At 60.0% G+C, this 228,256-nt stretch carries 215 protein-coding genes, 1 tRNA gene and 2 pseudogenes (1 of these 218 cut by a window edge); 113 read left to right on the top strand and 105 right to left on the bottom strand.

Features of this window, described 5'->3' with window-relative positions:
• The 3 genes from JNB88_RS17235 to dnaG form a co-directional block, all read right to left on the bottom strand.
• A protein-coding gene (locus tag JNB88_RS17235; protein WP_220356496.1) for a glycine C-acetyltransferase crosses the window boundary here: on the bottom strand, window positions 1–801 show its 5' portion. Its footprint begins 387 nt before the window's first position; the window shows 801 of its 1,188 coding nt (coding positions 1–801); its start codon is at window positions 799–801; its stop codon lies beyond the left edge, outside the window.
• A 108-nt stretch (window positions 802–909) separates the two neighbouring features.
• On the bottom strand, window positions 910–2,766 hold the full coding sequence (recQ, locus tag JNB88_RS17230; protein WP_220356495.1) for a DNA helicase RecQ: 1,857 nt from the start codon (window positions 2,764–2,766) through the stop codon (window positions 910–912).
• On the bottom strand, window positions 2,766–4,751 hold the full coding sequence (dnaG, locus tag JNB88_RS17225) for a DNA primase (RefSeq protein WP_037132869.1): 1,986 nt from the start codon (window positions 4,749–4,751) through the stop codon (window positions 2,766–2,768). Before dnaG ends, recQ begins: the two co-directional genes overlap by 1 nt.
• 661 nt (window positions 4,752–5,412) lie before the next feature.
• Between dnaG and JNB88_RS17220 the strand changes: the two genes are divergently transcribed.
• The gene (locus JNB88_RS17220) at window positions 5,413–6,291 is read left to right on the top strand and encodes a hypothetical protein (RefSeq protein ID WP_220356494.1); all 879 of its coding nucleotides are present in this window, start codon (window positions 5,413–5,415) and stop codon (window positions 6,289–6,291) included.
• Here JNB88_RS17220 and JNB88_RS17215 read toward each other — a convergent pair whose 3' ends face one another.
• Window positions 6,292–6,744 (bottom strand): GatB/YqeY domain-containing protein, encoded by a 453-nt coding sequence (locus JNB88_RS17215; protein WP_037133174.1) that lies wholly within the window; start codon window positions 6,742–6,744, stop codon window positions 6,292–6,294. It abuts the gene before it with no gap.
• Between the two features lie 273 nt (window positions 6,745–7,017).
• Here JNB88_RS17215 and carA point away from each other — a divergent pair, with 273 nt between their 5' ends.
• On the top strand, window positions 7,018–8,223 hold the full coding sequence (gene carA, locus JNB88_RS17210) for a glutamine-hydrolyzing carbamoyl-phosphate synthase small subunit (protein ID WP_220356493.1): 1,206 nt from the start codon (window positions 7,018–7,020) through the stop codon (window positions 8,221–8,223).
• Between the two features lie 147 nt (window positions 8,224–8,370).
• Window positions 8,371–8,664: a hypothetical protein gene (locus JNB88_RS17205; protein ID WP_220356492.1), complete on the top strand. Its 294-nt coding sequence runs from the start codon at window positions 8,371–8,373 to the stop codon at window positions 8,662–8,664.
• A 45-nt stretch (window positions 8,665–8,709) separates the two neighbouring features.
• Here the strand turns inward: JNB88_RS17205 and JNB88_RS17200 are convergent, their stop codons facing one another.
• The gene (locus JNB88_RS17200; RefSeq protein ID WP_220356491.1) at window positions 8,710–9,240 is read right to left on the bottom strand and encodes a dihydrofolate reductase family protein; all 531 of its coding nucleotides are present in this window, start codon (window positions 9,238–9,240) and stop codon (window positions 8,710–8,712) included.
• Between the two features lie 243 nt (window positions 9,241–9,483).
• On the opposite strand from JNB88_RS17200, the gene JNB88_RS17195 reads away from it, so the two are divergent.
• Complete coding sequence (locus JNB88_RS17195; protein ID WP_220356490.1) at window positions 9,484–9,804, top strand: antibiotic biosynthesis monooxygenase family protein; 321 nt, start codon at window positions 9,484–9,486, stop codon at window positions 9,802–9,804.
• A 15-nt stretch (window positions 9,805–9,819) separates the two neighbouring features.
• On the opposite strand, the gene JNB88_RS17190 is transcribed toward JNB88_RS17195, so the two are convergent.
• From JNB88_RS17190 to JNB88_RS17175, 4 genes are all read right to left on the bottom strand, one after another.
• The gene (locus JNB88_RS17190; RefSeq protein ID WP_220356489.1) at window positions 9,820–11,223 is read right to left on the bottom strand and encodes an MATE family efflux transporter; all 1,404 of its coding nucleotides are present in this window, start codon (window positions 11,221–11,223) and stop codon (window positions 9,820–9,822) included.
• 142 nt (window positions 11,224–11,365) lie between these two features.
• Complete coding sequence (locus tag JNB88_RS17185) at window positions 11,366–12,613, bottom strand: TCR/Tet family MFS transporter (protein ID WP_037132855.1); 1,248 nt, start codon at window positions 12,611–12,613, stop codon at window positions 11,366–11,368.
• A gap of 240 nt (window positions 12,614–12,853) precedes the next feature.
• Window positions 12,854–13,771, bottom strand: coding sequence for a KPN_02809 family neutral zinc metallopeptidase (gene ypfJ, locus JNB88_RS17180; RefSeq protein WP_220356488.1), 918 nt, complete (start codon window positions 13,769–13,771; stop codon window positions 12,854–12,856).
• A gap of 102 nt (window positions 13,772–13,873) precedes the next feature.
• The gene (locus JNB88_RS17175) at window positions 13,874–15,139 is read right to left on the bottom strand and encodes a phosphatase PAP2 family protein (RefSeq protein ID WP_223217229.1); all 1,266 of its coding nucleotides are present in this window, start codon (window positions 15,137–15,139) and stop codon (window positions 13,874–13,876) included.
• 49 nt (window positions 15,140–15,188) lie between these two features.
• Between JNB88_RS17175 and JNB88_RS17170 the strand changes: the two genes are divergently transcribed.
• Window positions 15,189–16,217 carry a zinc-dependent alcohol dehydrogenase family protein gene (locus tag JNB88_RS17170; RefSeq protein ID WP_220356487.1) on the top strand — a complete coding sequence of 343 codons (1,029 nt, stop codon included), beginning with the start codon at window positions 15,189–15,191 and terminating at the stop codon, window positions 16,215–16,217.
• Between the two features lie 172 nt (window positions 16,218–16,389).
• Window positions 16,390–19,875 (top strand): carbamoyl-phosphate synthase large subunit, encoded by a 3,486-nt coding sequence (gene carB, locus JNB88_RS17165; protein WP_220356486.1) that lies wholly within the window; start codon window positions 16,390–16,392, stop codon window positions 19,873–19,875.
• A gap of 52 nt (window positions 19,876–19,927) precedes the next feature.
• Here the strand turns inward: carB and JNB88_RS17160 are convergent, their stop codons facing one another.
• From JNB88_RS17160 to JNB88_RS17150, 3 genes are read right to left on the bottom strand one after another with little or no spacing between them, the layout of a single operon-like run.
• A complete protein-coding gene (locus JNB88_RS17160) occupies window positions 19,928–20,959 on the bottom strand; it encodes an alpha/beta fold hydrolase (protein ID WP_220356485.1) in 1,032 nt (343 codons plus the stop codon).
• Between the two features lie 60 nt (window positions 20,960–21,019).
• Window positions 21,020–22,480 carry a UdgX family uracil-DNA binding protein gene (locus tag JNB88_RS17155; protein WP_220356484.1) on the bottom strand — a complete coding sequence of 487 codons (1,461 nt, stop codon included), beginning with the start codon at window positions 22,478–22,480 and terminating at the stop codon, window positions 21,020–21,022.
• Window positions 22,480–23,712 carry a putative DNA modification/repair radical SAM protein gene (locus tag JNB88_RS17150; RefSeq protein ID WP_220356483.1) on the bottom strand — a complete coding sequence of 411 codons (1,233 nt, stop codon included), beginning with the start codon at window positions 23,710–23,712 and terminating at the stop codon, window positions 22,480–22,482. The genes JNB88_RS17155 and JNB88_RS17150 overlap by 1 nt, the downstream gene beginning before the upstream one ends.
• Window positions 23,713–23,934: 222 nt before the next feature.
• Here JNB88_RS17150 and greA point away from each other — a divergent pair, with 222 nt between their 5' ends.
• Both greA and JNB88_RS17140 read left to right on the top strand, forming a co-directional pair.
• Window positions 23,935–24,411 carry a transcription elongation factor GreA gene (gene greA, locus JNB88_RS17145; RefSeq protein WP_037132839.1) on the top strand — a complete coding sequence of 159 codons (477 nt, stop codon included), beginning with the start codon at window positions 23,935–23,937 and terminating at the stop codon, window positions 24,409–24,411.
• Between the two features lie 31 nt (window positions 24,412–24,442).
• Window positions 24,443–25,492 carry a glycosyltransferase family 4 protein gene (locus JNB88_RS17140; protein WP_220356578.1) on the top strand — a complete coding sequence of 350 codons (1,050 nt, stop codon included), beginning with the start codon at window positions 24,443–24,445 and terminating at the stop codon, window positions 25,490–25,492.
• Window positions 25,493–25,495: 3 nt separating this feature from the next.
• Here JNB88_RS17140 and JNB88_RS17135 read toward each other — a convergent pair whose 3' ends face one another.
• From JNB88_RS17135 to JNB88_RS17120, 4 genes are all read right to left on the bottom strand, one after another.
• On the bottom strand, window positions 25,496–26,518 hold the full coding sequence (locus JNB88_RS17135; protein ID WP_220356482.1) for a glycosyltransferase: 1,023 nt from the start codon (window positions 26,516–26,518) through the stop codon (window positions 25,496–25,498).
• A complete protein-coding gene (locus JNB88_RS17130; protein ID WP_220356481.1) occupies window positions 26,515–27,546 on the bottom strand; it encodes a glycosyltransferase in 1,032 nt (343 codons plus the stop codon). The genes JNB88_RS17135 and JNB88_RS17130 overlap by 4 nt, the downstream gene beginning before the upstream one ends.
• A gap of 11 nt (window positions 27,547–27,557) precedes the next feature.
• Window positions 27,558–28,367 (bottom strand): glycosyltransferase family 2 protein, encoded by an 810-nt coding sequence (locus tag JNB88_RS17125; RefSeq protein WP_220356480.1) that lies wholly within the window; start codon window positions 28,365–28,367, stop codon window positions 27,558–27,560.
• Between the two features lie 98 nt (window positions 28,368–28,465).
• Window positions 28,466–28,933, bottom strand: a complete 468-nt coding sequence (locus JNB88_RS17120; protein WP_037132825.1) for a winged helix-turn-helix transcriptional regulator — start codon at window positions 28,931–28,933, stop codon at window positions 28,466–28,468.
• 224 nt (window positions 28,934–29,157) lie between these two features.
• Between JNB88_RS17120 and trxB the strand changes: the two genes are divergently transcribed.
• The 5 genes from trxB (at window position 29,158) to JNB88_RS17095 (ending at window position 33,982) form a co-directional block, all read left to right on the top strand.
• Complete coding sequence (gene trxB, locus JNB88_RS17115) at window positions 29,158–30,132, top strand: thioredoxin-disulfide reductase (protein ID WP_037132822.1); 975 nt, start codon at window positions 29,158–29,160, stop codon at window positions 30,130–30,132.
• A 23-nt stretch (window positions 30,133–30,155) separates the two neighbouring features.
• On the top strand, window positions 30,156–31,052 hold the full coding sequence (locus JNB88_RS17110; protein WP_037132819.1) for a LysR family transcriptional regulator VtlR: 897 nt from the start codon (window positions 30,156–30,158) through the stop codon (window positions 31,050–31,052).
• Window positions 31,053–31,594: 542 nt separating this feature from the next.
• Entirely contained in the window at window positions 31,595–31,888 is a 294-nt protein-coding gene (locus JNB88_RS17105) for an ArsR/SmtB family transcription factor (protein WP_220356479.1), read from the top strand.
• 97 nt (window positions 31,889–31,985) lie between these two features.
• Window positions 31,986–33,107 (top strand): alkene reductase, encoded by a 1,122-nt coding sequence (locus tag JNB88_RS17100; protein WP_220356478.1) that lies wholly within the window; start codon window positions 31,986–31,988, stop codon window positions 33,105–33,107.
• 71 nt (window positions 33,108–33,178) lie between these two features.
• Complete coding sequence (locus JNB88_RS17095; protein ID WP_220356477.1) at window positions 33,179–33,982, top strand: aminoglycoside phosphotransferase family protein; 804 nt, start codon at window positions 33,179–33,181, stop codon at window positions 33,980–33,982.
• 194 nt (window positions 33,983–34,176) lie between these two features.
• Here JNB88_RS17095 and JNB88_RS17090 read toward each other — a convergent pair whose 3' ends face one another.
• The gene (locus JNB88_RS17090; RefSeq protein WP_037132810.1) at window positions 34,177–34,458 is read right to left on the bottom strand and encodes a DUF2188 domain-containing protein; all 282 of its coding nucleotides are present in this window, start codon (window positions 34,456–34,458) and stop codon (window positions 34,177–34,179) included.
• 235 nt (window positions 34,459–34,693) lie between these two features.
• On the opposite strand from JNB88_RS17090, the gene JNB88_RS17085 reads away from it, so the two are divergent.
• Window positions 34,694–35,791 (top strand): calcium:cation antiporter, encoded by a 1,098-nt coding sequence (locus tag JNB88_RS17085; RefSeq protein ID WP_220356476.1) that lies wholly within the window; start codon window positions 34,694–34,696, stop codon window positions 35,789–35,791.
• Between the two features lie 87 nt (window positions 35,792–35,878).
• On the opposite strand, the gene JNB88_RS17080 is transcribed toward JNB88_RS17085, so the two are convergent.
• Window positions 35,879–37,081, bottom strand: coding sequence for a pyridoxal phosphate-dependent aminotransferase (locus tag JNB88_RS17080; RefSeq protein WP_220356475.1), 1,203 nt, complete (start codon window positions 37,079–37,081; stop codon window positions 35,879–35,881).
• 538 nt (window positions 37,082–37,619) lie between these two features.
• Here JNB88_RS17080 and JNB88_RS33635 point away from each other — a divergent pair.
• The 6 genes and pseudogenes from JNB88_RS33635 to JNB88_RS17050 form a co-directional block, all read left to right on the top strand.
• Window positions 37,620–37,826: pseudogene (locus tag JNB88_RS33635) on the top strand (hypothetical protein); the annotation flags it as partial.
• Window positions 37,823–38,602, top strand: coding sequence for a class GN sortase (locus JNB88_RS17070; RefSeq protein WP_338111004.1), 780 nt, complete (start codon window positions 37,823–37,825; stop codon window positions 38,600–38,602). The pseudogene JNB88_RS33635 and the gene JNB88_RS17070, both read left to right, overlap by 4 nt.
• A gap of 137 nt (window positions 38,603–38,739) precedes the next feature.
• On the top strand, window positions 38,740–39,807 hold the full coding sequence (locus JNB88_RS17065) for a PQQ-dependent sugar dehydrogenase (protein WP_223217234.1): 1,068 nt from the start codon (window positions 38,740–38,742) through the stop codon (window positions 39,805–39,807).
• Window positions 39,808–39,965: 158 nt separating this feature from the next.
• Window positions 39,966–40,880, top strand: a complete 915-nt coding sequence (locus JNB88_RS17060) for a DMT family transporter (protein WP_220356473.1) — start codon at window positions 39,966–39,968, stop codon at window positions 40,878–40,880.
• Window positions 40,881–41,345: 465 nt separating this feature from the next.
• Window positions 41,346–41,561, top strand: coding sequence for a cold-shock protein (locus JNB88_RS17055; protein ID WP_007534130.1), 216 nt, complete (start codon window positions 41,346–41,348; stop codon window positions 41,559–41,561).
• Window positions 41,562–41,702: 141 nt separating this feature from the next.
• The gene (locus JNB88_RS17050) at window positions 41,703–42,110 is read left to right on the top strand and encodes a BA14K family protein (RefSeq protein WP_220356472.1); all 408 of its coding nucleotides are present in this window, start codon (window positions 41,703–41,705) and stop codon (window positions 42,108–42,110) included.
• Window positions 42,111–42,167: 57 nt separating this feature from the next.
• Here JNB88_RS17050 and JNB88_RS17045 read toward each other — a convergent pair whose 3' ends face one another.
• Window positions 42,168–42,815 (bottom strand): MBL fold metallo-hydrolase, encoded by a 648-nt coding sequence (locus JNB88_RS17045; protein WP_220356471.1) that lies wholly within the window; start codon window positions 42,813–42,815, stop codon window positions 42,168–42,170.
• Window positions 42,816–43,033: 218 nt separating this feature from the next.
• Between JNB88_RS17045 and JNB88_RS17040 the strand changes: the two genes are divergently transcribed.
• From JNB88_RS17040 to JNB88_RS17015, 6 genes are all read left to right on the top strand, one after another.
• The gene (locus tag JNB88_RS17040) at window positions 43,034–43,645 is read left to right on the top strand and encodes a DUF1236 domain-containing protein (RefSeq protein WP_220356470.1); all 612 of its coding nucleotides are present in this window, start codon (window positions 43,034–43,036) and stop codon (window positions 43,643–43,645) included.
• A gap of 237 nt (window positions 43,646–43,882) precedes the next feature.
• Complete coding sequence (locus tag JNB88_RS17035; RefSeq protein ID WP_037132788.1) at window positions 43,883–44,149, top strand: hypothetical protein; 267 nt, start codon at window positions 43,883–43,885, stop codon at window positions 44,147–44,149.
• 400 nt (window positions 44,150–44,549) lie between these two features.
• Window positions 44,550–45,047, top strand: a complete 498-nt coding sequence (locus JNB88_RS17030) for a MarR family winged helix-turn-helix transcriptional regulator (protein WP_220356469.1) — start codon at window positions 44,550–44,552, stop codon at window positions 45,045–45,047.
• A complete protein-coding gene (locus JNB88_RS17025) occupies window positions 45,048–45,749 on the top strand; it encodes a response regulator (protein WP_037132785.1) in 702 nt (233 codons plus the stop codon).
• Between the two features lie 28 nt (window positions 45,750–45,777).
• A complete protein-coding gene (locus JNB88_RS17020) occupies window positions 45,778–47,157 on the top strand; it encodes an ATP-binding protein (protein WP_220356468.1) in 1,380 nt (459 codons plus the stop codon).
• Window positions 47,158–47,163: 6 nt separating this feature from the next.
• Window positions 47,164–47,745 carry a DUF1349 domain-containing protein gene (locus JNB88_RS17015; RefSeq protein ID WP_220356467.1) on the top strand — a complete coding sequence of 194 codons (582 nt, stop codon included), beginning with the start codon at window positions 47,164–47,166 and terminating at the stop codon, window positions 47,743–47,745.
• Here JNB88_RS17015 and JNB88_RS17010 read toward each other — a convergent pair whose 3' ends face one another.
• The 4 genes from JNB88_RS17010 to JNB88_RS16995 form a co-directional block, all read right to left on the bottom strand.
• Entirely contained in the window at window positions 47,746–48,087 is a 342-nt protein-coding gene (locus tag JNB88_RS17010) for a tRNA-binding protein (RefSeq protein WP_220356466.1), read from the bottom strand.
• A gap of 12 nt (window positions 48,088–48,099) precedes the next feature.
• Window positions 48,100–48,918, bottom strand: coding sequence for a pyrroline-5-carboxylate reductase (proC, locus tag JNB88_RS17005; RefSeq protein ID WP_220356465.1), 819 nt, complete (start codon window positions 48,916–48,918; stop codon window positions 48,100–48,102).
• On the bottom strand, window positions 48,919–49,419 hold the full coding sequence (locus JNB88_RS17000; RefSeq protein WP_007789996.1) for a type III secretion system chaperone family protein: 501 nt from the start codon (window positions 49,417–49,419) through the stop codon (window positions 48,919–48,921).
• Between the two features lie 393 nt (window positions 49,420–49,812).
• Window positions 49,813–50,073: an accessory factor UbiK family protein gene (locus tag JNB88_RS16995; RefSeq protein ID WP_220356464.1), complete on the bottom strand. Its 261-nt coding sequence runs from the start codon at window positions 50,071–50,073 to the stop codon at window positions 49,813–49,815.
• A 277-nt stretch (window positions 50,074–50,350) separates the two neighbouring features.
• Between JNB88_RS16995 and lgt the strand changes: the two genes are divergently transcribed.
• The 7 genes from lgt to JNB88_RS34400 all read left to right on the top strand — a co-directional run bounded on the left by lgt (window position 50,351) and on the right by JNB88_RS34400 (window position 56,784).
• Window positions 50,351–51,232, top strand: a complete 882-nt coding sequence (lgt, locus tag JNB88_RS16990) for a prolipoprotein diacylglyceryl transferase (protein ID WP_220356463.1) — start codon at window positions 50,351–50,353, stop codon at window positions 51,230–51,232.
• Between the two features lie 25 nt (window positions 51,233–51,257).
• Window positions 51,258–52,358: a class I SAM-dependent methyltransferase gene (locus JNB88_RS16985; RefSeq protein ID WP_220356462.1), complete on the top strand. Its 1,101-nt coding sequence runs from the start codon at window positions 51,258–51,260 to the stop codon at window positions 52,356–52,358.
• A gap of 97 nt (window positions 52,359–52,455) precedes the next feature.
• Window positions 52,456–53,250 carry a peptidoglycan editing factor PgeF gene (pgeF, locus tag JNB88_RS16980; protein WP_220356461.1) on the top strand — a complete coding sequence of 265 codons (795 nt, stop codon included), beginning with the start codon at window positions 52,456–52,458 and terminating at the stop codon, window positions 53,248–53,250.
• 5 nt (window positions 53,251–53,255) lie between these two features.
• On the top strand, window positions 53,256–54,407 hold the full coding sequence (locus JNB88_RS16975; protein ID WP_220356460.1) for a M24 family metallopeptidase: 1,152 nt from the start codon (window positions 53,256–53,258) through the stop codon (window positions 54,405–54,407).
• 118 nt (window positions 54,408–54,525) lie between these two features.
• On the top strand, window positions 54,526–55,353 hold the full coding sequence (locus tag JNB88_RS16970) for a hypothetical protein (protein ID WP_220356459.1): 828 nt from the start codon (window positions 54,526–54,528) through the stop codon (window positions 55,351–55,353).
• Window positions 55,354–55,459: 106 nt separating this feature from the next.
• Window positions 55,460–56,392, top strand: coding sequence for a ribose-phosphate pyrophosphokinase (locus JNB88_RS16965; RefSeq protein WP_220356458.1), 933 nt, complete (start codon window positions 55,460–55,462; stop codon window positions 56,390–56,392).
• A 47-nt stretch (window positions 56,393–56,439) separates the two neighbouring features.
• Entirely contained in the window at window positions 56,440–56,784 is a 345-nt protein-coding gene (locus JNB88_RS34400; protein ID WP_338111003.1) for a Kazal-type serine protease inhibitor family protein, read from the top strand.
• A gap of 96 nt (window positions 56,785–56,880) precedes the next feature.
• Here the strand turns inward: JNB88_RS34400 and JNB88_RS16955 are convergent, their stop codons facing one another.
• Together JNB88_RS16955 and JNB88_RS16950 are read right to left on the bottom strand one after the other, a co-directional pair.
• The gene (locus tag JNB88_RS16955) at window positions 56,881–58,335 is read right to left on the bottom strand and encodes a hypothetical protein (RefSeq protein WP_220356457.1); all 1,455 of its coding nucleotides are present in this window, start codon (window positions 58,333–58,335) and stop codon (window positions 56,881–56,883) included.
• Window positions 58,336–58,416: 81 nt separating this feature from the next.
• A complete protein-coding gene (locus JNB88_RS16950) occupies window positions 58,417–60,501 on the bottom strand; it encodes a putative bifunctional diguanylate cyclase/phosphodiesterase (RefSeq protein WP_220356456.1) in 2,085 nt (694 codons plus the stop codon).
• A 333-nt stretch (window positions 60,502–60,834) separates the two neighbouring features.
• On the opposite strand from JNB88_RS16950, the gene JNB88_RS16945 reads away from it, so the two are divergent.
• From JNB88_RS16945 to JNB88_RS16925, 5 genes are all read left to right on the top strand, one after another.
• Window positions 60,835–61,449, top strand: coding sequence for a 50S ribosomal protein L25/general stress protein Ctc (locus JNB88_RS16945; RefSeq protein ID WP_037132748.1), 615 nt, complete (start codon window positions 60,835–60,837; stop codon window positions 61,447–61,449).
• 185 nt (window positions 61,450–61,634) lie between these two features.
• Window positions 61,635–63,995 (top strand): EAL domain-containing protein, encoded by a 2,361-nt coding sequence (locus tag JNB88_RS16940; protein ID WP_220356455.1) that lies wholly within the window; start codon window positions 61,635–61,637, stop codon window positions 63,993–63,995.
• Between the two features lie 21 nt (window positions 63,996–64,016).
• Complete coding sequence (locus JNB88_RS16935; RefSeq protein ID WP_220356454.1) at window positions 64,017–64,736, top strand: substrate-binding periplasmic protein; 720 nt, start codon at window positions 64,017–64,019, stop codon at window positions 64,734–64,736.
• 92 nt (window positions 64,737–64,828) lie between these two features.
• On the top strand, window positions 64,829–65,545 hold the full coding sequence (gene pth / locus JNB88_RS16930; protein WP_220356453.1) for an aminoacyl-tRNA hydrolase: 717 nt from the start codon (window positions 64,829–64,831) through the stop codon (window positions 65,543–65,545).
• A 3-nt stretch (window positions 65,546–65,548) separates the two neighbouring features.
• Window positions 65,549–65,995: a GNAT family N-acetyltransferase gene (locus tag JNB88_RS16925; RefSeq protein ID WP_220356452.1), complete on the top strand. Its 447-nt coding sequence runs from the start codon at window positions 65,549–65,551 to the stop codon at window positions 65,993–65,995.
• Window positions 65,996–65,998: 3 nt separating this feature from the next.
• Here JNB88_RS16925 and clpS read toward each other — a convergent pair whose 3' ends face one another.
• Entirely contained in the window at window positions 65,999–66,310 is a 312-nt protein-coding gene (gene clpS, locus JNB88_RS16920; RefSeq protein WP_037133168.1) for an ATP-dependent Clp protease adapter ClpS, read from the bottom strand.
• Window positions 66,311–66,490: 180 nt separating this feature from the next.
• Between clpS and ychF the strand changes: the two genes are divergently transcribed.
• The 3 genes from ychF to JNB88_RS16905 are packed head-to-tail and all read left to right on the top strand — an operon-like array spanning window position 66,491 to window position 68,546.
• Window positions 66,491–67,594: a redox-regulated ATPase YchF gene (ychF, locus tag JNB88_RS16915; RefSeq protein WP_220356451.1), complete on the top strand. Its 1,104-nt coding sequence runs from the start codon at window positions 66,491–66,493 to the stop codon at window positions 67,592–67,594.
• Window positions 67,595–67,620: 26 nt separating this feature from the next.
• Window positions 67,621–68,082 carry a MaoC family dehydratase gene (locus tag JNB88_RS16910; RefSeq protein ID WP_222858047.1) on the top strand — a complete coding sequence of 154 codons (462 nt, stop codon included), beginning with the start codon at window positions 67,621–67,623 and terminating at the stop codon, window positions 68,080–68,082.
• Complete coding sequence (locus JNB88_RS16905; RefSeq protein WP_220356450.1) at window positions 68,079–68,546, top strand: MaoC/PaaZ C-terminal domain-containing protein; 468 nt, start codon at window positions 68,079–68,081, stop codon at window positions 68,544–68,546. The genes JNB88_RS16910 and JNB88_RS16905 overlap by 4 nt, the downstream gene beginning before the upstream one ends.
• A gap of 8 nt (window positions 68,547–68,554) precedes the next feature.
• Here JNB88_RS16905 and JNB88_RS16900 read toward each other — a convergent pair whose 3' ends face one another.
• From JNB88_RS16900 to petA, 4 genes are all read right to left on the bottom strand, one after another.
• Entirely contained in the window at window positions 68,555–69,097 is a 543-nt protein-coding gene (locus JNB88_RS16900; protein WP_220356449.1) for an adenine phosphoribosyltransferase, read from the bottom strand.
• 115 nt (window positions 69,098–69,212) lie between these two features.
• On the bottom strand, window positions 69,213–70,106 hold the full coding sequence (locus JNB88_RS16895; protein WP_220356448.1) for a cytochrome c1: 894 nt from the start codon (window positions 70,104–70,106) through the stop codon (window positions 69,213–69,215).
• A 26-nt stretch (window positions 70,107–70,132) separates the two neighbouring features.
• On the bottom strand, window positions 70,133–71,410 hold the full coding sequence (locus JNB88_RS16890) for a cytochrome b (protein WP_037132730.1): 1,278 nt from the start codon (window positions 71,408–71,410) through the stop codon (window positions 70,133–70,135).
• Window positions 71,411–71,423: 13 nt separating this feature from the next.
• A complete protein-coding gene (gene petA, locus JNB88_RS16885) occupies window positions 71,424–72,002 on the bottom strand; it encodes a ubiquinol-cytochrome c reductase iron-sulfur subunit (RefSeq protein WP_037132728.1) in 579 nt (192 codons plus the stop codon).
• A gap of 283 nt (window positions 72,003–72,285) precedes the next feature.
• Between petA and JNB88_RS16880 the strand changes: the two genes are divergently transcribed.
• Entirely contained in the window at window positions 72,286–73,218 is a 933-nt protein-coding gene (locus JNB88_RS16880; RefSeq protein WP_220356447.1) for an endonuclease/exonuclease/phosphatase family protein, read from the top strand.
• Here the strand turns inward: JNB88_RS16880 and JNB88_RS16875 are convergent.
• Complete coding sequence (locus JNB88_RS16875; RefSeq protein ID WP_220356446.1) at window positions 73,174–75,093, bottom strand: ABC transporter ATP-binding protein; 1,920 nt, start codon at window positions 75,091–75,093, stop codon at window positions 73,174–73,176. The two genes, JNB88_RS16880 and JNB88_RS16875, sit on opposite strands and share 45 nt — an antisense overlap.
• A 181-nt stretch (window positions 75,094–75,274) precedes the next feature.
• Here JNB88_RS16875 and JNB88_RS16870 point away from each other — a divergent pair, with 181 nt between their 5' ends.
• Window positions 75,275–75,484 carry a ribbon-helix-helix domain-containing protein gene (locus JNB88_RS16870; protein ID WP_037132719.1) on the top strand — a complete coding sequence of 70 codons (210 nt, stop codon included), beginning with the start codon at window positions 75,275–75,277 and terminating at the stop codon, window positions 75,482–75,484.
• Between the two features lie 58 nt (window positions 75,485–75,542).
• Here the strand turns inward: JNB88_RS16870 and JNB88_RS16865 are convergent, their stop codons facing one another.
• Window positions 75,543–77,399 carry an ABC transporter ATP-binding protein gene (locus JNB88_RS16865; RefSeq protein WP_220356445.1) on the bottom strand — a complete coding sequence of 619 codons (1,857 nt, stop codon included), beginning with the start codon at window positions 77,397–77,399 and terminating at the stop codon, window positions 75,543–75,545.
• A gap of 382 nt (window positions 77,400–77,781) precedes the next feature.
• Between JNB88_RS16865 and JNB88_RS16860 the strand changes: the two genes are divergently transcribed.
• Entirely contained in the window at window positions 77,782–78,243 is a 462-nt protein-coding gene (locus JNB88_RS16860) for a tRNA (cytidine(34)-2'-O)-methyltransferase (protein ID WP_220356444.1), read from the top strand.
• A 189-nt stretch (window positions 78,244–78,432) separates the two neighbouring features.
• Window positions 78,433–80,079, top strand: coding sequence for a Na/Pi cotransporter family protein (locus tag JNB88_RS16855; RefSeq protein ID WP_220356443.1), 1,647 nt, complete (start codon window positions 78,433–78,435; stop codon window positions 80,077–80,079).
• 9 nt (window positions 80,080–80,088) lie between these two features.
• Here the strand turns inward: JNB88_RS16855 and JNB88_RS16850 are convergent, their stop codons facing one another.
• Window positions 80,089–80,349, bottom strand: a complete 261-nt coding sequence (locus JNB88_RS16850) for a hypothetical protein (protein WP_037118207.1) — start codon at window positions 80,347–80,349, stop codon at window positions 80,089–80,091.
• A gap of 164 nt (window positions 80,350–80,513) precedes the next feature.
• On the opposite strand from JNB88_RS16850, the gene hemF reads away from it, so the two are divergent.
• The 3 genes from hemF (at window position 80,514) to JNB88_RS16835 (ending at window position 82,082) form a co-directional block, all read left to right on the top strand.
• Window positions 80,514–81,428, top strand: coding sequence for an oxygen-dependent coproporphyrinogen oxidase (gene hemF / locus JNB88_RS16845; protein ID WP_220356442.1), 915 nt, complete (start codon window positions 80,514–80,516; stop codon window positions 81,426–81,428).
• Window positions 81,429–81,518: 90 nt separating this feature from the next.
• The gene (locus JNB88_RS16840) at window positions 81,519–81,779 is read left to right on the top strand and encodes a hypothetical protein (RefSeq protein WP_220356441.1); all 261 of its coding nucleotides are present in this window, start codon (window positions 81,519–81,521) and stop codon (window positions 81,777–81,779) included.
• A gap of 117 nt (window positions 81,780–81,896) precedes the next feature.
• A complete protein-coding gene (locus tag JNB88_RS16835) occupies window positions 81,897–82,082 on the top strand; it encodes a DUF1059 domain-containing protein (protein ID WP_037132701.1) in 186 nt (61 codons plus the stop codon).
• A 2-nt stretch (window positions 82,083–82,084) separates the two neighbouring features.
• Here the strand turns inward: JNB88_RS16835 and JNB88_RS16830 are convergent, their stop codons facing one another.
• Genes JNB88_RS16830 through JNB88_RS16820 form a run of 3 tightly spaced genes read right to left on the bottom strand, consistent with a single transcriptional unit; the run spans window position 82,085 to window position 84,605 of the window.
• Complete coding sequence (locus JNB88_RS16830; protein ID WP_220356440.1) at window positions 82,085–83,338, bottom strand: CCA tRNA nucleotidyltransferase; 1,254 nt, start codon at window positions 83,336–83,338, stop codon at window positions 82,085–82,087.
• Entirely contained in the window at window positions 83,335–83,985 is a 651-nt protein-coding gene (locus JNB88_RS16825) for a CoA pyrophosphatase (protein WP_220356439.1), read from the bottom strand. The genes JNB88_RS16830 and JNB88_RS16825 overlap by 4 nt, the downstream gene beginning before the upstream one ends.
• Window positions 83,982–84,605 (bottom strand): DUF1285 domain-containing protein, encoded by a 624-nt coding sequence (locus JNB88_RS16820; RefSeq protein WP_220356438.1) that lies wholly within the window; start codon window positions 84,603–84,605, stop codon window positions 83,982–83,984. Before JNB88_RS16820 ends, JNB88_RS16825 begins: the two co-directional genes overlap by 4 nt.
• 158 nt (window positions 84,606–84,763) lie before the next feature.
• On the opposite strand from JNB88_RS16820, the gene JNB88_RS16815 reads away from it, so the two are divergent.
• The 5 genes from JNB88_RS16815 to JNB88_RS16795 are packed head-to-tail and all read left to right on the top strand — an operon-like array spanning window position 84,764 to window position 92,009.
• A complete protein-coding gene (locus tag JNB88_RS16815; RefSeq protein WP_037132690.1) occupies window positions 84,764–85,774 on the top strand; it encodes an AAA family ATPase in 1,011 nt (336 codons plus the stop codon).
• 12 nt (window positions 85,775–85,786) lie between these two features.
• Window positions 85,787–86,707 carry a DUF58 domain-containing protein gene (locus tag JNB88_RS16810; protein WP_220356437.1) on the top strand — a complete coding sequence of 307 codons (921 nt, stop codon included), beginning with the start codon at window positions 85,787–85,789 and terminating at the stop codon, window positions 86,705–86,707.
• Complete coding sequence (locus tag JNB88_RS16805) at window positions 86,704–89,517, top strand: DUF4159 domain-containing protein (protein WP_220356436.1); 2,814 nt, start codon at window positions 86,704–86,706, stop codon at window positions 89,515–89,517. Before JNB88_RS16810 ends, JNB88_RS16805 begins: the two co-directional genes overlap by 4 nt.
• A 1-nt stretch (window position 89,518) precedes the next feature.
• Window positions 89,519–91,588, top strand: coding sequence for a hypothetical protein (locus JNB88_RS16800; protein ID WP_220356435.1), 2,070 nt, complete (start codon window positions 89,519–89,521; stop codon window positions 91,586–91,588).
• A 4-nt stretch (window positions 91,589–91,592) separates the two neighbouring features.
• Window positions 91,593–92,009 carry a GNAT family N-acetyltransferase gene (locus JNB88_RS16795; RefSeq protein WP_220356434.1) on the top strand — a complete coding sequence of 139 codons (417 nt, stop codon included), beginning with the start codon at window positions 91,593–91,595 and terminating at the stop codon, window positions 92,007–92,009.
• 47 nt (window positions 92,010–92,056) lie between these two features.
• On the opposite strand, the gene JNB88_RS16790 is transcribed toward JNB88_RS16795, so the two are convergent.
• The 3 genes from JNB88_RS16790 to JNB88_RS16780 all read right to left on the bottom strand — a co-directional run bounded on the left by JNB88_RS16790 (window position 92,057) and on the right by JNB88_RS16780 (window position 96,068).
• Complete coding sequence (locus tag JNB88_RS16790) at window positions 92,057–94,048, bottom strand: PhoX family protein (RefSeq protein WP_220356433.1); 1,992 nt, start codon at window positions 94,046–94,048, stop codon at window positions 92,057–92,059.
• 126 nt (window positions 94,049–94,174) lie between these two features.
• Window positions 94,175–95,485, bottom strand: coding sequence for an MFS transporter (locus JNB88_RS16785; RefSeq protein ID WP_220356432.1), 1,311 nt, complete (start codon window positions 95,483–95,485; stop codon window positions 94,175–94,177).
• An 82-nt stretch (window positions 95,486–95,567) separates the two neighbouring features.
• Window positions 95,568–96,068, bottom strand: coding sequence for a GNAT family N-acetyltransferase (locus tag JNB88_RS16780; protein WP_037133164.1), 501 nt, complete (start codon window positions 96,066–96,068; stop codon window positions 95,568–95,570).
• 269 nt (window positions 96,069–96,337) lie between these two features.
• On the opposite strand from JNB88_RS16780, the gene JNB88_RS16775 reads away from it, so the two are divergent.
• Window positions 96,338–97,324, top strand: coding sequence for a glutathione S-transferase family protein (locus JNB88_RS16775; RefSeq protein WP_220356431.1), 987 nt, complete (start codon window positions 96,338–96,340; stop codon window positions 97,322–97,324).
• A gap of 9 nt (window positions 97,325–97,333) precedes the next feature.
• Here JNB88_RS16775 and JNB88_RS16770 read toward each other — a convergent pair whose 3' ends face one another.
• Window positions 97,334–97,771: an NUDIX domain-containing protein gene (locus tag JNB88_RS16770; RefSeq protein ID WP_220356574.1), complete on the bottom strand. Its 438-nt coding sequence runs from the start codon at window positions 97,769–97,771 to the stop codon at window positions 97,334–97,336.
• 83 nt (window positions 97,772–97,854) lie between these two features.
• On the opposite strand from JNB88_RS16770, the gene JNB88_RS16765 reads away from it, so the two are divergent.
• The 4 genes from JNB88_RS16765 (at window position 97,855) to JNB88_RS16750 (ending at window position 101,015) form a co-directional block, all read left to right on the top strand.
• Entirely contained in the window at window positions 97,855–98,793 is a 939-nt protein-coding gene (locus JNB88_RS16765) for a metallophosphoesterase family protein (RefSeq protein WP_156142496.1), read from the top strand.
• Between the two features lie 145 nt (window positions 98,794–98,938).
• The gene (locus JNB88_RS16760; protein ID WP_220356430.1) at window positions 98,939–99,499 is read left to right on the top strand and encodes a tetratricopeptide repeat protein; all 561 of its coding nucleotides are present in this window, start codon (window positions 98,939–98,941) and stop codon (window positions 99,497–99,499) included.
• Between the two features lie 168 nt (window positions 99,500–99,667).
• A complete protein-coding gene (locus tag JNB88_RS16755; protein WP_220356429.1) occupies window positions 99,668–100,174 on the top strand; it encodes an RNA polymerase sigma factor in 507 nt (168 codons plus the stop codon).
• 1 nt (window position 100,175) lies between these two features.
• The gene (locus JNB88_RS16750) at window positions 100,176–101,015 is read left to right on the top strand and encodes an anti-sigma factor family protein (RefSeq protein WP_220356573.1); all 840 of its coding nucleotides are present in this window, start codon (window positions 100,176–100,178) and stop codon (window positions 101,013–101,015) included.
• Window positions 101,016–101,396: 381 nt separating this feature from the next.
• Here the strand turns inward: JNB88_RS16750 and leuA are convergent, their stop codons facing one another.
• A complete protein-coding gene (gene leuA / locus JNB88_RS16745) occupies window positions 101,397–103,112 on the bottom strand; it encodes a 2-isopropylmalate synthase (protein WP_220356428.1) in 1,716 nt (571 codons plus the stop codon).
• Between the two features lie 64 nt (window positions 103,113–103,176).
• On the opposite strand from leuA, the gene JNB88_RS16740 reads away from it, so the two are divergent.
• On the top strand, window positions 103,177–103,473 hold the full coding sequence (locus tag JNB88_RS16740; protein ID WP_220356427.1) for a hypothetical protein: 297 nt from the start codon (window positions 103,177–103,179) through the stop codon (window positions 103,471–103,473).
• On the opposite strand, the gene JNB88_RS16735 is transcribed toward JNB88_RS16740, so the two are convergent.
• The 3 genes from JNB88_RS16735 to JNB88_RS16725 form a co-directional block, all read right to left on the bottom strand.
• A complete protein-coding gene (locus tag JNB88_RS16735; RefSeq protein WP_220356426.1) occupies window positions 103,444–104,628 on the bottom strand; it encodes a benzoate/H(+) symporter BenE family transporter in 1,185 nt (394 codons plus the stop codon). The two genes, JNB88_RS16740 and JNB88_RS16735, sit on opposite strands and share 30 nt — an antisense overlap.
• A 103-nt stretch (window positions 104,629–104,731) precedes the next feature.
• On the bottom strand, window positions 104,732–105,460 hold the full coding sequence (locus JNB88_RS16730; protein WP_220356425.1) for a class I SAM-dependent methyltransferase: 729 nt from the start codon (window positions 105,458–105,460) through the stop codon (window positions 104,732–104,734).
• Between the two features lie 87 nt (window positions 105,461–105,547).
• On the bottom strand, window positions 105,548–106,135 hold the full coding sequence (locus tag JNB88_RS16725) for an ATP-dependent Clp protease proteolytic subunit (RefSeq protein WP_037133162.1): 588 nt from the start codon (window positions 106,133–106,135) through the stop codon (window positions 105,548–105,550).
• Window positions 106,136–106,350: 215 nt separating this feature from the next.
• Between JNB88_RS16725 and JNB88_RS16720 the strand changes: the two genes are divergently transcribed.
• Entirely contained in the window at window positions 106,351–107,157 is an 807-nt protein-coding gene (locus JNB88_RS16720) for a DUF2076 domain-containing protein (protein ID WP_220356424.1), read from the top strand.
• 128 nt (window positions 107,158–107,285) lie between these two features.
• A complete protein-coding gene (locus JNB88_RS16715) occupies window positions 107,286–108,125 on the top strand; it encodes a glycosyltransferase family 25 protein (protein ID WP_338111002.1) in 840 nt (279 codons plus the stop codon).
• A 55-nt stretch (window positions 108,126–108,180) separates the two neighbouring features.
• On the opposite strand, the gene queF is transcribed toward JNB88_RS16715, so the two are convergent.
• The 6 genes from queF to JNB88_RS16685 all read right to left on the bottom strand — a co-directional run bounded on the left by queF (window position 108,181) and on the right by JNB88_RS16685 (window position 115,508).
• Entirely contained in the window at window positions 108,181–108,645 is a 465-nt protein-coding gene (queF, locus tag JNB88_RS16710) for a preQ(1) synthase (protein ID WP_220356422.1), read from the bottom strand.
• A complete protein-coding gene (emfA, locus tag JNB88_RS16705; protein WP_220356421.1) occupies window positions 108,646–109,560 on the bottom strand; it encodes a CDF family cation efflux transporter EmfA in 915 nt (304 codons plus the stop codon).
• A 204-nt stretch (window positions 109,561–109,764) separates the two neighbouring features.
• Entirely contained in the window at window positions 109,765–110,475 is a 711-nt protein-coding gene (locus JNB88_RS16700; protein WP_220356420.1) for a DUF2161 domain-containing phosphodiesterase, read from the bottom strand.
• 10 nt (window positions 110,476–110,485) lie between these two features.
• Window positions 110,486–110,725, bottom strand: coding sequence for a hypothetical protein (locus tag JNB88_RS16695; RefSeq protein WP_220356572.1), 240 nt, complete (start codon window positions 110,723–110,725; stop codon window positions 110,486–110,488).
• A 198-nt stretch (window positions 110,726–110,923) separates the two neighbouring features.
• Window positions 110,924–113,113, bottom strand: a complete 2,190-nt coding sequence (locus JNB88_RS16690; protein ID WP_220356419.1) for an anthranilate synthase — start codon at window positions 113,111–113,113, stop codon at window positions 110,924–110,926.
• A 259-nt stretch (window positions 113,114–113,372) separates the two neighbouring features.
• On the bottom strand, window positions 113,373–115,508 hold the full coding sequence (locus tag JNB88_RS16685) for a TonB-dependent receptor domain-containing protein (RefSeq protein ID WP_220356418.1): 2,136 nt from the start codon (window positions 115,506–115,508) through the stop codon (window positions 113,373–113,375).
• 261 nt (window positions 115,509–115,769) lie between these two features.
• Between JNB88_RS16685 and JNB88_RS16680 the strand changes: the two genes are divergently transcribed.
• A complete protein-coding gene (locus JNB88_RS16680; protein ID WP_220356417.1) occupies window positions 115,770–116,621 on the top strand; it encodes an extensin-like domain-containing protein in 852 nt (283 codons plus the stop codon).
• A 26-nt stretch (window positions 116,622–116,647) separates the two neighbouring features.
• On the opposite strand, the gene JNB88_RS16675 is transcribed toward JNB88_RS16680, so the two are convergent.
• Both JNB88_RS16675 and JNB88_RS16670 read right to left on the bottom strand, forming a co-directional pair.
• The gene (locus JNB88_RS16675; RefSeq protein WP_220356416.1) at window positions 116,648–116,908 is read right to left on the bottom strand and encodes a hypothetical protein; all 261 of its coding nucleotides are present in this window, start codon (window positions 116,906–116,908) and stop codon (window positions 116,648–116,650) included.
• A 54-nt stretch (window positions 116,909–116,962) separates the two neighbouring features.
• A complete protein-coding gene (locus JNB88_RS16670) occupies window positions 116,963–118,642 on the bottom strand; it encodes a formate--tetrahydrofolate ligase (RefSeq protein WP_220356415.1) in 1,680 nt (559 codons plus the stop codon).
• Between the two features lie 155 nt (window positions 118,643–118,797).
• Between JNB88_RS16670 and JNB88_RS16665 the strand changes: the two genes are divergently transcribed.
• Window positions 118,798–119,310 (top strand): TIGR00645 family protein, encoded by a 513-nt coding sequence (locus JNB88_RS16665; protein WP_220356414.1) that lies wholly within the window; start codon window positions 118,798–118,800, stop codon window positions 119,308–119,310.
• 272 nt (window positions 119,311–119,582) lie between these two features.
• The gene (locus JNB88_RS16660) at window positions 119,583–120,308 is read left to right on the top strand and encodes a helix-turn-helix transcriptional regulator (protein WP_220356413.1); all 726 of its coding nucleotides are present in this window, start codon (window positions 119,583–119,585) and stop codon (window positions 120,306–120,308) included.
• Between the two features lie 7 nt (window positions 120,309–120,315).
• Here the strand turns inward: JNB88_RS16660 and JNB88_RS16655 are convergent, their stop codons facing one another.
• The 3 genes from JNB88_RS16655 to JNB88_RS16645 form a co-directional block, all read right to left on the bottom strand.
• Complete coding sequence (locus tag JNB88_RS16655) at window positions 120,316–121,446, bottom strand: DUF2333 family protein (protein ID WP_037132634.1); 1,131 nt, start codon at window positions 121,444–121,446, stop codon at window positions 120,316–120,318.
• Between the two features lie 105 nt (window positions 121,447–121,551).
• Window positions 121,552–122,625, bottom strand: coding sequence for a hypothetical protein (locus JNB88_RS16650; RefSeq protein ID WP_037132632.1), 1,074 nt, complete (start codon window positions 122,623–122,625; stop codon window positions 121,552–121,554).
• Between the two features lie 74 nt (window positions 122,626–122,699).
• On the bottom strand, window positions 122,700–123,302 hold the full coding sequence (locus tag JNB88_RS16645; RefSeq protein WP_220356412.1) for a thymidine kinase: 603 nt from the start codon (window positions 123,300–123,302) through the stop codon (window positions 122,700–122,702).
• Window positions 123,303–123,538: 236 nt separating this feature from the next.
• Between JNB88_RS16645 and JNB88_RS16640 the strand changes: the two genes are divergently transcribed.
• From JNB88_RS16640 to JNB88_RS16610, 7 genes are all read left to right on the top strand, one after another.
• Window positions 123,539–124,492 carry a choline ABC transporter substrate-binding protein gene (locus JNB88_RS16640; RefSeq protein ID WP_220356411.1) on the top strand — a complete coding sequence of 318 codons (954 nt, stop codon included), beginning with the start codon at window positions 123,539–123,541 and terminating at the stop codon, window positions 124,490–124,492.
• A 76-nt stretch (window positions 124,493–124,568) separates the two neighbouring features.
• Complete coding sequence (gene choW, locus JNB88_RS16635; RefSeq protein ID WP_220356410.1) at window positions 124,569–125,414, top strand: choline ABC transporter permease subunit; 846 nt, start codon at window positions 124,569–124,571, stop codon at window positions 125,412–125,414.
• Entirely contained in the window at window positions 125,411–126,463 is a 1,053-nt protein-coding gene (choV, locus tag JNB88_RS16630) for a choline ABC transporter ATP-binding protein (protein ID WP_037132623.1), read from the top strand. Before choW ends, choV begins: the two co-directional genes overlap by 4 nt.
• 31 nt (window positions 126,464–126,494) lie before the next feature.
• Window positions 126,495–127,247, top strand: a complete 753-nt coding sequence (locus JNB88_RS16625; RefSeq protein ID WP_220356409.1) for a HugZ family pyridoxamine 5'-phosphate oxidase — start codon at window positions 126,495–126,497, stop codon at window positions 127,245–127,247.
• A 97-nt stretch (window positions 127,248–127,344) separates the two neighbouring features.
• Window positions 127,345–127,662, top strand: coding sequence for an ArsR/SmtB family transcription factor (locus tag JNB88_RS16620; protein WP_037132619.1), 318 nt, complete (start codon window positions 127,345–127,347; stop codon window positions 127,660–127,662).
• Window positions 127,663–127,921: 259 nt separating this feature from the next.
• Window positions 127,922–129,250, top strand: coding sequence for an omega-aminotransferase AptA (aptA, locus tag JNB88_RS16615; protein ID WP_220356408.1), 1,329 nt, complete (start codon window positions 127,922–127,924; stop codon window positions 129,248–129,250).
• Window positions 129,251–129,504: 254 nt separating this feature from the next.
• Entirely contained in the window at window positions 129,505–130,608 is a 1,104-nt protein-coding gene (locus JNB88_RS16610; RefSeq protein ID WP_037132613.1) for a branched-chain amino acid ABC transporter substrate-binding protein, read from the top strand.
• 96 nt (window positions 130,609–130,704) lie between these two features.
• Here the strand turns inward: JNB88_RS16610 and JNB88_RS16605 are convergent, their stop codons facing one another.
• A complete protein-coding gene (locus tag JNB88_RS16605) occupies window positions 130,705–131,166 on the bottom strand; it encodes an Lrp/AsnC family transcriptional regulator (RefSeq protein WP_220356407.1) in 462 nt (153 codons plus the stop codon).
• 99 nt (window positions 131,167–131,265) lie between these two features.
• On the opposite strand from JNB88_RS16605, the gene JNB88_RS16600 reads away from it, so the two are divergent.
• Together JNB88_RS16600 and ade are read left to right on the top strand one after the other, a co-directional pair.
• Window positions 131,266–132,225 carry a threonine ammonia-lyase gene (locus tag JNB88_RS16600; protein ID WP_220356406.1) on the top strand — a complete coding sequence of 320 codons (960 nt, stop codon included), beginning with the start codon at window positions 131,266–131,268 and terminating at the stop codon, window positions 132,223–132,225.
• Between the two features lie 87 nt (window positions 132,226–132,312).
• Complete coding sequence (ade, locus tag JNB88_RS16595) at window positions 132,313–134,010, top strand: adenine deaminase (protein ID WP_220356405.1); 1,698 nt, start codon at window positions 132,313–132,315, stop codon at window positions 134,008–134,010.
• Window positions 134,011–134,013: 3 nt separating this feature from the next.
• On the opposite strand, the gene bglA is transcribed toward ade, so the two are convergent.
• Window positions 134,014–135,663 carry a beta-galactosidase BglA gene (gene bglA, locus JNB88_RS16590; RefSeq protein ID WP_220356404.1) on the bottom strand — a complete coding sequence of 550 codons (1,650 nt, stop codon included), beginning with the start codon at window positions 135,661–135,663 and terminating at the stop codon, window positions 134,014–134,016.
• 187 nt (window positions 135,664–135,850) lie between these two features.
• Here bglA and JNB88_RS16585 point away from each other — a divergent pair, with 187 nt between their 5' ends.
• Together JNB88_RS16585 and JNB88_RS16580 are read left to right on the top strand one after the other, a co-directional pair.
• Window positions 135,851–136,762: a sugar kinase gene (locus JNB88_RS16585; RefSeq protein ID WP_220356403.1), complete on the top strand. Its 912-nt coding sequence runs from the start codon at window positions 135,851–135,853 to the stop codon at window positions 136,760–136,762.
• 179 nt (window positions 136,763–136,941) lie between these two features.
• Window positions 136,942–138,108: a glycosyltransferase family 4 protein gene (locus JNB88_RS16580; RefSeq protein WP_220356571.1), complete on the top strand. Its 1,167-nt coding sequence runs from the start codon at window positions 136,942–136,944 to the stop codon at window positions 138,106–138,108.
• A gap of 150 nt (window positions 138,109–138,258) precedes the next feature.
• On the opposite strand, the gene der is transcribed toward JNB88_RS16580, so the two are convergent.
• The 3 genes from der to JNB88_RS16565 all read right to left on the bottom strand — a co-directional run bounded on the left by der (window position 138,259) and on the right by JNB88_RS16565 (window position 141,065).
• A complete protein-coding gene (der, locus tag JNB88_RS16575) occupies window positions 138,259–139,677 on the bottom strand; it encodes a ribosome biogenesis GTPase Der (RefSeq protein WP_220356402.1) in 1,419 nt (472 codons plus the stop codon).
• A gap of 15 nt (window positions 139,678–139,692) precedes the next feature.
• Entirely contained in the window at window positions 139,693–140,376 is a 684-nt protein-coding gene (locus JNB88_RS16570) for a tetratricopeptide repeat protein (protein ID WP_220356401.1), read from the bottom strand.
• 104 nt (window positions 140,377–140,480) lie between these two features.
• Window positions 140,481–141,065 carry an NnrU family protein gene (locus JNB88_RS16565; RefSeq protein ID WP_220356400.1) on the bottom strand — a complete coding sequence of 195 codons (585 nt, stop codon included), beginning with the start codon at window positions 141,063–141,065 and terminating at the stop codon, window positions 140,481–140,483.
• Between the two features lie 117 nt (window positions 141,066–141,182).
• On the opposite strand from JNB88_RS16565, the gene JNB88_RS16560 reads away from it, so the two are divergent.
• Both JNB88_RS16560 and JNB88_RS16555 read left to right on the top strand, forming a co-directional pair.
• Window positions 141,183–142,181 (top strand): polysaccharide deacetylase family protein, encoded by a 999-nt coding sequence (locus tag JNB88_RS16560; protein ID WP_220356399.1) that lies wholly within the window; start codon window positions 141,183–141,185, stop codon window positions 142,179–142,181.
• 200 nt (window positions 142,182–142,381) lie between these two features.
• Window positions 142,382–142,648, top strand: a complete 267-nt coding sequence (locus JNB88_RS16555; protein ID WP_037132589.1) for a DUF2277 domain-containing protein — start codon at window positions 142,382–142,384, stop codon at window positions 142,646–142,648.
• A 69-nt stretch (window positions 142,649–142,717) separates the two neighbouring features.
• Here JNB88_RS16555 and bacA read toward each other — a convergent pair whose 3' ends face one another.
• The gene (gene bacA, locus JNB88_RS16550; protein WP_037132586.1) at window positions 142,718–143,983 is read right to left on the bottom strand and encodes a bacteroid development protein BacA; all 1,266 of its coding nucleotides are present in this window, start codon (window positions 143,981–143,983) and stop codon (window positions 142,718–142,720) included.
• Window positions 143,984–144,106: 123 nt separating this feature from the next.
• Entirely contained in the window at window positions 144,107–145,312 is a 1,206-nt protein-coding gene (locus JNB88_RS16545; RefSeq protein WP_220356570.1) for a YbfB/YjiJ family MFS transporter, read from the bottom strand.
• A 126-nt stretch (window positions 145,313–145,438) separates the two neighbouring features.
• Between JNB88_RS16545 and JNB88_RS16540 the strand changes: the two genes are divergently transcribed.
• Window positions 145,439–146,008, top strand: a complete 570-nt coding sequence (locus JNB88_RS16540) for a PadR family transcriptional regulator (RefSeq protein ID WP_220356398.1) — start codon at window positions 145,439–145,441, stop codon at window positions 146,006–146,008.
• A 36-nt stretch (window positions 146,009–146,044) separates the two neighbouring features.
• Here the strand turns inward: JNB88_RS16540 and JNB88_RS16535 are convergent, their stop codons facing one another.
• From JNB88_RS16535 to JNB88_RS16500, 8 genes and pseudogenes are all read right to left on the bottom strand, one after another.
• The gene (locus JNB88_RS16535) at window positions 146,045–146,545 is read right to left on the bottom strand and encodes a P-loop nucleotide/nucleoside kinase family protein (protein ID WP_220356397.1); all 501 of its coding nucleotides are present in this window, start codon (window positions 146,543–146,545) and stop codon (window positions 146,045–146,047) included.
• A 249-nt stretch (window positions 146,546–146,794) separates the two neighbouring features.
• Entirely contained in the window at window positions 146,795–147,553 is a 759-nt protein-coding gene (map, locus tag JNB88_RS16530) for a type I methionyl aminopeptidase (RefSeq protein ID WP_220356396.1), read from the bottom strand.
• A gap of 106 nt (window positions 147,554–147,659) precedes the next feature.
• The gene (locus JNB88_RS16525) at window positions 147,660–148,721 is read right to left on the bottom strand and encodes an LLM class flavin-dependent oxidoreductase (protein WP_220356395.1); all 1,062 of its coding nucleotides are present in this window, start codon (window positions 148,719–148,721) and stop codon (window positions 147,660–147,662) included.
• A gap of 151 nt (window positions 148,722–148,872) precedes the next feature.
• Window positions 148,873–149,288 (bottom strand): annotated as a pseudogene (locus tag JNB88_RS16520) (DoxX family protein).
• 29 nt (window positions 149,289–149,317) lie between these two features.
• On the bottom strand, window positions 149,318–149,785 hold the full coding sequence (locus JNB88_RS16515) for an SRPBCC family protein (RefSeq protein ID WP_037132577.1): 468 nt from the start codon (window positions 149,783–149,785) through the stop codon (window positions 149,318–149,320).
• 102 nt (window positions 149,786–149,887) lie between these two features.
• Window positions 149,888–151,147, bottom strand: coding sequence for an RNA polymerase sigma factor (locus JNB88_RS16510; RefSeq protein ID WP_220356394.1), 1,260 nt, complete (start codon window positions 151,145–151,147; stop codon window positions 149,888–149,890).
• Window positions 151,144–151,518, bottom strand: a complete 375-nt coding sequence (locus JNB88_RS16505; protein ID WP_037132574.1) for a YciI family protein — start codon at window positions 151,516–151,518, stop codon at window positions 151,144–151,146. The genes JNB88_RS16510 and JNB88_RS16505 overlap by 4 nt, the downstream gene beginning before the upstream one ends.
• Window positions 151,519–151,712: 194 nt before the next feature.
• Window positions 151,713–152,642 (bottom strand): MYG1 family protein, encoded by a 930-nt coding sequence (locus JNB88_RS16500; protein WP_220356393.1) that lies wholly within the window; start codon window positions 152,640–152,642, stop codon window positions 151,713–151,715.
• Window positions 152,643–152,896: 254 nt separating this feature from the next.
• Between JNB88_RS16500 and JNB88_RS16495 the strand changes: the two genes are divergently transcribed.
• Window positions 152,897–154,105: an MFS transporter gene (locus tag JNB88_RS16495; protein WP_220356392.1), complete on the top strand. Its 1,209-nt coding sequence runs from the start codon at window positions 152,897–152,899 to the stop codon at window positions 154,103–154,105.
• Between the two features lie 33 nt (window positions 154,106–154,138).
• On the opposite strand, the gene glpK is transcribed toward JNB88_RS16495, so the two are convergent.
• A complete protein-coding gene (glpK, locus tag JNB88_RS16490) occupies window positions 154,139–155,632 on the bottom strand; it encodes a glycerol kinase GlpK (protein ID WP_220356391.1) in 1,494 nt (497 codons plus the stop codon).
• A 179-nt stretch (window positions 155,633–155,811) separates the two neighbouring features.
• Between glpK and JNB88_RS16485 the strand changes: the two genes are divergently transcribed.
• From JNB88_RS16485 to xdhB, 3 genes are read left to right on the top strand one after another with little or no spacing between them, the layout of a single operon-like run.
• Window positions 155,812–156,588: a 3-hydroxybutyrate dehydrogenase gene (locus JNB88_RS16485; RefSeq protein WP_220356390.1), complete on the top strand. Its 777-nt coding sequence runs from the start codon at window positions 155,812–155,814 to the stop codon at window positions 156,586–156,588.
• 34 nt (window positions 156,589–156,622) lie between these two features.
• Window positions 156,623–158,089, top strand: a complete 1,467-nt coding sequence (gene xdhA / locus JNB88_RS16480) for a xanthine dehydrogenase small subunit (protein ID WP_220356389.1) — start codon at window positions 156,623–156,625, stop codon at window positions 158,087–158,089.
• Window positions 158,089–160,428 carry a xanthine dehydrogenase molybdopterin binding subunit gene (gene xdhB / locus JNB88_RS16475; protein WP_220356388.1) on the top strand — a complete coding sequence of 780 codons (2,340 nt, stop codon included), beginning with the start codon at window positions 158,089–158,091 and terminating at the stop codon, window positions 160,426–160,428. Before xdhA ends, xdhB begins: the two co-directional genes overlap by 1 nt.
• Before the next feature lie 45 nt (window positions 160,429–160,473).
• Here the strand turns inward: xdhB and JNB88_RS16470 are convergent, their stop codons facing one another.
• Complete coding sequence (locus JNB88_RS16470; RefSeq protein WP_220356387.1) at window positions 160,474–160,677, bottom strand: hypothetical protein; 204 nt, start codon at window positions 160,675–160,677, stop codon at window positions 160,474–160,476.
• A gap of 101 nt (window positions 160,678–160,778) precedes the next feature.
• On the opposite strand from JNB88_RS16470, the gene JNB88_RS16465 reads away from it, so the two are divergent.
• A complete protein-coding gene (locus JNB88_RS16465; protein WP_220356386.1) occupies window positions 160,779–161,684 on the top strand; it encodes a LysR substrate-binding domain-containing protein in 906 nt (301 codons plus the stop codon).
• Here the strand turns inward: JNB88_RS16465 and JNB88_RS16460 are convergent.
• A complete protein-coding gene (locus JNB88_RS16460) occupies window positions 161,681–162,013 on the bottom strand; it encodes a hypothetical protein (RefSeq protein WP_037132561.1) in 333 nt (110 codons plus the stop codon). The genes JNB88_RS16465 and JNB88_RS16460 overlap by 4 nt on opposite strands.
• A gap of 360 nt (window positions 162,014–162,373) precedes the next feature.
• Between JNB88_RS16460 and puuD the strand changes: the two genes are divergently transcribed.
• The 3 genes from puuD to guaD are packed head-to-tail and all read left to right on the top strand — an operon-like array spanning window position 162,374 to window position 165,389.
• Window positions 162,374–163,612, top strand: coding sequence for a urate hydroxylase PuuD (gene puuD, locus JNB88_RS16455; protein WP_220356385.1), 1,239 nt, complete (start codon window positions 162,374–162,376; stop codon window positions 163,610–163,612).
• Entirely contained in the window at window positions 163,609–164,037 is a 429-nt protein-coding gene (locus JNB88_RS16450) for a COG3650 family protein (protein ID WP_220356384.1), read from the top strand. The genes puuD and JNB88_RS16450 overlap by 4 nt, the downstream gene beginning before the upstream one ends.
• Before the next feature lie 44 nt (window positions 164,038–164,081).
• Window positions 164,082–165,389: a guanine deaminase gene (gene guaD, locus JNB88_RS16445; protein ID WP_220356383.1), complete on the top strand. Its 1,308-nt coding sequence runs from the start codon at window positions 164,082–164,084 to the stop codon at window positions 165,387–165,389.
• A gap of 56 nt (window positions 165,390–165,445) precedes the next feature.
• Here the strand turns inward: guaD and JNB88_RS16440 are convergent, their stop codons facing one another.
• The gene (locus JNB88_RS16440) at window positions 165,446–166,339 is read right to left on the bottom strand and encodes a LysR family transcriptional regulator (RefSeq protein ID WP_220356382.1); all 894 of its coding nucleotides are present in this window, start codon (window positions 166,337–166,339) and stop codon (window positions 165,446–165,448) included.
• 123 nt (window positions 166,340–166,462) lie between these two features.
• Between JNB88_RS16440 and JNB88_RS16435 the strand changes: the two genes are divergently transcribed.
• From JNB88_RS16435 to JNB88_RS16425, 3 genes are read left to right on the top strand one after another with little or no spacing between them, the layout of a single operon-like run.
• Window positions 166,463–166,858 (top strand): (R)-mandelonitrile lyase, encoded by a 396-nt coding sequence (locus tag JNB88_RS16435; protein ID WP_220356381.1) that lies wholly within the window; start codon window positions 166,463–166,465, stop codon window positions 166,856–166,858.
• Window positions 166,859–166,872: 14 nt separating this feature from the next.
• Complete coding sequence (locus tag JNB88_RS16430; protein WP_220356380.1) at window positions 166,873–167,862, top strand: aldo/keto reductase; 990 nt, start codon at window positions 166,873–166,875, stop codon at window positions 167,860–167,862.
• Window positions 167,863–167,893: 31 nt separating this feature from the next.
• Window positions 167,894–168,631, top strand: a complete 738-nt coding sequence (locus JNB88_RS16425; protein ID WP_220356379.1) for an SDR family oxidoreductase — start codon at window positions 167,894–167,896, stop codon at window positions 168,629–168,631.
• Window positions 168,632–168,705: 74 nt separating this feature from the next.
• Here the strand turns inward: JNB88_RS16425 and JNB88_RS16420 are convergent, their stop codons facing one another.
• Window positions 168,706–169,557 carry a LysR family transcriptional regulator gene (locus JNB88_RS16420; protein ID WP_220356378.1) on the bottom strand — a complete coding sequence of 284 codons (852 nt, stop codon included), beginning with the start codon at window positions 169,555–169,557 and terminating at the stop codon, window positions 168,706–168,708.
• A gap of 97 nt (window positions 169,558–169,654) precedes the next feature.
• Between JNB88_RS16420 and JNB88_RS16415 the strand changes: the two genes are divergently transcribed.
• Both JNB88_RS16415 and JNB88_RS16410 read left to right on the top strand, forming a co-directional pair.
• Window positions 169,655–170,623, top strand: a complete 969-nt coding sequence (locus JNB88_RS16415; RefSeq protein ID WP_220356377.1) for a quinone oxidoreductase family protein — start codon at window positions 169,655–169,657, stop codon at window positions 170,621–170,623.
• A gap of 76 nt (window positions 170,624–170,699) precedes the next feature.
• Window positions 170,700–171,842 carry an alpha-hydroxy acid oxidase gene (locus tag JNB88_RS16410; RefSeq protein WP_220356376.1) on the top strand — a complete coding sequence of 381 codons (1,143 nt, stop codon included), beginning with the start codon at window positions 170,700–170,702 and terminating at the stop codon, window positions 171,840–171,842.
• A gap of 7 nt (window positions 171,843–171,849) precedes the next feature.
• On the opposite strand, the gene JNB88_RS16405 is transcribed toward JNB88_RS16410, so the two are convergent.
• From JNB88_RS16405 to JNB88_RS16365, 9 genes are all read right to left on the bottom strand, one after another.
• A complete protein-coding gene (locus tag JNB88_RS16405) occupies window positions 171,850–172,590 on the bottom strand; it encodes a metallophosphoesterase family protein (protein ID WP_220356375.1) in 741 nt (246 codons plus the stop codon).
• A 3-nt stretch (window positions 172,591–172,593) separates the two neighbouring features.
• The gene (uraH, locus tag JNB88_RS16400) at window positions 172,594–172,950 is read right to left on the bottom strand and encodes a hydroxyisourate hydrolase (protein ID WP_220356374.1); all 357 of its coding nucleotides are present in this window, start codon (window positions 172,948–172,950) and stop codon (window positions 172,594–172,596) included.
• On the bottom strand, window positions 172,947–173,447 hold the full coding sequence (locus JNB88_RS16395) for an ureidoglycolate lyase (RefSeq protein ID WP_220356373.1): 501 nt from the start codon (window positions 173,445–173,447) through the stop codon (window positions 172,947–172,949). The genes uraH and JNB88_RS16395 overlap by 4 nt, the downstream gene beginning before the upstream one ends.
• A 4-nt stretch (window positions 173,448–173,451) precedes the next feature.
• On the bottom strand, window positions 173,452–173,814 hold the full coding sequence (locus JNB88_RS16390) for a HepT-like ribonuclease domain-containing protein (RefSeq protein WP_037132528.1): 363 nt from the start codon (window positions 173,812–173,814) through the stop codon (window positions 173,452–173,454).
• On the bottom strand, window positions 173,811–174,104 hold the full coding sequence (locus JNB88_RS16385) for a nucleotidyltransferase family protein (protein WP_037132524.1): 294 nt from the start codon (window positions 174,102–174,104) through the stop codon (window positions 173,811–173,813). The genes JNB88_RS16390 and JNB88_RS16385 overlap by 4 nt, the downstream gene beginning before the upstream one ends.
• Before the next feature lie 55 nt (window positions 174,105–174,159).
• Window positions 174,160–174,657 carry a 2-oxo-4-hydroxy-4-carboxy-5-ureidoimidazoline decarboxylase gene (uraD, locus tag JNB88_RS16380; protein WP_220356372.1) on the bottom strand — a complete coding sequence of 166 codons (498 nt, stop codon included), beginning with the start codon at window positions 174,655–174,657 and terminating at the stop codon, window positions 174,160–174,162.
• On the bottom strand, window positions 174,657–175,580 hold the full coding sequence (gene puuE, locus JNB88_RS16375; RefSeq protein WP_220356371.1) for an allantoinase PuuE: 924 nt from the start codon (window positions 175,578–175,580) through the stop codon (window positions 174,657–174,659). Before puuE ends, uraD begins: the two co-directional genes overlap by 1 nt.
• A 99-nt stretch (window positions 175,581–175,679) precedes the next feature.
• Complete coding sequence (locus tag JNB88_RS16370) at window positions 175,680–176,402, bottom strand: DUF1045 domain-containing protein (RefSeq protein ID WP_220356370.1); 723 nt, start codon at window positions 176,400–176,402, stop codon at window positions 175,680–175,682.
• A 113-nt stretch (window positions 176,403–176,515) separates the two neighbouring features.
• Window positions 176,516–177,694: an NAD(P)/FAD-dependent oxidoreductase gene (locus JNB88_RS16365; RefSeq protein ID WP_220356369.1), complete on the bottom strand. Its 1,179-nt coding sequence runs from the start codon at window positions 177,692–177,694 to the stop codon at window positions 176,516–176,518.
• On the opposite strand from JNB88_RS16365, the gene mnmC2 reads away from it, so the two are divergent.
• Window positions 177,693–178,409, top strand: a complete 717-nt coding sequence (gene mnmC2 / locus JNB88_RS16360) for a tRNA (5-methylaminomethyl-2-thiouridine)(34)-methyltransferase MnmC2 (RefSeq protein ID WP_220356368.1) — start codon at window positions 177,693–177,695, stop codon at window positions 178,407–178,409. The genes JNB88_RS16365 and mnmC2 overlap by 2 nt on opposite strands.
• Window positions 178,410–178,508: 99 nt before the next feature.
• Here the strand turns inward: mnmC2 and JNB88_RS16355 are convergent, their stop codons facing one another.
• Complete coding sequence (locus tag JNB88_RS16355; protein ID WP_220356367.1) at window positions 178,509–181,388, bottom strand: response regulator; 2,880 nt, start codon at window positions 181,386–181,388, stop codon at window positions 178,509–178,511.
• Window positions 181,389–181,673: 285 nt separating this feature from the next.
• Between JNB88_RS16355 and JNB88_RS16350 the strand changes: the two genes are divergently transcribed.
• Together JNB88_RS16350 and JNB88_RS16345 are read left to right on the top strand one after the other, a co-directional pair.
• Window positions 181,674–182,081, top strand: coding sequence for a hypothetical protein (locus JNB88_RS16350; protein WP_220356366.1), 408 nt, complete (start codon window positions 181,674–181,676; stop codon window positions 182,079–182,081).
• Window positions 182,082–182,414: 333 nt separating this feature from the next.
• Entirely contained in the window at window positions 182,415–184,100 is a 1,686-nt protein-coding gene (locus tag JNB88_RS16345; RefSeq protein ID WP_037132499.1) for a DEAD/DEAH box helicase, read from the top strand.
• A gap of 51 nt (window positions 184,101–184,151) precedes the next feature.
• On the opposite strand, the gene JNB88_RS16340 is transcribed toward JNB88_RS16345, so the two are convergent.
• On the bottom strand, window positions 184,152–185,054 hold the full coding sequence (locus tag JNB88_RS16340; RefSeq protein WP_220356365.1) for a DMT family transporter: 903 nt from the start codon (window positions 185,052–185,054) through the stop codon (window positions 184,152–184,154).
• Between the two features lie 356 nt (window positions 185,055–185,410).
• On the opposite strand from JNB88_RS16340, the gene JNB88_RS16335 reads away from it, so the two are divergent.
• The 4 genes from JNB88_RS16335 to JNB88_RS16320 all read left to right on the top strand — a co-directional run bounded on the left by JNB88_RS16335 (window position 185,411) and on the right by JNB88_RS16320 (window position 189,895).
• On the top strand, window positions 185,411–186,820 hold the full coding sequence (locus tag JNB88_RS16335) for a circularly permuted type 2 ATP-grasp protein (protein ID WP_220356364.1): 1,410 nt from the start codon (window positions 185,411–185,413) through the stop codon (window positions 186,818–186,820).
• A complete protein-coding gene (locus JNB88_RS16330; protein ID WP_220356363.1) occupies window positions 186,820–187,761 on the top strand; it encodes an alpha-E domain-containing protein in 942 nt (313 codons plus the stop codon). Before JNB88_RS16335 ends, JNB88_RS16330 begins: the two co-directional genes overlap by 1 nt.
• An 11-nt stretch (window positions 187,762–187,772) precedes the next feature.
• Entirely contained in the window at window positions 187,773–188,591 is an 819-nt protein-coding gene (locus JNB88_RS16325) for a transglutaminase family protein (protein ID WP_220356362.1), read from the top strand.
• Between the two features lie 251 nt (window positions 188,592–188,842).
• The gene (locus tag JNB88_RS16320) at window positions 188,843–189,895 is read left to right on the top strand and encodes an HD domain-containing phosphohydrolase (RefSeq protein WP_220356361.1); all 1,053 of its coding nucleotides are present in this window, start codon (window positions 188,843–188,845) and stop codon (window positions 189,893–189,895) included.
• 57 nt (window positions 189,896–189,952) lie between these two features.
• Here the strand turns inward: JNB88_RS16320 and JNB88_RS16315 are convergent, their stop codons facing one another.
• The 5 genes from JNB88_RS16315 to chvE form a co-directional block, all read right to left on the bottom strand.
• Entirely contained in the window at window positions 189,953–191,386 is a 1,434-nt protein-coding gene (locus JNB88_RS16315; protein ID WP_220356360.1) for an aldehyde dehydrogenase family protein, read from the bottom strand.
• Window positions 191,387–191,458: 72 nt separating this feature from the next.
• Window positions 191,459–192,454 carry an AraD1 family protein gene (gene araD1 / locus JNB88_RS16310; RefSeq protein WP_220356569.1) on the bottom strand — a complete coding sequence of 332 codons (996 nt, stop codon included), beginning with the start codon at window positions 192,452–192,454 and terminating at the stop codon, window positions 191,459–191,461.
• A 111-nt stretch (window positions 192,455–192,565) separates the two neighbouring features.
• Window positions 192,566–193,774 carry a multiple monosaccharide ABC transporter permease gene (gene mmsB / locus JNB88_RS16305; protein WP_037132489.1) on the bottom strand — a complete coding sequence of 403 codons (1,209 nt, stop codon included), beginning with the start codon at window positions 193,772–193,774 and terminating at the stop codon, window positions 192,566–192,568.
• Window positions 193,771–195,309, bottom strand: a complete 1,539-nt coding sequence (mmsA, locus tag JNB88_RS16300) for a multiple monosaccharide ABC transporter ATP-binding protein (protein ID WP_220356359.1) — start codon at window positions 195,307–195,309, stop codon at window positions 193,771–193,773. The genes mmsB and mmsA overlap by 4 nt, the downstream gene beginning before the upstream one ends.
• Before the next feature lie 95 nt (window positions 195,310–195,404).
• A complete protein-coding gene (gene chvE / locus JNB88_RS16295; RefSeq protein ID WP_220356358.1) occupies window positions 195,405–196,469 on the bottom strand; it encodes a multiple monosaccharide ABC transporter substrate-binding protein in 1,065 nt (354 codons plus the stop codon).
• A gap of 273 nt (window positions 196,470–196,742) precedes the next feature.
• Here chvE and JNB88_RS16290 point away from each other — a divergent pair, with 273 nt between their 5' ends.
• Complete coding sequence (locus tag JNB88_RS16290) at window positions 196,743–197,750, top strand: LysR family transcriptional regulator (protein WP_220356357.1); 1,008 nt, start codon at window positions 196,743–196,745, stop codon at window positions 197,748–197,750.
• Window positions 197,751–197,803: 53 nt separating this feature from the next.
• Complete coding sequence (locus JNB88_RS16285) at window positions 197,804–198,277, top strand: hypothetical protein (protein WP_220356356.1); 474 nt, start codon at window positions 197,804–197,806, stop codon at window positions 198,275–198,277.
• Here the strand turns inward: JNB88_RS16285 and JNB88_RS16280 are convergent, their stop codons facing one another.
• The gene (locus tag JNB88_RS16280; protein WP_220356355.1) at window positions 198,278–198,523 is read right to left on the bottom strand and encodes a hypothetical protein; all 246 of its coding nucleotides are present in this window, start codon (window positions 198,521–198,523) and stop codon (window positions 198,278–198,280) included.
• 154 nt (window positions 198,524–198,677) lie between these two features.
• On the opposite strand from JNB88_RS16280, the gene iolG reads away from it, so the two are divergent.
• On the top strand, window positions 198,678–199,670 hold the full coding sequence (gene iolG / locus JNB88_RS16275) for an inositol 2-dehydrogenase (RefSeq protein ID WP_220356354.1): 993 nt from the start codon (window positions 198,678–198,680) through the stop codon (window positions 199,668–199,670).
• A 93-nt stretch (window positions 199,671–199,763) separates the two neighbouring features.
• Here iolG and JNB88_RS16270 read toward each other — a convergent pair whose 3' ends face one another.
• A complete protein-coding gene (locus JNB88_RS16270) occupies window positions 199,764–200,987 on the bottom strand; it encodes an ROK family transcriptional regulator (protein ID WP_220356353.1) in 1,224 nt (407 codons plus the stop codon).
• Between the two features lie 228 nt (window positions 200,988–201,215).
• Here JNB88_RS16270 and xylF point away from each other — a divergent pair, with 228 nt between their 5' ends.
• From xylF to JNB88_RS16240, 6 genes are all read left to right on the top strand, one after another.
• Window positions 201,216–202,256: a D-xylose ABC transporter substrate-binding protein gene (gene xylF, locus JNB88_RS16265; RefSeq protein ID WP_220356352.1), complete on the top strand. Its 1,041-nt coding sequence runs from the start codon at window positions 201,216–201,218 to the stop codon at window positions 202,254–202,256.
• A 252-nt stretch (window positions 202,257–202,508) separates the two neighbouring features.
• Window positions 202,509–203,819 carry a sugar ABC transporter permease gene (locus JNB88_RS16260; protein WP_037132473.1) on the top strand — a complete coding sequence of 437 codons (1,311 nt, stop codon included), beginning with the start codon at window positions 202,509–202,511 and terminating at the stop codon, window positions 203,817–203,819.
• A 14-nt stretch (window positions 203,820–203,833) separates the two neighbouring features.
• A complete protein-coding gene (locus JNB88_RS16255; protein WP_220356351.1) occupies window positions 203,834–204,616 on the top strand; it encodes an ATP-binding cassette domain-containing protein in 783 nt (260 codons plus the stop codon).
• A gap of 211 nt (window positions 204,617–204,827) precedes the next feature.
• Window positions 204,828–204,904: transfer RNA gene (locus tag JNB88_RS16250), tRNA-Arg, on the top strand.
• Window positions 204,905–205,098: 194 nt separating this feature from the next.
• Window positions 205,099–205,449 carry a hypothetical protein gene (locus tag JNB88_RS16245; RefSeq protein WP_338111001.1) on the top strand — a complete coding sequence of 117 codons (351 nt, stop codon included), beginning with the start codon at window positions 205,099–205,101 and terminating at the stop codon, window positions 205,447–205,449.
• 330 nt (window positions 205,450–205,779) lie between these two features.
• Window positions 205,780–206,241, top strand: coding sequence for a phage regulatory CII family protein (locus tag JNB88_RS16240; RefSeq protein ID WP_220356350.1), 462 nt, complete (start codon window positions 205,780–205,782; stop codon window positions 206,239–206,241).
• A gap of 43 nt (window positions 206,242–206,284) precedes the next feature.
• Here JNB88_RS16240 and JNB88_RS16235 read toward each other — a convergent pair whose 3' ends face one another.
• From JNB88_RS16235 to JNB88_RS16215, 6 genes are all read right to left on the bottom strand, one after another.
• Complete coding sequence (locus JNB88_RS16235) at window positions 206,285–207,601, bottom strand: glucoamylase family protein (RefSeq protein WP_037132470.1); 1,317 nt, start codon at window positions 207,599–207,601, stop codon at window positions 206,285–206,287.
• A gap of 158 nt (window positions 207,602–207,759) precedes the next feature.
• Entirely contained in the window at window positions 207,760–210,207 is a 2,448-nt protein-coding gene (locus tag JNB88_RS16230; protein ID WP_220356349.1) for a phosphoketolase family protein, read from the bottom strand.
• Window positions 210,208–210,270: 63 nt separating this feature from the next.
• The gene (locus JNB88_RS16225) at window positions 210,271–211,947 is read right to left on the bottom strand and encodes an ABC transporter ATP-binding protein/permease (protein ID WP_220356348.1); all 1,677 of its coding nucleotides are present in this window, start codon (window positions 211,945–211,947) and stop codon (window positions 210,271–210,273) included.
• Between the two features lie 40 nt (window positions 211,948–211,987).
• On the bottom strand, window positions 211,988–212,236 hold the full coding sequence (locus JNB88_RS16220; RefSeq protein ID WP_222858042.1) for a DUF982 domain-containing protein: 249 nt from the start codon (window positions 212,234–212,236) through the stop codon (window positions 211,988–211,990).
• A gap of 95 nt (window positions 212,237–212,331) precedes the next feature.
• Window positions 212,332–212,676 carry a hypothetical protein gene (locus tag JNB88_RS33625; RefSeq protein WP_223217226.1) on the bottom strand — a complete coding sequence of 115 codons (345 nt, stop codon included), beginning with the start codon at window positions 212,674–212,676 and terminating at the stop codon, window positions 212,332–212,334.
• Window positions 212,677–212,978: 302 nt separating this feature from the next.
• Window positions 212,979–214,172 carry an MFS transporter gene (locus JNB88_RS16215; protein WP_220356347.1) on the bottom strand — a complete coding sequence of 398 codons (1,194 nt, stop codon included), beginning with the start codon at window positions 214,170–214,172 and terminating at the stop codon, window positions 212,979–212,981.
• Between the two features lie 434 nt (window positions 214,173–214,606).
• On the opposite strand from JNB88_RS16215, the gene JNB88_RS16210 reads away from it, so the two are divergent.
• From JNB88_RS16210 to JNB88_RS16190, 5 genes are all read left to right on the top strand, one after another.
• On the top strand, window positions 214,607–215,749 hold the full coding sequence (locus JNB88_RS16210) for an alpha/beta hydrolase (RefSeq protein WP_223217231.1): 1,143 nt from the start codon (window positions 214,607–214,609) through the stop codon (window positions 215,747–215,749).
• A 192-nt stretch (window positions 215,750–215,941) separates the two neighbouring features.
• Window positions 215,942–217,555: an arylsulfatase gene (locus JNB88_RS16205; RefSeq protein ID WP_220356345.1), complete on the top strand. Its 1,614-nt coding sequence runs from the start codon at window positions 215,942–215,944 to the stop codon at window positions 217,553–217,555.
• A gap of 288 nt (window positions 217,556–217,843) precedes the next feature.
• Entirely contained in the window at window positions 217,844–218,812 is a 969-nt protein-coding gene (locus tag JNB88_RS16200) for a formylglycine-generating enzyme family protein (RefSeq protein WP_220356344.1), read from the top strand.
• 14 nt (window positions 218,813–218,826) lie between these two features.
• Window positions 218,827–219,807, top strand: a complete 981-nt coding sequence (locus JNB88_RS16195; RefSeq protein ID WP_220356343.1) for an HAD family hydrolase — start codon at window positions 218,827–218,829, stop codon at window positions 219,805–219,807.
• 71 nt (window positions 219,808–219,878) lie between these two features.
• Entirely contained in the window at window positions 219,879–220,409 is a 531-nt protein-coding gene (locus tag JNB88_RS16190) for a DUF1269 domain-containing protein (protein WP_220356342.1), read from the top strand.
• Window positions 220,410–220,460: 51 nt separating this feature from the next.
• On the opposite strand, the gene JNB88_RS16185 is transcribed toward JNB88_RS16190, so the two are convergent.
• The 6 genes from JNB88_RS16185 to JNB88_RS16160 form a co-directional block, all read right to left on the bottom strand.
• Complete coding sequence (locus JNB88_RS16185) at window positions 220,461–222,215, bottom strand: tetratricopeptide repeat protein (RefSeq protein WP_220356341.1); 1,755 nt, start codon at window positions 222,213–222,215, stop codon at window positions 220,461–220,463.
• 210 nt (window positions 222,216–222,425) lie between these two features.
• The gene (locus JNB88_RS16180; RefSeq protein ID WP_220356340.1) at window positions 222,426–223,634 is read right to left on the bottom strand and encodes an adenylate/guanylate cyclase domain-containing protein; all 1,209 of its coding nucleotides are present in this window, start codon (window positions 223,632–223,634) and stop codon (window positions 222,426–222,428) included.
• Window positions 223,635–223,772: 138 nt separating this feature from the next.
• Window positions 223,773–224,639, bottom strand: a complete 867-nt coding sequence (locus JNB88_RS16175; RefSeq protein ID WP_220356339.1) for an efflux RND transporter periplasmic adaptor subunit — start codon at window positions 224,637–224,639, stop codon at window positions 223,773–223,775.
• Window positions 224,636–224,845, bottom strand: coding sequence for a DUF1656 domain-containing protein (locus tag JNB88_RS16170; protein WP_028749468.1), 210 nt, complete (start codon window positions 224,843–224,845; stop codon window positions 224,636–224,638). Before JNB88_RS16170 ends, JNB88_RS16175 begins: the two co-directional genes overlap by 4 nt.
• Window positions 224,842–226,935, bottom strand: coding sequence for an FUSC family protein (locus JNB88_RS16165; protein WP_220356338.1), 2,094 nt, complete (start codon window positions 226,933–226,935; stop codon window positions 224,842–224,844). The genes JNB88_RS16170 and JNB88_RS16165 overlap by 4 nt, the downstream gene beginning before the upstream one ends.
• The gene (locus JNB88_RS16160) at window positions 226,925–227,380 is read right to left on the bottom strand and encodes a MarR family winged helix-turn-helix transcriptional regulator (protein WP_220356566.1); all 456 of its coding nucleotides are present in this window, start codon (window positions 227,378–227,380) and stop codon (window positions 226,925–226,927) included. Before JNB88_RS16160 ends, JNB88_RS16165 begins: the two co-directional genes overlap by 11 nt.
• A 226-nt stretch (window positions 227,381–227,606) precedes the next feature.
• Between JNB88_RS16160 and JNB88_RS16155 the strand changes: the two genes are divergently transcribed.
• Window positions 227,607–228,256: TolC family protein (locus JNB88_RS16155; protein WP_220356337.1), on the top strand; the 650-nt coding region annotated here is incomplete at its 3' end.

Below are 228,256 nucleotides of genomic sequence, written 5' to 3'. Positions count from 1 at the left end.
GCGCGAGCGCTGGCGAAGCCAATCGACCGTTTCCGCTTTTGCCGAGGTGTAGCCCCCCGAAGCGCCGCCGAGCGCCTTGCCGAGCGTGCCGGTGATGATATCGATCCGCCCCTCAACGCCACAGTGTTCGGGCGAACCGCGCCCATGCTCGCCGACGAAGCCGACGGCGTGGCTGTCGTCGACCATGACCATCGCGCCATACTTCTCGGCGAGATCGCAGACGCCCTGCAAATTGGCGATGATACCGTCCATCGAAAACACGCCATCGGTGGCGATCAGCTTGAAGCGACTGCCCTCCGCCTTCTTCAGCTCCTCTTCCAGCGCCTTCATGTCATTGTTGGCGTAGCGAAAGCGTTTCGCCTTGGAGAGGCGGACGCCGTCGATAATCGAGGCGTGGTTCAGCGCATCGGAGATGATCGCATCCTCCTCGCCGAGCAGGGTCTCAAAGAGACCGCCGTTTGCGTCGAAACAGGACGAGTAGAGGATCGTATCTTCCATGCCGAGGAAGGAGGAAATGCGCGCCTCGAGCTGCTTGTGCTCTTCCTGCGTGCCGCAGATGAAGCGCACCGATGCCATGCCATAGCCATAGCGGTCGAGAGCCTTCTTTCCCGCTTCGGCAAGTTCTTCGTTGTCGGCGAGTCCAAGGTAATTGTTGGCGCAGAAGTTCAAGACCCGCTCGCCAGAGGCAACGGCGATCTCCCCCGCCTGCTTGGACGTGATGACGCGCTCGGACTTGTAAAGCCCGGCATCCTTCAGTGCGGAAAGTTCGGTGCGGAGGTGGGAGAGGAAGTGTGAGGTCATTGGATGCCCTTCTTGTGATGTTTCCCGATGCCCTGCACTAGCACATAGCCAGCCGCCTGTCTTGCCGTCGTCGTCAACGCTTCACGACGGATCGCTCAGGCCCAAGTCCTACTCGTCATGGCCCAGAATGACCTCGAGAAACGCATCGCCGTAGCGCTCCAGCTTCGATTGGCCGACGCCTGAAATGCCGAGCATCTCCTTGTGCGTCCGCGGTCGCTCGGTCGCGAAAGCAATGAGCGTCGTGTCGGGAAAGACGACATAGGGCGGTACGCCGAGTGAGCGAGCGATCGACGTCCGCTCCGCGCGCAGAGCCTCAAAGAGCACCCCGTCGCCGCCGGATAGGATGGAGCGACGCTCTACCTGTGCCGTTCGCTTCGAACGACGTTCTGCGACCGGGCGATCCTTGCGGAAAAAGACTGGCCGCTCGCGTTTGAACACGGCACGAGCGTCGGGCTCGAGCTTCAGTGCTCCGAACGCCTGCTGATCGACCCTGACCAGCCCCATCGCGAGCAATTGTCGAAACACCGATTGCCAGGTTCGGGCCGGCAGATCATTTCCTGCTCCGAAGACGGGCATCGTCGTGTGTCCGAAACGCTCGGTTTTCTCGTTGACGTTGCCGAGCAGGACGTCGACCACATGCCCGGTGCCAAACCGCTCGCCTGTCCGGTAGATCGCCGCAAGCGCCTTGATGGCGGCCTCCGTGCCGTCCCAGGTCTCGACCGGCTTCAGGCAGGTATCGCAACTGCCGCAGCTGCCCGCATGGGCCTCGCCAAAGTGTGCCAGGATTGCCTGGCGACGGCAGGAGGCTGTTTCACAGATTGCCAGCAGCGCATTCAGCTTACCGCGCTCGATGCGCTTGATCTCGTCGGCCGCATTGCCCTCGTCGATCATCCGCCGCCGCTGAATGACGTCAGCCATGCCATAGGCCATCCAGACTTCCGACGGCAGTCCGTCGCGTCCGGCACGGCCTGTTTCCTGATAGTAGGCCTCGACCGATCCGGGCAGATCGAGATGCGCGACATAGCGCACGTTTGGCTTATCGATGCCCATCCCGAACGCAACGGTCGCGACGAGGCAAAGCTCATCCTCCTTCAGAAATGCATCCTGGTTCGCGTCGCGAAGCGCGCGGTCCATGCCGGCGTGGTATGGCAGCGCCCGGATACCCTGCACGTTCAACCACTCGGCCGTTTCCTCGACCTTGGCACGCGACAGGCAATAGACGATGCCGCTATTGCCCTTGTGACCGGAGAGAAACCGCAGCAATTGTTGCCGCGGCTGGTCGCGCTCGACGATTTCATAGGAAATGTTCGGGCGATCGAAGCTGGTGGTGAAGACGCGGGCATTGTTCAGCGCCAGTCGCTCGACAATATCGTCACGCGTATGCGGGTCGGCGGTCGCTGTCAGCGCGATACGCGGTACGCCGGGGAATTGCTCCGAAAGCTTTCCGAGCTCCCGATACTCGGGACGAAAATCGTGTCCCCACTGAGACACGCAGTGTGCCTCGTCGATTGCAAACAGCGAGATCGCGGAGCTGCCGATCGTATCGCGAAAGCCCTCCATGAGAATGCGTTCCGGCGTCACGTAGAGAAGGTCGAGCTTGCCTGCGGAAAGCGCACGGCGGACCTCGATGAACTCCTCGCGTGACAGCGCAGAGTTTAACGCGGCCGCCCTGATGCCGAGCTGCTTCATCGCCTCCACCTGATCGCGCATCAGCGCAATCAGCGGCGAAACGACGATACCGATGCCGTCGCGGCAGAGGGCCGGAATTTGGAAGCAGAGCGACTTGCCGGCCCCCGTTGGAAAAAGAACGACGGCATCGCCGCCGGCGACCACGTGCTCAACCACCTGCTGCTGCTTGCCGCGAAAGGCAGGATAGCCGTAGACGCGATTGAGAATGCCAAGAGGCGAACGCTCCGCATCGAACAGCGCATCGCCCGCGGAGAATGCCCGATCTGCAGAATCCATCAGTGGCTCGCCGCTCCCTTGACGCGGCCGGAAAGCACACCGAAGCCATCGATGATCGCCTCCTGCGCTTCAAGACGAAGCCCCTCGAAATGGACCTCCTGCAACGCGCGCATCAGCTGGTCGATCACCTCGCCGTTGCCGGCCTCCGTCGCTTCGGCAATTTCGCGCTCGAGTTCCAACTTCTGGAAACGCAGGGCCTTTGCGCGCTTGTGGAAGGCCAGCGCCTGCCGATAGCCCTCTCGCGCATCCTCCATTGCTGCTTCCGCCGTGGCAATCCAGAGGCGGGCATTGCGAATCTGCTGCTCGAGACCCTGCAACAGCGAGCCGAACCCCTGCTCTTCCATGCGCTCCACGAGGTAGTCCCGCGTGAGGTGCGGTCCAGCTACCGCAGCCGCAGCACCGAGCATGACCGACCAGAGCCGCTGAAGTTCACGACTGTCGTAGTCGATCGAGGCGATTTCGTCGTACTCGTCCTGCATCAAGGCCGGGTGGTTGATGACCGTCAGGGCGAGCACGCTCTCACGCAAGGCAGGCGTCTCCTGATGCCCTCGAACGAGGCCAGAGCGCGCCAGCCGATCGGAAATGCCGCCACCCGAGAGTCGGGGGCCGCGTGCTCCCTCGCCGCCGCGACCGCGGGCTTGGCCGCCGCCGCGATCGAAGCTCCGCCGTTCATTGCCGCGATTCTGGAATTGCGGCTGGAAGAAGCCGTTCAGACGATCGCGCATATCCTGCTGGTAGTGGCGGCGCACGTTTTCATCGGCAATCACGGCCACCAGCTGCTTCAGCCGCGCTTCAAGCTCGGCCTTCGCTTCTGGCGTCTCGAATTGTCCGGTCTTGATTTCTCGGCTCCAGATCATCTCCGCCAGCGGCTTGGCCTGGCTCATCACCTTGTCGAAGGGTGCACGACCCTCGTTGCGGACGAGATCATCCGGATCCTTGCCATCGGGCAGCAGGGCAAAGCGCACGGTGCGGCCCGGCTTGATATGCGGCAGCGCCAAATCGGCTGCACGATTGGCGGCGCGAATGCCGGCACCGTCCCCATCGAAGCAGAGCACCGGCTGCGGCGTCATCTTCCAGAGGAGGTCGAGCTGATTTTCGGTCAATGCCGTGCCGAGCGGCGCCACGGCATTCTCGACACCGGCCTGGTGCAGCGCGATCACGTCCATGTAGCCTTCGACGGCGATGATCGTGCCCTCACCGTTGGCACCTTGCGTCGCCCGGCGCGCGCGCGCGAAGTTGTAGAGCACGTTGCCCTTGTGGAAGAGTTCCGTCTCGTTTGAATTGAGATACTTCGCTGGCGCATCCGGCGACATGGCCCGTCCACCGAAGGCGATCACCTTCTCGCGGGATGACAGGATCGGGAACATGATGCGGTCGCGAAAGCGATCGTAGGAGACGGGTACGTCAGGGCCGTAAACAACAAGGCCGCACGCCTCGATCTGCTCCTTGGCGACACCCTGCCCCGCCAAGAACTCTTTCAGCGCATTGCGGCTGTCCGGCGCAAAGCCAAGCCGGAACGTCTCGATCGTTCGCCCTGTCAAACCACGATCGCGCAGATAGGCCCGCGCGCGTGCGCCGTTTGCCGTTTGCAATTGGTCCTGGAAGAACTTGGTCGCAAGCTCCATCACATCAAGAAGCGAAGTCCGCTCTTTCTCGCGCTTCTCCATAACCGGATCAGCGACCGGCATGGCGACACCCGCCATATCGGCAATCTGCTGCACGGCCTCAGGGAAGCTAAGCCCCTCGAGATCGGTAAGAAAGCGGAAGTGATCGCCGGTGACGCCGCAGCCGAAGCAGTGATAGCGGCCCTTGCGGTCCTCGCAGTGGAAGCTCGGCGACTTCTCGCCGTGGAACGGGCAGCAGGCCCAATAGTCCGCGCGCGAGACATTCGTCTTGCGCTTGTCCCAGCTCACACGACGGCCAATCACGTCCGAAATCGGCACGCGATCGCGTATCTCGTCGAGAAAGGAATTGGAAAAGCGCATTTGATCCTCTTGGCTGGGTCCATATAAGCAGGTTCGCCAGCACATGCCACGGCATTTGGGCGAAAGCCGCGCTATTCACAGGACTTCGGCGCGTTCAAAATGCCGGCGACAGACTGTTCAAAAATGCGTTACCAGCCCTGCGACAGGGGGTGCGACACTAAGTGCCGTAATCCGCGTTCTGCGTGTATATGAGGCAATAGTCGCGATCACAGCGGTTCTTGCCAATTGTCAAAAAACAATTGCAGAACAATGCCTTCGGATTGTCAAAACAGCGCTGATGCCGATCGGCCGTCAACGACCTTCGACGCGGATGACACACTTAAGGCAGCCCGCGACGCCAATCATTATTTTTTTGTAATTTGAATCACTTGCCGCATCGCAATATTTTCTTTTTCAACAAAGCGATCCCCTCGCGAGGCACCATCCCTACCCCCGGCGCCGCCTCGCAAGGGTGCCTTTGCAAATATCCGCTGGCTTGGATTTCGGTCCTGCGTCGCCACCGGAAGCAAAGAGCAAGAAGGCAGGAGCACCCCCAGCTCCTGCCTTCTTTAATTTCACCCAAAAGTTTTATTTTTTGCATCTCGACCTCCACCCTTGGCCGTGGATGGCATTGACAGCCGCTATCCCATGCCCAATGAAAGCGACCTGTCGGGATGGTCGCATGCCACATAAAGTTGAAAATCTTCTCAAAAACGATGCCTTCTTCGTGGCAGTATTGCATTGCGCGCGCGAAATGTTGGCAATATATCGCGAAAGTCCACGGATCGCGTCGATCTTCGCCGCGCAACAGCGCTGGTTGATGGCCCATGCCGGCTTTGCGCTTCACTTCGGATTTCCGGGCGAACCAAGACTCGGCCTCTATTCGGGTCGCTTCATCGCCTTTGCCGTTGCCAACAAGATCGCAAGCCGCAATACGGCCGCCGCATTTCTCCAGGAAATGCTCGCTTATCGGTTCCTTCGCCCGATCGAAAGCCCCACCGACAAGCGCACGCGCCTGTTGGAGCCAACAGAGACAGCCCACGAGCATTTCTTCAGGTGGCTCGCGACCCATCTCCTGATTCTCGATAGTCTGGATGGAGGCAATCGGCTGGAACGGATCAGCGCCGACCCCTCCGCCTTCTCGCAGATCCAACCGCTGATCTCCAGGGCAATCATCGACAGCGACGCCGTGCGCGACCCGGGCGCCACATATAATCTCTTCAACTGGGCAAATTCTGGCGGCCTGGTGATGGACTATCTGATGAGCCGCATCGAGACCTTCGACCGTGATGCGGAACGCGTCTACATCGGGCCTCTCTCGCTCAAGGAGATCCGCAATCAGTTCATGATCTCAAATACACATCTCAAGCGCCTGCTGACGCAGGCAGCTGACATGGGAAGTGTGGGTTGGACGCAGCCGCCCTATAAAGGCGATACCTGGCTCTCACGCGGCTTCGTTTTGGAATATCTGGGCTATCAGGCTGCGAAATTCGCGGTCATCGACAGGGCAGCCGAGGTAGTGCTCGGGCCCGCCGTCAAAGAGACAGCGAGCCCGCGCTGATCAGTTCAGCTGTTCCTTGACGGCGCCGGAGGCCTTGGAAAAATCCATCTGTCCGGCATAGCGCTCCTTCAGGACGGCCATCACCTTGCCCATGTCCTTCGGCCCGGCGGCGCCAATCTCGGCGATGATCGCGGCGATGTTGCTGCGGACCTCAGCATCTGAAAGCTGCTTCGGCAGGAAGTCCTGCAGCACGGTGATTTCGGCGCGCTCCTTGGCCGCCAGTTCCGGCCGGGCGTTCTCTTCGTAGATCTTCGCCGATTCGTCGCGCTGCTTCACCATCTTGGCGAGGATCTGCAGGATCTCGTCGTCGCTCGCTTCTTCCTTGCCGGCGCCGCGATTGGCGATATCCCGGTCCTTGATCGCAGCCTGAATCAGGCGAACGGTCGACAGACGCTCGGCGTTCTTGGACTTCATGGCATCCTTGAGGGCGGCGGCGAGTTGATCGCGCAACATCATAATCACTCCTGTTTGAATGCCGCTTCATAAACCACGCGAATGCATGGGATCAAATAAATTGCGGAAAACGACGGCAGAAAGCGCGAGAAAACCGGCAGAATGTGCGGGACAAAGATTGACCTCGCGCAATAGCGTGGCTATTTACCGCCACCTGCACCAAAATTCGTGATCAGGCCTGAGAGCGCGCGCCTTGCCGCGTGCGTATGCTTGCGAACCAAATGGCCGGCCAACGTTGCCCAAGGACGTGTGGCCGCCGGAAACGGGATGAAGATGACCGCGACAGCACCCTGGACAACCGAAAAGCCGACCGCCCTGCTTGTTCTCGCAGACGGCACCGTCATTGAAGGCAAGGGCATCGGCGCGACCGGCAAGGTCCAGGCCGAGGTGGTCTTCAATACGGCGCTGACAGGCTACGAAGAGATCCTGACGGACCCCTCCTATCTCGGCCAGATCGTCACCTTCACCTTCCCGCATATCGGCAACATCGGCACCAACGACGAAGACATCGAAGACCTGACGCCGGCAGCACGCCACGGCGCGGTCGGCGTCATCTTCAAGGCCGACATCACCGATCCGTCGAACTACCGCGCCGTCAAGCATCTCGATGCCTGGCTGAAGGCTCGCGGCATCATCGGCCTCTGCGGTATCGACACCCGCGCGCTGACCGCCTGGATCCGCGAGAACGGTTCGCCGAACGCCGTCATCGCGCATGATCCGAACGGCGTCTTCGACGTCGAGACGCTGAAGTCGGAAGCCAAGGCCTGGAGCGGCCTCGAAGGGCTCGACCTCGCCAAGATCGCTTCGTCTGGCCAATCGTCGCAGTGGGCGCAGACCCCGTGGATCTGGAACGAAGGCTATGGCGAGCTCGCGGCCGACGATGCGAAGTATCACGTCGTCTGCCTCGACTACGGCGTGAAGCGCAACATCCTGCGCCTGTTTGCCGGGCTTGACTGCAAGGTCACCGTGATGCCGGCAACGACAAGCGCCGAAGAAGTCCTCGCCATGCAGCCCGACGGCATCTTCCTGTCGAACGGCCCGGGCGACCCGGCCGCCACGGGCGAATACGCCGTTCCCGTCATCCAGAAGCTGATCAAGACCGACATTCCGGTTTTCGGCATCTGCCTTGGCCACCAGATGCTAGGCCTCGCGCTCGGCGCCAAGACCGAAAAGATGCACCAGGGCCACCACGGCGCAAACCATCCGGTCAAGGACCACACCACGGGCAAGGTCGAGATCGTCTCGATGAACCACGGCTTCGCGGTCGACACGAAGTCTCTGCCCGATGGCGTTGAAGAGACTCACGTTTCCCTCTTCGACGGCACCAACTGCGGCCTGCGTGTATCGGGCAAGCCGATCTTCTCGGTGCAGCATCACCCGGAAGCCTCCCCGGGCCCCCAGGATAGCCATTATCTCTTCCGCCGCTTCGTCAATCTGGTGCGCGCGAAGAAGGGCGAGGAAGCTCTCGCCGAGCGCTGAGCAACATCACCGCTGAATTCGAAAGCCCGCCTCCGAGCGGGCTTTTGTTTTTTGCAGCTGTTGCGCGCACCATAGCTGTCGTCACGCGATATCCGTTTGAATAGTGTCGAGACTGCTGATTTACTGAACTCAGTCAGGGAGGCCGCCATGAGATGCTTGGTTCTAGCAATTGCGTGCTTGCTCCCGACGGCATCTCTTGCCGCCGGGCCGGTGAAGGTCGATGCGAAGGACTATAGTTGCGCTCAGCTCGCGCAGATCATCCGGCAATCCAAGAAAGTTTATGTGCGCCTCGGTTTCGGAGGTCGCAACTTTCGCTACCCACCAGCCCAATGCGGCCCCGGCGACATGCTAAGTACCGCGAGTTTGCGTGACCGCAGCGGCAGGCAATGTCTGCTGGACTATGCCTGCGTCAATGATCCGATGTCGATGTATAACTACTAGGCGGTAAGCTGTCAGCCACGGCAAGGTCGTCGCATTGTCGCGCGACTATCCGGGAACGTATGTTAGCCTGATTACCTCTCCGCCAATTCGATCGCTCGCCACGAGGCGCAGCCGCGACCGTGGGCCGGCAAAGAGCGGTTTGCCGCGACCCAAAACAACGGGATGAATATACAGCCGATATTCGTCGACAAGACCAAGGTCACCAAGACTTCGCGCTAGCGCAGGCCCGGAAACTTCAATGTCCCCTTCCAGTTGAGCCTTCAGTCCGCGTATCGCCGCTTCCATGTCATCCGCGATAAGGGTGGCGTTCGGCCCGACCGACTTCAGTGAGCGCGACACGACCCATTTCGGTTGGCGCCGCCACGCCGCTGCATAGGCGTGTTCCTCCTCGCCCCACTCCGAACGGTCTTCGTCCCAATACCGCATCACCTCATACATGCCGCGGCCGTACACGCTGCCGGCAAGGCTGCGCACATCATCGATGAAATGACGAAAGAGCTCGCGATCCGGCGCAAATTCCATGTGGTCAACGTAACCATCCAGCGACTGGTTCAAAGCGAACACGAGCTTCGCCATGCTGCAGGACCCTCCTCCCAAGTTCCCCAAAAGGACTGGCCGATGCTATGCGGAAATGAGATCTCGTACAATCTGTGCGTAACTCCAGCGCCCGCCTTCCAACCTGTACGCAAAAGCAGACAGTTCACTAACCTGCTGAGATACGACTTCGCTTTCGGGCTGACATTGGTACTTAGCCTTTGACCTCAACTTAACTTGAGGAATTACACCCGCCTTTGTGACATCCGAGCAAAGGAGATGAGGATGAACGGAGCGTTTTACCGGATCGACAAGTTTGCTGTTCCGGAGGCTGCACGCGAGGAATTCCTGATGAACGTCCTGAAGACGTACGAGGTCCTGCAGGCGCAGGAAGGCTTCATCAGTCATCAGGTGCTGGAGCAGGTTTCCGGTCCCGGCGAGTTCAATTTCGTGACGATCGCCCAATGGGAAAGTGCGGAAGTGATCGACCGTGTGAAGGCCGTCGTGCAAGCCGCCCATCGCGCCCGAAACTTCGATCCGCAGGCGCTGTTCGAACGGCTCGGCATTCGGGCCGACATTGCCAACTACAAGCCGGTCGCGGCTTGATCCGGTATTGGCCGGCTAGATGCCGGCCAAATTCCTCTCCCGACGCAGGAGCAGGTAGAAGCGCCCGCACAGCATGGCGGCTGCCGCGGCAAGTCCGACCAGGAAGCCGAACCAGATGCCGATACCGCCAAAGCCGAGCGGGAACGCAAAGGCCCAGGCAAGGAAGAAGCCGATCGGCCAATATGCGATCAGTGCGAGGATCATCGGCACGCGTGCATCCTTCAAGCCGCGCAGCAGTCCATTGGCGATCGCCTGCAGGCCGTCGACCAACTGAAACAGTCCTGCCACAATGATCAGCGGGCCGGCATAGGCGAGCACCTGCGGCGCCTCCGGCAAGCTCGTGTCGAGAAACCAACTGCCCAGGAATTCCGGAGCAACAGCGAACAAGACACTGCCGGCAATCGAGATCGCGGAAGAGAGAACAAGGACCGCGACCGACGCACGGACGAGAGCAATATAGTCGCCCTGCCCATGCGCGACGCCGACGCGAACGGTCGCCGCCTGCGACAGCCCGAGCGGGATCATGAAGGCGATCGAAGCCCACTGCAACGCGATGCCATGGGCCGCAAGTTCGATCGTCCCGATGTGCCCCATCAGCAGCGAGGCAACGGTAAAGAGGCTCACCTCGGCCAGGATGGTCACGCTGATCGGCAAGCCGAGGCGTACGACTTCCCAGAAGGCCTTCCAGTCGGGGCGCCAGAACCGGACGAAGATCTCGTAGCGCCGCGTCTCCTCCCTGCTCTGCACATAGCCAACGATGAAGAGGAAGCCGGCGGTCTGCACGACGACGGAAACGATGGCCGCCCCCTCCAGCCCCATCGCCGGAAAGCCGAAATGCCCGAGCACCAGCGCATAGGCGAAGAAGGCGTTGAGCACGAGCATGGCTATTGTCACATTGAGGACGACCGCCGCCCTACCGATCGCGCTGACGAGCGCCCGCATGACATTGTAGAGAAGGCCAGGCAACACGCCGAACTGACCGATCATGATGTAGCCATGCGCCAGCGCTGCGACATCAGGCTTCTGGCCGGCGGCAAGCAGTATCCTCTCGGAGTTGAAGAACGCCGGCTGCATGATCACCCAGAAGGCCAGCACAACCCAAAGGCCCATACGCAACGAACGGCGCACGCTGACGACATCGCCCTTGCCGTAGGCCTGGGCAACCATAGGAATGACTGCAATGGAAAAGCCCGAGCCGAAGACCAGAATGGTGAAAAGGAACTGCGCCGAAAGCACCATCGCAGCAAGGTTTTCTGCGCCGAGGCGTCCCACGATCATCACATCGGTCGTATGGATGCCGAGCTGAGCCAACTGCGCGCCGATCAGCGGGATTCCAAGCGCCAGCGTCGCGCGGAAATGCGCGGCCCAATGGTTATCGGTTTTCGGCGCAAGCTTGCGCGCGTCGATCGGCGTGTCCATGACACCAGTCCTGTGATTGAATCAGTGATGGCCGCAACCTGCGGCAAAATATCACCACGGCTTAGATCAAAGCCCGGCAAAGAGCTATTCGAAACTGTGCAAATGATGAAAAATTCATCATCGCATCACGGATTCTGATAGCTCACTCCGCCGGTTGCTCGACAGCCTCAGTCGCCTTTGCTGGGCGAACCTTGGTTAGAAACACGATGGCCGTAATCAAGATGATGATGGCCGCCAGCAGATATGGCGCTCCGGGAAAAGTCACCGGCGCGTCGGCCCTCGTGAAGTAGCCGAACAGCTGCGTAAAGATCAGCGGCCCGACGATCGTGGTGATGCTGCTGAGGCTGGTAAGCGCGCCCTGCAGTTCGCCCTGCGCCGACGGCGGTACCTTGCCGGCAGCAATACTACGCAGCGGCGGGTCGGCGACATTCTCCATGACGGTCAGCACGATCACCGTGTAGACCATCCAGCCCTCCCATGCGAAGGCGTAACCCGTCAGTCCGACGACGGAAAAAGACAGACCGAGGACCGCAGTCTTCCACTCGCCGAGCACCGGCACGATTCTCGGCAGGATGACGGCCATGACGAAGGCCGCGCCAATTCCGTAGATCCCGAGCGAGAGCCCGATCTGCCCCTCACTCCAGCCGTAACGATAGGTCGAAACGAAGGACCAGACGGCCGGATAGACAGCATGCGCCAACCAGAAGAGGAACATGACCGCACAGATCCACCCGATACCGGGATAGTTCCGCATCTGCTTCAACGCGCCGAGCGGATTGGCGCGCTTCCATTCGAACGTCCGCCGATGCTTCGCATCCAGCGTCTCGGGAAGCATGAAATAGGCAGCGACGAAATTGATGAAAGATACGGCTGCCGCGCCGAAGAACGGGACGCGTGGACCGAATTCGCCAAGGAACCCGCCGATGACAGGCCCGATCGTGAAGCCGACACCGAAGGCTATCCCGATCAGCCCGAAGTTCTTCGCCCGGTTTTCGTCTGTGCTGATATCGGCGATGTAGGCGGAACAGGTCGCAAAACTGCCGCCACTGAAACCAGCGAGCGCCCGACCGATGAAGAGCATCCAGAAGCTCGTCGCCACGGCGCAGATGAAATTGTCGATCGCAAACGTCAGCACAGACAAAAGCAGGATGGGTCGCCGCCCGAAGCGATCGCTGAGGTTGCCAAGGAACGGCGCGAACAGGAACTGCATGACGGCGTAGACGACAAGCAGCCAGCCGCCGTCGAGGGCGGCGTCGCTCACGGATCCGCCGGTCAATTGCTCCAGATAGGCCGGCAACACGGGCATGATGATCGCGATCCCGATCACGTCGAGAAACAGGATCATGAAGACGAGGAAGAGGCCGCGACGAACGAATTTCGGATCGAGCATGAGACATCTCTGCAGGGCGTTGTTTGTTCTGAGAAGACGATCTCGTCGCCAGCCTAGTTACATAACTCACGCATAATAGCGAAACAATACGTGAACATTTCAAATCTTTTGATAGGCCCACGACTTATCTTGATGAAGAACCGGAACAAAGGCAGACCAGTGCTGCCCCTGCGCGGCTTGCGTTTGACAAGGTCGGCGAAGGCCGGGTGAGAGACCCGGCTCAGAAGCGGGTGTTTCCGATCATATCGGTCCTGAGAACGTATCGCAGGCGGACAACTGGCCGCTGTCGAAGCCGCGCTTGAACCAACGAGCGCGCTGCTCCGACGTACCATGGTTGAAGCTCTCCGGCACGACGTAGCCTTGGCTGCGCTTCTGAAGCGTGTCGTCGCCGATCTGCTGGGCGGCGTTCAACGCCTCCTCAAGATCGCCCGCTTCCAGAATGCCCTTCTGCTCGGTGAACCTGCCCCAGATGCCGGCGAAGCAGTCTGCCTGCAGTTCGACGCGGACCGACATCTTGTTCGCGTCCGCCTCGCTCATCCGCTGACGCGCCTGGTTGAACTTCGGCAGGATGCCGAGCAGATTTTGGACGTGATGGCCGACCTCATGCGCAACGACATAGGCTTCCGCGAAATCGCCGGAGGCGCCGAACTGGCGGCTGAGCTGGTTGAAGAAGGCCGTGTCGAGATAGACCTTGTGGTCGCTCGGGCAATAGAACGGCCCGGTCGCCGCAGAGGCAAAGCCGCAGGCCGACTGCGTCTGTCCGGAAAAGAGAACGAGGCGCGGCTCCTCGTAAGTACGGCCCTGAGACTGGAAGATCCCGTTCCAGGTGTCCTCTGTCTCGGCAAGCACGGTGCGTACGAATGCCGTCATTTCATCGTTGGCGGGTGCCTGACCCCCCGATTCGCTCTGCTCGTAACCAGGTCCACCTGTCGTCGTGCCGCCATCCATGATCTGCAGCAGATCGATGCCCATGGCCTTGAGGATCAGATAGATGACGACCAGGAAGATGATGGTGCCAATGCTCAAGCCGCCACCGCGCCGGCCCATGCCGCCGCCGGACGGAAAACTGAAGCCTCCTCCTCTACCCAGTCCGCCCATGGAAGGATCGCCACGACGATCCTCGATATTGTCGGACTGACGCCGGCCTTTCCACTCCATGACGGTTCCCCCAGGCTAAACCTTCGGTCGGTATGTATATATCTCGACGATGGGGAAATTCCAGCTACCAAGGGACTGAAAACCAGCCCCCGAGCCAGTCAATCAAGCGGCAGCGGCCGCAACCTGTTGAGTGTCCGCGGCCGATCTCGTTTCGCGATTCATCAGCGCCTTGAGAGCAAAATGACCCAACCCAACGACAAGCAGGGACGCGTAGCCATCAATCAAGTAGTGCCAACCTAGAAAAACGGAACTCGCCATCACAAGTGCTGTGTAACCAAAGGCGATAATACCCAGCCTGCGCGAGACCTCTGCCGCGAAAAATGCATTCAAAGCAATCAACCCCACATGTACGCTCGGGAACGCCGAGACGCCTGAGCCAAGCCCGGCCCCACCGTGCTCGTGAAGCGACCATAGGTAACGCTGAATCATATTCGCCGTGGTGGGACCGTCGGGTGATGCCAGGAAATCCAACAGTTCTGCAAAACGCTGGCTGTCACCGGTTACCGCGCCGTAAAAGACCGGTCCAGCAGATATAAAGATGCCGGCAAAAATGTTTCCACAGACGACCCAAACGAACATGAACATGCCGACATAGCGGACGCGCACTGGTGCAGCCCGCGGCGAGGTCGCTACGTAGAAAAGCGTTCCGAAGCAAACCACGAACCATAAAACGCTGTAATTCCAGTCCACAATCTTGACGATTACATCATGTCTGGCAATCGGCACGAGGATCTTCCAAGGATCGAAGCCAAAAGCGAGCAGCGCATCAATCCTTGCGAGCCATTCGTCGTATAGAAAGCCGCCTCGCATCAGCGGAAGCAGATTCTTGATTGACGTGAACATGCCCTGAAAGATCATCAACGCCATCAGCAGCAACATGCCCGAAAAAAGATGAGCCAACCTGTGAGGTGAGAATGTCCTTCGTTTAGCTAGCGATTGCTTTCCGTTAAAGCGAAGCAAAACCCATGCGTAGTCGAAAATAACTGCCATGAGAGGCATGAAAAACAGGAACAGATAAGTCCATTGCTCGAGGTACTTCCCGAACGACGCCATCTCGGCGTGCCCATACGTCCCCAGCAACGCGATACCAATCACGGAATAAATCGCAATTGCCAAATAGAGCCAGCAGTCCGCCCTTAATCGCGCACGGACATGCAACAGCAACTCGAAAATCCAACCTCGCAGATTTATAGATCTTTCGTCGCGATTGCCCATCGTTGACTCAAAACGTCCAGCAGGCAAACCGCCCAGTGGTCTGCGATGCCTAATAGAAAGCACAGCAGTTGTTAATTTTTGCGAAGCATCCCACCTTAAAAGTGTCAGCCAAAGAGCGAATACTTCCAACACCGGCACCTTGACGACACACAAGCAATCGGTCCCCTCATCTATGATGAGGTCTGAGGAGGAGAGGCAAACCATGAAGGCAGTGCGGCTCGAAGCGACGGGAAAGCTGGCCCTGCGCGAGGTAGAACAGCCCGAACCTGATATCGGCGAGTTGCTTGTCCGCGTGGACGCCTGCGGTATCTGCGGCACCGACCGCCACCTGTTCCTGGGCGAGTTTCCTTCAAAGCCACCCGTTACCCTCGGCCACGAATTTACAGGCATCATCGAAAGAGTGGGCGAAGGTGTGAGCGGCTTTCGCGCAGGTATGCGCGTTACCGGTGACCCCAACATAGCCTGCGGCCACTGCCCTGAATGCCAGCGCGGACGCGTCAATCTATGCCATAACCTCCAGGCGATCGGCATTCATCGCGACGGTGGCTTTGCCGAGTATGTCTGCATCCCGCAGCAGCAGGCTTTCGAACTGCCGTCTGCGTTGGATCCACTCCATGGAGCTTTTTGCGAACCCCTCGCCTGCTGCATCCACGGAGTAGACCTTGCTGAAATCCGGACGGGCTCATCGGTTGTCGTACTTGGCGGCGGAGTGATCGGGTTGCTCGTCGTCCAGTTAGCCCGGCTGGCGGGAGCAACCAACGTCGTTCTCTTAACCCGCAGCGAGGAGAAGCGTGCACTCGCCGAGAAGCTTGGAGCAACCGCCAGCGCAGACCCTTCGACAGCGGACATCGTCGCGCGCCTCACGGCGGCAGACGGCATGCTTCCCGGTGGCGCAGACGTCGTGATCGAATGCGCCGGCGTTGCCGAGACGATCGAGCAGTCAGCAAGTCTCGCGCGTCGCGGCGGCACGGTCGTGATCCTTGGAGTCATGCCGCAGGGCGTGAAGGTCGCAATCGAGCCGTTCGATCTCCTCTTCCGTGAGATCAAGCTGCTAAGCTCGTTCATCAACCCATTCACCCACCAGCGCGCCGCCGATCTCGTCGCCTCGGGCATCATCAAGGTCGAGCCGCTGATCTCCCGTCGGATTGGCCTTGCGGAGGCCGTCGAAGCAATCTCAAATCCCGCCCGAAAAGGCGAGATCAGGGCGCTTGTCATGCCGAGCATCGACTAGGCTCTGGCAGGAGCTGCCAATTCCTGTCGATTCCGCAATTTATGGGGTTCCGTTTACAAATACATTTGCCTATAAGCCGCTTCTAGCCTGAAAAGACCATCATACGCGCGACCCGGCCGGTGCCTCCCACCCTGGCCGGCTTTCTGCGCAGCTAGGAAACGGAAAAAAGCCCATGCCGAAGCGCCAAGACATCAAATCGATCCTCATCATCGGCGCAGGACCGATCGTCATTGGCCAGGCTTGCGAATTCGACTACTCCGGGACCCAGGCCTGCAAGGCGCTGAAGGAGGAAGGCTACCGCGTCATCCTCGTCAACTCCAACCCGGCAACGATCATGACCGACCCGGGTCTCGCCGACGCAACCTACGTCGAACCGATCACCCCCGAAGTCGTCGCCAAGATCATCGCCAAGGAGCGCCCCGACGCGCTGCTGCCGACCATGGGCGGCCAGACCGCGCTCAACACCGCCCTCTCGCTGAAGCGCATGGGCGTTCTCGACCGCTACAATGTCGAAATGATCGGCGCCAAGCCGGCCGCCATCGACAAGGCCGAAGACCGCGCCCTCTTCCGCGAGGCGATGGAGAAGATCGGGCTGGAAACTCCACGCTCGATGCTGGCCAATGCCACCGACATCAAGGACGCCGACCGCAAGACGCATGAGGCCGAGCGCAACAAGCTGAAGGAAAGCCTCTCCGGCGCAGACCTCGACAAGGCGCTCGACGAGCTGGAAAACCAGTGGAACCTCGGCGAGACCGACCGCAAGCAGCGCTACATCAGCCACGCCATGGCGATTGCCGCACAGGCGATCGACGTCGTCGGCCTGCCCGCCATCATCCGCCCGTCCTTCACCATGGGCGGCACCGGCGGCGGCATTGCCTATAACCGCTCGGAGTTCTTCGAGATCATCGGCGGCGGCCTCGACGCCTCGCCGACGACGGAAGTGCTGATCGAGGAATCGGTTCTCGGCTGGAAGGAATATGAAATGGAAGTCGTCCGCGACAAGGCGGACAACTGCATCATCATCTGCTCGATCGAAAACATCGACCCGATGGGCGTCCACACGGGCGACTCGATCACTGTCGCGCCGGCTCTGACGCTGACCGACAAGGAATACCAGATGATGCGCAACGCCTCGATCGCGGTCCTGCGCGAGATCGGCGTCGAAACCGGCGGCTCGAACGTCCAGTTCGCCGTCAACCCGAAGGACGGCCGCCTCGTCGTCATCGAAATGAACCCGCGCGTCTCGCGCTCGTCCGCTCTCGCCTCGAAGGCCACCGGCTTCCCGATCGCCAAGGTCGCCGCCAAGCTCGCCATCGGCTACACGCTCGACGAACTCGACAACGACATCACCGGCGGCGCGACGCCGGCCTCGTTCGAACCGTCGATCGACTACGTCGTCACCAAGATCCCGCGTTTCGCCTTCGAAAAGTTCCCGGGCGCCTCGCCGGTCCTGACCACCGCCATGAAGTCGGTCGGTGAAGTCATGGCGATCGGCCGCACCTTCGCGGAATCGCTGCAGAAGGCCCTGCGCGGCCTCGAAACCGGCCTCACCGGCCTCGACGAAATCGAAATCCCCGGCGTCGAGGAAGGCGAATCCAGCCAGAACGCGATCCGCGCCGCCATCGGTACGCCGACCCCGGATCGCCTGCGCATGGTGGCCCAGGCGCTTCGGCAGGGTATGAGCCCGGAAGAAGTCCACGAAGGCTGCAAGATCGATCCGTGGTTCATCGCCCAGTTCAAGGCGATCGTCGATATGGAAGCCCGCATCCGCGAGCATGGTCTGCCTGATGATGCCGCGAACCTGCGTAAGCTGAAGGCGATGGGCTTCTCCGACGCCCGCCTCGCCACGCTGACGGGCAAGCGCCCGAAGGAAGTTGCCGAGCTCCGCAACAGCCTGAACGTCCGCCCGGTCTTCAAGCGCATCGACACCTGCGCCGCCGAGTTCGCCTCGCCGACAGCTTACATGTACTCGACCTACGAAACGCCTTTCGTCGGTGAACTGCGCTCTGAAGCCGAAGTCTCCGCCGCCAAGAAGGTCGTCATCCTCGGCGGCGGCCCGAACCGCATCGGCCAGGGCATCGAGTTCGACTACTGCTGCTGCCATGCCGCCTTTGCTCTCCGTGACGCCGGCTACGAAGCCATCATGATCAACTGCAACCCGGAAACGGTCTCGACCGACTACGACACGTCGGATCGCCTCTACTTCGAGCCGCTGACGGCCGAAGACGTGATCGAGATCCTGCGCGCGGAGCAGGAAAAGGGTGAAGTTGTCGGCGTCATCGTCCAGTTCGGCGGCCAGACCCCGCTGAAGCTCGCCGAAGCGCTGGAAAAGAACGGTATCCCGATCCTCGGCACCGCGCCTGACATGATCGACCTTGCCGAAGATCGCGACCGCTTCCAGAAGCTCCTCATCAAGCTCGACCTAACGCAGCCGAACAACGGTATCGCCTACTCCGTCGAACAGGCCCGCCTGGTCGCCACCGAAATCGGCTTCCCGCTGGTCGTGCGCCCGTCCTACGTTCTCGGCGGTCGCGCCATGCAGATCCTGCATTCGGAAAGCCAACTGCAGACCTACCTGCTCGATACCGTTCCGGAACTGGTGCCTGAAGACATCAAGCAGCGCTACCCGAACGACAAGACCGGCCAGATCAACACGCTGCTCGGCAAGAACCCGCTACTCTTCGACAGCTACCTGTCGAACGCCATCGAAGTCGACGTCGACTGCCTCTCCGACGGCAACGACGCCTTCATCGCCGGCATCATGGAACACATCGAGGAAGCCGGCATCCATTCGGGCGATAGCGCCTGCTCGCTGCCGCCACGCACCCTTTCCGCCGAGATGATCGACGAGCTGGAGCGTCAGGCGAAGGCGATGGCCAAGGCCCTCAACGTCGTCGGCCTGATGAACGTTCAGTTCGCCATCAAGGACGGCACCGTCTACGTGCTCGAAGTGAACCCCCGCGCCTCGCGTACCGTTCCCTTCGTCGCCAAGACCATCGGCGCCCCGATCGCCAAGATTGCTGCCCGCGCCATGGCCGGCGAGAAGCTCGACCAGCTGTTTTCGACCTACGGCCAGAAGCCGGACCCGCGCAACCTCAAGCACATCGCCGTCAAGGAAGCCGTCTTCCCCTTCGCACGCTTCCCCGGCGTCGACACGCTGCTCGGCCCGGAAATGCGCTCGACCGGCGAAGTCATCGGCCTCGACACCGACTTCGCGCTGGCTTTCGCCAAGTCGCAGCTCGGCGCCGGCGTCGAACTGCCGCGTGACGGAACGGTCTTCGTATCGGTCCGCGACGAGGACAAGCCGCGCGTTCTGCCGGCGATCCGCGTTCTCGTCGGCGAAGGCTTCAAGGTCCTGGCAACCGGCGGCACGCAGCGCTTCCTGGCTGAGAACGGCATCGCGGCTACGAAGATCAACAAGGTACTCGAAGGTCGCCCGCACATCGAAGATGCGATTCGCAACCGCCAGGTCCAGCTCGTGATCAATACGACGGACGGCAACAAGGCGATCTCCGACTCCAAGTCGCTGCGCCGCGCAACGCTGATGCAGAAGGTCCCCTACTACACGACGATGGCCGGCGCTGAGGCCGCTGCCCAAGCCATCAAGGCGCTGCGGGCCGGAAACCTCGAAGTTCGCCCGCTGCAGAGCTACTTCTGATAGGAAGGGCCGGCCATCGCGCCGGCCTTTCTTTTTCGAACAGGCAGAACCGCTAGATTCGCGCTCTCGCATCCTGTGCGTCCGCCTTGACGTTCCAGGCATCCTGAAATGCGGGTCGCGGTCGATCCTGCAAAGTGAGCTTTCCGCCTTCTTCACGGCGCGTCGGAATGGCGTGACGATCTATCGCGCCTTCGAGCGTCATGGCCAGATCGCGGGCGAAAACCCGATTGCCGATGTGCCATGAGTGGGTCCACGAACCAATCTGCGGCTGCGAGGCCGGATTGACCGTCTTGAAGTATTCGCCGCAATTGACGTCCACCGCTTTGGCGTTGATGTCCGCAGGCAGTCCCACACGACCGACGCGCGGGGCAACACCAAGCCTCTTCGCGTTTGAGACGGCAAGGACCGAGTCGAAAGGGTTCGAGTAGTTGGTGAGCCGCATGATCCGGCGGAACATCGGCTGATTCCAGTCACTCGCAAGAGACAGGCTGGTTGTGGAGACATCGCCGCCGATGAAAGCCACCTGGCCGATGCGCCAGTCTGCCTTGAAAAGATCGCCCTGCTTGTCCGACTGAGCAAAGGCATCCATGATCACGTAGCAGCCGGTGGAATGACCGAGCAGGTGCACATTGGTTTCACAACCGGCCTGTTGGCTCTGCTTCAGGAGACGAATCCCCTTCGTCACAAGCTCGCTTGCGACCGCAGCGGCATCCGATCGGTCCTCGAGATAGTTGAGTGTCTGGTTGTCGCTCGGCCAGTCGAAGGCAACGATCTCGCCGTGCCAGCCTTCCGCTCGCATGTCGGCGCGGAGCTGCCTGATGCGCTTCAGAACTGTCGGAATGTCGTTATTGTAGCCATGCACGAAGATCAGCACATCGCCGCGCGGACCGATCGAATTCGGGTTCTCATCGCCATCCGCCAGCCCCTGCACCTCGGCGACCCAGTCCTTCGCACTCGAAACCGCCTGGCGCGCATCGTAACTGTCGAGCATGGCAGGCACCTTTAAGAACTTGATCGGTCCAGGCTCCGCGATCAACGCATCGCCTGACCGCTTCCTGGCACTGATGATGTAGTTGTCGGCCATCTTCCCCTCCTGCGCCAAACAGCCCGCCACCGACCCTAACGATCATATCAGCTTACAGTTTCAACCCGAAGATGCCAATTCCGCGCCTATGCGGGCAATATCCCGGCGGAAGCGTTCAACCTCCTTCCGGCGCATGTCTCCATCAGGCAGCCGCAGCAGATAGGAGGGATGAACGGTCACGAACAGCCGCCGGCCGCCCTCAAGTTCTATGAATTCGCCCCGTATCTCCTCTAACTTCTGCTGCAAACCTGTGAGCGCAAACAATGCCGTTGCCCCCATTGCGACCACCAGCTTCGGCTTGACTTGCTCCAGCTCCCGGTCGAGCCACCAGCGGCAGTGCTCAACCTCGCCTCGGCTTGGCCTCTGATGGATGCGTCGCTTCCCGCGTGGCTCATATTTAAAGTGCTTGACGGCATTGGTGACATAGAGCCGCGCGCGATCCATGCCCGCCGCTGACAGTGCCTCATCGAAAACTCTTCCCGCGGGTCCAACAAAGGGACGTCCCGCGAGGTCCTCCTGGTCTCCTGGCTGCTCGCCGACAAACATGATTTCCGCATCCTGCGGCCCCTCCCCGAAAACCGTCTGCGTTGCCTTGGCATGCAGCGGGCATCGACTGCAGGCCGCAGCCTGTTCGCGAAGCGCTTCCCATGTCCCCGCCACAGCCGATGGCGCGCTTGGCAGGTTCTGAGCAGCCGCCTTAAGCCTTCCATGGAAGGCGGGAGGCACCGTTGCCTCGCGCCTGGCCATCGCAAGCACCCGCTGCTCAGCATTGGCGATAAGGTCAGGAATTAGCTCCGCCTCGGGCATATTCTTCCAATATTTCTTCGGCATTTCCGCCTGCATCGCCTTCACCTTCAGACGCGCAGGGTTGAAAATATTGGCAAAATACGTCCGCCAGAGTTCGTCGGCGGGATCGGAGAGATCAGGCTTGGTGCAGGGCTCGTGGCTGACCGTCAGCTTTACACCATCCCAGCTCGCCGAACCTTTCGGCGTAAGGATCACCCAATCCATGTCGTTGAACCGGCGCTGAAAGAATGGCGCCTTGCGCACGACGATGTGGTGATCGGGTTCGAACCAGGCGAGAAACTTCCGCCGGCCGTTTATGGAAATTCCGGATCCGACCTCCTTGAAACGAAGGAAAGCCGTCATCTTGTGGGCGTCACGGCGAACGCTCTTTTCCATCAATCGCGCAACCGAGACATCCCCGTCGGAAGCGACATCGAGCAGATGCTTATCGGCCTGAAGTCGCCACAACAGCCGATAGAGAAGCGAGAACCGGGCCGGATCCGTATGGCAAACCACCGCTGCGGCAAGCTCGACAAACGCCGGCGGCACGGTCATCGGCCGGCTGGTCGAGGCGGGTTGCGGTGGCAACACGTCGTGCTCCCAGAAGAGCTGTTTCTCGCCTCCCTCTTCACACCACTCTATGTCCTCCGGAGAGATCCCGGCGCACGCAAGCGCACGGGCAGCATCCCGCCATTCGTCAAGATCGCCCCTGCCCTTCAAAAGCACGCGGCGCATCACAGCAGCATCAGTTGCTCGGGCGGTGGCTCGAACATCGCGCTCAAATCCGCTCGGTCGGCTAATCGACGCGGCGTCCATCCCTCCGCCGTCACAAAAGCCTGGACCTTCTTGATCGAGACACCGAGCCTGGACAGGTCATCCAAACGCAAGCTCCGGAAGCGCCGGGCCGAAAGGATTGCCTTCACCGTTTTGGTTCCGAGCCCCGGCACGCGCAGCAGTCGTTCACGCTCTGCCTTGTTGACGTCCACCGGAAAGTCGGCGCGATGGCCGAGCGCCCAGGCAAGCTTGGGATCAAGATTGAGATCCAGCATTCCGCCGGGTTGGGTCGCGGTGATTTCCTCTATCCCGAAACCGTAGAAGCGATACAGCCAGTCTGCCTGGTAGAGCCGGTGCTCCCGCATCAGCGGCGGCTTGATCAACGGCAGGTTTTTCGATGAGTCCGGAATGGGGCTGAAGGCTGAATAGTAGACCCTCTTCAGGCCATAACTGCCGTAGAGCTGCGCACTGGTCCCAAGGATCGTGGCATCGTTGGCCCCATCAGCGCCGACAATCATTTGTGTGCTCTGGCCGGCTGGCACGAAGCGCTTGCGCGTCTTCGATCGGAGAGTCGGCTCCTCCGCCGCTTCTATCTTCAGTCGTAGATCCCCCATCGAGCGACGGATATGAGAAGGTCTCTTCTCCGGCGCAAGGCGCGCAATGCCACTGTCCGTAGGCAGCTCGATGTTCAGCGAAAGTCGATCCGCATAAAGGCCTGCTTCTTCGATGAGATGCGCCGACGCCTCGGGAATCGACTTCAAGTGTATATAGCCGCGGAAGTTATGGGTGACGCGCAGCTCCCGAACCACACGAACCATATGTTCCATCGTATGGTCAGAGGATCGGATAATACCCGACGACAGGAACAGCCCCTCGATATAGTTGCGACGATAGAATTCCAATGTCAGCCAAACCACTTCCTCTGGCGTGAAGCGAGCGCGCTCGACATTGCTGGACGACCGGTTGACGCAATAGGCGCAATCGTAAATGCAGAAGTTGGTCAGCAGGATCTTCAACAATGATATGCACCGTCCATCGGGCGCATAGGCATGACAGATGCCGGATCCTTCGGTGGAGCCGAGGCCGCCACCATTCGCCGAATCGCGCTTTGCTGTTCCGCTCGATGCGCAGGATGCGTCGTACTTTGCGGCATCGGAGAGAATTGCCAGTCGTTCTTTTAGAGACTTCCTCATCTTTTGTTCACTATATGTTCTGGTCACAAAAGTCAATGGAGGCCGGTTTGCGATCGCGCCGACCGGCCTCTGACCGGCGATACGAATTTTATGGAAATCAGCGGTGGCGATCTGCTATAAGCGGAATAGCTAGGATTGTTGCACGGTTCCGAAGTTCCCCTTCGGGACCTGTTTTCTTTTGTGTCCGAGGCTAAGCGGATACAGGGAGTGAAGGACAAAAAAATGGTTGATAAGGTACCGATGACGCAGGGTGGTTTCGTCAAGCTGCAGGAAGAACTGCGCTGGCGTCAGCAGGAGGAGCGTCCCCGGATCATCGAAGCAATCGCTGAAGCTCGTGCGCATGGTGACCTCTCGGAAAACGCCGAGTACCATGCTGCCAAGGAAGCCCAGAGCCACAACGAAGGCCGTATCAGCGAGCTCGAAGACCTGACTGCGCGCGCCGAAGTCATCGACCTCTCGAAGATGTCCGGCAGCACGATCAAGTTCGGCGCCAAGGTGAAGCTCGTTGACGAGGACACCGAGGAAGAAAAGACTTACCAGATCGTTGGCGATCAGGAAGCCGACGTGAAAGCAGGCCGCATCTCCATATCCTCCCCGATCGCCCGTGCGCTGATCGGCAAGGAAGTTGGCGACTCGATCGAGGTCAACGCGCCCGGCGGCTCCAAGGCCTACGAAGTGCTCGCCATCACCTGGGGCTGATTGATCCGTGGACGGTCGCGGCCAACCGGCTATCGTCAATATCAGTGACGTCGAGATTATTGCGCCGAACTTCAAGAAGCGGCTCTCCGGCGTCACCTCCACCATCATTCAGCTGATCCCGGTCCAGCGCGCGCTCGGCGAGAAGATCGCCGCCCTTGGACCGGGCCTTCCGGCATCCTTGCCGCATATCCATTTTCGTGATTTGCCGAAGCTGTGGCATGCTCCGCGCGGCAAGCGCTTTCGCATCTGGCACGCCCGGCGCAATATCGAGATGCTGCCGGCCATCCTGATGCGCGATGTCCTGCGCATGCCTCTGAAGATCGTCTTCACCTCAGCCTCCCAACGCCGCCACACCGGCTGGACGAAATGGCTGATTTCAAAGATGGACGCGGTCATCGCAACCAGCGGCAAGACCGCGAACTACCTTGAAGTACCGAGCACAGTGGTGCTGCACGGCATCGACACGACCCGCTTCTCGCCGGCTGCTGACAAAGCAGCGTCCAAGCGAACGCTTGGCCTCGACGAGACAAAGAAGATCGCCGGCTGCTTCGGTCGCGTTCGCCATCAGAAAGGCACCGACCTTTTCGTCGACGCCATGATCCGTCTGCTTCCCGATAGACCGGATTGGATTGCGATCATTGCCGGACGCGCCACGGCCCAGCACGTCGAGTTCGAAAGCGAGCTTAAGGCACGCGTTGCCTCTGCAGGTTTGACCGATCGCATAGTTTTCGTCGGCGAGCACACCAACATCAACGATTGGTATCGAGCGCTCGACCTTTTTGTCGCGCCGCAGCGCTGGGAAGGCTTCGGCCTGACGCCGCTCGAAGCGATGGCAACCGCCGTTCCCGTTGTCGCGACGGACGTTGGAGCCTTTCCTGAATTGCTGCTCACCGGTGACCAGGAAACCGGCATAATCATCCCGCGTGACGACCTCGATGAGATGGTACAGGCAGCCGCCCTTTTCATGGATGACGACGCCCGCCGCCATGAGGCATCAGCCCGCGCGAGGAGCCATGCGATGAGCGCCTTCAGCATCGAAGGCGAAGCCCGGCGACTTGGCGAAGTCTACACGGCCTTATGAACGTCAAGGCTTGCGCTTGAAGAGCTCAAGATAGGCGTTGGCAACGGCGTCTTCTGAGAACTGCCCCATCAAAGTCTCCCGCCCACCGGCAGTCACTTTTGTCGCCAGCAACGGATCATTGATCAGACGTTCAATAGCTTTCGAAAAACCGTCGGTGTCGCCGATGTCGACAAGAAGGCCGTTCTCTCCGTCCCTCATGAACCACGACGGCCCTTCGGAACGGCTGGAAACGACGGGCTTGTCCTGCGCCCAAGCCTCCAGAATGACATTGCCTAGTGGCTCATGGTTCGAGGGCATGACGAAGATGTCGGCAGCCGCCACAAACGGCCGCGTATCCTTCTGCCAACCGAGAAAGCGCACCCTGTTCGTTACGCCGAGATCTGATGCGACTTTCTTGACATTTTCCAGTTCCTCACCCTCGCCGGCAAGCCAGAGATAGACGCCCGGCAGCTTCGCCACCGCTGCCGTCAACAACGCAAATTCCTTGCGCGGCACAAAACGACCCATAGACATGACGACGGGCGCATCTAGTGGCGTGTCGAACGCTGCACGATCGACCGGGGCCACTTGCTCGGTGCTTGTGAAGTTCGAGATCACCTCGACCCCACGTGTCCAGCCGATTTCGCGCACATGGTCGGCAATACCTGGCGTGTTGCAGACGAGAATGTCGGAGTTCTTGAAGTATCTCAGATTTGTCGGATAGTCCCCAAGGCGGGAGATCTTGATGCATCCCTTGTAGTTCGGCATCAGCTCGCTGGCGCGAGGCGCCCATGCCATGATCGCGTCCGGGCGAACCCACCGCGCATTGAAAGCCACTTTCAGCGGCAACAGGATTCGATCCAGCGAGAGATTGCGGAAATTGCTTTCGGAAATTCTGACTGAGGTGGGCATATCCTTACGCCAGATCCGATCAGGTCGGATGACCACACTCTGCTCGACATTGCGCCGGGCCAACGCATTGACAAGATGCACGAAGAACCGCTCAGCTCCACCATCCTTGCCAAAATGGAAATGCGTCACCTTCACGGCTGGCTTTTCCCGGTTTCAAACAACCGAATATAGGCTTGGGTGATGGCATCCTCCGAAAACCGGTTTCTCAGCGTATCCTGCCCACCTTCGATCAAGGCGGTGCGCAAGCCCGGCTCATCGCGGAGGCGTGCAATCGCCCTCGCAAGGCCTTCGACGTCACCGCAATCAACCATCAAAGCGTCCTTGCCATCCGTCATCACCCAACTCGGCCCCTCGGCACGGGAGCCAATGGTGGGCTTTCCTGCGCCCCATCCCTCCAGGCACACATTGCCGAGCGGCTCGTGAAGGGAGGTGACGGTAAAGACGTCGGCGGAAGCAAGATACGCATAGGCGTTCGTCTGCCATCCAGCAAATCGTACACGATCCCGCAAGCCGAGCTCATCGGTGAGCTTTTCGAGGTTTTCCCGCTCCGGACCATCGCCCAGAAGCCAAAGGTATGCGCCCCTGGTTTGCGCGATCGCCTTTATGAGGACATCAAAGCCCTTTCGCTTCACGAAGCGTCCCATGCCGACGACAACGAATGCATCTGCGGGCGTTTGAAGCACTTCTCTCGCGACGGGTTCGCTCGGAGTAGAGCGTGTAAAGTTGGCGATTACCTCGACACCACGCGTCCAGCCGAGCTCGCGGACACGCTTGGCGATATCTGGCGTGATGCAGACAAGCGTTTCCGAATTGCGGTAATAGTCGAGATGTTCCGGATAGTCTCCGAGGCGCGAAATACGTCTGGCGGCCTTGTACCGCGGCATGAAGCGACTGGCGCGCAATTGCCACGACATGATCACGTCGGGCTGGAAGTCGTTCAGTATGGCTCGCATGCGCGCCGACAGCACAAAGCGCGATAGCGAAACACGCCGGAAGACGCCTTCATACACCTCCCCACACTTTTCTATGTCCCTCCGCCAGCTTCGATCCGGCCGGATGAGCGCGCGCTGCTCCACACCACGATCGTGGAGCGCATTGACGAGATTGACAAAGAAACGTTCCGCTCCACCGTCCTTGCCGAAATGGATATGCATCACTTTCATCGCGATTGGCCTCAGTGCCTTCCTGCGTCGTCAAAGTTCGGGTGCCGCTCGACTGCCTTACGCTGAAACAATTTTGCTTGCGTCAGGAATGCATAGACCGCACCGGTCATCGCTTCGACAAACCCAGATTGTCCGCAGCGCCACAAACCGTTGTGGAAATACAGGCGCCAGAAATACAGAAGCGGGCTGAAAATCAGCCTGGCGAAGGTTGTCCCCTCGCCTAAGGCGAAATGCTGATCGGCCTTCAGCGTCGAGTACTTGTTCTCTTTCAGAATCTGCTCGTCGATAACAAGCGGCCGGTAGTGAAGCAGGCTGCCGGTTTTCGCATCTTCGACGCGCCCGGTAGGCACGATACCTTCATGAACGGCTTGCGTGAGATCATATGCACCCCTGCCCTTGCGAATGAGCCGCAAGTTTTTTCGCTCGTGCACGCGCTCCGGTGTGTAACCGTACCCGATGAGATAGGGACGACGCGCCACGCGCCACCCCACGATATCGGCGGGAGCGTCAACCAGCTCAGCCAACAGTTTCCTCAAGGGCGCATCGAGCCGCTCATCGGAATCGATATTCAGACACCATGCCTGCGTGCACCGTTCGAGCGCAAATTGCTTCTGTCCCGCATAGCCGCGCCATGTCTCGTGAAATAGGCGGATCGGCCAGCCCCGATCGATATAGGACTGCAGCAGCGCAACCGTGCCATCCGTCGAACCGGAGTCAACGACGACAATTTCCGCGCACTTATCCAGGCTCTCGATGCAGTTACCGAGATAGGCTTCTTCGTTCAGGCAAATAATGAACGCGGAAATGGGTAATTTGGTCATGGAATGATCTTCGTATCATCACGAACGGCTAGCAAAGTGCCTTCCATAAGGCATAAGCCGTTTCATTCCTAGAGCATCACGTTTCGCCTGTCGGCCAATCAGACTTCGACCAAGCCCACTCGCTTGACCTGGCGGATCGTCAGCATGGTCCGCACCGTGTCCACATGTTCGTTCGCCGTCAGGACTTCGATGACGAAGTCTTGGAACCGCGTCAGGTTCTCGGCTACGCAATGCAGCAGGAAGTCGCTGTCTCCGGATACCATCCACGCCTGCCTGACGAGCGGCCACTGCGCCGTCGCGGCGGCAAAAGCCTTGAGATTGGCCTCCGACTGGTGTTTCAGCCCCACCATGCAGAAGGCAACGAGATCGAAGCCCAGCTTCGGGCTGTTCAACATCGCGTGATAGCCTTCGATGACACCGCTCTCTTCGAGCTTGCGTACGCGACGCAGACATGGCGGCGCCGAAATGCCGACGCGATCGGCAAGCTCGACATTGGTCATGCGACCGTCCGCCTGTAGCTCACGCAGTATCTTTATATCGATGGCATCGAGTTCGGCGCGAAGCACGATCCTGTCCTTCCTTTAATTCCTAGTTGGCAGCTTCTATATAAAGCTGCGGAATACGCAAGAAAGTTTCACCCAAGCGATGGATTGTTACACAGTGTGTCGACAAAGCCTTGTTGGTAACGCAAGGCTGCCCTTGAATAAAAGCACTGGACGTTCATAAATGGCGAATGGAAACGGCCCATTCGCTTTTTAGCCGCCGCTCCCGACTGTCGAAAGGAAATACCATGTCCGCCCGCCATACCAAGGTGCTCATTATCGGCTCCGGCCCTGCCGGCTACACGGCTGCCGTCTATGCGGCCCGTGCAATGCTGAAGCCCGTGCTGATCGCCGGGATGGAGCAAGGCGGCCAGCTGATGATCACGACGGACGTGGAGAACTATCCGGGCTTTGCCGATCCCATCCAGGGACCGTGGCTTATGGACCAGATGCTGCAACAGGCAAAGCACGTCGGCGCTGAGATCGTCAACGACATCGTCACCGAGGTCGAGATGAACCAGCGTCCCTTCGTGGCCCGCACCGATAGCGGCCAGGTCTGGACAGCTGACACGCTGATCATCGCAACCGGCGCGAAGGCGAAGTGGCTGGGCATCGAAAGCGAGCAGCACTTCCAAGGCTTCGGCGTCTCGGCCTGCGCGACCTGCGACGGTTTCTTCTATCGGAACAAGGATGTCATCGTCGTTGGCGGTGGCAACAGTGCTGTTGAGGAAGCGCTCTACCTCTCCAACATCGCGAAGTCGGTGACGGTTGTGCACCGCCGCGACAGCTTCCGTTCGGAGAAAATCCTGCAGGAACGCCTGTTCTCGAAGGAGAACATCAAGGTCCTCTGGAACACCGAAGTCGCCGAGATCACCGGCACGCCGGCCAAGCCGCCGATGCCACCATCCGTTACTGGCGCCCGCCTGCGCGACACGCGCACCGGTGCGATCACTGACGTCGCTGTCGACGGCGTGTTCGTCGCCATCGGCCATGCGCCGGCGACCGAGCTCTTCAAGGGCAAGCTGAAGCTGAAGGACAACGGCTATCTCTGGACTGCCCCGGATTCGACGGCAACAAGCGTCGAAGGCGTCTATGCCGCAGGTGACGTGACCGACGATACATTCCGCCAGGCGATTACCGCCGCTGGCCTGGGATGCATGGCAGCTCTCGAAGCCGAGCGATATCTGACGGGTCACATGCCCGTCGCCGTGGCAGCGGAGTAAGATCGGCTATGAGGGGTGGGGGAATGCCATTGGATTGGGACAAGCTGCGTATCTTTCACGCAGCTGCCGAAGCGGGTTCGTTCACGCATGCGGCTGATAAACTGCATCTGTCCCAATCCGCGATCAGCCGCCAGGTCAGTGCGCTCGAGCAAGACGTCGGCACCAAGCTCTTCCACCGCCACGCGCGCGGCCTGATCCTGACGGAACAGGGCGAACTCCTCTACCGCACCGCCCACGACGTGCTGCTGAAGCTCGAAACCGTGAAGATGCAGTTGACCGAGACGACGGAAACGCCGACCGGAAAACTGCGGGTCACCACTACGGTCGGCCTCGGCCAAGGATGGCTGACGGACAAGATCCAGGAGTTCATGCAGCTCTATCCGGATGTGCAGATCCAGCTGATCCTCGACAACGAGGAGGTTGACGTGAACATGCGCTACGCAGACTGCGCCATCCGTCTGCGCCAGCCCGTACAGTCGGATCTGATCCAGCGCAAGCTGTTCACGGTCCACATGCACGTCTACGCGGCCCCCTCCTACATCAACCGGCACGGCGAGCCGCAGACGGTCGAGGATCTCGACAATCACCGTATCATCACCTTCGGCGAACCGACGCCCAGCTACCTGCTAGACGTCAACTGGCTGGAAGTCGCTGGACGCTCATCCGACAACAAGCGCATTCCGCACCTGCAGATCAACAGCCAAACCTCAATCAAACGAGCGTGCCTGCTCGGCATGGGCGTTGCCTGCATGCCCGACTACATTGTCGGACGCGACCCGGGCCTTATCCAGTTGGCAATCAATGCCGACGTACCGTCCTTCGATACCTACTTCTGCTATCCTGATGAAATGAAGAATGCAGCCAAGCTGAAGGCCTTCCGCGACTTCATCGTCAGCAAGGCACGCAACTGGAACTTCTAGTTGCTTCACTCAGAAATGCAAGCTCTGCAATATACGCATGCCTGACATGCAAAAAACGGGGGTTGTTGTTTGCTCATTAAAGCACCATATCGCACTTAGCTGATGCACACGGTGGCTTTTCCTCCCAGTTCCACCGCATTAGCTGTTCCCCTCTGGAGGTTTTGACCTTCACACCTATAAGGGCCCCGATCTTTCGGAGGCCCTCTTTTTTTGCCCGATTTTTTTGCATCGCAGCATGCAATTGCTGCAGCGCATAGCAGACATGCGCAAACGTGCATTGAACTTTGCCTCTCAAAGCATCATATCGCACTCAGCTGATGCATTTCGTGGCTTCTCTCCCAGTGCCACCGCGTTAGCTGTTCCCCTCTGGAGGTTTATTGACCTTCATAACTTAAAGGGCCCCGATCTTTCGGTGGCCCTCTTTTTTTGCCTAAAGTTTAGCCATGAGAAGAAATGCAGCACCTCACGTCGTCGTGACTTGCATATCGAGAATGGCAAATCCATATATCGCCCAGAGACGATTTATAGTTCGATGAACGGCGATGGAAAAAGACGAAATCCTGAAGGCGATAGCCCACCCGACACGGATGGAGATTCTGAACTGGTTGAAGAACCCCGAGAATCACTTTTCCTCCCAGGAGCATCCGCTTGAGATGGGTGTGTGCGCCAGTCAGTTTGAGCGCTGCGGCCTCTCGCAATCGACTGTCTCAGCCCATCTCGGCACCTTGAGCCGCGCAGGCCTTGTGACGACAAGACGCGTCGGCCAGTGGATCTTTTACAAGCGTAACGAGGAAACGATCGCGGCCTTCCTCAAACAACTTGCCGCGGACCTGTAAAGATGCCGCGGCTCGCCTCAACCGCCTTCCCCTTAGCCGAATAGCGGACATCGCCCGCATCGACCGAATGATTCCCCCACCCCAAGAAAGGACTCCCATGAGCAAGCTTTTCGAACCGACGAAGGTCGGCGACATCGCGATCAAGAACCACATCGTGATGGCGCCCCTGACGCGCAACCGCTCGCCGGGCGCCGTTCCGAACGACCTCAACGTCGAATACTACCGGCAGCGTTCAGGGGCAGGACTGATCGTTACCGAAGCGACCGCCATCACGCACCAGGGCCAAGGCTACGCCGATGTGCCCGGACTCTATTCCAAGGAAGCAATCGACGGCTGGAAGCGTGTCACCAATGCCGTGCATGCCGCAGGCGGCAAGATCGTCGTGCAGATGTGGCACGTGGGCCGTATCTCCCACACAACGCTGCAGCCCAACGGCAACAAGCCGGTCTCCTCGACGAACACGGTCGCAAAATCCAAGACCTATCTCGTCAACGCCGACGGTACGGGAAGTTTCGCTCCGACGTCCGAGCCACGTGCGCTGGAGACGGCTGAAATACCAGGCATCGTGGAAGACTATCGCAAGGCGGCCCGCGCGGCGATCGAAGCCGGCTTTGACGGTGTCGAGATCCACGCAGCCAACGGCTATCTGATTGACCAGTTCCTGCGCTCCGGCACCAACGACCGCACCGACCAGTATGGCGGCTCGGTAGAGAACCGTGCACGCTTCCTCTTTGAAGTGGTCGACGCGATCACCGCCGAGATCGGCGCTCGCCGCACCGGCATCCGCATCTCGCCTGTGACGCCAGCAAACGACTCCTCCGACCCGGACGCACAGTCCATCTTCACCTATGTGGTCGAGGGTCTGGCGAAGTATGACCTTGCCTATATCCATATCGTCGAAGGTGCGACCGGTGGCGATCGCAACTATCAGCAAGGCGACAAACCCTTTGACTATACGGCACTCCGCAACGCCTATGAAAAGGCTGGCGGCAAGGCGAGCTGGATGGTCAACAACGGCTATGACCGCAGCATGGCGATCGACGCTGTCGAGAGCGGTCGTGCCGACCTCGTTGCCTTCGGCAAACCCTTCATCTCCAATCCGGACCTCGTCCAGCGTCTGAAGGAGAACGTTCCCCTCGCCGGCCCCGACCAGGCGACCTTCTATGGAGGTGGCGCCAAGGGATATGTCGACTATCCGGCCCACGAAAAGGCTGCTTGAGCCGCATGCCCCTGGGAGGTCCCGCCAACCGGCGGGATTTCCTTTTTCCGACAGGCAACTAGCATGATGCCATGTTCGAATCGCATATTGATCGCTGGCGCCTGACCGTCGACGGTGAACCGTTCGCCACCCATTCCAGCCAGCTGCTTCCTGTTCTCTCGGACGGCAGGCCTGCCATGCTGAAGATTTCCAGCGACGAGGCCGAGCGGGCCGGCGGCGCATTGATGGAGTGGTGGGACGGTATCGGCGCCGCCAGGGTCTACGCACACGATAGCGACGCGGTTCTATTGGAACGGGCTATGGGCGAACGCTCGCTGTTGGAAATGGCAATGAACGGCGCGGACGATATCGCAACCCACATCATTTGCGGCACGGTTGCAAAGCTTCACGCCCCACGCAAGCGGCCACAGCCCCAACTCATTCCGCTCGAGCGCTGGTTTCGCGAACTCGAGCCGGCAGCCCGGGCCTATGGCGGTGTACTCTCCGACTGCAAGGTCATTGCCGACAAGCTGCTGGCTGACAATGGCGATCCGGTCGTCCTGCATGGTGACATTCACCACAGCAACATCCTCGACTTCGAACAACACGGCTGGCTGGCCATCGACCCGAAGGGCCTGATCGGCGAACGCGGTTTCGATTACGCCAATATCTTTGCCAACGAGGACCTTCCCACGATCAGCGCTCCCGGCCGCCTGCAGAGGCAGCTTCGCATTGTTGCGACCGAGGCGGCCCTTCAACCGAAACGCCTGCTGCAATGGATTGCTGCCTATTCGGGGCTGTCAGCGGCTTGGTTTCTTGGTGACGGATCGACGGCGCTGGCGCAAAGTCCATTGGCAGTCGCGCGCATAGCGCTCACCGAGTTGCAGCAGGCCTAGGGCCAGGAAAATAGCTCTCTTTGCCTTTACCCGTCTTTGGCGCGTTCTTGTTCAGCTTGCGCTGATTGAAGTCGATTGCGGCCCGGATGAAATCTTTGAGAGCCGGTCGTTCGGCTCCCCTCGAAAAATCAATGGCGCGCCTCGCGTTGGGCGCACACGCCAAAGCCAGTCATCACGCAGACAATAGACGATGCTTATGCGCGAGGAGAGGTTTCATTGGCCTGGCTTTTCCAGGTGCCGTCAACAACTTCTGTCTCAGGTCGATCCCCCCCTTCGGCATACTCCTCATGCCATTTGCCTTTGTCATCCTGCCAGCTGATTTCCGCGGAATCACCGCCAACCTGTTGTTCGGCTGCGACGATACGGGCTGCTTCGAGCGCTTCGGAGTGTGTCGGGAATGCCTCGGAATAGACAGGACCCAATCGGTAGGCCCAGCCTCCGTCGTGCGGAACGACCTCGTAGACCACCTTGACCATGCATTTCACTCCTCTTTCTTCTTGCTTGGCGCTCAAATGCTGACCGGATTGCATCCAGTTCTGCGCGGGCCGCGTTACAAGTGACTAGAGGGCGCCGCTATATGCTTCCGGCTGACCGATATGGGTAGTATTCCATTAAATCCCCAAGACTGCAAACGCGCCCGCCTGTGCGGTCTGCTTGCCATGCAAAATCATCGGCTTAGACTTGGCACATGAATCGAGATCGGAGCTTTTCGTGAAAATCGTGTCGCGACTGAGAGACGAGCGGCTCCTGGTGTTTGCGATGATCGTCGCGCCTGTCGCTTATGCGCTTGAACATACGGTACTCGGAATGGGGCGCGGCGCCTCCCTGATAGCTGCCGCAGCACTTGTCGCAACGATCGTCGTCGCTTCGGTTCGCGTCGCTCATCATGCCGAGATTCTCGCGACCAAGGTCGGCGACCCCTATGGCACAATGATCCTGACGCTGTCGGCCGTTGCAGTGGAGGTGATCATCCTCGCCATTATGATGAGCGGCGAAAGCTCGCCAACGCTCGTGCGCGATACGATCTATTCCGCGCTGATGCTCGACATTAACGGCATCCTCGGCCTTGCCGCCCTGCTCGGTGGCTTGAAGCACGGTGAGCAGCCATACAATGACAATTCGGGCAAGACCTACGGCGTCATGATCCTGACCGCCATGGGCATCTCCATGATCGTTCCCGAATTCGTGCCGGCGGAAAAGTGGCATTACTATTCGGCTTTCACCATCCTGGCGATGATCGCCCTGTATGGCCTCTTCCTGCGGATGCAGGTTGGCCAGCACAGCTACTTCTTCAGCTACGCCTATCCCCGCAGCGAACGGAAGATGGCCGATCCGGAAGAGCATGCGACCGACGAGTCGGCGGCGGCGTCGATCGCAACGATCCTGATCGGGGTCGTCATTATCGGCATTCTCGCGGAATTCATGTCCACCTTCATGACTGAAGGGCTGCGAGGCACCGGCGCGCCGGTTGCCATCACCGCAATCGTCGTCGCTGCCATTTCCGCCGCGCCCGAAATCCTGACCGCACTGCGCGCGGCGCTCCGCAACCGAATGCAGGCAACCGTCAACATCGCCATGGGCGCCTCGCTTTCGACCGTCATCCTCACGGTTCCGGTTATGGAGGCAATAGCCCTCTATACAGGCCAGCCCTTCATCATGGCCATGACTCCGGTTCAAACCGTGATGGTGGCGATTACGCTTATCGCGGCGGCGATCAACCTCAACGACGGCGAAACCAACGCCATTGAAGGCATGACGCACTTCATCCTCTTTGCGACGTTCCTCATGCTGTCGGCGCTCGGTCTCTGATATGACGCGATTGGCGGTTCAGCCGCCTTCGCAAAAGAAAAACCCGCCGTCGCCGGCGGGTTCCAAAGCTGTCCTTGACTGAAGAGCTTACTTGCAGGCGCCGCAGAAGCGCTGAATGCGCTTGCAGGCTTCCTCGAGCAGAGCTTCCGAGGTCGCGTAGGAAATGCGGAAGTTCGGACCAAGACCAAAGGCCGAACCATGAACGACGGCGACGCCTTCGCTCTCCAGCAGTTCCGAAACGAAGTCTTCGTCCGTCTCGATGACCTTGCCCGACGGTGCCGTCTTGCCGATCAGGCCGGCGCAGGACGGATAGACATAGAAGGCACCTTCCGGCGACGGGCATGTAATGCCCTTGGCCTGGTTCAGCATCGACACGACGAGATCGCGGCGGCCCTCGAAAATCTTCTTGTTCGCGGGAATGAAATCCTGCGTGCCGTTCAATGCTTCGACGGCAGCCCACTGGGCGATCGACGTTGCACCCGAGGTCTGCTGGCCCTGGATCATGTCCATCGCCTTGATCAGCTGGATCGGGCCGGCTGCATAGCCAATACGCCAGCCGGTCATCGCATATGCCTTGGAGACGCCGTTCATGGTCAGCGTGCGGTCATAGAGCTTCGGCTCGACTTCGACAGGCGTGACGAACTTGAAGTCGCCGTAGGTCAGGTGCTCGTACATGTCGTCCGTCAGCACCCAGACGTGCGGGTGCTTCAACAGCACGTCGGTCAGAGCCTTCAGCTCGTCATGCGTATAGGCAGCACCCGACGGGTTGGACGGCGAGTTGAAGATGAACCACTTCGTCTTCGGCGTGATCGCCTTGTCGAGGTCGGCAGGCTGGAGCTTGAAGTTGTTCTCCTGCGTCGCCGAAACGATGACAGGCGTACCGCCGCACAGCGAAACCATTTCCGGGTAGGAAACCCAGTACGGCGCCGGGATGACGACTTCGTCGCCCGGGTTCAGCGTCGCCATGAAGGCGTTAAACAGGATCTGCTTGCCACCGGTGCCGACGATCGTCTGCTCCCAGGAATATTCCAGGCCGTTCTCGCGCTTGAACTTCGCGGCGATCGCCTTGCGCAGCTCAGGGATACCGGAGACCGGCGTGTACTTCGTCTCGCCGCGATTGATCGCTTCGATGGCAGCCGTCTTGATATTGTCAGGCGTATCGAAATCCGGCTCGCCGGCACCGAGGCCGATCACGTCGCGTCCTTTCGCTTTCAGCTCGCGCGCTTTCTGGGAAACGGCGATGGTGGCTGAAGGCTTCACACGGGAAAGAGCATCGGCAAGAAAGGCCATGATATCGGTCCTATACGGTTGATTTGGGCAGAAAGCCGGGACCGGAATTCTGCGCTAAGCTCTATGTCCAATGTAGGCAGGCATTTCAAGCGCAAAGGCGTGATGGTGCCAATGATTCTTCGTGATGGATGGCTCCGCGTCGCTCGCGATTCGCAATGCGGGTCAGCCAACACGATGAATCATTTTGCGAAGCCCTTGAATCAATTTCTGAAGAGAGCCGATTTTACCTCCTGAAATCAAAAACTTCGTCATTTTCGCGCTCTGCCACGAATTGGCCGCAACAAATGCCGCGGCATGCCGCAATTCTGTCGCGAGCATGCCGAGATCGAAGGTGCATCTTGATGCATCCGACATTGGTTATTGAGGGAATACCATGTTTCTGGAAGACGAGTGCGTCATAAGGCGCCTTCGCGCCACTCGCGTATCCATCTCATTGCTGGTGGCATTCGTGGCTTTCGCCGCGTCGATCCTAATGACCGTGGGGCTTGCCACGACTGTTTACGCCGGAGACAGGCAGCCCCGGCAAGCGTTCGCGCAGCTGGCAGCCGCGCCAGTGACCGTCGCGCCAGCGGCCGAACTCATCGCCCAGTCATCCGTCTCCGCGAAATTGCCGCACATGGCGACACGTGCCGACGAACAGATCCTTCGCGGTATCGTCATGCTGCTTGCAGCACTTGTCGCCGCAAGCGGCCTTGCCGTCTGGCGTCGGCGCGTGCGTGGAATCTTTGCAGGGACCGGGACGTGACGTCGGCTATTTCTGGAACGGGAACCCGAAATCAGGATCGGGACGAGTTCGGGCCGCTTCCGACCTACCTCGAGCTTTCCATGGCAATGGCTGCCGCAACTGCGTATGAGGCCGCAAGCGCGCATCAGAGCCGCCGCATTCTGCCCCGCCTTTCCATTGTCGAGAAGGCAATTGCCGCGAGCATCGCCGCCCTGGCGCTATATGGAATCGTCTTGCTCACTGACGGCCTCTACATCAAAGCCAAGACGGAACTGTCACACATGCTCCTGGAGCGAGCCTTTGCCGCCGAACTGCGCGGCGAAGATGCCAAGCCGTGGCCCTGGGCGGATTTCACGACCGAGGCGGAGGTGGCAGCGCCGCGTCTAGGGAAGCAGGCGATCGTCCTCTCCGCCGGCACGGCCGACGCCTCGGCGTTCGGCCCCATCCGGGTTGCCAATACGCCCCAACCCGGCGACGAAGGCACTTCCATTATCTCCGCCGATCGCGACGGGCATTTTCGCTGGCTGAAGGAGGTCAAACCAGGCGACGAAATCGAGGTCACACGTCGCGATGGAAAGGTGCTGACCTTCAAGGCAGGCGAAGGCCGTATCGTACCGTCCGACAGCGGGATCACACCACTGGCGCAAGGGCGCCACCTCGTGCTTGCGACCTGTTGGCCTTTCGGTGCGACGGAACGCGGGCCGCTGCGCTATGTCGTTGAGGCGGAACTCGTCGATACGCAGGCGACTGGAGCATTGCCGGCGACAAACACAAAGCCGTTATCCCGGGCCGAATGAGGTTGAAGCACATGTCCGACTGCTCCACCTTGACCAAGGCAGGCAACGGGATGGACATGATGAAATTTGCAAGTCTTCGAATCGGCATCTTTTTCGCAACTGCAACCCTAGCCGCCTCCCAGGGCCTGACGACCGACATGGTCAGGACAAAAACGGTTGAACTTCAGGTCGACACAATCGCAACCGGTCTCGAACATCCTTGGGCCGTGGAGGTTCTACCGGACGGCGCCTATCTCGTTACCGAGAGACCGGGACGATTGCGCACTATCCGAGACGGCAAGATCTCCGCTCCCATTACTGGTGTCCCAAAGGTCAACGCGCGCAGCCAGGGCGGTCTGATGGATGTTGCGATCGCACCTGACTTTGCTTCGAGCCGCAGGATATTCCTCACCGCGGCAACCCGGGCCAAGGGAGGCTCTGGGACCGAAGTTTTCAGCGCCAAGCTGTCAGCGGACGGTACAAAGCTGGAAGACGTCAAATCGATCTTTGCCATGAAGCGGTTCACGTCGGGCAACATCCAATATGGCTCCCGCATCGCATTTGCCAAGGACGGCTCACTCTTCATCAGCATCGGCGACCGCGGCGACAGGGATCGTTCCCAGGATTGGAAGGACGACGCCGGCTCGATTGTTCACATCAACGCCGACGGCAGCATTCCGGCTGACAACCCATTCAAGGACGGGATCAAGGCCCTGCCGGAAATCTGGTCCAAAGGCCATCGCAATCCGCAGGGCATCGCCATCGACGCCGCCGACGGCAAACTCTACACCGTGGAGCACGGCGCCCGCGGCGGCGACGAGATCAATTATATCGAGCCCGGCAAGAACTACGGCTGGCCAATCATCACCTATGGCCGCGACTACTCCGGAGCTGAGATAGGCGAAGGCACGGCAAAGGAAGGGCTCGAGCAACCCGCATACTACTGGGATCCGTCCATTGCGCCAGGAGCACTTGCCATCTATCGTGGCAGGATGTTCCCGGAGTGGGATGGCAATTTTCTCGTCGCTGCTTTGAAGTTTCAGCTGCTTTCACGCATGCAGCGTGACGACACCGGCGCGTTCGTGGCCGAAGAGCGCATGCTCGACGGCAGCTATGGCCGCATGCGCGATGTCGTGGTTGCGCCCGATGGTGCCCTCCTCATCCTGACTGACGAAGACGATGGCGCCCTGCTCAGGGTGTCGCGAGCGCCGACAAACAACGGTTGACGTCCGAGAGCACGCTTTTCGCTCTGCAATGCGCAACCCGCTCCGGTCATCCGCCGCGCGCCCAAGCACAGCCACGCGCGACATTCTTCACCCTTGCTCAAACGAAAGTCAGCTGATAACGCTCGCCCCAACACCCGTCTCCCCACCCAGAGGATGAAATGACGCGCATTCAGGCGAACCTCCTTCTATTGCTTGCAGCTGCCATCTGGGGCGGCGGCTTTGTCGCGCAGTCGACGGCAATGAAGGCGATCGGACCGTTCTGGTTCATCGGCCTGCGCTTCATGATCGCTGCGATTGCGGTTCTCCCGTTCATGCTGTTGGAAGCACGCAAGGCGTCGGTCAAGACCGCGCCGCGCCATCTCAAGCTTTATCTGCTGATCGGACTTGCATTGTTTGGCGGGGCGACGACCCAGCAGATCGGCCTGCAGACGACCACGGTCACGAACTCTAGCTTCATCACGGGCCTTTACGTCGTGATCGTGCCATTGATCGCGGTCGTCTTCTTGCGGCGATCTCCCCACTGGATCATCTGGCCGGGCGCAATCATGGCCGTATCCGGCATCTATCTGCTGTCAGGCGGCCAGTTATCTGCATTGACCACCGGAGACCTGTTGACGGTCGTCTGCGCGATTTTCTGGGCCGGACAAATCACCCTCGCAGGCATAACCGTTTCGGAAACCGGCCGTCCGCTTGCCCTGTCTACCGCTCAATTTGCCATTACCGGCATATGCGCGCTTGCCGTTGCCGTCGTCATCGAGCCGATCAGCTGGGCTGCGGTCTGGGCGGCAGCCCCCGAGATCCTTTATGTCGGCATCTTCTCTTCGGGCGTCGCCTTTTCGCTGCAGATCATCGGCCAGCGCTACACGACGTCGTCGCAGGCAGCCATCTTCCTCTCCTCGGAAGCGCTTTTCGGCGCCTCCCTTGGCGCGCTGCTGCTGGGTGAAACCATGCCGCCGCTCGGCTATGCCGGCTGCGCGCTGATGTTTACCGCTATGCTTCTGGTTGAAGTCGTGCCCGAAATAGCGCGCCGACGCGCCTCCGACAGGCTGAACCCGAGTCCAAATTTGGGTTGAACTGCCGGAAATGAAAAAAACTTTAGCTTTTACGCAGTCGCGCTAGCGTTGCATTTTTGGCAAAATCTGCTCCCAAACTATATTGCCAACGATATAAAGCGTTAATCCTTGGCGCTGGACGACCAAAATTTTGCTCCTGACGCGCAAAAATGCAGTCCCTGGGTGCCTGCGAGCATGAACGCGTTAAAAAACTTTTGCTTGCCAAAATTTAATAATCGCAGCACTCTCACCGTGTTCGGGCATTTTGCGAGCATGGGAAGTCCTTGAGAATGTGCGCGCCGGAAACGCTAATATTCCGGTCAACCAGTTCCGAAAAAGCGGGCATCAGTCCCGTGGTGAACGCGGTTGGGCTAGAGGGGACCTTTTTCTCACATTTCAACAATTGCCTGCAAACGTCTCCGAGAGGAGGCATTAACAGTGATGCTGCCCGTGTGGATGGCGGGCGGAGATAAAAGGACCTGACGCATGGCCGAGACTGGCACTGTAAAATTCTTCAATACCGACAAAGGTTTTGGCTTTATCAAGCCGGACAAGGGCGGCGCCGACATCTTTGTTCATATTTCTGCCGTTCAGGCTTCTGGCTTGGCCGGGCTGACGGAGAATCAGAAGGTTAGCTTCGATACGGAGCCGGATCGCCGCGGCAAGGGCCCCAAGGCCGTCAACCTGCAGATCGCAGGCTGAACCTCCAGCCAAAGCTTTCAATTCAGGCGAAGCCCGGCAGCAATGCCGGGTTTTGTCATTCAGCCTGCATTCAGATCGCAGCCCTTACCTTGCCATCATCAAGGTGCAGAACCGGAATCGGTTTTAAACAGGGAAAGATAAATGAACAGGCTCGCGAAAACGCTCCTCATGACGGCAACAGCCGCTGCCCTCACCGTATCGTCGATCAGCGTTGCGTCCGCCGGTGACTGGCGTCGCCACCACCACAGCGATGATGCGCTCGTCGGTGGCGCTGTTGGCCTGGCGACCGGCCTGATTGTTGGTTCCGCCATCGCGAGTGCGCCGCGCTATGACGAACCGCGCTACATCGACCCGCCCTACGAGCCGGAATACGAAGCTGCTCCGGTCTATCGCGCTCCGCCGCCGCGCTACTATCGCCCGGTTGCCGACGTCGAACCGTGGACTCCGCAGTGGGAACGCTATTGCTCCTATCGCTACCGCTCGTTCGACCCGCGTAGCGGCACCTATATCGGCTACGACGGCCGCAGCCATTTCTGCACGGCCGGCTGATTGATCCCGTAACATCATTGCATATGGAGCGCTGCTTTTAGCGGCGCTCCTTTTTATTCAGATCCCCTGAAGGAAGGGATTGCTGCGACGCTCGTCGCCGATCCGGCTGCCTGGCCCGTGCCCGCAAATAAAGCCGACGTCGTCACCAAGCGGCAGCACCTTGTCGCGGATCGAATCGAGAAGTTGCTGATGATCGCCACCCGGCAGATCCGTCCGTCCTATCGATCCGTTGAAAAGCACGTCGCCGAGATGGGCGAAATTCTGGGCACGATTGAAATAGATGACATGTCCGGGCGCGTGGCCGGGGGTATGGTAAACCTCGAACTCGTGGGCGCCGAACGAAACCTTCTCGCCGTCTTTCAGCCAGCGGTCCGGAACGACGTTCTGCATGCCGGGCGGCAAGCCATATTTTTGAGACTGCGTTTCGATCCGTTGCAGCAGAGGAAGATCGTCCTCATGCGGACCAACGATATCGATATTCAGAGCTTCCTTGAGCTCCTTGGCTCCTCCGGCGTGGTCAAGATGACCGTGCGTCAGCCAGATTTCCTTTATCTTGAATCCATTCGCCGCGATGGCCTCAAGGATTGCCGGCACATCCCCGCCGGGATCGACCACGACCCCCTCCTTCGTCTCCGGATCGAACAGAATCGTGCAGTTCTGCTGAAAGGGTGTTACCGGAATGATACCGGCCTGCAGCATGCCCATGGGTGCCTCGCTTGTCTCTTGCCTGTGTTCCTATAGTCCGAAATATCGGGTCGCGCAGCCCGCGATTTGTTGAACACACAGTCTGGGCTGGATGTGTCGATAGACCCACGCAGTGAAATTTAACATATCGATACAAACGTTTACCGGGCCAGGCCTCCGCCCGGGAACATCGCCATCAACCAAACGTTACCTGCCTGTACTTAACAAGGAGAAACGAGATGACCTTGAAGCGAAATCTGTTCCTGGCTGGCGCGATCGTCGTGGGAAGCGCCGGTCTTGCCCAGGCGGAAATGGTTGCCACGGCCATCAACGATCTGAATGTTCGTGCAGGCCCAGGTCCCCAGTATCCTTCCGTCGGCATTGCGACGCGCGGATCCCAGACAGTTCTTGATGGCTGCATCGAAGGCAGCCGCTGGTGCCGCGTCGATGTCAACGGCGTCCGCGGTTGGGTCTATGCCGAGTATCTGCAGGTTGACCACGGCGGTAGCCAGGTCATTGTCGAACAGCATCAATCCGATCTTGGCGTTCCCGTCGTAACCTATGAAAGCACCGCGAGCGTTGCACCCGCCGATCCTGCTCCGGGCGACGAATTGTTAGGCCCCGTCGGCTCCGTAGAAGCCATCACGCCGCCTGAAACGGTCACGACCTACGTCCAGACCAATCCCGGCCAGACCGTGCGCCTCGGTGGCGATGTCGTCGTCGGTGCATCGATACCCGGCGACGTTACCTTCCAGGAGATCCCCGACTACCAGTACCGATATGTTCGCATCAACGATCAGCCCGTCCTCGTGGATCCCGGCACGCGTCGCATCGTCTACGTCTACAACTAGGGATGAACCGGATCGAGAAAGGCGCCTTCGGGCGCCTTTTTTGTTGGGGAGCGTAGGAAGGAAAATTCTCGCCTATGGGTTGCTCTCCATTCCACTTAACATTCACTCATGATAAAATACTGAAATTCAGTCGATATCCCCGCTCCTGGTCGGACGTCGGATCGCCTGTATGGCTGCTTATCCCATAGGATAGCGCAGCCGGCGGTGGCGTTTGAGGAGACATGAAGGAGGGAAATCATGGAAGCCTTATTGCCAATCATCACACAAGCGATAGCGGGCGCAGTCGGCGGCAATGTTGCAAGCGGCGCCCTGAAGCAGGTTGCAATCAATGCCGTTGCGCGGACGATCGCCGGTGCGATCGGCGGCATCGGCGGCGGCATGCTGCTAAGCATGGTCGGCGGCGAAGCTGCAATGACCGGCCTCATTGCCGACGGTATCGGCGGGTTGATCGGTGGCGGGATCCTCTCGACGATCGTCGGTGCGGTTGCTGCTCGCGCAAGGTAACAGCTTCGCTGGGAATGCGGTCGGGGCGCTCAGCGAGCCCGACCGTTCCCAGAGCCAGGTCGGTCGTTCGCTCTAGTGGTCGGTTGGACTCTTTACTGCGTCGTCAACGCCTTGCCGATTGCCATGAGCTCCTGCGCCAAGCCTCTGAAACGATAACTGCTGCCGAGGAGATTTCGCCGTCCAAATTGGTCGGTCGAACTAAGCTAGTTCGCACTCCTCTAGCGCCGGCGCGCCATTCTTGTTGATTGTTGCCCCCAATACGTTTTATCCACTCACGCAGGGGAAATTACGCATTTTGGATGGAGTTTGCGAAGACAGGCCGTTTCCAGTGGAAATTGCGCCTGCCAGCAACAGCGAAGGGCCTTTCCCGAAACTGCGCAACAAGAAGGGAGATGCCAAATTGGCACGACAGACGAGCCCGAAGGCGGGCAAGCCCGAACTGCTCGATATGCCGTTGGAAAACTCGGAAACCATCGATTTCGAGATCATCGAGCTTCTGTTTTTCTCCTATCGCGACTTCGTTTCCGACCCGGACGCTATCCTTGCGGAGATCGGTTTCGGGCGGGCACACCACCGCGTCGTGCATTTCGTTAACCGCAACCCCGGCATGACCGTTGCCGATCTGCTGGATACATTGAAGATTACCAAGCAGAGTCTCGCAAGAGTGCTCAAACAACTCATCGATTCGGGGTATATTCGTCAGATTGCAGGGCCTGAAGACAGGCGGCAGCGCAAGCTCTATCCAACAAAGATGGGGCGAGAGCTGGCTCTTGCTCTGGCGGAGCCGCAATCGCGCCGTATTGAGAGAGCATTCGACGGGGCTTCTCCGGAGATGCGGGAAGGCATAAAGGCTTTCCTGAGAGGCATGCGCAACAGACAGAACTCGAGAGCAGACTGAATGGCGACAAAGACAGTGATTTCGGACGATGCTGCGCACTTGCTTGTCGTGGATGACGACACGCGTATCCGCGCCCTGCTCAACCGCTATCTGAGCGAAAATGGCTTCAGGGTGACGGTAGCTGCAGACGGTGCTGAAGCGCAACGCAAGCTTACCGGCTTGGATTTCGACCTGATCATCATGGACGTGATGATGCCGGGCGAGTCCGGAATCGAGGTGACCCGAGGCCTGCGCACGATCAAGAATGTACCGATCATCATGCTGACAGCACTGGCGGAGTCAGGCAGCCGCATCGAGGGCCTCGAGGCCGGCGCCGATGACTACCTTGCCAAGCCGTTCGATCCGCGCGAGCTCGTCCTGCGCGTCAACAACATCTTGCGTCGCAACGTTTCCAACGATGCACCGAAGATCGAGCAGGTGATGTTCGGCCCTTACACCTTCTCCCTCACGCGCAAGGAACTCAAGAAAGCATCCGAGGTTGTCCGGCTGACGGATCGCGAGCAGGAAATCATGCTGCTGTTTGCCAAGCGCGCCGGCGACACCATTCCGCGGCATGAACTTATCGGCAATGACGTCGATGTCGGTGAACGCACCATCGACGTGCAGATCAATCGCCTGCGACGCAAGATCGAAGACGATCCCGCAAATCCGGTCTGGCTGCAGACGGTTCGTGGTATAGGATACCGCTTGAGCATCGACTGACAGTCGTAAACCCAGGACCGGCGACCAGATGGTGACATTCGACTCCCTTCGGCGTGACGACCGATCGCCCGCCCGCGGATGGCGATCGATGATACGCAGACTGCGGCTCTATTTGCCGACCGGCCTCTACGTCCGGTCGCTTCTCATCATCATCATACCCATGGTGCTGCTGCAGTCCGTCGTCGCTGCCGTATTCATGGAACGCCACTGGCAGATGGTGACGCAGCGCCTCTCTGCGGCAGTCACCCGCGACATTGCCGCGATCATCCAGATCATCGAGACCTACCCGCAGGATACGGACTACAGCGAAGTAACGCGCATTGCCCGCGACCAGATGAACCTGCAGATCTCGATCGAGCCGAACGGCGATCTGCCGTCGCCACGCACCAAGCCGTTCTTTTCCATCCTCGACGGCATCCTGAGCGATGAGATCAGCGACCAGATCAAACGTCCCTTTTGGATCGACACGCTGGGCGATTCCAATCTGGTCGAGATCCGCATCAAGCTCGAAGACAAGATCCTGCGCGTGCTGGCGAAACGCAGCACGACATACGCATCGAACACGCACATCTTCATCGTCTGGATGGTTGGCGCGTCACTAGTCCTGATCGGCATATCGATCCTGTTCCTGCGAGGGCAGATCCGGCCGATCCTTGCCTTGGCAAACGCAGCGGAAAGCTTCGGCAAGGGACAGAAGGCCGACAATTTCCATCCGCGCGGCGCAGATGAAGTCCGTCGAGCTGGCCTCGCCTTCATCCTCATGCGCGAGCGCATCGAACGGCAGATGGAGCAGCGCACGGCCATGCTGACCGGGGTGAGCCATGACCTTCGCACGATCCTGACCCGCTTCAAGCTGCAACTGGCGTTGGCCGGAGACAATCCCGATCTGCACGGCATGAACGACGACGTCAACGATATGCAGTCGATGCTCGAAGCCTACATGGCCTTCGCGCGAAGCGAACTTGAGGAGGACGTTGGCGAGATGAAGCTCACCGACGTCTTCGCAAGGATCGAAGCTGACTTCGAGCTCCACGACGGCAAGACGCTGACCTATTCCATCGAAGGCGAGGACCACATTCGGGTGCGCCCAAACGCCTTTACGCGTCTTGTGACGAACCTCGCCTCGAACGCGCGTCGTTACGCCAACACCCTCGACGTCAACGCCAAGCACAGTGCCAAATGGCTGACAATCACCTTTGATGACGACGGCCCGGGCATTCCGGAGAAGAGCCGCGAGGATGTGTTCAAGCCGTTCTTCCGGCTCGACGAGGCGCGAAACCTCGACGCCTCCGGTACAGGCCTCGGCCTTGCCATTGCCCGAGACATTGCCCGAAGCCACGGCGGCAACGTTACCCTCGGCGACAGCCCTCTCGGCGGTCTGCGGGCGACCGTCCGCCTGCCTGCGTGAGGACAAATGACGATCGATACGGCTCGAATGGCATGGATAAACCCTCCCCCGCGCGTTGAGACGCGCGGCGAGGATTTGCATGTATGGTCAGGCTCAAAGACCGATTTCTGGCAGGGGACCTACTACGGCTTCCATCGCGACGACGGGCACTTCCTGCACCAGTTGCGGCAAGGCGACTTCACCGCCGAAGTTTCCTTCTCGGGACGTTACGAGGAACTCTATGACCAGGCGGGCATGATGGTCCGTGCAGACGCGACACATTGGATGAAGTGCGGGATAGAATATACCGACGGCGCGATGCATTTCAGCGTCGTCGTGACCAACGGCAACTCCGACTGGTCTGCCTTCCGGCTCGATCACGCATTCGAGCGTATGGGGGTGCGCGTGACGCGAAACGGCGATGCCTTGTTCATCCAATACAGAACGGATCGCATGAGAGACTGGCGCATGGCGCGACTTGCATGGTTTGACCCGGCGTTTGCCGAGGTTGCCGTCGGCCCAGCATTCTGCTCGCCGCAACGATCGGGCTTCGAGGCCGTATTCCATGATTTCTCGCTGACCGACCCTTTGTCGCGCGAGATCCACTGATCACATCAGTTTCTTGCCGTTCGGAACGGGCTTGTCGGTTGCCGCGAGCACGATGGCACCCGCTTCGTCCTCGAAGCCAAGGGTCAGGACTTCGGATCGGACGGGGCCGATCTGACGTGGCGGGAAGTTCACGACGCCAAGCACCTGCCGGCCGACAAGGCTCTCAGGCGTATAGTGTACGGTGATCTGGGCGGATGATTTCTTGAGGCCGATTTCCGGCCCGAAGTCGATTACAAGCTTGAAAGCCGGCTTGCGGGCTTCCGGGAATGGGCTTGCCTCGACAATCGTGCCGACGCGGATGTCGACACGCTCGAAGTCGCCGTACGTGATTTCATCAGCCATGTCTCTATGTCCTCAGCCGGCTAGCTCTTCGGCGCGCTTGCGCGCAGCGGCAAGGGCCTTGTCGAAAAGCGGCTGCATCGCGTCTTCCGCCATGAGAACGGACAGTGCGGCAGCTGTCGTACCACCAGGTGAGGTTACGTTCTGGCGCAGGCGCGAGGCGTCGTCGGGGGACTGGTGCAAAAGTTCACCAGCCCCCGCGACTGTTTCCCGTGCAAGGCGCATGGCAAGGTCCGCCTGCAAGCCAAGTTTACGGCCTGCCTCTGCCATACACTCGACGAGATAGAACACGTACGCGGGTCCACTTCCCGACAGAGCCGTGACGGCATCGATGTCGGCTTCGGTCGGAACCCACTCGACCGGACCGGATACACGCAAGAGGGAGTGAACCTGCTCACGCTGCGCACCGGTAACGCGCGCATTGGCAAACGCACCCGTGACGCCACGCCCGACCATGGCAGGCGTATTCGGCATGGCGCGCACCATCGCAGCTTCGCCGAGATGCTTTTCAAGGAACGACAGCGTCTTGCCAGCCGCGACGGAGACGACGACGGTCTCCGGCCCCACTGTTCCCTTGACCGGAGGCAATACGGCGTCCATCACCTGCGGCTTGACAGCAAGGAAAAGAACGCCCGCTGTCAGCCCCGACGGAGCAGAGGTGACGTGCGTGGCGCCGGCGTCACTGATCGTTTTCATCATCTGCTCCGACGGACCGGGATCGATGACGACAATAGAAGAACCGGCCACTCCGCTCTTCAGCCAGCCGGAGAGCATTGCGCCCCCCATGTTGCCGGCACCGATGAGAACGATAGGACCTGAAGATGCGGATGACATTTACGCCTCACCGACCGTTTCGAAAAGAACCGCTTCCATCGCGCGGTTCGCATCCATACCGGACCAGATGACAAACTGGAACGCCTGATAATACGCCTCGCAGGTGTCGAGCGCACTAGCGAGCAGAACCTCGACCTGTCGATTGGTCGGCTCGGCACCACCTGCGAGCAAAAGCGACTGACGGAAGATGATGACATCTTCCTGGCGCCAAAGATCGAAGTGTCCCATCAGGACCTGACCATTGATCGCAGCCAGAAGCTTGGTGACTTCGTTGACACGCTGTTCGGGAACCTTGACGTCAAAGGCGCAGCCCAGATGCAGCGCCTCGAACTCTTCCATCCAGGAAAAGGAAACGTGGTAATCGGTCCACTTCCCTTCAACCGTCATCGCAATCTCGTCATCGCCCGACCGCTCGAAAGACCAGTCGTTATTGGCGGCGACGTACTCGATCATATCGACCGGGTTCGACTGACGCTCGACTTCCAATTCCATGAGGCTCATGCAGCACCTTCTTGACCGGAGTGAATGCGAACCAACTTCGTCAACGAGACACAAGGAGAAACACACGCAACAGCCGGAACCACCAACCCTGATGACCGTTGAACTACTACCAGACTTAACGCAGTCAAACCTGCCTGGAGCTTACCAACTGCTTCGAATCATCATTTAAAATCAGTGTATAACGGGCTCGGCGACACGCTAGCCCCTCACGGCCGTTTTAGGGAACGGCACTGTGGAAAGCTTTTCGGATTTGGATTCAGAAGGAGGGTTTAAATGACTCTGCCCATTGATCTTTTTGGCAGTGTCCACAGGTGGATAACGACACCCGGTTTTTAAAGCGCGACCGCGGTGTGTCTCTTAAAGGTCACACCACAGCCTGTGTCACAACGGGAATTACTTGCCCTTGGCTGCAAGCTTGGCTTCGAGGGCCTCGATGCGGGCCAGAAGAGCATCGTTTTCATCGCGCGCCTTGATCGCCATTTCGCGCACGACCTCGAACTCTTCGCGCTTGACGATATCGAGCGAATTCAGCCAGCGCTCCGCTTGCGCATTAAAGGCCGTCTCTATTTCCTTGCGCACGCCCTGGGCGGCACCGGCCGCATCCGTCATCAGCTTGGCGAACTCGTCCATGATGCGGTTTGCTCCAGTCGTCATGGCGGCTTTCTCCCTTTGCAACATACAACTTGGGCCTTTTGGCCCCCCAAGAGTGAGGTAGGGCTTCGCCACCGAGGATGCAAGCGGTTTGCTCTGGATAAGCCAGCCAGTGCCTACCCATCGTGAACAATCGACTTGACCGCCTTTGATCGCAGCGCCATCTTCCGCCCACATCGAGCTTGGCGCGCCTTCAGAAAGACGCAAAGGACGCCTTCAACTGAACCGCGTCAGACGCCCGTTTCCATACCTCGGGCTTGCGCCACCGAATGGGAAAACCTTGCCGACAGTAGCCAATCTCCTGGCGATCATGCCGTTCCCCGAGATCGACCCGATCGCCTTTTCGCTCGGCCCACTCTCAATTCACTGGTACGGACTTGCCTATGTCGCCGGCATCATGCTCGGCTGGTACTATGCGCGTCAGATCGCCGGAAACAGCAAGCTGTGGCCAGGCGACGTTTCGCCGATCACCAAGGTCCAACTCGACGATTTCATCATCTGGGTCGCGCTCGGCATCGTTCTCGGCGGGCGTATCGGCTACATCCTCTTTTACGACATGCCCGCGATTATCGAGAACCCGATCCGGGCCATCCAGATATGGAACGGCGGCATGTCCTTCCATGGCGGGCTGGCTGGCACGACCATTGCGATGATCATCTTCGCGCGTCGCAACGGGATCCCGATCTGGAACCTGTTCGACATCGTCTCGGCGGTCGTCCCGATCGGCCTGTTCTGCGGCCGCGTAGCCAATTTCATCAATGGTGAGCTTTGGGGCCGCCTGACGGATGCGCCGTGGGGCATGGTTTTCTGCAACCAGTACATCGAGAAGACCAATGGCTACTGCCCCGGCGGTGACTTTGTTCGTCACCCGAGCCAGCTCTACGAGGCCGGCCTGGAAGGTATCGTACTCCTCCTGGTGCTCGCCGTGCTGATCTACGGTTTCCGCGCTCTGAAGACACCCGGCTTCATTACCGGCGTTTTTGTCTGCGGCTATGCGCTTTCTCGCATTTTCGTCGAATTCTTCCGCGAACCGGATGCCCAGCTCGGCTATTTGCTCGGCACCGGTTGGCTCACCATGGGCATGGTGCTTTCTACGCCGATGGTGCTGCTGGGAATCTGGGCCATGCTTCGAGCCCGCCGTCAGGCTGCCATGCAGCACTGACCGCAGCTGGACAGGAGGGGGATCCATGAGCACCGCGCTCGGTGAGAAGATCAAGGCTATCATTCAGGCCAACGGCCCGATCAGTGTCACGGACTTTTTCTCGTTGTGCCTCGCCGATCCGGAACACGGGTACTACAAAACCCGCGAGCCTTTCGGGAGCTCGGGCGACTTCGTGACGGCGCCTGAGGTGAGCCAGCTCTTCGGCGAAATGATCGGCGTCTTCGTCGTACACGCTTGGCAGCGGCACGGAACGCCCACAGGCGTTCGCCTCGTCGAGGTCGGCCCCGGCCGCGGCACCATGATGTCGGATATGCTCCGCGTCATTGCCCGCATCGCGCCGCCCCTTTTTGACGACATGACAGTGCATCTGGTGGAAACCAGCGGACGCTTGCGCGACATCCAGCAGGAAACGCTTGTCGCATATGGCGCCAAGGTGAGCTGGCATCAGGGTTTTGATGAGGTGCCGCTGGGCTTTTCTCTCGTTGCGGCCAACGAGTTGTTCGATGCTATTCCGATCCGCCAGTTCGTAAGGACGGCAGCGGGCTTCCGAGAGCGCATGGTCGGTCTCGATGCCAACGGTGAACTGGCCTTCGGCGCCGGTGTCGCGGGAATCGACGCAAGCCTTCTCCCCTGGCCGGAAGAGGATGTGCTCAAGGGAACGATATTTGAAATCTCGCCTGCCCGTCAGTCGGTGATGCTCGCGATCTGCGAGCGGCTGAAGGAGCATGGCGGGACAGCTGTCGCGATCGATTACGGGCACGTTGTCACCAGCTACGGCGATACCCTGCAAGCCGTACGGATGCACGAGTATGACCCTCCGCTAGCCCATCCGGGCGAGGCTGACCTTACAAGCCACGTCGATTTTCAGGCGCTGATGCAGGCAGCACTCTCCGCCGGCGTTCATGTAAACGGCTTGCTACACCAGGGCGACTTTCTCGTTGGACTCGGCATCCTCGATCGCGCTGCTGCGCTTGGCCGGGACCGGGAAGCTCACACGCGGCAGATTATCCAGACGGCAGTCGACAGGCTGGCCGGCGAAGGTGAAGGACGCATGGGCGAACTCTTCAAGGTCCTTGCAGTATCGCACCCCACCGTGGACTTGATGCCGTTCCGTTCAGTGGATTGACAGCACGAGCGCCGCTGAGCCAACATCCGCCACAACCGGAAGGGCTTCACCGTTCGCAAATGGCGCACAAGCAGTTCTAGCAATCTCGGAAGTTTTAATGACACATCAAGCATCTCCGGCACCGATCCAAAGCGCCCTGCTGAAAGAAGCAACCGGAGACGCCATTCTCCATGGCTATTTCACCCGCCAAGGTGGCGTTTCAGATGGCATTTATCGCGGCCTGAACGTCGGTCTCGGCTCGAACGATGAGCGTGAGAAGGTTCAGGAAAACCGTCGGCGCGTGGCGCGCTGGTTTGAGTTGCCCGTCGAGCGTCTCGCGACCGTGCACCAGGTCCACTCCCCAGATGTGGTCATTGTCGACAATGATTACGACGGTTCCCGTCCATCAGCGGATGCGATCGTGACTGCAACGCCGGGTATCGCGCTCGGAGTGCTGGCGGCCGATTGCGGACCAATCCTCTTCGCCGATCCGGAGAATGGGGTGATAGGAGCCGCTCATGCAGGATGGAAAGGCGCGCTTTTCGGCGTATTGGAAAATACGATCGACGCGATGACTCGGTTGGGCGCAAAGCGGGAGGCAATCGTCGCCTGCCTCGGGCCTTCTATCAGCCAGACGAGCTACGAGGTCGGCCCGGAATTCGTGGACCGCTTTGTCACGCAGGATTCATCTTACGAGCGTTACTTCATTGCATCCGGAAAGCCGGGCCACGCCATGTTCGACCTCCCTGCCCTGACCATCGATCGGCTTCGCGCCGCGGGTGTGCGGGCGGAAAGCCTGGGGCTCTGCACCTACCCGGACGCTGAGCGTTTCTTCTCGTATCGCCGGACCACACATAACAAGGAGCCGGACTACGGCCGGCAGATTTCCGCCATCGCAATCAGGGAGATTTGAGCGGCATGGCCCTGCACTTTGACAGACCCGAGTTCGCCGTCCGCCTCGCCCGCCTGACCGACAGGATGCGCGAAGAAAAGCTGGATGCCCTGCTGCTCTTTGCACAGGAAAGCATGTACTGGCTGACCGGATACGACACCTTCGGCTACTGCTTCTTCCAGACGCTCGTCGTCAAGGCCGACGGGACGATGGCGCTGATCACGCGCTCCGCCGACTTGCGACAGGCGAAGCACACCTCGATCCTGGAGAACGTCCAGGTCTGGGTCGACCGGGTGAATGCCGACCCGACACTCGACCTCAGGAACCTGCTGGTCGACATGGATCTGCTCGGTGCGCGGATCGGCGTCGAATACGATACCCACGGAATGACCGGCCGGGTTGCCCGAATGCTCGATGCCCAGTTGACTTCCTTCGGCCAGATCGTCGACGCATCCTATCTCGTCAGCCGCCTGAGGCTGATCAAGAGCCCTGCCGAAGTGAATTATGTCGAACGCGCTGCAGTGTTGGCCGACGATGCGCTGGATGCGGCCTTGGCGCTGACCAAGGCTGGTGCTGATGAAGCAGACATTCTGGCCGCGATGCAGGGCGCAGTCTTTGCCGGTGGAGGCGACTACCCCGCCAACGAGTTCATCATCGGCTCTGCCGAGGATGCCCTGCTCTGCCGCTACAAGGCTGGCCGCCGCAAGCTCGACCCGAATGATCAACTCACTCTCGAATGGGCGGGCGCCTACGCGCACTACCATGCGGCAATGATGCGGACCATCGTCATCGGCGAGCCGAGCTATCGTCACCGAGAACTCTATAACGCCTGCTTTGAGACGATCCAGGCGATCGAAACGGTCCTGAAGCCGGGCAACAGCTTCGGTGACGTCTTCGATATGCACGCCAAGATCATGGACGAGCGCGGCCTCTCTCGCCATCGCCTGAACGCCTGCGGCTACTCGCTGGGCGCACGTTTCTCACCGTCTTGGATGGAGCATCAGATGTTCCACGTCGGCAATCCGCAGCCGATCGAACCAAACATGTCACTCTTCGTGCACATGATCATCATGGATTCCGACACTGGAACGGCGATGACCCTCGGGCAGACCTATCTGACGACCGAAGAGGCGCCCCGCGCCCTCTCGCGCCACTCGCTGGATATCATCAACGTCTAGGTGGCCCAACTTCCTGGTCTGGTGTGAACCATTGCAGGCAACAATCCGGAATTGACACAAGCCAGCCTCGGCCTTCATAAAGTGCACGGGGCCGGCACTGGGAAGGATATAACGAGGGATGACGCGAGTTGCGACTGCGCCGATGCTCCTTGCCTGCTTTGCCCTATCCGCCTGCAACACCACCGACGCCCTGGTCCCACTGGTGGATATCGGCGACACCTCCTCGGGAATCCGTTCATCGCCAGTGACGCAGGGCGAGGTAGAGCGCATGGCAGGATCGCCGCCGCGCCAGCAGGCTTTCGCCTCGGAACCGCGGTCGAACGGATATCACCCTGCTTACAATCAGACCGCCTACCGCCAAGGCTCGGGTGCGCCCCCCACCACGATGGAAGCCCAGGCCATGGCGTTGGAAAACAACACGCATTCGCCCGCGGCCTCCGCTCCGATAAAGGCCGCAGCACTGCCTGAGCCGGTGTCCAACGCACAGGCGGAGGAAGAAGATATGGTGGAAACACCCCCGCGTGAGCCGGCGCGTCAGCAAACCCAGACGGCAATGCTGAGCCCCAGTGCATCGTCACAAGGGACGACCGTCCGCTTCCTGCCGATCATCGGCGCACCAGTTCAGGCAGTGACCCCGCTTTCGCGCCAACTCGGAACCGAGGCGCGCTCGCACGGGCTGTCGATCAGGAGTTCGAACGACAGCTCGAGCGCCTATATTCTGAAGGGGTATCTCTCCGCCTTCTCCGACAGCGGCAAGGTGACAGTGGTTTACGTCTGGGACGTTCTCGATGGCGGAGGCGCACGCCTGCATCGCATCCAGGGACAGGAAAGCGTACCCTCGGAAGCACAGGACCCCTGGGCAGCCGTGCCCCCCTCCGTTATGCAGCAAATCGCCTCGAAAACCATCACCGAGTTCTCCTCATGGCGGGTGGCTCGTGGTGGGTAAGCCACAAGGTTTTTAGAAATATCAGTCGAGATGATGCCTTAGCCCTTGCATTCAGGAGCAAGCTGGCTAAAAAGCGCGGCTATCAGCAGGTAATAGGCGGACCAAGATGAAGGTTTTCGCAGGCAATTCGAACCGGCATCTCGCCGAAGCGATCTGCAGCTATCTCAACGTGCCCTTGGGCAAAGCCAGCGTCAGAAGATTTGCCGACCAGGAGATCTTCGTCGAAATTCAGGAAAACGTCCGTGGCGAGGACGTGTTTGTCGTTCAGTCGACATCCTTCCCGACGAACGATCACCTCATGGAACTGCTTATCATGATCGATGCGATGCGCCGTTCCTCCGCGCGCCGTATCACCGCCGTTCTTCCCTATTTCGGTTACGCCCGTCAGGATCGCCGTGCCTCGGGACGTACGCCGATCTCGGCCAAGCTGGTTGCGAACCTGATTACGGAAGCCGGCGCCGATCGCGTGCTGACGCTCGATTTGCACGCCGGCCAGATTCAGGGCTTCTTCGATATCCCGACGGATAACCTCTATGCCATCCCGGTTCTGACCCGCGACATCAAGGCCAACTATGACATGAGCAACGTCATGGTTGTTTCGCCTGATGTCGGCGGCGTCGTTCGCGCACGCGCGCTCGCCAAACGTCTCGACTGTCTGCTGGCGATCGTGGACAAGCGCCGCGACCGCCCGGGTGAATCCGAAGTCATGAACATCATCGGCGAAGTTGAAGGCAAGGACTGCCTGCTGATCGATGACATCGTCGATTCTGGCGGCACGCTCTGCAATGCCGCCGATGCCCTTCTTGCCCAGGGCGCTGCAAGCGTCACCGCCTATATCACCCACGGCGTTCTCTCTGGCGGCGCGGTTACTCGCATCACCTCTTCGAAGCTGCGCGAGCTTGTCATCACCGACTCGATCCAGCCGACGACCGCCGTCCAGTCGGCCCACAACATCCGTGTCGTGAGCACGGCAAGCCTGATCGGCGAGGCGATCAACCGGACGAGCCAGGAAGAGTCGGTTTCAAGCCTGTTTGACTGAGCTGTCACCGATTCTCGGCGAACGCTGACGTTTGAACTTCCCCGCAAATGCAACTTGCGCTAGGATTTGGACAGAAATCCATCCTTGGGGGAAGAGTTATGACGCTCGCCGGATTCCTGTTGCCGCGAAAATTCGCCCTGCTTGCTCTCATCCCGCTTCTTTCGGGCTGCGCGGTTGACGTCGGGCCAAGTTATTCGCGTCCGTCGACGCCCCCTCCCCGCCCGCCGGCCGAACCGCAAATATGCACGATGGAATATGCTCCGGTCTGTGGCCAGCGTGGGCCAACTGTCCGGACGTTTTCCAATGCATGCCAGGCGCGTGCAGCCAACTTCACGGTCATCAATCGCGGCCAGTGCCGCCGGCAGCCTGGCATAACAGTGCGACCTGCGTAACCGCGCAGCATCTGGGCACATGTATCGGTGGATCTGCGAGCCGCGCAGGCTCGCAAGCTCTGACCTTTCCGGACACTCGCGAAGCCGAGGCCTGCCTCAATCCGCGGCCTTGATGACCTGGCCATTGATCGTGACTGAGCCGTTGCGCGCAACGCTGATCTCCCAGCGCTGACGTCCGTCGGGATCGGTCTTTGCAAAGCCTTTGGCCATCATCAGGCCGAACGATACCTGATTAAGGTCCGCGTTTGTCTTCGCAAGCTCCTGCACAGCGGCGATGGTCTTGTCGAGGTCACGCGCCAGAATGGTCGCATCCATGGAGTACTCCTTGGAGGTATCGACTCGTCCGCGAACCTTCCCTGAGATCTCGGCATCATAAACACTCGAGACCGCACTAATCTTCGGGAAGTCCACAACAAGTTCGCCGCCCTTGAAGAGGCGTTCCACCGCCTTCTGGCCGCTTTCTTCGGACGATGCCCCGGCTGTGAAATCAGCCTTCAAAAACTCATCCCCGAACGCGTTAAAATCCATGTCGGCAATAGCGAACTGCAATTTCAGCTCCTGCGGGACAAAAGCCGCATAGGCAGAAGGCACGATCGGACTTGAAAGGCTGATCTGCTGTGCCGTCATGCCAACCCCGAAACGCATCGCATCGCTCGGACCATCGAGTGCAACTTCATAGGTGATGTTCTTTGCGCCGCCATTCCCAACAGCGCTCGACACAGTGAGATTGTCGAAACCGATCGTTTCGCTCAAGCTGGTCAGAAGCGGAAACGCATCGCGCAGCATCGCCTTCAGCCTGTCGCTGCTTGCCCGGTCAAGCTCTTTGTCGTCGGCATGCTCCACCGCGAACATGATGATGTCGCGAACCTTGTTGGCTGGCAGACCGTTCACTGCAGCGGCGAAATCCATCGAGTCGGCGCGAACGTCGACCGCAGGCTTGTCGCCGCTTTGGATCGTCTCCACGAAGCCCGAGGCGGTCCCGCTGGCGGCGAAATTGGTTGTGCCGGCAACCATGCCGTCCGACGACGTCAGCTTGTAGGCCATGCCGTCAAAGCTGGCGCGGAGTTCTTCGGTTTCCGTCTTCGACGAAAAGCTGACGGCCTTGGCGGAAAAGTCGCCCGAGCGAAGATAGCTGATCGCCGGATCGAAGATACCATTGAAAACAAGGGTATCAATCACGTAGGTGAAGCTCGTCTTCGGCTGTCCGGCCGCCTCGAAATGTCCGGAAACATCCAGAGAATTGGTTCCTTCGACACCCCACAGCCCGCCATCCTTCGGCGTCGCAAACACTGACCAGGGTGTCAGTCCGTTGACGACAAACGTGGCCGGATCGATTTTCTTCAGCAGCTTGGCAAAGTCATAGATGATCTCGTAGCGTGTCCCTGCAGGGTTCACGGTGACGAAACCATCCCTCGCCGCCTCCTTTGGAACCAGCTTGGTCAGGCTTTCTTCCAGGGCCTTGGCCCCGGCCTGATTGATATCGGCGGCGTAGACCGCAGGCGCCAAGGCAAGTGCAATCGTGCTCGTTGCTGCAATGAGGTTGAGCCGCATCCCTGAATTCCTCTGCCACAAAAATTTGCAGCATGTGAAGATGCCGGGCGACGGATGTCAAGCCGCTTGCAAACGTGGCAATCAGGCGGCTGCGTCGGTCTCGACCGCGGCAGTAGAACTGTCGCTTGCTGCGCCCGAGTCTGAGCCGCCGGCATTGACGAACGCCTCGATGTCGAGGCGTGGCATAGGCTTTCCAAAGAGGAAGCCCTGCACCTGGAGGCAACCTTCACGGCGCAGGAAATCGACATGCTCTTCCCGCTCGACACCCTCGGCCAGAACGGGAATATCGAGACTCTGGGCGAGGATGAGCGTCGAACGAACGATCGCGGCCGACTGCTTGTTGGTGACAACGCCGTCGACAAAAGCACGATCGATCTTGATCTTGTCGAACGGGAAGCTCTGCAGAGTCGACAGCGAGGAGTATCCCGTACCGTAGTCATCCATAGCAACCCTGACGCCAAGCGCCTTGAGCCTCCGAATAGCACCAAGGGCATGGCCGTGGTCGGCAATGATGCCGGACTCGGTAATTTCGAGTTCGAGCCGCGATGCCGCCAGGCCCGTCTCGACCAGAATCTGATGGACGGTTTGCGGCAGACGGCTATCGGCGAGCTGTTGGGCAGCAACGTTGACGGCGATGCTCAAGGGATTCTTCCAACCGGCAGCTTCCGCGCAAGCGCTGCGCAGCACCCATTCACCGAGTTCCATGATGAACCCTGTCTTCTCGGCAATCGGGATGAATTCCGAGGGCGCGATGTAGCCGCGCGACGGATGCTTCCAGCGCAGCAGCACTTCGAAGCCCAACACCTCGCGCGTAAGAGTATCGTTCTGCTGCTGGTAAAACAGTTCGAACTCGTCCCTCTTCAGTCCCTCGCGCATCTCGATCGCGAGCGCGTTTCGTTCGCGTGCCGCCTCGTCCATCGAGGGATCGTAGAAGCATATGCTGCTTCCCGCTGTCGTTTTGGCGCGGTACATGGCGACGTCGGCCTGCGACAGCAGGTCATCAACCGTGGATGCCCGGTCAGGAAAACTCGAAATACCGATGCTTGATCCAACACTGAGCGACTGGCCACTCCAGTCGACCGGTCGCTCGATCTCGTCGAGAAGGCGTTGAGCCACTGCCTTGGCATCCGACCGGCCTGCTTGATCGCGCATAACCACAACGAATTCGTCGCCACCGACGCGCGCCGCGAACTGTCCATCCTGAACGACCTTCGCCAGCCGCTCGCCGATCGCGCGCAGCACCGCGTCGCCAGCCGCATGACCGTGCACATCGTTGATTTCCTTGAAACGATCGAGATCGAAGCACAGAACGGCGATGCGACTGCCCATGTCGACAATCTTGGTCGCTGCAGCCAGATGCTCATTCAGAGCAGAGCGGTTCGCCAGATTGGTCAAGGGATCATGAAGCGAAAGATGCCGATAGCGAGCAACGGCTGCTTCCGTCGATTGCATGTCGATGATGTACGTTGAAGCGCCGAGCAAAAGGATGATGATCATCACCGCGCCGACGAGGCTTGTCATGACGCCGACGGAAAGAATCTCGTGGGGAACCGCCACGGTCGCATCCGGCACGATCGTCATGCCAGCCATGCCGAGGAAATGCGTCGTGACGATCGCCAGGATCAGCGGCAAGGCCGCACCAACAGGACTGAACCTCGTCATCGGTCGCGCTATCCGGCTCGTCATCAGCGCGCCGAAACCGCCTGCCGCGACCAGCGAGCAGATGACATAGGCGCTGCTCCACTGCACATCACCAGCGACCTTGTAGCCGGCAATGCCGACATAGTGCATGGCGGCCACGCCGAGTCCGACGATTGCTCCGCCGGCCTCGACGAGCGCGTCCTGGCTGCGAATAGAGGCCACCGTAAAGCCGATCATCGTCGAAGCGATGCCGATGAAAAGCGACAGCAGCGTGAGATCCGGCTCATAGCCGCTGATTGTCGGCGCCTGGAAGCCCAGCATCGCAATGAAATGCGTCGTCCAGATCGTTGCTCCACCGACGAACCCTGATAGGAACAGCCAGTTGAATTTCTGCAGCCCGTGCGTACGCCGGACCCGGGAAAAGAGACGCACTGTAAGCAGCGAACCAAGCAGGCAAATGACGGTTGCAAAGATCAGATGTGGCCAGCTATGTTCGGCGGCAATACAGGTAAGGAGACGAGGCATCGGACGGACCAGGTTGCGTTTTGGTCTTCATAGCCGCGCGAACATTCTGTATTCCTTAATCTCGCGGGAAATCCGGCCATATAGTTAAGCTTTTGCGATCTCCTTCAACTTCCGGAGTCGCTTGCTCGCGTCACTCGCCATGTGCTTGTCCGGAAGTGCGGCCGCTGCCGATGGCAGCACCAGCTTGCCTTTCCGTTGCATCTATACTATAGCGCACGCGTCCGCGCAGACACCCTTGGAGGCAACGCGGATGAGGATGGGGTAACCCGCCTCCAGTTCCGCGGCAAGCACAGGCTCCGCGGGGCTCTCCAAATAACCTCGGAAGGAAAAGTCATGAGCCACGAAAGCTACGAGCTCAAGGCCGAGGCGCGCGAACGGGTTGGTAAGGGGTCCGCCCGTGAACTTCGCCGCAACGGTTTGATTCCCGCTGTCATCTATGGTGACAAGCAGGCCCCCATTTCTATCGCTCTCAACACCAATGAGGTGACGAAGCGCATTCATGCCGGTGGTTTCATGACCACGATCGCGACGATCGAAGTCGACGGCAAGAAGTACAAGGTTCTGCCGAAGGACTACCAGCTGGATCCCGTCCGTGACTTCACCATGCACGTGGACTTCCTGCGCGTTTCCGGCAACACCCAGGTTACCGTTGAAATCCCGGTTCACTTCATCAACGAAGAAAAGTCCCAGGGCCTCAAGGCTGGCGGCGTTCTGAACATCGTTCGTCATGAAATCGAAGTTCATTGCCCGGCCGACGCAATCCCGGAATTCTTCAACGTTGACCTCAACGGCAAGAAGATCGGCGACAGCATTCACATTTCCGACCTGACCCTCCCGAAGGGTGTAGCGCCGGTTATCGCTGACCGCGACTTCACGATCGCAACGATCATCGCCCCGGCTGGCGGCGTTGACGAGACGGTTGCAGAAGAAGGCGAAGCAGAAGCCTGATCGCTTCCATAATTTGTAAAGCATAGGGCCCGCTTTCTCCCGAAAGCGGGCCCTTTTCATTGTCCGCAAGGAGCCTGTTTCAGCAACATTTAATACATTTCATGAAACCATGCCGGTACGTTTTTGGAAGACCCACGGGCGTAGAAAACCGTGGATGCAAAGTGCGGCTGGGAGCAAACGGAACAATGAAAAATTCCGTTGAAAATCGTTTTTTGGCAATCATTTGCGGAGCCTTGCTGCTCTTCGTCGCTCCATTGTTCGTTCTTTTCCTGTTTCTTTCTTCCGAGCGCGCCGACAAGGAAATACGTGACCATATCTCGGTTCTTCTTGTCGCCAACTCTCAGGCGCTCGCAAAGCCGCTGTGGGATCTTGACGCCGATAGCGTCACCCAGATCAGCGCGACCGTCGTTTCGCAGGGCGCGATCGTCAAGGTTCAGGTCCGCGATCAGTCCGGCGAGCTTGATGTCACGCAGTCGACCATACCGAAGTCGTTCAGCGGCAACCTCGTACAGGTCTCGCGCGCGATCATTTACAACACCATCGACGGCCCAAAGAATCTCGGCACCATTTCGGTCTTCTATCCGGCGCTCGGTCTGTTTTCCGGTCTGAAGCATGAAGAAGTCGTCTTCATGTCCATCTTCATCTTTGCCGTGCTGGCGGTCTTCAGTGCCGCATTGATCGGCAATCGCATCTTTGTCATCCGGCCGCTGATGCGCCTGACCGCGGCGGTCGAGGCGACACGTCAGCTCGGCTCGCGGCATCGCGTCAACTGGCAGTCGAACGATGAAATGGGAAGACTGGCACGCGGCTTCAACGAAATGCAATCGAAACTCGAAAGCGAGGAGCGCGAACTGAAGCTTGCGCATCGCCGCGCCATCGACATCTACGACCTTACGCCGGCAATGCTGTTTTCGCTCGATGAGGATGACCGTATCACCGCCGTCAGCGACTACTGGCTGGTCGGCACCGGCTACGAACGTCTGCGCGTCGTCGGTTGCCGGTTCGCAGAACTCGTAACGTCAGATACCCGCGAAGCCTTCCTCAACCGCAAGTGCGACCCTGACGGCGGTAGCGCGGTCGACGTGACCGTCAAGTTCGTTCGTGCCGACGGCAGCATCATGGATGTGCTGATCCTGGAGTCGACAGCGGCTGCAGCGGGTCATGATCGCCTCTCGCTCTCGGTCATGACCGACGTCACGGAGTTGAAAGCAACCGAAGCTCGCATCCATCAACAGGCAATCAGCGACCATCTGACCGGCCTACTGAACCGTCAGGGTTTCGAATCCGTGCTCGACGCAAAGATCCAGGAAGCGGACGTCTCCAGCCAGGAGCTCGCCTGCCTGTTCGTCGATCTCGACCGCTTCAAATGGATCAACGACAACCTGGGGCACGCAGAAGGCGACAGGGCGCTGCGGTTGTTCGTCGAGCGGCTGAAGACCCATCTGGCACCTTCGGATCAGGCTGCTCGCCTCGGCGGCGACGAGTTCGCGATTCTGCTGCCAGCAAAGGATGCCGCTCGCCGGGCGGCGGCAATGGCAGAGCAGATCGCTTCCATCTTCGTTGAGCCGTTCGGCCCGGATCTTTACCTGAGCGCCAGCGTCGGCATCGCGATCTATCCTCGCCACGCCACCAACGCCGCGGAGCTTCTGCAGAAATCCGACATGGCCATGTACGCGAAGAAGCGCGACGGCAAGAACGGCGCGCAACTCTTCGACACCAGCATGCTCGACCACGCCCGAGGACGCGCCGAAATCGAGAGCTATATTGAAGCTGGTCTCGCCGATGATTGGTTCGATGCCTTCCTCCAGCCGATCGTCAACCTCAACGGTCGCGGCGTTGCTGGTTTCGAGGCCCTGATGCGCCTCAACCATCCGCAGAAGGGCTTGATTGCGCCGACGGAGATCATCAACGTTGCGGAGGAAACCTCCAAGATCGTCCGCGTTGGCAACGTCATCATGGAAAAGGCGATCTCCCATCTGGCAGCGATCTCCCGCCTGCCCGGCATGCAGGACAGCTACCTCGCCATCAACTTCTCCCCCCTCCAGTTCGAAGCCGCCCTCCCCGCCCGGCTCGCCGCCCTGCTTGGTCGCCATGGCATCCGCCCGGAGCGCATCGTTGTCGAAATCACCGAAGCCGTGCTGATGCACGACAACCCGCAGATTCGTGCCGTTGTCACCGAGATGCGGCGTTTCGGCTGCCGGATCGCCCTCGACGACTTCGGCACGGGTTATTCGTCGCTGAGCTACCTCAATCGCTTCCCCGTCGACATCATCAAGATCGACCAATCCTTCACCCAGTCGATCAACGATGCGAATGCCGACGTCCGCCACAAGAGCCGCACGCTGGTGGAGAGCATTACCACGCTCTCCCACAAGATGGGCTGCACGGTCATTGCCGAAGGCATCGAGACCGAGGACGAATGCCAGACGCTGCACGACATGGGCCTCGACTTCGGACAGGGATACCTGTTCCATCGCCCCCAGCACGCTGCTGCCCTGATCGAGCGCTTGTCCGCGGCCGGACAGCCCATAGCACGGGCTTCGTGAACAAAGGGAAGAGGCAACGCGATGAAGAAACTGCTGCTTTCCACTCTATTGAGCCTCACGGCTTCCGCCCATGCCATGGCGGGCGCCGTCACACTCGTGACGGAAGAGTACCCTCCCTTCAGCTACAGGGATGGAAAGACAATAAAAGGAGCTTCAGTCGAGCAGGTCGAAATGCTGATGAAGGAAGCCGGCATTGAGTACACGATCGAGATGATGCCTTGGGCAAGAGCCTTCAATCTCGCTCAAACCACTCCCATGAACTGCGTCTTCACGACGGCGCACAGCGCAAAGCGCGACGCAATGTTCAAGTGGGTCGAGCCCTTGCTGGTTGATCGCAACATCCTCATCACCAGGTCCAGCTCGGGCGTGACGGCCAGAAATCTCGAAGAAGCCAAGCATTACACAGTCGGCACGCAGCGCGAAGACTATACCGAGGTGACGCTGAGGGAGAATGGCTTCTCCAAGCTCGACGTCACTACCGACTTCAACGCCACGTTACGCAAGCTGCTCAACGGTCGCATTGACATGATGCCGATTTCCGAACTCTACTTCGACAAGCTCAAGGCCGACCAGCCCTTGGAGAAGGTGACCGTACTCTCCAGTCAACCGATGGGCATCGCGTGCGAGAAGAACTTTCCGAGCGATCTGCTGGCGAAAATGCAGGCTGCGCTGAACAAACTGATTTCGGATGGCACGCAGCAGACTGTCTTCAGGAAATACGGCCTGCACTCCGCAGACTGATTTTTCCGCCGGCCATCGCCGCTTCGCCTTGACTTTGACGCCGTTTCGCGGTGGTGAAAGCTGGAAAGCACATTGCAAGGAATGAACGAGCCATGCTTGTTATCGCAGGCCTCGGCAACCCCGGCGGTAAATACGCCGGAAACCGCCACAACATCGGCTTCATGGCCGTGGACGCGATCCACCGCCGCCACAGCTTTTCTCCTTGGTCGAGGAAGTTCAAGGCCGAGATCTCCGAGGGCGAGATCTCAGGCGAGAAGGTGTTGCTCATCAAGCCGCAAACCTACATGAACCTCTCCGGTGAATCTGTCGGCGAGGCTATGCGGTTCTACAAACTGCAGCCAGCCGATCTGGTCGCGATCTATGACGAGCTCGATCTGCCGGCAGGCAAGGCGCGTCTCAAGACGGGCGGCGGCCATGGCGGCCACAACGGCATCAAGTCGCTGGATGCGCATTGCGGCAAGGAGTACCGGCGCCTCCGCCTTGGTATTGGCCACCCCGGTGTCAAGGAACTGGTGCAGCATCACGTCCTCGGCGACTTCGCCAAGGCCGATCAGGCATGGCTTGAGCCATTGCTGGATGCCCTTGCCGACAACGCCGATATGCTGGTCCGCAAGGAGGATTCTCAGCTGATGAACAAGCTGGCTCTGGCACTTGGCGGCAAGGCTGAGGAAGAACGTCCGAAGCCCGAGAAGAAACCAGCGGCGAAATCCCATATCCATCAGGCCCGCAATCACACTCAGCCGAAGCTGCCGGCAACTGGGCCGATGGCCGAAATGCTGAAGAAGATGTTCGGCAGCAAGGGCGATTGAGCCATGTCAGCTGGCGCGCTCGTCATTCGCCCCGCCGAGGCTGGCGACCTGCAGGGCTTGCTTAGCCTCTATCGCGAACTCAATCCTTCCGATCCCGTCATCGACCGCGCCCGTGCAGAGGAACGGTTCGGGGTGATCCTTACGCAACCCGGCATGACGGTTTTCATTGGCCTCGCGGATGAGGCGGTGTCGTCGGTGACACTGATCGTCGCGCCCAACCTGACCAGGAACGGCGCATCCTATGCGGTGATCGAGAACGTCGTGACCGCGGCCGCTCACCGGCAGCGTGGCTACGCACGCTCGCTGATCCAGCATGCGGTCGAAGCCGCTTGGCGAGCCGGCTGCTATAAGGTGATGTTGCTGACTGGCTCGAAGGATCCGGCGACGCTTCGCTTCTACGAGAATTGCGGCTTCAGCCAGGACAAAACGGGCTACCAGATCAGGCGCTGACGGCTATTCTTCCGGCTCCGCCGTCAGCATCAGCGGAAAGCCGGCCTCCTTGGCATAATCCATCGCCTCCTTGACCTTGGTCTCGGCTATATCCTTGGCACAGACCACGACGACGCTCGATCCCAGCTTGTGCGCTGTCATCATGACGCGATAGCCGGTTTCTTCGCTCATGCGGAAGACCGCCTTCAGGATCATCACCACGAACTCACGCGGCGTATAGTCGTCGTTGAACAGAATGACCTTATAGAGCTTCGGCCGGTCCAGCTTCGGCTTCGACTTTGTCTTCGGTTTAAGGGCGATATCGTTGTCACTCATCGGAAACCCACCCGTTGATGACATGGAGAGGCGAGAACAGTTCGCGGGTATCTATATTGCGCTGCAAAGGCGGGTGTTCAAGCCCTGAGAATGCAAGAGACTTGCGCGAAAAGCTTGACCGCAAGGCGCGTTTTATCCCATAGCCAGCACCAACGAATTCAAAATAGCAGGTTTCAGGCCATGGGCTTCAAATGCGGTATCGTCGGTCTGCCGAATGTCGGCAAGTCGACTCTCTTCAACGCACTCACCAAGACGGCAGCAGCGCAGGCGGCAAACTACCCGTTCTGCACGATCGAACCGAACACCGGCGAAGTCGCCGTCCCCGATCCGCGCATGCAGAAGCTGGCGGGCATTGCCGGCTCCAAGGAAATCATCCCGACTCGTATCTCCTTCGTCGACATCGCCGGCCTCGTACGCGGCGCGTCCAAGGGTGAAGGCCTCGGCAACAAGTTCCTCGCCAACATTCGCGAAGTCGACGCCGTGGTCCACGTGCTGCGCTGCTTCGAGGACGACGACATCACCCACGTCGAGGGCCGCATCAACCCGGTCGGCGACGCCGACACGATCGAGACCGAGCTGATGCTCGCCGACCTCGAAAGCCTGGAGCGCCGCGTCGAGCAGACCCGCAAGCGCGCCACCAGCAAGGACAAGGAGTCGCTCGCCCAGCTTCCGGTCATGGAAGCGGTCATCAAGCTGCTGAACGAAGGCAAGCCCGCCCGTCTTCTCCTGAAGACGCTGGCGCCCGAGGAGATCGAGATCCTCAAGGGCCTCAACCTCCTGACTTCGCACCCGGTCCTCTACGTCTGCAACGTCGCGGAAGCAGACGCGTCGACGGGCAACGAGCACACCAAGGCAGTCGCCGCAATGGCTGAGAAGCAGGGCGCCGAATGCGTCATCATCTCGGCCGCGATCGAATCCGAAGTGGCACAGCTTCCGGAAGAAGAAGCAACGGAGTTCCTTTCGGCGCTTGGCCTCGAGGAAGCTGGTCTCGACCGGCTGATCCGCGCCGGTTACCACCTGCTCGACCTGATCACCTATTTCACCGTCGGCCCCAAGGAAACCCGCGCCTGGACGATCGTGCGTGGCACCAAGGCACCGCAGGCCGCTGGCGTGATCCACACCGATTTTGAACGCGGCTTCATCCGCGCCTTCACCATTTCCTACGACGACTACATCAACTTTAAGGGTGAAGTCGGCGCCAAGGAAGCGGGCAAGGGCCGCGACGAAGGCAAGGAATACGTCGTCCAGGACGGAGACGTGATCCACTTCCGCTTCAACACCTGATCTGAAACGGCCGGAGGATTGGCCGCATGAAACTCGCCTTCGAAGACTTCCAGCTGGGCCGGCGTTTCGCGCTCGGTCCGAGGCTGATAACGGCTGCGGAGATCATAGAGTTCGCTCGCGAGTTCGACCCGCAGCCAATGCATCTTGACGAAGCGGCCGGTCGGGCCAGCATCCTCGGTGGGTTGGCGGCGTCCGGCTGGCATACGTCCGCGCTTTTCATGCGAATGATGGCGGAGAGCTTTCTCGTCAATTCGTTCTCGCAAGGGGCGCCCGGCGTCGATTTCATGGAATGGCGAAAGCCTGTTCTTACCGGCGACACGCTTTCCGGTCACTCCACGGTGCTGGAGGCACGCGCGCTTCGCTCAAGGTCGGGCATTGGCATGGTCAAGTTCCGCCACGAGGTTCAGAATCAAAAAGACGAAGTCGTCTGCCTCTCAGAGAACTCGATCATGTTCGTCATGCGTGAAGCGCTGGGGAGTCTCGCATGATAATGGAAGAACGCTACGCCGGCGGCGAGAAGACCGAAATCGGCAGCTACCTGTTCACGCCGGAGCGGATCGTGCACTTCGCAGAGCGCTTCGACCCGCAGCTGTTCCACTTGGATGCCGAGGCGGCAAAGGATACGCTCTTTGGCGGGCTTTGCGCCTCCGGCTGGCACACCTGTGCGGCATGGATGAAGACCTTCGTTGCCTACTGGAGCGGCGAATGCGCGCGATTGGCGAGCGAAGGCATTCAGCCGCCTAAACTCGGCCCCTCCCCTGGCTTCCGGAAACTTCAGTGGCTGCGACCGGTCTTCGCCGGCGAGGAAGTGACCTACTTCGTCACATTCCTTTCAAGCCACGCTCTGCCATCGCGTCCGGGGCGTCGGCTGAACACGATCCTCTGTGAGGGCACGGTTGCCGACGGCACACCGGTCATCCGCTTTGAAAGCACTGTCATTGAATTCGAGTAGTCGCGGGCTCAGTGGCCCGCGAACTCAACGAGGGTACGAACGTCGACCCCAAGCTCTTCCAGCTTCTTGCGACCGCCAAGGTCCGGCAGGTCGATGACGAAGCAGGCGGAAACGACCTCCGCTCCCATCTGCCGCAGCAGCTGCGTGGCAGCCACCGCCGTACCGCCCGTCGCAATCAGATCATCGACGAGAATGACTTTCTCGCCGGGCTCAACGGCATCGCGATGCATCTCCATCTCGTCGACACCATATTCAAGGCTATAGGCAATACGCACGGTATCGCGCGGCAGTTTGCCCTTCTTGCGGATCGGAACAAACCCTGCCGACAGCTGGTGCGCGACCGCACCGCCAAGGATGAAGCCGCGCGCTTCGGTTCCGGCAATCTTGTCGATCTTCATACCGACATACGGCTGGACGAGTTCATCGACGGCGCGGCGGAACGCACGCGGATTGCCGAGTAGCGTCGTGATGTCACGAAAAATAATGCCAGGCTTTGGGTAGTCCGGGATGGAGCGGATGCTCTCGGCAAGCTCCGAAATCGTATTAGTCATGGAGTATCCATATTCTGCAAGGCTTCAGGTCGGCTGCACCCTATCAATTGCCACTGCCGGAACCAACAAAAAAGGCGGCCCTAGGGCCGCCTTTCTAGACTCTGGAGCGAGGCTCTCAGTGCTCCTTGTTCGCGTAGACCGACCGCTTCGTCAGATAGATCAGCCCCGCGAAGATCACCAGGAAGACCATGACCATGAAGCCGGTGCGCTTGCGGTCCTCAAGATGCGGCTCGGCAGCCCACATCAGGAAGGCCGAGACATCCTTGGCATACTGGTCGACCGTCGCCGGCGCGCCATCGTCATAGGTCACCTGGCCGTCGGAAAGCGGCTTCGGCATCGCGAGAGCGGCAGCATTCGCGAAGTAAGGGTTATAGTGCGTACCCTGGGCAACCTGGACGCCCGCCGGCGGCTGTTCGTCGTAGCCGGTCAGCAGCGAATAGATATAGTCAGGACCACCTTCCTGATAACCACCGACGAACGGGATCATGTCGATCAGGAACTGCGGAAAGCCACGCTCGATACCGCGCGCCTTGGCGATCAGCGAGAAGTCCGGGGGAGCCGCGCCGTTGTTGGCCGCTGCGGCCGCTTCATGGTTCGGGAACGGCGACGGGAAATAGTCCGATGGAATGGCCTTGCGGGTGAACATGTCGCCGCTGGCGTTCGGACCATCCTGGACTTCGTAATTTGCCGCGAACGCCTTCACCTGCGCCTCGGAGTAACCCAAATCGCCAAGCGTGCGGAACGCCACAAGGCTCATCGAATGACAGGCCGCGCAGACTTCAGCGTAGACCTTCAGACCGCGCTGCAGCTGACCCTTGTCATAGTGACCGGTCGGCCCGGCGAAGCTCCAGTGTTCGTGCTTCGGATGAAGCAACGGATAATGCGGCGTTTCGCTTTCGGCGTGTTGCGCCGGCTCGGCTGCGCCCGAGGCGGCTTCCTGGGCGAATGCCGCGCCGCTCAGACCCGCGACGACAGCAAGCGACAGAATGCTTGTAACAAGCTTTTTCATGTTTCTCTTCCCTTCCCGTCGCACGCTCAGGCCTTGACCGGCTCAGCGGCCGCCACCTTGTTGCGCTTTTCCAGAACCGCTTCCGTAATCGAATTTGGCAAGCGGCGCGGCGTCTCGACGAGACCGAGAACCGGCATGATCACCAGGAAGAAGGCGAAGTAGAAGAGAGTACCAAGCTGCGACATGATCACATAGGTACCTTCCGCGGGACGCGAGCCGAGCCAGCCGAGAACGATGGCGTTGGCCACGAACAGCCAGAAGAACACCTTGTACCAAGGGCGATAAGCAGCGGAGCGAACCTTCGAGGTATCGAGCCAGGGCACGAAGAACAGCACGATGATCGCGCCGAACATGACCAGAACGCCTGCGAGCTTGGAGTCGATTGGACCGATGTTGAAGGTGATCGAGCGCAGCATCGCGTAGAACGGCAGGAAGTACCATTCCGGAACGATGTGGGCAGGCGTCTTCAGCGGATCAGCCGGAATGTAGTTGTCCGGGTGACCGAGGAAGTTCGGCATGTAGAAGACGAAGTAGGCGTAGACCAGCAGGAAGATCGAAACGCCGAGCGCATCCTTGAGCGTTGCGTAGGGCGTGAAGCGAACCGTGTCCGTCTTGGTCTTTACCTCGACGCCGGTCGGGTTCGTCTGGCCCACAACGTGCAGCGCCCAGATATGCAGGACAACGACGCCGGCAATGATGAAGGGCAGCAGATAGTGCAGCGAGAAGAAGCGGTTCAGTGTCGGGTTTTCGACGGCGAAGCCACCGAGAAGGAACTGCTGGATCCACTCGCCGACCAATGGGAATGCCGAGAAGAAGCCAGTGATAACGGTCGCACCCCAGAAGGACATCTGACCCCAGGGCAGGACGTAGCCCATGAAGCCCGTTGCCATCATCAGGAGATAGATGAGGACGCCGAGGATCCAGAGGATTTCGCGCGGAGCCTTGTAGGAGCCATAGTAGAGGCCGCGGGCAATATGCAGATAGACCGCGACGAAGAAGAAGGACGCGCCGTTGGCGTGCATGTAGCGCAGCAGCCAGCCGTGGTTCACGTCGCGCATGATCTTCTCGACGGAGTTGAAGGCAACCGTCGTTTCAGCGGCGTAGTGCATGGCAAGCACGACGCCCGTCAGGATCTGCACGACGAGCATGACTGCAAGCATGGCGCCGAAGGTGTAGGCATAGTTCAGGTTCCGCGGAACCGGATATGCGACGAAACTGTCATAGACCATCCGCGGCAAAGGCAGGCGCGAATCGATCCACTTCTCGAGGCCGGTTGATGGCTCGTAGCTGGAATGGCCACTCATAAATCAGTCCCCCTCAACCGATCTTGATTACTTTATCGGAAACAAACGAATAGGCCGGAATCGCCAGGTTCGTGGGCGCCGGGCCTTTGCGGATGCGGCCGGCCGTATCGTAGACCGAGCCATGGCAGGGACAGAACCATCCGTTGTATTCGCCGGCCTGGCCGAGCGGGATGCAACCGAGATGCGTGCATGAGCCGATCATGACGATCCAGTTTTCCTTGTCCTTGCCTGCAGAACGGTCCATGCCCGTCGCCTGCGCATCAGCGGGAAGGTTGGCGTTGCGCGCGATCGGATCCTTCAGGTCCGACAACGGAACTTCATCGGCAGCCTTCACTTCCTCAGGCGTACGGTTGCGAATGAAGATCGGCTTGCCGCGCCACTTGGCAGTCAGCGACATTCCGGGTTCGAGGCTGGAAACGTCCACTTCGATCGAGGCCAGGGCCAACGTCGAGGCATCAGGACGCATCTGATCGATAAACGGCCATGCAACTGCAACAGCGCCGACAGCGCCCGCCATGCCAGTTGTGAGATAAAGGAAGTCACGGCGAGTGGGCTCGCCCGTGACCTCGCTTGTCGATTCGTGTTCGCTCACGGCTTAAACCATCCTCTGCGCAAATTTGCGGGCCTCCGCCCTTCCCCTCACAGCGGCGAATCTGTAGACACAATTCGACCATAGACTCCCCACCAATCCGGCGCGTTCTAAGCTTGATCGCAAATTATGTCCAGCCTTGGCAAGGCCATGTGGGCACTATGTCGCGGGAATTTTCAGAAGATTTTCGAAGACAATCACATGCTTGCCACATTTGTGCGTTGCACCAATCGGGAGCCCATGCTAGGCGGCTGCCAAATGCGTCCCCCTATCCCGGCATCAGGCGATGAAAGACACTTTATTCTGCATAGGGAGTGTCCTCGTATCGTTGTTGCTGGCGCTGATGTCACTGCGCTACATCACGCACATCTGGCTTCTCGCCTTTGTCTATAGCTTTCAGGTTCATTTCGCCCTGGCCGCGATCGCAGCGATTCTTGTCCTGCTGCTGATCAAGCGCCACTGGTATGCCTATCTGCTTCTAGCGGTCGCGGTGACGCTGCTTGGACACGGCGTCATCATGTTGCGCGAGTTTGCGGCGCCACCGGCACACGCCGAAACGCCTTCGCTCTTCAGGCTGATGTCTTTCAACATCGAGCACGAGAATTTCGCCAGCGCGGGCAGCATCGCGGACCTCATCGTCGCTTCGAATGCGGATGTAGTAACCATCCTGGAGGCCGCACCGCTTCGCCCTTATATCGCCCGTCTCTCCAGCACATATCCTTTTCGCATCGGCTGCGGAGCGGAGACGAACGAGTGCGACAACCTTGTTCTGTCAAAGCGGCCGTATGTCGAGAAGAAGGTCAGCAGTTTGGGGGAACTCTGGCGCAATCGCCTCACCCGGTTTTCGATCGATTTCGGGGGGACGCGGATCGGCTTCCTGACAGCCCACCTCGCCAAACCCTACTTCGACGACTTCCAGAGCGACGAGCTGGCCGACCTCCTGACGGCAACAACCGTGACGGATGGCCCCCTCGTCGTAGCCGGGGACTTCAATTCGGCAATCCTCGACCCACGCATCCAGCGCTTCATGCGCAGGGCCGGCCTTCACACCGTGTTTCCGGAGCCGGCCACCTGGCCGATCAAGGCCGGCCGCTTTGGCATCGGGATCGACCACGTCCTTGCCCGACCGCCGTTGCGGCTCAAATCCGTCGAACGGATAAGAGACAACATGGGATCAAACCACTTTGGCCTCATGGCCGAGTTTACCGTCGACCCTTGACGCTTCCGCCGGCGCGTCGAAATCGGTGGCGAGGAAACCGCCCGACTGCCGCGCCCAGAGGTCGGCATAGAGACCGCCGCGCTTCAGCAGCGTCTCATGTGAGCCCTCTTCTATGATCCGCCCCTCATCGACGACGATCAGTCGGTCCAGCGCGGCGATGGTCGAGAGCCGATGCGCGATGGCCAGCACCGTCTTGCCTTCCATCAAGCCGATCAGGTTGGATTGGATTGCCTCCTCGACCTCTGAATCCAGCGCCGATGTTGCTTCGTCGAGAACGAGGATCGGCGCATCCTTCAGCATGACGCGAGCAATCGCGATACGCTGGCGCTGGCCGCCGGAAAGTTTCACCCCGCGCTCGCCGACATGGGCATCGAAGCCCTTGCGACCATTCTGGTCCTGCAAGCGCTCGATGAAGCCGAGGGCTTCCGCACGTCGTGCCGCCTCGATCAGACGTGCCTCTCCGGCATCCGGTCGACCGAAAAGGATATTGTCCCGCACAGAGCGATGCAGCAGCGACGTGTCCTGGCTCACGACCCCAATCTGCATCCGCAGCGACTCCTGCGTCACTGCTGCAATATCCTGGCCGTCGAACAGTATCCGTCCGCCCTCCAGATCGTAAAGGCGAAGCAGGAGGTTCACGAGCGTCGACTTGCCAGCCCCGGAACGTCCGACGATGCCGACTTTCTCCCCCGGCTCGATAGTCAGCGAGAAATCGTCGATGACACCGTTTGGCCTGCCATAGTGGAAGGAGACGTTCTCGAAGCGGATGCCTGGCTCTCGGATCACGAGGTCGCGGGCGTTGGGGCGATCGACGAGCCCGAGCGGTTGGGAGATCAGTTCGGCGGCGTTCTGGATTGTGCCAAGGTTGCGCATGATGCCGTTGAACTGGGTCATCAGTCGGCCGAGAAGGAAATTGAGGCGGAGAACGAGTGCCAGAGAGAATGCCACGGCACCGGAACTGACGAGGCCGGCCAGCCACAGATGGACGCTGAGGCCGGCCATCGTGACGATCATGATGCCCGAGAGGAGCGCCATCGAGGCACGCACGCCGGTGATGAAGCGTGTGAACCGGAGCACTGTCTCCTGATAGAAGTCGAAGCCCTGCCGCATGTAGCGGTCGCTCTCTTCGTCGCGGGCAAAGAGCTTCAACGTCTGGACGTTGCTGTAGGCGTCGACCATGCGTCCGTTGATCATGGAAGCCGCTTCCGCGGTCTCCCGGGAATGGAAACGGATGCGCGGCACGAAATAGCGCGCCAGAACGCCGAAAGCGCAAAGCCAGAGAAGCACGACCACCGCAAGCGAGAAGTCGAGTCGAGCCACGAGCACCATTGTCGTCGCTGCATAGATGCCGACGAACCAGACACTTTCCATAAGCGACGTGACGAGATCGCCGGTGGCCTGACCTGCCGACCAGACCTTGGTTACGATGCGACCAGAGAAATCGCTCTGAAAAAACGAGAGCGACTGCCGCGACACATGCAGGTAGGACTGCCAGCGGGCCAGGTTGTAAAAACCGGGCGTGATCACCTGTTGGTCAACGAGGGCAATCAGCAACGCGACGACAAAGCGGACGATCCCGATAAGAACGAGCATGCCGAACAGTTCGGCGCCATGTGCGGCAAGCAGACCACTCCAGCCTGCTGCCGGAGTGATGGTCGCGAGAATATCGACAAGCCGCCCGACGAACCAGAACAAGGCTGCCTCGATCGCCGCCGACATGCCGCCAAGCACAAGCATCGCCACAAACGGCGCCTTCGCCTGCCCAATGTAAAACCAGATGAATCCAAGCGTAGAGCGGGGTGGTTGAATGTTTTCCCGCGGCGCAAAGGGATTAATCCAGTTTTCGAAAGCATGAAGGAGTCGTTTTATCAGCATATTTGCGATATAGGCTTATTAGTCGGAGCGGGAAAGCAACGGCTCCAGGGCAAAACCTTATATTTTCGTAACAATCGGTAACAACAGCGGCATCGCTGTTGAATGCGACTGACCCCGCCACAATCTCGGGGTAGACTAGGTTTTTACGGAGAAGGCCGCGATGCAAGCAAGGAAGACAGTCATGTCGAGTATTCCGCTGCCACTTGCGGAACGACTTGATGCGCTCGTTGAACAGTTGGAAATGTCATACGACGAGGTTGTCGCCGAAGCGATCTCCGCGTGGATCGAACGCGAAGAAGAACGGCGCCTGCTCGCGTTCCGTACGCTTGCATCGGCCAACAGCATGCTTGTCGAGGGAAACCGGGTGATCGACTGGGCAGATAGCCTCTGAACCCATGTCCAGGAAACAAAGAGAAGCCCTCCCCGCCGCAGCAGGGAGGGCTTCTGGCTTATTCGGCAGCCTGTTCCGCATCTTCCGAGTGGTCGGCAAGGAAGCCGCCCGATTGGCGGTTCCAGAGGTCCGCGTAGATCCCGCCCTGTTCGACAAGCTCGGCATGCGCGCCCGCCTCAATGATCTTGCCCTTGTCGAGCACGATCAGGCGGTCCATCTCGGTCAGGGTCGACAGACGATGCGCGATCGCGATCACCGTCTTGCCCTCCATCAGCGCAAACAGGTTTTCCTGAATGGCTGCCTCGACCTCGGAGTCGAGCGCCGACGTCGCTTCGTCGAGCACCAGGATTGGCGCATCCTTCAGGAACACGCGAGCGATCGCGATACGCTGCCGCTGACCGCCGGAGAGCTTCACACCACGTTCGCCAACCTGCGCGTCCAGCCCCTTGCGGCCCTGCATGTCGACGAGCCCCTCGATGAAGTCCCAGGCGTTGGCTCTTTTGGCAGCTTCGATCACCTGAGCATCGCTCGCCTCCGGGCGTCCATAGGCGATGTTGTCCCGGATCGACCGGTGCAGCAGCGATGTATCCTGCGTCACGACGCCGATCAGTTCACGCAGGCTCTCCTGGGACACGTTAGCGATGTCCTGTCCGTCGATGGTGATGCGGCCCGCCTCGAGATCGTAGAAGCGCAACAGCACGTTCATCAGTGTCGTCTTGCCGGCGCCGGAGCGACCGACGAGGCCAACCTTCTCGCCCGCCTTGATGTCGAGCGAGAGGTTGTCGATGACGCCCTTGCCCTTGCCGTAGTGGAAACGGATGCGCTCGTAGTGGATTGCACCCTTCTTCGCTGACAATTGCGGCGCGTCCGGCTTGTCGACGATGTCGTGCTTCTTCGTCATCATCTCCATGCCGTCGTAGACCGTGCCGATGTTCTCGAACAGCGCCGAAACTTCCCACATGATCCACTGCGACATGCCGTTGACGCGCATGGCAAGGCCAATGGCAATGGCAATCGCGCCGACGGAAATCTGGCCATTCAGCCAGAACCAGATCGACAGGCCGGACACCACGAACAGAGCCACGCAGTTGTTCACGTAGACGGCAATGTGAAACAGCGTGACGCGACGCATTTGTGCATGGACGGTTCCAAGGAACTCCTCCATCCCGCTGCGGGCATACGTCTCCTCACGGCCGGCATGCGAGAACAGTTTGACCGTCGCGATGTTGGTGTAGCTGTCGACCACCCTGCCCGTCATAATCGAGCGCGCATCGGCCTGTTGCGCCGCGATCTTGCGAAGCCGCGGTACGAAGTAGGACACGATGCCGATGTAGATGGCGAGCCAGACGAGGATCGGTATCATCAACCGCCAGTCGGCAGCGGCGATGACGATGATCATCGACAGGAAGTAAGTCACGACATAGACGAAGACATCGAGGATCTTCATCGTCGTTTCGCGAACCGCAAGCGAGGTCTGCATCACCTTTGTCGCTACGCGCCCAGCGAACTCGTTGGCGAAGAAGGTCATGCTGTGACGCAGCAGGAAGCGGTGCATCTGCCAGCGTGCGATCATCGGATAATTGCCGAGAAGCACCTGATGCATGATGAGCGAATCCAGGCCCGCCGCCAGCGGCAGACCGATGAGGATCAACGCTCCCATCCATGCCAGCCTGGGCCATTCCGTCTGCAGGAACGTCGCCTTGTCGGCCTTCGTCAGCCAGTCGACGATGTCGCCGAGGAACTGAAAGAGCGCGACCTCGCCGACGGCGATCAGCGCAGTCAGCACTGCCATGATGGCAAGCCAGGGCGCTGCCGGCTTCGTGTAGTGCCAGCAAAATGCAAAGAGACCCTTGGGAGGAGCAATAGGCTCCTCGCTGGGGAAGGGATTGAGTCGCTGTTCAAACCAGCCAAACATGAAAATGCTCCGAAACTTGATCGCTCCGGCCTCCCGACTCGCGCAAAACGGCGCTTGAGCTCATATGGGAACCGGACGTTCACGGGACGAGGCCAAGACAGCCGCGCAATGGATTAAATGGGAGTTCAGGAAAGAAGTGGCACTAGGCGTGCCAGATCGCCACTCGTGAGTTCACGCGTCGAGAGCGCATACGCGGCAACATTTCCATCTGGCGCTCCCTTCTGGCGATTAAAAGATGTGCACCCTTAACGCGAATTAGGTCAAATTTCCAGCCCCGACTGGCCGGAAATTGAACAATTATCGGTCAAAACGCGTCCTGTTGCGCCAAAATCACAGTTGCAATAGGTGTCTTTTGACGATCAGCGGAAAGACGACATCCTTCATGGCCGACCTCAGACTAGCGCTTTATCAGCCCGATATTCCGGGCAACACCGGGACCATCCTGCGTCTTGCCGCTTGCCTTGGCTTCGCCGTCGACATCATCGAACCGGCGGGTTTCGACATATCGGACCGCAATCTTAAGCGCGCGGGCATGGACTATATCTCCGCCGCCGCCCTCACCCGGCATGTCAATTGGGATCGTTTCGAGGAATGGCGAAGAAATTCCGGCAGGCGTCTGGTGTTGGCATCCACAAAGTCGTCCGACCGCTACACCGGTTTCGCGTTTCGCGCCAATGACGTCCTGCTTTTCGGCCGCGAGAGCGCCGGTGTTCCCGATCACGTGCATACGGCAGCGGACGCCCGGATCCTCGTTCCAATGGTAGAGGGTCAGCGCTCGATCAATGTTGCGGTCTCCGCCGCAATGATTGTCGGGGAAGCCATGCGCCAGACGGTCTGGGGCTGAATTCCAGACCGGGCGATGCAAATGCCGACGTCGCTTCAGAATATGTCGCGAACAGCGTTGTGAATTTGCGCAAGCGGCGTATAGTTTTTAGCCGGACAATTAAAAAAATGTTCGAAAAGCCATGTTTTCAAACACTTGGGAAAATGGATTCGGGCTAGAGGCCTACCTCAGGCACCAAGAAGCGGCGGAATGGAATCTACGATCGTCATGATCAACCTGTTTGGCGCGGTGGCACTGCTACTGTTCGGCCTTGCACAGGTGAAGGAAGGCGTTTCTCGTGCATTCGGGGCGCGGCTGCGGACCGGCCTTGCGACCGGCACGCGCAGTGGCGTGCGCTCCTTCGCGTCCGGCTTCGTCGCCACGATCGCGCTGCAGAGCTCGACTGCGACGGCGCTGATGGTCGCCTCCTTCGTCGAACGCGAACTGGTGAAGCCGCGCATGGCGCAGATCGTCCTGCTCGGTGCTAACGTCGGCACCGCGGTGACGGCCTGGATTGTTGCGACAGGCATCGAATGGCTGTCCCCGCTTGTGATCCTGGCCGGAATGGTACTCCATCGTAGCGGCTCGTCGTCTCGCCAGGGCGCTGGCACAGCACTGATCGGCATCGGCTTGATGTTGCTGTCGTTGCATCTCTTGAGCAGCGCAACCGAACCGATGCGGCAATCCCCCGCTCTCGGTGCCTTCATCGCCCTGCTCGACAATGCCTGGCCAGTCGCGCTTGCCTTTTCGGCCGGCATCGCCTTCATCTCGTCGTCGAGCCTTGCTGCCGTCGTCCTCATTCTCTCGCTCGCCTCGACGGGCATCCTGTCGGCCGGTCTGATCATCGTACTGGTGCTCGGCGCCAACCTCGGCGGAGCCATTCCGCCGGTTATCGCCTCGCTGGCTGGACCGGCATCCGCCAAGCGCATCACATCAGGCAATCTGATCGTGCGGGCGATCGGCTGCCTGGTTGCTTTGCCGCTCGCGGGCTATGGCGCAGAACTGCTGGAAGCGCTGCCGCTGTCGCCTGCGAAGCTGCCGGTGGATGCCCATCTCGGGTTCAACCTGATCCTTGCCGCACTTGCGTGGCCCTTCTCGCGTCCCCTGTCGCGACTGATGCTCCGGCTGATCCCAGAGGAGGTGCAGCCGGACAATGGGCCGAAATATCTCGACCAGCACGAACTTTCGACGCCGGTCGTCGCCCTCGCAAGCGCCACGCGCGAGGTCCTCGGCGTCGGCGATCTGATCGAACGGATGCTGCTGCGCGCCTCAAGCGCCTTCGAGAGCAACGACCTTGCGAAGCTCAAGGAAATTCCATCGCTGGAAAAGCGTGTCGACAGCCTGCAACAGGAGGTGAAGATCTACCTTTCCAAGCTCGGACACGGAGGCCTGAGTGAAGAGGATGGTCGCCGCTCGATCGTCATCATCGACTACGCGATCAACCTCGAACATATCGGCGACATCATCGAAAAGGGCCTGATGCCTCAGGTGACGAAGAAGGTTTCGCTCGGGCTGAAGTTTTCCGACGAGGGCTATGAGGAGCTGCGCAAGCTCTTCCATCTGACGATCGACAACCTCCGCGTCGCCCAAACGATCTTCGTTACCCGCGACTTCAATCTGGCGAAACAGTTGATGGAGGTGAAGGTCGAGGTTCGCCGGATGGAGAAGCAATCTTCCGAGCGGCATCTGGAGCGCCTGCGCGATGGTCGGGCAGACAGCCTTCAGACGAGTTCACTGCATCTCGACATGCTGCGCGACCTGAAACGCATCAACGCCCACATCGTTTCTGTCGCACACCCGATTCTGGATGAGAGCGGGCTGCTCATTGAAAGCAGGCTGAAGGGCGCAGCCGAATAGCGGGAAGCTTCAATCTGCGGAGGGCAACCGGCGCATCGTGAACTCGATCTGATCGCCTTCCAGCTGACGCCAGCTCTCGACTTCGGTCCAGTACGCGGCTTTGGGGTACTCGTCGAACCATTCGCGCGCCTTGGCGCGAGCCTCGAGCAGATTGAGGCAATATGTCTGCCGTACGAAACGATCGTTCTTCCGGGGTGTGCCTTCCGCCCGGTGGGTGGCAATCCGTCGCTTGAGACCGTCGAACGACGGAGGTCCAGGGATTTTCGTCATGAGCCTACCTCTGGATCAAAAAGTAATATCGAAGATCGCGTTTTGCGAGTCGAATCTGAGGAAGCCTCAATCACCTGGGCTGCTGGCAGGACCCTGCCCCACCTGCTATCAGGACAAGAAGACGAGAGCGCGAGTCGACCGGCGACCCGCCCGGAGAGAGATAAATGGATAGACCCGAACTTCCGATCGGCCTGCCTGATGACATCGAGGAAAAGAAGTCGGTTGCCCGGGGATGGTTCGAAAGTCTCCGCGACACGATCTGCGCTTCTTTCGAAGAACTGGAAGACGAAGTCTCCGGCCCTCTGTCGGACCGGGAGCCGGGCCGCTTCGTCGCCAAGGACTGGTCGCGCGAAAATGGTGCGGGCGGCGGCGGGCGCATGTCGATGATGCACGGTCGCGTCTTTGAAAAGGTCGGCGTGCATACGTCCACGGTCTATGGCGAGTTCGCACCTGATCTTCGCGCCCAGATGCCCGGCGCGAAGGAAGATCCACGCTTCTGGGCCTCGGGCATCTCGCTCATCGCTCATCCGGTCAATCCGAACGTACCCGCCGTGCACATGAACACGCGGATGGTGGTGACCTCGAGCCGCTGGTTTGGCGGCGGCGCCGACCTGACGCCGGTTCTCGATCGTCGTCGAACGCAGGAGGACGAGGACAGCCAGTTGTTCCACAAAGCGATGGAGATCGCTTGTCGCAGTCACTCCGGCGTCGCCGACTACGCCGCCTACAAGAAATGGTGCGACGAATACTTTTTCCTCAAGCACCGCAATGAGCCTCGCGGCATCGGCGGCATCTTCTACGACTGGCTGCATTCCAGCGACGAAGCCGGCGGCTGGGACGCTGACTTTGCCTTTACCCGCGACGTCGGACGGGCCTTCGCCATGGTTTATCCACGGATCGTTCGCTCCAACTTCAATAAACAGTGGACAGACGCCGATCGTGACGAACAATTGATTCGCCGTGGACGCTACGTTGAGTTCAATCTCCTCTACGACAGAGGTACGATTTTCGGCCTCAAGACAGGAGGAAACGTCGAATCCATTCTCTCGTCCCTACCTCCTCTCGTTCGCTGGCCCTGATCTCACAAATAAAGGTGGCCGGAGGGGTTAAATTCGGAGGCGGGATCACTTAGTCTAGGCATGTACGCGTAACAATCGGAGGAGGTTGTCATGACGATACAAAGCGGCTCTGCAGCACCGTCGGGTGCTCAAGAGCTTCCCCCGCCCATGGATACGCCCGACTTCTTGAATCGGGTTGCCGAAAGGCTCCGGGCAGAAAGCGGCTCCGGGCTCCCACTTTCCTGCTTCATCCAGCAAGTGAAGCTTCAACTGGCAAGCGGCAAGACGCCTGAGGAAATCGACCACGCAGCGAAGGGTCCCGACGCTAAAGCAGTCGTCGATTGCTACAAAGCCTGGGCGATGCCCGAATAACGAGAAAATCACCAAACGGCAGGTCCTTCGCGCCGGCCGGAACCTTCTTGCCGCTTCGAACATTCAGGCATTGCAACACGGCGCAATGTCATTGAAATCCGAAAGAAGGAGGAAAGAATGAGACTCTTCGAATGTGGAACGCTCGTCCCCGGATGCGAATGGCACACCCGAGCAAACGACGATGCTGAAATCGTGCGTCGCGTCGTCGAACACATGCGCAGCGCCCACGGCGAGACCGTGATCCGCGAAAACATGGTCGACAATATCAAGGCCCGCATCCGCAACGAAGCCACAGCCGCTTGAACTTATTTTGTGAGATCGGTGAGCCGGGCGAGCAGTGCCGCCCGGTCGGAAGTGAAATTTTCTTCGATCCAGAGATTTTCGAGGGCCGACAGCGTTTCACCGACCTGCTTTCCGGCCGCTATCCCGGTGTCCATGACGTCGGTGCCATTGATCGGAAACTGCGGTTTCTTCCAGTTCTCAGCGAGGTCCAGTAGCTTACCGAGCCTTGCTGAACGAGCCATTTCCTGCATATCGCCTTCCGCCTTGCCCCGCGCTGTTGCGAGTGCGAGTTTCAAGCGAGTCTTGATGCCGTCGGAGCCATGCCGATAGAGCAGTCGCGCAAAGGCTGCGGAAGACAATTCGTCATCGACAACGGGAGCCTTGGCCCATGCTTTCAAATGGGCCGCCTCAGCATTGGCCAGTTTGAGGCGCGCTGCCATTTTTTCCAGCCGATCTGCATCGGGAGGAATGATCGCGGCGAGGCGCAGAAGCGGGTCCGACTTCCAGTCAAGCGCCCTCTCCGTGTCAATCAGCGCCGGAATTGAGTCGATGCCCCACTTCTCCGTTTCCGGCAAGATTTCCGTCAGGACGCCAACCTGCCGCATCCACAAGAGCGCGCGCCCCGGATCCTTGGAACCGAGCAGTTTGCGCAGTTCCGACCAGACCCTTTCGGCGGAAAGCGTCTTCAGCTTGGTGCGCGCAGAGGCACAGGCCCTCAACCCATCAGCGTCCGGGCGGCCAGAACCATAATAGGCGAAGAACCGGAAAAACCGCAGGATGCGCAGATAGTCCTCGGAAACGCGCGTCGAGGCGTCGCCGATGAAGCGGATGTTGCGCTTCTCGATATCGGCAAGGCCGCCCACGAGATCGACAACATCGCCCGCCGCATTGGCATAGAGCGCGTTGATCGTAAGGTCGCGGCGCTCGGCGTCCGCCTGCCAGTCGGTGCTGAAGGCAACCTTGGCGTGACGGCCATCGGTCTGGACATCAGTGCGCAACGTCGTGACCTCGAAGGGCTTGCCGTCGAGCACCAACGTCACCGTTCCGTGCGCGATCCCCGTCGGCACGGCCTTGATGCCGGCGGCCTTCGCGCGCTCGACCACGGCGTCCGGCGTCAGCGTCGTTGCCATGTCGATATCGCTGACCGGGATGCCCATGAGGCTATTGCGCACAGCCCCCCCGACAACCCGGCCCTCGCCACCATCCGCATTCAGCAGCGAAAAGACGCGGGCGAGCCGCTCATCCTGAAACCAGGCTTCTTGAGCCACACTGGTCATGCATACATTCTTTCGTAGATCGTGCGGATGATGCCGGCAGTGATGCCCCAGATCATCCATTGCTCATAAGGCATGCGGTAGAACTGGCGCTCAACGCCGTTCCACATGCGGCTGTCGAGGGCATGATTGCCAGGGTCCATCAGGAAGGACAAAGGTACCTCGAAGACGCTATCAACCTCATCAGGATTGGGCGTCAGGGTGAAGCCCGGCCTGACGACAGCAAGAATCGGCGTGATACGGAAGCCGGTGGCCGCCAGATAGTCAGGCAGACGGCTGACCGGTTCGATGAACATGTCGGCAAGGCCGATCTCCTCGCCCGCCTCGCGGATCGCAGCCATCTCCAGCGAATCGTCTGTCGGATCCATCGACCCGCCGGGAAAGGCGATCTGGCCGGAATGCTTGCGCAGCGTCTCTGTACGCTTCGTCAGGATCACCCGTGCATCGTCGCCATGATCGACGACGGGCACGAGAACGGCCGCATCGCGCAACTTGATGTTCTCGACATAAGGCAGGAGGTCTTGATTGATCAGGTGGTCGCCATGATCGCGCCAGGCAAGATCGATCGGGCCACCCTTCTGATTGAGCGCCCGGTAGCGGAATTCATCCGCGGAATAGAGCGGATAGTGAGAGGCAATTGGTTCGGTCATCGGGAAAGTGCATCCAGTTCATCGGCCGGCATGACGGGAAACGTCACGCCGCCGGAGCGAAGGCAGAACATTGTCCTGCCGTTGATCTCGAGGCGTTCGCCGCGTTCTACCAGCTCGTACATCATCGGGCGCGAGACCAGCGCCTCAAGGCGCCCGCGCACATGAAGATAAGGCTTCAACTCGCTGTTTTCGCCGTGAATTACAAAGCGCAGCGGATGTTCCAGCCCTGCTTCGACAACATCGCCTACGTTGGTACGGAAGGTCAGCAGCGGCTCGCCCTCCTGGTCAACGGCGTTCATTTCAACCGCCACGAAGGGCGCGTCGACGACGCGGATGCCAACCTTTTCCACAGGAGTTACGAGATAAGTCTTCCCATCCTCATCCCTGCGGAGCACCGTCGAGAACAGTCTGACGAGCGGCGCCCGGCCAATCGGCGTTCCCATATAGAACCATGTGCCATCAGCCCGGATTTCCATGTCGATATCGCCACAGAACGGCGGATTCCATTTCTCGACGGGCGGAAGTCCACGAGCGCTCCCGCCCGCGTCGCCGGCGGCGCGCGCAATCAGTGCGGCAAGACCGGCCGCGTCCGTTGTCGCCTGGATCTCTGTGGCTGCCATTCTTCCGTCTCGGTTTGTCTTTAACTCCAGAAGGTCACGAGATAGTCATTTGAAACGAACTTGTCAGCCCGCAACATCTCCATAACTCTATCGGGTTAGAGGCTTGCGTGTAAGTCTGCCGATTCGCGACGAATGATATCAGCCGCTGGAGATGCCTGATGGGTATGATGAAGACTGAAGCCCCGCTTGATGAAAAGGCGATCGTCGCCGCTGCCGAGAAGGCTCTCGCAGATATCGCCGTTGTCCGGGGCGAAGTCTCGAAGGTGATTTTCGGCCAGGAAAGCGTCGTGGAAAATACGCTGCTGGCTGTTCTCTCCGGTGGTCATGCCTTGCTCGTCGGGGTTCCGGGTCTCGCCAAGACCAAGCTCGTCACGACGCTCGGCGAAGTGCTTGGGCTTGCCTCCAACCGCATTCAGTTCACGCCCGACCTCATGCCCTCGGATATCCTGGGCTCGGAAGTAATGGACCAGGATGAAAGCGGTCGCCGCTCTTTCCGCTTCGTCAAGGGCCCGGTCTTCGCCCAGCTTCTGATGGCCGACGAAATCAACCGCGCGTCGCCGCGCACACAGTCGGCTCTGCTGCAATCCATGCAGGAGTACCACATCACGGTCGCAGGCCACCGCTACGACCTGCCGGCTCCGTTCCATGTCCTTGCCACCCAGAACCCGCTGGAGCAGGAAGGCACCTATCCGCTTCCCGAGGCGCAGTTGGACCGCTTCCTTCTCCAGGTCGATGTCCACTATCCAGAGCTTGCCGCTGAACGACAGATCCTGCTCGAGACCACCGGACTTAGCGAAACCAAACCACAGGCGGTCTTGAATGCCGAGCGGCTGGTCGAGATCCAGACGCTCATCCGCCAGATGCCGGTGAGCGACAAGGTCGTCGACGCCATCCTCGCGCTTGTGCGATCCGCCCGCCCAGGCCAGGGCAATGCTTCCACCGACAAGAATGTCGCCTGGGGTCCCGGCCCTCGCGCCGGCCAGGCGATGATGCTCTGCGCCCGCGCCCGCGCTCTCTACGAAGGCCGCCTCGCGCCATCCATCGACGACGTCCACGCTCTTGCCGAACCTGTGCTGCAGCATCGTATGGCGCTAGCATTCGCCGCACGTGCGGAAGGAATGACGGTTCGTGACGTCATCGCCGGGCTGGTCAAGCAGAGCAAGGGATAAGGAAGCAGCCGCGTGGCACCCATCGGACAGATCGTCAATCCGACTCCGGGCAACGATGCCCTCGCCCGCGCAAGGCAGCGGGCAAGCCTGGTGCCGGATTGTCTGGTCGAAGCCAAGCGGATCGCCAACACCGTGATCGCCGGCTGGCATGGCCGCCGCAAACGCGGCATCGGCGAAAACTTCTGGCAATTCCGCCCCTATACCGAGGGTGAAAGCCTGTCGCGCATCGACTGGCGCCGGTCTGCCCGCGACGACCATACCTATATAAGGGACCGCGAGTGGGAGGCAGCTCACACGATCTGGCTCTGGGCCGACATGTCACCTTCGATGATGTATAAGTCCACCTTCGGAAATGCGTCGAAGGAAGGCCGGGCTCTCGTCATCCTGTTGGCACTCGCCGAGATTCTTGCCCGCTCCGGCGAACGCATCGGATGTCCGGGCGTGATGGAACCGATCGCCGCGCGCAATGCAGCGGAACGGCTTGCAACGGCGCTGATGCACGCGCCGCTGAGCGGTGGCCTTCCCGACACCGGAATGATCCGCGGCTGGAGCGAACTGGTGTTGATCGGCGACTTTCTCGACGATGCCCGCTCGGTCATGGCTCGCATAGCCCCCCTGGCGCGACGCGGCCTGCGTGGCCACGTGATCGAGGTCGCGGATCCGGCCGAAGAACTGTTCCCCTATAGCGGCCGCACCGAATTTACCGATCCCGAGACCGGCTCCAAGCTGACGTCCGGCCGCGCCGAACACGTGCAGGAAGCGTACACCCGCGCCTACCTCGATCGCAGGAAAGATCTCAGCCAGGCACTCCGGCACATGGGTTGGACCTTTGTCAGCCACCGGACTGACCATCTGGCCTCCGAAGCGCTGATTGCAGTCCACATGTATCTTTCGGGCATGCCGGCGAAGGCAACGAATGGAGGGCAGTCATGAGCGCCCTTCCATTTGCTTTTGCATATCCGGCAATCCTCGGCGCGCTTCTGGCGTTGCCGATCATCTGGTGGCTGCTGCGACTGACCCCACCGCGCCCGAAAACAGAAGTTTTCCCGCCGCTGAAGATTCTCGCCACGGTTCTGAAGCGCGAGGAAACACCGGCCCAAAGCCCTTGGTGGTTGACGTTGCTGCGCATGCTGCTTGCCGCAGCCGTCATCCTGGCGATCGCCGATCCGGTCTTCAATCCGCGTACGAATTCAATCGCTTCTGGCGGTCCGCTCGTGCTTTTTGTCGACAACGGCTGGGCTACGTCGCCGGATTGGGATCTCCGCGTCAAGACCGCGGATGCGCTGATCGACGATGCGGAAGCCGCCGGAACGCCTGTTGCCATTGCCTTTACCGCCGATCCGACCAACGACGCGATACCAGGAACGGCGTCCGCAGCCCGCGACAAGCTGCGCGCAGCCGAGCCGAAGCCGCTTGTGCCCGACCGCCAGCGCGCCTTTGAAGCGCTGCGCGCCGCCTTGAACGGGGTCCGTCCGGGCACCCTCGCCTTCCTCACCGATGGTGCCGCCACAAGCGACAGCGACGCAACGATCCGCCAACTCTCCGATCTCTCGCCTGCCCAATTGCGGTTGGTTTCCGGCGACGCGGTCGAGACGGTCGCCATCACGTCAGCCAACAACGCAGCCGACGCGATGACGGTAACGGCCACCCGCCTCGACAGCGCCAGCGCCGCCTCCCTGCCTGTCACGGCGCAAGATACCCAGGGCCGCGCAATAGCGGCCGGCGCTATCGACTTCCAGCCTGGTCAGAGCGTTGCGACCGGATCGATCACCGCCCCGTTTGAAATGCGCAATGATTTCGCACGCCTCAGCATCGACAACCATGCCACCGCGGGCGCCGTGCATTTGCTCGACGACGGGTTCAAGCGTCGCCGCGTCGTCCTGCTGTCAGGTGAAGTCGGCGATACGTTCCAGCCGCTGCTATCGCCGCTCTATTATATCCAGCGCGCCCTGCAGCCCTACGCCGACCTGATCGAACCGAACACGCCCGACCTTGCGACCTCGATCCCGGATCTCCTGACCCAGAATCCGTCAGTCATCATCATGGCCGACATCGGGCGCCTTCCCCAGGAAACCTACGAGCCGCTGCAGCGCTGGATTGCAAACGGTGGCACGCTGGTCCGTTTCGCCGGACCGCGCCTTGCCGCCGCCCCCGCAGAGGATCCGCTGGTTCCGGTCACATTGCGCCAGGGCGAACGCGCGCTTGGTGGCGCGCTGTCATGGGCCGAGCCGCAGCCGCTGGCTGAGTTTCCCACCTTCGGCCCGTTCGCCGGAATGCCGAAGCCAACCGATGTAACGGTCAAGCGTCAGGTTCTGGCCGAACCGACACCCGATCTGGCAGAGCGTACCTGGGCAAGCCTTGCCGACGGCACGCCGCTGGTGACCACCAAGCCGATGAACGCCGGCCGGATCGTCCTCTTCCACGTGAGCGCCGAGGCCACGTGGTCCGATCTTCCGATATCAGGCAATTTCGTCGAGATGCTGCGCCGCCTCGTCCAGTTGTCGCGCTCGGGCGGCGTGGACGCGCAAGCCAACGGCGCTTCGACCGCCGAAGCATTGCCGCCCTTCCGCCTATTGACCGCCAAGGGGGCGCTGACGACCGAGACCGGCACCGCACGCCCTTTGATTCCGAATGCGAAGATTACACCGCTTGCCAACTTCGATAACCCGCCCGGCCTCTACGGATCCGAGGAAGGATTTACTGCCCTGAACGTGCTGCCGAAGAACGCCGAACTGAAGCCGCTCGATGCATCGGGCCTTACCGTCGTCCGCGAGGGACTGATCGGCGGCGAGACATGGTCGGCCAAGCCTGCGCTATTCCTGATCGCATTCCTGCTCCTGCTCGCGGACAGCCTGATCGTGATGTTCATGAGCGGCGCTTTCTCGCGGCTCCGTCCCGCGGCGCGCACGGCAGCGCTTGTGGCCGTTGCGGTCAGCGCGACTTTCCTGGCGCAACCGGGACAATCGCATGCGGATGATGGCAAGCCCGGCGACGAACAGATCTTCCAGCGGCTCGACAATACGCATCTCGCCTACGTCGTCACGGGTGAACAGGACGTCGACCGGATTTCCGAGCGTGGCCTCGAGGGCCTGACGGAATTCCTGACCTTCCGCACCACGCTGGAGCCTTCGCCGCCGGTTGGCCTTGATCTCAAGAAGGATGAACTCGCCTTCTATCCGATCATCTATTGGCCGATCTCGGCGACGGCGCCCATGCCTTCGACAGCAGCGATCAACAAGATCGACGCCTATATGCGCGCTGGCGGAACGGTGCTGTTCGACACACGCGACCAGTTCAGCGCACTCGACAACAACGGCGGCTCGGTCAGCGCCAACGGTGAGCGGCTGCAACAGATCCTTGCCAACCTCGACATTCCGCCGCTGGAACCCGTTCCATCGGACCACGTGCTGACCAAATCATTCTACCTGCTGTCGAGCTTCCCCGGTCGCTATACCGGCAGCCCGCTCTGGATCGAGGCGCGCCAGGAAAGCCGGCCCGAGAACGCAAAGTCGGCGTCGACGGCTGATGGTGTCTCGCCCATCCTCATCACCGGCAACGACTTTGCCGGCGCCTGGGCCGTGGATGACAACGGCGTCCCCATGTTACCGACGGTTCCGCCCGATGAAATGCAGCGCGAATATGCCTACCGCAGCGGCGTCAATATCATGATGTACATGCTGACCGGCAACTACAAGACCGATCAGGTCCATGTCCCAGCTCTCCTGGAACGGTTGGGGCAGTGACATGACGATTGATTTTTCGCCTTTCATCCCTTGGCCGCTCCTGGCGGGGCTGGCGCTCATCGTGCTCCTGACCGCTGCCTTCGCCATCTGGCGGCGCGTGCGGGGTGCCTGGATCCGCTCGGTTGCGGCACTTGCCTTGCTTGCTGCACTCGCCAACCCGCTCTTGCTGCAGGAAGATCGCGAACAACTGTCGACCGTCGTGCCCGTGATCGTGGATCGCAGCCAGAGCCAGCAGACGCCTGAACGCATCAAGTTGACCGACGACGCCTTGGCGCAGCTGAAGGATCGACTTGCCCGGTTCCCCAATGTCGAACCGCGCTATGTCGACGCGACGGAGCCCGAAGATTCCGACGCGCCCTCCACCCGCCTGTTCAATGCACTCTCCGCCGCCGTCGCGGATGTGCCGCCCGCCCGCATCGGCGGCGCGATCATGTTGACCGACGGCCAGGTTCATGATGTTCCCGGCGTCAATCAGGCGCTTGGCTTCGACGCGCCGATCCATGGCCTGATCACCGGCAAGGCCAACGAATTCGATCGCCGCATCGAAGTCGTCAAGGCGCCGCGTTTCGGTATCGTCAACGAGGAGCAGCAGCTGATGTTGCGCGTCTTTGACGATGGTCCGAGCCCCGGCGGCACGGCAAACGTCACTGTAAAGCTCAACGGCAATGAGATTGCGACGCTGCAGGCCACGCCAGGCCGCGATACACCATTTTCGTTCAAGGTCGAGCGTGGCGGCAGCAACGTTCTCGAATTTTCGGTAGCCGGTCTTCCCGGCGAAGTGACTGAGGCAAACAATCGCGCGGTCCACTTGATCGATGGCATTCGTGAGAACCTTCGAGTCCTGCTCGTTTCTGGCGAACCACACGCCGGGGAGCGTGCCTGGCGCAACCTCCTGAAGTCGGACGCGTCGGTTGATCTTGTCCATTTCACGATCTTGCGCCCACCCGAAAAGCAGGATGGCACGCCGATCAACGAACTGTCGCTGATCGCCTTTCCGACCCGCGAGCTGTTCGTCGACAAGATCAAGGACTTCGACCTGATCATCTTCGACCGCTACCAGCATCGCGGCGTGCTGCCGATCCTCTATTATGACTACATCGCCCAATACGTCGAAAACGGCGGTGCACTGCTGATCGCCGCCGGCCCCGAGCATGCCGGTCAGGACTCGATTGCGTTGACACCCCTGTCATCCGTATTGCCCGCCGCCCCGACCGGTCAGATGATCGACAAGGCTTTCTATCCCCGGCTGTCAGAGGAAGGCCGCAAGCACCCTGTCACGCGCGGCCTCGACGGGTCCGCCGATGAACCGCCGCATTGGGGCCGCTGGTTCCGCAGCGTCGACGTCGATCCGCCACAGGGCCAGACAGTGATGGTCGGCGCCGACAATCATCCGCTGCTCGTTCTCAATCGTGCCGGACAGGGGCGCGTCGCGATGCTGCTCTCTGACCAGGGCTGGCTGTGGGCTCGCGGCTTCGAGGGGGGCGGCCCGCATGTGTCGCTCTACCGACGCGTCGCCCATTGGCTGATGAAGGAGCCGGCACTCGAGGAAGAGGCGCTGACGGCGCGCGCGGCTGGTCGGACACTGGAAATCACCCGTCAGACCATCGGCGCTGATCCCGGCACCGCGACAGTTCGCTACCCCTCGGGCAAGACGGAAACCCTGCCCCTGACGCAAGCCGAGCCCGGTCTCTTCAAGGCCGAAAAGAAGATGGATGAGATCGGCCTCTTCGAGATCCGCAACGGTGACATGATGACGCTCGTGCATGTCGGCGCAGTCGATGCTCCCGAGTTCAAGGCAATGATCTCGACAACCGACGCATTGAAACCGATCTCCGAGAAGACAAGAGGCATTGTCACCCGCGTTTCCGATAGCAGTGGCGCCATCAGCATTCCGCCGATCCTGCCGGTTCGCGGCCAGATCCGCGTTTCCGACGACGATCGAATGCAGATCCACCTCACCAATGAGACGGTGCTGAAAGGGATAAACACGCTGCCGCTGTTTGCCGGCTTCGCCGGTGTCGGCATCCTGCTGCTTGCCTTTGGCGCGATGTGGTGGCGAGAGGGACGTTAGTGGCATGGCCGAATTCGAGGTAACCGGCTCACCCTCTGCCGATGACCTCGCGATGATCGGCGACGCGCTCTCGGCTTTCAATCTCCATGACGTCGGCCCTTCCCAGCGACAGCCCCTGGCTGTTCTCATCAGGGATACCGACGGAAACGTCACCGGCGGCCTCCACGGTTATACGGCCTGGGGCTGGCTCTTTACCCAGTTGTTGTATGTTCCCGATCGTGAGCGCGGCAAGGGCATCGCGGGCAAGATCCTCGCTTTGGCTGAGGAAGAGGCCGCGGCACGCGGTTGCCACGGCGCTTGGATCGACACGTTCAATCCGCAGGCACTCAGAGCCTATCAGCGGCAGGGCTACGAGATATTCGGCGAGTTGCCGGAGTTTCCCAAAGGCCGCACACGCACATTCCTCCGCAAGCCTCTTTAATTCGATACTTCGCCGCCCGAGGACGGCGAAGCAGAGTTCGCTCACCGTCAGACGGCGATCTTGCCGCCGCCGATCCTGGTGATCGCGACAACAGCCGGACGAACCGGCATGTCGTCCTTGAAATCCGGCCAACGGGTGGAAAGATCCTCGTAGTACGACGGACGGCCATGGCCGGACCAGTCGTCGCCACCGTCGCCGGGGTGCTGCACGGCAACGAAAGCCGTCTGGTCATCAGGCAGGAAGAGCGGGCCACAGAGCTCCGCACCGACAGGTACACGATAGAAAAGCTTGGACGTCGCGCGCGCCTCGCCTTCCGTATCGACGGCCCAGAGGCCGTCGGTGCGGCCCGTCGCCTTGTTGCTGTTGCCGTCGGTCGCCACCCAGAGGCGACCGGCAGCATCGATGGAACAGTTATCGGGCATGCCAAACCAGCCATTCTTCGTCGTCTCGGTCGAGAAGGACGCACCGACATCGGCTACGGCAGGATCGCCACACTTCAACAGCACCTCCCACTTACCCGAAGTCGCTCCGAAGGCACCGCCATCCTCGGTGATCTCGATGATGTGGCCGAAGGCGTTATCGGCACGCGGATTGGCCGCGTCCACCTGATCGGCCTTGCGCTTCGTGTTGTTGGTCAGCATCACATAGACCTTGCCATTGACGGCATTGGGCTCAATGTCCTCTGGGCGGTCCATCTTCGTCGCGCCGAGCAGGTCGGCCGCACGGCGCGTCTCGATCAAGACATCCGCCTGGCTCACAAAGCCGTTCTCAGCCGTCAGTGGGCCTTGGCCGTGGACAACTGGCAACCACTGCAGTGTGCCATCCTCGGCAAACTTGGCGACATAGAGCGTCCCCTCGTCGAGCAGGCTCATATTCGCAGTGCGATCGTTGGCATTGTAGGTGCCCGCCGTCACGAACTTGTAGACATAGTCGAAGCGTTCATCGTCGCCGAGGTAGAAAACGACGCGACCATCCTTGTCGACGATCGAGGCAGCACCTTCGTGCTTCGTGCGGCCAAGTGCACTCCGCTTCTTCGGGATTGAAGTCGGATCGAAGACATCGACCTCGACGATCCAGCCGAAGCGGTTGGGTTCGTTCGGCTCCTTGGCGATATCGAAGCGATCGTAGAAGTTCGCCCACTCATAGGCTCCTTCCGGCACGCCGTAGCGCTTGTAGTTTGCCGCCTCCTTGTGATCGGCAGGCAGTTCGCCGGAGAAATAGCCATGGAAGTTCTCCTCGGCCATGATGTAGGTGCCCCAGGGAGTGACACCGCCCGCGCAGTTGTTGAACGTGCCGATGACCTTCGTGCCGGTCGCGTCCGCAGATGTCTTGACGCGCTCATTGCCTGCCACGGGGCCGGTCAGTTCCATCTCGGTCGTCGAGGTTACCCGACGATTGTACTTACCATCCGGTACGACCTGCCACTTGCCGTCTACCTTGCGGATCTCGATGATCGTGCCGCCATGGGCAGCCATCTCGATATCGACCTGCTCCTTTGAAAGCGGCGCCTGCTTGATCTTTCCTTCAGCGATCGTAACGAGGCCCGGGAACATCAGGTGCGGGTTTGTGTACTCGTGATTGACGACGAGGAGGCCGTGCTCTGACGAACCGTCGATCGGGATATAACCGACATAGTCGTTGTTGTAGCCGAATTGCCTCCTCTGAGCCTCGGCCGACTGCTGCGTCGGATCGAATACCGGCGAATCCGCGAAGAGCGCGTCACCCCAGCGCAGCAGGATATCGGCGTTGTATCCTTCAGCGACATGGTGATTGGCATCGACGCCAGCCTCGACTTCAGTGAAGGAGAAGGCCGAACCGCTTGCGGCACGAGCGTTTTCCGCGCTCAACAGTGCGATCGGGCTCACAGTCGCGGCAATGGCTGAGACAGCAAGCGACCCCTGCAGGAAACCGCGACGCGAGAAACGCCGCCCGATGATTTCCCCCATCGTTGGATTGTTGCTGCGGTTATGTCCTTCGCCGTCCGCATCCTCGAGCTGGCTGGTCGGAAAGATTTCCTTTTGCGAAAAATGTTCGGTCATCGAACTGCTCCCATCAATATTGACGTCAAAAGTCCGCTTTAGAGCGCTTCTAAAGTCTAGGGATCACGCATGACAGTGCTGTGATAACCAACGCTTGAAATGGGGGTCAGGGATGATGATCCCCGTTCAGCCGAGCGCCACTTGGCGTGTCTCGGCATCGATCGCCATTGCGGCAACGGCCGCGATCACAAGGAGACCAGCGAAGAGGCCGATCGCCAAGCCAAGCCCACCCGACACAACGAACGCCATCAGCGATGGCGCAAGCAAGCCGCCGAGCCGCGCCATCGCGCCCGCGGAACCCATACCGGTGGCCCGGGAGGCGGTGGGATAGAGCTCAGGAGTGTAGGCGTAAAGCGCGCCCCACGTACCGAGGAGCGCAAAGCTCATGACCAGCAGCGAGGCACCGACCAGCATATCACTTGGTGAAACAACGAAGAGCAGGCACCCGAGCGCAGATAACAAGCAAAAGCCGATCAACGTCGGCCTGCGACCCCAGGCCTCGACGCCATAGGCGGCGAGCGCATAACCCGGCAGCTGGGCAAGGGCCACGAACACCAGGAAACCGTATCCGCGCACGAAGCCGAACCCATCTCCCGCCAGTTTCGCCGGCATCCATGTGAAGACGCCGTAGTAGGAAATGGAGACGAGGAACCAGATCGTCAGAATAAGCAGACTGCGGCGACGAAGCGGCTCGGAGAATATCCCCTCCGACACCTGCGGAGCCGCGACGATTTCGTCGCTGGGCAACAGCGCCGTCTTGCCATGCAGCGCCAGCATCTTGTTGACGATCGCTTTGGCCTCGCCCGCCCGGCCGCTCCGCAGCAGGTAGAGCGGAGATTCAGGAACGAAGAAGCGCAGCGTCAACCCCAGCAGCGCCGGCAATGCGGTCACTGCGAAAATGTACCGCCAAGGGTCTGCCACTCCCGCAACACTGGCAGCCCAGGCAGCCAGTGCGACGATCAACGTTCCGATCGCCCAGAAGCCTTCCAGAGCCACCAGCCAGCGGCCGCGGCTCTTGGCCGGCAGGAACTCCGCCATCATCGCGTAGTCAACCGGCAGCGTACCGCCAACCGCAACACCCGTCAGGAAGCGCAAGACAAGGAGGCTGGTAAAGTCCGGTGCGAAAATTGAAAGCGTGCCGAAGAGCGCATCGCAGGCAACGGTTACGATCAGCACTTGCCGGCGCCCTACCTTGTCCGCAAGCCGGCCGAAGGCCACCGCGCCGATAAGCATCCCGAGAAAGAACAGCGTGCCGGTCTGCAGGGCTTGCGGAATGGTCAGTCCGAAGGTGGCGGCGATCGACGCCGCCGTGAAACCGACGGCAAGCACCTGCATTGCATCCGCCGTCCACACGAGGCCGAAGATGCCGATCAGGCGGCGCTGGAATGCTCCGGTCCCGGCGCGATCCAGCGCCTCATCCATGGAAATGCCGCTCATGCTCAAGCCCCTCAAGCCCCTCAAGCCCCTGAAAGATCACGCGAAGCGCATCTCGGACATAAGGCTCAATACCGTATGCGACCTACTTCCGCCAGCCGATAGTTCCCTTGAGGCGGGCATGCGCGCCCTCGGCGAGCGGCACCACGAGGACGCGCGCCGGATCGACGGGCCCCGGAAAGGTCAGCGCGTTGTGGGCAACTCTCTCGAAACCAAGCGGGCAGTAGTAGGGCGGATCGCCTATCAGGATGACCGCCTCCGAGCCCTTGCGGCGCGCCGCATCGATGGCAATCCGAACGAGTTCGCGACCGATGCCGCGGCCCTTGTGTGAAGGCCGAACGGCAAGCGGGCCCAGCAGGTGCCCCTTCACCGATCCCGCCTGGACGGGCGTCATGCGCACGGATGCGATCGTCTCGCCGTCGTCGGCGCAGATGAAGGAAAGCGAAAGGTCGTGCGTCCCCTGCTCGCGAATGCGAGCAGCAGCGCGCGTATGCCGGCCGGGGCCGAATGCTTCTTCGTTGATGTGTTCAATTGCAGCGTCGTGCGACGCATCCTCAGTGAGGTAGACCAGATCGTGCTTGTGCATGATGAGACGGAAACCGGATAGACAGAATTGATGAATCTCGAGCACGCCATTGGGCGTTCGGGCGCATCAGCGTCGTCGCAGGTTTCTCGGTGCAGACATCAATCGGGTTCCAAAAAGAGTGAAATGGCCGATAGCAGGAAAAATTTCGGCCGTCCAATGGAAATTATCGCAAGTCGCCTCTGCGTTACGCAGTGTTCAATCATTGCCGCCTGCAAAGGAGCGAAAGCTGCGATATCTTCCGGCTCAGAAAAGAACTCAAGGAGCACGACATGGGCATGCTGGTTGACGGCGTTTGGCATGACGTCTGGTACGATACGAAAGAAACCAAGGGACACTTCAAGCGCGCCGCATCACAGTTTCGCAACTGGATCACGGTCGACGGCGCTGCGGGGCCTTCCGGTGTCGGTGGTTTCAAGGCCGAGACCGATCGCTATCATCTCTACGTGTCGCTAGCCTGCCCCTGGGCGCATCGCACGCTAATTTTCCGCAAGCTCAAGAAGCTAGAGGACATCATTTCCGTTTCCGTCGTCGATCCCCTCATGCTGTCAAAAGGCTGGGAATTCAATGTCGGCGACGGCGCCACCGGCGACCACCTTTTCGGCGCCAAGACGCTGGCGGATATCTACGTGAAGGCCGATCCGCACTATTCCGGCCGCGTAACGGTTCCAGTCCTGTGGGACAAGAAGACCAACACGATCGTCAACAACGAGTCTTCTGAAATCATCCGGATGTTCAACAGCGCCTTTGATCATCTGACCGGCTCGACGGCTGATTTCTATCCACAGGAACTGCGCAACGGTATCGATGAGCTCAATGCCGTCGTCTACGACACTGTCAACAACGGCGTCTACAAAGCAGGCTTCGCCACGACACAGGAGGCCTACGGCGAAAATGTCCTCAAGCTGTTCGAGACGCTTGATATGCTGGACGAGCGGCTCAGCAAGGGCCGTTACCTCTTCGGCGATCGGTTGACCGAAGCCGATTGGCGACTGTTCACGACGCTGGTGCGTTTTGATGCCGTCTACGTCGGCCACTTCAAGTGCAACATCCGCCGCATAGACGACTACGCCAATCTGTCGGCCTATCTGCGCGATCTCTACCAGACGCCAGGCGTCAAGGAGACCGTGAACTTCCGCCATATCAAAGACCACTACTATCGCAGCCACACGACCATCAATCCGACAGGAATCGTGCCCGTGGGACCGGCGCTCGATCTCGACGGCCCACACGGTCGCGCCCGGCTGGCCGCAGCCTAGGTCTGTTTGCTACCAGACGTGGGCGGGCTCTTGCTCGCCCGCGAGTTCCGCGATTCGGCGGCGGGTCGCATCCGTTGTGCCGGGCGGCAGATCATCGATCGCAAAGAAACCGCACTCGACGATTTCCCGATCGGGTGGGCGCGGCGCCGTCTGCTCCACCAGCGTCTTGTAGAAAAGCACGTGGTCGCGCCGGCTGGCCGCGGTGTTGAAATAGACGTGGAAGAGTTCCGGGCGCCCCACAATTCGCAGGTTGCCCTCCTCCCGCAGTTCCTTGACCAGGGCCTCCTCGGCAGTCTCGTTGCGCTCGAGCCCTCCGCCGGGCATGTGCCAGCCGGCCACGTAGCTGTGTCGCACGAGGAAGATGCGGCCGGACGAATCGAAGCAGGCGGCACGAACACCCATCGTCATTCCGCGCGCCACGGCGAAGTAGACATGCACGATGCGCATCAACAGACGCGATTGCCAAGGCCGGATGGTTCCGTTCACGCTTCTTCCAATTCCATCAATCCGTTCAAGCAGATGTGTTTGAATTGCAAACTTCCTGGGCTATGTGTCGTCGCATGTTCAAGCTCGCGCACATTTCCGACATCCATCTCGGCCCGCTCCCTCGCCTTTCGGTCCGCGAACTGCTTTCCAAACGCATTACCGGTTTTGTGAACTGGCATCGCAATAGACGCAAGCACCTTTTCGGCAGCACGGTGGATCTACTGCTCGATGACATACGGGCCAAGCAGGCAGATCACTTGGCGGTCACCGGCGACCTGGTGAACCTCGCAAGCGGCCTGGAGATTCGCGCCGCCGCCGCGTGGCTGAGCGAACTCGGCGACCCCGCCGATAATTCCGTCGTACCGGGAAATCATGACGCGTATGTGCCGGGCGCCTACGAAAAATCGGTGCGCGCCTGGTACGACAACGTACGCGGTGATCTTGCCCCACCCGAGTGGCAACCAGATCGTCACACCTTTCCCTATCTCCGCGTTCGCGACAAGGTCGCGATCGTTGGTTGCTCGACAGCGGTTGCAACGCCCCCTTTCGCAGCCAGCGGCTTCTTTGGTGAGCGCCAGGCACGAGACACCGTGAACATGCTGCGTGCGGCCGGAGAAGCCGGGTTGTTCCGCGTCGTCATGATCCATCATCCGCCGATCCGCGGCGCGACGTCCTTTTACAAGCGCATGATCGGCATCCGACGTTTCGCTGCAGTGATCTCGACAGGCGGCGCCGAACTTGTGCTTCACGGCCATACCCACTTGAACACGCTTCACTGGCTGCGCGGCCAGACGGGACCGGTTCCCGTTGTCGGCGTGGCCTCCGCGTCTCAAGGTCCGGGTGGGCTGAAGCCGTGCGCTGCCTACAATCTCTTCACGATCGGTGGCTCGCCTGGCGCATGGGAGCTAACCGGAGAGCGCTTCAGCATCAACGCCACAGGCGATGCCGTGAACAGCGAAAGCGTCGATATTTTCAGGGTTTAGCGCCAGCGGCGGAATCACTTTGTCATCAGCTCGATCGAGCGTCTCACGATGACAATTTCTTGATGTCGAAATGAACAGGCGGCCTTGGCAATTCTTGAGCGCCACGTACACTCGCTATCTCTGCTCTAATTTACGGAGTCCTCGCATGTTCTTGGCACCCCTTAGCTTTCGCGGCCTCGCACTGGCCGGTTCACTTGCCATTGCCGTCTCCTCCTCCGCGTTTGCTATCGGTGATGAGAGCGACGAAACCAAGCCGCCGCCAAAGACTGAAACGACAACCAAATGCGCCGACGGCAAAGTCTGGGACACAAAGCGCAAGGAATGCATCGTACCGAAGAAAGAGTCATTCAACGATGACGAACTCTACAGGGCTGCTCGGGAGTTTGCCTATGCCGGCCAATACGACAACGCGCTGACGGTCCTTCATCTCGCCAGAAACCAGAACGACCCGCGCATCCTGAACTACCTCGGCTATGCCAACCGCAAGGCCGGTCGAATGGAACTGGGAATGTCGTATTATCGCAAGGCACTGCAGTCCGACGAGAACTATATTCTCGCGCGGTCATATATGGGCCAAGCTTTGGTGGAACAGGGTGATGTTCAAGGAGCACGCGTCCAGCTCGTCGAAATCCGGGATCGGGGCGGCGAGCAGACCTGGGCCTACCGCTCGCTGCTGCAGGCGCTGAATGGATACCGCACCTATTGAGGCGTATCGCGACAGTGCCAGCGAAGAAAAGCTTTGAAAACCGTGAGATAGGCTGCCTGATGCTTGCGAAACATGAGGGACTTGTTTCATAAAGGACACAGAGGCGATATAAATCGATTTTCCTGCTGGGCGTTCTCCCCGAACGCGCATGCATTACTTGGAAAGACTATGCGTCAACCCGTGACGACCATCGACATCCGACGCGACCTGGTAGGCCTTTTGCCCCGGCTACGGCGTTTTGCGATGACCCTTGCGGGCGATACGACAAGCACGGACGAACTCGTCCAGGCTGTCTGTCGGCGCGCCATAGAAAAGAGCAACCAGTGGAATGGCGAGGGTCGCCTGGAAAGCTGGGTCTATACCCTCGCCCGCCAGCAGTGGACCGACGACAATCGCCGGCGCAAGCCACACGTTGCCCCGGCAGCCAACATCAGCGATATCCGCGAGGCGAGCCGGGACCGTTCCACCCTCGTTGACCCCGATGTCATCCATCGCATGATTGCGGAGATGCCCGAAGGCATTTCCAGCGCGTTTCTATTGGTTGTTCTCGAGGGCCACAGCTACCAACAGACGGCCGATATCATGGGGGTTGCCATCAATATCGTCGTGTCACAACTCGCGGCGGCGAGACTGCATTTCGCCAGCGTCGCAGACAACTATGCTTACAGGTACTGAATTGCTCGATTTCAAAAGACTGCCGCTCGATGCTCAACTGACCGCGTTGCTGGACGGCGAAGTCACGCCCGAACAGAAGCAGCAACTGGAGCAGCGCCTGGCAACGGATGAAGGCGCAAAGCGGCTTTATGACAAGCTCCGGCACGGCACTGACTTCGGAAAGCACCGTTTCGACGACGTTCTCAAGGAACCCGTCCCACTTGCACTTGTCCGGTCGATAAAGAGTGCGCAGCCGCCGAAGGCCCCTGTTGCCCCACGTCTTTCGCGAGCCTCGCTGAAGCTTGCCCCTACTGGCCGGCAGGCGCTGGCAGGGGCAATAATCCTCTTCGTTGCCGGATGCGGCATCGGCTACTTCGCCGCCGGTAGCACCAATACGGTCTCGGCACCGCCGACGACAGTCGAGATCGCCGCAGACTCCAGCGAATGGCTTGCTGATGTCATCGCTAACCAGCGTCTGATCGCCCGGCAGCCACGCCATATCTTCGAAGTGCCCTCGTCACAGGCCGAGGAAATTTCTACCTGGCTGACGTCGACCGTGGGCGTGGCCTTCCGCGTACCCGATCTGTCTGACCAGGGCTGGACCTTCCAGGGCGCACGCGTCTTCATCGGCGATGGCCGGCCGGTCGGTCAGCTCGTTTACACGAGTTCCGATGGCGACCTTGCTTCCATCTGCTTTCGCAAAGACAACTTGCCTCCTGTGGCAGATGACTTCAAGGAAACGATCAAGGACGAGATCGGCGTGGTCTCCTGGCACAATGCAGGCACATCCTACGTGCTGGTCGGCCCATCGTCGGAAGCCTCGCTTGACCAACTCGCCATGCAGGTTGCGACATCGATCTGATGTCGCCCAGCCAAGCTGCAATGAAGAGGCTGCCGTAATGACGCCGGCCAGAATTTCAACGACGGTCTAGAGCCTTTCAGGGTTAAATTGAAGCGTTCTGTTGGCTCAAACGGGGTCGAATGGTCGACCGGCCGGCGCGCGTCGTAGCCACGTCCTACGGCCAAGCCGGCCGGTCGATCAGACGGCCCGTTTCAGCCAACCCGAAGGGCCGGGCATCTTTCCGTCAGGATCAAAAGGCGATCGGCTCGGACGTACCAAGGGGTATGCCCTTCGCCAATCGCCTTTGCCCTGACGAAAACCTGCTCCGGCAGAACGCTTCAATTTAACCCTGAAAGGCTCTAGGAAAATGTGCAGCGGAACACTCCGCTGCACAGGGTCGCGTCAGGCCTTTCCAGCCCTTACCTCGAGCACGCGGTTCGCCGCCGAGACGATCGCTTCCAGCGAGGCACCGACGATGTTGGTGCTGATACCAGCGCCGAAGAGCTTACCATCAGGATAAGAGGTCTCGACGTAGGAGATGGCGGCAGCGTTCGAACCGTGCTGCAGCGAATGCTCCGAATAGTCCTCGACCGACATTTCGATGCCGAGATAGTGCGAGAGAGCGTTGATAAAGCCGTCGACCGGACCATTTCCCCTGCCCTCGATACGCTTCGTCTCACCGTTGTCGGTGATCTCGGCTGCAACGATTCGCTGCCCCCTGCGATCCGGATCGGCATAGGTGTGGTGGTCGACGAACTTGATGCGCCCCTGCGGCTGCGTCACATAGCGCTCGATGAAGCGGTCGTAGATCTTTCGCGACGGCAATTCCTTGCCCTCTTCGTCGGTGATCCGCTGGATGTCCTCGCGGAATTCGACCTGCAGGTTGCGCGGCAGGTTCAGCCCGTAATCCTGCTGCAGGATATAGGCGATACCGCCCTTGCCCGACTGCGAGTTGATGCGGATGATCGCTTCGTAGGTACGGCCGACATCCTGCGGATCAATCGGCAGGTAAGGCACTTCCCAGACCGGGTGGTTGGCGACCTTGATCGCCTTCATGCCCTTGTTGATCGCGTCCTGATGCGAGCCGGAGAATGCCGTGTAGACCAGTTCACCGACATAAGGATGGCGCTCGCCGATCGGCATCTGGTTCGAATATTCGAACACTTCCTTCATCCGCACGATGTTTGAGCAGTCGATCTCGGGATCGACGCCCTGCGTGAACATGTTCAGCGCCATGGTGACGACATCGACGTTGCCGGTGCGCTCGCCATTGCCGAACAGCGTGCCTTCAACGCGGTCGGCGCCCGCCAGCAGTGCCAGTTCGGCGGCAGCGATGCCGGTGCCGCGGTCATTGTGCGGATGCAGCGAAATGATCAGGTTCTCGCGATTGTCGAGATTGCGGCACATCCACTCGATCTGGTCGGCATAGACGTTCGGCGTCGCCATCTCGACGGTCGACGGCAGGTTGATGATGAGCTTGTTGTCTGGCGTCGGCTTCATCACTTCGATGACAGCGTTGCAGATATCCAGCGCCACTTCCAGCTCGGTGCCCGTGAAGCTCTCCGGCGAATATTCGAAGCGATAGCCGCCGCCGGCCTTTGCCGCCATGTCGGAAATCATCTTCGCCGCGTCGACGGCGATCTGCTTGATGCCCTGGACATCCTTGGCGAACACCACGCGGCGCTGCAGCTCGCTGGTCGAGTTGTAGAAGTGAACGATCGGACGGTTTGCGCCTTCCAGCGCCTCGAACGTGCGGGTGATCAGTTCCGGACGGCACTGCACCAGCACCTGCAGCGAGACGTCGTCAGGCACATTCCCCTGCTCGACGCACCAGCGCGCGAAATCGAAGTCGGTCTGCGACGCGGACGGGAAACCGATCTCGATTTCCTTGAAGCCCATGTCGAGCAGCAGCTGGAACATGCGGGCCTTGCGGTCGTGACCCATCGGGTCGACCAGCGCCTGATTGCCATCGCGCAGATCGACCGAACACCAGATCGGCGCCTTGGTCAGCGTCTTCGACGGCCATGTGCGGTCAGGGATGTTCACCTGCGGATAGGCGCGATACTTGATCGCCGCCTCGGGCATGCCTTTGGTTTGGGAGCGGGTGTTCGTGTCCATGTCTTCTCTTCCTCTTCCCGTCATCTGGCCAGCCGCGTCATAGCGTATCGGGTCTGGCTTGGCGATGACGAATCCGGTGCTGATGCATCCGGTTGATCAGTTTTCGGGATTGGTCACGAGGAGCGATGGCCTGGGCGGGCTTTCGGCCGCCGGGCGCTCCTCAACGGACCCGGCAACCGCGCGTAAGGCCGAGGAGAAGAAGCGAGGTAAGGGCGCGCGTATTGTCGCGCAGGGCGATGCGCCCGCGAACAATCTGCTCAGAAATCATGATGCCCGTGTTCTTCATGGCAGCGTGTATAGCCGGGGTACAAAAAACTGGCAATCCCTCCGTCTATTTTTTCGCCGCCTGCACAAACCGTGACAGCGCCAACATCAATCCACCCGCAAGCAATCCCCAGAATGCCCCGGAGATACCCGCGAAGGAAACGCCCGACGCCGTCAGCAGGAAGGTGATGGCCGCAGCCTCCCGCGACTCGGGAGCCTGGAAAGCCGCCATTGCCGAACCCGAGAAGGCGCCGACCAACGCGAGACCCGCCACCGCCTGGATCAGGATCGGCGGCGCCAGCGCGACGAAAGTCGTCACTGCTCCCGCCAGCAGCCCGAGGATGACATAGGAGATGCCTGATACGAGAACCGCCCAATAGCGCCGCGCCGGATCCGGATGCGCGTCCTGGCCGGCGCACATCGCCGCCGTGATGGCAGCCAGATTCACCGCATGCCCCCCGAACGGCGCCGACAGGATCGAGAACAGGCCGGTCACCGAAAAGAGCGGCCCCGGCTTCGGCTCGTAGCCGTTGACCTTCAGGACCGCGATTCCGGGAATATTCTGCGACGCCATGGTGACGATGAAAAGCGGCAGCGCGATCGAGACGAACGCCGGTAGATTGAAGACAGGCATCACGAACTCGACCGGCGGCCGCAGCGCCTGCTCGAGCGAACCAAGCGCTCCATCGGGAACGTCCACGCCGAAGGCGACCACCAGGACGAAAGCCGCGAGCGCTGCCGGCACCGCCCAGAGCCGCTTGAACGCGCCAACGACAATCCACGCCACGACGATCGGCAAGCCAAGCAGCGGATTGAAGCCGATCGCTCTCACCGGCGCAAAGCACAAGCCGATCAGCACGCCGGCGAGCATTGCATTGGCCAGGGGCGCGGGAATCGCAGCCACCGCACGACCGAGCGGCTTGAACAGCCCGGCAATGACGATAAGCAGCGCGCAGATGAGAAACGCGCCGACCGCCGCATTGAACCCGCCTTCCACCACACCGGTACTTGCAAGCAGCGCCCCGCCCGGCGTCGACCATGCGATGCTAATGGGCAGCCGCGTTACGGAGCTGAGCACAATCGCGCACAGGCCCAGCGCGATCGACAGAGCCATCAGGCCCGATGCCGCCTGCGCATCCGTCGCGCCGACACTCTGCAGGCCGTGCAGCACAACCGCAAAGGAGCTGGCAAATCCCACGAATGTGGTGAGAATGCCCATGAAGAGGGCTTGAATGGAAAAGTCTTTGAGCATCGCGGGACTCGAGCGGTAGAACGTTCGCATGGAAGCCGTATCAGGTGGACTTGCGCAAGTGCAGATTGGCACCATTCGGTACCTATCAGCCTGCCCCATCCACCTAGGCGTGCCTGACGACGAAAATCATTTCCTCTGACATCAGCTCGTCGAACGGTCCACGGCTCCAATCGCCATAGACAGCCTCGGTCCGCAGCCCGGAAACGTGGAGATATCGCTCGATCTCCCTGTGAGACAGAAACAGAAGTTTGCTCGATGAAACCAAAGTCTCGCCGGGGAAATGATAGCTGGTTTCGAAATGAATCCGCCCTTTGCCGTACGAGACCACGTCCCGCGTCTCACGGACGACAAGCTCATCGTGAACGACCTCGGCCGCACCGCCGTCCCACCGTGTCTTCCAGTCGATTTCAGGGTTGCGGGATTCGAAGACGATGCGACCTCCATCCGCCAGGTGGTCGCGCATGGCGGCTAAAGCCGCGAGGACGGCGGTCTCATCAAGCAACACCTGAAAGGCATGACCTGTCATGATGATCAAATCGAAGCGCTTATCGGATCGGAAATCCTGGGAATAGCACTCGACCCATTCGATCCTGTCGCCATGTGGCTTTTGACTGGCGATATCGAGCATCGACGACGAAGGATCCGCGCCGGTCACATCGTGCCCGCGTGCTGCATAGGCATCGCAGATCAGTCCGGTTCCACAGCCAAGATCGAGGATCGACTTCGGTTCCCCGTCTGCCAGCGAGAGATAGAAATCGCGGTCTGCAGACCAACCGCAGAGGAGATCATAAAGAACTGCCAGACGCGGATGGTCGTAGTGCAAGTCAGGCACGATGAAACTCCGCGGCCAGGTTGCCGAAAATGAAAAAGCGCCCTCGCCCGCCTTCCGGCAAGCAAGGGCGCTTCTCATAGCACAAAATCAGATTTCGGACTGCGACGTTACGATGCGCGAAACGAGGCCATAGGCCTTGGCTTCTTCCGCAGAAAGCCAGTAGTCGCGATCGGTATCGGCAGCGATCTTCTCGTAAGGCTGGCCGGTTGCCGCCGACATGATCTTGTTCAGGCGCTCGTTCATCTTGATGATCTCGCGAGCCTGGATCTCGATGTCGGACGCCATGCCGCGCGTGCCACCGGACGGTTGGTGGAGCAGGAAGCGAGTGTTCGGCAGGCAAATGCGCTGTTCCTTCGGCGCTGCGACATAAATCAGCGCGCCGGCCGAGGCGACCCAGCCGGTTCCGATCATCCAGACCTTCGGCTTGATGAACTTGATCATGTCGTGGATCGAATCGCCGGATTCGACATGGCCGCCGGGCGAATTGACGTAGATGCGAATATCGTCGTCATTGGCCGCTGCGAGCGCCACAAGCTGCGTGCAGACCTTCTGCGCGAGTTCCTGCGTAATCGGCCCGTAGATGAAGATCGAACGCGACTTGAAAAGGTTCGCCTCCGTTTCCTTGCCGAGCGGCAGTTCCTTCGTCTTGTCGTCCTGTTCTTCTTCTTCGTACATTCGAACCTCTCTTACGTCGAATTCGGGTTCCTCGCACATAGTGCGACTCCATGCGTAAAACAATGCGGGAAAAAGACAAGCCACGGAACGGATGAAGATATGGTTAGGCCGCCCATCTGGCTTACCGAAATGTAACTTGGTATGGCTTTGAAAAGTCGAAATCCATTCCTACGTCATCCTTAAGCGAAAGATCGCGAGCAACAAGGAGACCGGCCATGTCACCCGAAGAACGCCAACTGTTGACGGCCCTTTTCGAGCGCGTTCGCACCGCCTCGGCAACCCCGCGTGACCGCGACGCCGAAGCGCTGATCGATCAGGGAACACGCGAGCAGCCCTATGCCACCTACTATCTGGCACAGGCCGTGATAGTGCAGGAAAAGGGCTTGGAAGCGGCGGCCAATCACATCAAGCAGCTGGAAGAGCGCATTCGCCTCCTCGAGGCTGACCACAGCGAATACCACAAGGCCGAGCAGGGCGGCGGCTTCCTGAGCTCGATCTTCGGCAGCAGTTCCACCCCGCCGCAGCAACCGGCAGCACCTCCACCCGCCTCCGGTCCGTGGGGAAGCGCGCCACGCCAGCAAATCCAGCAGGATCGCGGTTTCGACACCGCCCCCCGCGCCATGCCTCAGCAACCTACCGGACCCTGGAACCCGCAGGCGGCGGCGCCCTCTGCCGGCGGCAGCTTCCTCCAGGGTGCGCTTGGCACGGCGGCAGGGGTCGCAGGCGGTATGTTGCTCGCCAATACATTGAGCGGGATCTTCGGGAGCCACACGTCGTCGCTCGGTTGGGGTTCTCCACTTGCCGGCAATAATCCCTTCGGCAATGCCCCCACGGAAGAGACCGTCATCAACAACTATTTCAGCAACGACGGCGACAAGCAGCAGGCAGCCGACAACGCCACGAATAACGATGGCGACAACAACGACGCCGCCGGTCTGCAGCAGGCCGACTACGACACCAGTGATGACGATTCCGCTGACGACGATCAGTCCGACTTCGGCAGTGACGATAATTTCGCCTGATCCGTTTGGCTATCTCTACAGGAGGTCCGCTGCTGCGTCATAAACAGTGATGCCCGCGCCATTCCTGTGGACCTGCATGTGGTGTCGGTGACTAACCTTGACGATAGAGGCGAACGTCTCGATAAGATTTGGAACGCTATGGCTATCACCTACCAGGCAAGACCTTTTTGAATATCCTTATCATCAGTCGCAAGTCCGAGAACGAAAGAAGGCGTTTTCAGTCTCAGCAGATGGCGAGGCTCGGATTGACATATCGCTTCCTCGATGCGTTCGAAGCGAGCCACCTGTCCCCGGAAGACTGTCAGAAGGCTGCGAACAATTGGCCGAGTCCGACGCTTCGCCAGGACATAGCTTGCTTCACATCGCATAGGATGGCCTGGAAAGTCGTCGCCGAGCGAAACGAACAGACAATCATCCTGGAAGACGATGCCGTCCTCTCGACCGATATTGTCGAGGTGATAAAAACCATCCGCGCACGCGACGACGCCTGGAATTGCGTCTACGATCTGGAATTTGTGCCCCTGCCCCATATCATGGCGAAGTCGCCGCTGTGGATGAATGATGACAGCGGCCACAAGGCAACCCGCGTCTTTCAAAATCGGCTCGGCCTGGCGGGCTACGTCATCGGACCGCAAGCCGCCGCCAGGATGCTTGAGGATACGAAGGACTATGCACTGGTCGATGCACACTTTTGGCATAGATCGTGGATGGCAGCCTTTCAGATTGAGCCAGCTCCGGTCGTCCAGCTGCGCTTTCTCGGCGACAGCGCCGACAGCGCACCGTTCGTCCGGGCATCCGAAGACGACACGTTCAGGCCAAAGAGTAAGCTACGCAAACATTTCATGCGCTTGCGTCTCGAGTTCATCAAGGCCCGCAATCTCGTGAAAGCACATCTTCGAAGCGAAAGGCGACAGATCGATATGGATACCGCCAAGTTCTCCTTCGCGTCCGATTACGACCACCTTTGAGGTCGCGATTGGACGCGACCGTCAGGCGTTTTGCTGTGCCCCAATCTTGTGCGACTTAGCCACGTCCACGATAGGTGGCGACACCCTGGTCGGGAAGCCAGACACCCTCGGGCGGTTTGCCGGTCTGCCAGAATACATCGATCGGAATGCCGCCACGCGGATACCAGTAGGCGCCGATCCTCAGCCACTTCGGATCGAGCAGCTCGACCAACCGCTTGGCGATGTATACAGAGCAATCCTCGTGGAAGGCCCCGTGGTTGCGGAAGGAATGCAGGAAGAGCTTCAGCGATTTTGATTCAACCAGCCATTCGTTCGGGATGTAGTCGATCACGATATGGGCGAAATCGGGTTGGCCCGTCATCGGGCAGAGTGAGGTGAACTCCGGCGCTGTGAAACGGACAACATAATCGGTCCCGGCGTGACTAGCTGGTACCTTCTCCAGCACGGCGGTCTCGGGTGACTTCGGAGATTCCGTCTGGCTGCCCAGCATGGACAGGTTTGAAACGTCTGTGGTGGGCATTCAAGCCTCCTTGATAACTTTGACGCGAATACCGTGGGCCTTTTCGCCCTCGGGCTCGACGTGAATGGCGATGCTGGAGCCCGGATGCGCCGCACGGATGGCATCTTCAAGGCGATCGCAGATATCGTGCGCCTGCCTTACAGACAGGGCGGCCGGCACGACAAGATGAAAATCGATGAAGGTGACGGCGCCTGCGCGGCGTGTCTTCAGATCATGCACGCCGATTGACCCTGCGGCATGGGTGGTAATTGCCTGCTTGATCGCCTCCTCCTCTTCGAGCGTGACTGCCTGATCCATCAGGCCGCCGATCGAAGACGAGATCACCTTCCAGCCTTGATAGAGAATGTTGACAGCGACCAGGATGGCAAGCACGGGGTCGAAGATCGCGTAACCGGTAGCGAGTGCCAGCAGCAGGCCGATAAGGACGCCCACAGAGGTGACGACATCGGACATGATGTGTTGGCCATCCGCCGTCAGCGCCGCCGATCGGTATTTTCGCCCCGTCCTGATCAGCAGCTGCGCCCAGACCGCATTGATGACACCGGCGACAAAATTGATAGCAAGACCCAGTGCGGGCGCATCCAGCATCCGCGGGTCGGCAAGGTGCCCGATCGCTTCGTTCACGATCAACAGCGCTGCCACGACGATCAGCACGCCCTCGGTCACCGCCGACAGGTACTCCGCCTTGTGGTGACCAAACGGGTGGTCATGGTCTGCCGGCTTCTGCGCATAGCGGATGACGAAGAAAGCGATGAAGGCCGCAACGACATTGACGGTCGATTCCAGCCCGTCCGACAGCAGCGCCACCGAACCTGTCACCCACCATGCGACCATCTTCAGGCCCATGACGCCCAGCGACATGGGAATACCCCAGAGCGCCAGTCGCCGAACCGTGAGATTGCCCTTTTCGTCCATCTTCATCCCCTGCGCAGACATCAGTGCGGATGCGAATGAATTGCAGAACCTAGCCTATTCAAACGCAAAACCGCCCGCGCGAAAATCGCACAGGCGGCCAATGAGGCTCATATGTGTGAGAATGCATATTTTGTCAAACCCAAGGCTGCAAGATTCCATGTGCCCGACCTTCATGCCAAATGCCGGCAAAGAAGAGACCGATTGCTAGACACTTTCCGCCGCGTCCGAGGACACTGATAGCATCGCAACTTCGGCTCCAGCGCCGATCGATTGCGGCCAGCGAAGGAGCGCGGCTTCGCCAGCCGGCGTCAGTGCATAGACACCCTTTTCCCGACGCTCGAACCAGCCGTAAACATTGCCAAGCAAGATCTTGCCAGCATCCGGCGCCAGCGCTTTCATGTCGCGAGGCCGCACGAACCCCTGCTGGAGTGCAGCGGCACAGAGCAGCGCGCGCTGGCGGTAGGCGGTCATCACAGGCGAGCGCGTGCTGCCGCCGATCGCGGGATCGCCGCGGCGGCGCTGATGCTCCCTGACGAGGCGCGACCGGCGTTTCGGATTTGTGCGCGGCATCGGCGAAACGGAGCTGACGATGACGCTGACTTCACCGGTATCGGAGACGCCGAGCATACCGATCCCCAACCGGCGGCAGAGATCGCGATAGCGCTTGTCGGCCTCGCGCCCCCTGCCCTTGGCGGAAACACGGGCAGCAATCCACACCTCGTCGCTCATCGCGGCCCGATCGACCGCCTGCAGGATGAGTTCAAGGTTGAAGCTGAGCTTGAGTTCGCACGCCACGACAACAGGCGCCTCCCCCTCGCCGAGGCCCACCAGATCGCAGCCGCCGATCTCGCCTTTGACGTCGTAGCCCGCCGCCTCCAGAAAGGCTTTGACCGGCAGATAGAGCGAGGTTTCCATCTGGACTTGGCTATGCCGCGTTGATGTCGGCGATCTCGCCGTGTCGGGCAAGGAGCCGCGGAGACGACATATCGCCGGTCTCCTCGTCAACCATCACGGCATAAGCCGCGACACCGACGAAACGCGCAGCCATGGAGGTCGCGATTTTCTCCGCGCTAACGGCATTCGATGCCTGCCGCATCTCGCCCGGCACAAGATTGCCCCGGTTCTTGCGGTACGGGAGCACGATAAACTTCTCTGCATTGGCCACGGCGTCATTCCTCATTCATCGTTCCCGAAATGTTCTGATTTCACGGAGGAAGTCAACCGCTTCTGGAAGCCCTTGGGCAGATCCACTGTCTACGCCAGCAAGCCAGACAGAAAAAATGTGCTCCCCTTTCGGAGGGAAGCACATTGCGTTTCCGGCTTGGCACGTGCTCGACCCGAGAACAGGGAACACCTGTCGCCTTCAGGCCGCCTTGGTCTTTGCCTTGCGCGAGAGGTGCGCGACGACATTCTCGATCATCCGCATGCCGGCGTCGCCGCCGAGCGTCATGATCGATTCCGGGTGGAACTGCACCGCGGCGATCGGCTCCTTCTCGTGCTCGATACCCATGATCGTGCCGTCTTCGCTTTCTGCCGTGATAATGAAGTCGCGCGGCAGCGTTGACGGATCGGCAAAGATCGAGTGATAGCGACCGACCGTCACTTCCTTGCCGAGACCGGAGAAGACAATGCCCGGTTCCAGCACGCGGATGCGCGAGGGCTTGCCGTGCATCGGCAGTGCCAGATGCCTGAGCTCGCCGCCATAGGCTTCCGCCAGCGCCTGCAGCCCCAGGCAGACGCCGAAGATCGGCAGATTGCGTGCCCGCGCCTTCTTGATCGTCGCCTTGCAATCAAAGTCCTTCGGATTGCCCGGCCCCGGCGACAAGACGACGAGATCCGGGTCCAGCCGGTCGAAGATCTCCTCCGGCACTGGCGTGCGCACGGTCGAAACCGTCGCGCCCGTCTGGCGGAAATAATTGGCGAGCGTATGGACGAAGCTGTCTTCGTGGTCGACCAGCAGTATCTTGACGCCCTTGCCGACGGCGGCGACGTCGCGGCTGACCTTGCCGGTATTGCCGGCCTTGGCATCGCGGATGGCGGAAAGCATGGCGGAGGCCTTCAGTTCGGTTTCGGCTTCTTCTTCGTGCGGATCGGAATCGTTGAGCAAGGTCGCCCCTGCCCGCACTTCGGCGATGCCGTCCTTGATGCGCACGGTGCGCAGCGTCAGGCCGGTGTTCATGTCGCCATTGAAGCCGACCATGCCGATTGCGCCACCATACCAGGCGCGCGGGCTCTTCTCATGGCTTTCGATGAAGCGCATGGCCCAAAGCTTCGGCGCGCCCGTCACCGTGACGGCCCAGGCATGACTGAGGAAGCCGTCGAAGGCATCCATGTCGTCGCGCAGGCGACCCTCGATATGATCGACCGTGTGGATCAGCCGCGAATACATCTCGATCTGGCGGCGGCCGATGACCTTCACCGAGCCCGGCTCGCAGACGCGCGATTTGTCGTTGCGATCGACGTCCGAGCACATGGTCAGCTCGGATTCATCCTTCTTGGAGTTCAGGAGCTTCAGGATCTGCTCGCTGTCCGCGATCGGATCGTCGCCGCGCTTGATCGTGCCCGAGATCGGGCAGGTCTCGATGCGGCGACCGGACACGCGCACGAACATCTCAGGTGAAGCACCGACCAGATATTCCTGGTTGCCGAGATTGATGAAGAACGAATAGGGCGACGGATTGATCGCCTTCAGCCGCTTGGAAATGTCTGATGGCTTGCTGTCGCAGCGTTCCATGAACTTCTGGCCGGGCACCACTTCGAAGAGGTCGCCCTTGCGGAAGCTTTCCTTCGCCTTGACGACGAGGTCGGCATATTCGCCGGGACGATGATCGCTCTTTGGCGGAATGGCATCAGTGCGCTGGAAGGGCTCCGCCGGGATGTCTCCGGCCTTGCCCTCGGTCGAAAGCCCGCCCTTTTCGAAGTCATAGCGGTCGATCCAGGCCTTGGCTGAATAGTTGTCGACGACGAGGATTTCGTCCGGCAAATAGAGCACCATGTCGCGCTGATCGGCGGGGCGCACGAGCTTCAGGTTGATCGCATCGAACTGGAAGGCAAGGTCGTAGCCAAAAGCGCCGTAAAGGCCGAGGCTGGCATCCGCCTGCGAATAGAAGAGTTCGGTGACCGCGCGCAACACCGTGAAGACCGTTGGGATCTTCGAGCGTTCCTCTTCGGTAAAGGCGCGCTCCGGCGCTTTCACCGTCAGATCCAGACGCCTCGCCGTCGAAGCGCCAAGCTCAAGATCAGAGATCGTCTTCAGCCGTTCGGTGACGAAGCCGAGGATGACCTCGCCACGCTCGTTATAGGCTTCTATCCAGACCTGGCGACCGTTGCAGGAAATGCCGAGCGGCGGGTCGACGACAGCGGTATCCCAACGGGTATAGCGGCCCGGATACTCGTAGTTCGACGAAAACACCGCGCCGCGGCGTTCATCGAGCTTATCGATATAGGACGAGACGGCATCGGCGTAAGGAATCGCCCGACGCTGCCGGGTGACTGTGATGCCGCCCTTCGTCTCGTAGATTTCCGCTCCGTCATCCCTGATGATCGTTACCACTGTTCCACTCCGTTATCGGGCCCGGACGACAGGCAGCCTTAAAAACAAAAAAGCCGCCTGGCGTTTTCCGGGCGGCTCATCGTCGTCTTTGGACACGATTGGTCGAGGCCGCCTCAGCGAGCCCACCACCAAACTGCAATGTTCAAAGACGTGTTCATGGGCGAAATTGTTAGCGTGAGATCGGACCAAGCGCAAGAGCCGAATCCGGGGAATGAAAAAGGGCGGCACAATGGCCGCCCTTTGAATGCTTGGGACTGGCTCAGAACGTGGCCTTCGCTGTCACCATGAACGTACGGCCACGACCCGTGTCGATCGTCGTCGTTTGGATGGTGCTCGAAGCCGGCGTGTAGGTCTTGTCGAAGACGTTGGTCACACTACCCGTCAGCTCCAGGCCGTTTTCCCACTTGTAGTTGGCAAAGAGATCGACGACGCCATAGCCAGCCATGAAGCGCGGACGGGTGGTGGCGTTGACTGCGCCAATGTCGGCCTGCCCAGCAGCGAACAGGCGCGTACCGACTGTTAGCCTCTGATCCTCGAGGAAGCGGCCGCCGAGGGTCGCGCTGAAGATGTTTTCCGGCAGGTAGCTCTGCACACCAAAGCCATTGATCTGCGAAGGCAGGTCCGTGTTGGTGTGCGTGTAGGCCAACTCCCCGAAGACGAAGCCCGCGTCGTAGGCCGCCTGGATTTCTATGCCATCCACTTTCGACGTGCCGGGATTGTTGACGAAGAAGGTCTGTGTCGTTGGCCGCGGAATTCCGGGTACTACGTTAATGGCCCCCGTAATGTAGTTTTCGATCCTTTGATTGAAGTAGTTGGCCTTGAGGCGGAAGCTGTCGCCCGCATCGAGGATGCCATCGAATTTGACGTTGGCGCCGATTTCCCAGCCCTTGGAAGTTTCCGGCTCTAGGAAGGGATTCGGGAAAAAGCTCTGTCCGGTAGCACCCGGATGCGAACCGCCAGCAAAAGTCTCGTTGATGGTCGGCGCACGCTGGGTCTCGGCATAAGTCACGTAGGGCTGGAACCATTCAGTCGGATTCAGCGCAAAGGTGACACTTGGATTCAAGCGTCCATCGGACTTGTCGACGGTGTATGGACCTGCCGGCATGCCGAGCGGGTTGCCTGCAAGGACTCGACCCGAACCATCGATGTCGAAATGATCGTAACGCAGGCCAACCGTCAGGTCCGCCATGCCGTAGGTGAATTTCGTGATATCGAAGACACCGAGGGTGCCGCTCTTACCGTCGCCGTTGACGCCGCCCAATGGGGACGTCCGGCTGTTGATCACATCATAATCGTCGTGGAAGTACTCGACACCGTAGTTGGTAACGACAGCAACGTCGCCGATGTTGAACTTGGAGGTGTTGGAGACGTCGAAACCGATTCCGGTGTCCTTGATGTTGCGGCCGGCAGCCAGCCCCCCGCCCGTGGCCATTGTGTCGTACTGCATCTCAAGGCGGTTATAGTAGAAGTTCGTCTTGAAATCGATCAGGTCGTTGTCGCCGGGTGTATAGGCATAGCTGGCGGTGAACGTCTTGTTCTTCACGTTCTGGAAGTATGAATTGGCAAGGAAGTCGTTGTCGTAGCTGATGCCACCGAGCTTGATCGTGTTCTCGGCGTTCGGCGTGATTTCCGCCTTCAGCATGCCCGAAAGCAGGTCCTGCTCGGTGTAAGGCACCGTAACGCCGTCACCGTTTTCGTAGTTGCCCGGGTCGCTCTTGCTGATACCGCCGAGGACGGCAAAGACGTCGTTGAACCTGTAGGCACCGATAGCCGACTCGGACCAGCCGAGTTCGTTGGTTCCAACAGTCGCAGAGACGATGCCGCCGTAGTTCTTGTCGCCCTGGATAAGATCATCGATTTCGTAGGTCCGGAAATTGACCGTACCGGCCAGCGCACCGCCGCCGATACCGGTTACCGCACCCCGGGTCACGTCGATGCCTGCCAGGAAAGCCGGATCAATGTAAGTAAAGCCCTGTGCCTCGTGGCCAGTGAAGCGGAAATTCTGGCGGACGCCGTCAATCGACATGTTGACGCGACCGGAGCCTTCGAAGCCACGAATGTTGACTGCCACGCCGGGGTTCTGAGGGTTGTTGGCCGTCGACGTTCCCGGAACGCTGCGCAGCAGATCGTCCGTACCCTGTCCCGCCTGGAGATTGATCTGGTCTGCCGTGACCGTGCTCGAAGGACCTGGAATGTTGTAGGGATCGCTGGCGGCCTGCCTGCTACCCTTTACGATGATGGGCGAGAGGAAGGTATCAGCTTCGCCCTTTGCCTTCTGCTCTTCGGCGGTCTGCGCGGTTGAAGGTGCGCTTTGTGCGAAGGCGATGGCGGAAGGCATAACAATGGCAAGTGCCGTGCAGGCGAGTAGAACCGAGCGCGAGTGCCGGACGATCATGAAATCAACCCCTTGAGAGAAATGTCACCGGGCTGGCTGGTCGTGACGCGCTTGCGTTTTCGATGGGCTGGCTAGGCTTTCCGGCGAAGATTTCCGCCTTCTTTTTGCCGATAAAAAACATGACTATAATTGTCAATATATTCAGCTATCGCTATCCTGATTTAATAAGTCATATTTTCACCATAGTAATCAACGTTGCGAAATTGCAACGAAAAACGCATCCGCACGTTCTCTTCGGGCGAACATACAACGGGTGGATGCATGAAGAAAACAATCGCGATTCTGGCGGCAATTGGCTGCGTTGGCGTTCTGACCGGAGCAAGTCTGCCGAAGACGGGGCCGCAGCCGCATATCCGGCCGGTCGAATCCAGCCCGACACCCCAGGCGCCAGCGACACCACCAAAGCCCGAACCGAAGCCGGACCAGACCGATAATGAAACACCGGTGACAAAGCGATCTGCGAGTGACACGCCTCCCCAGCCGGAAAAGCAGGGGCCTAAGCTCCCGTCTCAGCAGACGCTCGAAGAGCAGCACCTGACGGTCGCGGCCGAGAGCGACACGGAACATTCCGAATGCACAAAAGAGCTGCTGAGCCTTGGCGTCGTCTTCAAGGACATATCGCGTATCGACGATGGCAATGGCTGCGGCATCGACAAGCCGATCAAGGTCTCTGAAGTGTTGCCGGGCATCAAGATAAAGCCGGATGCGGTTTTCCGATGCCCTGTCGCGCTTGCCCTCGCCCGCTGGATGAAGGAAAGCGTGATACCAGCCGCCCGCGTTGCCGCACCGGATCAGGGAAACATCGTCGGCATCAACCAGGCGTCATCCTATATCTGCCGCCTGCGGAATGGCGCAGCGACCGGCAAGGTATCAGAACATGCTCGCGGCAACGCGATCGATATCGCGAGCTTCAGCTTTGAGAAGGGGAAGGACATCACCGTCCAGCCACGCCGCGAAGATTCGACGCTGATAGGCGCCTTCCAGCGCACGGTCAGTGCCGCAGGCTGCCTCTATTTCACCACGGTGCTGGATCCGGAAAGCGACGCGGCCCACGAAACGCATTTCCATCTCGATGTGTTGGAGCGGAACGGTGGGTATCGCTACTGCCGCTAGCAAGCCGCCGAGGTCCGACCCGCGACCTAATCGCTCTTGCGTCGGGTGCACACATAGGGCGTCTTGATGCAGGCGATCTTGGGCGTAGAGCAAGCTGCTTTGCCATCAACCACGGCACAGATTGAGCATTGGTCACTGAATTCCATGCAGTCCGGAGCATTCTTCATGAAATCGGCCATGCTTTGCTCGGCTGCAACCTGCTCGCCAGCCGCAACGCTGTTCACGGTCAGCAACAGCACCGCTGCCACTGCCGGAACATAGCGTCGAGTGAAGCTGCCGAGCGACATTGCTGCTCCCAATCCAAGCCACAGACCGCATAGCTCCCATCATAGCCGAGAGGTTCAGAACAATCCCTCGATATAGCCCTGATCATTGAGATAGATCCGCTCCGCCGAAGGCGATCGCGGCAAACCTGGCATGGTCATGATCTCGCCGGTGATGGCGACGACGAAGCCCGCGCCTGCCGATAGACGCACCTCGCGGACCGGAACGATATGCCCTTCCGGCGCGCCCCTGAGGTTAGGATCGGTCGAAAAGGAGTACTGCGTCTTGGCCATGCAGACCGGCAGGTGCCCGTAGCCCTGTTCCTCCCAAGCGAGCAACTGGTCCCGCACCGCCTTGTCAGCCGTCACCTCACCCGCGTGGTAGATCTTCGAAGCCACGATCTCGATCTTCTCGAACAGGGAAACATCGTCTGGGTAGAGCGGCTCGAACTTCGATTGCCCCGATTCTGCAAGCTCGACCACCTTGTAGGCAAGTTCCTCGATGCCGGCAGACCCTTCGGCCCAGTGGCGGCAGAGAATCGCCTCTGCCCCGAGCCGCGAGACATATTCCTTCACCGCCGCGATTTCCGCGTCCGTATCCGAGATAAAGTGGTTGATGGCAACGACGACGGGAACGCCGAACTTGCGAACGTTGGCGATGTGACGCCCGAGGTTGGAGCAACCCTTCTTCAGCGCGGCAACATTCTCCGTTCCCAAGTCGTCCTTCTTCACGCCGCCATTCATCTTCAACGCACGCACCGTCGCGACAATGACGGCAGCATCGGGCTTCAGGCCCGCCTTGCGGCATTTGATGTCAAAGAACTTCTCGGCTCCGAGATCCGCGCCGAAGCCCGCTTCCGTCACGACATAGTCGCCGAGCTTCAAAGCCGTCTTTGTGGCGATCACCGAATTGCAGCCGTGAGCGATGTTGGCGAATGGACCGCCATGCACGAAGGCCGGATTGTTTTCCAGCGTCTGGACGAGGTTCGGCTGCATGGCGTCCTTCAGGAGGACCGCCATTGCCCCATCGGCCTTCAGGTCGCGCGCATAGACCGCCGTCTTGTCACGCCGGTAGCCGACGATAATGTTGCCGAGACGCTCCTCCAGATCCTTGAGGTCCTTGGCAAGGCAGAGAATGGCCATCACCTCGGAAGCGACGGTGATGTCGAAGCCGTTTTGCCGGGGGAACCCGTTGGCCACGCCCCCCAGCGACGAAACCATCTCGCGCAGCGCGCGGTCGTTCATGTCCATGACACGTCGCCACGTGACGCGACGTAGATCGATATCCTGCTCGTTGCCCCAATAGATGTGATTGTCGATCATCGCGGCGAGCAAATTGTGGGCGGAGGTGATCGCGTGAAAGTCGCCGGTGAAATGCAGGTTGATGTCTTCCATCGGAATGACCTGCGCATAACCGCCACCTGCAGCACCGCCCTTCACCCCGAAGCAAGGGCCGAGCGAGGCCTCCCGGATGCAGACGATCGCCTTTTTTCCGATCCGGTTCAAACCGTCACCGAGGCCGACGGTGGTCGTCGTCTTGCCCTCGCCCGCGGGCGTCGGATTGATCGCAGTGACGAGGATAAGCTTGCCATCGGGCTTGTTTGCTTGCGCTTCTATGAATTCAGCGCTGAGCTTGGCCTTGTCATGCCCATAAGGCGCAAGCTGCCCGGCGGGAATGCCGAGCTTTGCACCGATCTCGAAAATCGGCTTCTTGTCTGCCGTGCGCGCGATCTCGATGTCGGATTTCTGTCCTGCCATCCCCGTTCCCCTACTATTGCCGCGCCCGAGCGAGCGACGCTTGTTGCAACGGGATAGCGAAATATGCCGGGACTGTGAATAGTGCAGCGGTTGCCGAAGCCTCACGGTAGCCGCTATCTGTCAACCATCGATTCTGCACGTTGCGAGGATAAGTCATGAAATCACTCGAGCTCGTCGTCGAGCGCATCATCCTTTCCAGCCGCTGGCTGCTCGTCGTCTTCTATATCGGCCTGGCTCTTTCGCTCGCCGTCTACGCTGTCTCCTTCGGATACAAGTTCCTGAAGGTCGCGGGCGGCGTGTTCGTTCTCGACGAGGGCGAAATGATCCTGGCCATGCTTGGCCTCATCGATGCAGCCCTTGTCGCCAGCCTGATCGTGATGGTGATGATCTCCGGCTATGAGAACTTCGTCAGCCGCTTCGACGAGAGCGAGGACGATGTCTCCTTTATCGGCAAGCTCGATGCCGGCAGCCTCAAGATCAAGGTCGCCTCCTCCATCGTGGCAATTTCGTCGATCCATTTGCTGCAGGTCTTCCTCAATGCCGAACAGTACACCGATAGCAAGATCATGTGGCTGACAGCGATTCATCTGGCCTTTGTGGTCTCCGCCGTCATGCTCGGCTTCCTCGAGCAGCTGATGAAGAAGGGCAAAGCAACGGACAAGATCTGACGATCAAGTGATTCGGAGGCTGCCCTCCGGCGCTCCCCACGAAAAATCCCCAGGTCATGTCACGCTCGCGACATAGTTCCAGTCGCGTGGGGAAGCCTTTTGTTTTCTGGTTGCGGCCCGAACAGGCCAAGATTCAACCGTAAGACGACTCGCGCTGTGGTTAAATTAATACATCGAAATTAATCACTGCGCGGCGCCCCGTTTCATACTAGCAAATATATTACTTTACATGCTTTATCACGGATAACATGAAGGTAAGCAGGGACGCATCGATGTCTTACATGACTACCTCGGAGAGGCAGTTGTCTCTGGTCACCGAGATTTCAGCTGCCAAAATCAGGGCCGAGTTCGCAGAGATTCTAGTAAAGGTAGCGCGCGCCTACGGCTTCAGGCATATCACGTTGATGCATGCGCCCACGCCAGAAAGTGTACTCCTCAAGGCCCTTTTGATCGAAACATCGCTTCCGTCTGCATACTTCAGTCAGTTCGACCGCGCCCGGATCATGCACCTCCCCATGCTGTCCGCCGGAATGGCTGCCTCGGCCTTGCCGCGGTCCTGGAGCCTTTCCGACAGCCCTGCAACCAGCAGGTTTCCCGAGGAACTTGGCAAGCTGCTTCGCGCATTCGACATCCCGACCGGGGTTGCCCTGCCTGCCTATGCAAACGACGGCGAACGGATCCTGTTCTGGCTGGGCGGAGACCGTCCGCAGCTCGGCCAGACCGAGCTTAACGAACTCACCATGGTGACCCTCCATCTGGTTGATGCCTACAACAGGATCAAGCAATCCAAGCTCACCGAACACCCTCCCCTTTCCGCACGCGAACGCGAAGTCGTGCGTTGGACGGCACAGGGAAAGACATCGATCGAGATCGGCCAGATCCTTTCCCTCTCCGATCATACCGTAAACGCCTACATGACGAGCGCCATCAAGAAGCTCGACTGTGTGAACCGGACGCAGCTCGTGGCCAAGGCGATCCGGTTGAAACTGATCACCTGAGGTTCGCTTAGCGATCGAGCACCGCGCGAATTTCGACGAGGTTCGATCGGACGCGGAGAATATAGAAGCCCATCGTCGCCAGATGGCTCGGCATGATCCAGCCGTCTTCGCGACCGTTGGAAATGATCGCCGGTCGTATCCTCAAGGCCGCCTGGAATTGCTTCATCGTTGCGCCAAAGATGGCACCCAGGTTGCGCTCGGCGACAACTTGGGAGAAGTCCGACTGCGCCGCGGCGAGGATCGCATAGTAGGCGTAGAGCTGGCCGTAAGCGAACCAGAAACGGTCGTCTGCGCGCGTATCAAACCAGCCGCGATGATGGTTCTGCGAGCGGTCGGCCAGCACGTCCGATGTGCTGCCTAGGTCGTTGGCGATACGATCGATAAACTGAATCAGATTGTCCGCGCGGCCATCGAAGATAGCGTTGCAGGCGGCCAGATCCGTATTGAACTTGCGCAAGCTTTCGATAGCCGAGCGATAGTAGCTCGGCGTCGGCGTCTTTGGACCGAAAGGATCGATCCCGAAATACCAGCTGTACTCATCGAACTGCAGGTTGCCGCGCGCCTTCTGCAGATCGTTGTTGATGCCTGACGTGCCGCGTACGCGTCCGAGCGTATCGACAAGCTCGACGGAGGTTCGGCGAACCGCTTGGTTCACGCCGCGCTGGAACGAGGCCTTGTTGTCGAGAAACGGAGTATGATCCCAATCGATGCCGAAGAGACCGGCGCGGTAGAGCAGCATGGAAGAAATCCACGCGTTCTGGTTCACGTTGAAGTCCGTCAGGTCGGCGGCAACATCGACAATGGCCGAACGCTGGCAGGTCTTTGCCGCCGGCGTTGCGGAACCGTCGGCTGCCGGCAATTCCTGCCCGGCCGGAACCTTGCGTTCCGCAAGTCGATACTCGTCAACGAATGACGGGTTGAACCCAGACCAGACCTGTGTCTGCCAGATGAAGTAGCAATAGAGGACAGCAAGCAAGCCGATGAAGCCGAGGATCGGCAGCCGGACCATCCAGGTTCGCTGAACATACCAGCCACGGGCCGCGATAAAGGGCCAAAAAGCCCAGGCAAAGAAGATCCGCGCCCACCGTGCGATGGTCCGGCCGATCAGCCTGAAAAAACCGGCGATCCGGTCGAGCATCGTCTTCTCCTTGCCTGATGGCTGAACTGATTCGTCCGCATGAGATATGCGCTCGTTCCGGGAAGGACAATATCTTGCTGATATTATTGTTTCTTCGGCGAGGAACTATGAACGCAAGAAGCGAAAGCGCAGCCGTTTTGAAATCTTCGTCGTGTCGATGATAGGGCGGCCGGCGTTTGCTTCGTCTTCCTCCCTGAAGTCCTCGAACTTGCTGGCGAAGATGGCATCGGCGGTCCGCTTACGGTGCTCCAACTCCTGTGGAACCAGCATATTGCGCTCGAAGAGTTCGATCGGTCCGGCAATTGCGGGAAACAACTCCGCAGAAATCGGAACGGTCGACCCGGGAACATCCGTGTCCACTTGAGCCTGATAAATCAGTAGTCGCTCTTCCGTGTCGACGACGATCTTGCGGGTGAGAGCGTTGCACTGACCGATTTGTGTGTTCAGGGCGTCAACGAAGACGTGGAAGAGGTTGATGAACCGCTCGCGGCGCTGGCTCTCCTCGCGCATCTCCCGTTCTTCGTCGGAAATGCGCTCCGCCTCGATCTTCAATGTCCGCCGCTCTTCCTCCATGCGCTCCCACTCGGTCTTGCTCCCGTAAAGACCGATCCTGCCCTGCGTCGTCAGCGCCCTGGCATTGAGTTCTCGAATACGAATGCGCGCAATGTCGATCTTGTCCACCAACCGCCGGCGTTGCTCGACGATATCGACCAGAGCCCGTTCTCCCAATTTGTGGGAGTCGACCGCAAGTGTCCGGCAACTCGCGATCAGAGCCGCCGTGGCGTCCGATTTCACCAGCAGGTCATGCAACCGCTCCACAACGGGTGCTGCCCGCACCCGCGCGCTATGGCGGCGCCACATCCGCTGACGCGAAAAGCGACCGATGAATTTCTCGCCTGCCGTCAGACCACGGAAGCTGTCGAGATCCGCTGAAACCTTGATCGTGAGCGCATCCAGGACGGATACGAGTTCCGCGAGGAGATTGGTTAGGCCCGCGCCGTTCGCGACAAACGCCTGGAAGCGCCCGTTCTCGACGAGGAAGCGCTCATCGTCGACGGCGGCACCCTCGCGTGCAAATTCGCCAATGAAATCGACGCATACGCCGGCCTCGAGACGCAGCTGTTCCACAAGCGCCCGCGCGGCTTCCAGCTGCGTGTCGAAGGAGAAAGGCTTGCGCACCAGGATGCCTCCATGAATCGGTTGCGACGAACCTAGCGCATAAGCCGCCAAACCGGAATCGTTTTGCCGAACGGTTAGAGAGCCTCGGCGAGCCATTCCCCGTTGATGGCATCATCCCAATGACGGCGGCAGAGCGACACGTACTTTTCGTTGCCCCCCACATCGATCTGGGCGCCTTCGCGCAGCACCTTTCCCTCACCATCGAGGCGCACCACCATCGTCGCTTTCCGTCCGCAGTGGCAGATGGTGCGCACTTCACGCATCTCGTCCGCGATCGCAAGCAACTCCTCGGACGCAGGAAACAGCTTCCCTTGGAAATCGGTCCTCAACCCATAGACCATGACCGGGATGTTCATCCGGTCGACGATCCGGGCAAGTTGCCAGACGTGCTCGCGTGTCATGAAGTGCGCTTCGTCGACGAAGACGCAAGCGATTGGCTCCCCTTCCTTGCTGAGTTCGCCAATCAGCGCCTGCAAGTCTGCGTCCGGCTCGAAGGCAATAGCGCTCGCCTGCAACCCGATCCTGGAGCCGATGATACCCTTTCCGGCACGCTCGTCGAAGGCCGCGATCAGCAGAACGACGCGCATGCCGCGCTCCTCGTAATTGTAGGAGGCCTGCAGCAGCATTGTCGACTTGCCGGCGTTCATGGTCGAGTAGTTGAAATAGAGTTTTGCCATCGTTTTCTCCGTCTTTTGCTTCTTGAAAGCTCGAAACCGCGAAGAAAAGTCCCTCATTATAATAGTCACAGGAAATTCTCGGCCTAAAACCGCCAAAACCCTTGAAAACCCGGCACTCCGAGAAAAAACGCCCTACGTCGCAATCGGGTACTCCAATGCGGCGCAAACGCACTCAGGTCGCTTGTAAAACTCGGCTATTGGTGATTGGCTTGGGAACGTAAGACTGGGAGTCTAAAATGAAAACGACAAGCGCATTCAAACTGACCACCGCCACCGCAGTTGCCGCTCTCTCTGTCGCAACAGCAGCATTCGCCGCAGACCCCGATAGCTGCTCCGCCGTCCGTCTTTCCGACGTCGGTTGGACGGACATCACCGCAACCACCGCCACCGCAGCAGTCATCCTGAAGAATCTCGGCTACGAGCCCGATATCAAGGTTCTTTCTGTTCCGGTCACCTATCAGTCGCTGAAGAATAAGGACATCGACGTATTCCTCGGCAACTGGATGCCGGCTCAGGCGAAGGACGTCCAGCCCTATCTCGATGAGAAGACCGTCGATTCCATCGGCGTCAACCTCGAGGGCGCCAAGTACACGCTCGCGACCAACGCCAAGGGCGCTGAACTCGGCATCAAGGATTTCAGCGACATCGGCAAGCACAAGGACGAGCTTGACGGCAAGATCTTCGGTATCGAGCCGGGCAACGATGGCAACCGCCTCGTCATGACCCTGATCGAGAAGAACGAGATGGGAATGGGCGGCCTTGAACTCGTCGAGTCTTCGGAACAAGGCATGCTGGCACAGGTCGCCCGCGCCGAGAAGGAAGGCAAGCCGGTGGTATTCTTGGGTTGGGCTCCCCACCCGATGAATGAAAACTTCAAGATGACCTACCTCACGGGCGGCGACAGCACCTTCGGTCCGAATTTCGGCGGCGCGACGGTCTACACCAATACCCGTGCCGGCTACGTCGCCGAATGCCCCAACGTCGGCAAGTTCATCTCGAACCTGAAGTTCAATCTGGAAATGGAAAACCAGATCATGGGCAAGATCCTCAACGATGGCGAGGATCCGCAGGTTGCAGCGACCGAGTGGCTGAAGGCAAATCCGAACGCAGTTGATCCGTGGCTCGCAGGCGTGACGACGAAGGACGGCAGCGACGCCCTAAAGGCGGTCAAGTCGGGCCTCGGCCTCTGAAACTGATGAACGGGGCGGCCCTCGCCGCCCCTTTTTGTTTCATCTCGATCTTTGCTCTTTCGGATAGGCGCGCTCCTTGAACTGGATCACCGACTATAAAATTCCTATTGGCCCTTTCGCGAAATCGACCGTCGATTGGCTGACGTCGAGCGGTGAGTGGTTTTTCAACCAGCTTGCTTTCGTTTTGTCGCACGTTATCAATGCGTTGCTTTTCATTCTGCAGGCTCCGCATCCATTGGTCGTGTTGGCTGCAATCGTTGGGATAGCCTATTGGCTGCGCCGTTCGATCGGTGTCGCGCTCTTCACGCTGCTCGGCTTGCTACTCATCATGAACCAGGGCTACTGGAAGGAAACGACGGAAACGCTGGCGCTCGTCCTCGCCTCGACATTCGTCAGCATGGCGATCGGCATTCCGCTTGGCATCGCTGGTGCAAGACGTGCCTGGGTGTTTTCCATCATGCGGCCGGTCCTCGACCTGATGCAGACGATCCCGACCTTCGTCTATCTCATTCCCGCGCTCATCCTCTTCGGCCTCGGCATGGTCCCTGGCCTGATTGCCACCGTCATCTTCGCCATCCCCGCCCCGATCCGCCTGACACGCCTCGGCATCATCTCGACGCCTCCCTCCCTCGTCGAGGCCGCGGAATCTTTCGGCGCGACGCCGACGCAGGTGTTGCGTAAGGTCGAGCTTCCCTTCGCGATGCCGCAGATCATGGCCGGCCTAACGCAAACGATCATGCTCTCACTCTCGATGGTGGTTATCGCCGCACTCGTTGGCGCCGACGGCCTTGGAAAGCCGGTTGTTCGCGCGCTGAACACCGTGAACGTCGCCATGGGCTTCCAGGCAGGTCTCTGCATCGTCATTCTCGCAATTATTCTCGACCGTATGTTCCGTGCGACAGGTGAAGGAGAAGGCGTATGACTGCGGTCCGCTTCGACAACGTCAGCATCGTCTTCGGCGACAAGCCGGAGAACGCCCTCACCTTGGCCGATCAGGGCAAGAACCGCGATGAGATCGGAGCCGCGACCGGTCTCGTTCTCGGCGTGGCAGACGCTTCGCTCTCCGTCGAGGAGGGGGAGATCCTCGTCCTCATGGGTCTTTCGGGTTCCGGAAAATCGACCTTGCTGCGTGCCGTGAACGGGCTGGCGCCCGTCGTGCGCGGCGAGGTTTCGGTCGCAACGTCGAATGGCCTCTGTAACCCCTACAAGACCAGCGCAAAGGGCTTGCGCGATCTGCGTATGCACACTGTCTCCATGGTCTTCCAGCAGTTCGCACTGCTGCCGTGGCGTACCGTGGCGGAGAATGTAGGCTTCGGCCTCGAGCTCGCAGGCATGCCGGAAAGCGAGCGCAAGAAGCGGGTGGGCGAACAGCTGGAACTCGTCAACCTGACCAAATGGGCAGACCGCAAGGTCAACGAACTCTCAGGCGGTATGCAGCAGCGTGTCGGTCTTGCCCGTGCGTTTGCAACAGGCGCCCCTATCCTGCTCATGGACGAGCCGTTCTCGGCCCTCGATCCGCTGATCCGTACCCGCCTGCAGGACGAGCTGCTTGAATTCCAGCGGCGATTGAAAAAGACGATCCTCTTCGTAAGCCATGACCTCGACGAGGCTTTCCGTATCGGCAACCGCATCGCCATCATGGAGGGCGGTCGCATCATCCAGTGCGGCACCCCGCAGGAGATCGTCAAGAACCCGGCTGACCAGTACGTTGCCGATTTCGTCCAGCACATGAACCCGATCAGCATGCTGACCGCGCAGGACGTGATGCAGCCCGGTTTGGGGCATGCCGCTGCCGGCGCAAGCGTCAGCGGCACGGCACGCGCCGAAACGCCGCTGATCGACATTCTCGACGCTCTGGCGCGGCAACCCGGCAGCATAGGCGTCGTGGAAAACGGCGCCATCGTTGGCACCATCTCGGCGCAGGATATCGTTGAAGGCCTGACGCAACACCGGCGCAAAGAACACGCTTGATCCCGCCGTCCGCTTGGGTCAAAAAGTGGACATGAAAGATCAAGCTTCCGTTCTCAGGGAAACGGACGGAGAAGCCCGCAAGCTCGCTCGCACCCTTCTCCGCTCCGCCCGCTATGCCGCTATTGCCGTTCTCGACCTAGGGACCGGGTTTCCCTTCGCGAGCCGCGTTCTGCTCGGCACCGATATCGATGGCGTCCCGGTCATCCTGGTCTCGGGCTTATCGACCCATACCCGCGCACTCGACGCCGACCGCCGCGCCTCGCTTTTGACTGGCGAGCCTGGCAAGGGCGATCCGCTTGCCTATGCGCGTCTGACGACCCAATGCCTTGCGGAACCGGTCGAGCGTGACAGCGAGGCACATGCACGCATCCGCAACCGCTTCCTCAACCGTCACGCCAAGGCAAAACTCTATATCGACTTCCCCGATTTCCGCTTCTTCCGGCTCGTGCCGCAATCGGCAAGCCTCAACGGCGGGTTTGGCCGCGCGTATCTGCTCGAGGGGAGCGACCTGACGATTCGATCCGAAGCCAATGAGGCTGTGGCAGCGAATGCCGACGCGATAGTGCAAGAATTGCTAGCCAGACACCCGGATCTCGCCACGACGGTGGCAACCGGAATGAAGGCAGGAAGTGGCGATTGGCGCATCTGCGGAGTGGATTGCGCTGGTTTCGATCTGATTTTGGGAGATTTGCTTCTGCGCCATGAGTTTGAGACCGTTGCGCAGGGGGTAGATGAGCTTTATTCACACATACCTAACATAAAATACTCAATACCTGAAATTTAGCTATATACAATCTTGAAGCGGTATTGATAGGTTCCGCCGTCCGGCATTTGAGCGGGAACGCACGTTTTTGAAATTCGTTTCACATCGGGAAGAACTTATGGACACAATCGATTTAACCGCCAATGCAAACGTTGCAGCTGCCCTGTTGTCGGCAATGGCAAATCCGAAAAGACTTCTTATTCTCTGCAATCTCGTCAAGGGCGAAATCCCGGTCGGCGCACTCGCGCAAGAGGTCGGTTTGAGCCAGTCCGCCCTCTCACAGCATCTGTCCAAACTGCGTGCCCAGAAGCTGGTGAAGACCCGCCGCGACGCGCAAACCATCTATTACTCGAGCAGCTCCGAGCCGGTCCTTCGGATCCTCGAAGCCCTCACCGACATCTACTCCGTTCAGAACCGCGCGAAGTCCGCGGCGTAAGGACGCGCTGACATAACGTCAGCCTACAAGCCGCTCTGCCGAGGGGATGCATCCGGAATAGTGCGGCACCTTTTTTTAGCACCTGAACATATTTTTAGACCGGCAGAGATGCCGGTCTATTTTTTTGCATCAGGATTGATCCCATAGCGTGAGCTGGCGCGGCTTGACGCCCTGATAAGCGCTGATAATTTGACCGGGCGGTAAAAAGCCGCATCAGCCAATACCGGGAACGGCCTCCGAAACGGCCATGGAGAACAGCATGTCCAATCGCCTTAATACCACGCCAAATGACCTGCGGGCCTTTTGGATGCCCTTCACTGCGAACCGCCAGTTCAAGAAGGAGCCGCGTCTCTTCGTCGGCGCGAAGGACATGTATTACCAGACCCATGACGGTCGCCAGGTACTCGACGGTACTGCTGGCCTCTGGTGCGTGAATGCGGGCCACTGCCGTCCGAAGATCACCGAGGCGATCCGCGAACAGGCTGGCGAACTCGACTATGCTCCGGCCTTCCAGCTTGGCCATCCCAAGGCCTTTGAGCTGGCGAACCGCCTCGTCGACATCGCGCCTGAAGGCATGGACCACGTTCTCTACACCAACTCCGGGTCTGAATCGGTCGAAACAGCTCTGAAGGTCGCCCTCGCCTATCATCGCGTGAAGGGCAACGGTTCGCGCTTCCGCCTCATCGGCCGTGAGCGCGGCTATCACGGCGTCAACTTCGGCGGCATCTCCGTCGGCGGCATCGTCTCCAACCGCAAGATGTTCGGCACGCTGCTGACAGGTGTCGACCACATGCCGCACACCCACCAGCCGGGCAAGAACGCCTTTACCCGCGGCCAGCCCGAGCATGGCGGCGATCTGGCGACCGAGCTTGAACGCATTGTCACCCTGCACGACGCTTCGACGATCGCCGCTGTTATCGTCGAACCGATTGCCGGCTCGACCGGCGTGCTGATACCGCCGAAGGGTTACCTGCAGAAACTCCGCGAAATCTGCACCAAGCACGGTATCCTGTTGATCTTCGACGAAGTCATCACCGGCTTCGGCCGTCTCGGCGCTCCGTTCGCCGCGCAGTATTACGACGTCAAGCCAGACATGATCACCACTGCAAAGGGCCTGACCAACGGCGTCATTCCGATGGGCGCGGTCTTCGTGACGTCGGAGATCCATGACGCGTTCATGAGCGGCCCTGAACACATGATCGAGTTCTTCCACGGCTATACCTATTCCGGCAACCCGATCGCCTGTGCCGCGGCACTCGGCACACTCGACACCTACAAGGAAGAAGGTCTTCTGACCCGCGCCGCCGAACTCTCCGACTACTGGGCCGATGCACTGCACTCCCTGAAGGATTGCCCGAATGTCATCGACATCAGGAACACCGGCCTGATCGGCGCCATCGAACTCGATCCGATTGCCGGCGAGCCGACCAAGCGCGCCTTCACCGCCTTCCTGAAGGCCTACGAGAAGGGCCTGCTTATCCGAACAACCGGCGACATCATCGCACTCTCTCCGCCGCTGATCATCGAAAAGCACCACATCGACGAACTCTTCGGAAAACTGCGCGAGATTCTGCAAAAGAACATCTGATCAGTGCTTTTTAGGGCCCGTTTTTGCCAGATCAGGCAAAAACGGGCCCTATTTCTTTATCTTCTTGCGAAATCCGCGTTAAATTCCTAAGAAACTTGCTGTGCACTCGCCGAAGCCAAACATGGCAGGCGGATGCTTCGGCCGTGCGGCTGCTCATCGTCTCTTGGCGCATCCCGCAAGGGCTGTTGTACGATCTGGGCACACTGCTGCGGTACTTAATCGCGGGTTTGAAAACCCACCCAAGGAGAAAGAAAATGAGTCTGAAGACTTTGTCGGCGGCCCTTGTCGCCTCGCTTGCCTTTGCGCCGCTCGCCCATGCAGACATCACCATCGGTCTCATTGCGCCGCTGACCGGTCCGGTTGCCGCCTATGGCGACCAGGTGAAGAATGGCGCGCAGGCTGCTGTTGACGAGATCAACGCGAAGGGCGGTATCCTCGGCGAAAAAGTCATCCTCAAATATGCCGACGATGCCGGCGAACCCAAACAGGGCGTTTCGGCCGCAAACCAGATCGTCGGCGACGGCATCCGCTTCGTCGTTGGACCTGTCACGTCGGGCGTCGCGATCCCTGCATCTGACGTTCTCGCTGAAAACGGCGTCCTCATGGTCACGCCGACGGCAACCGCCCCCGATCTCACCAAGCGTGGCCTCGCCAACGTCCTGCGCACTTGCGGCCGCGACGACCAGCAGGCCGAAGTCGCCGCCAACTACGTTCTGAAGAACTTCAAGGACAAGCGCGTCGCAATCATCAACGACAAGGGCGCCTATGGTAAGGGCCTGGCCGACTCCTTCAAGGCAACGCTGAACGCCGGCGGCATCAAGGAAGTGCTCGACGACTCGCTGACCCCTGGCGACAAGGACTTCAGCGCGCTGACCACCCGCCTCAAGGCCGAGAATGTCGACGTCGTCTATTTTGGCGGCTACCACCCGGAAGGTGGCCTGCTGGCCCGTCAGCTGCATGATCTCTCCGTCAAGGCCGTCATCATCGGCGGCGACGGCCTGTCGAACAGCGAGTTCTGGAACATCGGCACCGACGCAGCCGGCGGCACCGTCTTCACCAATGCCGTGGATGCGACGAAGAACCCGGATTCCAAGGCAGCGGCCGACGCACTGAAGGCCAAGGGCATCCCGGCCGAAGCCTTTACGCTCAACGCCTATGCTGCAGTCGAAGTGCTGAAGGCAGGCATCGAGAAGGCTGGCAGCGCCGAGGATTCCGAGGCCGTCGCCAAGGCCCTGAAGGGCGGCGAACCGATCTCGACCGCTATCGGCAAGCTCACCTACGGCGAAACCGGCGACCTGACCTCCCAGAGCTTCGCGCTCTACAAGTGGGAAGGCGGCAAGATCGTTCCGGCCGAGTAAGCCCAGCACTGCCAAATGACAGGGAAACGGGCGCTGTACGGCGCCCGTTTCTATTTCGCGGTACTGTTTCCATGAGCGGTCTGTGGGCTGTGTCGGTCAGTCCACGGGAACCGCAAGTCCTCGCTTCAGCGTCTTCAGCACGACACTGGTGGTGAACTTGCGGATATTCCGATTGAGCTCCATCATCCGATCGGCCAGCGCATCGAAATGCTCGACCGACTGCGCCGTGATCACCAGCGTATAATCCCCCCGTCCGGATGTGCCCCACGCCTCCTGTACCTCTGGCGTTTCCGTCACCCAGCGCATGAAGGGCGGTAGAAGCTCCGGCCGGTCGCGTTCCAACTCGACCTCCACCAGCATAGAGACGGGACGGCCGACCTTCCTGGGATCGACGATCGAAACATCCCGCAGGATGACCCTCTCCTCGCGAAGCTTCTGCAGCCGCCGCTGTGCGGAAGATGGAGAAAGACCGACACGTTCGGCAAGCACGCCTAGTGTAATAGTCGCGTCCTGCTGCATGAGCTTAAGGATTTCACGATCCGTTCTAGTCAGCGTCATGAGCAATTTTCCGGATATTGAACTAAATATTGAGAAATATCCCCAGAGTATCCGATAAACTCAGGAATAATGCCATACCTTCTTTGTCATGCTAGGACAATGACCCAACCACAGAACGCTCCCACCGCCGACGGCATTCGCGCCGCCTTCCGCAACATTGATCCCGCCTTTACCGGCAGTCCGCTGATCGAGCAGCCGACCGCCAATGCTGAACTCGGCCTTCGGCTTTTCGCCAAGGTGGAAACGCTGAACCCGATCCGTTCGTTTAAGGGCCGCGGGACTGACTGGTGGATGCAGAACGAACCGGTAAGCGATCGCCCGGTCGTCTCCGCCTCTGCCGGCAATTTCGGTCAGGGTCTGGCCTATGCCGGTCGAGCACGGGGCCGCGGAGTGGTAATCTTTTCCGCTGTTAGCGCCAATCCTGGCAAGGTGGAGGCGATGCGCCGCCTTGGCGCGGAGGTGCGGCTTGAGGGCGAGGATTTCGATGCCGCAAAAGCCGCCGCTCGCGCCCACGCGCAAACCCACGGCTGCCCCTTCGTCGAAGACGGAGCCCTGCGCGCGATTGCCGAAGGTGCCGGAACGATTGCGCTGGAAATCACCGAACGCCTGTCGCTCGACAACACCCCGCTTGATGCCATCATCGTGCCGCTTGGCAACGGCGCCCTGCTGACTGGCGTCGGCACGTGGATTCGGGCAGCAGCGCCATCCTGCAGGGTGATCGGCGTTGTCGCTGCCAATGCGCCGGCGATGAAACACTCCTGGGAGAACGGCCGGCCGGTCTCGACCGAAACGGCGAAAACTGCGGCGGACGGCATCGCGGTACGCGAATGCGTCCCCTACGCGTTGGAATGTATGGCAACCACCGTCGATGAGGTCTGGGAGACAAGCGAAAACGCGATCCGCAGGGCACGGGACTTCTGCCGGGTTCACTACGGCCTTGTGGTCGAGGAAGCGGGCGCTGCCGGCATCGCCGCCCTGCTCGAGCGCGGGGAGGCTTTGATAGGCAAGACGGTCGCCACCATTCTCTGTGGGGCAAACGTCCGGACCGACCTCGGCTAGCATCACGGTCGGCATTGTCGATGCCCCTCCCCGTTTTGCCTGCAACGGGCTAAGTAGAGAGAATCGACTAATGCTGGGAGCCCCGCCATGACCGAAAGACTAGAACGCCTCATCGACCAGGGAACGGGCCGCTTGCCGGCCGATATCGTACTGAAAGGCGGACGCTTCTTCGACCTCGTGACCGGCGAACTGGTGGCATCGGATATTGCGATCGCCCAGGATCGCATCGTTGGTACATGCGGTAGCTACGCTGGCGAAACCGAAATCGACATCTCGGGAAAGATCGTCGTCCCCGGTTTCATCGACACGCATCTTCACATCGAATCATCGCTGGTAACACCGCACGAGTTCGACCGCTGCGTCCTGCCCTATGGCGTCACGACCGTCATCTGCGATCCGCATGAGATCGCCAATGTGCTGGGCACCGAAGGCATTCAGTACTTCCTGGATTCGTCTCTCGAAACGATCATGGACATCCGCGTCCAGCTCTCCTCCTGCGTGCCTGCGACGCACCTGGAAACGTCGGGTGCCGATCTGCCGATCGAGCGGCTTCTTCCGTTCCGTCATCATCCGAAGGTCATCGGCCTTGCCGAGTTCATGAACTTCCCGGGCGTGATCCACAAGGATCCGATCTGCATGGCGAAGCTCGACGCCTTCCAGGGCCAGCACATCGACGGCCATGCCCCCCTGCTCTCGGGCAACGACCTGAACGGCTATCTCGCCGCCGGCATCCGCACCGAGCACGAATGCACGAGTGCCGCCGAGGCGCTGGAAAAGATCCGCAAGGGCATGCACATTCTCGTGCGCGAGGGCTCCGTGTCGAAGGATCTCGCAGCCCTCATGCCCATCATCACCGAACGCCTGTCACCCTACATCGCCCTTTGCACCGATGATCGCAACCCGCTCGACATCGCTGAGCAAGGGCATCTCGACTACATGATCCGTACCGCGATCAAGAGCGGCGTGGAGCCGCTTGCGATCTACCGTGCGGCTTCGATCTCCGCTGCCCGCGCCTTTGGCCTGAGAGACCGCGGCCTCGTCGCCCCCGGCTGGCGCGCAGACCTCGTCGTTGTCGACAGCCTCGAAAACTGCCGCGCCGATCTCGTCTTTGCTGCCGGTCGCCAGGTGACTGCAGAGCTTTTCACCACGCGTAAGCCCGTGGAGCCAGTCGGTCTTGACAGCGTCAAGGCTCGGCCCGTCAACGCCGCCCATTTCGGTGTTCCCGTTGCCGATGGAGAAACACCCGTGATCGGCGTCACCCCCGGCAAGATCATCACCGAGCATCGCCGCTACCGCTTACCCGTCAAGGGGAACCAGACCGATGTCGATCTCGGCAACGACATCATCAAGGTCGCCGTCATCGAGCGACACGGCAAGAACGGCAACCATGCCAATGGCTTCGTCCAGGGTTTCGGCCTGAAGAAGGGCGCGATCGCCTCAACCGTCGGCCATGACAGCCACAACATCTGCGTCGTCGGCGTCAGCGAGGACGACATGGCGCTCGCCGCCAATCGCCTCAGTGAGATCAAGGGCGGCTTTGTCGTCGTAGAGGATGGCAAGGTCACGGGCGAGATCGCCCTCCCCGTTGCCGGTCTGATGAGCCTCGAGCCCTACGAGACGGTGCGCGACACGCTGCATCACTTGAGAAAGGCCGCCTATGCCCTTGGAACGACTCTCGAAGAGCCGTTCCTCCAGGTCGCTTTCCTGCCGCTCCCGGTCATCCCGCACCTGAAGATCTCGGATCGAGGAATGGTCGATGTCGACAAGTTCGCCTTGATCGGATGACGCTTAGCCAGCCACCCGCGCACAGAACGCGCCGAGCGCCGCGAGCTTGATAGGCCCGGTTCCGGTCGCCGGAGTGAAGCCCGGCATCGCCAATCGTTCTCCGATCACCATTCCAGCTGGCGGAGCGAATTGCGCGGGCTTGTGCGTGAGGTTGAAGACGAACAGCAGCGTCTCGCTTCCCTTTGTGCGGGTGAAGGCGAGAAGGTCCTGATTGGTCCCGATGAACTCCATCGTGCCATCAAGCAATGCCGGGTGGCTTTTGCGGAATTCGAGCGTCTGTCGGTAGTGGTTCAGCACGGAATGCGGATCGCTCTCCTGCGTATCGACCGAAAGCGCCGCCTGCTCGTAAGGCACCGGCAGCCAGGATTTTTCGGCGGTCGTGAAGCCCGCATGTGCCTTGGCAGCCTCCCAGGGCATTGGCGTGCGGCATCCGTCGCGCCCCTTGAAAGCGGGCCAGAAGCGGATGCCATAGGGATCACGCAGATCCTCGAAGGCGAGTTCGGCCTCCGGAAGGCCAAGCTCTTCACCCTGGTAGAGGCAGATCGAGCCGCGCAGCGTCGCCAGCACCGAAATAGCCAGCTTGGCGATGACGGGCCGCTCCTCCGAGGTCTTGGCAAAGCGGCTCACATGACGGTTGACGTCGTGGTTCGAGAAGGCCCAGCAAACCCAACCATCGGCAACCGACTTCTGGAAGGCATCGACGCAGTTGCGGATATGCGTGGCAGTAAAGTCCGGCCCGAGCAGGTCGAAGGTGTAGCACATGTTCAGCTTGTCGCCGCCACCCGTGTAGGCCGCGACCGTCTTCAGCGAACGCGCACCGTCGCCCACCTCGCCGACCGTTGCGCGCGCCTCGTAACGGTCGAGCAGCGCCCGGAACCGCTGGAGGAAGACGATATTCTCCGGTTGCGTCTTGTCATAAAGGTGGTTCTGCATGCCGTAGGGGTTGGTGTCGGGCGCATCAAGTCCTCCGTCGCTCGCATCGGGCGCATGCGGAGGGTTGTCGCGAAGCAGCTTGTCGCAGAAGTAATAGTTGACTGTATCGAGGCGGAAGCCATCGACGCCACGGTCGAGCCAGAACTTCACGGTAGCAAGGACGGCATCTTGAACCTCCGGATTGTGGAAGTTGAGATCTGGCTGCGAGGTCAGGAAGTTGTGCTGGTAATATTGCCGGCGAACGCCGTCCCATTCCCATCCAGGCCCCCCGAAGATCGAAAGCCAGTTGTTGGGTGCCGTGCCATCCGGTTTCGGATCGGCCCACACATACCAGTCCGCCTTGGGATTGGTCCGGCTCGAGCGGCTTTCGACAAACCAGGGATGAACATCAGCCGTGTGCGAGATCACCTGGTCGATGACGATCCTGAGGCCGAGACCGTGGGCCGCAGCCATCATCTCGTCGAAATCCTCGAGCGTGCCGAAGATCGGATCGACATCGCAATAGTCGGACACATCGTAACCCATGTCGGCCATCGGCGACTTGAAGAACGGTGAGAGCCAGATCGCATCGACGCCGAGACTGGCGATATAGGGCAATCTGCGGGTAATCCCCTTCAAATCTCCCAGGCCATCTCCATTCGTATCCTGGAAGGACCGTGGATAGACCTGATAAATGACCGCACCCCGCCACCAGTCCGCCGTCTTGTCCGCAACCGCCACTGTTCATCTCCTGCATTCATGCAATGACGTTGCACACTAAAGCGGACGAGACAAAAAACAACCTTGAGCCCTACGCATCAATGCAAGGCAATCCGACCGATGGCTGGACTCAAAGCCGCCGCCCGCGGCTTGTCAGGAAGGTGGTCTGCGCGTATCAGCGAAGCGGGAATAGTCAGGGAGGCTAACTGTGGGCGGGCGTTTTCTATCTATCGGTGAATGTATGGTCGAGCTTTCGCAGGCAGGCGCTGGTCTGCTGCGCAAGGGGTTTGCCGGCGATACGCTGAACACAGCCTGGTACGCCCGCGCCTGCATGCCGGCCGATTGGTCGGTCGAATATTTCACCGCGCTCGGCGACGAAGCGATGTCCGACGAGATGATCGCCTTCCTCAAGACGGCTGGCATCGGCACCGAATTTATCAGGCGCATCAAGGGCAAGGCGCCCGGTCTTTACATGATCAGCCTCAAGGACGGCGAACGCTCCTTCAGCTATTGGCGCGACAACTCCGCCGCCCGCCAGCTTGCCGGCGACGCCGAACTCCTGCGCGAAGCGATCGAGGCCTGCGATGTCATCTACTTCTCCGGCATCACGCTTGCGATCCTGTCGCGCAACGATGCCGATACTTTGCTTGCCGAAGTTCGTCGCGCCAAGGCCGCCGGCAGGATCGTTGCCTTCGATCCCAACGTCCGGCCACGCCTCTGGTCGAGCTATGACGTGATGCATGCAACGATCAGCGAAGGCGCGCGCGCCTCGTCGCTGGTCCTGCCGAGTTTTGATGACGAGGCAACGCACTTCGGCGACGTCTCGATCGCGGGAACGATTCAACGCTACCGTGCGCTCGGAGCCGCCGACGTGGTCGTCAAGAACGGCGCGGAGGGCGCTACCCTGAGTTTTGATGGGGTGGAGAGTTTCGTCCCGGCCGAGAAGGTCGAGCAGGTGGTCGACACGACCAGTGCCGGAGACAGTTTCAACGGTGCATTCCTCGCGCGATACCTCGAGACCAGGGATGCGAAGGCGGCCGCAGCCTTTGCCGCAAAGATTGCCGCTCGCGTTGTGAGTGAACACGGCGCCCTCGTCGACCGTGAAAAGCTCGGCCTTTAGATAGCCCAGGCATCGCATCACACCCACAGGATATCCCTCGTCTATCGGCGCAACGGGGCTGTAATATTTCCATCATCGACCACCGCCAGAATAGCAAGTGCGGGAATCGAGTCTCCGGACCCGCCCGGATTTGAGCCGCCGTCGAGCGGCATGGATGGAATTGGGGCATGCTGCACCAGATGGCGGATGTTGGAAGCGACGAAAGCCCGGCCGCCTCCCGGCCCGTTGTGGCCGAGCGGCTGGTCATTGTCAGCGACGCGTGGCATCCACAGGTCAATGGCGTTGTTCGCTCGATCGAGAATACCAACCGCGAGCTCGCGAAGATGGGCATCGAGGTGGCGATGGTGACGCCGCAGGGTTTTCACAGTATCCCCTGCCCCACCTATCCCGAAATTCGGCTTTCGATCGCCAACTACCGGCGCGTCGCGCGCGAGATCGAAAAGCACATGCCCTCTTACGTTCATATCGCGACGGAGGGCCCATTAGGCCTGACGGCGCGGCGCTGGTGCCTGAAGAACCGCATGCCCTTCTCCACGAGCTATCACACGCGCTTTCCGGAATATGTCTCGGCGCGCCTGCCTGTGCCGAAGAGCTGGCTCTATGCCTTCGTCCGCTGGTTCCACAATTCCGGCGCTGGCTGCATGGTCGCAACTCCCAGCCTTGCGCGCGAACTTTCTGACAAGGGCATTCAAAACCTCATGCCATGGAGCCGCGGTATCGACGCCGATCAGTTCCGCCCGGCAATTCTGGAAGACAGCCCCTTCGATCTGCCTCGCCCAATCTTCATGACTGTCGGCCGTGTCGCACTGGAAAAGAACCTTCCGGCATTTCTGGATCTCGACCTGGCCGGCTCGAAGGTGGTCGTCGGCGACGGACCTGCTCGCGCCGAACTCGAGAAGCGTTATCCTGACGCGCTGTTTACTGGCCTGAAGTTCGGCGAGGAATTGGCGAAGGCCTACGCCCAGGCCGACGTCTTTGTCTTCCCGTCGCAGACGGACACATTTGGCAACACCATCCTGGAGGCACTCGCCTGCGGTGTTCCCGTTGCTGCCTATCCCGTTACTGGTCCGCTCGATATCATCGGCGAGGAGAGCGAGGTCGGCGCACTCGACAACGATCTGAGGACAGCATGCCTGGCGGCACTGTCCGCCTCGCGCGAGAAAGCCCGCGAACTCGCGCTGCAATATTCCTGGGAGGCAGCGACGACGCAGTTCATCAACAACATCCGGGCCGCCAACGGTGTCATCACGCCGAAATGGAAGAAAGCCTGGCAGTTTGCGGCAAAGTCGCTGCCAAGGACAAAAAAGCCCGGCGACGCCGCCGGGCCCATCTCATCGGGAATCTGAGCCTCTCCGGGCACTCAGGCCCCCACTGCCACGATCCCAGGCTGCATTGCCGAATCGCCAAGCCGGAATTTGCCGAACTGAACGCCTAAGGGCAGAGGTTATTGCGCTGCGCGACGCGCTCGAGAAGCGGGCCTGACAGGCATCCGCTGATCAGCTTCGCTTCTTCTTCGACTCGTACGGATTGTCGGGCGAGCGATAGTGAATGCGGATCGGCACGCTCGGCATGTCGAAGTCGTTGCGCAGACCGTTGATCAAGTATCGGGTATATGATTCCGGCAGTGCGTCGGAACGCGTGCAGGAGATCATGAAGGCTGGCGGACGCGCCTTCACCTGCGTCATGTACTTGAGCTTGATGCGGCGGCCGGAGACTGCCGGTGGCGGATGCTGCACCTGCGTCTGCTCAAGCCAGCGGTTGAGGCGAGCCGTCGAGATACGCTTGTTCCAGACCCTGTCGGTGTCGATGATCGACTGCATCAGCTTATCGAGACCGCGGCCCGTCTGGCCGGAAATCGGAACAGCGCGAATGCCGCGCGCCTGCGGCAGCAGGCGTTCGGTCTTTTCACGCAGGTCGGCAAGAACAGCCTGCGGCTCCTCGATCATGTCCCACTTATTGAAGGCAAGCACGGCGGCGCGGCCTTCGCGGATCACCAGATCCACGAGCTGCAGGTCCTGCTTCTCGAAGGGGATGGTCGAGTCGAACACGATGACCACGGTTTCGGCAAAGCGGATCGAGCGCAGAGAGTCGGCAACTGAAAGCTTCTCCAGCTTTTCAGTGACGCGCGCCTTGCGGCGCATGCCGGCCGTATCGAACATCTTGATGGTGCGACCGTGCCAATCCCACTCGACGGAGATGCTGTCACGGGTGATGCCCGCTTCCGGTCCGGTCAGCAGCCGGTCCTCACCGAGGAAACGGTTGATCAATGTCGACTTGCCGGCATTCGGACGACCGATGATCGCCACGCGCAACGGCTTGGTGTCGTCATACTCAGGCTCGTATTCCTCGTCTTCTTCCATCTCGGCGGGAAGATCGACATTGGTGACAGCGACGTCTTCCTTCGGCGGATAGGCGCGATCCTTGCCGATCGCATCGACGATCGCATCGCGCAGATCGAGCATGCCCTGCCCGTGTTCGGCCGAAATCGGAACCGGTTCGCCCAGACCGAGCGTATAAGCGTCATAGAAGCCGCCGTCCGAGCCCTTGGCTTCCGCCTTGTTGGCGACGAGCACGACAGGCTTGCCGCGACGGCGCAGCATTTCAGCCAATTCCTTGTCGACAGGCGTCAGGCCAAACTTGGCATCGACCACGAAGAGCGAGATATCCGCTTCATCGATCGCCGCTTCCGTCTGGGCGCGCATGCGGCCCTGCAGGCTTTCGGCCTCAGCCCTTTCGAGACCGGCGGTGTCGATGATGGTGAAGTTCAGCCCCATGAGCCGCGCGTCGCCGGGGCGACGGTCGCGGGTGACGCCAGGCGTATCATCGACGAGCGCCAGCTTCTTTCCAACCAGACGGTTGAAAAGCGTCGACTTGCCGACATTCGGGCGACCGACGATGGCGACCGTGAAGCTCATTGAAATTCCTTACATTCAGCCCTGTGCGGCGGGCGCCTTGCCGGATGCGGTGATGTTATCAAGCATCATCTGGGCACGATTGGCAACATTGCGCGGGCTCTGCGCGTCGTCGGCGATCGCCTGGAACCACTGCCGCGCCTGCGCCATGTTGCCGGCCTTGTAGGCGGCAAGGCCAAGTGCTTCGCGGGCCGAGTGGCGGAAGGCATTGCTGGGGACGGCCATTTCCTCGACCTGCGCCGAAACCTGCTCGTAGGTGCCGCTCTCGATCAGCAGCCAGCCGGCGCGCATCTTGGCAGCATCGCGAACTGCCTGCGGCGCTGCACTGTCCTTGCCGATCACGTCGAAGGCGGCGACCGCGCCTGCCGTGTCGCCCTTCTGCGCCAGCACGGTCGCCGAGCGCATGCGCGCAAGAACCGGATAGGCTCCGTGGCCTTCCTTCTCCAGCTTCGCTAGAGCCGCCAGTGCCTCGTCCGTCTTGTTCTCGTCGGCAAGTTTCATCGCAGCGATGAACTGATCGCCGGTGCCTGAGGACTGGTTATCGTCCCAATATTCGTAGACCTTGTAGCCGACTGTACCGAGAACGATCAGGACGGCGAGCGCAATCAGGTAGCGGCCAAACCGGCGCCATGCGCCCTTCACCTGGTCGGAACGCAGTTCCTCGTTGACTTCACGAATGAAGCTGTCGTCGTTGAATGCCATTCTAGTCTCCGGCAACGGATATGCTTCGGCATGCGGGTTGCACGCACATTGTGGGGCCTTCTACCCCATTTTTCAGCAGTTGTAAGGGGGATCGGAAAGATTCGTCACATAACGATCGGCGCCACGCCAATCAACAACTCGTGCAGCTTGAACGTGATGAGCGCCCAGGCAACAACGCCGATGATCACCGAGTAGAGATCGTACTTGCCGGAAACGAACGGGCGGAGGGTAAGCTCGCCTGCCCGCTCACGGCGCTTCAGCGCAATGCGCAGGATGACGCCCCATGCGAGGAAGGCGCCGAACAGCAGCACCGAGGAGGTCTCGCCGTTCGCCAGCAGATGCGAAAAAGCCCAGATCTTGACCGACAGCACCATCGGATGCTTCGTCTTGACCGCGATGTGCCCCGCTGGCAGCAGCGAGGCGACCAGACAGATCATCGCAATCAGCATCAACGTGAGGGCAATATGTGCCATCCAGATCGGCGGGTTGTAGAGCATGCCCGTCACCTGGCGCGCCTGGCCGAAGCCGTAGATCAGCAGGATCAGGGAGAGAATGCTGACAATGGAGTAAGCGATCTTCCAGCCACTCTCGCCGAGGCTGTTAATCATGGACTGGCGAAGGCCGGGTGCAATGACGCGGATAAGATGAAGCCCGAGGAAAATGATGATGCCGACGATGAGCAATGCCATGGCGATCTCCTGTGCGTTTTCCGAGACTTAGCCGGAGCGGCACAAAAACGCCAGCGCCACCGCAGCTTCGCCGCATTTCTGTAACAGGAAAGCCGCAAACAAATTGTCGCGGTGCCCATGTTTCGTTCGTTTTTCAAAGCTTCCCTCGCTCTTTCTTTGCTCCTCCCCGGCGCAGCGGGTGCCAGCGACCAGCCAAAGCAGCTGGTGATCATCTCGTTTGACGGCGCACACGACAACGCGCTCTGGCAGAAGAGCCGAGAAATGGCGGCGAAGAACGGTGCGCATTTCACCTATTTCCTCTCCTGCACCTTCTTGATGAACCAGGCCGCCAAGAAGGCCTATCAGGCTCCGCACCAGAAACAGGGGAAATCGAACGTCGGCTTCGCCCAGAGTGACGACGAGATCCGTGAGCGCCTCGGCAATATCTGGCATGCGCATCTCGAGGGCCACGACATATCAAGCCATGCCTGTGGCCACTTCGATGGCCGCCAGTGGAGTGAAACGGATTGGTCGAAGGAGTTCGCCACCTTCCGCTCCACGTTAAAAAACGCCTGGAAGGGCGTCGATCTCGAGGAGCCGAGGGGCTGGCAGGACCTGGTTGATCACGGCATCCACGGCTTTCGCGCGCCCTACCTCTCGGCAACGCCGGGTGCCGACATGATCGCTGCGGAGAAAAAGGCTGGCTTCACCTATGACGCAAGCCTGGTGACCAAGGGACCGGCCATGCCGGTTGAGGAAGCCGGCATCATTCGCTTCGGCCTGCCGCTGATCCCCGAAGGTCCGCGTGAAAAGCCGATCATCGGCATGGACTACAACCTCTTCGTTCGCCACTCCAATGGAACCGAAGACAAGGCCGACTCGAAGGCATTCGAAGATCGCTCCTACGCCGCCTTCAAGGAGGCCTTCGACAAGCAATACGCGGGCAACCGCATTCCGCTGCAACTCGGCTTCCATTTCGTCGAGATGAACGGCGGGGCCTACTGGCGCGCGCTCGATCGTCTGGTGAGCGATGTCTGCCACCGCGCGGATGTCGCCTGCGTCAGCTACTCCGAAGCGATCCCTGTCATAGAGGCGCGCGGAAAGCTGCAGCCACAAGCGCAAGCATCAGGCCTCTAAGCCGACCGTCCTTTCCCTTTCGCCTTCTTCCCCCAATGGGAGACACCGCGCGTGAACGCCCGGCGTCTCTTCTGCTCCTGTCGTGCGTTGCATCTTCCGTCGTGGCAACCCGGTGCGTTTGCAATTCGCCGTGACACGACTACCTTCTACGCTACGCCACCCTCCTCTCAGGGCAGAGAGAAGACGATCGGGAGTAAGCCATGTGCCGAAATATCAAACCTCTGTTCAATTTCGATCCGCCGGCGACGGACGAGGAGATCCATGACGCCGCGCTTCAGTTCGTGCGCAAATTGAGCGGCACCACCAAGCCATCGAAGCGCAACGAAGCCGCCTTCGAACACGCGGTCATGTCGATCGCGAAATGTGCCCACGATCTGCTCAATTCTCTGGAGACCTCCCAGCCTCCTCGCGACCGCGAGGAGGTAGCCGCCAAGGCCCGCGCGAAGGCTGCCATCCGCTTCGCTTAGGAAGCGTCCAGTCGCGCAGGAATATTCGGCTCTATAGAAGGCCGGTCTAACCGAAATCAGCCGACGGCATTAGCCGTCGGCGTGGATGATGCCAGCCTCGCGCTCGAGATAGCGCTGGTCGATATCAGGCAACGGCTCACCGTCGATAGCGGATTCGAAGGTGCGCAGGCGCTTGTAGATCGATAGCAGCTCAACGATCGTCGTCCACGAATTAACGAGATACTGGAACGAGCCGCGCACCTGGTCGAAGACGTTGTTGATCTGCGTCAGCAGACCAAGCGTGAGCTTGCCAGCAACGATCGACGGCACCAGCACGATCAGGCTGAACAGGTTGTCGGCCTGCAGATAGAAGATGCGGGCGACGTTGAAGTACATGTAGTGGAAATAGAGCCGGAAGTAGTTGCGGCGCACATTGGCGAAGAGCTCGGCCACCGTCGGCGGTGTTGCCCGGTCGGCATGGTCTTCGCCATAGACGAGTTCCTTGCGGTAAGACGCTTCGACGCGCTGGTTGCGGAACTCGAGGCCCGGCAGCTTGATACCGACCAATCCAAGAAAGACCGTTCCGAAGATCGACCAGAACAATGCGGCCCAGACGAGCGCATGAGGCACCTCGCCGATCAGCGGCAGTTCAGTGATGCTGGCGCCAATCTTGAACAGCACCGGCAGGAAGGCAATCAGCGTCATGACTGAGCTGACGAGGCTGACACCGAGGCTTTCCACGGTCGAGGAGAAGCGCATCGTGTCTTCCTGAACGCGCTGCGAAGCACCTTCGATATGCCTGAGCTTCGGCCAGTGAGCCATGTAGTATTCGTTCATCGCCGTACGCCAGCGGAAGATCCAGTGGCTGACGAAGAAGAGATTGAGCACGCCGACGGTGATTGCCACGAAGGCGATGCCGGCAAAGCCCAGCATGCCGAGGTAAAGCTGTGCCGCGGTGACCGGCGCCGTCTTCGCGAGCGCCTGCTGGATCAGGTCATAGAACGGGCCATACCAAGCGTTGATGGCGACGCTCACCTGAACCGAGAAATAGGTGTTGAAGATGATCAGCGCCGAGCCGAGCACCGACCACATCTGCCAGCGATGGGGGCTGTAGGTGAACCAGAAGCTGGCGAACAACGCGACCGCCACGACGTAATAGATATAAAACCAGAGGAACGGGGCAGACCAGAAGACTGACACGCCGATTGGAGCCTCTTGCCCCGGCGCGAGAGGCGGCAAACCAATCACGGAGCCGAGGCGGTAACCGGCGAAATACCAGAAGAGGACGGCGAGAAGCGCCCAAGCGACAGCTGAGATAAAGAAAAGCCTGGGCTTGGGAAAATAGGATACAAACACGGGAGAGGTTGCTTTCCTGAACTTGAGTCTTCGGAGTCTCTAACAGACCAATTGCGGCGAAAACTACGGCAGTTCGCAGAAAGCGGCAATGGGTTCGCCCCATTGTTACGCACTTGTAACGCGTTACGACAACCTTCTGGCAACCGGCATCACCAGCGCCGCGCAGACGAGCAACGCTATCGCCGCGACGTAGGTGGGCGCCGTGAAGCTGCCGGTACGCTCGGCCATCCAGCCTGCGACGATCGGGCCAATAATCTGCCCGGCGCCGAAAGCGGCCGTCATTGTCGCAAGCGTCCGGCGCGGACTGGCCGGCGAAAGCTTGCGGCCGATCTGCAGGCCATAGGCGGTGATCGCAAGGAAGGTCGCTCCGAAGAGTGCGCCGCCAATCAGTGGCGCCGCTGAATGCGGCAGCAGCACGGTTGCCAATACACCAACAGCCTCGACCAGCAGCGCGGCGACATAGATCCTCCCCAGCCCAAGCGGCCGCACGAGCGGCTTCCAGGCAAAAAGCGCCACTGCTGCCGTCAGACCGGCGATGAACCAGCAGAGGAACTCGACGATCTGTCCGGCAGCGTCCATACGGGCGATCGTGACCAGAAACGTGCCGGTGATCACATAACCGAAGCCGAACAGGCCGTAAGATGCCGTCACGAGGAGCATCGGCAAGCTCCAGGCGATCGGCGGCTCCTTGCCGGTCTGCGCCGACGCTGACGGACCTGCAGGCAGGAGCCACCAGACAGCCAGGAGACTGATCGCTGAATAGATAGCGCCACCAATCCATGACACCTTCCAGGCGTCGGCGCCGCCGTAGAACAGGCCGACAAGCAACACCATGACGGACGAGAGGGCGATACCGGCGCCCGGTCCACCGAAATGCGCGGCCTGCACCTGGTCGTTCCCAGCCATTGCTCCGTGGCTGAGCACGATCGACGACGTGAAGACCATCGCAAAGGCACTGGCGCCGCCGGCCAGAAAGCGGATGACAGCAAAAATCGCAACTGACGTCGTCATCGCCATCGCGGCAAGGAGGAGCGCCGAGGCCGCTAGCGCCAAAAGCGCGACACTGCGCTCGCGGCCGGTTGCCCAGCCGTAGGCGGCGAGAACGGCGCCGACCAGATAACCAACGAAATTCGCCGACGCGATGAAGCCCGCGTCCGCTGCCGAGAGAGGCACGCCGCTGATCATGCTCGGCAGGATAGGCGTGTAGGAAAAACGACCAAACCCCATGGCCGCGGCCATCGCGATGGCGCCTGCGAGGCCGGTTCGGAACAGATTTTCGGGGAAGGTTTCATTGCGTGCCAACATGGCGTGTTTATCGCGCTGCACCATGGCGACGACAATCAAGAATTTCTGATCGATCGATCAATTCCACGAAATTGCATCGCGCTCTTGAACTCGCATATCTTACGACATATGTTTTACGACATAGTGAACGATACATAAAAGGAGTGACCTATGAGAGGTTTTAGAGGCGGCATGATGGGCGGCGGCAGTTTTCGCATGGGGCGAAAATTTGCGTCTGGTGATTTGCAACTGGTGATCCTGGCGCTGCTGGTGGAGCAACCCCGCCACGGCTACGAGCTAATCAAGCTTTTGGAGGAGCGCTCCGGCGGCTTCTATGTGCCGAGCCCGGGCGTGATCTATCCCGCCCTGACTTATCTGGAAGAAACAGGACTTGCGGATGTCGAGAGCGAAGGCGCCAAGAAGCTCTACCGCATCACCGAAAGCGGCCGCAGACTTGTCGAAGAGAACCAGTCGATGATCGACATGACGCTCGGAAAGCTGGAGAAGATCGGGGCGAAGATGGCGCATGTCCGAAAGATATTCGACCCCGAAAGCCGCAATGGCGACCGGGACGAGGACGGCTTCCCGGAGGATAATAGCGAGGTCGCAGCAGCTCGCATGCTGCTGAAGTCTGCGCTCCGGCTGCGTTATCCGTGGTCGAAGGAGGAAGCCAAGCGGATCGCCGGCATCCTGGAGCGAGCGGCAGCCGAAATTCTGCAAGGCGGGCGACGCGATTCCTGATCAGGGAACGTCTCCCAATTCTCGGCGCTCTGACGGTCAGAGGAGCGCCATGATCCTTGCGACACTCTCCTCGACCGTCGACATCGCGGTATCGACGCGCAGAAGCGGGTGTCGCCAAGGCTCATATGGCAGCACCGCTATATCCGCCCACGTTGGCGGGGTCAGCCCGTCGACCGTCAGCAGCCGCGTCTCGGCGCGATAGCGGTGCGTCTTCGGGTCGGAGCAGATCACCTCGATCTCGACAAATCGGGTGTTAGCTTCAATCGCAACGGCTCGAAACGCAGCGCGGGTAATTTCGATCGGGTTGACCGTGTCAGCGACGACAGCATGGCCAAGCCGGAGATTGTCGGCAGCGACACGATAAAGCGCCATATACCCGGCTGGTCCGACGTCCGAACCTGGGGGCAGCGCGCCGGATGAACGCATTGCCTGCTCTATGGAGTCCACCCTGAGATAGACGGCCTTCATTCGAGCTGCGAGGCTCTGTGCGATTGTGCTTTTGCCGGCGCCGGGCAACCCGCCGAAAATGATGAACATACGAAAACCTCATCCCTTGAGGACGCATCCTATCCAGACCTCCCTGCCTCGTCTCCCACATGATCCTTTCGACGCAATCATGCGTACTAGGGGCAGTTGAGGAGTGGCGGGAGACCTCTGAACAAGAGCTTGCGGATCTATGACTTCGCGCGAACCTTCCGGATCTTGAGATGGATGCCAGCGACCTCCCCCGGCGTGCATCTCGAAGGCAGGGTCCTGCACCCGAACGCAGGATCCTGCCTTTTCCGATCAGGCAGAGCCGTCCGGCAATGTCAGAATAAGCGGACCATTGCGTGTTGCGACGACGGTGTGTTCGTACTGCACGGTCGGCGCCTTCGGGTCGGAATAGAGCGTCCAGGCATCGTCACCACCCTCCGCCCAAGTGGCACCCAGAGAGAGAAACGGCTCCACAGTGAAGACGAGACCTTCGGCCATGATCCGCTTCTCCGAGGGGTCCGGCCATGTCGAGAGTTCGGCCGGTTCCTCATGCAGCGAGCGACCGACCCCATGGCTCGCCAGATTGGCAACGAGGGTGTAGCGGTTTTTCGCCGCAAAGGCGCCAACCGCCTGGCCGATCTTGGCCAGCGGTTCACCTGACTTCACCTGATTGAGGCCGACCCATAACGCTCGTCTGCCGTCACGACAAAGCTTCTCGATCTTCGACTTGTGCGGCGGGAGGCTGAAGGACGCCCCGGTGTCTGAAAAGAACCCGTCCTTCTCGGCGGAGACGTCGATGTTGACGAGATCTCCCGGGCGAATGACGCGAGGACCGGGAATGCCGTGGGCTATCTCTTCGTTGACGCTGATGCAGGTCGCACCCGGAAACTGGTAGCAGAGCTCGGGCGCCGAGCGCGCGCCCGCGTCCTCAAGGACCTTGCGGCCAATCTCATCGAGCTCCAGTGTCGTGATACCGGGCTCCAGCGACGCCCCCATTACCTGCAGGGCATTGGCGCAGATACGGCCGATTTCCTTCAGCTTGAGAAGTTCGTCTTCGCTTTCGATGATCATGAATGACTGTCCGGCCTTTTGCGGCCGGTCGACCGGCTCTCGATCAGGATGAGAGCACGACGACGCTCGGAATCCAATTCATCCTTTACGGCATCATGCTCCAATTTCAGGCGGTGGCTTTCGCCCCTTCGCCGCTTTCAGTCAATGCCTTTCTGACGATCGGGGCGACTTTCGTGCCGTACAGCTCGATGCCGCGCATGATCTGGTCGTGGGGCATCAGGCCGATCGCCATCTGCAGCAGAAAGCGGTCGTTCTTGAACAGCCGATGATGCGCGATGATCTTCTCGGCCACCAGTTCCGGCTCGCCCACGAAGAGTGCGCCGTTCGGCCCGCGCGACATGTCGAAGTGCGCCCGGTTCGTCGGCCCCCAGCCGCGCTCGCGGCCGATCCGGTTCATGACCTCGGCCTGCGGACCATAGAACTGTTCGGCTGCGGCATCCGTCGTGTCCGCGATGAAGCCATGGACGTTGATGCTGGTCTTGAGCTTCGACGCCTCCTGCCCTGCCCGGCGGGCGGCCTCACGGTAGAGATCGAACAGTGGTGCGAAGCGTCGGGGCTCGCCACCGATGATCGCCAGCGCTACCGGCAAGCCCATCGCACCGGCGCGAGCAACCGATTGCGGCGTACCGCCAACCGCGATCCACAAGGGCAACGGATCCTGCAATGGACGCGGGTAAACACCGCGCCCGTTGATCGGCGCACGCAGTTCGCCCGACCAGGTGACCGTCTCGTTGTCGCGCAGAGCCATCAGCAGGTCGAGTTTCTCCTCGAACAGCTGGTCGTAGTCTTCCAGATTGTAGCCGAAGAGCGGGAAGGACTCGATGAAGGACCCTCGCCCGGCCATGATCTCGGCCCGTCCATTGGAGAGCAGATCGAGCGTCGCGAACTGCTGAAAGACGCGAACCGGATCGTCCGAGCTCAACACCGTCACCGCGCTGGTCAGCCGGATGTTCTTGGTCTTCACGGCAGCGGCGGCCAAGGCGACGGCCGGAGCGGAAGCTGCATAATCCGGCCGGTGATGCTCGCCCAAACCGAACACATCGAGCCCGACCTGATCTGCGAGTTCGATTTCCTCCAGCAGGTGCTTCAATCGCTCTGCGCCTTCCTCACCCTTGTTGCGGCTCGGATTCGGGTTCACGTCGGCGAAGGTGTAGAGGCCTAGTTCCATAGCTCGCATCCCGTTGAATCTAGAGACGGAGATAAGGATGGAGCGGCCTCAGCGCAAATACAAATTCTGGAACCGAACGTTCGAGAATATCGATAAGTAGGCCGCCGCGACCAAGGGATCGCGGCGGTTTCCGATTCTGAAATCAACAACTTCAAAGCTTGAATGGAATCATTTTCCGAACGGCTTCGTATCTGAGATAAAGGCCGTCCCAGGCGATCACCCGAGATAGACGCCGAACAACAGGTGCGAAAAGACCGGGCTCCCGACGCGGAGATGCGTGGCAATCGCGCCGCCAAGCAAACCGGTGAGAAGAATCGCCCCGAGCACCGACGTCCGCGGAATGGCGTAGAGCAGCGCGCACAACAGGGTCACAATGCCGAGACCGCGGGCAAGCATCGGATCATCGGAATAGCCAAGCGCCGTCATCGTCTCCGTGACCGGCGCGATCGGCGCCAGCTTGATCGCCCCATCGAAAATGAGGAAAGCCACGATCAACCCGCTCATGACCGTGCCGGTGATGGTTTGCCAGCGCGGCAACCGCGCATGTGATTCAACGATTGCAGACATGCCTCTACCCCCCTGTTTCGATTCCGATTTCAGATTCTCGGAAGCAGCTCGGCGAGCTGGTCTGCGCATTTGCCCCAGCCCTCATGGAAGCCCATCTGCTCGTGCTGCTCCTTGTCGGCCGCCGTCCAGTGCCGAGCTTTGGCAGTGTATTTCGTTCGCCCGTTGCCCAGGTCCTCGAGCAGGATGATGCCAACGAAGAACGGCTTTTCGGACGGCACCCAGGAACTGGTGAAGGCGTCGGTAAAGACGATTTTCTCGTTCTCGACGATCTCCAGATAGACACCGCGGTTCGGAAACTCCTGGCCCTCGGGGCTGCGCATGACAATGAGGTTCGAGCCGCCCGGCCGTGCATCGATCTGCACGTCAGCGATGCTCCAGGGACGCGGTACGAACCATTCCTTCATCAGGACAGGATCGGTCCAGGCCTTGAAAATCTTCTCGCGCGGGGCATCGAATTCACGCACGAGAACCAGTTCATGTTGAGCTTCTTCCGTCATTTTCGCATTCCTCCTGTTGAGCGAAACCTGTTTTCGATCAGGCTGTTACAAGGACGTGGGAGGCTTTCCGTTTCCGACAACCGGGCGTGACTTTTTTGAGAATTATTTCGCGACCGGCTGAGCGGCGGAATGGACGAGGCTGTCTATTTGCTGGCGGATATGGGCGGCTTCCGCTGCTGAGTGAGCAAGCGCGATGGCACGATCGAAAGCCTCGTGCGCCTCGCGGGCCCGGCCGAGCTGCTTCAACAAGCCGCCACGCAGGCCGTGATAGTAGAAGTAGCCATCGAGCTTTTCGCCAAGCGTTTCGACAAGCGCCAGCGCCTCATCCGCCCCCCTCAACTTTGAGACGGCAACGGCGCGGTTGAGCGTAATCACGGGCGACGGCTGAATGCGCTCCAGCGCTCGATAGAGCAGCTCGATCTCCTCCCAATCCGTGTCCTCGGCGCGCTTGGCGCGCGAATGCAGCGCCGCGATCGCTGCCTGCAGCTGATAGGGGCCGGGTCGGCGATGGCGGATCGCCTTGTCGAGCAGTGCCAGCGCCTCGTTGATCAGCTCGCGGTTCCACAGCGAACGATCCTGATCCTCGAGCAACACGATATCGTTCTCTCCATTGAAGCGAGCTTGGCGCCGCGAGATCTGCAGCAACATCAGCGCCAAGAGACCCATCAGCTCCGGTTCTCCGGGGAAGATGCGCAGCAGAAGCCGCGCAAGCCGGATCGCCTCGTCGCTGAAGGCGCAAGCCTCGTGCCTGGGATCGGCCTGGCTGTAGCCCTCGTTGAAGATCAGGTAGATCATGGTGCTGACGATCGAGAGCCGCTCGGCGCGCTCCTGCGCATCCGGCGTTTCGAAGGGTACTCCCGCCTTGGCAACACGCGCCTTGGCCCGCGTGATACGCTGCTCCATGGCGCTTTCGCCAACAAGGAAGGCACGCGCGATCTGCTGCACGGTAAGTCCGGAAACGATGCGGAGCGCCAGCGCGATCTGCTGTGTCGCCGGCAGATCCGGATGGCAGCAGATGAAGAGCAGCCGCAGGATATCGTCACGATAGTTGGAATCGTCGAGCCGCTCGGCAATATCGCTTTCGGCATCACTGGTGTCGGAAATCAGCTCCTCATCCGGAAGCGCTTGCGTCTTCGAGCGCTTGCGCACGGCGTCGATGCCGCTGTTGCGGCCGACGAAGATCAGCCATGCCGTCGGATCGCGTGGCGGCCCCTTGTCCGGCCAGGTGCGGATGGCGCGCAGGCAGGCCTCCTGAAAGGCCTCCTCCGCGATATCGAGATCGCGGAAGTATCTGAGCAGCGCGCCAAGCGCCTTCGGTCGGGCCGAAGCAAGCGTCACATCGATCCAGGCAATGTCTGTCATGTCGAAGAGTCTCCCGGCCGGAACACGTAGAACGGCCGAATTTCGTAGGAGGTCGAACCCGGATTGACTGCGGAGAGCTCCTTGGAGAAGGCGACCGCCTCCTCCAGCGTATCGAAATCAACCACGTAAAAGCCGAGGAGCGCTTCCTTCGTTTCCGCGAAGGGACCGTCGAGAACGAGCGGTTCTTCCTTGCCCTTGCGCACGGTGGTCGCCGCCGTCGTCGGCATCAGCCGCCCGACCGGACCAAGCTTGCCGCGCTCGGCCAGGGGCGCCTGGACGGCGTAGAGCTTCGCCATCACGGCGTCCTCCTCCTCCTTGGTCCAGGAGAACACGGTCTCTTCATTGGCATAGCAAAGGATTGCATAAAGCATGACTTACTCCTCTTCCCGAATGACGAAGGAGTAGCGCGACATCCGACAGGAAGCAGCAAAAAAATACAGTGCGTAGAAGGAGATGGTCAGGGTGTAGCGACCGAAGACGGCGTGAGCGGCCTATTGCCAACAAACGACCGCCTACTTCGCAGCCGTTGTGGCAGCAGCCGCCAGACTGAAGGCTGCGGCCTGCCTTAGCTCACGGCTCCGACGGCAAGGGCTTCCTGCACAGCCAGATCCGCCATCGCCAATGCGGCCTCGCGAGTTTTGGCGGCCGCGACGAAGCGGCCGTTGTGGCAGAACGTTGCGCCTGTAACGCCACAGGCAGCCTCAAGATCGTGATTGGTCAGACCGGCCCAGGCAGCCGGGAGATCCGCGCGAAGTTCGAAGCCCTCGTCTCCGCGGCGAATGCCGGTGACGCACCAATCCCTTTCTCGCGGGTGAACGACAAAGAGAAGATGATCGGCGCCCGCTTTCACGACCGCAGGGCGAAAGGGCATCCCCATCGGAAGCTCGAGGACGCGCCCCTGCCCCGTACGCGCTATTGCCTGAAGCACGAGTGTCTCGGCGCGCAGCTTGGCGGCACTCTGGCCAATCTTCGCCTCGACGAAACTGCGGGCAATGGCCACGGCATCCTGAAATCTGCGATTATCGGCATCCGGATCGGTTTCGTCGAACACCGGTTTCAAGGTCTCCAGCAAAACTGGCAGCGTCAGCCCCGCCAGCGGACCAGACGGGCTGAGCGCGCCATTGTCCGTCAGATCGATCGGCAGCACGAAGGAAAGATCGAACGAGACATGCAGCGCGTCGACATGGGCATCAGGGACGCCGGCGGCAACCAGGTAGTCGCGGCCGTAGTGCTTCCAGATCAGACCGAACGAGCTGTAGGGCTGCCCATCCTCACGCAGCGGCGCGCCGCGCTGATGGTGATCGAAGATGCGAGCCTCGGCATCGTAAGCGCCACCGACGTCATAGATGATGCGATCTGCACCCGGCTTGATCCATTCAGGTGCCCTGCTGCGGACCACACGAGCCTCCGGGAAAAGCCGGGTCAGGATGACGCTCGACAGCACTTCATCAGCATGAAAGCCCCCGGAATGGGTGACGAGGAAATCTGGTGTCATGCAGGGATGCGCCTTGTTTTATTGCGAGAGCCGCTTGTGGTCGGCACGACATACCGCTTGAGGAACAACATCTCAACCCGTCATCGGGCAGTCGGCGCCGCAAGTCCGAGCGAACGCGGTCAATGCCGGCAACACTCGCCGACCGGGCGAATTGTTGCTCCTTCGGCGGGTTCGGCCCTCAAAACGTCGAAGTGCGAAGAACATTTGACCGCATCGGGGCGGCACACTATCCACGGTCGACCAAGGGGCGACCGATGACATCATCCTCCGCGCAAGCGGCTACCGCACGAGCAGGCATACCGCGAACCGTCTGGATCCTCGGACTTGTCAGTCTCCTGATGGATATTTCGTCGGAAATGGTTCAGACCCTTCTCCCGTTTTATCTCGTCTCGGGTCTCGGCGCTTCAGCTGTCATCGTCGGCTTCATCGAAGGCCTGTCGGTCGCTATCGCGACGACCACGAAGCTTTTCGCAGGCATCATTGCGGACTGGACAAGAAACCGGAAGATGCTGGCCGTTGTCGGCTATGGGCTTGGCGCGATATCGAAACTGGTATTCCCGATCGCATCATCAATCGATTGGATCATAACAGCCAAAGCGGTCGACCGTGTCGGCAAAGGTCTCCGAGGAACGCCCCGCGACGCGCTGGTCGCCGACGTAACGCCGCCGGAAATCAGAGGAGCGGCCTTTGGTTTGAGGAAGTCACTCGATACCGTCGGAGGTTTCGTGGGGCCATTGGCTGCAATCGGGCTGATGTTCGCATTGAACGGAAACGTTTTGGCGATTTTCTGGATCGCCATCATTCCCGCGTTCCTGTCCGTTCTTGTCCTGCTGCTCGGAGCAAAGGAGCCCGAACAGCCGCCACGCAAGGCGGGATCGACCCTGAGGACTGGCGACATCCTGCGACTTAATGCGTCGACGTGGATTGTCATTGCTGCGGCCTCGATCCTGACCTTTGTCCGCTTCAGCGAAGCGTTCCTGCTGTTGAAATCCCAGGAAGCAGGTTTCGAACCGGCTTGGATTCCCGTCACGATGGTGATCATGCACGCGGTGTACGGTCTGACGGCCTATCCCACGGGGCGGCTGTCAGATACGATCGGTCGCACCGGCCTGCTCGCAGCAAGCCTTGCCGTGCTTGTCGCCGCGTATGCGGTTCTGGCATTCGCAAGCTCGATCCCTGTCTTCCTGATCGGCATCGTACTTTGGGGGCTTCACATGGGCTTGTCCCAGGGCCTTCTCGCAACTCTGATAGCCGACTCCGCGCCCCCGGACTTGAAAGGGACGGCGTTTGGCGTCTTCAACCTGATCACGGGTGCAGTCGTGCTGATCGGCAATGTGCTCGCAGGATTAGTTTGGGATATCTACGGTTCGTTCGGGACGTTCATAGCCGGTGCTTCGTTGTCCGCCGTAGCGCTGCCTGTCCTGACATTGATTTCGCGCTGGCGATCGGCAAGGACCAGCTGAATACGCAAGACAAGCCACCGGCACGAACGGCGATCATGCATCCGACAGCGTGCGCTTCACGGCGCTCCGCCATCCCTTGAGCTTTGCCGCACGTGTCTTTTCGTCCATATCGGGTTCAAAGCGGCGGTTACGCTTCCAGCTTTTGGCAAAGCCTGCACGATCCGGCCAGACGCCGGCCTTGCTGCCGGCAAGCCAGGCCGCGCCGAGCGCGGTTGTTTCGAGAATGACTGGTCGGTCGACGGGCGCATCGAGAATGTCCGCAAGCCGCTGCATCGTCCAGTCGGAGGCAACCATGCCGCCATCAACGCGAAGAACAGTGCTCTCCACGCCGCCTTTCCAATCCTTATGCATGGCGTCGAGCAGATCGCGGGACTGATAGCAGACCGCCTCCAGTGCCGCGCGGGCGAATTCTTTCGGACCGCTGTTGCGCGTCAGGCCGAAGATGGCTCCGCGGGCATTCGCATCCCAATGCGGCGCACCGAGCCCGGTAAAGGCCGGAACCAGATAGATTTCCTGTGTCGGATCGGCGGCATCGGCAAGCTCGCCGGTACGCGAGGCCGTATCGATGATGCCAAGCCCGTCGCGAAGCCATTGCACGGCAGCACCCGCGATGAAAATCGACCCCTCGAGTGCGTAGGTTGTCTCACCGTTTAACCGATAGGCAATCGTCGTCAGCAGTCGGTTCTTCGAGCGAACCATGTCACTGCCAGTGTTGAGCAGCGCGAAGCAGCCGGTTCCGTAGGTGGATTTCAGCATCCCAGGCTCGAAACAAGCCTGCCCAATGGCCGCAGCATGCTGGTCGCCGGCAACGCCGAGAATCGGGATCTCCGCGCCGAGAATCGCCTTTTCGGTAACGCCGAAATCATCCGCGCAGTCCTTCACCTCGGGCAGCATCGCTGCGGGAACCCGCAGGATATCGAGGAGGTCCTTGTCCCACGTGTTGTCGGCAATGTTGTACATCAGCGTGCGGGAGGCATTCGTAGCATCGGTCGCGAACACCTTGCCGCCGGTCAGCCGCCAGATCAGGAAGGTATCAACCGTGCCGAAGCACAATTCCCCTTTCGCAGCACGCGCCCGTGCCCCCTTCACGTTGGCCAGCAGCCAGGAAAGCTTGGTCCCGGAAAAATAGGGATCAAGCAAAAGACCGGTCTTTTTGGTGAAGGTTTTTTCGAGATCCTGCCTCTTCAACTTGTCACAATAGCTTGCCGTGCGGCGATCCTGCCAGACAATAGCATTGTGGATCGGCTTGCCGCTCTCGCGCTCCCAGACGACGACGGTCTCGCGCCGGTTGGTAATTCCGAGCGCCGCAATGTCCTTTGCCTCGATCTTGGCCTCGCGGATCGCCATCTTGATGGTCGAGACAACGGAATCCCAGATTTCCTCGGGATCGTGCTCCACCCAGCCGGATCGCGGGTAGATCTGGCTGAACTCCTTCTGGCCAGCACCGGCGATCTGCATTTCGCCGTCGAAGACGATCGCCCGTGTCGACGTCGTCCCCTGATCGATTGCCAGAACATATCCGCTCATGCCCATCCTCCCGCTGATCGTGATTATTGGGAGAAATCAATAGGACAGGAGGGCGGGCGAGGAAAGAACCCAGCCACCTCTTCGACACAAGAGATTTGCCGCGCGCGCAATTGCCAGCAGAGATGGTTTGCGCATAACCTCAGCTCTATTGCGTCGCAAAACGGCTTGAGGAGAAGAGAATGGCCAGAACAGTCGTCGTCACCGGGTCCACCAGCGGCATCGGGCTCGCGATTGCCACAGCCTTTGCCGGCAAGGGCGACAACATCGTCATCAATGGCTTCGGAAAGCCTGAAGAAATCAAGGCTATAGTCGAGAGACTTGAATCAGTCTCGAAGGCGAAAGCCATCCATCACCCGGCCGACATGACGAAGCCGGATGAAATCGCGGATCTGGTCGAAACGGCAGCCAAGACGTTCGGCAGCGTGGATGTGCTCGTCAACAATGCCGGCATCCAGCACGTCGAAAAGATCGAGGATTTCCCGATCGAAAAATGGGATCAGATCATCGCCATCAACCTGTCCAGCTCGTTTCACACAATGCGGTCCGCCATTCCGCTGATGAAGGCGAAGAAACAGGGGCGGATCATCAACATCGCCTCCGCTCACGGTCTCGTCGCCTCCCCGTTCAAATCCGCCTATGTCGCGGCAAAGCATGGTATATTGGGCCTGACGAAGACGGCGGCACTGGAGCTTGCCGAATTTGGCGTGACCGTGAACGCCATTTGCCCGGGCTACGTGCTGACCCCCCTCGTCGAGAAGCAGATACCGGATACGGCCAAGGCGCGCGGCATGACCGAGGAGCAGGTCAAGACCGAAGTGATCCTCAAGGCCCAACCGACGCATGAGTTCGTCAAGGCGGAAGAGATTGGTGCGCTGACCCTCTACCTCGCAAGCGACGAAGCCCGGCAGGTAACGGGTACACACATCTCGATTGACGGTGGTTGGACCGCGGCATAACCATTCGAAATAAAGATAAAAACCAGGGAACGACATGAACGACAGCATCCGCTTCATCCTGAATGGCGAGGACGTCACGCTTGGAGACGTCCGGCCGACTGAGACGCTTCTCGATTATCTTCGGTTGAAGCGCCGGTTGACCGGCACCAAGGAAGGATGCGCGGAAGGTGACTGCGGCGCCTGTACCGTTCTCGTCGGACGGCTGATCGACGGCAAGCTCTACTATGAGTCCGTCAATGCCTGCATTCGCTTCATGGGGTCGCTCAACGCCACCCATGTCGTCACCGTCGAGCATCTGGCCGCCAGCGATGGAACGTTGCATCCGGTGCAACAGGCGCTGGTCGATTGCCATGGCTCGCAATGCGGCTTCTGCACGCCCGGTTTCGTCATGTCGATGTACGGCCTCTGGCTTTCCAACGACAAGCCGAGCCGAGCCGACATCGAAAAGGCCCTGCAAGGCAATCTCTGTCGTTGCACCGGTTATGAGCCGATCGTGAAGGCTGCCGAGCAGGTTAGCCAAACGCGCCCTAGCGCGCTCTTCGATCCGCTCGAGAAAACCCGCTCCGAGATCATCTCGCGTCTCTGGGCGATGCGGAACAGCCAGACCATCTCGATCACGACCGCAGAGGGTCGCCTGATCCTGCCGGGCTCGCTGGATGCGCTGGCGCGCGTGCTGGCAGACGAGCCGGCGGCCACCATCGTCGCGGGATCGACCGATGTGGGGCTCTGGGTGACGAAGCAGATGCGTGCCCTGAACCCGGTCGTCTTCATCAATCACCTGACTGATCTCCAGTCCATCACAGCGGGCGAAGGCGGCTTCACGATCGGCGCTGGCGTCACCTACAGCCGCGCCTTCGAGATTATCGCCAGCAAGGTGCCGACGCTCGGTCGGCTTATCAACCGCATCGGCGGTGATCAGGTCCGCAACATGGGCACGATCGGTGGCAATATCGCGAACGGCTCGCCAATCGGGGACACGCCACCGCCGCTGATTGCCTTGGGCGCAACCGTCAAGCTACGCTCGCTGGCCGGAACCCGAATGCTGCGACTCGAGGATTTCTTCATTGATTACGGCAAGCAGGATCGCCGCCCCGGTGAATTTGTCGAAAGCATCTTCGTACCCTATCCCGCCGAGGATACCCAATTCGCCGTCTACAAGATCAGCAAGCGCCGCGACGAGGACATTACCGCAGTCCTCGGCGCCTTCTATCTGACCTTGGATGCGGAGGGAGACGTCAACGACATCCGCATCGCCTTCGGCGGCATGGCCGCAACACCGAAGCGCGCTCGCCATGTCGAGAACGCCCTCATGGGCAAGCCTTGGAATGAAGCGACCATCGAATCAGTGCGCGCGGAGTTCGATGCCGATTTCCAGCCCCTGACCGACTGGCGTGCGACGGCCGAATATCGCCAACTGACGGCAAAGAACCTGCTGATGCGCTTCCTCCTGGAAACGTCAGGCACACCGGCCGAGCTCCACCGCTTCGAGGAGGTCGCGTAATGGACAAGTCGACCTTCGCCGATCCCAAATTCATCATCAACGGTGCGATGCACGACGCACAGCGCCACGATTCCGCGCACAAGCATGTCACCGGATCGGCTGCCTACATCGACGACCTTCCGGAGCCTGTCGACCTGCTGCACGGCGCTTTGGGCCTCTCCGACCGGGCGCACGCCGAGATCGTCAGCATGGACCTCTCGGAGGTCGAAGCGACGCCCGGCGTCATCTGGGTGTTCACTGGCAAGGACGTTCCAGGCATCAACGACGTCAGTTCCAATGGCAGCCACGACGAACCGTTGCTCGCCGAGAAGAAGGTCGAGTTCCACAATCAGCCGATTTTTGCCGTCATTGCCGAAACGCGCGAGATTGCTCGCCGGGCCGCCCGCAAGGCGAAAGTTGAGTATCGCGACTTGCCGCACTGGAGCGATATCGACGGCGCACTCGCCAACGGCGGCCCGCTTGTCATCACGCCGATGACTTTGCAGCGCGGCGACGCGAAGGCGGAATTGGCAAGCGCTCCCCGACGCCTGACGGGCCAGATGCGAATCGGCAGCCAGGAACACTTCTATCTCGAAAGCCATATCGCCATGGCGATTCCTGGCGAAGACGACGACATTACAGTCTGGTCGTCGACCCAGCATCCGAGCGAGATCCAGCATATCGTCGGCCACGTTCTTGATATCCCGTCGAACGCGGTGACCGTGAACGTCCGCCGTATGGGCGGCGGCTTTGGCGGCAAGGAAACGCAGGGCAACCAATTCGCGGCGCTCGCTGCCATTGCCGCCAAGAAACTTAAGCGCGCCATCAAATTTCGCCCCGACCGCGATGAGGACATGGCCGCCACCGGCAAGCGCCACGATTTTCTTGTCGACTACGAACTCGGCTTTGATGGCGACGGCCGCATCCACGCGGTCGATGCCACCTATGCGGCACGCTGCGGCTTCTCCTCCGACCTGTCCGGCCCGGTGACGGACCGCGCGCTCTTCCATGCGGATTCCAGCTACTTCTACCCGCACGTCCATCTGACCTCGAAGCCGTTGAAGACGCATACCGTCTCCAACACTGCCTTCCGGGGTTTTGGTGGCCCACAGGGGATGTTAGGTGGCGAGCGCTTCATCGAGGAGATCGCATACGCCGTCGGCAAGGATCCATTGGAAGTGCGCAAGCTGAACTTCTACGGACAGCCCGGCTCCGGCCGTACGCTTACGCCTTACCACCAGGAGGTCGAGGGCAACATCATCGGCCGAATCGTCGATGAGCTTGAGCAAAGTGCCGACTATCAGGCGCGCCGCAACGCAATCGTCGAGTTCAATCGCAACAACCGTTTCATCCGCAAGGGCATTGCGCTGACACCGGTGAAGTTCGGCATCTCCTTTACCTTGACGGCTTTCAACCAGGCCGGCGCCCTCGTGCATATCTATCAGGATGGCTCGATCCACCTGAACCACGGCGGCACCGAGATGGGCCAGGGGCTCTATACCAAGGTGGCGCAGGTGCTGGCCGACAGTTTCCAGGTCGACATCGAGCGGGTGAAGATCACGGCGACGACGACAGGCAAGGTGCCCAACACCTCGGCCACCGCTGCATCGTCCGGATCGGACCTGAACGGCATGGCAGCCTATGACGCCGCTCGCCAGATCAAGGAACGACTGGTCGCATTTGCCGCCGAGAAGTGGGCCGTGCCTCCGACGGATGTGGTCTTTCTACCAAACCGGGTGCGAGTCGGCGACAAGGAGTTCCCGTTCCCGGACTTCGTCAAGCAGGCCTACTTCGCCCGTGTGCAGCTTTCTGCTGCCGGATTCTACAAGACCCCGAAGATCCATTGGGATCGCGCCGCCGGCCGCGGCACACCGTTTTACTATTATTCTTACGGCGCCGCCTGCTCGGAAGTTTCGATCGATACGCTGACGGGCGAATATCTGATGGAACGCACCGATATCCTGCATGATGTCGGCCGCTCGCTGAACCCGGTAATTGATATCGGCCAAGTGGAGGGCGCGTTCGTTCAAGGCATGGGCTGGCTGACAACAGAAGAACTCTGGTGGGACGACAAGGGCCGGCTGCGCACGCACGCGCCGTCGACCTACAAGATCCCGCTCGCCTCCGATCGCCCGAAGATCTTCAATGTGCGGCTTGCCGAATGGTCAGAGAACACGGAGGCGACCATCGGCCGTTCCAAGGCAGTGGGCGAGCCACCCTTCATGTTGGCGATTTCGGTGCTGGAGGCGCTCTCGATGGCTGTCGCCAGTATTGCCAACTACAGGGTTTGCCCCCGCCTCGACGCGCCGGCTACGCCAGAGCGCGTGTTGATGGCCGTCGAGAGAATGAAGAAGGCATAGGCTGAAGTGGCGGCACTCTGGCACCGCCACTCAAATTTCACGAACCTAGCGCCAAAACTCCCGGTCATAACGCGGCTCGCGCCCGTCCTTGAAGCCGAGGTCGCGCTGAACGCGATCCGGCATGCCCTCGAGTTCCAGCCTGTCCGATCCTGAAAGCCTGCGCAGCAGCCTCCGGCCAAGGCTGGAGAGCCAGCTTGAAGTCTCGACAGCCCTTGCTTGGCTCTCCCGTTCGATAACCGCGCAATCCATGACATCACCTCGACAATCTGATCCATTGGGTTGCAGACTGCGCCAATAAATGCTGCAATTCCAATCGAACGATTGCTTTGATCCATAAAGAGAACTTATCCATGAAAATGTCGAGGCAGTTTCCGCTGAACGCACTTCGGGTCTTTGAAGCGGTCGCGCGGCTCGGTAGTTTCACCAAGGCTGGTGAAGAGCTCGGCATGACGCAGACAGCGGTCAGCTATCAGGTAAAGCTGCTGGAAGAGAACGTGGGCGAGCCACTCTTTCTGCGCCTCCCCCGTCAAATCAGCCTGACCGAGACCGGCGAGCGGCTCGCGCCACAGGTCACCGAAGCGTTCGAAATGCTGCAACTCGCCATGGCGGAAGCGCGGGGAGAAACAGAGGTAACGCTGCAGATTACCTGTTTGGCGACATTCGCGTCCCAATGGCTCGCGCGTAAGCTTGGCAATTTTCAGCTTGCCAATCCGAACATCGCGGTGCGGCTCAGCACCTCGGATGCGCTGCTCGATTTAGGCCGCGAAGCGGTCGATGTCGGTATACGCTCAGGCACGGGAGAGTGGCCAGGTCTGCGGGCGGACAAACTGATGGACGTCTATTTCACGCCCATGCTGAGCCCGGCGCTAGCGGACAGTGTCGGCGGCATTCATGAGCCTGCCGACCTCCTGAAGCTTCGGATTTTCGATCTCACCGATCCTTGGTGGCACCAATGGCTCGAAGCGGCAGGTGTGCCGATTCCCAGCCTCGAGAAGAGAAGCCCGAGCTATTATGGCGCCCAGGCCTTCGAGGCCGCGGCTGCCGTCGCCGGCCAGGGCGTCGCGATCCTCACGCCTGACTTCTATCCGGAAGAGCTTGCGAGCGGGAAGCTGATCCGCCCATTCGAGCTTCAATGCACTGACGGTCGCGGCTACTGGCTGGCCTATCCGGAAAGCCGCCGCAACGTTCCTAAAATCAAGGCATTCCGAAACTGGATTCTCGAGGAGATGAACGTCGCCGGCCCCTCCTCCAGCTAGTAGCCCATCTGTGGGGCATAGAAGCAGCGCGGCGTATCCTCGTTGGGAAACAGGCAGAGATGGTAGTCACCGTCACCGGAGCGCATTGCCCTGGTTATCGGCAGCAGAAAGATGTGGGCGCGTGTAACCAGCCTATGGTCGCCCGGAAGTAGCGTCACCCGGTAACCGTTCGGCGTGATCGCCACACTCTTCGGCGGGATCATCTGGCAATCTCCAGTCTCGCTGTCGCCATTGCAGCAGAAAGGTTCATAGCTCCAGCCGGAAGGTGCGTCGTGGGCGTAGGCGCAGGACGCGAAAGCAATCATCACACACACAAGAATGCTGCGCATGGGCATCTTCTCCGTCGATGAATGCGCCGCCGGAATGAAGCGGTCTCCACGTCATCCGGGGCAGCCTCAAAAATGAAACTGTAATCGAACCGTTACATTTCAAGCCACGTTTCATGCTGCGAAGCGGCGTCAACGAGCCGCGCATTCCCAGGCGATTCACCACTGCGCGTGTTTTGAAACGGCACACGCCGCTTTGCTCCGCTGATCTGCGGATCATCGCCGTTCACTGAGCATCCAATGCAAAAACGTCGAGATGTTGGCTGGCCGAACTTTTCTCGGCGGTGTCCAGCGTCTTATCCCCTTCCCTGCGGCCTCAACATTTTGCATGGTGTTGAATCGGAGGAAGAACAGGGGAACTCAATGTATGAATATGCCATCGCGTGGGAATGGTTGGCCTTTGCGGCCCGCTGGTTCCACGTCATTACCGCGATTGCCTGGATCGGCTCGTCTTTTTATTTCATTGCGCTCGACCTCGGTCTGGTGAAGCGCCCGCATCTTCCGCCGGGCGCCTATGGCGAGGAGTGGCAGGTTCACGGCGGCGGCTTCTACCATATCCAGAAGTATCTCGTGGCTCCGGCACAGATGCCCGAGCACCTGACCTGGTTCAAATACGAGAGCTACTTCACCTGGCTCTCCGGCTTCCTGATGCTCTGTATCGTGTATTACGGCGGCGCCGATCTCTTCCTGATCGACCGTCATGTGCTTGATATCAGCGCGCCGGTGGCGATCCTGATCTCGCTCGCCTCGCTGGCCGTCGGCTGGATTGTCTACGACCTCTTGTGCAAATCGCCGCTCGGCAAGAACACCTGGGGCCTGATGGCGGTCCTCTACGCCGTGCTGGTCTTCATGGCCTGGGGCTACACGCAGCTTTTCACCGGCCGTGCCGCCTTCCTGCATCTCGGCGCCTTCACGGCGACGATCATGTCGGCCAACGTCTTCATGATCATCATCCCAAACCAGAAGATCGTCGTCGCCGACCTGATCGCCGGACGCACGCCTGATGCGAAATACGGTGCGATCGCCAAGCAGCGCTCGCTCCACAACAACTACCTGACGCTACCCGTCATCTTCTTCATGCTGTCAAACCACTATCCGCTGGCCTTCGGCACCGCCTACAACTGGGTGATCGCGGCCCTCGTTTTCCTGATGGGCGTCACCATCCGCCACTGGTTCAACACGACGCATGCCCGCAAGGGCCGCCCGACGTGGACCTGGATCGTCACAGTCATCCTCTTCATCCTGATCATGTGGCTCTCCACAGTGCCGAAGGTGCTGACCGGTGAAAAGGACGCGCAGGCCGTTGCGCCCGCGTTCCAGCAATTCGCCGGCGACGCGCATTTCCCCGCGGTCAAGCAGCTCGTCGGCACGCGCTGTTCCATGTGCCATGCCGCCGAGCCCGTCTATGAGGGGCTGGCGCGACCGCCGAAGGACGTCGTGCTTGAAACCGACGCGGAAATTGCCGCCCATGCGCGCGAGATCTATATACAGGCGGGCCGCAGCCACGCCATGCCGCCCGGCAACGTGACCGACATCACCCCGGACGAGCGCAAGCTGCTGGTCGCCTGGTTTGAAAGCGCTGTCGAAGGCAAACAGGAATGATATCAGTCGCCTTTCGCGTCATACTCCTCGCCTCCACCCTGACCGCCTGCGGCGAGAGCGGCGCCGATGCGACGACGAAGGCCAGTCCGACAGCAGCTTCAGGCGATTTTGCCGGTGACCTCAATGCACTCGGCACGGAACCCTTCTGGGCGATCAAAATCCGCGCCGACGGTCTTACCTTCAGCCGCCCGGGTGTCGAGGACGCCGAGAGCCCTAACCCGGGCCCGGTCATCGAAAACGATCATGCCACCTGGACGATTGCCGACGGACCGACGCCCTTCAAGCTGACGCTGACCAAGGGGGACTGCTCGGACGGCATGTCCGATCGCCACTACACGCTGCGCGCGGTTCTGGTATTCGAGAACAAGACCATGTACGGCTGCGCCGCCATGCCGGCGGCCATCGCCGCCCAGCCGGCGCCCTGACGCGAACGCCGCGACAACAAGACAATCGATAGAGGCAGAACGCCATGACACACACACTTCTCCGCGGCCGGCTGCTTTCCTTCCTGCGTGCCCCTGATGATCTTGGCGATACCGGAAGCTATCTCTACGAAAGCGACGGCGCCCTGCTGATCAAGGACGGCCTGATCGTTGCCAGCGGCACCTATGAAAAGGTCGGTGCGGAAGCTCCCTCCGATGCGGTGACCATTGACCATCGCCCCCATCTGATCATGCCTGGCTTCATCGACATGCATCTGCACTTCCCGCAGATGCAGGTGATCGCCTCATACGCGGCAAACCTGCTGGAGTGGCTGAACACCTATACCTTCCCGGAGGAATGCCGCTTCGTTGAAAGCGCGCATGCCGAGCGGATAGCCGGGCATTTCTACGACGAACTCGTGCGCCACGGCACGACGACGGCCGTTGCCTACTGCTCGGTGCACAAGACCTCCGCCGACGCCTTCTTCGCCGAAGCGCTGAAACGCAACATGCGCATGGTCGGCGGCAAGGTGATGATGGACCGCAATGCCCCGCAGGGCCTGCTCGATACCCCACAGATGGGTTACGACGAGACCCGCCAGATCATCGCCGAATGGCAAGGGAAGGGCCGCAACCACGTCGCCATCACCCCGCGCTTCGCCATCACCTCGACGCCGGCGCAGATGGAAGCCACCCAGGCGCTCGCCCGCGAGTTTCCCGACCTGCATATCCAGACGCATCTCTCCGAGAACCACGACGAGATCAAGTTCACCTGCGAGCTCTATCCCGAGGCGATCGACTACACCGACATCTATGCCCGCTACGGCCTGCTGGGCGACAAGACGCTCTTCGGTCACTGCATCCATCTTTCCGATCGCGAGGCGGATGCGATGAGCGAAGCAGGCTCGGTCGCGGTGCATTGCCCGACATCGAACCTCTTCCTCGGTTCCGGTCTCTTCCCCTTAAAGGCGCTCGGTCGCCGCGAGAAGCCGGTGCGCATCGGCGTCGCCACCGATATCGGCGGCGGCTCCAGCTATTCGATGCTGCGTACGATGGACGAGGCCTACAAGATCCAGCAGTTGCTCGGCGAACGCCTGAACCCGCTGGAGAGCTACTACCACATGACATTGGGCAACGCCCGATCGCTGTCGCTTGCCGACCGGATCGGTACGCTCGATGTCGGCTCCGACGCCGATATCGTTGTCCTCAATGCCGCCGCGACGCCCGCCATGGCGCTAAAGATGGAAGTCGTGAAGACGCTGCCGGAAGAGCTCTTCCTGCTGCAGACCATGGGCGACGACCGCGCGATTGTGGAGACTTACGTGGCAGGAGTTGCGGCCAAGAGCGCGATCTGAGATCTGCCCGTTGAGCTCGGCATCTGCCCGCAACCAGCGGGCGGATTTGGTGTGCCTCACCCCCGGTAGCGAAGCGCGTTGACCAACAGGGCGAAGGCCGGAGACGTCTGCCGGCGGCTTGGATAATAAAGATGATATCCAGGAAAAGGCGCGCACCAATCCTCAAGCACGCGAACAAGCCGCCCATCGGACAGAGGCTGCCGCACCAGCGCCTCCGGCACGAACGCCAGACCAAGCCCCGAAAGCGCTGCGTTCAGCCGTAGCTGGGCATTGTTGAACACCAGCTGCCCCTCCACGCGCACCTTTACCTCGCGTCCGTCCTTCTCGAACTCCCAGGCATAGACCCCGCCATAGGTCGGCAAGCGCAAGTTGATGCAGTTGTGGTCTGTGAGCTCGGCAGGCGCCTGCGGCTTCGTCCGTCGCTCGAAATAGGCAGGCGCTCCGACAACAGCCATCCGCATATCAGGCCCGATGCGCACGGCGATCATGTCCTTCGCCACCTGCTCGCCGAGCCGAACACCGGCGTCATAGCGCTCGGCGACAATGTCGGTCAGCCCGTAGTCGACGATGATCTCGACATTGATATCTGGATAATCAGGCAGCAGCTTTTCCAGCGCCGGCCAGAGGATAGCGTCGGCGGCATGCTCTCCCGCCGTGATGCGGATCGTACCCGCCGGCTTCTCGCGAAATTCGCTGAGCGCTGCGAGCTCACTCTCGATCTCGTCGAAACGCGGCCCGATCGAACCCAGCAGCCGCTCGCCTGCCTCGGTCGGCGACACGCTGCGCGTCGTGCGCGTCAGCAGTCGAAGACCGAGGCGTGTTTCGAGGCCACGGATCGTATGGCTGAGTGCGGATTGCGACACCCCGAGCTTGGCCGCGGCCTTCGTGAAGCTTCTCTCCCGGGCCACGGCCAGAAAGGCGATGAGGTCATTGATCGATTGCCGCGTCATTCATGAATCTCACTCATAAGCTTATGCCGTTTATACCATCTAATCGCAGGAAAGCATCCGCACTAGATCTTCTTCCGAACGTCAGCCGAGCAGCACGCTCCTGAACTCACGAAAGGACGAAAGATGCAAATCAAGCGAAACGGCTCCGATCCATCCGCCAAGGGACCGGCGGACTATTTCACCGGAACGGTCCGCATCGACGCGCCGTTCAGCGGAGCGGCGCCAGCACGCGTCGGCGGCGCAACGGTGACCTTCGAACCCAGCGCCCGCACCGCCTGGCACACCCATCCGCTCGGTCAGACGCTGATCGTCCTCTCCGGCACCGGTCGCGCACAGCGTGACGGCGGACCTGTCGAAGAAATCCGCGCAGGCGACATCATCTGGTTCGAACCGGGCGAGAAGCACTGGCACGGTGCATCCGCAACAACTGCAATGACCCACATCGCGATCGCCGAAGCCCTCGACGGCAAGGTGGTCGACTGGATGGAAAAGGTCACGGACGAACAATATCAGGGCTAGGAAAGGAATATTCCATGCAAAAGCGCACACTCGGAAAAAGCGGCCTCGAAGTATCCGCCCTCGGCCTCGGATGCATGGGCCTGAGCTACGGCTACGGCCCCGCAACCGACACTGCGGACGCAATCAAGTTGATCCGCGCCGCCTTCGAACGCGGCGTCACCTTCTTCGACACCGCGGAAGCCTATGGTCCCTACAAGAACGAAACCCTGCTCGGCGAGGCGCTCGCGCCGTTCCGCGACAAGGTCGTCATCGCCACCAAGTTCGGCTTCAACTTCGGTCCTGATGGTGGCCAGAGCGGTATGAACAGCCGCCCCACCCATATCAGGGAGGTTGCCGACGCGGCGCTGAAGCGCCTCAACACCGACGTGATCGACCTCTTCTATCAGCACCGCGTCGATCCCGATGTGCCGATCGAGGACGTCGCCGGCACCGTCAAGGACCTCATCGGCGAAGGCAAGGTTAAGCACTTCGGCCTTTCCGAAGCGGGTGCCAGAACGATCCGCCGCGCGCACGCCGTGCAGCCGGTCGCCACCCTGCAGAGCGAATATTCGCTGTGGTGGCGCGAGCCGGAACAGGACATCCTGCCGACACTCGAGGAACTTGGCATCGGCTTCGTTCCCTTCAGCCCGCTCGGCAAGGGTTTCCTGACCGGCGCGATCAACGAGGCGACCACCTTCGACAGCAAGGACTTCCGCAACGTCGTGCCGCGCTTTTCCGCCGAAGCCCGCAAGGCCAATCAGGCGCTCGTCGATCGCCTCGGCGAGATCGCCCGCGACAAGGGGGCGACGCCAGCACAGATTGCGCTTGCCTGGCTGCTGGCCCGCAAGCCCTGGATCGTTCCGATCCCGGGAACGACAAAGATGCATCGGCTGGAAGAGAACATCGGCGCAGCCGCCGTTCAACTAACTGCTGACGATCTTGCCGCTATCGAAACCGCGCTCGCCGGCATCAATGTCGAGGGCGACCGCTACCCGGCACATCTGCAGGCAAGGGTCGACCGCTGAGCGGCGACCAGGCGAACGGAAAGGATATGTCATGACTGATGGTATCAAGGACAAGGTCGTCGTGATTACCGGCGCGAGCAGCGGCCTTGGCGAAGCTGCGGCCAGACGCCTGGCTCGAGACGGCGCCAAACTCGTTCTCGGCGCCCGGCGTCTCGACCGGCTGAATGCGATCGCAGACGAGCTCGGCCTCGGCAGCGACGCCGTCGTCGAGACCGACGTAACCGAGGTCGATCAGGTCAAACGCCTGGTCGACCATGCTGTCCGGCTGCATGGCCGCATCGATGTCATCATCAACAATGCCGGCCTGATGCCGCACTCTCCGCTGGAGCGCGGCAAGGTGGAGGATTGGGACCGGATGATCGATGTCAACCTCAAGGGCGTGCTCTACGGTATTGCCGCGGCCCTGCCCCATATGAAGGAGCAGAAGAGCGGCCATGTCATCAACGTCTCGTCGGTGGCCGGTCACAAGGTCAATCCGGGTGGCGCCGTCTATGCCGCGACCAAGCACGGCGTGCGCGTCATTTCCGAAGGTCTGCGGCAGGAGGTAAAGCCCTACAACATCCGCACGACGATCATCTCGCCGGGCGCCGTTGCGACCGAATTGCCCGACAGCATCACCGAACCCGACGTCGCCGAGCGTGTCCGCAAAGTCTACGAAATGGCGATTCCGGCCGACTCTTTCGCGAGCATGGTGGCCTTCGCCATGAGCCAGCCGGAGGATGTCGATGTGAACGAAATCCTGTTCAGGCCGACCAGGCAGGAATATTGATATTGGGGCGGCCGTTTCGGGCCGCCTCTTAGCCCCAACCGCTGCGCTATTGCCCACAGAAACGCCCGCAGCTGCTAGCCGGACCACGGAATCGACTTCAGTGCCTCCATGACAACCCGGATGATCGGCACGTTGCGGATGTCGGCATGGACGACCAGCCAGAGCTCCCGAGTCAGCGGCTGCCGCTGAGGAATAGCCTCGACGAGATCATCAAGACCCGCCAGCATGAAATTCGGCAGCATGGCGATGCCGCCGCCAGCGCGCGCCGCAGCCAGCTGGAATTCCAGCGTCGTTGCCCGCAGAGCCACCTTCCTCCCTACAGTCGCCTCGGCGAGCCGGATCGACTGTGGGGCGCTGGCCATCGTTTCATCATAGGCGATGAAGGTTCTCTGCGTCTCGGGCGTCGCGGCCAGATAATCAACCGTGGCATAGAAGCCGAAGTTTACATCGCCAAGCTTGCTGATGACGAAGTTGCCCTGCTCCGGCTTCGTCATGCGGACGGCAATATCCGCCTCTCGCCTGTCGAGCGAAGCATAGCGCGTCTCGCCGACGATGGTGATACCGATGTCGGGGTGGCGGACTCGCAAGGCAACAAGGGCCGCCGGCAGCATCGCGACCGCCAGAGTCGGCGGTGCGCTGATCCTGACCTCTCCGGCAAGCGCTGCGCCGGCGGCAAGCCCCAGTCGTTCGACGGCCTGCGCCTCCTCACCCATCCGTTCCGCCATACCGGCGACCCGTTCGCCCTCCAGCGTCAGCACGATGCGGCGGCCACGCCGGTCGACCAGCTTCACGCCCATCTGTTCCTCGAGCCCGGCAACACGACGGGCAACTGTTGCGTGCTCCACGCCAAGGGCACGCGCCGCCCCGAGCAACGTTCCGGCGCGAGCGAGCGCCGCGAAATAGCGAAGGTTTTCCCAATCGATCATTGTTCATTTTTTCCCATTCAATGAGAAACGATAGGGAATTTTCGACCAGGACGCCATGGGCCATGATGGCTGCCGCAGCAATCGGAGAGCACCTTTCATGGATAAGGTCGTTACGCTTCTCGCACCGGGAGGCATCGAGCAACTGAAGGTATCAGAACAGCAGCCGCAGGAGCCTGGCGCAAACGAGATCCGGATACGCCACGACGCCATCGGCATGAACTTCCTCGACATCTACCACCGACGTGGGCTCTACGCCCTGCCGGCCTATCCCGCCATACTCGGCGTCGAAGGCGCCGGCACGGTGGAAGCAGTCGGAAGCGAGGTCGCGGATCTCAAGCGCGGCGATCGCGTTGCCTATGCCGGCGCACCGGTCGGCGCCTATGCCGCGACAAGGCTCTTGCCGGCGGTCCGCGCCATTCGCCTGCCAGATAGCGTGCCCTCAAACGTTGCAGCGTCATCCATGCTGAAGGGACTGACAGCCTATATGCTGCTGACAAAGACCTACCGTGTCGAGCCGGGAACCACTGTTCTTGTCCATGCCGCCGCCGGCGGGCTCGGAAGCATCCTCGTGCGATGGGCCAAGCACCTCGGCGCCACGGTGCTCGGAACCGTGAGTTCGGAGGAGAAGGCGGGCCTCGCCCGCAGCTACGGCGCCGACCACCTGATCGTCGGTCGCGACGCAGATGTCGTCGCTGCCGCGAAGGCAGTGACCGGCAATCGCGGCGTCGATGTCGCGTATGACGGCATCGGCGCCGGCATGCTCGCAAAATCCATCCAGTCCGTCCGTCCGTTCGGCGTCGTGGCGACGATCGGACAGGCCGGCGGGCCGATCCCGCCTGTCTCTGTCGACGAACTTCGTCCCGGAAAATCACTGACGCATCCAAGCATCATGGCCTACATCACGGACACTCCCGCGTACCGGACAGCAGCCGAGGAGGTGATCAGAATACTCGCTTCCGGCATCGCTGCGGCCATTGCCCGCGAATACCCTCTCGAGGAGGCTGCGCAAGCCCAGCAATTCCTCGAAGAGGGACGTGCCGCAGGCAGCCTGATTCTTGTCCCATAGGCGACGAAAGAGATACACAAAGCCTCGGAAATCATGTTAAGGGCCATGGCGTTATTCAGATGTGAAAGTCTTATCCATGGCCACTCCTCTCACGATCGCCGACCTCAAGAACCTTGCCCAGCGTCGCGTCCCGAAGATGTTTTTCGACTATGCGGATTCCGGGGCCTGGACGGAGTCGACCTATCAGGCGAATGAGAGCGATTTTGCGAAGATCAAGCTGCGCCAGCGCGTGCTCGTCGACATGACCAACCGGACGCTTGAGACCACGATGATCGGCCAGAAGGTGGCGATGCCGGTGGCGCTGGCGCCGACAGGTCTGACGGGGATGCAGCACGCCGACGGCGAAATGCTGGCGGCCCGCGCCGCCGAGGAATTCGGCGTTCCCTTTACGCTGTCGACAATGAGCATCTGCTCGATCGAGGACGTCGCCTCGGTCACCACGAAGCCTTTCTGGTTCCAGCTCTACGTGATGCGCGACAAGGACTTCGTGCTGAACCTGATCAACCGCGCGAAGGCGGCGAAGTGCTCGGCCCTCGTCCTGACTGCCGACCTGCAAATCCTCGGCCAGCGCCACAAGGACCTGCGCAACGGCCTTTCGGCCCCGCCGAAATTCACGCCGAAGCACATCTGGCAGATGGCGACGCGCCCGTTCTGGTGCCTGGACATGCTGCAGACGAAGCGCCGCACCTTCGGCAATATCGTTGGCCATGCCAAGAACGTTTCCGACCTCTCATCGCTCTCCTCCTGGACAGCAGAACAGTTCGATCCGCAGCTCTCCTGGGCCGACGTCGCCTGGATCAAGGAACAGTGGGGCGGCCCGCTGATCATCAAGGGTATCTGCGACGTCGAGGATGCCAAGGCAGCGGCCGAAACGGGTGCCGATGCGATTGTCGTCTCCAACCATGGCGGCCGCCAGCTAGACGGCGCTCCTTCTTCGATCAGCATGCTGGAACCGATCGTCAACGCCGTCGGCCATAAGATCGAAGTGCATCTGGACGGTGGCATTCGCTCCGGCCAGGACGTGTTGAAGGCCGTCGCCCTCGGCGCCAAGGGCACCTATATTGGTCGCCCCTTCCTCTATGGCCTTGGCGCGATGGGCAAGGACGGGGTCACGCTCGCCCTCAGCATTCTTCGCAAGGAAATGGATGTCACAATGGCGCTTTGCGGAAAGCGAGACATCAACGACGTCAACTCGTCGATCCTGCTCGGCCGCCAGTAAAAAAGAGTTACGGTAACCAGCCCGTCGCGAGCGCGCCTGCCCATTCCGGGCGGGCGTTTTGTTTTGCGAGGAGCGACATCGCCATGTGGTCGTAGGCGACTGTACGGAAGGTAGGAAGCCAGCCAGTCTCGCCCTTCTCCAGGATGCAGTAGGACGCCAGCGGATGGCCTGTCTCGACCTTGTGGTAGTGCGGCAGGTCATCGTCATAGGCGGGGCAGCCAACGCTGCCGGGATTGACGATCAACCTGCCGTCCGTGAGGCGAACACTTCGCGGGACATGACTGTGGCCACAGAGGATCAACGGGAAATCCGCACCTTTCGCGAGCGACTCGATCTCCGCGAGTGGCTTCAGGAAGAGGTGACCTTCGCTTGTTACAGACTCCAGCCAATAGGTGTTATCGTCAGCCGGCGTCGCGTGGCAGAGGTAGATCTCATCGCGATAGACAGCACTCGCCGGCAGCTCGCGCAACCACTGCAGGTCCTCGGCCGTCAATTGATCGAATGCCGCCGCATCCGACGCATGCATGGCCTCGCGCGACTGTTCGATCAGATAGCGATCATGGTTACCGCGGACGGTCAGCATGTTCCGCGCCCGCAACGTTTCTGCGGTTCGCCCCGCCGTCAGCGGCCCGCTGAAGCAATCGCCAAGGTTGACGATATCGGTAATGCCCTGCGCCGCGATGTCGGCCAGCACTGCCTCCAGCGCCAGATGGTTGCCGTGAACATCCGCAATCGCCGCAAACCGCATGGCCTAGCTGCCGCGATAGGTCGAGTAGCCGTAAGGCGAGATCAGCAGTGGCACGTGATAATGCGCGGTCTCATCGGCGATACCAAAGCGGATAGGCACGAGATCCAGAAAGGCAGGGTGCGGCAAGGCAATGCCTGCGGCGCGCAGATAGTCGCCGGCATGGAAGAGCAGTTCGTAGGTTCCTGCCTTGAAGCTCTCACCCACCAAGATCGGTCCGCCATCGACACGGCCGTCGGAATTAGTGGCGACGGTCTTGATGTGCCGGCGGACGTCTCCGTCCAGATGGAAAAGATCAATGCGCAGCCCCTCCGCCGGTTTGCCGGAAGCAGTATCGAGAACATGAGTGGTCAGTCCGGTCATAGGCTTGGCTCGCTGATGATGAAGGGTGTTTCGAAGGTGTATTCTTCCAGATTGTTGCCGGGTCCTTCTCGGTCGACAACGATGAAGTCGCTGACTGCGCCGAGTGACATCAAGGGATGATGCCAAACATTGCGGCGATAGTTTACGCCCTGGTCGCCCCGCGCCAGGAACACCCGCGGGCGACCCGGCTTGCCACCCTCGTCCTCAGAGACGACGACAAGGTAGGAACGACCTGACAACGGCGAGAAACTCTGGCTGCCGAACGGATGCCGCTCCATCATGCCGATTGCATAGGGAAAGGCCCGTGGCTGGCCGCGGAAGAGGTTGATAATTACACGCGCGCCCTCGCCCGCCGCTTCGGCGACGGCAAGCGCGTGGAAGCGCTCCGTTGTGCCGTTGTTGATATAGCGCATCGTTGCCGGATCGGCCTCGATGACATCGCCGAAGGGCGCAAAGGCTGACTTGGTGAGGGGAAGGATATCGAGAAATTGAGACATGCAGTTATTCGCCTTCGGCACGCCAATTGCGCACGAGGTCGAGCCTGTAGAGCAGGTCCGGAACATCGTCTTTGGCAGTCGCCCAAACCTTATCGAGATCAATGTCGAAATAGCCATGAGCGATACGATTGCGCATGCCGCGCATCGCGCCCCAAGGAAACTCCGGGTGTTCAACGATAAACTCGGGATGGATCTTTATCAGCTGCGTGGCGATCTCCGAAGCCATCAAGAGGCTCATTCCGACCGCCCGCTGAAGGATGAGATCAGCCACAAAGTGCTCCTTGCTAACGTCGGCAATCATCTGATGGGCATCGGTAGCAGCTTGCCGCATGCGCTCCAGCAGGTAGGAGATTCGATCGACGCTCATATGGGCTTCGCTTCGGAGAGGACACGAATCCGCACGGGTTCGGGAAAGTCGCCGGGTGTCAGCAAATGGATGGACGTACCGAGCATCATCTGTTCCAATGCGTCCTGCAAGCCGCCCAACGTCAACAATGTACTTCCCGGCAGCGCATCCACCAAAATATCCAGGTCGCTGTCCGGCCGATCTTCACCGCGCGCCACCGAACCGAAGACGCGCGGGTTGGCCGCGTTAAAGCGCTTCGTCGCTTCGCGGATCGCCTGCCTGTTCTTCTCCAGCACTTCCGAGGGTCTCATGGCGCAACTATAGGTCACGGATGCACGAGAGAAAAGCGCCGCAGAGACGCTTATCTCAACGCCCCGGCAGCATCGTTTCCAGACGCAGCAGAGCAATACGCTCGACTTGAGCCGTGGCGGTTGCGAACTCCTCGTCGCGGGTGTTGTCAATGCGCGTTTCAAAGGCCGCCAGGATGTCATCCTTATTCAAACCCTTGACCGCAATGATGAAGGGGAAGCCGAACTTCTCGACATAAGCCGTATTGAGCTCGGTAAAACGAGCGTGTTCCTCCGCACTCAGTCGGTCGAGCCCTGCGCCTGCCTGTTCCTTCTTGCTGTCCTCGGTGAGTTCACCTGCTATGGCAAGACGCCCGGCAAGATCGGGATGGGCCCGCAGCACACCCAGCCGTTCTTCCGGGCTGGCAGCCCGGAAGATTGCGACAAGCGCGGTATGCACACGGTCAACCGTCAACTCGTCGCCAACGAAACCATCGTCATAGGCGCGCTCGGCAACGAACGCCGAGTGCTCGAAGACGCCACCGTAACGCGATACGAACTCGTCACGCGACAGCATCAGATCGCCTCCGGCTTGTGGTGGTCATGCCAATGCTGGGCGATCTCGATACGGCGCGGGATCCACACCTTATCGTGTTTCAGCACATACTCGATGAATCGCTTCAGCGCTGCCGCCCGCCCTGGCCGGCCGACGAGACGGCAATGGAGGCCGACTGACATCATCTTCGGGCTGCCCGCCTTGCCCTCTTCATAGAGCGTATCGAAGGCATCCTTGAGGTAGGTGAAGAACTGGTCGCCAGAGTTGAAGCCCTGCGGCGTTGCGAAACGCATGTCGTTGGTCTCAAGCGTATAGGGGATGATCAGGAACGGATTGTCGTCGATGCCCCTCACCCAATACGGCAAGTCGTCGGCATAAGAGTCAGAGGAATAAAGGAAGCCGCCTTCCTCCATGACAAGCCGCAAGGTGTTGTCGGAGGGCTTGCCCTGATACATGCCGTAAGGGCGCTCACCGGTAAGCTCGGTATGCAGGCGCACGGCCTCCTGAATGTGCTTCCGCTCGACGTCCTCTTGGAAATCCTTGTACTCAAGCCAGCGATAGCCGTGGCTGGCGATTTCCCAGCCGGCCTCCTTCATCGCCGCGACAGCCTCCGGGTTGCGCGCCATCGCCAGCGTCACGCCGTAAACCGTGGCCTGAACCTTGAGTTCGGTAAACATCCGCCACAAGCGCCAGAAACCAGCGCGCGAGCCGTACTCGTAGATCGATTCCATGTTGAGGTTGCGCTGGCTCGGCCAAGCCGCGGCACCGACGATCTCCGACAACAGGTTCTCCGAGGCTGGATCGCCATCGAGGATACAGCTCTCGCCACCCTCTTCGTAGTTGATGACGAACTGGACGGCGACGCGCGCGTCGCCCGGCCATTTCGGATCGGGCGTATTGCGTCCATAGCCGATGAGATTGCGCGGATAAGTCTCGGATACCATGAAATCACCTTCCTGAAAGTCGGCGAAACGGTAGCATCCGAGGATGGAATGTCGAGACGGAAAGTACGCAACAGAGTTTTGCCGTTGCGGCACAAACTCTTAGGCTAGCGCGGGCACGCGATCCTTGCGGGCGCTGACTTTGCCCATCGGATGCAGCGAATGCACATGAAACGGTCCGCCATTTCCCTCTTCGATCATCAGCGCGACATTCGCAACCTTGATCGGATCAGCAAGCACCGGCTCGAAGACATTCCGCAGCACCTGTTCCACCCGCGGCATATCGCATTGACTGACGGGGCCGGTCAGCGGCATGTGAAAGCGAAATTCGTCCATCACATAGGGACTTCCCCAGCGATGCAGATTGGCGAACTGCGCCGCCGACAAACCGCCCGGATCGGTGCGCTCGATCTCCGCCTCGCTCAAGGGCGCGCGAAAGCGATCGAACTCCTGGACAACGGCGCAGGCGAGATAGTGGACATGTTCACAAGGCAGTGACGGGACAAGGCTGTAGAAGCCACCAAGTCGCGCCACTTCCAGCCGATTGATGTGAAACGGTGCCAATGTACCGCAGAAGCGCATAAGATCACGCAGAAGTTGCGCTTCGGACATATCGGTCGCGAGGCGGAAAGGCGCCTTCAGGACACCATGAAAACCATAACGGCGCGGCATGGCTGTATGGAAGGCGATCTCGTGAATGCTGAGCCCACGAATCGCAGTCGGCTCGACCATCTGGCCTGAAAAAACGTTCCGGCCAAGCCAATTTGCGGCCACATGCGAAAGCGGGTCGCTCGCCGCCGGCGTAAAGCAAATTGCATAGCGCATCCATTCTCCTCCGTCGCACAAGCAGCGCAGCCCTCCGTCGGCGCCGCGGTTGCGCTAGCAGATAGGTGATTTGCGTGACAGATTGACGAAAGGCAGGAAACGCTAATTCACGTTTAGCGTGAAGCCACGCGAATGTGACTGGCAAGGAGGAAGCTATCAGGCAGCTCGAAGAGCGGTTGATGACCGGCCGCGATATGCAAAGCGGCTGCCGCCAGACGATGCGCCAGACCGAAACTGACCTTGAAACCGCCGGTCAAGGCAATCAGCGCGGCATGATCGGGATGCGCCCCGATCATCGGATCGCGGTCGATGGCCTTCGGTCGCAGGCCGGCCCACCGCTCGACGACCGTCGCGCCTCGCAACGCCGGCACCAGTTGTGCGGCCGCATCTAGCAACATCTCGAGCTGCCCATCCGTGGAGAACGGCTCGTCAAAGCGATTCTCGCTGGTGCTGCCGATGGCAACATGGCCGCCCTCATGCGCGACGATGTACAGCCCATCGCGAAAAATCGTCGGCATGGAAGCATCGACATCGACTTTCAGAAGTGCGGCCTGCCCTTTGACCGGCTGCCCCAGCGGCCGGACAAGACCATTGGTGTATCGTCCCAGCAACGGAAAGGATTGGTGGCCGCCTGCGACAATGCATTGGTCGAAGGCAATGTCCCCGGCAGTCGTGCTCGCCACCTTGCGTTCAAAGTCGAAAGCATCGACGGAAACGCCCTCTGCAATCCGGACATGCCTTGCGTTGCCCAGCCACGCAGCCAACACTGCGATAAGGGACCGCGGCGCAACTCTGGCTGCAAGCGTATCGTGCACAAAACCGCCTTCGCCAGAACTCGGATCAATCCAGGCGCCCATGGGAGGCTCATCGAGTACATGCCAGTGAAAGCGCTGCTCACCGGCGATCCAGCGGGTTTCGGCATCCCGGGAATGGGCAAGCGCGATATCGCGCAAGTGCGGCTTCGGCAACGGAATGAGACGCCCTGAGCGCCGGTAGCCGGTTGAAAGGCCCGTCTGTCGCTCCAGCGCCGCAATCTCCGCTTCCAGCGAAACGAGCGCATCGAACTGAAATTGTTTCTTGGCGTTCCACTTGTCCGGCATGTGCGGCATGAGCGCGCCCAGCAGTCCTCCGCTGGCGCCCTGCCCTAGCCGGCCGGCCTCGATGAGCAATGCATCGATCCCCAGCCGCTCCGCGTGGACTGCTGCCCACAATCCCATGATCCCGCCGCCGACGATCAGCAGCGCAGTCGATGATTGACCGGACGGCAAGGCCGGACTATCGGCTTTGGTCATGACAGATACGGATCCTGCAAAAATTGCTGGCGCACACCAGCCGCTTGAATGGCGCGACGGCGATATGCCCTATTCACCCGCCTTTGGCGACCATTTTTATTGCCAGACCGATGGCAGGTTGGAATGTGGACATGTCTTCCTGGCCGGCAACGGCCTGCCGCAACGCTGGTGGAACGGGAGTGACTTCCTGATCGGAGAACTCGGTTTTGGTACCGGTCTGAACTTTGCCGAGACATGGCGACAATGGAAGCTGAATCGGCTCATCGGGCAGCAATTGCACTTCATGTCGTTCGAACTCTACCCGATGCAGAGCGGCGAAATTGACCGTGCGCTTTCCCATTGGAGCGAGATCGATGCCGAACGACACGCGCTGACGGCAGCCTGGCCCGACACTCCACAGGGAACAGTGTCCCTGAGGCTCGATGACCAGACATCCCTCAGTGTCGTTTGCGGCCCTGCCTTCGATGGTGTCGCGGCGGCGCAGGCAGACTTCGATGCCTGGTATCTTGATGGATTTGCCCCATCCCGTAACGCCGACATGTGGTCCGCGGAACTGATGCGCCTCGTCTGCGAGAAGACGAAACGGAACGGGACCTTCGCGACCTACGCGGCGGCCGGCTTCGTCAGGCGCAATCTAATTGCAGCCGGCTTTGTGGTGGAGCGCCGAAGCGGCTTCGCCGGCAAGCGGGAAATGCTCTGCGGCATCAAGTCCTAAAGCATGTCTCCCGAAAGTGGTCACCGGTTTCGGGATAAAGACATGCGAGAAAACAATGAGCTGAAGCGCACGAGCGAATCTGAAAGATCGCGACGCGCTTTAGTTGGTCGAGCGGTCTGCCGTCCGCTCGACCCTGCCCAGCCACAGCCCCAGCTTCTCCTCGAGCAGCTCTGGACTGATCGGCTTCGACATGTAGTCGTCCATGCCTGCCTCCAGGCAAAGATCCCGGTCGACATCCAAAGCGTGCGCCGTAACCCCGATAATTGGCACGCGATGGCCCTGCCCCCGCTCGCGATCGCGTATTGCGCGCGTGGCGTCATGGCCGTTCATGACAGGCATCGAGACATCCATCATGATGATGCGGGGCGTATGACGCTCCCATGCCTCTACGGCCTCTTGGCCATTGCTGACGACAAGGAAACTATGACCGGTCTCCCGCAGGATCTGCGTAAAGACGATCTGGTTGACCTCGTTGTCTTCCGCGACCAGCACGTCGATGAACTCGGCCGGCCTGGTTTCGGAAACCTCGATCGTGTGATGCGCCGATGGAGCTTCCTCAACGGCCGGCGGCATACTGACAGGCAATGAAATTTGTTTCGTCCGGTGCGCGCGTACGACGTCGACGATCGTGCTCCGGAGCACGTTCGCCCGCGCGGGCTTCATGAGGTAGGCTTGGCCGTTGAGAGCCGCGAACTCCTTTTCGGTACCCGAGATGTCCATCGACGTCAGGAAGATGATCGGCAAGCGCTCGAACCGGCCGTCAGCACGCAGCGATCGAGCGATCGCCGCGCCGTTCATCCCGGGCATCTGGTAGTCGAGCACGACCGCATCTATCTCAACACCGATCTCGTCCGCTGCTTCCAGGATGGCAATCGCCGTCGGTCCATCCTCCGCCGCAGCGCCATCAAACCCCCACAGCGCCAGTTGCTCGGTCAGTATCTGCCGGTTGACGGCATTGTCATCGACGACAAGAATGCGGCCGCCTCTTACATTGACAGGCAGCGGCTTTGGCGCAAGCCGTGCTGCAGCTATGACGAACGGCAGATTGATCGTAAAGACCGAGCCCCTCCCCGGTTCGCTATCCACCTCGATATAGCCGCCGAACAGGTCGACGAGGCCGGCGGTGATCGCAAGGCCAAGGCCGGTGCCCTCGTGGCGACGAGTCGAGGACGAGTCGATTTGTGAGAACTTGTCGAAAATGGACTCGAGTTTTTCGCGCGCTATGCCGATGCCGGTATCTTCGACCCGGATGCGTGCCATGATCTCGTCTTCGGCGCCCGGCAAGAAGCCTACGTCGACCAGCACGTGGCCGCGTTCGGTGAACTTGACGGCATTGCCGACGAGATTGGTGACTATCTGACGAAAACGCCCGGCATCCCCGATCACGGCCGCGGGCAATTCCGGTGCGGTGCGGACCAGAAGTTCGATGCTTTTTTCCGCCGCCGGCGACGACAGAAGCGTCGCGACATCCTCAACCGCCTCCACCAGATCGAAGGTCGTGCGCCGGAGCTTCATCTGGCCAGCATCGATCTTCGAGAAATCGAGGATATCGTTGATGATCGTCACCAGGGCGTTACCCGATTTGACGATGATATCGATAAACGTCTTCTGGCGCGTGTCGAGATTGGTTTTCGCCAAGAGTTCGGCCATGCCGAGAACGCCATTCATCGGCGTGCGGATCTCGTGGCTCATGTTGGCCAGGAACTCCGACTTGACGCGATCCGCTGCTTCCGCGCGCGACAGCAATCGCTCGAGTTCGGCCTCACGCTCCTTCGCTTCAGTGACGTCGGTAAAGAGCGCGATCCAATGCTGCCGCTCGCTGATCGTGGCATCCAGATTGACCCAGCGCTTTCCCGCGACATGAAACGGTGTCGAGATCGGTCTCTTGGCGGCGATGTTATCACGCCAGCCCTGCAGGATCCCGTCCTCCTCACCGTGGAAATCGCCGCGTTCCGCGCAGAACCGGAATAGATCGATCCATCCCCGACCGACCGCGAGGTATTCGGGTGGAATGGCCAGGATATCGCTGAGCGGATCGCTGGCGAGCAGGATGGTTCCGTCCTGGACGATCAGCAGGCCTTGAGACATGGCCTGTGTCGCATCATGCATCAGGTCGCCCAGACGCTCGAGGGCTGCCCGCGTCTCGTGGATTTCCCTCTCCCGCTGACGCACCGCGGTCACATCGGCGTAAGACAGCAAGACCCGCCCGTTGGAAAGGCCGCGGCTCTCGAACAGCACCCGCTTGCCGCTGACCCAGCTCAGCTCCACCGGCTGCTGCTCCTTCTCCGAGGCATGGAAGTGCGCCTCCCGCCGGGCAAGGATCTGTTCCGGCGTCAGCTTGTTGCCGTAGCGTCCGAGTTCGTGGTTGCGGCGGATGACGTCGATGAAAGCCCAACCGTCGAAGCGGTCTTCACGTGGCAAATCCCAAACATCGTAGAACTCGTCGTTGGCGTAGAGGACGTAGCGCCTGTCATCGAGGATCATAATGCCGACAGGAAGGGCCCGAAGGATGGTCTGAAGGTCTTCAGCGAGGGCTCGGCTGCGCACGAGCTGCGATGTCGACCGGGTCTGCATCGGAGGCGACCGGCCATCACCGTTGTCAGCAATATCGTCTGATCTTGGACACGGCTCCCTTCGTTCAAGCAAGCCGAGCACGTAGACCCGGCCTTCAGAGGGCGAGAAGCTTTCAATCCGGACCCGCTCATGCTCGACGCCCCCAGGCTCGAAGCAAACGGCGCTTTCCTCGCTTGCAAACACAAGGGCGCGACGTTCCTTGTCCTCGCGACTTTCTTCCTCCGGCGTATCGAAGAGGTCGCGGCTGCGGCGTCCGATGAAATCGGAGATGTCCCTTCCGAAGAAGGAGGCATAGGCCTCGTTGACCGCTACGTAGCGAAGCTCGCTGTTCTTGACATAGGCGGGCCGGTCCAGATCCGCGATCCGGCGGCACGCCAGTTCGAGAAGGTCCCCGCTCGATATCAAAACTGTTCCTCGGTCAAAAATGCGTCGAACGAGTATAGGGCGGACCGCTTTAACAAGGCATTAACCATGATACCAGGCACGCAAGTCCGCGTGCGCAATCTGCAGTTTAGCCCAAAAGCATTCTCCAACGATTGCCCGTAGAAACGGACGGAAATGCGTAAAGCGCCCGGAACTGTGGTATAGTTTCGGTCGTTTCTACGATGAACTCGTTCAGTGGGCCCGTATACCCGAACGGTTTCTCCTGACGGCTTCAAGAACAAGCTTCGTCTACGAAAGGAGACGACCATGGCCGTACTTCGCAAAAGCATGGCGGCGGGCCTGATGGCATTGACCCTTACCGGCGCATCTTTCTTCTCGGCAACACCTGCGAATGCCAATAGCGACTTCTGGGGCGGCGTAGCTGCCGGAGCAGTCGGCGGCATTCTGTTGTCGCAGGTAGCAAGGCCCTATCCTTACTACGGCTATTATCCGGCACCGTACTACAGACCCTATTACCGGCCTTACTACGGATCGTATTATCGGCCCTACTACGGCGGCTATCGGCCCTATTACCGATCGTACTATCGGCCGTATCCGGCCTACAGAAGCTACAACAGGCCCTATTACTCGCGCGACTACTACGCACCCCGTTGCTATATCCAGTGGCAGCGCAATGGGTGGGGCGAGGCCTATCGTGCAAGGGTCTGCTACTAGAAGTGCCGCGAGCTGAGGCATCATCGTTTCTTGGTCCCGTAGCGTTCGAGCGGCGGCATGCCCTTGACTTTTGCCCTGAACTAGACCAAATGCAGGCCAGCTTTCGCCTTCCGGCCGCCGCGTGAGCGCGCCCCTGCCAGTAAATAGGATGCAGGAAGAAGGACAAAAGCGCATTTCGAATAGACCGCACCCCAAGACGCGGCAGAAGCGCTGGAAAGCTTTTTCCAACAAGACAAGTTCCCACTTCACGCGGGGTTCTTGACGCCAGAATGACACCGGGCCGCAATTTGCGACCCGGCAGATTTTTTTGGCGCGACCTAAAAAGGTTATGACTTGACCAATTTTGAATCGCTTGGCATCTCCAAGCCGATCGTATCGACCCTTTTCCAGCTCGGCATCGAAACGCCGACCCCCATTCAGGAAAAGGCGATCCCGCTTCTTCTCGAAGGCCGCGACCTAATCGGCCTCGCTCAGACAGGCACTGGCAAGACGGCCGCCTTCGGCCTGCCGATCATCGAAAAGATCATCCCTGAAGAGCGGCGTCCTGACAACCGTACAACCCGTACGCTGATCCTCGCCCCGACCCGCGAACTGGTGAACCAGATCGCCCAGAACCTGAAGAACTTTCTGCGCAAGTCACACCTGCGCATCAACGTCGTCGTCGGCGGCGTCTCGATCAACAAGCAGCAGCTGCAGCTTGAAAAGGGCACCGACATCCTCGTTGCCACGCCTGGCCGCCTGCTTGACCTCGTCGCCCGCCGCGCCATCGGCCTGACCGCCGTACGCTACCTCGTTCTCGACGAGGCCGACCAGATGCTCGACCTCGGCTTCGTGCACGACCTGCGCAAGATTGCCAAGATGGTGCCGAAGAAGCGCCAGACGATGCTGTTTTCGGCAACCATGCCGAAGTCGATCGCTGATCTCGCCGGCGAATACCTGACGGACCCGGTCACCGTCGAAGTGACGCCTCCGGGCAAGGCTGCCGACAAGGTCGAGCAGTATGTCCACTTCGTGAACGGCAAGAACGACAAGACGGATCTCCTGAAGAAGTCACTCACCGAGAACCCTGACGGACGCGCCATCGTCTTCCTGCGCACCAAGCATGGCGCCGAGAAGCTGATGAAGCATCTCGACCACGTCGGCTATTCCGTCACCTCCATCCACGGCAACAAGAGCCAGGGCCAGCGCGAGCGCGCCCTCAAGGCCTTCCGTGACGGCGACGTCAAGACGCTGATCGCAACCGACGTCGCCGCCCGCGGCATCGACATCCCTGCTGTCAGCCACGTCTACAACTACGATCTGCCTGAGGTTCCCGACGCCTACGTCCACCGCATCGGCCGTACGGCCCGTGCTGGCCGTGACGGCATCGCGATCGCCTTCTGCGCGCCCGACGAAACCCGTCTGCTGCGCGACATCGAACGCCTGATGAACATCTCCATCGCTGTTGCGAGCGGCGAAGCCCCGGCCAACATGAATGCGGCACCAAAGCGCGGCAACGGTGGTAACCGTGGCCAGGGTCGCGGTGGTGAAGGTCGCAATGGTGAGGGCCGTGGCGGCGAAGGTCGCGGTGATGCCCGTGCCCGCCGTCCGGAGCGTCGTGCACGCCCGGAAGCCGGCAACGAGGTTCGCGCCAACAACGAGGAGCGCCGCGAGCGTCGGCCGCGTCCGGAACGCCAGACCCAGCGCAACGAGGACTTCCGCGGCCAGCGCCGTGGCGAGGCTACGCCGGTGACATCAGGCCCCGACAACGATCTGGCCACGACGTCGGACTTCCGTCCGGCCCGCAAGCCGCAGCGCCCGCAGCACGGCAATCATGCCAACTCGAACGGCGAAAACCGGCATCATCCCGGCGGCGGCGCCCGCAACGCACACGGCCGTCCGGCTCGCAAGCACGGCGAAGATCGCGGTGCGCAGGCTCACGGTGGCGGCGAGCGTGGTGAACGTCGCGAGGGCAATGGCGGCAACCGTCGCGGTGGCCCATCGCGCGGCGGCAACGGTCAGCGTCGCGAACGCGCTTAGAACTTGAAAACTGAGAAATGATTGGCGGCGGAGGGAAACCTCCGCCGTTTTTCATTGCAGCTGTTCGCGTAGCGGCACGACGCGCGGCGGCCTGTTGGTCAGATAGACGCCGGTCACTACAACGATCGTGCCGAGGATCAGGGGTAGCGTCAGCGGTTCGCCGAAGGCGACGAAGGCCTCGAGCGCCACTGTCGGCGGCATCAGATAAATAAGCGAGGCCGCCCGTGAGACCTGGCCGCGGCGGATGAGATAGAGCAGCAATCCTACACCGCCCATCGACAGCCCCAAGACCGACCAGATCAGTGCCGCAATGGCTTGAGCTGATCCGTCGAAGTGCATCCGCTCGAAGGAGAGCATCAGCGGCAGCGTGATGATCAGGGCACCGACATATTGCAAGGTGGCGATCGGCAGAAGATTGCCCGTCTGGAGATGCTTCTTCTGATAGAGCGTTCCATACGTGACGGAACACATGGCAATCAGGTTGATCGCCAGCGGCACAGCCGCGTGGCCGAGATCCGCCGTCGCCGGATCAAGGAGCTTCGGCGATATTGCGATCGCGATACCGAGAAAGCCGAGGACGAGGCCCGCCCTCTGAGTACCTTGCAAGCGCTCGCCGATGAGCAGCGGCGCAGCCATCGCTGTCAGGAGCGGCTGAAGCGCGGCGATAATGCCTGACACCCCCGCCGGAACGCCGTTCGCGATCGCCCACCACAGGCCGCCAAGATAGAAGCCATGCAGGAAAACGCCCGAGTAGACCGCTCGGAAGGCGACCGCTTTGCCCGGCCATGCAGCGCGCATCGCAACACAGAGGCCCAAAAATGCCAGCCCTGAGAAGGCGTAGCGCACGGCGAGGAAGGTGAAGGGTTCCGAGTGAATGGCGGCATACTTTGCGACAACCCAGCCAGTCGACCAGAGGAGGACGAAAATGGCGGGTGCGAGGCGATCTAACGACATGGATTGATCCTGGGGCAGCGGGATGCAGCGCTGTTAGCCGACCGAAAGCCCTTCCGTCAAAGTCGAAGCGTTGATGCTTACCTGCAGTTTCGTTGATGGGTGGTGGGATCTATCCCATCTGACCTCGGCCCGAAAATCAATCGGACGCCGATCCGAAAACAATCAAGTGCTTACATTTTGAGCGATTGCCGGGGATTGACGACGGCAAGGACCACGCCAGATTCTGATAAATGCCCAGTTTTTCGGCTCTTTTGGCCATTCGGGAGGATTTTACAAATCTCGCCCCTGAACTGTGCATGGTTCTTGCATTGCTTATTGCGTTGTATTCAAATGAACAAAAAAGGGGAGCCACACCTTTGGCATTTGATGAAATGATCACCGTGGACGAAAGTCCGCGTCAGCCATATGAGAAATACTTTGAGTGGTACAACAACCAAGATAGAGCGCATCTGATTGCCAAGAGCCGGGACGCGGAAAACATCTTCCGAAAGACCGGCATTACCTTCGCTGTCTACGGACACGCAGACTCCTCCGAAAAGCTTATCCCCTTCGACATCATCCCGCGCATCATATCTGGCCGCGAATGGCGCAAGCTCGCCCAAGGCATCGAACAACGGGTGATCGCGCTCAACGCCTTTCTCGATGATATCTACCACAAGCAGGAAATCATCCGCGCCGGTCGCATTCCGCGCGAACTGATCGAAAGGAACGATGCCTTCCTGCCCGAGATGATCGGCTTCCGTCCGCCGGGCGGCGTCTATACGCATATCGTCGGCACCGACATCGTTCGCACAGGCGAGGACGAGTTCTACGTACTGGAGGACAACGCCCGCACGCCGTCCGGCGTCAGCTACATGCTGGAAAACCGCGAGACGATGATGCAGATGTTCCCGGAACTGTTCCATGAGAACAAGGTCCGGCCGGTCGAGGATTATCCCTACCTGCTGCGCCAGAGCCTGGCGTCGCTCGCGCCTCCCGGCTGCAAGGGCAAGCCGCGCGTCGCAGTCCTGACCCCCGGCATCTACAATTCTGCCTACTACGAACATTCGTTCCTGGCTGATACGATGGGCGTCGAGCTGGTCGAAGGCTCGGACCTGCGCGTCATCGACGGCAAGGTAAAGATGCGCACGACCCGCGGCTACGAGGCGATCGACGTGCTCTACCGCCGCGTCGACGACGACTTCCTCGACCCCCTCACCTTCCGGCCGGATTCGGCGCTCGGCATCCCCGGCATCATGGATGTCTATCGTTCCGGCAACATCACCATCGCCAATGCGCCGGGCACCGGCATATCGGACGATAAGGCGATATATTCCTACATGCCTGAAATCGTCGAGTTCTATACCGGGCGCAAGCCGATCCTGGAAAACGTGCCGACCTGGCGCTGTTCCGAGCCGCAGAGCCTCAAGTATGTTCTCGAGCACCTCGAGGACCTGGTGGTCAAGGAAGTGCATGGCTCCGGTGGCTACGGCATGCTGGTCGGCCCGACAGCCAGCAAGAAGGAGCGCGCCGACTTCGCTGAAAAGCTGAAGGCAAAGCCCACCAACTATATCGCGCAGCCGACGCTTTCACTCTCGACCGTGCCGATCCTCGTCAACAAGGGAATTGCGCCGCGCCACGTGGACCTGCGCCCCTATGTTCTCGTTTCCGACAAGGTGCAGATCATCCCCGGCGGATTGACCCGCGTAGCCCTCAAGCAGGGCTCGCTTGTGGTCAATTCGAGCCAGGGTGGCGGCACAAAAGATACCTGGGTATTGGAGGACTGATGCTCGGAAGAACTGCAAACGGACTCTACTGGATGTTCCGTTATTTCGAACGTGCCGAAAACATCGCGCGCCTCATCGACGCCGGCCTGCGCATGTCGCTGACGAGAAGCGGAACCGGTGACGACGATTGGGATGGCGTGCTGCAAAGCGCGGGTGTCCGCGAGACCTATGATGAGGGCCACAGCAAGCTGACGAGCGCGGATGCGATAGACTATCTGCTGCGCGACCGGAGCAACCCTTCAAGCGTGATGTCCTGCGTCGACTACGGTCGAAACAACGCGCGCATGGTACGCACCGCGCTGACCCGGGAAACCTGGGAGGCGACGAACGAGTTCTGGATCGAGTTGAAGGCACTGCTTTCCAAGCGGTTGAAGGCGGCGGAACTGCCCGAGGCGATCGATGCAATCAAGCATCGTGCCGGGCTGATCCGCGGTGCCTTTCACGGCTCCATGCTCAGGAACGAACTCTACAACTTCGCTCGCATAGGAACCTTCATCGAGCGCGCGGACAATACGAGCCGCATTCTCGACGTGAAATATTACGTGCTGCTGCCGTCCGTTTCGGCGGTCGGCACCTCGATCGATAACATCCAGTGGGAATCGATCTTGCGCTCCGTCTCCGCCCACCGTTCCTACAGCTGGGCCTATGACGGTGAGTATCGCGCGATGAACATCGCCGACTTCCTGATCCTCAACGGCCAGATGCCGCGCTCGCTCGCCTACTGCTACGAGAAGATCGTCAGCGAACTCGGCTATCTTGCCAAGGATTACGGCGAGCGGTTGCCGGCGCACGACACGGCGGACGCCATCCGCAAGACACTTCAGACACGTGCCATCAAGGAGATCATGGATCAGGGCTTGCATGAGTTTCTGGAAGATTTCGTCACACGCAACAACCAGCTCGGCATGGAAATTTCCGACGGTTACCGGTTCTATGCTTAGGTGGGCACGAGATGAAACTTAAGATCAGCCACGTCACCGAATATCACTACGAGGAACCGTCCGTCTTCTCGCTGCAGCGTCTGCGACTAACGCCGCCGACCGTGACCGGACAGACGATCCTCAATTGGTCGCTGAATGTCGAAGGCGCCAAGCCTGAGGTGGAATATGACGACCAGTTCGGCAATCACATCAACCTCGTTTCGCTGGAGGGTGAGCAGCGCACGACCCGCATCGTCGCTGAGGGCGAAGTCGAGACGGAAGATCAGAACGGTGTCATTGGTCCGCACAGCGGCTTCTGCCCGCTCTGGCTTTTCCTGCGCGAGACGCCGAGGACGAAGCCCGGCAAGCTTGTAAAGGAACTGATCAAGGGCGTGGGCGGCGACAACGAACTCGCTCGCATGCACTCGTTGATGTCCGGGATCCATGCGACGGTGGCCTACCGGCCTGGAACGAGCGATACCGAAACGACTGCAGAGCAAGCGCTGGAGAAGAAAAGTGGTGTCTGCCAGGACCACGCCCATATCTTTGTTACCGCAGCACGCGCCCTAGGTGTACCGGCCCGCTACGTGTCTGGCTACCTGATGATGGAAGAGAAGATAGAGCAGGCAGCGACCCACGCGTGGGGCGAAGCGCATGTCCCTGGTCTTGGTTGGGTCGGCTTTGACCCGGCCAACAATATCTGCCCCGATGCGCGCTATGTGCGTGTCGCATCCGGACTTTGCTATCGCGATGCGGCTCCCGTTTCAGGCATGCGGATTGGCACGCCTGGAGAGAAACTCTCAGTCGTGGTCAAGGTCCAAGATCAGGGGCAGATGCAGAGTCAGAGCTGAAGGCGCGGTTACCACTCCTTAATCCTGATTGCAGCGGGCGCTCCATGCGCCCGTTTCTTTTGGATGCTAGCGAAAATCCTGCCCTTCGAAATAACCCGATGTTAAACCCCCTCGCCCGATCGTAGAGACGGTGAGCGCGGCATCCACTTCGCGACGGTTTCGATCGAAATGAATTCAGCCCCGACATATTCCGGGCTTCGAAATCTGGCGCAATGCCAGCCACATGCCGTAGAAATTTATCGGGTCTTTTCATGCATCTTCTTATTGTCGACGACAGCAAATCAAGTCTGCTGGCTTTAGAGACGGCTGTCCGCAGCTTCAGCGACCACAACATCGAAACCTTCTCAGATCCGCTGGCCGCTTTGGAACGCAGCCGCGCAACCAATTTCGACCTCGTGATGGTCGACTACATGATGCCGGGATTGAACGGTGTTGAGCTTATCCGGAACCTCCGCGCACAGCACGGTTACAAAAACGTACCCATCGTGATGGTGACTTCGCAGACGGAACGCGCCATTCGCCTGGAAGCGCTGGACGCTGGTGCGACGGACTTTCTGAACAAGCCTTTCGACCCGATGGAACTTCAGGCACGCATCGTCAACCTGCTCGAACTGCGCACGGCCCAGGTCGCCCTTGCCGATCGCGCACGAGCACTCGACGTCGCCTTCCGCCATGCCAGCCGGCAAGCGGATATACGTGAGCAGGAAATCATCTGGTGCCTCGCTCAGGCAATGGCATCACGGGATGGCAACACCGGCGATCATATCGAACGCGTGGCCAACATCGCCGAGTTGATCGCGGAGGGCGTCGGCCTCGACCGGATTCAGCGCCGCAACATCTTTCTGGCGGCGCCGTTGCACGACATCGGAAAGATCGGCATTCCCGATGCCATTCTGCAGAAGCCAGGCAAACTCAATCCAGACGAAATCGAGCTGATGCGCCAGCATGTTCCGATTGGTGTTGGCATTCTGCAGAACAGCACTGCCGAACTTTCTCGTGTGGCCGTCGCCATCATCGGCGGGCACCACGAGAAATGGGACGGTACGGGCTATCCGAATGGCTTGGTTGGAGACGCCATACCGATCGAAGCCCGCATCGTTGCGGTTGCGGATGTGTTCGACGCGCTTTGCTCCGACAGGCCCTACAAATCGGCCTGGACACCGGAGCGAGCCTATGAGGAAATCGTTGCCTGCAGCGGAACCCATTTCGATCCAGCATGCGTCGCCGCTTTCCGGCGCAAGTGGCCGGAGATCCGCAGCCTGTTCGTAAGCAGACCCGCCGCTCTGCTTACAGCCGCCCTCTAACAACAAAAGGCGGGATTAGATCCCGCCTTTTGACTTTCACAGCAATTTGTCCGGTCGTTATGCCAGCGTGTAAGCCGTCTTGACGCTCGTGTAGAACTCCGCCGCATACTTGCCCTGCTCGCGCGGACCGTAGGACGATCCCTTGCGACCGCCGAACGGCACATGGAAGTCGACACCCGCCGTCGGCAGATTGACCATCACCATGCCAGCCTCGGAGTTCCGCTTGAAGTGCGTCGCGTGTTTCAGGCTCGTCGTCGCAATGCCGGCGGACAGACCGAACGGCGTATCGTTGGCGGTTGCCAGCGCTTCCTCGTAGTCCTTGACGCGAATGACAGAAACAACAGGCCCGAAGATTTCCTCGCGCGAGATGCGCATCTGGTTCGTGGCTTCGGTGAAGAGAGTCGGCTGAAGATAGAACCCGGGTGTCTCGCGGCTGATGAGTTCGCCGCCGAAGGCGAGCTTGGCGCCTTCCTTCTTGCCGATCTCGATGTAGTCCGTGTCGGTCTTCAACTGCTTCTCATCAACGACGGGTCCGATATGCGTGCCCGACTTCATCGCGTTGTCGACAACCAGCGTCTCAAGCTTCGCGGTCAGCGCGGCAACGAACTTGTCGTGGATGCCTTCGGTGACGATCAGGCGCGAGGACGCGGTGCAGCGCTGACCGGTAGAGAAGAAGCCGGAATTGGCAGCTGCTTCGACGGCAACGGTGAGGTCCGCGTCGTCGAGGACGACCATCGGGTTCTTGCCGCCCATCTCGAGCTGGAACTTGCGGTTATGTTCGATCGAGGCAGATGCCACGCGACGGCCTGTCCCGGTCGAGCCGGTAAAGGTGATGCCGGTCACATCAGGGCTGTCGAGCATCGTCTGGCCGACCACCGAGCCCCTTCCCATGACGAGGTTCAGAACGCCCTTCGGCAGACCCGCGCGATTGAGGATATCGACGATCGCCCAGGAGCAGGCCGGAACGAGTTCCGCCGGCTTGAAGACGACGGTGTTGCCGTAGCAGAGCGCCGGCGCGAGTTTCCAGGCCGGAATCGCAATCGGAAAGTTCCAGGGCGTGATGATGCCGATGACGCCGAGCGGATCGCGGGTGATCTCGACGCCGATGTTTGGTCGAACCGACGGAATGACTTCGCCTGCAAGGCGCAGCGCTTCACCGGCGAAGAACTCGAAAATCTGGCTGGCGCGGATGGTCTCGCCGATCGCCTCGGGAAGGGTCTTGCCCTCTTCGCGGGCAAGCAGCGCGCCGAGTTCATCCTTGCGGGCCATGATCTCGTCGCCGGCCTTCTTCAGGATGACGTGGCGTTCCCAGATACCGGAGCGCGACCATGCGGGGAAAGCAGCCTTGGCAGCCGCAATCGCATTCTTGGTGTCTTCGACCGTACCATCCGCATAGAGACCGACAACCTCATTGGTGTCGGACGGATTGATATTCTTGGTCGCATCGGAACCGACCCATTCGCCGGCGATGAAGTTCTGATAGATGGTCATGGGCTGGTTGGCCTCCGATTCCGTTCATAAAAACGGTCCGGCCGCCGAAACGGCGGCCGGGCCAATGCCAACTCAGAGCTGCTTGACGACGATCTCTTCTTCGGCGTCGATCTTCAGCGGATTGCGCAGAGGCAGGCCAAATTCGGCGACTTCGATTTCGAAGACATCCCCCTCTTCCGTCTTGATGCCTTCCGCGAAGGAGAGCGTAGCGGTACCGAACATGTGGACGTGAACGTCGCCGGGCACACGGAACAGGCCGTACTTGAAGTGGTGATATTCGAGGTTCGCGAAGGTGTGCGACATGTTCGCTTCACCCGACAGGAACGGCTTTTCGAAGATCACCTTGTCGCCGCGCTTGATGCGCGAGGTACCGCGAATATCGTCAGGCGCAGCACCGATGCGGATCTCAGGGCCAAAGCTTGCCGGACGCAGCTTGGAGTGCGCGAGGTAGAGGTAGTTCTGGCGCTCGGTGACGTGATCTGAGAATTCATTCGACAGAGCGAAGCCGATGCGGAACGGCGTGCCGTCCTCAGCAATGACGTAGATGCCGGCCATCTCGGGTTCTTCGCCACCATCGAGCGCGAAGGACGGAGAAACGAGCGGAGCGCCAGGGGCAGCGGAACCGTACCCGTTGCCCTTGTAGAACCACTCGGGCTGAACGCCCTTTTCGCCAGCCTTCGGCTTGCCGTTCTCAAGGCCCATCTTGAACATCTTCATCGAGTCCGTGAGGGTTTCCTCGGCAGCCTCGGAGGTCTTCTTGTGCATGGAATCGCGCGTTGCAGCAGACCCCAGATGCGTCAGGCCCGTGCCCGTCAGATGCAGGTGCGCGGCGTCTGGATGCGTCATTGGCGGCAGGAAGCGACCTTCGGCGTAAGCCTTTTCGAGATCGACGGCCTCGCCGTAACCATGCGCCTCGATCACCGAAACGAGCGACTTGCCGCCGTTTGCGGCTTCCATTGCCAGCGCATAGACGCTGCCGGCGTTCTTGACGGCTTTCGCGGTACCGCCTGGCTCACGCACGGCGACGACGATCTCTCCGTTCGAACCCTTGATCTGCGAAATAAGCACGGTCTTCATCCTTCTTTCGATTGCGCGGAATATGCTCCGCCGTTCCGGCTCCCGAAGGAGCCGGATGTGCAAGTTCATTTCACTGCGAATGCACGGGCAGCGCCGAAGCGCTTAGCCCTTATTCTTGTTGTAGACGTCGAAGAAGACGGCAGCGAGAAGCACGAGGCCCTTGACCATCTGCTGGAAGTCGATGCCGAGACCGACGATCGACATGCCGTTGTTCATGACGCCCATGATGAACGCGCCGATGACGGCACCGGTAATCTTGCCAACGCCGCCGGATGCCGAAGCACCGCCGATGAAGCAGGCCGCGATAACGTCAAGTTCGAAGCCAACGCCCGCCTTCGGGGTCGCCGAGTTCAGACGGGCTGCGATAATCATACCGGCGAGGCCGGCGAGAACGCCCATGTTTACGAAGGTCAGGAAGCTCAGGCGTTCGGTGTTGATACCCGAAAGCTTGGTTGCCTTTTCGTTGCCGCCCATGGCGTAAATGCGGCGACCGATCGTCGTGCGGCGCGTAACGAACGCGTAGGCCGCGATCAGAACGAGCATGACGACAAGAACGTTCGGCAGGCCCTTGTAGCTCGAAAGCTGATAGCCAAGGAACAGGATCGCTAGCGACAGAATGAGGTTCTGAGCGACGAAGAAGCTTGTAGGCTCCACATCGATGCCGTGGCTTTCGTTTACCTTGCGGCGTCTCCAGGCGAGATAGAAGAGTACAACGGTAATGGCGACCGTCAGGATCAGGGACGTCGAATGCAGCGGAACACCGGCCACATCAATCATGGTGCCCGGCAGGAAGCCGGTCGAGATGACCTGGAAGTCCTTCGGGAACGGGCCGATGTTCTTGCCGCCGAGGACAAACAGCGTCAGGCCACGGAAGACGAGCATGCCCGCCAGCGTAACGATAAAGGACGGGATGCGGTGGTAGGCGATCCAGTAGCCCTGCGCGGCACCGATGAGACCGCCGATGATCAGGCAGAGAATGCCCGCCACGACGAAATTCATCTGCCAAGTCACGGTCATAATTGCCGCAACGGCACCCACGAAGGCGACGATCGACCCGACGGACAGGTCAATATGACCGGCCACGATCACGAGCAGCATGCCAAGCGCCATGATGACGATGAACGAGTTCTGCAGGACGAGGTTTGTCAGGTTGACCGGCTTGAAGAGGATGCCGCCCGTATAGAACTGGAAGAATACCATGATCGCGACGAGCGCGATGAGCATGCCGTATTCGCGGATATTGCCCCGGATGTAGTCGGCAACGGATACGACGTTGCTTTCCTCGGCGGCTGGAGGGTTGACGGGCGTCATTGTTTCTTCTCCCCTGAGCGCATGATAGCGCGCATGATGGTTTCTTGGCTCGCCTCTCCCTTTGGCAGTTCCGCAACGATACGTCCTTCATTCATGACGTAGATGCGGTCGCACGTGCCAAGCAGTTCGGGCATTTCCGATGAGATCATCAGAACGCCTTTGCCATCGGCGGCGAGCTGGTTGATGATAGTATAGATTTCGTATTTTGCACCGACATCGATACCGCGTGTGGGTTCATCGAGGATCAGAACGTCGGGATCGGAGAACAGCCACTTCGACAGCACGACCTTTTGCTGGTTGCCGCCCGAAAGGTTGACCGTTTCCTGGAAGATGCTGGAACTGCGGATGCGCAGCTTCGAGCGATAATCCGACGCGATCTTGGATTCCTTGATGCTGTCGATAACCGTCCCGCTGGAAACGCCTGCCAGATTGGCAAGCGTCGTGTTGTGGACGATGTTTTCGTTCAGCACGAGACCGAGATGCTTGCGGTCTTCGGTCACGTAGGCGAGACCGGCATCGATCGCCTTGCGAACGGTGCTGACGTCAACCGCCTTGCCGTGCATGGACACGTCGCCGTGAATCTTGTGGCCGTAGGACTTGCCGAACAGGCTCATCGCGAATTCGGTTCTGCCAGCGCCCATCAGACCCGCGATACCGACGACCTCGCCCGCGCGGACGGTGACATTGATGTCGTGCAGGACCTGACGATCACGGTGCTGCTGGTGGTAGGCGTTCCAGTTCTTCACCTCGAGAATCGTTTCGCCGATCGGCACGGAGCGCGGCGGATAACGATCGGCAAGCTCGCGGCCCACCATGTTCTTGATGATGATGTCTTCGCTGATTTCTTCGGTGCGACAGTCCATCGTCTTCACCGTCATGCCGTCGCGCAGGACCGTGATCTGGTCGGCAACCTTGCGCACTTCGTTCAGCTTGTGCGTGATGATGATCGAGGTCAGGCCCTGGTTGCGGAACTCGATCAGGAGTTCGAGCAGCGCATCGGAGTCCTTTTCATTGAGCGACGCCGTCGGCTCATCGAGGATCAGGAGCTTGACGCTCTTCGAGAGCGCCTTGGCGATTTCGACGAGCTGCTGCTTGCCGACGCCGATGTCGGTGACGAGCGTCTCAGGGGACTCCTTGAGGCCAACCTTGCTCAGCAGCTCTCTCGTGCGCTTGAAGGCTTCCTGCCACTTGATAATGCCATTCTGGGCGACTTCGTTGCCGAGGAAGATGTTTTCGGCAATCGACAGGAGCGGCACAAGGGCGAGCTCCTGGTGAATGATGACGATGCCGATTTCCTCGGAATCCTTGAGCGCCTTGAAATGACGGACGTCGCCTTCATAGACGATATCGCCGTCGTAGGTTCCGGCCGGGTAAACGCCGGAGAGAACTTTCATCAGGGTCGACTTGCCGGCCCCGTTTTCACCCACCAATGCGTGGATCTCACCTTGCCGAACCTTCAGGTTCACGTTCTCAAGCGCCTTCACGCCTGGGAACGTCTTGGTGATGTTCCGCATTTCGAGGATTGTATTGTCCATGGTCAAAATCCAGCGCCAGCAGCCAAAGGGGCGCGGCGATCATAAAATTGAAGACCGGAACCCGCAAGCAGCGGGTTCCGGCCAACTTGGAACAATTACTTCAGCTGGTCAGCCTTGTAGTAACCGCCTTCAACGAGGATCTTCTCGTAGTTGGTCTTGTCAACTGCGACCGGGGTCAGCAGGTAGGACGGAACGACCTTGACGCCGTTGTCGTAGGTCTTCGTGTCGTTGACTTCAGGCTCCTTGCCTTCCATCAGAGCGTTGACCATACCGACGGTGACCTTTGCGAGGTCACGGGTGTCCTTGAAGATCGTGGAGTGCTGTTCGCCAGCGATGATCGACTTGACCGACGGAACTTCAGCGTCCTGGCCGGAAACGACCGGGAGCGGCTGATCGCCAGAACCGTAGCCGACGCCCTTCAGCGACGAGATGATGCCGATGGACAGACCGTCGTAAGGCGACAGAACTGCATTGACCTTCGCGTCGGTGTAGTTAGCCGAGAGCAGGTTATCCATACGAGCCTGGGCCGTTGCCGGGTCCCAACGCAGCGTACCGACCTTGTCCATGCCGGTCTGGCCAGACTTTACGACGAGCTTGCCGCTGTCGATGTAAGGCTGCAGAACAGACATTGCGCCGTCATAGAAGAAGAAGGCGTTGTTGTCGTCCGGCGAACCGCCGAAGAGCTCGATGTTGAACGGGCCCTTGCCATCCTTGAGGCCGAGGGCATCAACGATGGAGGTTGCCTGCAGAACGCCGACCTTGAAGTTGTCGAACGTCGCGTAGTAGTCGACGTTGCCCGAGTCGCGGATCAGACGGTCATAAGCGATGACCTTGATGCCTGCGTCGTGAGCCTTCTGGAGAACGTCGGAAAGCGTCGTGCCGTCGATAGCGGCGATGACGAGAACCTTGACGCCCTTCGTGACCATGTTCTCAATCTGAGACAGCTGGTTCGGAATGTCGTCGTCAGCGTACTGCAGGTCGGTGGCGTAGCCAGCGTCCTGGAGCTGCTTGACGATGTTGTTGCCGTCGTCGATCCAACGAGCCGACGACTTCGTGGGCATTGCGATGCCGACAGTCCCCTTGTCTTGCGCCATCGCTGGCATAACGAACGAAGCGACGCCGAAAGCCGCCGCTGCCATCAACGAGATAATGGATTTCATATCTCTCTCTCCCTTAGTTAATAAACGCGCGGACGAAAAATCGCCCGCCCCGAAACTGTGGCAGGTTCCGTCTTGGATAATACTTCAGATGGTGAGAAACGAAGTAGGTCTCCTCCACGCTCTCTCACGTGTTGAGTGCCAACCAGCACACGGCGGCAAACTGGTATGGATTCCTATAACTGTCAAATAGAATAACTAGCAAAGCGCATAACATTTTTGGTATATCGTTAAAAAGTATTACTTTTGATGGAGCGCAGTTGGGAGGCTGCAACCATGCCGATTATCTCAGACCCTGTGACGCATGCCCATGTGGATATCCATACAGATATTTTCAGTGACGACGCCCTTCTAAGGTCAGGGCTCAAGCTGAATCACCTGCGGATGATCGTCGCAATCGAAGATAGCGGACAGATTTCAGCCGCTGCGGAAGTGCTGAACATTTCGCAGCCGGCAGCGTCGCGAATCCTGTCTGAAATGGAATCGATCGTTAAGACGCCGCTTTACGAACGCGTGGCCCGCGGGGTTGCACTGACGGCGTTTGGACAGGCCCTCGCCAGACGTGCGCGAAAGATAATGCTGGAACTGCGTGAGGCCGGCCGAGAGATCGCCGAACTGAAGACGGGAAAGGGTGGCGCCGTCTTCATCGGCGCGGTCACCGCCCCGGCGATGAGCCTGGTGGTGCCGGCGATAAAGCGTGTGAGAAGCGCCCTTCCCGGCATAGAAGTCACCATTCAGGTAGAAACGAGCAATGTGCTCGCCCGCGAACTGCTTGCCGCCCGGCACGACTTCATCATCAGCCGCATTCCCGACGATCTCAATCCACGCCTGTTCCAGGTCCAGGAGATCGGTGTGGAGAAGGCTTGCCTGATCGTGCGCGGCGGCCATCCTCTATTGAAGAAGAAAGTCGTCACCCTGGAGGACCTGCCGCAATACGACTGGGTCTTTCAGCCTGCAGGCACACTCCTTCGCCGGACGATCGAAGATCTCTTCCTGGCGCGAGGGGTGTCGCTTCCGGAAAATATCGTCAACACGTCTTCTTTGCTTCTTACCTGCGCAACGGTATGCCAGACAGATGCTATCGCTCCGATCGCGCTCGACGTGGCGCAGTTTCTCGCGACCCACAAGTCGAAGGCATCGGATGTGCGGGTGCTGCCGATCGATTTCGAGATCAACGTCAGGCCCTACAGCCTGATCACGGTCAAGGACCGTGCGCTCCCCCCCAGCGCGCGGCTGCTCTATGACCTCGTACTGGCCGAAAGCAAGAAGGTTGCGACGAGCTGACAAGCTTTGCACCACCTTACTCACATCTAATGCTCCTTCCAAAGGAAGCATCCATGCTATTCGGCCAATCCCTGTTCCAGTCCGTGCTCGACCGTCTCAAGGCAGAGAACGACGAGACAATCGATACGCCGTCGGCTGCCCGCGTCAGCGGCCTCAAGACGGGTCTCGCCTTCAATGTAATGGAAGGTGTGTCGGCATCGTCGGCACAACCCGGCCAGGCCTATTTCGACAATCTCGAGTTCGCGCCAGCAGAAAGAGCCGTCGAGACATCAACCGCGCCGTCGCCGATATCGGAACCCGAGCCCGTGATGCCCGAATACCTCGAACGCATCACACCGGAAGAGATCGCGGCCGAACTGAATTTGTCGGCGCGCGATACTGTCCAAAGCCTGAATGAGAAACGCCGCGCCTTCGCCAAGAAGAACCACCCCGACGGCGTCTATCCCGCATTTCGCGAAAACGCCACCAAACGAATGACCGCGGCAAACCTTTTGATCGACCAGGCCCTGCGACGCGTCAACCGCTGATTATTCGGCGTCTTTCTTGTCTTCGTGGTCTTCGGAGGGAGGCGTCGGCTCCGCGGTTTCCGACTGCGGCTTGTAGTTCCAGAACAGCATATAGGCTGCGTATATGCCGGCCCCACCCGACAGAACGGCCCAGAATGGGTCGCCGGTGGTGATTTCGACCAGCGCCCAGCCTAGGCAAACCGCCACGATGAGGATACGCGCCCAGAGCGGACGGTAGGCCGGATGGTTCGGATCAATGAGTTGCATACTTTTCCCGCGCGGTATTTTGATCACATGTCTTTAGGATGGATTTTACAAATGTGAAAGAGCCGCGGGCTTGACGCCGTAGCCATTAAATGGAATGAAAATTCTACACGCATTATAATTCGGTTCATTTGTTCCGAATCCAGGGGAGGTTCTCATGACAGTCAGATTTGGTCTTCTCGGCGCCGGCCGTATCGGCAAGGTTCACGCGAAGGCCGTCAGCGGTGACCCCAACGCCAAGCTCGTCGCTGTCGCCGACGCCTTTCCGCAGGCAGCAGAAGCGATCGCATCGGCCTACGGCTGCGAAGTCCGCACGATCGACGCGATCGAAGCTGCCAAGGACATCGACGCCGTTGTTATCTGCACTCCGACCGACACCCACGCTGATCTGATCGAGCGCTTCGCGCGTGCCGGCAAGGCAATCTTCTGCGAAAAGCCGATCGATCTGGACGTTGCCCGCGTCAAGGCCTGCATCAAGGTCGTTGACGAGACCAAGGCCAAGCTGATGGTTGGCTTTAACCGCCGGTTTGACCCGCATTTCATGGCGGTTCGCAAGACGATCGATGATGGCCGAATCGGCGACGTCGAGATGGTCACGATCACTTCGCGCGATCCGGGCGCCCCGCCTGTCGACTACATCAAGCGTTCGGGCGGCATCTTCCGCGACATGACGATCCATGACTTCGACATGGCCCGCTTCCTGCTCGGCGAAGAGCCAGTTGCCGTCAGCGCGACCGCCGCGGTTCTCGTCGACAAGGCGATCGGCGAGGCTGGTGACTATGACAGTGTTTCCGTAATTCTGCAGACCAAGTCCGGCAAGCAGGCGATCATCTCCAACTCCCGCCGCGCCACCTACGGCTACGATCAGCGCATCGAGGTGCATGGCTCCAAGGGCATGGTCGCCGCCGAAAACCAGCGCCCTGTCTCGATCGAGGTTGCCAATGGCGATGGCTACACCCGTCCGCCGCTGCACGACTTCTTCATGACCCGCTACACCGAAGCCTACGCCAACGAAATCGCGAGCTTTGTCGCGGCGATCGAAAAGGGTGGTGTAATCTCGCCGTCCGGCGCGGATGGCCTTGCTGCGCTGGCACTTGCCGACGCTGCGGTGCAATCCGTCAAGGAAGGCAAACTCATCAAGATTGGCTGACGGCCCTCTCCCGACCGAAAGCCACCTGTGAGATGGCCGGGTCCCTGCCCGGCCATTTCTCGTTTCCTGCTATTCTGCGCCGGTAACGCGCGGCTAGTCGGCCCCCTGAATGCCGGACATAACCAGTTCCTGATCGATCACCGACAATGCTCTGTCCAGGTGTCCCTCGAACACAAGGATAGATTCGTCAGGCACAACGCGGATCTCTGGCATCCCCTCCATCCGTACCACATGCGTCTGGCCGAGACCTTCCTCGATTCCCTGCCGCAACAAGTCATAATAGCGCGTGCCAGGCCCAGTGATTGCGATTGGCATGCGCTCTGTCAGGCTGAGCAGGCGTGAAAGCCCGTTTCCGAGCGCGATACCGGCCTGTCTGAATGCAAAGGCAGACATGCGATGGCCGTGGCGCGCCTGCGCTGCGATCTTGTCGAGCTCCGCGATAGGAACGAACTTGGCCGGAATCGTATCCAGCGGCACTTCGAAGGCCATGCGCAGAATCGCATAGAAGCCTGCATAGGCCTCAATGCATCCTTTGCTGCCGCAGCGACAAAGCCCGCCGTTCGCCATATGCAGCATATGTCCGAAATTCGGCGCCGAGATCTCCCGCTCCCCCTGCCCCGCGCTTCGAACGATGCCAAGCCCGATGCTATGCCCGAGCGACAATGCGGCAAGTGCACGAAAATCCGCTGGCCTCGTGTTCTCCTCATGCGCGCCGAGCGCCGCCGCAACAAGCTGCGTTTCATTGCCGAGGAGGATCCTGGCCTGCCATTCCGGCCGCAGTGCCGATTCGAAGTCGATCTGGTTACTGCCAAAGATTGGCGACCAGACCAGCACCGGCTCTGTAGGATGCACGAGACCCTTGCTGCTGATCGATATCAGCAACACCTTCTCCTGGGGCAGCTTCGAGCGCGATAGGATACGCGCAAGCCCCTCCCTGATGGAGGTTACAAACCTCTCGGCGCCAGCGGGATCATGTGACCTTTCCTCGTTGAACCTGTCGATGAGTTTGCCCGCGTAGTCGACCAACGAATATTGCACGCCATCCGACGAGATGATTACAACGACCAGGTAGCCGCAATCGCGGCGTTGCCGAAACGACACGCGCGGACGCCCCCGCCCGCTGGCCGCCTGATGCTCGGATTTCTCGATGATCTGAGCTTTTTCCAGATCGGCGGTGATGGCTGAGATCGTGGCAGAGGACAGCTTTGTAAAGTCGGCGATCTCGGTGTGGGCGAGCGCTCCATGCCTTCGAAGCGCAGCGAGCACGAGGACGCTATTTCGCTGCCGGACCAATTCCGTGCTCGACTTGGTCAGCATATATGCCGGCCCTCTCCCCCTCGCATTCCGCCCTCGTTCACACTGTATCTCCGGCAGGTTCTCCTAACGAAAATTCCGTCGGTAGTGCAGTGTTGACAGTTGAAAAAATCTCTGACACTAAATTTCTCGACTGTCGAGAAAATAATACGAACCTTTCTGGACAGCGAACCGCGGCGGCCGGAGGAACCACTGGCTGGGGCTGGCCGCTATTCACTCGGGAGGATATTTATGAAGTCTGTTTTGAAGCTGATGGCCGGGGCGGCCATCCTCGTGTCGGTGCATACCGCCGCAATGGCTGCCGACCTCGTCGTCGGCGTTTCCTGGTCGAACTTCCAGGAAGAACGTTGGAAGACCGACGAAGCCGCCATCCAAAAGGCCCTGGAAGCCAAGGGCGCCAAGTACATTTCCGCTGATGCCCAGTCGTCTGCCGCAAAGCAGCTGACCGACGTTGAATCTCTGATTTCGCAGGGCGCGAACGCGCTGATCGTTCTTGCCCAGGATTCCGATGCGATCGGTCCTGCCATTGAAAAGGCTGCGGCTGAAGGCATTCCGGTTGTCGGTTACGACCGCCTGATCGAAAACCCTGCAGCCTTCTACATCACCTTCGACAACAAGGAAGTTGGTCGTCTGCAGGCCGAAGGCGTGTTCAAGGTCAAGCCTGAAGGCAACTACGTCTTCATCAAGGGCTCTTCTTCCGACCCGAACGCAGACTTCCTGTTCGCCGGCCAGATGGAAGTGCTGAAGGCTGCCGTTGACGCAGGCAAGATCAAGAACGTCGGCGAAGCCTACACCGACGGCTGGCTGCCGCAGAACGCCCAGCGCAACATGGAGCAGTTCCTGACTGCCAACAACAACAAGGTTGACGCCGTTGTTGCTTCGAACGACGGCACCGCCGGCGGCGCAGTGGCTGCTCTCGACGCACAGGGCATGGCAGGCACCGTTCCGGTTTCCGGCCAGGACGCCGACAAGGCTGCTCTGAACCGCATCGCGCTCGGCACGCAGACGGTTTCCGTTTGGAAGGACTCGCGCGAACTCGGTAAGCGCGCTGCTGAAATCGCGCTCGACCTCGCTGGCGGCACGACGATGGACAAGATTGCAGGCGTCACGGCTTTCGAGGGCGGTCCGAAGAAGGTGAAGATGCAGTCGATCTTCCTGAAGCCGGAGGCAATCACCAAGGACAACCTGAACGTCGTCATCGACGCCGGCTGGATTTCCAAGGCTGAAGCTTGCCAGGGCGTCAAGGCCGGCAGCGTCAAGGCCTGCGATTAATCCTTGTAAAGTCAATCAACACGCCGGCGCCGCAGCGGTCTCGCTGCGGCGCCGGATGCGGATGGTGCTTCCTCCACGGACACTCCCGCCTCGCAACGCACCGAACGCTTTGATTCCCTGCCAGAATAGTGCCGCGCCTTGAGCGGCCGTTTCGGAAGTCTCTCGGTGGTCAATTCAAGAACAGGGCAACCTCGGTTCGGGCTTTTCGGGCACCCGCGCCACGGCCCAAACAATGGGGGGAACGGCAAACCCATGGCAAACATCACGCAATCCTCATCAAGCCAACCGCGCGTGGCAGAGGGTAATGCTTTCACACGCTTCCTGCGCGCAACCGAGATCGACACGCGCCTGCTTGGCATGGTTGCCGCGCTGCTCGTCATCTGGATCGGCTTCCATCTCTACACCGGCGGGCTCTTCCTGACGCCGCGCAACCTCTGGAACCTCTCGGTCCAGACGACCGAGATCGCGGTTCTCGCGACAGGCATGGTGCTCGTCATCGTCACCCGCAACATCGACCTGTCGATCGGCTCCATGCTCGGCCTCGTCGCCATGATCATGGGTGTCGTCCAGGCAAAATTCCTGCCGCAGTATCTCGGCTTCGACAACTCCTGGACCTGGCTGATCACGCTGGTCTGCGGCCTGGTTGCCGGAACGCTGATCGGCCTTTTCCAGGGCGTCATCATCGCCTTCCTGGGCGTCCCCTCCTTCATTGTCACGCTCGGCGGCTTCCTCGCCTGGCGCGGTCTTGCCTGGTACGTGACATCGGGCCAGACGGTCGCCCCGCTCGATACGACGTTCCGTATCATGGGCGGCGGTGCCGAAGGTGCCGTCGGCGCGACCTGGAGCTGGATCATCGGGCTTGTCGCCTGCGTGCTGATCATCGTCGGCATCATCGGCTCACGCCACCAGCGCAAGCGCTTCAACTTCCCGCGCCGTCCGCTCTGGGCCGAATATTTCCTGGCCGTCCTCGGCTGTGCGCTGGTGCTCGGAGCCATCTGGGTGTCCACCATCTATTATTGGCCGGTGGCGATCGCCAAGAAATATGCCGAGGCAAACAACATTGCCTGGCCGGAAACGGGGCTGTTCATCTCCTACGGCATCGCCGTGCCTGTCCTGATCGCCATTCTCGTCGGCATCGTGATGACCTTCATCGCCACCCGCCTGCGCTTCGGCCGCTATGTCTTCGCGATCGGCGGCAATCCTGAGGCCGCAGAGCTCGCCGGCATCAAGACGCGCTGGGTTGCGGTCCGCATCTTCGCGCTGATGGGCTTCCTCGCGGCGGTCGCCGCGGCGATCTCCACCGCACGCCTAAATGCGGCTGCGAACTCGCAAGGCACGACCTACGAGCTCTATACCATCGCGGCAGCCGTCATCGGCGGCACCTCGCTTGCCGGCGGCACCGGCACGATCGCCGGCGCCATGCTCGGCGCGCTGGTCATGCAGTCGCTGCAATCGGGGATGGGCCTCGCCAATGTCGACACCCCCATACAGAATGTCGTCGTGGGCGCCGTGCTTGTCGTTGCCGTCTGGCTCGACACCGTCTATCGCTCGCGGTCGAAGTAAGAGGAGTCCTAGATATGACTGATCAACGCACTCCCCTTGTGGAACTGAAGAACATCTCGATCTCCTTCGGCGGAATTCACGCCGTGGACAATGCTTCGGTCGATCTCTACCCCGGCGAAGTCGTCGCCCTTCTCGGCCACAACGGCGCCGGCAAGTCGACACTCATCAAGATCCTCTCCGGCGCCTACAAGCGCGATAGCGGCGAGATCCTGATCAATGGCGAGCCAGCCGACATCCGCAATCCGCGCGATGCGAAGAAGTATGGCATCGAGACGATCTACCAGACGCTCGCCGTCGCCGATAACGTCGATGCCGCCGCCAACCTTTATCTCGGCCGCGAGATCCGCACGAAATGGGGAACGCTCGACGACGTTGCCATGGAAGCCTCCGCCCGCGAGGTGATGGGACGTCTCAACCCCAACTTCCGCCGCTTCAAGGAGCCGGTGAAGGCGCTGTCCGGTGGTCAGCGGCAGTCGGTGGCGATCGCCCGCGCCATCCTGTTCAATGCCCGCATCCTGATCATGGACGAGCCGACGGCAGCCCTTGGTCCGCAGGAAACGGCCCAGGTCGGCGAGCTGATCAAGCAACTGAAGAAGGAAGGCATCGGCATCTTCCTGATCAGCCACGACATCCATGACGTTTTCGACCTCGCCGACCGCGTGTCGGTTATGAAGAACGGCCAGGTCGTCGGCCACGCCCGCACCGAGGACGTCACCAAGGACGAGGTCCTCGGCATGATCATCCTCGGCAAGGTCCCGCCCAAGGCCATCCCCGGCCCCGGCGCCATGCAGGTCTGACGCCAACTGCGATAAGAGGAGCCCGCCGAACGAAAGTCCGGCGGGCTCTCGCTTTCAGGACACCGCGATGCGAGCATTTGTGCCTCGGCACGGAAAAAGAAACCGTTCCAAGGCAACGCGACGAAGAATTTCGCCGGAGAGAGATTGAAGGACGCGGCGAGCTAGGCTAAGAACCTCGCATCGGACAGGGCGATTCAAACGCCTGAGGCATGCACCCGTAGCTCAGCTGGATAGAGTGTTGGATTCCGATTCCAAAGGTCACAGGTTCGAATCCTGTCGGGTGCGCCAACTTTTTTGATCTTCATATGACATGACGAGAGATTGCCTGCTGGCGCCGAACGCAGGCTCTAGCGACATGAACACAGACGGATGCTCACCTCCTTTTGGAGAGATTGAGCAAAGTGTCTGGCGCCTGCATTGTTTCCCTGAACATCCCTCGCTGCATAGCGCCAGGCCGTGTCATTGCGAGTGCAGAGAACGCTGTGAATTCAACTTCCAATGTTGTAGTATCGCCTGACCTTGGCGGGGTGCTTGTCATGTCGTACTCGCAGGCAGTTCCATTGTATGTTGCGGTGCTGACGACAATCGTCTGTGTGCCGTTGCTTGTGTCGTCGGCTGCTCACGCCGCGGACGCGAAATCCGCACGCGGCCAGTCCATATCTATCCTTGTCCGGGCAGACCTCCAACAGGGAGAGCTGTCCGCTCCCGGTACGTCGATCGACTGGTGGCTGAGGGAGGATATCGTGCAAACGTCGCCGCAGATGGCAGACGGTTCCCCGAGCGTCTTTAGCCGAAGTTGGCTGAAGGATGATCAGCTGCGTGGTTCTCATTGACGCGCCCCCCTTGGCCCCAGCGACCAAGCAGGCGATCCGCAGCCGGGTTCGCGATCGTATCGACCCGGGCTGTCGTTCTTCTCAAGGAAACCGAAGGGCTGCCGCATGCAACGCGACCGTTGTCGTTTGCATACGATTGCCGAGGTCAGACCACCTGTCAGTCAAAAAGCCCGAGCAGGCGGTCTTTCCCCGCGGCTGGGGTGTTGCCGCGGGCGCTTCCTGTAGCGACAGCTACCACTCGAAGCCATCAAAACGGGATGTCTTTTTTGATAGGCTTGTATCGTTGGCGCCGCCGACGTTTGACCTGCAGCGCATCTAAGGAGGGTGACGATGGCTGATCGAGGCAGCGAGTTCGCGCAGATCGCATATGCGATTCTGGTCATCGAACGGCAGCTCAGTATCGAGAAGGTGGCGGCTGAGATCGGGGTCAGCTACGCCGTGTTGCACTCGCGCCTGATCGGGCGCAGCGTCTTCTCCGCCGACGAAATCCGTGCGCTCATTGTCGCGATTCCGGATCCACGGCTTGTGGCCTACCTCCTCGAGGGAACGCGCTTTGTGCCGGCCGAGCGCGCGGACGGCGTCAGGATAGACGATCTCGAGCCTCCTGTTCCCGAGGCCCTGCAGAGGCGCGCAACAAAAGTGGTGATCGAGGCCACCGATGTCCTGGAAGTGGTCGATGCGGCAATCGCCGGAGGCGGCATCGACCATCGGCAGGAAAAGATCGTCCTCAAGGAAATCGGAGAGGCAGAGCGCGCATTGTCCTCGCTGCGGGTCCAACTCGCGAACCATTGAGGAAGCGCGCCCCCATAACCGTGCCCAGTGCACCCCTCGTTGGCTATAGCCAGCCACCACTGAACCCGGCTCGGCGCAGGCCACGCACGATCGGCTCGCAGTTACGCATCAGGTTCCACAGGAAACCGGTTCGATAATTCTCGATCATCAGGGCCACCGGTCCCTGATCGATGCCGAAGTGGCAGGGACTGATCCACCAGCCCGTCGGACTGTCCGGAACCTTGAACGTCCGATTGAACGACGGCTTGAACCCGTAGAGCCGTGTCATCCCCAGGTTGAGGCTCCCGCAGTTGAGGACAGTCGGAATGACAATTTCGGGCGCAAATGGCAGGGACGCGACAACGACCCACGGAGAGACGGTCCCATCGTCCGGTCCAAACGGTGCCCCGCGCGCGATGTAGTCGAAAAATTCCCTGCGCACCCCGCCAACGTCCAGCGTCAGCCAGCCGGGGCCATCGCTTGCGGTGAAGCCCCAGCAGTGTTCGCCATAACCTTCGAACTCCTTGGGATTTCGGATCGCATACTCCTGCTGGACGAAGGTGGCCTGCCTGCTGTTCTGAAAATAGTCGCTGTCGTGCTCGCGCATGAATTCGTCCCGGAGACCGCGGAAATCAATCCACATATGCGAAAGCTGGTGCGTGAAGAGCGGACCGGAATAGAGCAGTTCGCGCCCGAAGATGTTGCGCCAGTCATAGCTGTCAGTGTAGGCCGCGTAGCTCTCGGGCGGCAACGGATGCGATGGCGAACCGAGCCCCAGTATGTAGAGGAGCAGGCCCTCGTCATAGCCGCGCCAGCGGTAGGGAATGAAGCCGCTCTCGGGGTGCCAGCCGTGCGTCAGCGTCGCTCCGTGGTCACAGGCCCAGTTCCAGTCCGCCCTTTCATAGAGAAACGCGGCAAGTTGCCTGATCTTGACTTCGTCGGCCGTATCCTCGTTGAAATACGTGGCAACGGTCAGCGCGCCGGCAAACAGAAAGGCCGAGTCGATCGTCGACAATTCGCACTGCCATACCCGGCGTCCTGTTTCGATATCAAGGAAGTGGTAGAAGAAGCCCTTGTAGCCGGAGGCGTCCGGTTCGGGCCCTTGATGGCACCGTGCCAGAAAATCGAGCCGCCTCCGGGCCATCTTGGCGGCAAACTTTCGAATGATGATGCCACGCTCCACAAGGACGGGGATAGTGGCAAGCGCCATGCCGACAGCGGCTATACTCGCCGGTGCAGAATCTTGCGTCTTGTCGCGGACGAGCCCGTTGTCCGGGTTCGTGCAATGCAGGTAGTAGAGCAGCGTCGTGAACTGCAACCGCGCGAAATCCTCGTCGCTGGCAGCGGACTCCAAATTTGGGGCGGATGGTAACTCGGTCATGGCCTCATCCATTCCACAAGGCTTCGCGACTGATGGACGCCCTATCAAGTCGCCGATATGCAAATCACCGCCTGAACGTCATCAGCCGTGAAGTTACATTGTAAACCAACCTCAGCCGCTCCCCAACGCGCCCTGCTGCGCGCTGGGGGCTGAACGGCTCAGGTGTTGTCACCTTCCGTCGAGGTTCTCAGCTGGCTTTTGCTCTGCTCCTGCACACCCCATCTCCAACCGCTTATCTCGGGCATGTCGTCGCCATACTTTTCGATGTACTGCCTGTGTTCGATCAGCTTCTCGTGGATCGCCTGCTTGAAATAGGCCGCCCGAGCGCCGAGCTGCGGCAGGCGATCGATGACATCCTCGACAAGGTGGAAGCGGTCCATTTCGTTCAGGACCACCATGTCGAATGGCGTCGTCGTCGTTCCCTCTTCCTTGTAACCGCGCACATGCAGATTGTCGTGATTTGTGCGGCGATAGGTAAGCCGATGGATCAACCAGGGATAACCGTGGAACGCAAAGATGATCGGCTTGTCCTTCGTGAACAATGCGTCGAAGTCTGCGTCTGAGAGCCCATGCGGATGCTCCTTCGACGGTTGCAGTTTCATGAGGTTGACGACATTGACCACGCGAACCTTCAGCTCAGGAAGGTGTTCTCGCAGCAATTGGACTGCCGCCAGCGTTTCCAGCGTCGGTACGTCGCCGCAGCACGCCATGACGACATCGGGCTCCGAACCTCGATCGTTGCTGGCCCATTCCCAAATGCCAAGGCCTTCGGTGCAATGCTTGACCGCCTCATCCATCGTCAGCCATTGCGGCGCCGGTTGCTTGCCGGCCACGACGACGTTCACATAGTTGCGGCTGCGCAGGCAATGATCCGTGACCGAAAGCAGCGTATTGGCATCCGGCGGCAGATAGACACGGATCACGTCTGCCTTCTTGTTGACGACGTGATCGATGAAACCCGGATCCTGATGGCTGAAGCCGTTGTGGTCCTGGCGCCAGACGTGGGAGCTGAGGAAGTAGTTCAGCGAACCGATCGGCCGCCTCCAGGGAATGTGATTGCACACCTTCAGCCATTTGGCGTGCTGGTTGAACATAGAGTCGATGATGTGAATGAAGGCTTCGTAGCAGGAGAAGAAGCCGTGGCGTCCCGTCAGCAGGTAGCCTTCCAGCCAGCCCTGGCACTGATGCTCGCTCAGCACCTCCATGACGCGGCCATCGGGTGATAGGTGATCATCCTCGGGATAGATTTCGGCCATGTAGCAGCGGTCGGTGACCTCGAGCACATCCTGCCAGCGGTTGGAATTGTTCTCGTCCGGGCTGAACAGCCGGAAGTTCTTGCTGTTCAGGTTGAGCTTCATGACATCGCGCAGGAACTTGCCCATGACGCGCGCGGATTCCGTCATGGTCGCTCCGGGGCTTGGCACAGAGACCGCGTAGTCGCGAAAGTCAGGCATTTTCAGGTCGCGCAGGAGGAGACCGCCATTTGCGTGTGGATTGTCGCTCATCCGGCGATGTCCCGTCGGGGCCAATGACGCAAACTCGGCGCGCAGCTTGCCTTCGTCGTCGAAGAGCTCTTCGGGCTTGTAGGTCTTCATCCAGTGCTGAAGGATCTCGATGTGTTCCGGCTTGTCCATCTCGCCCATCGGAACCTGATGTGACCGCCAGTAATCCTCACACTTCTTGCCGTCTATCTCGCTCGGGCAGGTCCAGCCCTTCGGTGTGCGGAAGACAATCATCGGCCATGCCGGGCGCGTCAGATTGCCCTTCTCGCGAGCCTCCACCCAGATCCGCTTGATCTCCGTGACGGCGGTATCCATGGCCGCCGCCAGCTGCTGCTGCACCTTGTCAGGCTCATGCCCTTCGACGAAGAGCGGCGCATATCCCATCCCCTCGAAGAACTTGCGCAGTTCGTGCTCCGGAATGCGAGCGAGGAAGCATGGATTGGCGATCTTGTAGCCGTTGAGATGCAGGATCGGCAGGACGCACCCGTCGCGGGCGGGATTGAGAAACTTGTTGCCATGCCACCCTGTGGCGAGCGGCCCGGTTTCGGCCTCCCCGTCGCCGACGACGCAGGCGACGATCATGTCGGGATTGTCGAAGGCCGCCCCATAGGCGTGGCTGAGGGCATAGCCGAGCTCGCCGCCTTCATGGATACTTCCAGGCGTTTCCGGGGCGACGTGGCTCGGAATGCCGCCGGGAAAGCTGAACTGCTTGAACAGCCGCTGTATGCCTTCGACGTCCTGACCGATATTCGGGTAGACTTCGCTGTAGGTGCCTTCAAGGTAAGCATGCGCGACCAGCGATGGCCCGCCATGGCCAGGACCAATCACATAGATCATGTTCAGATCGTCGCGCTTGATAACACGGTTGAGATGCACATAGAGCATGTTCAGCCCCGGAGTTGTTCCCCAGTGGCCCAACAGCCTTGGCTTGATATGCTCGCGCTTGAGAGGTTTCTTCAGTAGCGGGTTGTCGAGCAGGTAAATCTGTCCGACCGAGAGATAGTTTGATGCCCGCCAATAGGCGTCCATCAATCGGAGCTCTTCAGCCCCCAGCGGGGTAGCCGCTGCCTGATAGTCGTCGGTTGAAAGAGCGGCGTTCGTCATTGTCAGCCTCCTGTCGACTTATGTCTCAATTTCCGTGCCGCACGCCACGAGGCGTCTGCGCGGTTATGCGGGCGTCCTCCACTGCCATGCGCCATCATCGCCGAACTCCAGGATGGCATCATAGGCCAAAATGTCGGCTGCGTTCCCGATATGAACGCAGGCAACGCCGTCGTCTGCAAAGCGCGTGATGATCCGGAACAGTGTATCCCAGCCCACCATAACCTCGGTTCTCTCAAGCAAGATGACGTGTGGCTTGGCCACGCACATGCTCGCCAGCATCAGCAGTTGCTGCTCTCTTTGCGTCAGAACCGTATGCCATTCCACTTCTTGTTGAAAACCCTCTGCACTAGAAATGCGTTCGAGTCCGAATTCGGCAAGTAGTATCGAAATCCGTTCGTCGGAAATTTCTGCGTTCGCTGCCGGAGCGAGTAGCTGCCGAAGGGTGCTTGGCGGCAAATACGGTTCCCGCGGGAGGAAACGTATCCCTTCACCCGCAGGTCGCAAGATTTCGCCTGAGCCTGGATAAGCAACACCCGCGGTCGCCCCGAAGAGGGCATTCCCTTGATCCTCGCGGGAACACGTCACAAGCACCCGGGCACCAGACGGAAAGGCCACGGTCAGCTCTCGCAGCAACGTCGATCCGTCCCTTGCCGACAAGATTGTGAGCTTTTCGTAAGACAGTTGTTCCTGTGTCTCGTGAACTTGAATTTCTGTGCTCACGCTCCGTTGCGAGTTCTCTATGGCTTCCGACAACGTGCTCAACCGCGTCACGACCGCGGCGAAATTGGAAATCGACTTGAATTGGTTGATGATCAGCGAAAAGGCGCCCACCAGCATCGCGAAAGCGGCCGCAGATTGGGTGATCACGCCAAATTCGATATCCCCCCGGAAGAATGCCGGCGCGATAATCAGGGCGGGGATGATCTGGATCAGCCAGTTATAGCCAGTCGTGAAGAAGCCCACATCGCGGTTAACGGATGTAATGACGCGAAAGTTCGCCACCAGATCATCAAGTCGCGTCGAAAGAAACGACTTCATTTGTCGTTCGCTGCCAGACAGCATTATCTGCTCGGCATTCTCTCGGGCCTGAAGGAGGCCAGCGCGAAAACTCGCCTCTTTGTCGAGCTGGTCGTAGTCCAGCTTGATGAGCCGTCGCCCGAGACGGATCGTAAGCAGGGAGCCGCTCGCCGCATACAGAACAGCAACGGCGAAGAGGACCGGATTGATAGACAGAAGCACGCCAGAGAACGAAACGATCGTCAGGCCGCTATTGAAGATCATCAGCAGGAAAGACAGGGTCGTCACCGTGAAGGCGCGGATATCTTCCGAGATGCGTTGGTCCGGATGCGAGAGCTTGCCGGAAACATCCAGGCGGTAAAAAGCCTTGTCCGTAAGGTAGAGATTGACGGCTCGACCTGTCAGGAAGGCCCTCCAGAGAAGGGCGAGACGCTCCTCTGTAAAGCGTGCGAACACCGATACGACCGTGGAGCCAGCAAACACAAGAAGGTAGAACACCGCCTGGCGAGCGAACTCGCTGACATGCCTGTCGGCGATTGCCGTCATGAAGTTCCGGCCAACGAAGCTATTGAGCACGTTGAGGCCGTTGATCGTGAAAAGCAGTATCACAAGGCCCGCCATTAACAGCTTTGCCCTGCCTCCAACCTCTGAAGAGATGAAGATCCTCACCGAGCGCAGAAAGCGACCTGCCGTTACCCTCAAGGGCGTTCGCAGCTCTTCCATGCTTCTCCCTCTTGTGTCGCGTCGTTGCCTGGACCTCACCCTACAGATGGAGCCCCGCCTCCCTGACGGCCTCCTCGAATGCTATTCGTGCTAGGTATGTTGGAGCCCAACTCCGCACGACATCCTCACAACTTTCGACGGCCAGCGCGAACGCCGGCCCAGGCCGAGGCCAATTGCTCCTTAGTTTCCTCAGGGCTTCCTCGGTCGTGCCGATAAACTCCACGGCACCGTCCTTGCCCGTACGTGCAAGCACACAGACGTTCCAAGGGCCAGGACATCTGTCGTCCATGAATTCCCCCATTGAATTGACGGAAAGCATCCGCACAGCCAGCCGTTTCACTGGTCTGTTGAACAAAATGGCCCAGAAATCTCAACGTTGAGGGGTTAAGGTCTGAAGTCGTGCGCCTGCCCTGACGCCCGCAATTCCTTGAGGGTCTTGCCTCCGCAGTTTCCTCCCTCCAGTCCGCCCACGGCCTTGGCTTTGCCGTCAACCGTAATCGTACCCGCAATCCGGTCTGACGCTGAATAGGTGGCGGTACCGTCCTTCGTTATCCTGGACAAATAGAATGCATGGTACGTGCCCTTCAATTCGCAGCCGATAACCACCGGAAAATCGGCAAAGGGATCCTGTGCATACGCGGCTCGGTCAGGCAAAAACGCGGCCCAACAAGAGACGGCAATCAATATCTTTAAAAACGAACTAATTGTCCCACGTGACAGGTGCACCATTGATCGAACCTCAGCTCCGAGAAACAGGAAATCGCAAGGTATTTCGAGGCATGCATTCAGGTGGTGTCAGCTGCGCAAGTATGTCGCAGTAGGTCGCTGCTAGGCAAGGGAATTGTGATTACCAACGAGAAAATTCTACTGTGAGGAGAAGTATTTGGCAGCCTCATCAAAAGCACCTGACGAGCCTGCCGTACTACACTTCGCCGCTGGGTCGGATGCTTCCCAGGAAAACAGCGGCGGACGACGCGATCGGGATTCGCGTCGTCCGCCGCTCCAGGCAAATTTGAGGGCCGCCGCCGTTGTCAGGCAGCCTGGGTTACAGCGCCGGCATTTGATGCGGAGCGGCTGTCCAGGGCGCTGCTCCAAAGTGTCAGAACCAAGGCGCCGACGACCAGAATGGCACCGACCCATGGCGTTGCCCCGAGCCCGAGCGGAGATTCGACCACCAGGCCGCCGATCCAGGCCCCCGCAGCAATGCCAAGATTGAAGGCGGCAATGTTCAGCGCCGATGCCACGTCCACGGCCGCCGGGCGAACCTGCTTTGCCAATTGCACGACATAGATCTGGAGACCCGGCACGTTGGCGAAAGAAAGGAACCCAAGAGCGGCAAGTGTCGGAACAACCAGCCAGGGCGATGCAGCGGTAAAGCTGAAGAGCACCAGGACAATCGCCTGGGCGATAAACAGTCCGGTCAGGGCGCGGACGGGGCTGCGGTTGGCAAACCTGCCCCCGGCGACATTGCCGATAGCAATGGCGATGCCGTACACCACAAGGATCAGGCTGACCGTACCGGCCGCGAAACCGGTGATTTCCTGCAGGATCGACGCAAGGAACGTAAAGGCGACGAAGGTACCGCCGTAGCCAAGCGCAGTCATGGCAAAGACGATGAGCAGGCGCCCGCTTCCGAGCACACGGAGCTGGTCACCAATGCTGGCCGCCGGCGCCTTTTTCAGGTTTGACGGCAGCAGCACGGCAATCGCGACGAAAGCGATGGCTCCAAGCCCGGCAACCGCGGCAAAGGTTGCACGCCAGCCGAATATCTGCCCGATCAGCGTGCCGAGGGGAACGCCGGTGACGATGGCGACCGTCAGGCCCATGAACATCATTGCGATCGCTGAAGCCCTGCGGTTTTCGGGAACGAGATCGGCCGCGATCGTCGACCCTACGGAGAAGAAGACACCGTGCGCGAAGGCCGAAAGTACGCGGGCGACAAGCAACGGCGCATAGCCCGGGCTGATCGCCGCCATGCCGTTGCCGATGACGAAGAGCGCCATCAGTCCGAGTAGCAGCGGCTTCCTCTCGATGCGCCCTGTCAGCGCTGTCAGCACCGGTGCACCGAAGGTGACGCCAAGCGCATAGACGCTGACGATTAATCCGGCCAGAGGCAGGGTAATGTGGAGATCTGCGGCAACCGTCGGCAGCAGACCGACGATCACGAATTCTGTGGTTCCGATCGCATAAGCGGCGATCGTCAGAGCAAAAAGAGCAATTGGCATAGTGTGCCTCGAATGATCTGCCGGTTCGGCCGGCGTGGTTGACTGCCGGACATATGGAGGCACTTCGTTTCAGTGATAAGCAGTCATTCGATCCAAAGATCTGTGAACCGAATTCATCGAAATAGCTCGACGGAGAAGGTATTGCGTATCGCCGATACGCATGGCGAGAGCGACTGTCCACAACTCACCGTATTAGACCCGTTGCGTTTAAGTAACACCCGCCCGAAACTCGTTGTCGTATACAGGCCGGCCGCGCAAATTGCGCGTGAGTTTTTCGCTGTTACCGTAAAGTACTTTCGCTCTAAGCCGGCCACCGTAAGGTGTATGCGTTTCAATGAGGGAACCGGAACGTGATCGCTGCCCGCACTGTTCGGACACTTGTACCATTGCTCGTCGTCGCACTTCTTGTCGGCTGTGGTCATCCAAGTGGCGTCATGGCGCCCGTCGCATTGACGGCGGCAACGCCGAACACTTCCAAGGTCAGCATGCTGGTCGCGACGACCCGCGAACCCTCCGGTGATCCCGCAACTCTATTTACCGGCGAGCGCAGCCCAAAACCGTATTTGACCGCTGTCGACGTCTCGATCCCCCCGAAGCGGGCAAGCGGCACCGTGCAGTGGCCGAAGCGGCTGCCGCCTAACCCCGCAACCGACTTTGCGGTAACCAGCGTCCGAGAGATCGAGACGCAAGCACAGGGCCGCGCCTGGTTTCGCCAGCACATTCAAGGCGGTCACGCGTTGGTTTTCGTGCATGGCTTCAACAACAAATATGAAGACTCGGTTTTCCGCCTTGCCCAAATCGTCCACGATTCCGGCATGGAGGCGACACCGTTTCTCTTCACGTGGCCGTCACGCGCGCAGCTCACGGCCTACGAATACGACAAGGAAAGCACCAACTACTCGCGCACGGCACTCGAGCAAGGGCTGCGGACGCTCGCTGCGGACCCGGATGTCAAGGACATTACCATCCTTGCCCACTCCATGGGCACCTGGCTCACCATGGAGTCGCTGCGGCAGATGGGCATCCGGGACGGCCATGTGAACAGCAAGATTCACAATGTCATCCTTGCCTCTCCTGATATCGACATCCAGGTCTTCGCAAAGCAGTTTGCCGAGATGGGCACGCCGACGCCGAAGTTCACGATCTTCGTGTCGCAGGACGACAAGGCGCTTGCAGTGTCAAGCTTCATCACCGGCAAGGTCTCGCGTTTGGGCGCGATCGATCCGACGGCAGAGCCCTATCGGTCGAGGCTGGAAGCCGCCGGCATTACTGCAATCGACCTCACCAAGGTCAAGGGCGAAGGCCTGAACCACGGCAAGTTCGCCGAAAGTCCAGAAATCGTTCAGCTGATCGGCCAGCGTATCGTCACTGGACAGACGCTGACGGATTCCAACGTCACCCTCGGCCAAGGCCTGACCGCCGTCGTCGGAGGCACGGTGACCACCATCGGCAACGTCGCCGCCACAGCGGTCGCGGCACCGGTAACTATCCTTGAGCAGCCGATGCAGACTGCCAGGAAACGCCCTGCGGATGAGACACTGCAGGGAGACTTCAAACCACAACCACTAACCCAGTAACATATGCATTCCTGCACCTTGTTACGTTTTGGCGGCGGTTTGTTACCGTAACGTACTTACGGAATGATGCTCCTCAGTGGGAACGTAAAACTTGTCGAGAGATGCGACGAGTGTTCTGCAGTGCCGGCCCGGCCTGCCCACGATCAGGAGAGCGCAAATGTTGAACGATCTGAAGAGACAAGGGAGATCACGATGAGCGCGTCTCTCCCCAAACGGCTTCGGCACGCTGGCGCGGCCCTTGCCATGGCCCTCGCCTCAACATCACTTTGCTATGGAGCCGCTCAAGCACAACAGGCGGCGCCTGCCCAGAACACCGCAAAGCCGAACATCCTCGTCATCTTCGGCGATGATGTTGGTCAAACCAACATCAGCGCCTATTCGATGGGCGTCGTCGGCTACAAGACGCCCAACATCGATCGGATCGCCAAGGAAGGTATGCTGTTTACGGACTACTATGCCGAGAACAGCTGCACTGCCGGCCGCTCGACATTCATCACCGGTCAGGTTTGCCTGAGAACGGGACTGTGCAAGGTCGGCATCCCGGGAGCAACGGTCGGCCTGCAGCCACGCGACATCACAATTGCACAGGCCCTGAAGCCGCTCGGCTACGCCACGGGCCAGTTCGGCAAGAACCATCTCGGCGATCGGGACGAATTCCTTCCGACGCAGCACGGCTTCGACGAGTTCTTCGGCAACCTCTATCATCTCAATGCCGAGGAAGAGCCCGAACGGCCCTACTATCCCAAGAACGACCAGGAATTCGTGAAGGCGAATTCCCCACGCGGAGTCCTGCATTCGTTCGCCGATGGACGGGTCGAGGACACCGGCGCACTCAATCGCAAGCGCATGGAAACAATCGACGATGAAACAACGGCCGCGGCGGTCGATTTCATCCAGCGGCAAGTCAAGGAAGGCAAGCCTTTCTTCACCTGGATGAACACAACCCGCATGCACGCGTTCACGCATGTTCGCGAATCCATGCAGGGTAAAAGTGGTATGCGCGGCAATGAATATGCCGATGGCATGATCGAGCATGATGGAGACGTCGGCAAGCTCCTCAAGGCGCTGGACGATCTCAAGATCGCCGACAACACGATCGTGGTCTATACGACCGACAACGGCCCGAACCAGTGGTCTTGGCCCGATGCGGCAACGACCGCCTTCCGAAGCGAAAAGGACACGAACTGGGAAGGCGCCTTCCGTGTTCCCGCGATGGTTCGCTGGCCAGGCCACATCAAGGCTGGCGAAGTGTCCAATGAGATGATGTCCGGACTTGACTGGTTCCCGACCCTGGTCGCGGCAGCCGGCGATCCCGACATCAAGGAGCAGCTCCTCAATGGCACCAACATCAACGGCAGTCAGTTCAAGGTCCACCTGGACGGCTACAATCAGCTGCCTTACCTGACGGGACAGCAGCCAAAATCGGGGCGCGAGGACTTCTACTATTTCAACGATGACGGTGAAGTCGTTGCCTATCGATACAACAACTGGAAGATCGTATTCTGCGAACAGAGAGAACCGGGCGGCTTCCCCGTGTGGGCAAACCCCTTCACCTGCCTCCGTGCGCCGAAGGTCTTCAATCTGCGAATGGATCCCTACGAACGCGCGGATGTCGTCTCCGACCAGTATTACGACTGGCTAGCGAAGAACGCCTACCTCATCCAGTACGGCGTCTATCGGGTCGCTCCGTTCCTGCAGACGTTCAAGGACTACCCGCCCAGCCAGCGTTCCGCAAGCTTCAGCATAGACCAGATGGTCGAGGCGCTGATGCGATCCATGGATCAGGGGCCGGCGACTGGAAAGTAGCAGCGATAGTAGACGGGTCGACCTCTGACCCGCCCAATTTGCTCAGTGAGAAGCCATGACGGCACGCGGCGACTTCCTCGATGACCGCGAGCCGTCCGGTGACCCCACATCGCTGTTAACCTAGCGAGCTTAGCCACGGCGCCCATCGGCTGGCCCGGTCGACTTGAAACACTGGAACTCGAGCCGAATTTACGGAGAATGTAACGTTTACCGCATGTCGTGTTACCGTAACGTACTTACGGGTGAAGCGATGCTTGGCGATACTCAGGCAAGTTTTCGGAGGCGACGATGACGCTAGCATTTGACACCGAAACCCGGCCGCAGGGTCATGGCAGTGGCGACCTCGTCTGGATACCCGGTCGGACGTTCGTGATGGGGTCCAACGACCACTATCCAGAAGAGGCGCCGGCCCATCCTGTTACGGTCGATGGCTTCTGGATAGAGGTGACGCCGGTTACGAACCGGAAGTTCCAGGAATTCGTCAAGGCGACAGGCCATGTCACGCTCGCCGAGAAGGCTCCAGACCCGAAGGACTATCCGGGCGCCCTGCCGAATATGCTGCGCGCTGGATCCCTGGTGTTCACATCGCCGAAATCGGTGAATGGTCCCGATATTACTCAGTGGTGGCAGTTCAAGTTTGGAGCAAACTGGCGGCGGCCCTATGGTGGCCTGAGCGATCTCCGCGGCAAGCTCGATCATCCGGTCGTCCACGTCGCCTATTCCGATGCGAAAGCCTATGCCGAGTGGGCCGGGATGGATTTACCGACAGAAGCGGAGTGGGAGCTTGCCGCACGCGGTGGGCTTGACGACACCGAATTTGCCTGGGGCGATGAGCTCATGCCAGGCGGCGTCGCCATGGCGAACACCTGGCAGGGCACCTTCCCAACCCACAGCACGAAGTCGGCAGGCAAGGACCGCACGACGCCCGTGCGCTCGTTTCCTCCCAACGGCTACGGCGCCTACGACATGATAGGCAACGTCTGGGAGTGGACATCGGATTACTGGTCCACGCGCCATCCGGAACCCGCGGCCAAAGCCTGCTGCATCCCCGAAAATCCCCGTGGCGGCGGGAAAGAGGCAAGTTACGATCCGAACCAGCCGCGGATTCGCATCCCGAGGCGCGTGCTGAAGGGCGGCTCGCATCTGTGCGCCCCTAACTACTGCCGCCGCTATCGCCCGGCAGCGCGTCACGCCGAGCCAGAAGACACATCCACCAGCCACGTCGGCTTTCGCTGCATCAAGCGCGTGCCAGCTTAGCAAGGAGCATGTCGATGTCTCAGACCGTCCGCATCCTTCTGTTTTTCCTGCTCCTCCCCTTGGGCGGCGCGTTCGCGCAGGAGCTTCCGTCCTGGAATGACGGCGCATCGAAGCAGGCGATCGTCGAATTCGTCAAGAAGGTGACCACGGAAGGTGGGGCCGACTATGTCGCGCCCGAGGACCGGATCGCGGTCTTCGACAATGACGGCACACTATGGACGGAGCAGCCCTTCTACTTTCAACTCGGTTTCGCCCTCGATCGGGTCAAGGCGCTTTCACCGGAGCACCCCGAGTGGAAGGAAAAGGAACCCTTCAAATCAGTTCTCGCCGGTGACCTCAAGGGCATCGCAAAGGGCGGAGAGAAAGGCATGGTCGAACTTATCATGGAGACCCATGCTGGCATGACGACCGACGACTTCAACAGGATCGTCACTGATTGGTTCGCTTCAGCAAGGCATCCGAAGACCGGCAAGCCCTATAACGAGATGACGTTCCTACCCATGCGCGAGCTTCTCGATTACCTGCGCGCCAACGGCTTCAAGACCTTCATCGTTTCGGGCGGAGGTGTCGAGTTCATGCGCCCGATTACCGAGAAGGCTTACGGGATTCCGCCGGAACAGGTGGTCGGGAGCACGATCACGACGCAATATGCACTGGTCGACGACACGCCTGTCCTGAACCGCCTTCCCAAGATCGATTTCGTCGACGATGGTCCGGGCAAGCCCGTGGGCATCAACAAGTTCATCGGCAGGCGACCGATCTTTGCCGCCGGCAATTCCGATGGCGACTACGAGATGCTCCGTTGGGTGACGGCTGGCCCGGCACCGCGCTTCGCGATGATCGTTCATCATACCGATGCAGACCGGGAATATGCCTATGATCGCAAATCGGATTTCGGAAAGCTCGACAAGACACTCGACGAGGCGGCTAGCCGCAACTGGTTGGTCGTCGACATGAAGGCCGACTGGAAGAAAATCTACGCGTTCGATCAATAACCCGCTGGCCAATGCTTTCCGGCCGGTCGGCCCGCTCCATATCCCTGAACATCAAACGAAAGGAACGGACAATGTCGGAACTCGTCGTGATCGGCTTCGATGCAATGGACGAAGCAGACAAGGTGCTGCTGAAATTGAACAGCCTGAAAAAGGAATACCTGGTCGATCTGGAAGATGCGGTTGTGGTCGTCAGAGACGAGACCGGCAAGGTTCACCTCAAGCAGAGCCTCAACCTCTTGGCGGTCGGCGCCACGTCCGGTCTCCTGTCCGGTTCGCTATGGGGCGGTCTCGTCGGGCTGCTGTTCCTCAATCCTCTCGCGGGCTTTGCGATCGGCGGGCTTGTCGGCGCGGGCGCAGGCGCGATCTCAGGCTCGCTGGCCGACTACGGTATCGATGACAACTTCATCAAGTCGCTCGGCGAAACCATACCGAATTCTTCCTCCGCCCTCTTCGTGCTCGTGCGCAAGGCGCAGCCGGAGAAAGTTCTTGCAGAGCTCCAGGGACTGCGTGGACGCGTCCTGAAAACGTCGCTGGCGCCGGATCAGGAGGAGCGGCTGCGCAAAGCACTCTCGGGTAGCCCGAGCGAAGCTGCCTCCGCCTGATCCAGAGACCCTCCCGCTGTCTGCACGGCAGCGGGAGCGGCTCGCGCGACCTTATTCACCCGCCTGGAACACGGTGGCCAGGCTTTCCGCCTTCAGATGAGCTCCTGCCTTCGTCAGGCCCTCCTCGATGGAGGAGAAAAGGGTCGGCTGATAGCGCCTCTGCGCCATCCTTTCACGGAAGGTCGTCTCGAAATCCGGCGCCATTTCACGAAGTTCCACCAGTCGCTGCTTGGCTTCACCCGAACCGATTTGTCCGAGTGCAGCCACACGCAGCGCGCTCACCAGGAAGTTGGTGTCGCTTGCCTGCTCAGCAAGCAATGCGGCCTCAGACCAATCCTTTCGCCGATAGGCATCCAAGGCAAGGACGAGAACTGCGTCATGCGGGACAACATCCGCGGCGACGCCCGCATCGTGCGCAAGCGACACGCCCGCATCGAAATAACCGGAGGCAAACAAAACCAGGCCAAGCTTAGCCGCAACATCTGGATTGTTGGGATTGAGTGCCAACGCCCGGTTCCCGGCGGCGATCGCCGCGTCGATCCGTCCACTGTAGAACTGCGCCAGCATCAGGGCGATGTATGCTCGGTCGGAGAGTGGCGCCAGCGACACTGCCCGGTTCGCAAGGTCCAGCGCGCGGGTGATCCTGCCGGCGTCGGGTGCATCCGCCTGTTCTGTTGCTAGCAACGTTGAGAGGGCAGCCGTTGCGTCCGCATCATAATTGTTGCTCGCAATCGTTCGCTCTAGGCAATTGATGGCATTGGCAACACCTAACGCCCTCCCCTCGTCCAGCAGGTATTCCGCCCGGAGAACACACGCATTGCCGAGCGAACCCTCGGCCGCATCATGCGTCTCGATGTTGTTGATGACGCCACGCGTTGCCGCAAAGCGGCGCGCAAGCAACCCGACAAGTTCACCGCGAACGGACGTGATCGCCCTGCCGTTGGTGTCCACTCTTTCAACCCCGGACTTGAGCAGGTCACCGCTCGCGGTATCCACGATCTGCCACCAGATGCTGCGATCGTCGCCGTCTCCATAGTATTTCATGTCGATCTGGTATGCTTGCGACCGCGCAGGGCGGAGCACAGCCGCCAATGGCCGGTCGCTTAGATCTGCCTGGGAGATAGTCAACGTCTGGAACTGTGTCAGAGCAGTCAGCAGCATATCCCGTGTAATGGAGGCTTCACCGCGGAACTCTTCATCTGCTGCAGTCACCGTGACCGCCACTGTCGGCTTGGTCGTAACGACCGGCCGCATCGCGTAAAGCGCGATCCCCCCAGCAACAGCAACACATGCCGCGAGCCCGACCAAGGCCAGCCGCAAGCTCCCCCAACGCTTGGCCCGATAGCCGGGAACAACCTGTGCTGGTGCGAATTCGCGGAAAGCGACGCCTTCTTCCTCGGCTGCCGCGGGATGGTCACAATCATCGGCATGCGAGGCAGTACCCCCCGACCGCGTGAAGATCGCGATGTACCGGCCCTTTGGAAGTTCAACCCTAACGCCGTCGGGTTCACCAAATGCGTCGTAGTATTGGCTAAGCGCCGATCGCAATCGGCTGAGCTCAATGCGGACGATCGGATCCAGCGACGGATCGAAATTGCTTTGTCGGCCAAGTACATCAATTGCGATGGAATAGGCCTTCGTCCCTTCCGTATGCCCCGCAAATTGCTGTCCGGTGATATATCTTAGAATGTTTCGGCTGCGCTCGGTGGCTCTGAACCGCTCGTCGGCCAGGAGACGTTCAAGCTCGGAACGAGCTTCTGGGCACGTAACCGCATGCGCCCAGCCTTCGTGTTCCTCAGCCTTCATGACCGCCGCCCCTGCTACACAACGCGCAATGCCAAGTAGAACAGATGGGTTTATTGCGCAGAAAACAAGGGGTTGCAACATGAAATGCTAACAAAACCGAAACGTGATCGCGATCGGGGTAGCATCCAGGCTTAAATCGGCACATCCCTTTTCGAGCAAGGCCGGACGCCGTCGAACCTCATGACCGAAAGTGCAATATGGTCCGCGAGTTCAGATAATCGGCATCAGTGTGAAAAGTTCTTGAGCGCGGTTGACGCCACGCAGCGCATGCAGCCCGATCGACTGCAGGCTATCAATCTGCGACGGTGGGATGATCGCAGCGAAACTCGCCGACATCAGGAGCCGCCGCTGCAGCGACCGACAGAGAGAGACGATGCGGCTGACCTCGTTGACAGCCGGTCCGATGACCGTGAAGTCGAGGCGATCCTCGCTGCCGATGTTACCGTAAAAAACCTCGCCAAGATGCAGTCCGAGGTAGACGTCGGTTACCGGCCGGCCTTCGACACGGCGTTGTGCGTTGAGGTCCAGGAGGCGCCTGTCGAGCAGCGACCGGGCGTTCAGCGCCGCGGAGCAGGCCTCGGTCGGACGCTTGCCCTTGAAGATCGCAAGCGTACCGTCGCCCATCAGCTTGAGCACCTCGCCGCCCGCTTCCTGCACGGACGAGATCACCGCGTCGGCATAGTCGTTGAGCATCGGAATGATCTCTTCCGGATCGACCGTATCCGATATGTGCGTGAAATTGGCGAGATCGGAAAACCAGAGCGCCGCCGATATGCGATCGCTTTGACCGCGCGTAATCTTGCCGTGCAGAACCTGATTGGCAGCATCCTGCCCCAGATAGACCTTGGCAATCGTGCCGGCCACACCGCTGATCGTGACGCATTTGACAGCTAGCGCCAGACATGGAAGCAGATCACGCAGGACTGCAATATCACCGTCGGAAAAGCCTTCGTGCGACCGTGTGGCAAAGTGTGAAAAGAAGCAATCTATCTCGCCAATCGTCCCACCATCTCCGAAGCGATGTGCCATGGCGATAAAGTCCGTAAAATCTGCGGCCTTCAGGTCGTCAAGCAGGTAGAAATCGGCTGGATCGCCGGCCGTCAAACTTCTGCGGATCTCCCCGGATCCTGTCGTTTCGAGGTGATGGAAGGCGGATCGAAGCCAATTGTCGGCGATCGCGCCGGGACCGGAAAAGCCGTATTCCGACACGCGTTCGACCGCCTGCCGGCTATCCCAGCGAAACGCTCGGCGCTCATAGATCGGGTGCAGTGTGTCCATGACTGCGACGGAACGTTCGATCGGAAGTCCGTTCACGCGACACCGTTCGCAGAAGCCAGCGAGCAGGTCTGCTTCGGCCACACCCTTGAGCCCGCTCTGCATCAGCCAAGCGGTGATTTCTATGACGTGGCGATCGTCCACGGCTGTCTCCTAGAACCGGGCGTCCGTTTTCTTATTCGCGACCGAGCGAGTTCTCTGGGTCACTGTTCACGGTCATCGGTGGGACGCCCAGACCGGTGAACTTGCGTTTTGCGAAGGCGGCTCTCTGAGCCGCCCCAATCAGTTGATGATGGTGACGCTTGCGGTGCGACCGGCAACGAGGGCCGTATCGTCAGGCAGGCCGTCGAGCGCGACACGCACAGGGACGCGCTGAGCCAGTCGAACCCATGTGAATGTCGGGGTGACATTGGCAAGCTGTGCACTGGTATCGCTACGCTCCCGGTCCTCTATGCCACCGGCGACGCCGTCGACGTGCCCCTTGAGAGGCGTCTTGCTGCCCATCAGGTAGACGAGCGCGGGGTCGCCGACCTTGATGCGATCAAGCTTGTTCTCTTCGAAGTAGCCCGCGACATAGTAGGAATCGCTGTCGATCAGCGCGGTGACGGCAGCACCGGCCGTTACATAGTTACCGGGCTTCATGGAGAAGTTGGTCAGCACGCCATTGACGGGTGCCCGCACAACCGAGCGGTCGAGGTTGAGCTGTGCGGTATCGCGGCTGATTACCGCCTGGCTGTAGGCCGCTTCGTCCTGTTGCACGGCCGTCTCGGCCTGCTGGATCTTCTGCCGCGTCACCGAGCTCTCGCCCAGCTTGCGATAGAGCTCAAGGTCGCTTCTTGCCATGTCGAGCGCTGCCTTGCTGCTCTCCATCTGCGCTTCGGCCTGGCGCAGCGCGAGCGTGAAGCGCGCCTGGTCGATGCGGAAGATCACGTCGCCTTTGCGCACGGCCTGATTGTCCTTGGCGTCCACCTCACTGACGATGCCGGAAACATCGGCTGCCAGCCGTACGACGTCGGCACGGACCTTGCCGTCGCGCGTCCAGGGCTCGTCCATATAATAGTCCCACAGATGCCAACCGAGCACTCCCGCCAGGGCGACGAAGACACCAGTCAGCAGGAAGCGACCGGAATGAGCGACAAGCGATTTCATAGTGACACCTTATTCAAAGACAGCGCGATCGCGCCAAGCAGGCAGAAGTACATGGCCGTATCAAAGAGCGGCCGATGCCAGACCAGTCGATAGAAGCCGACTGACGCCAATACGCGTCGCAGAATGGCATTGAGAAGGTAGGCTACGAGCGCGATTGCACCCAACGTCGGGATGAAGACCCCGTAAATGTCGATATCAGGCCTCATGCGGCATGTTCCTTTTCAGTTCCTCCTCCGGCGCCAGCGACAGCAACCGGAGAGAGGGAGGCTGCATCGGGGTAGAGGGTATATCTGAGAGCTGTCATTGAGCGGCGCGCCCCTTCGAGCGCCGAAGACTTGCCGGCCTCGACCAAAGCCGCCAGCGACTGATCCAGCGTCTTGAGCAGGTTCTCGTCGGGTTGGGTGTCGCGGTTCTTCTGTTTCTGCTGATAGTGGGCTGCGATGCCCGACAGCACGTTTTCGATCGGCTCGCGCTTGTCGCGTGATACCAGCTGCTTGTGGCGCTGGAGGTCCAACGTGTTAAGGCCGTTGCGCAGGTCTCGCAGAATGTCGGTCTGTGCGACTGCGGATTCAGCAGGGATCATCGCGAGGCGCGGCGCAACGAGGCCAAGCCGGTCGACCATGCGGTAAAGCAATTTTGTAAAGTCGACTTCCTCCGGGCGGCGCGCAGCAGCGACGATATCGGTCCAGCCCGACCGTAGGAGACGGTAAGCCGTCCACTCAGCGCCAACAGAACGAACGAGAACTGTGGTTCCGCAGGCAATCACCATGCCGACAATCATCGCAGCATTCGAATTGACGAAAGAGGTGAGGTCGAGATTCAGGCGGTCCTGCAGCGTCAGCATGTTCGGCAGGTTCACGCAGAAACCCATGCCGTAGAGCGCGAGAGAAGGCTTGGTCATCAGCAGCCCCGCCGGCACCAGCATCAACCCGAGCGCGGCAGCGAGTTCGACATAGCTGTGGATCAGCGGCATCAGCCCGTATTCGAAGACGAAAGCTGCAATCACGGTTACGATGGCGACATTGACGAACTTGATCATCATCGGCGCCGGATCGTCCATCGACGAGAAGATACAGCAGAGCACGCCGGCCATCATGGCGGCTGCGCTGCCTTGCGGCCAACCGGTATAGATCCAGAGGGCCGTTGCGACGAAGGTCGCCAGCATCACGGATAGGCCCGAGTGAATGGCCATGCCGTAGTCCTTGTGGATCGGAGCCCGATCGAAGGAGGTGCCGAACCGGCGCCAACGAAGATCATGATGGGACCCGGATTCGATATCCTGGCGAAGGCTGAGACAGTCGCCCCATATCTGAACGAGATCGCGGATGCGCGCGGTGAAATTGTGGGCAAGCAGCCCGTTCCACTCCTGTTGCTCGCGTCCTTCCTCCTCGGCCTCCACCATCAGCGCGAGAAGCTGCTGACGCTTTTCCTCGGAAAGAGGAGCGCCGCTTTCGAGCAGTACTGTGACTTCGTCAACCAGCGCGGTAATCGCAGGCGTGAGTTTGCCCGCTGTCGCCTTCTCGAGTGCATACAGCACGTCAGCAAGGCCGGAGACAATCGGCAGCATAGCGACCATCCGCTGCTGCAACATTCTGGTGCGGCCGACGATGTCGCGCAGCGCGGAGGTGTCGTAGGCAACGTGGGTGGTGAAGCTGTGGAGATCGACGGCATCTGCCGCAAGCCGGCGTGCCGCCGCAAGAAGCGAGGGATCGCGTCCCCTGCCTTTCAGTGTGCCGATCGCCAGCTCGGCGCCATCACGCAGCCATGCATTGATACGCGCAGCCAGAACCGGCCCTGCATGCCGGGGAAAGAAGATGCGATTGACGACCGCTGCACAAATGATGCCGAGCGCGATCTCCTCGACGCGGGCAGTGGCATAGGTAAAGGCCGTATCCGGGTTCGCAACGATCGGGAAGCCGGTCAGAGCCGTCGTGTATCCGGCCAGCATGAAACTGTAGCTGCGGGGTGTCCGGTCAAGCAGACTGACGCCAAGGCAAAAAGCCATCCACAGCGAGATCGCAAGCGTCAGCAACTCCGGAGAATTGACGAGGTTGGGGATAAGAATAACCGTAACCGTCCCGCCGAGCGCCGTACCGATCAAGCGGTAAAGTGCCTTCGACGTACTTGCCCCCGACAGGGGATGGGCCACTATGTAGACCGTGCCCACCGCCCAGTAAGGGTTCGTCAGGTCGAAACAAAGCGCAATACCAAGCGCCAGCATGGCGGCTGCGAAGGTCTTGATGGAAAAGACGACATCCCCCAGGCTGGGATCGGTCGTGTTCTTGCTACTCGTCATTTTCCTGTATTCCGGATAGGGCCGCGGTTTTCGCCGCGATGGCGCGCAGGACCTCCAGGGCGGCCTCTACCTGTTCGGGTTCAAGGTCGCCAAGGATCTGTGCTCGCAGCTCCGCCGCACAGCTTTCGGCGCGCTCGGCGACCGCTGTGCCTCCTCCGGTGAGTTGCACCAGCTTGATGCGCCGATCCGCCTCATCGGGGACCCTGCAGATCAAGCCGTCATTTTCCAAACTGTCGAGGACCCGCACGAGGGTTGGCCCTTCCACACCGACCCTTTCGGCCAGAACACCCTGCGGTATCCGGTCGCCATGCCGAAGCAGCGCGATCAACGGAGCGGCGCTGGCATCGGACAGGTTGTGATCGGTCAGGGCAGCGTTCAACGCGCGGCGCCACCCGCGCCCGCAGATCATAAGCAACGGTGCGAACTCGGCCCAAGTTTGTTTCAGATTCGTTTTCATGAAATTAGATAACATCCTATCGATTAGAATACAATGATATTATTTGGCGAAGCGATGAATGTGGTTAGCGTATCGTTTCCATGCTCGATCGCCTCCCCTCGCTACATCACGCTTTCCCTTTGGACTGCTGTGAAAACCTATTGAGGAAGTGAAAAATTAACCATACGCCATAATAGTTTGTTAGAGAATCGCCGAGCATCCCGTTGGAGACCTTATGCGCAGATACGTAATCCTCGCCGCACTGTCTGTTTTGTCAGGCTGTGTGAGCGGCCCGGACCACGTTCCCCCGGAGATGCCGCTTCCGGCGAAGTTCAGCGAGGGCGGCGCCAAGGATATCGGCGACGTTTCGACGACGGCGTGGTGGACGGCTTACCGTGACCGGAAGCTCGACGCGCTGGTGATGCAGGGGCTGAATGAGAACCTGTCGGTGCAGCAGGCGCTGGAGCGCATCAACGCGGCCGCCGGCGGTGTCACCGTGGCCGGTGCCGGCTCGCTGCCGAGCCTGTTGGTCGGCGCCAGCCAGACCACCAGCGGTTCGATGGGCGAGCGCCGCACCTCGATCGGCGCCACCAATGTCAGCGGCGGCGATGTCGCCGTCTCCTGGCTGCTGGATCTGTTCGGCCAGTACCGCCGCTCGAAGGAAAGCGCCCAGGCCAGCCTTGACGCGGCCTATTCCAGCGCCGATGTCGCCAAGCTCACCTACATTCAGGATCTGGTGAACTCCTACATCAACCTGCGCTTCTTCCAGGAGCGCCTGGCGCTGTCGCGCGCCAACCTGAAGTCGCGCCAGGAAACCTACGAGCTGACCCAGTTCCAGCTCGAGGCCGGTGCCGCCTCGCGCCTCGACGTCGTTCAGGCCGAAGG

The organism is Rhizobium cauense (assembly GCF_019511525.1).
GTDB lineage: Bacteria > Pseudomonadota > Alphaproteobacteria > Rhizobiales > Rhizobiaceae > Rhizobium > Rhizobium cauense.
This window is presented reverse-complemented; position numbering and strand designations above follow the sequence as displayed.

What these genes read in the sequence shown, in the direction of transcription:
- JNB88_RS16555 (WP_037132589.1), top strand. Translation starts at nt 142,382, where the DNA reads ATGTGCCGAAATATCAAACCTCTGTTCAATTTCGATCCGCCGGCGACG.
- glpK (WP_220356391.1), bottom strand. Translation starts at nt 155,632, where the DNA reads ATGAGCGGATATGTTCTGGCAATCGATCAGGGGACGACGTCGACACGG.
- der (WP_220356402.1), bottom strand. Translation starts at nt 139,677, where the DNA reads ATGAGCTTCACGGTCGCCATCGTCGGTCGCCCGAATGTCGGCAAGTCG.
- JNB88_RS16460 (WP_037132561.1), bottom strand. Translation starts at nt 162,013, where the DNA reads ATGCGCAGCATTCTTGTGTGTGTGATGATTGCTTTCGCGTCCTGCGCC.
- JNB88_RS16735 (WP_220356426.1), bottom strand. Translation starts at nt 104,628, where the DNA reads ATGCTCAAAGACTTTTCCATTCAAGCCCTCTTCATGGGCATTCTCACC.
- JNB88_RS16540 (WP_220356398.1), top strand. Translation starts at nt 145,439, where the DNA reads ATGAGAGGTTTTAGAGGCGGCATGATGGGCGGCGGCAGTTTTCGCATG.
- JNB88_RS16270 (WP_220356353.1), bottom strand. Translation starts at nt 200,987, where the DNA reads ATGCTGACCAAGTCGAGCACGGAATTGGTCCGGCAGCGAAATAGCGTC.
- JNB88_RS17015 (WP_220356467.1), top strand. Translation starts at nt 47,164, where the DNA reads ATGACGATCGATACGGCTCGAATGGCATGGATAAACCCTCCCCCGCGC.
- JNB88_RS17050 (WP_220356472.1), top strand. Translation starts at nt 41,703, where the DNA reads ATGAACAGGCTCGCGAAAACGCTCCTCATGACGGCAACAGCCGCTGCC.
- JNB88_RS17065 (WP_223217234.1), top strand. Translation starts at nt 38,740, where the DNA reads ATGGTCAGGACAAAAACGGTTGAACTTCAGGTCGACACAATCGCAACC.
- JNB88_RS16675 (WP_220356416.1), bottom strand. Translation starts at nt 116,908, where the DNA reads ATGTCGCTCGGCAGCTTCACTCGACGCTATGTTCCGGCAGTGGCAGCG.
- JNB88_RS16955 (WP_220356457.1), bottom strand. Translation starts at nt 58,335, where the DNA reads ATGCGGCTCAACCTCATTGCAGCAACGAGCACGATTGCACTTGCCTTG.
- JNB88_RS16805 (WP_220356436.1), top strand. Translation starts at nt 86,704, where the DNA reads ATGAGCGCCCTTCCATTTGCTTTTGCATATCCGGCAATCCTCGGCGCG.
- JNB88_RS17100 (WP_220356478.1), top strand. Translation starts at nt 31,986, where the DNA reads ATGAGCAAGCTTTTCGAACCGACGAAGGTCGGCGACATCGCGATCAAG.
- JNB88_RS16485 (WP_220356390.1), top strand. Translation starts at nt 155,812, where the DNA reads ATGGCCAGAACAGTCGTCGTCACCGGGTCCACCAGCGGCATCGGGCTC.
- JNB88_RS16770 (WP_220356574.1), bottom strand. Translation starts at nt 97,771, where the DNA reads ATGCGCATCGTGCATGTCTACTTCGCCGTGGCGCGCGGAATGACGATG.
- JNB88_RS16405 (WP_220356375.1), bottom strand. Translation starts at nt 172,590, where the DNA reads ATGCGGTTTGCGGCGATTGCGGATGTTCACGGCAACCATCTGGCGCTG.
- greA (WP_037132839.1), top strand. Translation starts at nt 23,935, where the DNA reads ATGGTTGATAAGGTACCGATGACGCAGGGTGGTTTCGTCAAGCTGCAG.
- JNB88_RS16185 (WP_220356341.1), bottom strand. Translation starts at nt 222,215, where the DNA reads ATGAAGGCTGAGGAACACGAAGGCTGGGCGCATGCGGTTACGTGCCCA.
- JNB88_RS16370 (WP_220356370.1), bottom strand. Translation starts at nt 176,402, where the DNA reads ATGCGCTATGCAATTTGCTTTACGCCGGCGGCGAGCGACCCGCTTTCG.
- JNB88_RS17125 (WP_220356480.1), bottom strand. Translation starts at nt 28,367, where the DNA reads ATGACCAAATTACCCATTTCCGCGTTCATTATTTGCCTGAACGAAGAA.
- JNB88_RS16600 (WP_220356406.1), top strand. Translation starts at nt 131,266, where the DNA reads ATGACCCAACCACAGAACGCTCCCACCGCCGACGGCATTCGCGCCGCC.
- JNB88_RS17060 (WP_220356473.1), top strand. Translation starts at nt 39,966, where the DNA reads ATGACGCGCATTCAGGCGAACCTCCTTCTATTGCTTGCAGCTGCCATC.
- JNB88_RS16235 (WP_037132470.1), bottom strand. Translation starts at nt 207,601, where the DNA reads ATGACCGAGTTACCATCCGCCCCAAATTTGGAGTCCGCTGCCAGCGAC.
- JNB88_RS17220 (WP_220356494.1), top strand. Translation starts at nt 5,413, where the DNA reads ATGCCACATAAAGTTGAAAATCTTCTCAAAAACGATGCCTTCTTCGTG.
- JNB88_RS16450 (WP_220356384.1), top strand. Translation starts at nt 163,609, where the DNA reads ATGATATCAGTCGCCTTTCGCGTCATACTCCTCGCCTCCACCCTGACC.
- JNB88_RS16340 (WP_220356365.1), bottom strand. Translation starts at nt 185,054, where the DNA reads ATGTCGTTAGATCGCCTCGCACCCGCCATTTTCGTCCTCCTCTGGTCG.
- JNB88_RS16325 (WP_220356362.1), top strand. Translation starts at nt 187,773, where the DNA reads ATGAAACTTAAGATCAGCCACGTCACCGAATATCACTACGAGGAACCG.
- JNB88_RS16535 (WP_220356397.1), bottom strand. Translation starts at nt 146,545, where the DNA reads ATGTTCATCATTTTCGGCGGGTTGCCCGGCGCCGGCAAAAGCACAATC.
- pth (WP_220356453.1), top strand. Translation starts at nt 64,829, where the DNA reads ATGCTTGTTATCGCAGGCCTCGGCAACCCCGGCGGTAAATACGCCGGA.
- JNB88_RS16640 (WP_220356411.1), top strand. Translation starts at nt 123,539, where the DNA reads ATGAAAACGACAAGCGCATTCAAACTGACCACCGCCACCGCAGTTGCC.
- JNB88_RS16665 (WP_220356414.1), top strand. Translation starts at nt 118,798, where the DNA reads ATGAAATCACTCGAGCTCGTCGTCGAGCGCATCATCCTTTCCAGCCGC.
- JNB88_RS16580 (WP_220356571.1), top strand. Translation starts at nt 136,942, where the DNA reads ATGGCGGATGTTGGAAGCGACGAAAGCCCGGCCGCCTCCCGGCCCGTT.
- JNB88_RS16840 (WP_220356441.1), top strand. Translation starts at nt 81,519, where the DNA reads ATGACGATACAAAGCGGCTCTGCAGCACCGTCGGGTGCTCAAGAGCTT.
- mnmC2 (WP_220356368.1), top strand. Translation starts at nt 177,693, where the DNA reads ATGACAGATACGGATCCTGCAAAAATTGCTGGCGCACACCAGCCGCTT.
- JNB88_RS16680 (WP_220356417.1), top strand. Translation starts at nt 115,770, where the DNA reads ATGAAGAAAACAATCGCGATTCTGGCGGCAATTGGCTGCGTTGGCGTT.
- JNB88_RS16610 (WP_037132613.1), top strand. Translation starts at nt 129,505, where the DNA reads ATGAGTCTGAAGACTTTGTCGGCGGCCCTTGTCGCCTCGCTTGCCTTT.
- ade (WP_220356405.1), top strand. Translation starts at nt 132,313, where the DNA reads ATGACCGAAAGACTAGAACGCCTCATCGACCAGGGAACGGGCCGCTTG.
- JNB88_RS16905 (WP_220356450.1), top strand. Translation starts at nt 68,079, where the DNA reads ATGATAATGGAAGAACGCTACGCCGGCGGCGAGAAGACCGAAATCGGC.
- JNB88_RS16975 (WP_220356460.1), top strand. Translation starts at nt 53,256, where the DNA reads ATGGCCCTGCACTTTGACAGACCCGAGTTCGCCGTCCGCCTCGCCCGC.
- JNB88_RS16725 (WP_037133162.1), bottom strand. Translation starts at nt 106,135, where the DNA reads ATGTACGAAGAAGAAGAACAGGACGACAAGACGAAGGAACTGCCGCTC.
- JNB88_RS16720 (WP_220356424.1), top strand. Translation starts at nt 106,351, where the DNA reads ATGTCACCCGAAGAACGCCAACTGTTGACGGCCCTTTTCGAGCGCGTT.
- JNB88_RS16950 (WP_220356456.1), bottom strand. Translation starts at nt 60,501, where the DNA reads ATGCCTCGTCTCCTTACCTGTATTGCCGCCGAACATAGCTGGCCACAT.
- JNB88_RS16655 (WP_037132634.1), bottom strand. Translation starts at nt 121,446, where the DNA reads ATGCTCGACCGGATCGCCGGTTTTTTCAGGCTGATCGGCCGGACCATC.
- JNB88_RS16260 (WP_037132473.1), top strand. Translation starts at nt 202,509, where the DNA reads ATGGCAAACATCACGCAATCCTCATCAAGCCAACCGCGCGTGGCAGAG.
- JNB88_RS16880 (WP_220356447.1), top strand. Translation starts at nt 72,286, where the DNA reads ATGAAAGACACTTTATTCTGCATAGGGAGTGTCCTCGTATCGTTGTTG.
- JNB88_RS17155 (WP_220356484.1), bottom strand. Translation starts at nt 22,480, where the DNA reads ATGCGCCGCGTGCTTTTGAAGGGCAGGGGCGATCTTGACGAATGGCGG.
- JNB88_RS17195 (WP_220356490.1), top strand. Translation starts at nt 9,484, where the DNA reads ATGAACGGAGCGTTTTACCGGATCGACAAGTTTGCTGTTCCGGAGGCT.
- guaD (WP_220356383.1), top strand. Translation starts at nt 164,082, where the DNA reads ATGACACACACACTTCTCCGCGGCCGGCTGCTTTCCTTCCTGCGTGCC.
- JNB88_RS16825 (WP_220356439.1), bottom strand. Translation starts at nt 83,985, where the DNA reads ATGACCGAACCAATTGCCTCTCACTATCCGCTCTATTCCGCGGATGAA.
- JNB88_RS16660 (WP_220356413.1), top strand. Translation starts at nt 119,583, where the DNA reads ATGTCTTACATGACTACCTCGGAGAGGCAGTTGTCTCTGGTCACCGAG.
- JNB88_RS17160 (WP_220356485.1), bottom strand. Translation starts at nt 20,959, where the DNA reads ATGGCCGACAACTACATCATCAGTGCCAGGAAGCGGTCAGGCGATGCG.
- JNB88_RS16560 (WP_220356399.1), top strand. Translation starts at nt 141,183, where the DNA reads ATGTTTCGTTCGTTTTTCAAAGCTTCCCTCGCTCTTTCTTTGCTCCTC.
- JNB88_RS16415 (WP_220356377.1), top strand. Translation starts at nt 169,655, where the DNA reads ATGGATAAGGTCGTTACGCTTCTCGCACCGGGAGGCATCGAGCAACTG.
- JNB88_RS16350 (WP_220356366.1), top strand. Translation starts at nt 181,674, where the DNA reads ATGGCCGTACTTCGCAAAAGCATGGCGGCGGGCCTGATGGCATTGACC.
- JNB88_RS16190 (WP_220356342.1), top strand. Translation starts at nt 219,879, where the DNA reads ATGTCGGAACTCGTCGTGATCGGCTTCGATGCAATGGACGAAGCAGAC.
- clpS (WP_037133168.1), bottom strand. Translation starts at nt 66,310, where the DNA reads ATGAGTGACAACGATATCGCCCTTAAACCGAAGACAAAGTCGAAGCCG.
- JNB88_RS16365 (WP_220356369.1), bottom strand. Translation starts at nt 177,694, where the DNA reads ATGACCAAAGCCGATAGTCCGGCCTTGCCGTCCGGTCAATCATCGACT.
- map (WP_220356396.1), bottom strand. Translation starts at nt 147,553, where the DNA reads ATGATCATCGAAAGCGAAGACGAACTTCTCAAGCTGAAGGAAATCGGC.
- JNB88_RS16820 (WP_220356438.1), bottom strand. Translation starts at nt 84,605, where the DNA reads ATGGCAGCCACAGAGATCCAGGCGACAACGGACGCGGCCGGTCTTGCC.
- JNB88_RS16290 (WP_220356357.1), top strand. Translation starts at nt 196,743, where the DNA reads ATGCCGATTATCTCAGACCCTGTGACGCATGCCCATGTGGATATCCAT.
- JNB88_RS16195 (WP_220356343.1), top strand. Translation starts at nt 218,827, where the DNA reads ATGTCTCAGACCGTCCGCATCCTTCTGTTTTTCCTGCTCCTCCCCTTG.
- JNB88_RS16570 (WP_220356401.1), bottom strand. Translation starts at nt 140,376, where the DNA reads ATGGCATTCAACGACGACAGCTTCATTCGTGAAGTCAACGAGGAACTG.
- JNB88_RS16215 (WP_220356347.1), bottom strand. Translation starts at nt 214,172, where the DNA reads ATGCCAATTGCTCTTTTTGCTCTGACGATCGCCGCTTATGCGATCGGA.
- JNB88_RS16830 (WP_220356440.1), bottom strand. Translation starts at nt 83,338, where the DNA reads ATGACCAGTGTGGCTCAAGAAGCCTGGTTTCAGGATGAGCGGCTCGCC.
- emfA (WP_220356421.1), bottom strand. Translation starts at nt 109,560, where the DNA reads ATGGACGAAAAGGGCAATCTCACGGTTCGGCGACTGGCGCTCTGGGGT.
- JNB88_RS16945 (WP_037132748.1), top strand. Translation starts at nt 60,835, where the DNA reads ATGAGCCACGAAAGCTACGAGCTCAAGGCCGAGGCGCGCGAACGGGTT.
- proC (WP_220356465.1), bottom strand. Translation starts at nt 48,918, where the DNA reads ATGTCATCCGCATCTTCAGGTCCTATCGTTCTCATCGGTGCCGGCAAC.
- JNB88_RS16330 (WP_220356363.1), top strand. Translation starts at nt 186,820, where the DNA reads ATGCTCGGAAGAACTGCAAACGGACTCTACTGGATGTTCCGTTATTTC.
- JNB88_RS16850 (WP_037118207.1), bottom strand. Translation starts at nt 80,349, where the DNA reads ATGACGAAAATCCCTGGACCTCCGTCGTTCGACGGTCTCAAGCGACGG.
- JNB88_RS16285 (WP_220356356.1), top strand. Translation starts at nt 197,804, where the DNA reads ATGCTATTCGGCCAATCCCTGTTCCAGTCCGTGCTCGACCGTCTCAAG.
- JNB88_RS17185 (WP_037132855.1), bottom strand. Translation starts at nt 12,613, where the DNA reads ATGCTCGATCCGAAATTCGTTCGTCGCGGCCTCTTCCTCGTCTTCATG.
- JNB88_RS16500 (WP_220356393.1), bottom strand. Translation starts at nt 152,642, where the DNA reads ATGACACCAGATTTCCTCGTCACCCATTCCGGGGGCTTTCATGCTGAT.
- JNB88_RS16220 (WP_222858042.1), bottom strand. Translation starts at nt 212,236, where the DNA reads ATGGACGACAGATGTCCTGGCCCTTGGAACGTCTGTGTGCTTGCACGT.
- JNB88_RS16465 (WP_220356386.1), top strand. Translation starts at nt 160,779, where the DNA reads ATGAAAATGTCGAGGCAGTTTCCGCTGAACGCACTTCGGGTCTTTGAA.
- JNB88_RS16440 (WP_220356382.1), bottom strand. Translation starts at nt 166,339, where the DNA reads ATGACGCGGCAATCGATCAATGACCTCATCGCCTTTCTGGCCGTGGCC.
- choV (WP_037132623.1), top strand. Translation starts at nt 125,411, where the DNA reads ATGACTGCGGTCCGCTTCGACAACGTCAGCATCGTCTTCGGCGACAAG.
- JNB88_RS16470 (WP_220356387.1), bottom strand. Translation starts at nt 160,677, where the DNA reads ATGGATTGCGCGGTTATCGAACGGGAGAGCCAAGCAAGGGCTGTCGAG.
- JNB88_RS16410 (WP_220356376.1), top strand. Translation starts at nt 170,700, where the DNA reads ATGGCCACTCCTCTCACGATCGCCGACCTCAAGAACCTTGCCCAGCGT.
- puuE (WP_220356371.1), bottom strand. Translation starts at nt 175,580, where the DNA reads ATGGTATCCGAGACTTATCCGCGCAATCTCATCGGCTATGGACGCAAT.
- JNB88_RS16895 (WP_220356448.1), bottom strand. Translation starts at nt 70,106, where the DNA reads ATGAAAAAGCTTGTTACAAGCATTCTGTCGCTTGCTGTCGTCGCGGGT.
- JNB88_RS16685 (WP_220356418.1), bottom strand. Translation starts at nt 115,508, where the DNA reads ATGATCGTCCGGCACTCGCGCTCGGTTCTACTCGCCTGCACGGCACTT.
- JNB88_RS16995 (WP_220356464.1), bottom strand. Translation starts at nt 50,073, where the DNA reads ATGACGACTGGAGCAAACCGCATCATGGACGAGTTCGCCAAGCTGATG.
- JNB88_RS16515 (WP_037132577.1), bottom strand. Translation starts at nt 149,785, where the DNA reads ATGACGGAAGAAGCTCAACATGAACTGGTTCTCGTGCGTGAATTCGAT.
- JNB88_RS17150 (WP_220356483.1), bottom strand. Translation starts at nt 23,712, where the DNA reads ATGAGGAAGTCTCTAAAAGAACGACTGGCAATTCTCTCCGATGCCGCA.
- JNB88_RS16800 (WP_220356435.1), top strand. Translation starts at nt 89,519, where the DNA reads ATGACGATTGATTTTTCGCCTTTCATCCCTTGGCCGCTCCTGGCGGGG.
- dnaG (WP_037132869.1), bottom strand. Translation starts at nt 4,751, where the DNA reads ATGCGCTTTTCCAATTCCTTTCTCGACGAGATACGCGATCGCGTGCCG.
- JNB88_RS16390 (WP_037132528.1), bottom strand. Translation starts at nt 173,814, where the DNA reads ATGAGCGTCGATCGAATCTCCTACCTGCTGGAGCGCATGCGGCAAGCT.
- JNB88_RS16790 (WP_220356433.1), bottom strand. Translation starts at nt 94,048, where the DNA reads ATGACCGAACATTTTTCGCAAAAGGAAATCTTTCCGACCAGCCAGCTC.
- JNB88_RS16775 (WP_220356431.1), top strand. Translation starts at nt 96,338, where the DNA reads ATGGGCATGCTGGTTGACGGCGTTTGGCATGACGTCTGGTACGATACG.
- JNB88_RS16855 (WP_220356443.1), top strand. Translation starts at nt 78,433, where the DNA reads ATGGAATCTACGATCGTCATGATCAACCTGTTTGGCGCGGTGGCACTG.
- JNB88_RS16435 (WP_220356381.1), top strand. Translation starts at nt 166,463, where the DNA reads ATGCAAATCAAGCGAAACGGCTCCGATCCATCCGCCAAGGGACCGGCG.
- JNB88_RS17080 (WP_220356475.1), bottom strand. Translation starts at nt 37,081, where the DNA reads ATGGCCTTTCTTGCCGATGCTCTTTCCCGTGTGAAGCCTTCAGCCACC.
- JNB88_RS16645 (WP_220356412.1), bottom strand. Translation starts at nt 123,302, where the DNA reads ATGGCAAAACTCTATTTCAACTACTCGACCATGAACGCCGGCAAGTCG.
- JNB88_RS16495 (WP_220356392.1), top strand. Translation starts at nt 152,897, where the DNA reads ATGACATCATCCTCCGCGCAAGCGGCTACCGCACGAGCAGGCATACCG.
- JNB88_RS16315 (WP_220356360.1), bottom strand. Translation starts at nt 191,386, where the DNA reads ATGACCATCTATCAGAACTTCATCGCCGGCGAATGGGTCGGTTCCGAT.
- JNB88_RS16875 (WP_220356446.1), bottom strand. Translation starts at nt 75,093, where the DNA reads ATGCTGATAAAACGACTCCTTCATGCTTTCGAAAACTGGATTAATCCC.
- JNB88_RS34400 (WP_338111003.1), top strand. Translation starts at nt 56,440, where the DNA reads ATGCAACTTGCGCTAGGATTTGGACAGAAATCCATCCTTGGGGGAAGA.
- JNB88_RS17040 (WP_220356470.1), top strand. Translation starts at nt 43,034, where the DNA reads ATGACCTTGAAGCGAAATCTGTTCCTGGCTGGCGCGATCGTCGTGGGA.
- JNB88_RS16255 (WP_220356351.1), top strand. Translation starts at nt 203,834, where the DNA reads ATGACTGATCAACGCACTCCCCTTGTGGAACTGAAGAACATCTCGATC.
- JNB88_RS16200 (WP_220356344.1), top strand. Translation starts at nt 217,844, where the DNA reads ATGACGCTAGCATTTGACACCGAAACCCGGCCGCAGGGTCATGGCAGT.
- JNB88_RS16965 (WP_220356458.1), top strand. Translation starts at nt 55,460, where the DNA reads ATGAAGGTTTTCGCAGGCAATTCGAACCGGCATCTCGCCGAAGCGATC.
- JNB88_RS16740 (WP_220356427.1), top strand. Translation starts at nt 103,177, where the DNA reads ATGACGAATCCGGTGCTGATGCATCCGGTTGATCAGTTTTCGGGATTG.
- JNB88_RS16510 (WP_220356394.1), bottom strand. Translation starts at nt 151,147, where the DNA reads ATGACAGACATTGCCTGGATCGATGTGACGCTTGCTTCGGCCCGACCG.
- JNB88_RS17000 (WP_007789996.1), bottom strand. Translation starts at nt 49,419, where the DNA reads ATGAGCCTCATGGAATTGGAAGTCGAGCGTCAGTCGAACCCGGTCGAT.
- JNB88_RS17105 (WP_220356479.1), top strand. Translation starts at nt 31,595, where the DNA reads ATGGAAAAAGACGAAATCCTGAAGGCGATAGCCCACCCGACACGGATG.
- JNB88_RS16505 (WP_037132574.1), bottom strand. Translation starts at nt 151,518, where the DNA reads ATGCTTTATGCAATCCTTTGCTATGCCAATGAAGAGACCGTGTTCTCC.
- hemF (WP_220356442.1), top strand. Translation starts at nt 80,514, where the DNA reads ATGGATAGACCCGAACTTCCGATCGGCCTGCCTGATGACATCGAGGAA.
- JNB88_RS17035 (WP_037132788.1), top strand. Translation starts at nt 43,883, where the DNA reads ATGGAAGCCTTATTGCCAATCATCACACAAGCGATAGCGGGCGCAGTC.
- JNB88_RS16670 (WP_220356415.1), bottom strand. Translation starts at nt 118,642, where the DNA reads ATGGCAGGACAGAAATCCGACATCGAGATCGCGCGCACGGCAGACAAG.
- JNB88_RS16430 (WP_220356380.1), top strand. Translation starts at nt 166,873, where the DNA reads ATGCAAAAGCGCACACTCGGAAAAAGCGGCCTCGAAGTATCCGCCCTC.
- JNB88_RS16780 (WP_037133164.1), bottom strand. Translation starts at nt 96,068, where the DNA reads ATGCACAAGCACGATCTGGTCTACCTCACTGAGGATGCGTCGCACGAC.
- JNB88_RS16935 (WP_220356454.1), top strand. Translation starts at nt 64,017, where the DNA reads ATGAAGAAACTGCTGCTTTCCACTCTATTGAGCCTCACGGCTTCCGCC.
- JNB88_RS16625 (WP_220356409.1), top strand. Translation starts at nt 126,495, where the DNA reads ATGAAAGATCAAGCTTCCGTTCTCAGGGAAACGGACGGAGAAGCCCGC.
- xdhA (WP_220356389.1), top strand. Translation starts at nt 156,623, where the DNA reads ATGAACGACAGCATCCGCTTCATCCTGAATGGCGAGGACGTCACGCTT.
- JNB88_RS16835 (WP_037132701.1), top strand. Translation starts at nt 81,897, where the DNA reads ATGAGACTCTTCGAATGTGGAACGCTCGTCCCCGGATGCGAATGGCAC.
- JNB88_RS17055 (WP_007534130.1), top strand. Translation starts at nt 41,346, where the DNA reads ATGGCCGAGACTGGCACTGTAAAATTCTTCAATACCGACAAAGGTTTT.
- JNB88_RS33625 (WP_223217226.1), bottom strand. Translation starts at nt 212,676, where the DNA reads ATGGTGCACCTGTCACGTGGGACAATTAGTTCGTTTTTAAAGATATTG.
- JNB88_RS17095 (WP_220356477.1), top strand. Translation starts at nt 33,179, where the DNA reads ATGTTCGAATCGCATATTGATCGCTGGCGCCTGACCGTCGACGGTGAA.
- JNB88_RS17090 (WP_037132810.1), bottom strand. Translation starts at nt 34,458, where the DNA reads ATGGTCAAGGTGGTCTACGAGGTCGTTCCGCACGACGGAGGCTGGGCC.
- mmsB (WP_037132489.1), bottom strand. Translation starts at nt 193,774, where the DNA reads ATGACGCCCGTCAACCCTCCAGCCGCCGAGGAAAGCAACGTCGTATCC.
- JNB88_RS16795 (WP_220356434.1), top strand. Translation starts at nt 91,593, where the DNA reads ATGGCCGAATTCGAGGTAACCGGCTCACCCTCTGCCGATGACCTCGCG.
- carA (WP_220356493.1), top strand. Translation starts at nt 7,018, where the DNA reads ATGACCGCGACAGCACCCTGGACAACCGAAAAGCCGACCGCCCTGCTT.
- JNB88_RS16860 (WP_220356444.1), top strand. Translation starts at nt 77,782, where the DNA reads ATGGCCGACCTCAGACTAGCGCTTTATCAGCCCGATATTCCGGGCAAC.
- JNB88_RS16230 (WP_220356349.1), bottom strand. Translation starts at nt 210,207, where the DNA reads ATGACGAACGCCGCTCTTTCAACCGACGACTATCAGGCAGCGGCTACC.
- JNB88_RS16985 (WP_220356462.1), top strand. Translation starts at nt 51,258, where the DNA reads ATGAGCACCGCGCTCGGTGAGAAGATCAAGGCTATCATTCAGGCCAAC.
- JNB88_RS16865 (WP_220356445.1), bottom strand. Translation starts at nt 77,399, where the DNA reads ATGTTTGGCTGGTTTGAACAGCGACTCAATCCCTTCCCCAGCGAGGAG.
- puuD (WP_220356385.1), top strand. Translation starts at nt 162,374, where the DNA reads ATGTATGAATATGCCATCGCGTGGGAATGGTTGGCCTTTGCGGCCCGC.
- JNB88_RS16280 (WP_220356355.1), bottom strand. Translation starts at nt 198,523, where the DNA reads ATGCAACTCATTGATCCGAACCATCCGGCCTACCGTCCGCTCTGGGCG.
- uraD (WP_220356372.1), bottom strand. Translation starts at nt 174,657, where the DNA reads ATGCTGTCGCGTGACGAGTTCGTATCGCGTTACGGTGGCGTCTTCGAG.
- leuA (WP_220356428.1), bottom strand. Translation starts at nt 103,112, where the DNA reads ATGGACACGAACACCCGCTCCCAAACCAAAGGCATGCCCGAGGCGGCG.
- JNB88_RS16320 (WP_220356361.1), top strand. Translation starts at nt 188,843, where the DNA reads ATGCATCTTCTTATTGTCGACGACAGCAAATCAAGTCTGCTGGCTTTA.
- JNB88_RS17010 (WP_220356466.1), bottom strand. Translation starts at nt 48,087, where the DNA reads ATGGCTGATGAAATCACGTACGGCGACTTCGAGCGTGTCGACATCCGC.
- xdhB (WP_220356388.1), top strand. Translation starts at nt 158,089, where the DNA reads ATGGACAAGTCGACCTTCGCCGATCCCAAATTCATCATCAACGGTGCG.
- iolG (WP_220356354.1), top strand. Translation starts at nt 198,678, where the DNA reads ATGACAGTCAGATTTGGTCTTCTCGGCGCCGGCCGTATCGGCAAGGTT.
- carB (WP_220356486.1), top strand. Translation starts at nt 16,390, where the DNA reads ATGCCGAAGCGCCAAGACATCAAATCGATCCTCATCATCGGCGCAGGA.
- JNB88_RS16210 (WP_223217231.1), top strand. Translation starts at nt 214,607, where the DNA reads ATGGCGCCCGTCGCATTGACGGCGGCAACGCCGAACACTTCCAAGGTC.
- JNB88_RS16525 (WP_220356395.1), bottom strand. Translation starts at nt 148,721, where the DNA reads ATGGAACTAGGCCTCTACACCTTCGCCGACGTGAACCCGAATCCGAGC.
- JNB88_RS17170 (WP_220356487.1), top strand. Translation starts at nt 15,189, where the DNA reads ATGAAGGCAGTGCGGCTCGAAGCGACGGGAAAGCTGGCCCTGCGCGAG.
- chvE (WP_220356358.1), bottom strand. Translation starts at nt 196,469, where the DNA reads ATGAAATCCATTATCTCGTTGATGGCAGCGGCGGCTTTCGGCGTCGCT.
- JNB88_RS17190 (WP_220356489.1), bottom strand. Translation starts at nt 11,223, where the DNA reads ATGGACACGCCGATCGACGCGCGCAAGCTTGCGCCGAAAACCGATAAC.
- JNB88_RS16240 (WP_220356350.1), top strand. Translation starts at nt 205,780, where the DNA reads ATGGCTGATCGAGGCAGCGAGTTCGCGCAGATCGCATATGCGATTCTG.
- JNB88_RS16425 (WP_220356379.1), top strand. Translation starts at nt 167,894, where the DNA reads ATGACTGATGGTATCAAGGACAAGGTCGTCGTGATTACCGGCGCGAGC.
- JNB88_RS17215 (WP_037133174.1), bottom strand. Translation starts at nt 6,744, where the DNA reads ATGTTGCGCGATCAACTCGCCGCCGCCCTCAAGGATGCCATGAAGTCC.
- recQ (WP_220356495.1), bottom strand. Translation starts at nt 2,766, where the DNA reads ATGGATTCTGCAGATCGGGCATTCTCCGCGGGCGATGCGCTGTTCGAT.
- JNB88_RS16420 (WP_220356378.1), bottom strand. Translation starts at nt 169,557, where the DNA reads ATGATCGATTGGGAAAACCTTCGCTATTTCGCGGCGCTCGCTCGCGCC.
- JNB88_RS16175 (WP_220356339.1), bottom strand. Translation starts at nt 224,639, where the DNA reads ATGAAATCGCTTGTCGCTCATTCCGGTCGCTTCCTGCTGACTGGTGTC.
- JNB88_RS16900 (WP_220356449.1), bottom strand. Translation starts at nt 69,097, where the DNA reads ATGACTAATACGATTTCGGAGCTTGCCGAGAGCATCCGCTCCATCCCG.
- JNB88_RS16545 (WP_220356570.1), bottom strand. Translation starts at nt 145,312, where the DNA reads ATGGTGCAGCGCGATAAACACGCCATGTTGGCACGCAATGAAACCTTC.
- pgeF (WP_220356461.1), top strand. Translation starts at nt 52,456, where the DNA reads ATGACACATCAAGCATCTCCGGCACCGATCCAAAGCGCCCTGCTGAAA.
- JNB88_RS17205 (WP_220356492.1), top strand. Translation starts at nt 8,371, where the DNA reads ATGAGATGCTTGGTTCTAGCAATTGCGTGCTTGCTCCCGACGGCATCT.
- JNB88_RS16385 (WP_037132524.1), bottom strand. Translation starts at nt 174,104, where the DNA reads ATGAGACCCTCGGAAGTGCTGGAGAAGAACAGGCAGGCGATCCGCGAA.
- JNB88_RS16925 (WP_220356452.1), top strand. Translation starts at nt 65,549, where the DNA reads ATGTCAGCTGGCGCGCTCGTCATTCGCCCCGCCGAGGCTGGCGACCTG.
- uraH (WP_220356374.1), bottom strand. Translation starts at nt 172,950, where the DNA reads ATGACCGGACTGACCACTCATGTTCTCGATACTGCTTCCGGCAAACCG.
- JNB88_RS16395 (WP_220356373.1), bottom strand. Translation starts at nt 173,447, where the DNA reads ATGTCTCAATTTCTCGATATCCTTCCCCTCACCAAGTCAGCCTTTGCG.
- JNB88_RS16165 (WP_220356338.1), bottom strand. Translation starts at nt 226,935, where the DNA reads ATGACGAGTAGCAAGAACACGACCGATCCCAGCCTGGGGGATGTCGTC.
- JNB88_RS16700 (WP_220356420.1), bottom strand. Translation starts at nt 110,475, where the DNA reads ATGGAAACCTCGCTCTATCTGCCGGTCAAAGCCTTTCTGGAGGCGGCG.
- JNB88_RS16605 (WP_220356407.1), bottom strand. Translation starts at nt 131,166, where the DNA reads ATGACGCTGACTAGAACGGATCGTGAAATCCTTAAGCTCATGCAGCAG.
- JNB88_RS16620 (WP_037132619.1), top strand. Translation starts at nt 127,345, where the DNA reads ATGGACACAATCGATTTAACCGCCAATGCAAACGTTGCAGCTGCCCTG.
- JNB88_RS17020 (WP_220356468.1), top strand. Translation starts at nt 45,778, where the DNA reads ATGGTGACATTCGACTCCCTTCGGCGTGACGACCGATCGCCCGCCCGC.
- JNB88_RS17130 (WP_220356481.1), bottom strand. Translation starts at nt 27,546, where the DNA reads ATGAAAGTGATGCATATCCATTTCGGCAAGGACGGTGGAGCGGAACGT.
- mmsA (WP_220356359.1), bottom strand. Translation starts at nt 195,309, where the DNA reads ATGGACAATACAATCCTCGAAATGCGGAACATCACCAAGACGTTCCCA.
- JNB88_RS16760 (WP_220356430.1), top strand. Translation starts at nt 98,939, where the DNA reads ATGTTCTTGGCACCCCTTAGCTTTCGCGGCCTCGCACTGGCCGGTTCA.
- ychF (WP_220356451.1), top strand. Translation starts at nt 66,491, where the DNA reads ATGGGCTTCAAATGCGGTATCGTCGGTCTGCCGAATGTCGGCAAGTCG.
- JNB88_RS16755 (WP_220356429.1), top strand. Translation starts at nt 99,668, where the DNA reads ATGCGTCAACCCGTGACGACCATCGACATCCGACGCGACCTGGTAGGC.
- JNB88_RS16815 (WP_037132690.1), top strand. Translation starts at nt 84,764, where the DNA reads ATGGGTATGATGAAGACTGAAGCCCCGCTTGATGAAAAGGCGATCGTC.
- JNB88_RS16870 (WP_037132719.1), top strand. Translation starts at nt 75,275, where the DNA reads ATGTCGAGTATTCCGCTGCCACTTGCGGAACGACTTGATGCGCTCGTT.
- JNB88_RS16170 (WP_028749468.1), bottom strand. Translation starts at nt 224,845, where the DNA reads ATGAGGCCTGATATCGACATTTACGGGGTCTTCATCCCGACGTTGGGT.
- JNB88_RS16205 (WP_220356345.1), top strand. Translation starts at nt 215,942, where the DNA reads ATGAGCGCGTCTCTCCCCAAACGGCTTCGGCACGCTGGCGCGGCCCTT.
- queF (WP_220356422.1), bottom strand. Translation starts at nt 108,645, where the DNA reads ATGCCCACCACAGACGTTTCAAACCTGTCCATGCTGGGCAGCCAGACG.
- JNB88_RS16785 (WP_220356432.1), bottom strand. Translation starts at nt 95,485, where the DNA reads ATGAGCGGCATTTCCATGGATGAGGCGCTGGATCGCGCCGGGACCGGA.
- JNB88_RS17110 (WP_037132819.1), top strand. Translation starts at nt 30,156, where the DNA reads ATGCCATTGGATTGGGACAAGCTGCGTATCTTTCACGCAGCTGCCGAA.
- ypfJ (WP_220356488.1), bottom strand. Translation starts at nt 13,771, where the DNA reads ATGGAGTGGAAAGGCCGGCGTCAGTCCGACAATATCGAGGATCGTCGT.
- xylF (WP_220356352.1), top strand. Translation starts at nt 201,216, where the DNA reads ATGAAGTCTGTTTTGAAGCTGATGGCCGGGGCGGCCATCCTCGTGTCG.
- JNB88_RS16890 (WP_037132730.1), bottom strand. Translation starts at nt 71,410, where the DNA reads ATGAGTGGCCATTCCAGCTACGAGCCATCAACCGGCCTCGAGAAGTGG.
- JNB88_RS16565 (WP_220356400.1), bottom strand. Translation starts at nt 141,065, where the DNA reads ATGGCATTGCTCATCGTCGGCATCATCATTTTCCTCGGGCTTCATCTT.
- JNB88_RS17045 (WP_220356471.1), bottom strand. Translation starts at nt 42,815, where the DNA reads ATGGGCATGCTGCAGGCCGGTATCATTCCGGTAACACCCTTTCAGCAG.
- JNB88_RS16225 (WP_220356348.1), bottom strand. Translation starts at nt 211,947, where the DNA reads ATGGAAGAGCTGCGAACGCCCTTGAGGGTAACGGCAGGTCGCTTTCTG.
- JNB88_RS16910 (WP_222858047.1), top strand. Translation starts at nt 67,621, where the DNA reads ATGAAACTCGCCTTCGAAGACTTCCAGCTGGGCCGGCGTTTCGCGCTC.
- JNB88_RS16970 (WP_220356459.1), top strand. Translation starts at nt 54,526, where the DNA reads ATGACGCGAGTTGCGACTGCGCCGATGCTCCTTGCCTGCTTTGCCCTA.
- JNB88_RS17025 (WP_037132785.1), top strand. Translation starts at nt 45,048, where the DNA reads ATGGCGACAAAGACAGTGATTTCGGACGATGCTGCGCACTTGCTTGTC.
- JNB88_RS17200 (WP_220356491.1), bottom strand. Translation starts at nt 9,240, where the DNA reads ATGGCGAAGCTCGTGTTCGCTTTGAACCAGTCGCTGGATGGTTACGTT.
- trxB (WP_037132822.1), top strand. Translation starts at nt 29,158, where the DNA reads ATGTCCGCCCGCCATACCAAGGTGCTCATTATCGGCTCCGGCCCTGCC.
- aptA (WP_220356408.1), top strand. Translation starts at nt 127,922, where the DNA reads ATGTCCAATCGCCTTAATACCACGCCAAATGACCTGCGGGCCTTTTGG.
- JNB88_RS16940 (WP_220356455.1), top strand. Translation starts at nt 61,635, where the DNA reads ATGAAAAATTCCGTTGAAAATCGTTTTTTGGCAATCATTTGCGGAGCC.